This window comes from [Clostridium] scindens ATCC 35704, from assembly GCF_004295125.1.
Taxonomy (GTDB): domain Bacteria; phylum Bacillota; class Clostridia; order Lachnospirales; family Lachnospiraceae; genus Clostridium_AP; species Clostridium_AP scindens.
Genome location: NZ_CP036170.1, coordinates 1,638,876 through 1,869,561 on the forward strand (window position 1 = coordinate 1,638,876; position 230,686 = coordinate 1,869,561).

The 230,686-nt window shown below is 42.7% G+C and carries 209 protein-coding genes, 5 tRNA genes, 13 pseudogenes and 1 riboswitch (2 of these 228 only partly in view); of the genes and pseudogenes, 164 read left to right on the forward strand and 63 right to left on the reverse strand.

The genetic code is table 11. The annotated features are described in order from the left end of the window. The 7 genes and pseudogenes from HDCHBGLK_RS08445 to HDCHBGLK_RS20260 form a co-directional block, all read left to right on the forward strand. Positions 1–143 carry the end of an NAD(P)-dependent alcohol dehydrogenase gene (locus HDCHBGLK_RS08445; protein WP_004608484.1) on the forward strand. It extends 868 nt beyond the left edge of the window, so the window shows 143 of its 1,011 coding nt (coding positions 869–1,011); the start codon falls outside the window, past its left edge; its stop codon occupies positions 141–143. A 62-nt stretch (positions 144–205) separates the two neighbouring features. Continuing rightward, on the forward strand, positions 206–598 hold the full coding sequence (locus HDCHBGLK_RS08450; RefSeq protein WP_004608483.1) for a cupin domain-containing protein: 393 nt from the start codon (positions 206–208) through the stop codon (positions 596–598). A gap of 30 nt (positions 599–628) precedes the next feature. Then, positions 629–2,161: a xylulokinase gene (gene xylB, locus HDCHBGLK_RS08455; RefSeq protein WP_050755159.1), complete on the forward strand. Its 1,533-nt coding sequence runs from the start codon at positions 629–631 to the stop codon at positions 2,159–2,161. Between the two features lie 29 nt (positions 2,162–2,190). Then, positions 2,191–4,173: a transketolase gene (gene tkt / locus HDCHBGLK_RS08460; protein ID WP_004608481.1), complete on the forward strand. Its 1,983-nt coding sequence runs from the start codon at positions 2,191–2,193 to the stop codon at positions 4,171–4,173. A gap of 156 nt (positions 4,174–4,329) precedes the next feature. Then, a pseudogene (locus tag HDCHBGLK_RS20190) lies at positions 4,330–4,548 on the forward strand (helix-turn-helix domain-containing protein); the annotation flags it as partial. Between the two features lie 174 nt (positions 4,549–4,722). Further along, positions 4,723–5,414, forward strand: a pseudogene (locus HDCHBGLK_RS08470) (type IV secretory system conjugative DNA transfer family protein); the annotation flags it as partial. A gap of 91 nt (positions 5,415–5,505) precedes the next feature. Beyond that, a pseudogene (locus tag HDCHBGLK_RS20260) lies at positions 5,506–5,592 on the forward strand (recombinase family protein); the annotation flags it as partial. Between the two features lie 464 nt (positions 5,593–6,056). On the opposite strand, the gene HDCHBGLK_RS08475 reads toward HDCHBGLK_RS20260, so the two are convergent. The 10 genes from HDCHBGLK_RS08475 to HDCHBGLK_RS08510 all read right to left on the reverse strand — a co-directional run bounded on the left by HDCHBGLK_RS08475 (position 6,057) and on the right by HDCHBGLK_RS08510 (position 15,417). Next, entirely contained in the window at positions 6,057–6,983 is a 927-nt protein-coding gene (locus tag HDCHBGLK_RS08475; protein WP_004608475.1) for a cation diffusion facilitator family transporter, read from the reverse strand. Positions 6,984–7,094: 111 nt separating this feature from the next. Continuing rightward, a riboswitch (NiCo riboswitch) is annotated at positions 7,095–7,190 on the reverse strand. Positions 7,191–7,389: 199 nt separating this feature from the next. After that, the gene (locus tag HDCHBGLK_RS08480) at positions 7,390–7,758 is read right to left on the reverse strand and encodes a YkvA family protein (protein WP_009249789.1); all 369 of its coding nucleotides are present in this window, start codon (positions 7,756–7,758) and stop codon (positions 7,390–7,392) included. A gap of 15 nt (positions 7,759–7,773) precedes the next feature. After that, entirely contained in the window at positions 7,774–9,420 is a 1,647-nt protein-coding gene (locus HDCHBGLK_RS08485; protein WP_318586138.1) for an ABC transporter ATP-binding protein, read from the reverse strand. Next, a complete protein-coding gene (locus tag HDCHBGLK_RS08490; protein ID WP_004608471.1) occupies positions 9,368–11,158 on the reverse strand; it encodes an ABC transporter ATP-binding protein in 1,791 nt (596 codons plus the stop codon). Before HDCHBGLK_RS08490 ends, HDCHBGLK_RS08485 begins: the two co-directional genes overlap by 53 nt. Further along, the gene (locus HDCHBGLK_RS08495; RefSeq protein ID WP_039910082.1) at positions 11,155–11,628 is read right to left on the reverse strand and encodes a MarR family winged helix-turn-helix transcriptional regulator; all 474 of its coding nucleotides are present in this window, start codon (positions 11,626–11,628) and stop codon (positions 11,155–11,157) included. The genes HDCHBGLK_RS08490 and HDCHBGLK_RS08495 overlap by 4 nt, the downstream gene beginning before the upstream one ends. 263 nt (positions 11,629–11,891) lie before the next feature. Beyond that, complete coding sequence (locus tag HDCHBGLK_RS19705) at positions 11,892–12,482, reverse strand: hypothetical protein (protein ID WP_004608467.1); 591 nt, start codon at positions 12,480–12,482, stop codon at positions 11,892–11,894. 105 nt (positions 12,483–12,587) lie between these two features. Beyond that, entirely contained in the window at positions 12,588–13,031 is a 444-nt protein-coding gene (locus tag HDCHBGLK_RS19710; RefSeq protein ID WP_330362667.1) for a MobA/MobL family protein, read from the reverse strand. A gap of 1 nt (position 13,032) precedes the next feature. Next, positions 13,033–13,299: a MobA/MobL family protein gene (locus HDCHBGLK_RS19715; RefSeq protein ID WP_082210567.1), complete on the reverse strand. Its 267-nt coding sequence runs from the start codon at positions 13,297–13,299 to the stop codon at positions 13,033–13,035. A 301-nt stretch (positions 13,300–13,600) separates the two neighbouring features. Further along, positions 13,601–14,743: a sensor histidine kinase gene (locus HDCHBGLK_RS08505; protein ID WP_004608463.1), complete on the reverse strand. Its 1,143-nt coding sequence runs from the start codon at positions 14,741–14,743 to the stop codon at positions 13,601–13,603. Further along, on the reverse strand, positions 14,740–15,417 hold the full coding sequence (locus tag HDCHBGLK_RS08510) for a response regulator transcription factor (RefSeq protein WP_004608462.1): 678 nt from the start codon (positions 15,415–15,417) through the stop codon (positions 14,740–14,742). Before HDCHBGLK_RS08510 ends, HDCHBGLK_RS08505 begins: the two co-directional genes overlap by 4 nt. 246 nt (positions 15,418–15,663) lie before the next feature. Between HDCHBGLK_RS08510 and HDCHBGLK_RS08515 the strand changes: the two genes are divergently transcribed. The 7 genes and pseudogenes from HDCHBGLK_RS08515 to HDCHBGLK_RS08545 all read left to right on the forward strand — a co-directional run bounded on the left by HDCHBGLK_RS08515 (position 15,664) and on the right by HDCHBGLK_RS08545 (position 21,193). Further along, entirely contained in the window at positions 15,664–15,828 is a 165-nt protein-coding gene (locus HDCHBGLK_RS08515) for a CD1871A family CXXC motif-containing protein (protein WP_004608461.1), read from the forward strand. A gap of 7 nt (positions 15,829–15,835) precedes the next feature. Continuing rightward, positions 15,836–16,765, forward strand: coding sequence for a 4Fe-4S binding protein (locus HDCHBGLK_RS08520; RefSeq protein ID WP_039910116.1), 930 nt, complete (start codon positions 15,836–15,838; stop codon positions 16,763–16,765). Next, positions 16,752–17,630 (forward strand): TlpA family protein disulfide reductase, encoded by an 879-nt coding sequence (locus HDCHBGLK_RS08525; protein ID WP_004608459.1) that lies wholly within the window; start codon positions 16,752–16,754, stop codon positions 17,628–17,630. The genes HDCHBGLK_RS08520 and HDCHBGLK_RS08525 overlap by 14 nt, the downstream gene beginning before the upstream one ends. 14 nt (positions 17,631–17,644) lie before the next feature. Further along, positions 17,645–18,481 carry a CPBP family intramembrane glutamic endopeptidase gene (locus HDCHBGLK_RS08530; protein WP_004608458.1) on the forward strand — a complete coding sequence of 279 codons (837 nt, stop codon included), beginning with the start codon at positions 17,645–17,647 and terminating at the stop codon, positions 18,479–18,481. A gap of 189 nt (positions 18,482–18,670) precedes the next feature. Next, positions 18,671–19,143 (forward strand): annotated as a pseudogene (gene tnpA, locus HDCHBGLK_RS08535) (IS200/IS605 family transposase). Between the two features lie 113 nt (positions 19,144–19,256). Next, positions 19,257–20,410, forward strand: a pseudogene (gene tnpC / locus HDCHBGLK_RS08540) (IS66 family transposase); the annotation flags it as partial. 135 nt (positions 20,411–20,545) lie between these two features. Then, the gene (locus tag HDCHBGLK_RS08545) at positions 20,546–21,193 is read left to right on the forward strand and encodes a septation protein SpoVG family protein (protein ID WP_004608454.1); all 648 of its coding nucleotides are present in this window, start codon (positions 20,546–20,548) and stop codon (positions 21,191–21,193) included. Positions 21,194–21,434: 241 nt separating this feature from the next. On the opposite strand, the gene HDCHBGLK_RS08550 is transcribed toward HDCHBGLK_RS08545, so the two are convergent. Together HDCHBGLK_RS08550 and HDCHBGLK_RS08555 are read right to left on the reverse strand one after the other, a co-directional pair. Next, positions 21,435–21,508: transfer RNA gene (locus tag HDCHBGLK_RS08550), tRNA-Pro, on the reverse strand. Positions 21,509–21,562: 54 nt separating this feature from the next. Next, positions 21,563–21,633: transfer RNA gene (locus HDCHBGLK_RS08555), tRNA-Gln, on the reverse strand. A gap of 417 nt (positions 21,634–22,050) precedes the next feature. Here HDCHBGLK_RS08555 and nox point away from each other — a divergent pair. From nox to HDCHBGLK_RS08600, 9 genes are all read left to right on the forward strand, one after another. After that, complete coding sequence (nox, locus tag HDCHBGLK_RS08560; protein ID WP_039910078.1) at positions 22,051–23,388, forward strand: H2O-forming NADH oxidase; 1,338 nt, start codon at positions 22,051–22,053, stop codon at positions 23,386–23,388. A 178-nt stretch (positions 23,389–23,566) separates the two neighbouring features. Next, the gene (locus HDCHBGLK_RS08565; protein WP_004608450.1) at positions 23,567–25,177 is read left to right on the forward strand and encodes an ABC transporter substrate-binding protein; all 1,611 of its coding nucleotides are present in this window, start codon (positions 23,567–23,569) and stop codon (positions 25,175–25,177) included. Positions 25,178–25,259: 82 nt separating this feature from the next. Next, positions 25,260–26,225 (forward strand): ABC transporter permease, encoded by a 966-nt coding sequence (locus HDCHBGLK_RS08570; protein WP_004608449.1) that lies wholly within the window; start codon positions 25,260–25,262, stop codon positions 26,223–26,225. Continuing rightward, positions 26,218–27,141, forward strand: a complete 924-nt coding sequence (locus HDCHBGLK_RS08575; RefSeq protein WP_004608448.1) for an ABC transporter permease — start codon at positions 26,218–26,220, stop codon at positions 27,139–27,141. Before HDCHBGLK_RS08570 ends, HDCHBGLK_RS08575 begins: the two co-directional genes overlap by 8 nt. Positions 27,142–27,154: 13 nt before the next feature. Then, positions 27,155–28,174 (forward strand): ABC transporter ATP-binding protein, encoded by a 1,020-nt coding sequence (locus HDCHBGLK_RS08580; protein WP_004608447.1) that lies wholly within the window; start codon positions 27,155–27,157, stop codon positions 28,172–28,174. Continuing rightward, the gene (locus tag HDCHBGLK_RS08585) at positions 28,175–29,149 is read left to right on the forward strand and encodes an ABC transporter ATP-binding protein (protein WP_004608446.1); all 975 of its coding nucleotides are present in this window, start codon (positions 28,175–28,177) and stop codon (positions 29,147–29,149) included. 379 nt (positions 29,150–29,528) lie between these two features. Next, positions 29,529–30,446: an SIR2 family NAD-dependent protein deacylase gene (locus HDCHBGLK_RS08590; protein WP_004608444.1), complete on the forward strand. Its 918-nt coding sequence runs from the start codon at positions 29,529–29,531 to the stop codon at positions 30,444–30,446. A gap of 2 nt (positions 30,447–30,448) precedes the next feature. Then, complete coding sequence (locus tag HDCHBGLK_RS08595; protein WP_039910075.1) at positions 30,449–31,129, forward strand: pentapeptide repeat-containing protein; 681 nt, start codon at positions 30,449–30,451, stop codon at positions 31,127–31,129. 9 nt (positions 31,130–31,138) lie between these two features. Then, positions 31,139–31,642, forward strand: coding sequence for a GNAT family N-acetyltransferase (locus tag HDCHBGLK_RS08600; protein ID WP_004608442.1), 504 nt, complete (start codon positions 31,139–31,141; stop codon positions 31,640–31,642). A gap of 4 nt (positions 31,643–31,646) precedes the next feature. Here HDCHBGLK_RS08600 and HDCHBGLK_RS08605 read toward each other — a convergent pair whose 3' ends face one another. Next, complete coding sequence (locus HDCHBGLK_RS08605; RefSeq protein WP_004608441.1) at positions 31,647–32,534, reverse strand: LysR family transcriptional regulator; 888 nt, start codon at positions 32,532–32,534, stop codon at positions 31,647–31,649. A gap of 140 nt (positions 32,535–32,674) precedes the next feature. Here HDCHBGLK_RS08605 and HDCHBGLK_RS08610 point away from each other — a divergent pair, with 140 nt between their 5' ends. The 3 genes from HDCHBGLK_RS08610 (at position 32,675) to HDCHBGLK_RS08620 (ending at position 35,681) form a co-directional block, all read left to right on the forward strand. Beyond that, positions 32,675–34,138, forward strand: coding sequence for a sodium-dependent transporter (locus tag HDCHBGLK_RS08610; protein ID WP_004608440.1), 1,464 nt, complete (start codon positions 32,675–32,677; stop codon positions 34,136–34,138). A 279-nt stretch (positions 34,139–34,417) separates the two neighbouring features. Then, positions 34,418–34,942, forward strand: a complete 525-nt coding sequence (locus tag HDCHBGLK_RS08615) for a LytR/AlgR family response regulator transcription factor (RefSeq protein WP_004608439.1) — start codon at positions 34,418–34,420, stop codon at positions 34,940–34,942. Positions 34,943–35,000: 58 nt separating this feature from the next. Then, positions 35,001–35,681 (forward strand): TIGR00266 family protein, encoded by a 681-nt coding sequence (locus tag HDCHBGLK_RS08620; protein ID WP_004608438.1) that lies wholly within the window; start codon positions 35,001–35,003, stop codon positions 35,679–35,681. A gap of 23 nt (positions 35,682–35,704) precedes the next feature. Here HDCHBGLK_RS08620 and HDCHBGLK_RS08625 read toward each other — a convergent pair whose 3' ends face one another. Next, entirely contained in the window at positions 35,705–36,604 is a 900-nt protein-coding gene (locus HDCHBGLK_RS08625; RefSeq protein WP_233440749.1) for an AraC family transcriptional regulator, read from the reverse strand. Positions 36,605–36,748: 144 nt separating this feature from the next. Between HDCHBGLK_RS08625 and HDCHBGLK_RS08630 the strand changes: the two genes are divergently transcribed. Then, entirely contained in the window at positions 36,749–37,915 is a 1,167-nt protein-coding gene (locus HDCHBGLK_RS08630; protein ID WP_039910073.1) for a galactokinase, read from the forward strand. Between the two features lie 29 nt (positions 37,916–37,944). Next, entirely contained in the window at positions 37,945–39,435 is a 1,491-nt protein-coding gene (gene galT / locus HDCHBGLK_RS08635; RefSeq protein ID WP_004608434.1) for a UDP-glucose--hexose-1-phosphate uridylyltransferase, read from the forward strand. Between the two features lie 92 nt (positions 39,436–39,527). Here the strand turns inward: galT and HDCHBGLK_RS08640 are convergent. Further along, positions 39,528–39,863 (reverse strand): annotated as a pseudogene (locus HDCHBGLK_RS08640) (lactaldehyde reductase); the annotation flags it as partial. Positions 39,864–39,935: 72 nt separating this feature from the next. On the opposite strand from HDCHBGLK_RS08640, the gene HDCHBGLK_RS08645 reads away from it, so the two are divergent. From HDCHBGLK_RS08645 to HDCHBGLK_RS08740, 21 genes are all read left to right on the forward strand, one after another. Further along, complete coding sequence (locus tag HDCHBGLK_RS08645; RefSeq protein ID WP_004608432.1) at positions 39,936–41,204, forward strand: DNA polymerase Y family protein; 1,269 nt, start codon at positions 39,936–39,938, stop codon at positions 41,202–41,204. A 2-nt stretch (positions 41,205–41,206) separates the two neighbouring features. Continuing rightward, positions 41,207–41,536: a hypothetical protein gene (locus tag HDCHBGLK_RS08650; protein WP_004608431.1), complete on the forward strand. Its 330-nt coding sequence runs from the start codon at positions 41,207–41,209 to the stop codon at positions 41,534–41,536. 141 nt (positions 41,537–41,677) lie between these two features. Further along, complete coding sequence (locus tag HDCHBGLK_RS08655; RefSeq protein WP_039910069.1) at positions 41,678–42,685, forward strand: ABC transporter ATP-binding protein; 1,008 nt, start codon at positions 41,678–41,680, stop codon at positions 42,683–42,685. Beyond that, positions 42,669–43,535 (forward strand): ABC transporter permease subunit, encoded by an 867-nt coding sequence (locus tag HDCHBGLK_RS08660; protein WP_004608429.1) that lies wholly within the window; start codon positions 42,669–42,671, stop codon positions 43,533–43,535. Before HDCHBGLK_RS08655 ends, HDCHBGLK_RS08660 begins: the two co-directional genes overlap by 17 nt. A 9-nt stretch (positions 43,536–43,544) precedes the next feature. Next, positions 43,545–45,011, forward strand: coding sequence for a GldG family protein (locus HDCHBGLK_RS08665; protein ID WP_004608428.1), 1,467 nt, complete (start codon positions 43,545–43,547; stop codon positions 45,009–45,011). 17 nt (positions 45,012–45,028) lie between these two features. Continuing rightward, the gene (locus tag HDCHBGLK_RS08670) at positions 45,029–45,940 is read left to right on the forward strand and encodes a DUF4340 domain-containing protein (RefSeq protein WP_039910066.1); all 912 of its coding nucleotides are present in this window, start codon (positions 45,029–45,031) and stop codon (positions 45,938–45,940) included. Positions 45,941–46,006: 66 nt separating this feature from the next. Then, positions 46,007–47,569: a ClC family H(+)/Cl(-) exchange transporter gene (locus HDCHBGLK_RS08675; RefSeq protein ID WP_004608426.1), complete on the forward strand. Its 1,563-nt coding sequence runs from the start codon at positions 46,007–46,009 to the stop codon at positions 47,567–47,569. Positions 47,570–48,004: 435 nt separating this feature from the next. Further along, positions 48,005–49,339: an aspartate--tRNA(Asn) ligase gene (aspS, locus tag HDCHBGLK_RS08680; protein ID WP_004608425.1), complete on the forward strand. Its 1,335-nt coding sequence runs from the start codon at positions 48,005–48,007 to the stop codon at positions 49,337–49,339. A 28-nt stretch (positions 49,340–49,367) separates the two neighbouring features. After that, a complete protein-coding gene (locus HDCHBGLK_RS18785; protein WP_004608424.1) occupies positions 49,368–49,508 on the forward strand; it encodes a hypothetical protein in 141 nt (46 codons plus the stop codon). Positions 49,509–49,523: 15 nt separating this feature from the next. After that, positions 49,524–49,817: an Asp-tRNA(Asn)/Glu-tRNA(Gln) amidotransferase subunit GatC gene (gene gatC / locus HDCHBGLK_RS08685; RefSeq protein ID WP_004608423.1), complete on the forward strand. Its 294-nt coding sequence runs from the start codon at positions 49,524–49,526 to the stop codon at positions 49,815–49,817. 15 nt (positions 49,818–49,832) lie between these two features. Continuing rightward, positions 49,833–51,383, forward strand: a complete 1,551-nt coding sequence (gene gatA / locus HDCHBGLK_RS08690) for an Asp-tRNA(Asn)/Glu-tRNA(Gln) amidotransferase subunit GatA (protein ID WP_004608422.1) — start codon at positions 49,833–49,835, stop codon at positions 51,381–51,383. A gap of 2 nt (positions 51,384–51,385) precedes the next feature. Then, the gene (gatB, locus tag HDCHBGLK_RS08695; RefSeq protein ID WP_004608421.1) at positions 51,386–52,819 is read left to right on the forward strand and encodes an Asp-tRNA(Asn)/Glu-tRNA(Gln) amidotransferase subunit GatB; all 1,434 of its coding nucleotides are present in this window, start codon (positions 51,386–51,388) and stop codon (positions 52,817–52,819) included. 87 nt (positions 52,820–52,906) lie between these two features. Next, entirely contained in the window at positions 52,907–54,319 is a 1,413-nt protein-coding gene (locus HDCHBGLK_RS08700; RefSeq protein WP_004608420.1) for an amidophosphoribosyltransferase, read from the forward strand. Between the two features lie 192 nt (positions 54,320–54,511). After that, positions 54,512–54,973: an RpiB/LacA/LacB family sugar-phosphate isomerase gene (locus HDCHBGLK_RS08705; protein ID WP_004608418.1), complete on the forward strand. Its 462-nt coding sequence runs from the start codon at positions 54,512–54,514 to the stop codon at positions 54,971–54,973. Between the two features lie 14 nt (positions 54,974–54,987). Beyond that, entirely contained in the window at positions 54,988–55,767 is a 780-nt protein-coding gene (tpiA, locus tag HDCHBGLK_RS08710; RefSeq protein WP_004608417.1) for a triose-phosphate isomerase, read from the forward strand. A gap of 87 nt (positions 55,768–55,854) precedes the next feature. Continuing rightward, positions 55,855–56,871 (forward strand): 2-keto-3-deoxygluconate permease, encoded by a 1,017-nt coding sequence (locus tag HDCHBGLK_RS08715; protein WP_039910064.1) that lies wholly within the window; start codon positions 55,855–55,857, stop codon positions 56,869–56,871. Positions 56,872–56,935: 64 nt separating this feature from the next. Beyond that, entirely contained in the window at positions 56,936–57,934 is a 999-nt protein-coding gene (locus HDCHBGLK_RS08720; protein ID WP_039910062.1) for an N-acyl homoserine lactonase family protein, read from the forward strand. Positions 57,935–58,018: 84 nt separating this feature from the next. Beyond that, entirely contained in the window at positions 58,019–59,269 is a 1,251-nt protein-coding gene (locus HDCHBGLK_RS08725) for a Tm-1-like ATP-binding domain-containing protein (RefSeq protein WP_004608414.1), read from the forward strand. Positions 59,270–59,294: 25 nt separating this feature from the next. After that, complete coding sequence (locus HDCHBGLK_RS08730; RefSeq protein ID WP_004608413.1) at positions 59,295–59,900, forward strand: class II aldolase/adducin family protein; 606 nt, start codon at positions 59,295–59,297, stop codon at positions 59,898–59,900. Positions 59,901–59,930: 30 nt separating this feature from the next. Continuing rightward, positions 59,931–60,641, forward strand: a complete 711-nt coding sequence (locus tag HDCHBGLK_RS08735; protein ID WP_039910059.1) for a GntR family transcriptional regulator — start codon at positions 59,931–59,933, stop codon at positions 60,639–60,641. Between the two features lie 11 nt (positions 60,642–60,652). Continuing rightward, positions 60,653–60,889, forward strand: coding sequence for a hypothetical protein (locus HDCHBGLK_RS08740; protein ID WP_004608411.1), 237 nt, complete (start codon positions 60,653–60,655; stop codon positions 60,887–60,889). A 53-nt stretch (positions 60,890–60,942) separates the two neighbouring features. On the opposite strand, the gene HDCHBGLK_RS08745 is transcribed toward HDCHBGLK_RS08740, so the two are convergent. Then, a complete protein-coding gene (locus tag HDCHBGLK_RS08745) occupies positions 60,943–61,446 on the reverse strand; it encodes a GNAT family N-acetyltransferase (protein ID WP_004608410.1) in 504 nt (167 codons plus the stop codon). A gap of 169 nt (positions 61,447–61,615) precedes the next feature. On the opposite strand from HDCHBGLK_RS08745, the gene HDCHBGLK_RS08750 reads away from it, so the two are divergent. The 4 genes from HDCHBGLK_RS08750 (at position 61,616) to htpG (ending at position 68,178) form a co-directional block, all read left to right on the forward strand. Then, on the forward strand, positions 61,616–61,816 hold the full coding sequence (locus HDCHBGLK_RS08750; RefSeq protein WP_147574663.1) for a hypothetical protein: 201 nt from the start codon (positions 61,616–61,618) through the stop codon (positions 61,814–61,816). Positions 61,817–61,907: 91 nt separating this feature from the next. Further along, positions 61,908–62,612 (forward strand): ABC transporter ATP-binding protein, encoded by a 705-nt coding sequence (locus tag HDCHBGLK_RS08755; RefSeq protein WP_004608408.1) that lies wholly within the window; start codon positions 61,908–61,910, stop codon positions 62,610–62,612. Between the two features lie 9 nt (positions 62,613–62,621). Next, positions 62,622–65,936 (forward strand): FtsX-like permease family protein, encoded by a 3,315-nt coding sequence (locus tag HDCHBGLK_RS08760; protein WP_004608407.1) that lies wholly within the window; start codon positions 62,622–62,624, stop codon positions 65,934–65,936. Positions 65,937–66,117: 181 nt separating this feature from the next. Beyond that, on the forward strand, positions 66,118–68,178 hold the full coding sequence (gene htpG / locus HDCHBGLK_RS08765; protein WP_004608406.1) for a molecular chaperone HtpG: 2,061 nt from the start codon (positions 66,118–66,120) through the stop codon (positions 68,176–68,178). Between the two features lie 98 nt (positions 68,179–68,276). Here the strand turns inward: htpG and HDCHBGLK_RS08770 are convergent, their stop codons facing one another. Beyond that, positions 68,277–68,609 carry a DUF3784 domain-containing protein gene (locus tag HDCHBGLK_RS08770; protein ID WP_004608405.1) on the reverse strand — a complete coding sequence of 111 codons (333 nt, stop codon included), beginning with the start codon at positions 68,607–68,609 and terminating at the stop codon, positions 68,277–68,279. Positions 68,610–68,629: 20 nt separating this feature from the next. After that, a complete protein-coding gene (locus HDCHBGLK_RS08775; RefSeq protein WP_009249541.1) occupies positions 68,630–69,100 on the reverse strand; it encodes a DUF5721 family protein in 471 nt (156 codons plus the stop codon). Positions 69,101–69,209: 109 nt separating this feature from the next. On the opposite strand from HDCHBGLK_RS08775, the gene HDCHBGLK_RS08780 reads away from it, so the two are divergent. The 11 genes from HDCHBGLK_RS08780 to HDCHBGLK_RS08830 are packed head-to-tail and all read left to right on the forward strand — an operon-like array spanning position 69,210 to position 81,072. Continuing rightward, the gene (locus HDCHBGLK_RS08780) at positions 69,210–70,007 is read left to right on the forward strand and encodes a GDSL-type esterase/lipase family protein (RefSeq protein ID WP_004608403.1); all 798 of its coding nucleotides are present in this window, start codon (positions 69,210–69,212) and stop codon (positions 70,005–70,007) included. Continuing rightward, positions 70,007–70,492, forward strand: coding sequence for a DUF4358 domain-containing protein (locus HDCHBGLK_RS08785; RefSeq protein WP_004608402.1), 486 nt, complete (start codon positions 70,007–70,009; stop codon positions 70,490–70,492). The genes HDCHBGLK_RS08780 and HDCHBGLK_RS08785 overlap by 1 nt, the downstream gene beginning before the upstream one ends. Positions 70,493–70,510: 18 nt before the next feature. Beyond that, positions 70,511–71,917, forward strand: a complete 1,407-nt coding sequence (locus HDCHBGLK_RS08790; protein WP_004608401.1) for an MBOAT family O-acyltransferase — start codon at positions 70,511–70,513, stop codon at positions 71,915–71,917. 8 nt (positions 71,918–71,925) lie between these two features. Next, positions 71,926–73,107, forward strand: coding sequence for a DHHW family protein (locus HDCHBGLK_RS08795; protein WP_004608400.1), 1,182 nt, complete (start codon positions 71,926–71,928; stop codon positions 73,105–73,107). Further along, the gene (locus HDCHBGLK_RS08800; protein ID WP_004608399.1) at positions 73,091–73,834 is read left to right on the forward strand and encodes a pseudouridine synthase; all 744 of its coding nucleotides are present in this window, start codon (positions 73,091–73,093) and stop codon (positions 73,832–73,834) included. Before HDCHBGLK_RS08795 ends, HDCHBGLK_RS08800 begins: the two co-directional genes overlap by 17 nt. Further along, positions 73,785–75,758 (forward strand): NAD-dependent DNA ligase LigA, encoded by a 1,974-nt coding sequence (gene ligA / locus HDCHBGLK_RS08805; RefSeq protein ID WP_039910054.1) that lies wholly within the window; start codon positions 73,785–73,787, stop codon positions 75,756–75,758. Before HDCHBGLK_RS08800 ends, ligA begins: the two co-directional genes overlap by 50 nt. Before the next feature lie 15 nt (positions 75,759–75,773). Then, positions 75,774–77,201, forward strand: coding sequence for an ATP-dependent Clp protease ATP-binding subunit ClpX (gene clpX, locus HDCHBGLK_RS08810; protein WP_004608397.1), 1,428 nt, complete (start codon positions 75,774–75,776; stop codon positions 77,199–77,201). Then, on the forward strand, positions 77,201–78,460 hold the full coding sequence (locus HDCHBGLK_RS08815) for a cation:proton antiporter (protein ID WP_004608396.1): 1,260 nt from the start codon (positions 77,201–77,203) through the stop codon (positions 78,458–78,460). The genes clpX and HDCHBGLK_RS08815 overlap by 1 nt, the downstream gene beginning before the upstream one ends. A gap of 58 nt (positions 78,461–78,518) precedes the next feature. Beyond that, entirely contained in the window at positions 78,519–80,222 is a 1,704-nt protein-coding gene (locus tag HDCHBGLK_RS08820; protein WP_004608395.1) for a S8 family peptidase, read from the forward strand. Between the two features lie 34 nt (positions 80,223–80,256). Further along, entirely contained in the window at positions 80,257–80,547 is a 291-nt protein-coding gene (locus tag HDCHBGLK_RS08825; RefSeq protein ID WP_004608394.1) for a hypothetical protein, read from the forward strand. Next, entirely contained in the window at positions 80,548–81,072 is a 525-nt protein-coding gene (locus HDCHBGLK_RS08830) for a signal peptidase II (RefSeq protein ID WP_004608393.1), read from the forward strand. Between the two features lie 44 nt (positions 81,073–81,116). Here HDCHBGLK_RS08830 and HDCHBGLK_RS08835 read toward each other — a convergent pair whose 3' ends face one another. The 7 genes from HDCHBGLK_RS08835 to HDCHBGLK_RS18975 all read right to left on the reverse strand — a co-directional run bounded on the left by HDCHBGLK_RS08835 (position 81,117) and on the right by HDCHBGLK_RS18975 (position 83,311). Continuing rightward, positions 81,117–82,052, reverse strand: a complete 936-nt coding sequence (locus HDCHBGLK_RS08835; RefSeq protein ID WP_004608392.1) for a D-2-hydroxyacid dehydrogenase — start codon at positions 82,050–82,052, stop codon at positions 81,117–81,119. 101 nt (positions 82,053–82,153) lie between these two features. Further along, positions 82,154–82,224: transfer RNA gene (locus HDCHBGLK_RS08840), tRNA-Gly, on the reverse strand. A 3-nt stretch (positions 82,225–82,227) separates the two neighbouring features. After that, a tRNA-Pro gene (locus HDCHBGLK_RS08845) sits at positions 82,228–82,302 on the reverse strand. A gap of 140 nt (positions 82,303–82,442) precedes the next feature. Then, the gene (locus HDCHBGLK_RS18965; protein ID WP_004608391.1) at positions 82,443–82,592 is read right to left on the reverse strand and encodes a hypothetical protein; all 150 of its coding nucleotides are present in this window, start codon (positions 82,590–82,592) and stop codon (positions 82,443–82,445) included. 16 nt (positions 82,593–82,608) lie between these two features. Next, the gene (locus HDCHBGLK_RS18970; RefSeq protein WP_004608390.1) at positions 82,609–82,764 is read right to left on the reverse strand and encodes a hypothetical protein; all 156 of its coding nucleotides are present in this window, start codon (positions 82,762–82,764) and stop codon (positions 82,609–82,611) included. Between the two features lie 263 nt (positions 82,765–83,027). Then, positions 83,028–83,100 (reverse strand) — tRNA-Ala (locus tag HDCHBGLK_RS08850). 49 nt (positions 83,101–83,149) lie between these two features. Beyond that, complete coding sequence (locus HDCHBGLK_RS18975; RefSeq protein ID WP_004608389.1) at positions 83,150–83,311, reverse strand: hypothetical protein; 162 nt, start codon at positions 83,309–83,311, stop codon at positions 83,150–83,152. Between the two features lie 198 nt (positions 83,312–83,509). Here HDCHBGLK_RS18975 and HDCHBGLK_RS08855 point away from each other — a divergent pair, with 198 nt between their 5' ends. Beyond that, positions 83,510–84,388, forward strand: coding sequence for a C39 family peptidase (locus HDCHBGLK_RS08855; RefSeq protein ID WP_004608388.1), 879 nt, complete (start codon positions 83,510–83,512; stop codon positions 84,386–84,388). A 226-nt stretch (positions 84,389–84,614) separates the two neighbouring features. Here HDCHBGLK_RS08855 and HDCHBGLK_RS08860 read toward each other — a convergent pair whose 3' ends face one another. The 6 genes from HDCHBGLK_RS08860 to mgtA (HDCHBGLK_RS08885) form a co-directional block, all read right to left on the reverse strand. Next, positions 84,615–84,791, reverse strand: a complete 177-nt coding sequence (locus HDCHBGLK_RS08860; RefSeq protein ID WP_004608386.1) for a hypothetical protein — start codon at positions 84,789–84,791, stop codon at positions 84,615–84,617. 9 nt (positions 84,792–84,800) lie between these two features. After that, positions 84,801–87,566, reverse strand: coding sequence for a magnesium-translocating P-type ATPase (mgtA, locus tag HDCHBGLK_RS08865; RefSeq protein ID WP_004608385.1), 2,766 nt, complete (start codon positions 87,564–87,566; stop codon positions 84,801–84,803). A gap of 164 nt (positions 87,567–87,730) precedes the next feature. Beyond that, positions 87,731–88,042: a DUF3784 domain-containing protein gene (locus tag HDCHBGLK_RS08870; protein ID WP_004608384.1), complete on the reverse strand. Its 312-nt coding sequence runs from the start codon at positions 88,040–88,042 to the stop codon at positions 87,731–87,733. A gap of 164 nt (positions 88,043–88,206) precedes the next feature. Continuing rightward, on the reverse strand, positions 88,207–88,884 hold the full coding sequence (locus tag HDCHBGLK_RS08875) for an MgtC/SapB family protein (protein WP_004608383.1): 678 nt from the start codon (positions 88,882–88,884) through the stop codon (positions 88,207–88,209). Between the two features lie 137 nt (positions 88,885–89,021). Continuing rightward, the gene (locus tag HDCHBGLK_RS08880) at positions 89,022–89,525 is read right to left on the reverse strand and encodes a winged helix-turn-helix domain-containing protein (protein ID WP_004608382.1); all 504 of its coding nucleotides are present in this window, start codon (positions 89,523–89,525) and stop codon (positions 89,022–89,024) included. A gap of 15 nt (positions 89,526–89,540) precedes the next feature. Then, complete coding sequence (gene mgtA / locus HDCHBGLK_RS08885; RefSeq protein WP_004608381.1) at positions 89,541–92,204, reverse strand: magnesium-translocating P-type ATPase; 2,664 nt, start codon at positions 92,202–92,204, stop codon at positions 89,541–89,543. A 100-nt stretch (positions 92,205–92,304) separates the two neighbouring features. On the opposite strand from mgtA (HDCHBGLK_RS08885), the gene HDCHBGLK_RS19555 reads away from it, so the two are divergent. The 6 genes from HDCHBGLK_RS19555 to HDCHBGLK_RS08915 all read left to right on the forward strand — a co-directional run bounded on the left by HDCHBGLK_RS19555 (position 92,305) and on the right by HDCHBGLK_RS08915 (position 98,292). After that, the gene (locus HDCHBGLK_RS19555) at positions 92,305–92,439 is read left to right on the forward strand and encodes a hypothetical protein (protein ID WP_004608380.1); all 135 of its coding nucleotides are present in this window, start codon (positions 92,305–92,307) and stop codon (positions 92,437–92,439) included. A gap of 146 nt (positions 92,440–92,585) precedes the next feature. After that, positions 92,586–93,275 (forward strand): response regulator transcription factor, encoded by a 690-nt coding sequence (locus HDCHBGLK_RS08895; protein WP_039910050.1) that lies wholly within the window; start codon positions 92,586–92,588, stop codon positions 93,273–93,275. Next, positions 93,251–94,156 carry a sensor histidine kinase gene (locus HDCHBGLK_RS08900; protein ID WP_004608378.1) on the forward strand — a complete coding sequence of 302 codons (906 nt, stop codon included), beginning with the start codon at positions 93,251–93,253 and terminating at the stop codon, positions 94,154–94,156. The genes HDCHBGLK_RS08895 and HDCHBGLK_RS08900 overlap by 25 nt, the downstream gene beginning before the upstream one ends. Positions 94,157–94,294: 138 nt before the next feature. Continuing rightward, positions 94,295–94,984, forward strand: a complete 690-nt coding sequence (locus tag HDCHBGLK_RS08905; RefSeq protein ID WP_004608377.1) for an ABC transporter ATP-binding protein — start codon at positions 94,295–94,297, stop codon at positions 94,982–94,984. Continuing rightward, positions 94,971–97,466, forward strand: coding sequence for an ABC transporter permease (locus HDCHBGLK_RS08910; RefSeq protein WP_004608376.1), 2,496 nt, complete (start codon positions 94,971–94,973; stop codon positions 97,464–97,466). Before HDCHBGLK_RS08905 ends, HDCHBGLK_RS08910 begins: the two co-directional genes overlap by 14 nt. A gap of 34 nt (positions 97,467–97,500) precedes the next feature. Then, positions 97,501–98,292 carry a nitroreductase family protein gene (locus tag HDCHBGLK_RS08915; RefSeq protein ID WP_004608375.1) on the forward strand — a complete coding sequence of 264 codons (792 nt, stop codon included), beginning with the start codon at positions 97,501–97,503 and terminating at the stop codon, positions 98,290–98,292. 28 nt (positions 98,293–98,320) lie between these two features. On the opposite strand, the gene HDCHBGLK_RS08920 is transcribed toward HDCHBGLK_RS08915, so the two are convergent. Continuing rightward, positions 98,321–99,448, reverse strand: a complete 1,128-nt coding sequence (locus HDCHBGLK_RS08920) for a glycerate kinase family protein (protein WP_039910047.1) — start codon at positions 99,446–99,448, stop codon at positions 98,321–98,323. A gap of 471 nt (positions 99,449–99,919) precedes the next feature. Here HDCHBGLK_RS08920 and HDCHBGLK_RS08925 point away from each other — a divergent pair, with 471 nt between their 5' ends. The 11 genes from HDCHBGLK_RS08925 to HDCHBGLK_RS08975 all read left to right on the forward strand — a co-directional run bounded on the left by HDCHBGLK_RS08925 (position 99,920) and on the right by HDCHBGLK_RS08975 (position 109,594). Then, positions 99,920–101,122 (forward strand): IS110 family RNA-guided transposase, encoded by a 1,203-nt coding sequence (locus HDCHBGLK_RS08925; RefSeq protein WP_009249946.1) that lies wholly within the window; start codon positions 99,920–99,922, stop codon positions 101,120–101,122. Between the two features lie 217 nt (positions 101,123–101,339). Further along, positions 101,340–101,579 carry a P-loop NTPase family protein gene (locus tag HDCHBGLK_RS08930; protein WP_004608370.1) on the forward strand — a complete coding sequence of 80 codons (240 nt, stop codon included), beginning with the start codon at positions 101,340–101,342 and terminating at the stop codon, positions 101,577–101,579. A gap of 224 nt (positions 101,580–101,803) precedes the next feature. Beyond that, entirely contained in the window at positions 101,804–102,091 is a 288-nt protein-coding gene (locus HDCHBGLK_RS08935) for a type II toxin-antitoxin system Phd/YefM family antitoxin (RefSeq protein WP_039910045.1), read from the forward strand. Then, the gene (locus HDCHBGLK_RS08940; RefSeq protein ID WP_004608368.1) at positions 102,075–102,392 is read left to right on the forward strand and encodes a type II toxin-antitoxin system RelE/ParE family toxin; all 318 of its coding nucleotides are present in this window, start codon (positions 102,075–102,077) and stop codon (positions 102,390–102,392) included. The genes HDCHBGLK_RS08935 and HDCHBGLK_RS08940 overlap by 17 nt, the downstream gene beginning before the upstream one ends. 536 nt (positions 102,393–102,928) lie before the next feature. After that, positions 102,929–105,472, forward strand: coding sequence for an FtsX-like permease family protein (locus HDCHBGLK_RS08945; protein ID WP_004608366.1), 2,544 nt, complete (start codon positions 102,929–102,931; stop codon positions 105,470–105,472). Then, entirely contained in the window at positions 105,469–106,146 is a 678-nt protein-coding gene (locus tag HDCHBGLK_RS08950) for an ABC transporter ATP-binding protein (RefSeq protein WP_004608365.1), read from the forward strand. The genes HDCHBGLK_RS08945 and HDCHBGLK_RS08950 overlap by 4 nt, the downstream gene beginning before the upstream one ends. Positions 106,147–106,168: 22 nt before the next feature. Then, entirely contained in the window at positions 106,169–106,534 is a 366-nt protein-coding gene (locus HDCHBGLK_RS08955) for a hypothetical protein (RefSeq protein WP_050755157.1), read from the forward strand. A gap of 531 nt (positions 106,535–107,065) precedes the next feature. Further along, positions 107,066–107,329: a CD3324 family protein gene (locus HDCHBGLK_RS08960; protein WP_004608363.1), complete on the forward strand. Its 264-nt coding sequence runs from the start codon at positions 107,066–107,068 to the stop codon at positions 107,327–107,329. 165 nt (positions 107,330–107,494) lie between these two features. Next, positions 107,495–108,217: a hypothetical protein gene (locus HDCHBGLK_RS08965; RefSeq protein WP_004608362.1), complete on the forward strand. Its 723-nt coding sequence runs from the start codon at positions 107,495–107,497 to the stop codon at positions 108,215–108,217. Further along, a complete protein-coding gene (locus tag HDCHBGLK_RS08970; RefSeq protein ID WP_004608361.1) occupies positions 108,183–108,803 on the forward strand; it encodes a CatB-related O-acetyltransferase in 621 nt (206 codons plus the stop codon). Before HDCHBGLK_RS08965 ends, HDCHBGLK_RS08970 begins: the two co-directional genes overlap by 35 nt. Before the next feature lie 338 nt (positions 108,804–109,141). Then, positions 109,142–109,594, forward strand: coding sequence for an RNA polymerase sigma factor (locus HDCHBGLK_RS08975; protein WP_004608360.1), 453 nt, complete (start codon positions 109,142–109,144; stop codon positions 109,592–109,594). A 157-nt stretch (positions 109,595–109,751) separates the two neighbouring features. Here HDCHBGLK_RS08975 and HDCHBGLK_RS08980 read toward each other — a convergent pair. Then, positions 109,752–111,350, reverse strand: a pseudogene (locus HDCHBGLK_RS08980) (transposase); the annotation flags it as partial. A 159-nt stretch (positions 111,351–111,509) separates the two neighbouring features. On the opposite strand from HDCHBGLK_RS08980, the gene HDCHBGLK_RS08985 reads away from it, so the two are divergent. Both HDCHBGLK_RS08985 and HDCHBGLK_RS08990 read left to right on the forward strand, forming a co-directional pair. After that, entirely contained in the window at positions 111,510–113,081 is a 1,572-nt protein-coding gene (locus HDCHBGLK_RS08985) for a Mu transposase domain-containing protein (RefSeq protein WP_004605805.1), read from the forward strand. After that, positions 113,082–113,846, forward strand: a complete 765-nt coding sequence (locus HDCHBGLK_RS08990) for an ATP-binding protein (protein ID WP_004605804.1) — start codon at positions 113,082–113,084, stop codon at positions 113,844–113,846. It begins immediately after the preceding gene. A gap of 74 nt (positions 113,847–113,920) precedes the next feature. On the opposite strand, the pseudogene HDCHBGLK_RS20265 reads toward HDCHBGLK_RS08990, so the two are convergent. Together HDCHBGLK_RS20265 and HDCHBGLK_RS09000 are read right to left on the reverse strand one after the other, a co-directional pair. Continuing rightward, positions 113,921–114,088 (reverse strand): annotated as a pseudogene (locus HDCHBGLK_RS20265) (transposase); the annotation flags it as partial. 292 nt (positions 114,089–114,380) lie between these two features. Next, the gene (locus HDCHBGLK_RS09000; RefSeq protein WP_050755153.1) at positions 114,381–114,707 is read right to left on the reverse strand and encodes a helix-turn-helix domain-containing protein; all 327 of its coding nucleotides are present in this window, start codon (positions 114,705–114,707) and stop codon (positions 114,381–114,383) included. Between the two features lie 130 nt (positions 114,708–114,837). Here HDCHBGLK_RS09000 and HDCHBGLK_RS09005 point away from each other — a divergent pair, with 130 nt between their 5' ends. The 5 genes from HDCHBGLK_RS09005 to HDCHBGLK_RS09020 all read left to right on the forward strand — a co-directional run bounded on the left by HDCHBGLK_RS09005 (position 114,838) and on the right by HDCHBGLK_RS09020 (position 118,633). Then, complete coding sequence (locus HDCHBGLK_RS09005) at positions 114,838–115,407, forward strand: hypothetical protein (protein ID WP_004608022.1); 570 nt, start codon at positions 114,838–114,840, stop codon at positions 115,405–115,407. Between the two features lie 502 nt (positions 115,408–115,909). Continuing rightward, positions 115,910–116,620 (forward strand): LytR/AlgR family response regulator transcription factor, encoded by a 711-nt coding sequence (locus tag HDCHBGLK_RS09010; protein WP_039909930.1) that lies wholly within the window; start codon positions 115,910–115,912, stop codon positions 116,618–116,620. Between the two features lie 9 nt (positions 116,621–116,629). Further along, positions 116,630–117,940, forward strand: coding sequence for a sensor histidine kinase (locus HDCHBGLK_RS09015; protein WP_004608020.1), 1,311 nt, complete (start codon positions 116,630–116,632; stop codon positions 117,938–117,940). 31 nt (positions 117,941–117,971) lie between these two features. Further along, positions 117,972–118,121, forward strand: a complete 150-nt coding sequence (locus tag HDCHBGLK_RS18795; RefSeq protein ID WP_004608019.1) for a hypothetical protein — start codon at positions 117,972–117,974, stop codon at positions 118,119–118,121. A gap of 65 nt (positions 118,122–118,186) precedes the next feature. Beyond that, positions 118,187–118,633, forward strand: a complete 447-nt coding sequence (locus HDCHBGLK_RS09020) for a hypothetical protein (protein WP_039909928.1) — start codon at positions 118,187–118,189, stop codon at positions 118,631–118,633. A 71-nt stretch (positions 118,634–118,704) separates the two neighbouring features. Here the strand turns inward: HDCHBGLK_RS09020 and HDCHBGLK_RS20270 are convergent. The 6 genes and pseudogenes from HDCHBGLK_RS20270 to HDCHBGLK_RS09050 form a co-directional block, all read right to left on the reverse strand. Further along, positions 118,705–118,926, reverse strand: a pseudogene (locus HDCHBGLK_RS20270) (ATP-binding protein); the annotation flags it as partial. Positions 118,927–119,067: 141 nt separating this feature from the next. Beyond that, the gene (locus HDCHBGLK_RS09030; RefSeq protein WP_004604852.1) at positions 119,068–119,310 is read right to left on the reverse strand and encodes a hypothetical protein; all 243 of its coding nucleotides are present in this window, start codon (positions 119,308–119,310) and stop codon (positions 119,068–119,070) included. Next, positions 119,303–120,076 carry an ATP-binding protein gene (locus tag HDCHBGLK_RS09035; RefSeq protein WP_004605482.1) on the reverse strand — a complete coding sequence of 258 codons (774 nt, stop codon included), beginning with the start codon at positions 120,074–120,076 and terminating at the stop codon, positions 119,303–119,305. Before HDCHBGLK_RS09035 ends, HDCHBGLK_RS09030 begins: the two co-directional genes overlap by 8 nt. Continuing rightward, positions 120,069–121,601, reverse strand: a complete 1,533-nt coding sequence (gene istA, locus HDCHBGLK_RS09040) for an IS21 family transposase (protein ID WP_004605483.1) — start codon at positions 121,599–121,601, stop codon at positions 120,069–120,071. Before istA (HDCHBGLK_RS09040) ends, HDCHBGLK_RS09035 begins: the two co-directional genes overlap by 8 nt. Positions 121,602–121,837: 236 nt before the next feature. Beyond that, complete coding sequence (locus HDCHBGLK_RS09045; RefSeq protein ID WP_004608015.1) at positions 121,838–122,398, reverse strand: ATP-binding protein; 561 nt, start codon at positions 122,396–122,398, stop codon at positions 121,838–121,840. Continuing rightward, positions 122,399–123,970, reverse strand: coding sequence for a Mu transposase domain-containing protein (locus HDCHBGLK_RS09050; RefSeq protein ID WP_004605805.1), 1,572 nt, complete (start codon positions 123,968–123,970; stop codon positions 122,399–122,401). A 151-nt stretch (positions 123,971–124,121) separates the two neighbouring features. Here HDCHBGLK_RS09050 and lanM point away from each other — a divergent pair. The 5 genes and pseudogenes from lanM to HDCHBGLK_RS09080 all read left to right on the forward strand — a co-directional run bounded on the left by lanM (position 124,122) and on the right by HDCHBGLK_RS09080 (position 130,683). Further along, positions 124,122–126,760: pseudogene (gene lanM, locus HDCHBGLK_RS09055) on the forward strand (type 2 lanthipeptide synthetase LanM). A gap of 314 nt (positions 126,761–127,074) precedes the next feature. After that, positions 127,075–128,397 (forward strand): radical SAM/SPASM domain-containing protein, encoded by a 1,323-nt coding sequence (locus HDCHBGLK_RS09065; protein WP_004608012.1) that lies wholly within the window; start codon positions 127,075–127,077, stop codon positions 128,395–128,397. A gap of 42 nt (positions 128,398–128,439) precedes the next feature. Beyond that, positions 128,440–129,144 carry an ABC transporter ATP-binding protein gene (locus tag HDCHBGLK_RS09070; protein WP_050755152.1) on the forward strand — a complete coding sequence of 235 codons (705 nt, stop codon included), beginning with the start codon at positions 128,440–128,442 and terminating at the stop codon, positions 129,142–129,144. Beyond that, entirely contained in the window at positions 129,141–129,791 is a 651-nt protein-coding gene (locus HDCHBGLK_RS09075; protein WP_004608010.1) for an ABC-2 transporter permease, read from the forward strand. The genes HDCHBGLK_RS09070 and HDCHBGLK_RS09075 overlap by 4 nt, the downstream gene beginning before the upstream one ends. Before the next feature lie 31 nt (positions 129,792–129,822). After that, on the forward strand, positions 129,823–130,683 hold the full coding sequence (locus HDCHBGLK_RS09080; RefSeq protein ID WP_004608009.1) for a site-2 protease family protein: 861 nt from the start codon (positions 129,823–129,825) through the stop codon (positions 130,681–130,683). A 23-nt stretch (positions 130,684–130,706) separates the two neighbouring features. Here the strand turns inward: HDCHBGLK_RS09080 and HDCHBGLK_RS09085 are convergent, their stop codons facing one another. Genes HDCHBGLK_RS09085 through istA (HDCHBGLK_RS09095) form a run of 3 tightly spaced genes read right to left on the reverse strand, consistent with a single transcriptional unit; the run spans position 130,707 to position 133,240 of the window. Further along, a complete protein-coding gene (locus tag HDCHBGLK_RS09085; RefSeq protein WP_004604852.1) occupies positions 130,707–130,949 on the reverse strand; it encodes a hypothetical protein in 243 nt (80 codons plus the stop codon). Further along, positions 130,942–131,715, reverse strand: coding sequence for an ATP-binding protein (locus tag HDCHBGLK_RS09090; protein WP_004605482.1), 774 nt, complete (start codon positions 131,713–131,715; stop codon positions 130,942–130,944). The genes HDCHBGLK_RS09085 and HDCHBGLK_RS09090 overlap by 8 nt, the downstream gene beginning before the upstream one ends. Then, positions 131,708–133,240, reverse strand: coding sequence for an IS21 family transposase (istA, locus tag HDCHBGLK_RS09095; RefSeq protein WP_130574654.1), 1,533 nt, complete (start codon positions 133,238–133,240; stop codon positions 131,708–131,710). The genes HDCHBGLK_RS09090 and istA (HDCHBGLK_RS09095) overlap by 8 nt, the downstream gene beginning before the upstream one ends. A 264-nt stretch (positions 133,241–133,504) precedes the next feature. Here istA (HDCHBGLK_RS09095) and HDCHBGLK_RS09100 point away from each other — a divergent pair, with 264 nt between their 5' ends. After that, a complete protein-coding gene (locus tag HDCHBGLK_RS09100) occupies positions 133,505–133,924 on the forward strand; it encodes a hypothetical protein (RefSeq protein WP_039909925.1) in 420 nt (139 codons plus the stop codon). A gap of 36 nt (positions 133,925–133,960) precedes the next feature. Here the strand turns inward: HDCHBGLK_RS09100 and tnpA (HDCHBGLK_RS09105) are convergent, their stop codons facing one another. From tnpA (HDCHBGLK_RS09105) to tnpA (HDCHBGLK_RS09120), 4 genes are all read right to left on the reverse strand, one after another. Further along, positions 133,961–134,296 (reverse strand): IS66 family insertion sequence element accessory protein TnpA, encoded by a 336-nt coding sequence (gene tnpA / locus HDCHBGLK_RS09105; protein WP_004608005.1) that lies wholly within the window; start codon positions 134,294–134,296, stop codon positions 133,961–133,963. A 47-nt stretch (positions 134,297–134,343) separates the two neighbouring features. Then, a complete protein-coding gene (locus tag HDCHBGLK_RS09110) occupies positions 134,344–135,960 on the reverse strand; it encodes an IS66-like element ISCsc1 family transposase (protein WP_004608003.1) in 1,617 nt (538 codons plus the stop codon). Between the two features lie 150 nt (positions 135,961–136,110). Continuing rightward, positions 136,111–136,455, reverse strand: coding sequence for an IS66 family insertion sequence element accessory protein TnpB (gene tnpB, locus HDCHBGLK_RS09115; RefSeq protein ID WP_004608002.1), 345 nt, complete (start codon positions 136,453–136,455; stop codon positions 136,111–136,113). After that, positions 136,449–136,862 (reverse strand): IS66 family insertion sequence element accessory protein TnpA, encoded by a 414-nt coding sequence (gene tnpA / locus HDCHBGLK_RS09120; protein WP_039909923.1) that lies wholly within the window; start codon positions 136,860–136,862, stop codon positions 136,449–136,451. Before tnpA (HDCHBGLK_RS09120) ends, tnpB begins: the two co-directional genes overlap by 7 nt. Positions 136,863–137,469: 607 nt before the next feature. On the opposite strand from tnpA (HDCHBGLK_RS09120), the gene HDCHBGLK_RS09130 reads away from it, so the two are divergent. The 11 genes from HDCHBGLK_RS09130 (at position 137,470) to HDCHBGLK_RS09175 (ending at position 153,057) form a co-directional block, all read left to right on the forward strand. Continuing rightward, positions 137,470–141,159: a YobI family P-loop NTPase gene (locus HDCHBGLK_RS09130; protein ID WP_004607998.1), complete on the forward strand. Its 3,690-nt coding sequence runs from the start codon at positions 137,470–137,472 to the stop codon at positions 141,157–141,159. A 231-nt stretch (positions 141,160–141,390) separates the two neighbouring features. Then, positions 141,391–143,577, forward strand: a complete 2,187-nt coding sequence (locus HDCHBGLK_RS09135; RefSeq protein WP_004607997.1) for an AAA family ATPase — start codon at positions 141,391–141,393, stop codon at positions 143,575–143,577. After that, a complete protein-coding gene (gene mcrC, locus HDCHBGLK_RS09140; RefSeq protein ID WP_039909921.1) occupies positions 143,574–144,605 on the forward strand; it encodes a 5-methylcytosine-specific restriction endonuclease system specificity protein McrC in 1,032 nt (343 codons plus the stop codon). Before HDCHBGLK_RS09135 ends, mcrC begins: the two co-directional genes overlap by 4 nt. 35 nt (positions 144,606–144,640) lie before the next feature. Then, entirely contained in the window at positions 144,641–145,120 is a 480-nt protein-coding gene (locus tag HDCHBGLK_RS09145) for a hypothetical protein (protein WP_004607995.1), read from the forward strand. Between the two features lie 215 nt (positions 145,121–145,335). After that, a complete protein-coding gene (hsdR, locus tag HDCHBGLK_RS09150; protein ID WP_004607994.1) occupies positions 145,336–147,717 on the forward strand; it encodes an EcoAI/FtnUII family type I restriction enzme subunit R in 2,382 nt (793 codons plus the stop codon). Positions 147,718–147,727: 10 nt separating this feature from the next. Then, entirely contained in the window at positions 147,728–148,123 is a 396-nt protein-coding gene (locus HDCHBGLK_RS19375; RefSeq protein WP_004607993.1) for a type I restriction-modification system subunit M N-terminal domain-containing protein, read from the forward strand. Positions 148,124–148,180: 57 nt separating this feature from the next. Further along, complete coding sequence (locus HDCHBGLK_RS09155) at positions 148,181–149,161, forward strand: HsdM family class I SAM-dependent methyltransferase (protein WP_233440757.1); 981 nt, start codon at positions 148,181–148,183, stop codon at positions 149,159–149,161. Then, positions 149,148–150,611, forward strand: coding sequence for a restriction endonuclease subunit S (locus tag HDCHBGLK_RS09160; RefSeq protein ID WP_004607991.1), 1,464 nt, complete (start codon positions 149,148–149,150; stop codon positions 150,609–150,611). Before HDCHBGLK_RS09155 ends, HDCHBGLK_RS09160 begins: the two co-directional genes overlap by 14 nt. Then, positions 150,611–151,168 (forward strand): ImmA/IrrE family metallo-endopeptidase, encoded by a 558-nt coding sequence (locus HDCHBGLK_RS09165; RefSeq protein WP_161567390.1) that lies wholly within the window; start codon positions 150,611–150,613, stop codon positions 151,166–151,168. Before HDCHBGLK_RS09160 ends, HDCHBGLK_RS09165 begins: the two co-directional genes overlap by 1 nt. A 25-nt stretch (positions 151,169–151,193) precedes the next feature. Then, the gene (locus HDCHBGLK_RS09170) at positions 151,194–152,471 is read left to right on the forward strand and encodes an AAA family ATPase (RefSeq protein WP_004607989.1); all 1,278 of its coding nucleotides are present in this window, start codon (positions 151,194–151,196) and stop codon (positions 152,469–152,471) included. Next, positions 152,464–153,057 (forward strand): hypothetical protein, encoded by a 594-nt coding sequence (locus tag HDCHBGLK_RS09175; RefSeq protein ID WP_004607988.1) that lies wholly within the window; start codon positions 152,464–152,466, stop codon positions 153,055–153,057. Before HDCHBGLK_RS09170 ends, HDCHBGLK_RS09175 begins: the two co-directional genes overlap by 8 nt. A gap of 520 nt (positions 153,058–153,577) precedes the next feature. Here HDCHBGLK_RS09175 and HDCHBGLK_RS09180 read toward each other — a convergent pair. Beyond that, positions 153,578–153,778 carry a helix-turn-helix domain-containing protein gene (locus tag HDCHBGLK_RS09180; protein ID WP_004607986.1) on the reverse strand — a complete coding sequence of 67 codons (201 nt, stop codon included), beginning with the start codon at positions 153,776–153,778 and terminating at the stop codon, positions 153,578–153,580. Between the two features lie 107 nt (positions 153,779–153,885). Between HDCHBGLK_RS09180 and HDCHBGLK_RS09185 the strand changes: the two genes are divergently transcribed. Continuing rightward, on the forward strand, positions 153,886–154,239 hold the full coding sequence (locus HDCHBGLK_RS09185; RefSeq protein WP_004607985.1) for a hypothetical protein: 354 nt from the start codon (positions 153,886–153,888) through the stop codon (positions 154,237–154,239). A 114-nt stretch (positions 154,240–154,353) separates the two neighbouring features. On the opposite strand, the gene HDCHBGLK_RS09190 is transcribed toward HDCHBGLK_RS09185, so the two are convergent. Together HDCHBGLK_RS09190 and HDCHBGLK_RS09195 are read right to left on the reverse strand one after the other, a co-directional pair. Next, positions 154,354–154,548 carry a hypothetical protein gene (locus tag HDCHBGLK_RS09190; RefSeq protein WP_004607984.1) on the reverse strand — a complete coding sequence of 65 codons (195 nt, stop codon included), beginning with the start codon at positions 154,546–154,548 and terminating at the stop codon, positions 154,354–154,356. A 35-nt stretch (positions 154,549–154,583) separates the two neighbouring features. Further along, entirely contained in the window at positions 154,584–155,765 is a 1,182-nt protein-coding gene (locus HDCHBGLK_RS09195) for an IS91 family transposase (protein WP_039909242.1), read from the reverse strand. A gap of 723 nt (positions 155,766–156,488) precedes the next feature. On the opposite strand from HDCHBGLK_RS09195, the gene HDCHBGLK_RS09200 reads away from it, so the two are divergent. The 21 genes and pseudogenes from HDCHBGLK_RS09200 to HDCHBGLK_RS09300 all read left to right on the forward strand — a co-directional run bounded on the left by HDCHBGLK_RS09200 (position 156,489) and on the right by HDCHBGLK_RS09300 (position 179,108). Further along, complete coding sequence (locus HDCHBGLK_RS09200) at positions 156,489–156,875, forward strand: plasmid mobilization protein (RefSeq protein WP_004605489.1); 387 nt, start codon at positions 156,489–156,491, stop codon at positions 156,873–156,875. Positions 156,876–157,095: 220 nt separating this feature from the next. After that, positions 157,096–157,296 (forward strand): hypothetical protein, encoded by a 201-nt coding sequence (locus tag HDCHBGLK_RS09205; RefSeq protein WP_405054993.1) that lies wholly within the window; start codon positions 157,096–157,098, stop codon positions 157,294–157,296. Further along, positions 157,280–157,957, forward strand: coding sequence for a replication initiator protein A (locus tag HDCHBGLK_RS09210; protein ID WP_039909371.1), 678 nt, complete (start codon positions 157,280–157,282; stop codon positions 157,955–157,957). The genes HDCHBGLK_RS09205 and HDCHBGLK_RS09210 overlap by 17 nt, the downstream gene beginning before the upstream one ends. Next, on the forward strand, positions 157,954–158,808 hold the full coding sequence (locus tag HDCHBGLK_RS09215) for an ATP-binding protein (RefSeq protein ID WP_004605492.1): 855 nt from the start codon (positions 157,954–157,956) through the stop codon (positions 158,806–158,808). The genes HDCHBGLK_RS09210 and HDCHBGLK_RS09215 overlap by 4 nt, the downstream gene beginning before the upstream one ends. Continuing rightward, positions 158,809–159,003 carry a DUF6462 family protein gene (locus tag HDCHBGLK_RS09220; RefSeq protein WP_004605493.1) on the forward strand — a complete coding sequence of 65 codons (195 nt, stop codon included), beginning with the start codon at positions 158,809–158,811 and terminating at the stop codon, positions 159,001–159,003. An 81-nt stretch (positions 159,004–159,084) separates the two neighbouring features. After that, positions 159,085–160,323 (forward strand): site-specific integrase, encoded by a 1,239-nt coding sequence (locus HDCHBGLK_RS09225; protein WP_004605495.1) that lies wholly within the window; start codon positions 159,085–159,087, stop codon positions 160,321–160,323. A 398-nt stretch (positions 160,324–160,721) separates the two neighbouring features. After that, complete coding sequence (clpB, locus tag HDCHBGLK_RS09230; RefSeq protein WP_004605496.1) at positions 160,722–163,316, forward strand: ATP-dependent chaperone ClpB; 2,595 nt, start codon at positions 160,722–160,724, stop codon at positions 163,314–163,316. Further along, on the forward strand, positions 163,304–164,500 hold the full coding sequence (locus tag HDCHBGLK_RS09235; RefSeq protein ID WP_334290406.1) for a DNA polymerase Y family protein: 1,197 nt from the start codon (positions 163,304–163,306) through the stop codon (positions 164,498–164,500). Before clpB ends, HDCHBGLK_RS09235 begins: the two co-directional genes overlap by 13 nt. A gap of 104 nt (positions 164,501–164,604) precedes the next feature. Further along, positions 164,605–165,474: a YitT family protein gene (locus HDCHBGLK_RS09240; protein WP_039909360.1), complete on the forward strand. Its 870-nt coding sequence runs from the start codon at positions 164,605–164,607 to the stop codon at positions 165,472–165,474. A gap of 295 nt (positions 165,475–165,769) precedes the next feature. Continuing rightward, positions 165,770–167,235, forward strand: a pseudogene (locus HDCHBGLK_RS19990) (UDP-N-acetylmuramoyl-L-alanyl-D-glutamate--2,6-diaminopimelate ligase). Continuing rightward, a complete protein-coding gene (gene priA, locus HDCHBGLK_RS09250) occupies positions 167,225–169,453 on the forward strand; it encodes a replication restart helicase PriA (RefSeq protein ID WP_004605501.1) in 2,229 nt (742 codons plus the stop codon). The pseudogene HDCHBGLK_RS19990 and the gene priA overlap by 11 nt, the downstream one beginning before the upstream one ends. A 13-nt stretch (positions 169,454–169,466) precedes the next feature. Beyond that, positions 169,467–169,940 carry a peptide deformylase gene (gene def, locus HDCHBGLK_RS09255; RefSeq protein ID WP_039909363.1) on the forward strand — a complete coding sequence of 158 codons (474 nt, stop codon included), beginning with the start codon at positions 169,467–169,469 and terminating at the stop codon, positions 169,938–169,940. Further along, a complete protein-coding gene (fmt, locus tag HDCHBGLK_RS09260; protein WP_004605503.1) occupies positions 169,941–170,879 on the forward strand; it encodes a methionyl-tRNA formyltransferase in 939 nt (312 codons plus the stop codon). 104 nt (positions 170,880–170,983) lie between these two features. After that, positions 170,984–171,685, forward strand: coding sequence for a zinc metallopeptidase (locus tag HDCHBGLK_RS09265; protein WP_004605504.1), 702 nt, complete (start codon positions 170,984–170,986; stop codon positions 171,683–171,685). Positions 171,686–171,699: 14 nt separating this feature from the next. Next, positions 171,700–173,010, forward strand: coding sequence for a 16S rRNA (cytosine(967)-C(5))-methyltransferase RsmB (rsmB, locus tag HDCHBGLK_RS09270; RefSeq protein ID WP_004605505.1), 1,311 nt, complete (start codon positions 171,700–171,702; stop codon positions 173,008–173,010). Continuing rightward, positions 173,003–174,073: a 23S rRNA (adenine(2503)-C(2))-methyltransferase RlmN gene (gene rlmN, locus HDCHBGLK_RS09275; protein WP_039909365.1), complete on the forward strand. Its 1,071-nt coding sequence runs from the start codon at positions 173,003–173,005 to the stop codon at positions 174,071–174,073. The genes rsmB and rlmN overlap by 8 nt, the downstream gene beginning before the upstream one ends. Beyond that, positions 174,051–174,794, forward strand: coding sequence for a Stp1/IreP family PP2C-type Ser/Thr phosphatase (locus tag HDCHBGLK_RS09280; protein WP_009248757.1), 744 nt, complete (start codon positions 174,051–174,053; stop codon positions 174,792–174,794). The genes rlmN and HDCHBGLK_RS09280 overlap by 23 nt, the downstream gene beginning before the upstream one ends. After that, positions 174,788–176,863 (forward strand): Stk1 family PASTA domain-containing Ser/Thr kinase, encoded by a 2,076-nt coding sequence (pknB, locus tag HDCHBGLK_RS09285; protein ID WP_004605508.1) that lies wholly within the window; start codon positions 174,788–174,790, stop codon positions 176,861–176,863. Before HDCHBGLK_RS09280 ends, pknB begins: the two co-directional genes overlap by 7 nt. 31 nt (positions 176,864–176,894) lie before the next feature. Beyond that, positions 176,895–177,773 (forward strand): ribosome small subunit-dependent GTPase A, encoded by an 879-nt coding sequence (gene rsgA, locus HDCHBGLK_RS09290; RefSeq protein ID WP_004605509.1) that lies wholly within the window; start codon positions 176,895–176,897, stop codon positions 177,771–177,773. Positions 177,774–177,775: 2 nt separating this feature from the next. Then, entirely contained in the window at positions 177,776–178,438 is a 663-nt protein-coding gene (gene rpe, locus HDCHBGLK_RS09295; protein WP_009248754.1) for a ribulose-phosphate 3-epimerase, read from the forward strand. Further along, positions 178,431–179,108, forward strand: coding sequence for a thiamine diphosphokinase (locus tag HDCHBGLK_RS09300; protein ID WP_004605511.1), 678 nt, complete (start codon positions 178,431–178,433; stop codon positions 179,106–179,108). The genes rpe and HDCHBGLK_RS09300 overlap by 8 nt, the downstream gene beginning before the upstream one ends. 605 nt (positions 179,109–179,713) lie before the next feature. Here the strand turns inward: HDCHBGLK_RS09300 and HDCHBGLK_RS09305 are convergent. Together HDCHBGLK_RS09305 and HDCHBGLK_RS09310 are read right to left on the reverse strand one after the other, a co-directional pair. After that, positions 179,714–181,366 carry an LPXTG cell wall anchor domain-containing protein gene (locus HDCHBGLK_RS09305; RefSeq protein ID WP_130574581.1) on the reverse strand — a complete coding sequence of 551 codons (1,653 nt, stop codon included), beginning with the start codon at positions 181,364–181,366 and terminating at the stop codon, positions 179,714–179,716. 2 nt (positions 181,367–181,368) lie between these two features. Next, positions 181,369–181,653 (reverse strand): hypothetical protein, encoded by a 285-nt coding sequence (locus HDCHBGLK_RS09310; protein ID WP_130574582.1) that lies wholly within the window; start codon positions 181,651–181,653, stop codon positions 181,369–181,371. 295 nt (positions 181,654–181,948) lie between these two features. Here HDCHBGLK_RS09310 and HDCHBGLK_RS09315 point away from each other — a divergent pair, with 295 nt between their 5' ends. The 4 genes and pseudogenes from HDCHBGLK_RS09315 to HDCHBGLK_RS19380 all read left to right on the forward strand — a co-directional run. Beyond that, positions 181,949–183,370, forward strand: coding sequence for an SHIRT domain-containing protein (locus tag HDCHBGLK_RS09315; protein ID WP_004605515.1), 1,422 nt, complete (start codon positions 181,949–181,951; stop codon positions 183,368–183,370). 48 nt (positions 183,371–183,418) lie between these two features. Next, entirely contained in the window at positions 183,419–184,180 is a 762-nt protein-coding gene (locus HDCHBGLK_RS09320; RefSeq protein WP_004605517.1) for a hypothetical protein, read from the forward strand. Positions 184,181–184,192: 12 nt separating this feature from the next. Further along, positions 184,193–184,720 (forward strand): hypothetical protein, encoded by a 528-nt coding sequence (locus HDCHBGLK_RS09325; RefSeq protein WP_004605518.1) that lies wholly within the window; start codon positions 184,193–184,195, stop codon positions 184,718–184,720. A 184-nt stretch (positions 184,721–184,904) separates the two neighbouring features. Beyond that, positions 184,905–185,085, forward strand: a pseudogene (locus tag HDCHBGLK_RS19380) (IS3 family transposase); the annotation flags it as partial. Between the two features lie 214 nt (positions 185,086–185,299). Here the strand turns inward: HDCHBGLK_RS19380 and HDCHBGLK_RS09335 are convergent. Both HDCHBGLK_RS09335 and HDCHBGLK_RS09340 read right to left on the reverse strand, forming a co-directional pair. Then, positions 185,300–185,521, reverse strand: coding sequence for a helix-turn-helix domain-containing protein (locus HDCHBGLK_RS09335; protein ID WP_004605520.1), 222 nt, complete (start codon positions 185,519–185,521; stop codon positions 185,300–185,302). Between the two features lie 11 nt (positions 185,522–185,532). Next, entirely contained in the window at positions 185,533–185,982 is a 450-nt protein-coding gene (locus tag HDCHBGLK_RS09340; protein WP_004605521.1) for a DUF2975 domain-containing protein, read from the reverse strand. A gap of 125 nt (positions 185,983–186,107) precedes the next feature. Between HDCHBGLK_RS09340 and HDCHBGLK_RS09345 the strand changes: the two genes are divergently transcribed. Both HDCHBGLK_RS09345 and HDCHBGLK_RS09350 read left to right on the forward strand, forming a co-directional pair. Beyond that, entirely contained in the window at positions 186,108–186,806 is a 699-nt protein-coding gene (locus HDCHBGLK_RS09345; RefSeq protein ID WP_130574583.1) for an IS66 family transposase, read from the forward strand. Continuing rightward, positions 186,803–187,492 (forward strand): IS66 family transposase, encoded by a 690-nt coding sequence (locus HDCHBGLK_RS09350; protein WP_004605523.1) that lies wholly within the window; start codon positions 186,803–186,805, stop codon positions 187,490–187,492. The genes HDCHBGLK_RS09345 and HDCHBGLK_RS09350 overlap by 4 nt, the downstream gene beginning before the upstream one ends. A 198-nt stretch (positions 187,493–187,690) precedes the next feature. On the opposite strand, the gene HDCHBGLK_RS09355 is transcribed toward HDCHBGLK_RS09350, so the two are convergent. Next, positions 187,691–188,818: a transglutaminase domain-containing protein gene (locus tag HDCHBGLK_RS09355; RefSeq protein ID WP_004605524.1), complete on the reverse strand. Its 1,128-nt coding sequence runs from the start codon at positions 188,816–188,818 to the stop codon at positions 187,691–187,693. 159 nt (positions 188,819–188,977) lie between these two features. On the opposite strand from HDCHBGLK_RS09355, the gene HDCHBGLK_RS09360 reads away from it, so the two are divergent. From HDCHBGLK_RS09360 to HDCHBGLK_RS09420, 13 genes and pseudogenes are all read left to right on the forward strand, one after another. Beyond that, positions 188,978–189,592, forward strand: a complete 615-nt coding sequence (locus tag HDCHBGLK_RS09360) for a TlpA family protein disulfide reductase (protein WP_004605525.1) — start codon at positions 188,978–188,980, stop codon at positions 189,590–189,592. After that, on the forward strand, positions 189,580–189,714 hold the full coding sequence (locus tag HDCHBGLK_RS19560; protein WP_267899454.1) for a CD1871A family CXXC motif-containing protein: 135 nt from the start codon (positions 189,580–189,582) through the stop codon (positions 189,712–189,714). Before HDCHBGLK_RS09360 ends, HDCHBGLK_RS19560 begins: the two co-directional genes overlap by 13 nt. Continuing rightward, positions 189,687–190,583: a 4Fe-4S binding protein gene (locus HDCHBGLK_RS09365; protein WP_050755124.1), complete on the forward strand. Its 897-nt coding sequence runs from the start codon at positions 189,687–189,689 to the stop codon at positions 190,581–190,583. Before HDCHBGLK_RS19560 ends, HDCHBGLK_RS09365 begins: the two co-directional genes overlap by 28 nt. Beyond that, entirely contained in the window at positions 190,580–192,337 is a 1,758-nt protein-coding gene (locus HDCHBGLK_RS09370) for a sensor histidine kinase (protein ID WP_004605527.1), read from the forward strand. Before HDCHBGLK_RS09365 ends, HDCHBGLK_RS09370 begins: the two co-directional genes overlap by 4 nt. 122 nt (positions 192,338–192,459) lie before the next feature. Next, positions 192,460–193,143: a response regulator transcription factor gene (locus HDCHBGLK_RS09375; protein WP_004605528.1), complete on the forward strand. Its 684-nt coding sequence runs from the start codon at positions 192,460–192,462 to the stop codon at positions 193,141–193,143. Positions 193,144–193,221: 78 nt separating this feature from the next. Further along, positions 193,222–194,622, forward strand: a complete 1,401-nt coding sequence (locus HDCHBGLK_RS09380) for a rhodanese-like domain-containing protein (RefSeq protein ID WP_004605529.1) — start codon at positions 193,222–193,224, stop codon at positions 194,620–194,622. Positions 194,623–195,140: 518 nt separating this feature from the next. Beyond that, positions 195,141–195,587, forward strand: a complete 447-nt coding sequence (locus HDCHBGLK_RS09390; RefSeq protein ID WP_009247835.1) for a fumarate hydratase C-terminal domain-containing protein — start codon at positions 195,141–195,143, stop codon at positions 195,585–195,587. A gap of 34 nt (positions 195,588–195,621) precedes the next feature. Continuing rightward, a pseudogene (locus tag HDCHBGLK_RS19995) lies at positions 195,622–195,786 on the forward strand (1-acyl-sn-glycerol-3-phosphate acyltransferase); the annotation flags it as partial. A 165-nt stretch (positions 195,787–195,951) separates the two neighbouring features. Continuing rightward, positions 195,952–196,635, forward strand: a complete 684-nt coding sequence (locus HDCHBGLK_RS09400) for a TVP38/TMEM64 family protein (protein ID WP_233440641.1) — start codon at positions 195,952–195,954, stop codon at positions 196,633–196,635. After that, a complete protein-coding gene (locus HDCHBGLK_RS09405) occupies positions 196,622–197,596 on the forward strand; it encodes a (Fe-S)-binding protein (RefSeq protein WP_004605532.1) in 975 nt (324 codons plus the stop codon). Before HDCHBGLK_RS09400 ends, HDCHBGLK_RS09405 begins: the two co-directional genes overlap by 14 nt. Before the next feature lie 23 nt (positions 197,597–197,619). Then, positions 197,620–198,321, forward strand: a complete 702-nt coding sequence (locus tag HDCHBGLK_RS09410; protein ID WP_039909374.1) for a TVP38/TMEM64 family protein — start codon at positions 197,620–197,622, stop codon at positions 198,319–198,321. A gap of 9 nt (positions 198,322–198,330) precedes the next feature. Then, positions 198,331–199,668, forward strand: a complete 1,338-nt coding sequence (locus tag HDCHBGLK_RS09415; RefSeq protein ID WP_004605534.1) for a TIGR04283 family arsenosugar biosynthesis glycosyltransferase — start codon at positions 198,331–198,333, stop codon at positions 199,666–199,668. An 11-nt stretch (positions 199,669–199,679) separates the two neighbouring features. Continuing rightward, a complete protein-coding gene (locus HDCHBGLK_RS09420) occupies positions 199,680–200,675 on the forward strand; it encodes an aminoglycoside phosphotransferase family protein (protein ID WP_004605535.1) in 996 nt (331 codons plus the stop codon). 119 nt (positions 200,676–200,794) lie between these two features. Here HDCHBGLK_RS09420 and arsS (HDCHBGLK_RS09425) read toward each other — a convergent pair whose 3' ends face one another. The 7 genes from arsS (HDCHBGLK_RS09425) to HDCHBGLK_RS09455 form a co-directional block, all read right to left on the reverse strand. Then, a complete protein-coding gene (gene arsS / locus HDCHBGLK_RS09425) occupies positions 200,795–201,595 on the reverse strand; it encodes an arsenosugar biosynthesis radical SAM (seleno)protein ArsS (RefSeq protein WP_233440643.1) in 801 nt (266 codons plus the stop codon). 98 nt (positions 201,596–201,693) lie between these two features. Then, complete coding sequence (locus HDCHBGLK_RS09430) at positions 201,694–201,888, reverse strand: hypothetical protein (RefSeq protein ID WP_004607984.1); 195 nt, start codon at positions 201,886–201,888, stop codon at positions 201,694–201,696. 35 nt (positions 201,889–201,923) lie between these two features. Further along, positions 201,924–203,105, reverse strand: a complete 1,182-nt coding sequence (locus HDCHBGLK_RS09435; RefSeq protein WP_039909242.1) for an IS91 family transposase — start codon at positions 203,103–203,105, stop codon at positions 201,924–201,926. A gap of 38 nt (positions 203,106–203,143) precedes the next feature. After that, positions 203,144–204,415, reverse strand: coding sequence for a methyltransferase domain-containing protein (locus tag HDCHBGLK_RS09440; protein ID WP_004608091.1), 1,272 nt, complete (start codon positions 204,413–204,415; stop codon positions 203,144–203,146). Then, entirely contained in the window at positions 204,412–205,509 is a 1,098-nt protein-coding gene (locus tag HDCHBGLK_RS09445) for a GTP-binding protein (protein ID WP_004608092.1), read from the reverse strand. Before HDCHBGLK_RS09445 ends, HDCHBGLK_RS09440 begins: the two co-directional genes overlap by 4 nt. A 2-nt stretch (positions 205,510–205,511) precedes the next feature. Next, entirely contained in the window at positions 205,512–205,871 is a 360-nt protein-coding gene (locus tag HDCHBGLK_RS09450; protein ID WP_004608094.1) for a hypothetical protein, read from the reverse strand. Between the two features lie 401 nt (positions 205,872–206,272). Then, positions 206,273–207,775 carry a rhodanese-like domain-containing protein gene (locus tag HDCHBGLK_RS09455; RefSeq protein ID WP_004608095.1) on the reverse strand — a complete coding sequence of 501 codons (1,503 nt, stop codon included), beginning with the start codon at positions 207,773–207,775 and terminating at the stop codon, positions 206,273–206,275. Between the two features lie 472 nt (positions 207,776–208,247). On the opposite strand from HDCHBGLK_RS09455, the gene HDCHBGLK_RS09460 reads away from it, so the two are divergent. From HDCHBGLK_RS09460 to HDCHBGLK_RS09540, 17 genes are all read left to right on the forward strand, one after another. Beyond that, positions 208,248–209,042: a (Fe-S)-binding protein gene (locus tag HDCHBGLK_RS09460; protein WP_233440646.1), complete on the forward strand. Its 795-nt coding sequence runs from the start codon at positions 208,248–208,250 to the stop codon at positions 209,040–209,042. Positions 209,043–209,065: 23 nt separating this feature from the next. Beyond that, positions 209,066–210,037 carry a biotin synthase BioB gene (locus HDCHBGLK_RS09465; RefSeq protein WP_004608097.1) on the forward strand — a complete coding sequence of 324 codons (972 nt, stop codon included), beginning with the start codon at positions 209,066–209,068 and terminating at the stop codon, positions 210,035–210,037. Between the two features lie 17 nt (positions 210,038–210,054). Beyond that, positions 210,055–211,047: an ABC transporter substrate-binding protein gene (locus HDCHBGLK_RS09470; RefSeq protein ID WP_004608098.1), complete on the forward strand. Its 993-nt coding sequence runs from the start codon at positions 210,055–210,057 to the stop codon at positions 211,045–211,047. Between the two features lie 11 nt (positions 211,048–211,058). Then, on the forward strand, positions 211,059–211,862 hold the full coding sequence (locus HDCHBGLK_RS09475; RefSeq protein ID WP_004608099.1) for an ABC transporter permease: 804 nt from the start codon (positions 211,059–211,061) through the stop codon (positions 211,860–211,862). Further along, entirely contained in the window at positions 211,852–212,574 is a 723-nt protein-coding gene (locus HDCHBGLK_RS09480; protein ID WP_004608100.1) for an ABC transporter ATP-binding protein, read from the forward strand. The genes HDCHBGLK_RS09475 and HDCHBGLK_RS09480 overlap by 11 nt, the downstream gene beginning before the upstream one ends. An 18-nt stretch (positions 212,575–212,592) precedes the next feature. Then, positions 212,593–212,925, forward strand: a complete 333-nt coding sequence (locus HDCHBGLK_RS09485) for an arsenosugar biosynthesis-associated peroxidase-like protein (RefSeq protein WP_004608101.1) — start codon at positions 212,593–212,595, stop codon at positions 212,923–212,925. A 2-nt stretch (positions 212,926–212,927) separates the two neighbouring features. Next, entirely contained in the window at positions 212,928–213,908 is a 981-nt protein-coding gene (arsS, locus tag HDCHBGLK_RS09490; RefSeq protein WP_004608102.1) for an arsenosugar biosynthesis radical SAM (seleno)protein ArsS, read from the forward strand. Between the two features lie 14 nt (positions 213,909–213,922). Beyond that, the gene (locus HDCHBGLK_RS09495) at positions 213,923–214,354 is read left to right on the forward strand and encodes a C-GCAxxG-C-C family protein (RefSeq protein ID WP_004608103.1); all 432 of its coding nucleotides are present in this window, start codon (positions 213,923–213,925) and stop codon (positions 214,352–214,354) included. A gap of 18 nt (positions 214,355–214,372) precedes the next feature. Continuing rightward, a complete protein-coding gene (locus tag HDCHBGLK_RS09500) occupies positions 214,373–215,611 on the forward strand; it encodes an ABC transporter substrate-binding protein (protein ID WP_004608104.1) in 1,239 nt (412 codons plus the stop codon). Beyond that, complete coding sequence (locus HDCHBGLK_RS09505; RefSeq protein WP_004608105.1) at positions 215,611–216,471, forward strand: ABC transporter permease; 861 nt, start codon at positions 215,611–215,613, stop codon at positions 216,469–216,471. Before HDCHBGLK_RS09500 ends, HDCHBGLK_RS09505 begins: the two co-directional genes overlap by 1 nt. Beyond that, positions 216,468–217,283, forward strand: a complete 816-nt coding sequence (locus HDCHBGLK_RS09510; protein WP_004608106.1) for an ABC transporter permease — start codon at positions 216,468–216,470, stop codon at positions 217,281–217,283. Before HDCHBGLK_RS09505 ends, HDCHBGLK_RS09510 begins: the two co-directional genes overlap by 4 nt. 43 nt (positions 217,284–217,326) lie before the next feature. Beyond that, positions 217,327–218,145 carry an ABC transporter ATP-binding protein gene (locus tag HDCHBGLK_RS09515; protein ID WP_004608107.1) on the forward strand — a complete coding sequence of 273 codons (819 nt, stop codon included), beginning with the start codon at positions 217,327–217,329 and terminating at the stop codon, positions 218,143–218,145. Positions 218,146–218,170: 25 nt separating this feature from the next. Further along, positions 218,171–219,052: a nucleoside hydrolase gene (locus HDCHBGLK_RS09520; RefSeq protein ID WP_004608108.1), complete on the forward strand. Its 882-nt coding sequence runs from the start codon at positions 218,171–218,173 to the stop codon at positions 219,050–219,052. A gap of 17 nt (positions 219,053–219,069) precedes the next feature. Further along, positions 219,070–220,062, forward strand: a complete 993-nt coding sequence (locus HDCHBGLK_RS09525; protein ID WP_004608109.1) for a sulfurtransferase — start codon at positions 219,070–219,072, stop codon at positions 220,060–220,062. A gap of 5 nt (positions 220,063–220,067) precedes the next feature. Beyond that, complete coding sequence (locus tag HDCHBGLK_RS09530) at positions 220,068–221,231, forward strand: glycosyltransferase (RefSeq protein ID WP_004608110.1); 1,164 nt, start codon at positions 220,068–220,070, stop codon at positions 221,229–221,231. 203 nt (positions 221,232–221,434) lie between these two features. After that, positions 221,435–227,365 carry a leucine-rich repeat domain-containing protein gene (locus HDCHBGLK_RS09535; RefSeq protein WP_130574584.1) on the forward strand — a complete coding sequence of 1,977 codons (5,931 nt, stop codon included), beginning with the start codon at positions 221,435–221,437 and terminating at the stop codon, positions 227,363–227,365. Positions 227,366–227,452: 87 nt separating this feature from the next. Next, a protein-coding gene (locus tag HDCHBGLK_RS09540) for a leucine-rich repeat domain-containing protein (RefSeq protein WP_130574585.1) crosses the window boundary here: on the forward strand, positions 227,453–230,686 show its 5' portion. Its footprint extends 2,004 nt past the window's final position; 3,234 of the gene's 5,238 nt are visible here — the first part of the coding sequence; the start codon lies at positions 227,453–227,455; the stop codon falls past the right edge of the window.

Consider the following 230,686-nt stretch of genomic DNA (forward strand, 5'->3'; position numbering starts at 1 on the left):
TACTTGATCTTCTGAAAGATAATCAGGAGAAACTGAAACAGCTGATCACACATTGTGTTCCTTTCTCTCTGGAAGGTGTAGAGGAAGCGTTCCATATTGCGTCGGAAGACCCGTCTGCTGTAAAGGTTGTCGTTGAATTTTAATAAGTTAAAACAGTAAGTAATAAAAAATAAATATATAACTATAAAGAAAGAGGTGTTAGTTTATGAAGCATGTTGTTAATGTAGCTACAGGAAGGGAGCCGGATACTGATCCAAGAAGTTTAAGAGCAAGAGTTTTGCCGAGAGAGAAAGAAGTATTAAGAGATACTTATTATCTGATCGATCGTAAAGCAGGACCATCCAAACGTCTGACATGTGGACATACAACCATATATCCGACAGGAACAACAACAGGTCATGCGCATGAGGATATGGAAGAAATTTACTACTTTATCTCCGGTGAGGGAATTATGGTAGTAGGAGAGGACAGATTCCCGGTAAAGGCCGGTGATGCATGCTATGTTCCGCCAGGAGCATATCATACAACCATTCAGACAGGTATTCTTCCATTAACATTTGTATGGAATACCTGTCTGGTTGACGGAGACGAAGAATAACTATCGGATATACACATGAGGTGAATGAGTATGAAACAGTATGTTGCAGCGATGGATATTGGTACCAGCGGGTGCAAATCTATCATCGTGGATGATGAAGGTCAGGTTGTGTCTTCTGTTATAGAAGAGTATCCTTTATATTCACCAAAACCGGGCTGGAATGAACAGGATCCGATGGACTGGTGGGTTGGCGCATATACCAGCCTTCATAAGGCAATTGACAAAAGTGGAATCGATGCAGGGAATATCAAGTCTCTCAGCTTTTCAGGTCAGATGCATGGACTGGTTGCCATGGATAAAGATGGCAATGTCATCCGAAGAGCATTCCTCTGGAATGATCAGCGATGTGCAAAGCAATGTCAGGAGCTTCTGCAGGATCTTGGCGGATTTGAAGAATTGCGTCGTTTTACGAACAATAATATGCTTCCTGGATACCAGGGAGGAAAGATTCTGTGGCTGAGAGAAGTTGAGCCGGAGAATTATCAGAAGATGAAAAAGGCAATCCTTCCAAAGGATTATCTCCGTTATCAGCTGACGGGCGAATACTGTACGGATGCATCTGATGCATCCGGAACGGGATTCTTTGATGTGGAAAAACGAGAACACAGCTGGGAACTGCTGGATCGGCTGAATATTCCGAGAGACCTGTTCCCGCCGGTAGTTGAATCCAGTGAAGTAACGGGAGTTGTAACAAAAGAAGCAGCAGAACTTACTGGACTGAAGCCAGGAACTCCGGTTGTAGGCGGTGGTGGTGACAGTGTTATCCAGACAACCGGTATGGGCCTGATCCGTGAGGGTATCCTTGGCCTGACTCTGGGAACCGGCGGAATTGTAGCAATGGGAATGTCTCAGTATATTGAAAATCACGATCAGACATTACAATTCTTCTGTAATAACCAGAAAGATCTGTATCATGTTATGGGTGTTATGCTTGCCTGCGGTGGAAGTTATCAGTGGTACAGAAATACATTCTGTAAAGGTGAGATGGCAGAAGCAAAGGCACAGGGACTGGATCCATATGATATCCTGAATCAGGGAGCAGAAGCTTCCAGTCCGGGTTCCAGAGGATTGATCTATCTTCCTTACCTTTCAGGAGAGCGTGCGCCATATACAGATCCAAACCTAAGAGGCTGCTTTATTGGTATGACTCAGAGTCATTGTAAAGGTGATATTACCAGATCAGTGATGGAAGGCATCGGATACGGAATGAAACAGATTGGAGAGGCGATTCTTCAGTTGAAGCCGGTACCGCTTGACAGAATAATTGTGTCCGGCGGCGGAAGCAGAAGTAATCTGTGGCGTCAGATTCTGAGTGATATCTTCCAACTTCCGGTATATACGGTTAGCGGAGCAAAAGAAGGCGGCGCTTATGGTGCATGTCTGGTTGGCGGTGTCGGTGCCGGTATTTGGAAAGATCTGGATGACGCATGCTCAACGATGAAGGTGATGACCGAGAATCTTCCGAATCCAGATAACAAGGCTGTATATGAAGAAATGTATCATATCTATTCGGATATGGTTCCGACATTAAAGAATCAGTTTGATCGACTTTCAGTAATATAGGAAGAATAAGAAAAAAGTGAGGTAGCGAAATGAACCATATAGATAACTTATCAATTAATGCAATTCGAGTTCTGTCTGCGGATGCGATTCAAAAAGCCAAGTCAGGACATCCAGGCCTGCCGCTCGGTGCTGCACCTATCGCTTATGAGTTATGGGCACACCACATGAATCATAATCCGGCGAATCCGGACTGGCGTAACAGAGACCGTTTTATTCTCTCTGGCGGACATGGATCTATGTTGTTATATTCTCTTCTGTATCTTTACAGATATGGTGATATGACACTTGATGACCTTAAAGAATTCAGACGGCTGGATTCCAAGACTCCGGGACATCCGGAATACAGACATACAGTTGGTGTAGAAGCAACAACAGGACCGCTTGGTGCCGGTATGGGTATGGCTGTAGGTATGGCGATCGCAGAAAAGCATCTTGCTTCTGTATTCAATAAAGAGGGCTACCCGGTCATTGACCATTATACATATGCACTGGGTGGAGATGGATGTATGATGGAAGGAATTTCATCAGAGGCATTCTCACTGGCAGGCACACTTGGATTATCCAAACTGATCATCCTGTATGATTCTAACAATATCTCAATTGAAGGATCTACGGATATTGCATTTACAGAAGACGTACAGAAGAGAATGGAATCTTTTGGATTCCAGACTCTGGAAGTAGCAGACGGCAATGATATTGATGCAGTCGGAAAAGCAATTGAAGAAGCAAAAGCAGATACCGAACATCCATCATTCATTACGATTCATACAGAAATTGGATATGGATGCCCCAATAAGCAGGGAAAAGCAAGTGCACATGGAGAACCTCTGGGTGAAGAAAATGTGAAAGAGATGAAGGAAACTCTGGGATGGACTTCTCAGGAGCCGTTCTATGTTCCGGATGAAGTATATGCACATTATAAAGAATTAAGAGACGCTCTTGCAGAAAAAGAAGAAGAGTGGAACAAGATGTATGCAGAATACTGCGAGAAATTCCCTGAAATGAAAGAACTCATGGAACAGTATTTTGAATGCGATTGTGAAGCAATCTTAAAAGATAACGAAGAATTCTGGAAGAGAGGAGAAAAGCCGGAAGCAACCAGAGCAATCTCCGGAAGAATTCTGAATACGATCAAGGATAGCGTTCCGAATCTTATGGGAGGTTCTGCTGACCTTGCTCCATCCAACAAGACATACCTGAATGATAAGGGAGATTTCTCGGCAGATTGCCCATCCGGCAGAAATATGCATTTTGGTGTAAGAGAGCTTGCAATGGGAGCAATTGGAAATGGTATGATGCTTCATGGAGGACTGCACAGCTATGTTGCAACGTTCTTTGTATTCAGCGATTACATTAAACCAATGGCACGTTTGTCTTCGATTATGAAGGTTCCGATGACTTATGTATATTCTCACGACAGTATCGGAGTTGGAGAAGACGGACCGACGCATGAACCGATCGAGCAGCTTGCAATGTTCCGTGCAATGCCGAACTTCCATGTGTTCAGACCATGTGATGCGGTTGAGACTGAGGCCGCATGGTATAGTGCATTGACATCAAAAGAAACACCAACTGCAATCGTACTGACCAGACAGAATCTGGCGCCAATGGCAGGCAGCAGTAAAGATGCTCTGAAGGGTGGTTATATTCTGGAAGACTGCGAAGGAACACCAGATATGATCCTGATCGCAACCGGATCTGAAGTAGAACTGGCAGCAGGAGCAAAGAGTGTACTTGAGGAAAAAGGTAAGAAAGTTCGTCTTGTATCCATGCCATGTGTGGATATCTTCGAGGAACAGACGGATGAATACAAAGAGAGGGTTCTTCCGAAGGACGTAACAAAGAGAGTATCTGTAGAGGCTCTGTCTACGTTCGGCTGGGACCGTTATGTCGGACCGGAGGGAAAAGCAATCGGTATGACAACCTTTGGCGCAAGCGGACCATACAAAACATTGTTTGAGTTTTTTGGATTTACGGTAGATGCAATCGTAGAGGCAGCAGAGAGTCTGTAAATTCGATATAGAATATGATATGATAAAAGGGGCTGTCGGGAAATGATATGCTCCCTTCTAGGTAGACAAGTGAAATAATAAAAACTTGTCACTTAGGAGGGAGCATACTTTATGTCAAAGTAGACGATATCTGCTAAAGATAAAATATCTGCGGTTATGCTATATTTTGAGGGAAATGTTTCCCAGCATCAATTGGCAGAACGGTTAGAGGTGAGTCTTGCTACTGTCCAACAATGGATTCGTAATTATGAATCTATGGGGGAAGATGCATTTCTAATGAAACACTATAAACGATATTCAAAAGAACTGAAACTCCAAGCGGTGCAGGAATATTTGGCAGGCTATGGATCGCAAGGCGATATTTGCAAAAAATACGGAATTCGTTCAAAAAGCAAGTTGCAAAAGTGGATAAAGCAGTATAATGGTTATGAAGTCTTTAAATCATACGGAACAGGAGGTTCCCAGATCATGACCAAGGGAAGAAAAACTAAATTTGAAGAACGAGTTGAAATAGTACAGTATTGCATCGCACATGACCGTAATTATGTCGAAACAGCCAAACAATATCAGGTATCTTATCAACAGGCACGTAGTTACACTGTTAAATATGACGCTGGTGGGGTGGAAGTTTTAAGAGATAATCGTGGTAAACGAAAAAATCATGATGAGATGAGTAACCGCCCAAAAGACCCCAAGACCGCGCGGAACAAGAACGTGCTGGTGGTGGGCGGCTCCGGCTCCGGTAAGACCCGGTTTTTCATTAAGCCCAACCTCATGCAGTTCCACAGCTCGTATGTGGTCACTGACCCAAAAGGCAGCATCGCCGTCGAGTGAGGCAAACTCATGCTCTGCAATGGGTACAAGGTGAAAATCTTCAATTCCATCAACTTCAAAAAGTCCATGCACTACAACCCTTTCTCGTATATCCACAGCGAGAAGGATATTTTGAAGTTGGTAAATACCTTAATCTTCAACACCAAGGGGGACGGAAAATCCGGCGACGACTTTTGGCAGAAGGCGGGAACGCTGCTCTATACCGCCTTAATCGGCTACATCCACTATGAAGCGCCCGAGGAGGAGCAGAATTCCGCAACGCTCATTGAGTTCATCAACGCCATGGAGGCGCGGAGGATGATGAGACCTTTGAGAACAATGTGGATTTGGCCTTCAAGAAGCTGGGACAGCGGGAGCCGAATCACTTCGCCGTGCGGCAATATAAGAAATACAAGCTGGCGGCGGGAGATGTATGCTCTAAGTGACTTCTTAATCATGGTTTTTATCATGGTTAGTGAAGGGAACACTTAGAGCATTTTCATTTCAGGAGGTACAGCCATGAGAAACGAAAAAATCACCCCACTGTATGAGCGATTGAGCCGCGATGATGAATTGCAGGGCGAGAGCAACAGCATATCCAATCAAGACGGGATTTGTCAAGGTGTTTTTCTGTAAAAGAATATAAGTTTCAAAACCTATCTCAAAAATCACAATAATTTCCCCTTGATATGGCTGTTTTTCAAAATCCGTTTTGGGCAACTGTTCTTGCTTCATTTACACTTTCCACAATCGGAACAGACATTACAAATGAGCCGGCTTCCACACTTATCACAGTTGTTTCCATAAAACGGTACATATAATTCGTCTTTCGGAATATCTGCTCAAAACAGTCGGTAAGTTTCCATTCAATAGGCTTACCGACAGACTTCCACCAAAAATCAGATAAGCCCACAAAATTACCTGAAGAAGAAACAGCAGAATAAGGGTTGCCCGCCCTCGAATTTAGCCAGCCTCCCTTCTTTGTACCCGTTTCCGATACAAGTAATAAAACAATATGGAAAGTCCGGCAGGAAGTATTTTTGCCCCGCAGAAATCCCAAACATCTGATTTTATTCCTCCTGTTCTGTGGGATTTACATGAACCATAATGTGTTTCGTATCCAGAAAGTGTGTTTCTACACTGTTATGAACGTGCTCTGCAATATCGTGGCTTTCACGCAGAGATTTATTGCCATCTACTTGAATTTCGGTATCAATATACACCTTGTTGCCGAACATACGAGTATGAATCATATCTACACATATGACATCAGGTTGCGTTTCGATAAACTGTCTTAGTTCTGCTTCGTATTCCTCGCCACAGGAAGTATCAAGCATTTTTACAATAGCATCCTTTAAAATATCAAAGGATACCTTCAAAATAAACAGACAAATAACAAGACTTGTTATGCTGTCCATAATAGGAAAGCCAAGCATTGCTCCGCCGATACCAATTAGCGAGCCTACTGAAGAAAACGCATCGGAACGATGATGCCACGCATCTGCCATAAAAGCGGCAGAGCCGATAAGTTTTGCGTAGTGGCGGGTGTACCAATACATAGCTTCCTTGCCGACAATAGAAATAATTGCCGCAATTAAAGCAATAACACCGGGGACTGCCAGTGAGCCATAATTGCCCGAAATAATGTTTTGCAGTCCAACCTTACCAACACCCAAGCCTGTTACCATAAGCAATAGACCCAAAAACAGCGACGCTACACATTCTATACGCTCATGTCCGTAAGGGTGGGAATTATCAGGCGCTTTTTTAGAAATTTTCACGCCGATAAAGGCAATTATTGTTGTAAGCACATCCGAAAATGAATGAATAGCATCGGAAATCATAGCCCTTGAATGTCCAAAAATTCCGGCAAAGAGCTTAAAACCCGATAAAACAGCATTTCCGATAACGCTCACTAATGATAAGTTTCTGATTACTTTTGCTTCGTTGACGGCGCACCCGTCATTTTTTGTGTTTACTTCTTTTTTGGTTGTCATAAAAGAATCCTCCTTGTTCTGCTTTAATGCAGATGTGATTTTTCTCTTATAGGCACCCCATTTGAGATAGTGCGTTCACACAGATATAAAAAACACACCTGTGGAACATACAACTGTCCCACAGATGTGCTGAAATTGCAATCTGCTGCCACAAAAGCGGCCCGGCCCCATGACCTAAAGGTTCATCGCCTGCTCAGTTTGTACTGTTGATCTCGCATTCCTTTTGGAATGTAATGCAGTGCAAAGAATTTTTTATTATACTATATACATATTAAATTGTCAATAATTTTCTTGATTTTTCGTGAATTTCCGTAGTTTTTGCTGTAATCTATAATATGTTTTTGTCGTATTTCTTCTTGTGCTTTCTGTTGAAAAAGATATAAAACGCAACAATCAAAGTTCTGTTTTATAACCATATTGCTTTCACAATCAGCCATACAATCAATACCCAAATCAGTATCACAGGTATCGCATAATACCATTTCTTTGGCTTTCCGTTATCCCATAGACCTTCTGACTCAATCTTGCTTTGCTCCCAGATATCCCTTGGAATAAATTTAACTGTCATTGCCACAAGCAAAGGCAATACAATTATATCATCCAAATATCCCAGTATAGGTACAAAGTCCGAAACTAAATCAACAGGAGATAATGCATATCCTACTGTCAAACCTGCAAATATTTTTGCAATGACCGGTGTTTCTTTCTTCTTTAATGCAATAAATACCCCTGGTACGTCTTTCTTTAACTTCTTGGTTTTATCTTTTATACTCAAATTATCATCCTCCAATCATTTGATTGCAATCTGTCGTCCGCCCGTCTGTTGATATAGTCTGTGGGAAATAGAGATTACTGTCCGATTTTCCGATGCTCTTTTCAGAACTTTCAACACAGACTGTTCTGTATCAGCATCTAAATTGGCAGTTATCTCATCCAGCAACAGCAGTTTCGGTTCTGAAGCGATTGCACGTGCAATGGACAAGAGCTGCCATTGCCCCTGCGAAAAAAGAGAGGAAGTACACGGTGTATTATAGCCTTTTTCTAATTTACAGATTGTGCTGTGTAACCCAACCGTAATTGCAGCCTTTTCTGCCATTTCTCGGTTAATTGATTCATCAAATAGGGTAATTTGCTCCAAAACGGTCCCAGGAATCATTCTAAAATGCTGTTCTACATATCCGAAGAACTTTCGTTTTATGTTATCAGGTAACTTGGAAGCGTCTTGACCATATATAAACACATTGCCTGAATCTGCTTTATATTGACCCAAAAGCAATTTGAAAATCGTGCTTTTTCCTGCTCCGGTTCTTCCGGATAAAGTGATTTGTTCCCCAGTATTTATTGTTAAGCTCAAATTGTTTAATATGGTGGAATTGGGCTCATATCCGAATGTGACATTCTGCAATTCCACGCAGGCACGATTACTTTCCATCAGCATATTCAAGTCTATATTTTCATCTGTTTCAAAACGCTCATCCAAAGATAAAAATTCATCAATACGATGTACGCCTGCTACGGCAGACTGTATGGTCTGAATTTCCATTCCGATACTTTCAAGTGGTCCAAAAATAGAACTGATATAATTGATAACTGCGACTGCCGTACCTACCGACATACCGAAAAAGCTTTGAATCCCGGGAACACCGGTTGCCGAAAGCAGCATAACTACTGCAACAACGAAAGCGTTAATAATCAAAATGATTGGAGAATAGACTGCATCATAGAAATTGGTCTTTTCTACTGCATTATAACTGTCCTGTATATGTTTATCATAGACTTCACACATATATTTTTCTTTACGAAGCGAATGAATTGTGCGAATAGATTTAATCGTTTCAGGAACATGGTTTGTCGCTTTTTCTACTGCAATACGATTGTCAATCTGAGCTGCCAACATTCGCTTTTGTACCATACGGGTAAATAGAAATATTAACGGTGTCAGCAATAATAAAACAAGTGCCAGTCCTTTGTTCTTAATGAAAAGAATAGCAAAAATGCTAATCACTTTGCAGGCATCTGCAAACATACTGATGATACCGGATGTGAATAAAGACTCTACGGTATCAACATCATTTACAAACCGTGAGACTACAGCACCCGGCTCTTGCTTTACGAACATATCTGCCGGAAGATTGGAAAACTTTTCACAAAGGGTACTCCTCAGCCCGTGGGTAATCTTCTGCCCGAAAACAACTAATAGACTTTCTCTTAAAGAGTCAAGGATACTTGTTAAAGCCAACAATACAAAATATGAAATTGCCAAGGGAATGGTAACAGTGCTGCCGGATGTCAACAGATTGATTATCTGTTCCAAGACTAACGGAGGTAAAAGAGCACTTATTACGGCTCCGACAACAGTAATTATAATTCCCAATGACAGGAGCTTATTCAGCTTCATTACATTCTGAGTGACTTGTATCAAACCCAACTTTTTCACTTTCAAAATCGCTTCCTCCTTCCTGAAGATTATAGATGTCGGAATATTCGCTACAACTGTTCATAAGCTCCTTGTGTGTGCCGACGGTTGTCGTTCCGTTTTCTATCCAAATGATTTTATCCAACTGCGGAAAAAGATAAAGACGATGGGAAATCAGAATCACAATGCTGTTTTTCGCTAATTCCTGCAAATGCTGAAAAATTTTCATTTCTGTTTGTCTGTCCAAAGCAGAAAATGGGTCATCCAATATCAGCAACGGTCTTGGATGCGCCAAGGTTCGTGCTAATCCGATACGTGCCTGTTGACCGCCGGAAAGACGAACACCTCCATTGCCGATAAAAGTATTCATGCCATCCGGCATTTTAGAAATTTCTTCATCTATGCAAACCGCCTTTAATAATGGTTCTATCTCTGTGTTTTTCCCTAACAGGATATTGTTCTGAATCGTTTCGCTTAATAGTTCAGGGTCGTGACCGAGATAACCGACTGTTTTACTTCGCCGTACATTGGAAAACTCTGAAAGCTCTTTCTTTCCAAAGCGAATACTGCCCTGATACGGATGTTCACACAGAAATGCCTGACCAAGTGTTGTCTTGCCGCAGGCAACTGCTCCTGTAACTCCGATGATTTCTCCGGGCCTTGCACTAAACGAAAGCCCACTGAATATTGACTCGTTTTCAAAATAGGATACCCCTAAGTCCCGCACTTCTAATGTATCGGGAGACACTATACATTCTGCTACTTGGTCTGGCACAAGTTTCATAAGTGGCTTGATGCGTTTCCAGGATACCTCTGCTTTTTGAACAGCATTGAACAACTTTGCCGCTTTTGAGGATTTTATTGCTAATTTCGTAAAACAGGAGATAAAGGTTGTAAACACAGCAATATCCCAGCTTGTCCATCCGTTACCCAGTATGTTTCTGCTTCCGAAATAGATAATGAATAAAACACTAACCATTGAAATAATTTGATAAATAGGCGGCATAGCTGCTACCCAAATATTTGCTTTCACAGCAGACTTTTCATAATCATTTAAATGCTCCTCAAACGCAATATTTCTTTGCGTTTCACACCCAAATACACGATACGTCAAAGCATTTGAGACACGGTCAAGGATTATGGCATTCAGTCGCCCACGGCTTTCTTGCGCCGCCGCTCCGTTTCTCTGCACAACAACCTTTAGCTTTTCAGCTATATAATAGGAAATCGGCGGAAAAATCAAACTGATTAAGGCTAATCGCCAATCGTATGTAAAGAGCAGAACAATATATGCGGCTAAAGCCACGCCCGTATCAAATACCTCGGTTGTAAACTTTCGCATACCCTCTGAGCAGGCGTCAACATCGGAGATGGCTTTGGTTATGATATTACCTATATTTTCACTTTCCAGTTCGGCTCTGGAATGGTGTATCAGCGTTCTGTATAGAATCTGTTTCATATTACGGTTGATATGATTTCCAAAGCGTCGCACATAAAAGCGTTTCATATAGCGGGCGAGCTGGACAACGGCTATCACGACCATATAGGCAACAACCAACCTCAACATATCGGAGAATGTCTTTGCTTTACCGAATATGTCAAATAAACATTGTGCTAATTTACCCTCAAACCAAGGACTGGCAAGCAGTCCTATATTATATATAATGCCTGTTATTGTTATAGCCAAAAGTATGCTCCATTCGGCTTTAAAATAGGACGAAAGCTTGTCTGGCTGCTTTACCACATTTTTTTGCTTCATTCTAACGTATCTCCGACTTGTAATTTCGAGGTAACATTCGGAAAACCATTTCTGCTCTCACGCTTTGAACGCTCATATAATGTATTTAAAACTTGGCAGAAATATGTTCTTTCATCTTCGGGTAGTTCGGCTAAGAGCCATTCGTAAAAGACAGCTTCAATGCCTGCTTTTGAATTTCTCAACTTCTCTGCTTTTTCGGTAGCATATAATAATTGGCTCCTTCCATCCTGCGGATTTTTCTCACGAGTAAGAAACCCTTTTGCCTCTAAACTGGCGGCTCTGCGAGCAGCAGCACCTTTGTCAATTTTTAATTTTTCTCTTATTTCCGCTTGTGTAATGCCCGGATTGTTCCGTACCAGATGAATAAAATCAAATTCGGCTGTTCCGATTCCTTCTTCTCTCATAGTATGAAGCGTGAGCTTGGAAACCTCACGAGCTATTTTCGTGATCTGTCGTTTTGATGCGTCCAAAGTGCGACCTCCTTTTTAAAAAAGATGTATCTACATCTTTTTTGGATGATACTACATCTATTTATCAATGTCAAGTCCGGTGCTTTATGCATTTGAGGATTGAACACTAAAGATTCTAAAATATACCCATGAATGTTATTATTTTATATGTCAATAATCGAAATCAGATTTCAGAAACTCTTCGCCTGCAAGGTAAGGCAGGAATGACATGGTCGTGGATTGAAAAACCAGACCGAGTTGGTTTTTATAAAAGGATATGACGATTATCGCTCCCAATTGTTCCTGTGCTTTTTCTTTGGCTGAGGACGATTCTGCCGCTGCTGATATCCCCGTTCCCTCTTGATTTGCCGGATTTCCTGGCTTTCGGCATATTCACCCAGATGCCGGGAAACGTCCCGCTTGCCGTCAGTCATTGTACTGTGGCTGTACTTATAGCTGTACTTTTCCTGTATTAAATGGACTGTTGCCTGTTCCATTTCGGGGCGCAGATTCTGCCGGGTATCGTACAGTTCCACGGGGTCAAACTGCTCAGCCTGGGCTTTCAAATCGGCATATTCCGCAAGGGCGTTTTCCAGTTCGGTAGAAAATTTCTGCTCCTGCTCGTCCAGAGTTTTCAAATTAGCTTCCATCAGCTCAACCTTTTTCTTTGCAGCTAAAACATCCTTGCTGTCCGTACAACTCATATTGTGCAGGAGAATCTCTTTTTCGGACTTCAATTCCTCCAACAGTTCGGTCAGATCTGCGATGCGGGCGGTCAATTCGTTTTTCTTAGGCACATTCCAGAACGGCAGTTCTTTTTTTTCTGCAAGGAGGACGGTGCGTTCTTTCTTGGCCGCCTGGATTTGTGTTACCACCTCGGCATAACGGTTCAGATTGATATTCCACGCTGCCGCAGATTCTTCAATGATTGCTTTTCCCCTGCGGATGTGGTTCGGCTGATAGCAGAAGATCAGCAGTTTTTACCGTAAGGTTTCCATAGCCTTTGCAAGCTCCGGCAGAGATTGAATAACTTTTTGCGTCAGTTCCTTAACGGCGGCTCTCAGTTCTCGGAGCAGAGCGTTGTCCGCCTTGATTTGCCGATTCAGCTCACAGCGGTCAGAAACAATACCCTTTTTCTCCATTGCTCTTGCCACTACGCCCTCGTGAACGGTTGGCCGCTCCAACAGCCTTCGCTCGGCGTGGCTGCGGTGGTCGACGCGGGCATCATGACCGTACTGTTTCAGATAGCGGTTGGTTACATCGGCCCACGCCTTACGCCACTGCACAAGTTGTTCCTCGCTGTTCCAACGCTCGGAGATGGGGTTCTGTCTGCCGAACTTGGTGCTTTTCGGGTGCTTGCTGGCTCGCTCATAACCGTGCTTCTCAGCTTCAGAGGGCGGCATATACACTTTCTTTCTGCCCACCTTATACGGATACTGCTTCTCCCATCCATCTGCCTGTGTCGCTTTGAACTCGGCGGCTTTCCTTTGTTTTTTCGTTTTCCTCTACGGCGTTCCATAGCACACCTCGGGCTTTCCATTCGGGCGGAGCAAACTCCGGCAAGAACACCTCTCGCCATACAAGCCCTTTCTTACGGGTGTAATCGTGCCTTACGGCATCGTAGTCGTTAAGAATATTGGTGCAGCTCAGATATGCGGATGATACCACAGCAGCTCCGCAGAGATGTGGCATTGTCCATAAGGCTCCCGCAGGAGCCGCATCCGCCTCGCAGAGCGCACGGTTGCCGGAGGCAATACCACCGCCCCTTCGGGGTGGTGAATAAGTGCACCCTATCCGAGTTCTCGGATAATGCGCCCTTTTTCTCCCCAAAATATAATGGCGGCTTTGGGATAGGAGGTTCTTATATATCCAAAGCCGTTGTTTTATTTTGGGGAGGAACCGTTGCTTCATTTTTGCCATCTATGCTGGACGGGCGCCTACTTTCACACTACATCCCTCCTGACATTTACCGAGCACAGGTATCTATATAATGTTAGCCCAATAAAAGGCTTAGCTCAATTTGTGTTCCCTGTGCTGAACTGTGAAGGACACAAACATCACCACCATGCTGTCGGGCGATTTCTTGTACAAGTGTCAAGCCAAGGCCCGCGCCTCCCATAGCGCGGCTTCTTGACTTATCCGCTCTAAAAAACGGTTCGAATATCTGCTCCCAGTCATTTTTATCGATTCCCGAACCCGTATCGGAGACAATTACCCTCGCATATTCATCATTCTCTTTGATTTCAACCGAAACCTCACCACCTTGATGATTATATTTAATTGCATTTTCAATTAGATTATAGATTGCTCTGTATATCAGCGTATCGCTGCCCATAATCTGTGCGTCGCCCGGCTTCTGAGTAAGGCTCACGCCCTTTTTATCTCCGACAGCCACTAAATCGCAGATAACCTCTTCGGTGAGCTCTGCAAGTGAGATATGGTCACTTCTTTTTGCTGACTGAAGCTCGGTCATTTCCAAAAGGATGTCTATTACATGGGATAAGCGGTCGGTCTGTGTCTTAACCATACCTATTGCCTCTTGATAGTCATCATTTCCGGGGTTCTTGTTTTTTTCAAACACCTCAACTTTGGTCTGCATAACCGCAAGAGGGGTGCGAAGTTCGTGCGCGGCGTTAGCGGAAAACTGCCTCTGTGCAGAAAAGGCATCGTTGAGCCTTTTGAGCATTCTGTTAAAAGCATCGGTAAGACGCACGATTTCAATAGAGTTACTCTCTAAGGCAATGGGCTGCTGCATGTTTTTTGCCTGAATATCCTGGATCTGCCTGCCAAGTTTCTGCAACGGGCGTAGCGCGTATCCTACAATAAAGTATATCAGGGTGCTGCTTATTAGCGTGATAATTGATGTTATGAGCAAACTCTTTCTCCAAAATTCTACCTGTGTGTTCTTAACCTTGTCAGAAAGATTCGCCGTCGTATCAAGATATAATTCAATATTCCCTGAGGAATCATTCGAAAAGAATTCCTTTGGAAATATGGCTATTACCGAATCTTCGATATCATCCATATACAGTACGGCAGATTTGCTGATAAAGTAGCTGAGAGTAAGACAGGACACAATTACCAGAAGTGCGGTCATTAATGTGAGCTTCCACTGAAGGGAGAGCCTTTTCTTCATTCGGATATGCCCCCTATCAGGTAGCCCTGCCCGATGCGATTAGTAATCGGATCATATCCCAAGGCCGCTCTCAACTTCTTGCGAAGCGCCGAAATATGCACACGGATGGAATTGCTGAAACTGTCGACGCTTCCATCCCACACATGCTGTATAAGCTCTTCCTGGCTTACTGGACGCTCCTGATGGAGCATAAGATACTCCAAAAGGCCTAGTTCTTTTCGCGTAAGTGATAGCTCTATCCCCCTTGCAAGAGCAGTGCGTGCCTTTGTATCAAGCGAAATTTCTCCACACTCGAGAACAAGATTATTCTGAACAACGCACCTTCGCGTAAGGCTTCGCACGCGAGCCTCGAGTTCCTCAAAATGAAATGGCTTACAGAGATAATCGTTAGCCCCTCCATCGAGTCCATCTATTTTGTCCTGAAGCTGGCCTCTTGCAGAAAGGATAAGTATGTTAGTTTCTGTGTCCTCCATACGTATTTTTTGAAGTACCTTCATTCCATCCATTCCCGGAAGATTCAAATCCAATATTATAAGGTCATAACTCTCCGACAGTATGATGTCCCAAGCAGTTTCCCCATCGAAGCAGGTGTCCACCTCATACCCGTCAAGTCGCAGTCCCTTTGCAATTGTCTTGCAGAGGGTCTTTTCGTCCTCGACTACCAATATTCTCATATTTGATATACACTCCTTTCGCTGTGCTTTATTTTTACTTACTGCCGGAAAAATTCTCGGCAGATTGTAGAAAAACTCATCATGTTTGAAATTAAGTTTTCAAAAATATTATAACATACGGGAAATAAAATTTCTGTTAAATAGATTTAAGAATTGTCTTTCTCTTAACAGGAACTTTATACCCGGTCTGCTATGCTTTCGTTGTCAGCAAAAATCAAATCAAAAAAAATAGAGGAGGGATAGCAAATGAAGTTTACCGGCAAATATTCGACTCGGGTAAAATTTGCAGCGCAACTGATGCTGATTGTTACGGCAACCGCCTTTGTGTGTTTAGGCGCATACCGTGGAGAGGTCGAAACCGTGTTTGCGAAAGCAATTCGTCTATGTTTGGAGTGTGTCGGAATTGGATAAGGCTAAAATGAAGAAAGAAAAGAAAGTTTCATTCAAGGAATTTTTAAAAAAAAGGAATACCATTCAGATGTTTGCCACGCTTCTGACAAACATTCATCTTCCGAATTTTCTGAAGGGAATCTTATACAACGGAAAAGTCAAGCAGGTGTGCGTGCCCGGACTCAACTGCTACTCATGTCCGGCAGCGACAGGAACCTGCCCCATCGGAGCTTTTCAGGCCGTGGTGGGTTCCTCCAAGTTCAGTTTTTCATACTATATAACTGGCATACTGATTTTTTTCGGCATAATGCTCGGAAGATTTATTTGTGGCTTCCTTTGCCCATTCGGATGGTTTCAGGATCTGCTTCATAAGATTCCAACGAAGAAGTTCAGCACCAAAAAGCTTAAGGCTCTGCGGCACATAAAATACGGTGTTCTTGCCATTGCGGTAATCGCGCTACCGATACTGGTAGCAAACAACGCCGGAATCGGCTCACCGTACTTCTGCAAATACATCTGCCCGCAGGGAATATTGGAAGGTGGCATACCGCTTTCACTTGCCAACAGCAGTATTAGGGCGATGCTCGGACCTCTCTTCACTTGGAAATTTGGAATACTGTCCGCGATTATAATTCTCAGCGTGCTGTTCTACCGTCCGTTCTGCAAATGGCTGTGCCCACTCGGCGCATTCTACGCACTCTTTAATAAGGTTTCGCTTCTTAACTACAATGTCGACAAGCACAAATGCGTTTCCTGCGGAAAGTGCAGCAGAACCTGCAAAATGGATGTGGACATTACCAAAAACACCTCACACACGGAGTGTATCCGCTGCGGAGAGTGCATAAAGGTGTGCCCAGCAAAAGCAATCAGCGTCCACTGGGGGGTTAAAAACCCTGTGGAAAATAAAGAAGATAAAATAATAAACAAGATTGGAGAGATAAAAAATGAAAATAATTAAAAAAATCGTACCCCTACTTATGGTAACTATGATGACAATTTCACTGGCGGCATGTGGCAGCGGTAATACGGGCGTCTCCCAGTCCACAGCAGGCAAAACGGAGCAGACCAAAACCTTCCCGAAATTTCAGGGAACAGATTTTGACGGCAACAGTGTTGATGAGTCCCTGTTCAGCAAAAACGAGGTAACTCTTCTCAACTTTTGGTTCAACGGCTGCTCAGCTTGCGTCAACGAGATGCCTGCGCTCGAAAAGTTAAACACCAAGCTCCGTGAAAAGAACGCTGAGTTGGTTGGTGTAAATGTCGAGGCTGGCGAAAGTGACAAGGCTCTTGCCGAAGCCAAAGAAATACTCTCGAAACAGGGGGCAACCTACAGAAACTTGTTTATAAGCGGAGGAGATGAAGCAAAAGAATACATCGGTAAAATTTTCGGTTTTCCGACTACCATTTTGGTCGACAAAAACGGCAACATCATCGGTGAGCCCATTGTAGGAAGCATAGAAGACGAGAAGAGAATGGATGAAATTATCAAGATGGTCGATGACGCAAAGGCCGGTAAAACAGTTTCTGTTCCTAAATCCGAGGCAACACTTGATGATAAGATGACAGTACTTGTGACAGAGGAAAACGATATCTTTGTAGACCACAAGGAAGTTTGGGACAAGGTATTCGACAATATTCAGAAGGACAGCGCTGAGCAGGCTGGCGACATTACCTACGCCGAATTCTTGAAAGCGCAGGTAGAGAAGGCAAAGGATTCATTCAGCGAGGATGAGTTGAAGATCCTCGCTGAAGACATTAAAAGGATAGACAACATTGAGAAACAAATTCAGGAATTAGACAGCAATAAAGATGGTAATAAGTAATCGGGAGGCGAGACATGATAAAAAACAATATAGGTGTTAGACGAAAAATCTGGTTTGGAGTACTCCCAATCCTTGCGATAGCGGTACACTTTTTGACATCAAACATCTTCCTCTATGGTGTTTACGACTTGTTCCTGAACATTCTACACGTACCTCAAGAGCAGTTTATGAAGTTCTCATATCTGGCTGAAATGCTTGTATACATCGTGCTGATACTCATCTTCTTCATTATCTACAAGCTGGCATTCAAAAAAGACAAGGACGAAATAAGAACTGCGCCGAATCTCAAGGACTCGGCAATAAGCTTTACCGCAGGCGCAGGAGTTTCAGGATTCTCTTTTCTCTGGGTTCTGCTGGCTGAAAAAATACCCGCACTTCAGGGAAGCCTTGCCGCAATGGACGCAGCGAACAAGGAAATCGAAGGTGGAAGTAGTTTTGGTGTCATTTTGATTGCCGTTGTTGCCGCACCTCTCATAGAAGAGATTCTTTTCCGTGGAATAGTATTCCGATCTATACGCAAGATTATCCCCGGATGGGTTCCGATCATACTGTCTGCGGCAATGTTCGGAGCCTATCACATGAATATGGTTCAGGCTGTTTACGCTACCTTTATGGGAATAGTTGCTGCCATAATTTACGAGAAGACGAATAACCTTATGTACCCGATTCTCGTACATGTGGCAAACAACCTTATCGGTGCGATACAAAGCTTTATCTCTTCGGAGACAGGAGTTTTTATCCTCAATATGGTTTCCCTTGTCATGATTATCCCTATGTGTTGTGTAATTTATCGTTTACTTAAACGCAACTGCACAGAACAGGTATATGCTAAAAAATCTGTAAATATTTAAAAATGTAAGTATTGTAGCGAATCGGCACATGGCTCATAACCGTGTGCCGATTTGTTTTGTGTCACAGTAAAAATAAACCCCCTGCTATGCAGGGGGAGGGCAGATCTTTAGATATAAGTATGAACTCCTGTGCTAGAATAAAAGTGGGTCTGCAAAACCACAAATAAAACAGCACAGGAGATCCTAAGAATGGACGTAAATAGTTTGGCTCATACAAAATGGGAATGCAAGTATCATATCGTTTTTGCACCAAAATATCGCCGTCAGGTAATCTACAAAGACATAAAGGCAGATGTGGGACAGATACTGGGAACATTATGCAGAAGAAAAGGGATAGAAATAATCGAAGCAGAATGCTGTAGCGATCATATCCATATGCTGGTGAAGATCCCACCGAAATATTCAGTAAAGAAATCATGGGATACTTAAAAGGAAAAAGTTCGCTAATGATATTTGAAAAGCATGCGAACTTAAAGTACAAGTATGGAAACAGACATTTCTGGTGCCGTGGATATTATGTAGATACAGTGGGGAAGAATATCGCTGCAATCAAAGCGTACATTCAAAATCAATTAAAAGAAGATTTAGAGTACGACCAGATGTCGTTAGTAGAGTATATCGACCCGTTTACGGGTGAGCCGGTGAAGAAAAACAAGAAATAAACCACTTGGAGTGGTAGCAGGAAATCAAAGCAAACCAGCAAGCTCCTTTTGGGGCTGCGCCGGAGTAAGGAAGCACTGAAATAGCCCCTTTAGGGGCTGCTGTGGATGTGGTGCAGTTGTCTCTTTTTGATGAAGCAGAAACTTCTGCGGATCCATCTGCCACAGAACCTGATCTTAAAGATGTCGCATCCTATCGCCGCCGGAAATTCAAAGGACAGCGAGAAAAACTCTTGAAAGACATTCCTCATGAGAAAAAACTGTGTACGCTTGCACAGGAAGACCGTTTCTGTGAGAAATGCGGAACACCTCTGGTTTCTGTCGGTGAAGAATTCGTCCGCACGGAAGTTGAATTTATTCCGGCAAAAGTCCGTGTGATCGATTATTACCGTGAAACTTTCGAGTGCCGGAAATGCCGTAAAGAAGGAAGGGGATATATGGAAAAATCCCCTATGCCTTATCCGGTAATCCAGCATTCTTATGCATCCCCGTCTACGGTAGCCTGGGTCATCCGTCAGAAATATGAGCTTATCGATGAAACACCGATCCAGGTACTTGGAGAACCTGGACGAAATACTACGGATTCCTACATGTGGGTGTACTGTTCCATAAAAAATAGTGAGCAGCCAATTCGAATGTTCGATTATCAGCCTGGAAGAAGCGGAACATTTTCTCGGAAGTTCCTGAAAGGTTACACCGGATATATCCATACGGATGCCTATAAAGGATATGAAAAGGTAACGGGGATCACCAGATGTTTCTGCTGGACGCATTTGAGAAGATATTTTGTAGATGCCCTTGCGAAAGATGTCGCCAATCCGCAGGAAACCATACCGGCTCAGGCAATCCGCTATATCAACCGACTTTTTAAACTGGAAGTATTGTCATCTGAAACAAGAAAAGAACAGCGTCTGATACAGGAAAGCCCCGTATTAGAGGCTTTCTGGTCATGGGCAGAAAAGGTATCTGTTGGGATGCTGCCAAAGTCGAAACTCGGAGAAGCCTTTACCTATGCGTTCAATCAGAAATCAGGTTTGATGAATTATCTGTTGGATGGGAACTGCTCGATTTCCAACAATCTTGCAGAGAACAGAGTCCCCAAGGAGCTGAAGCCAGTGCTGGAATCTATACACTGATAGAAACTGCCAAGGCAAATGGATTGAATCCACGAAAATATATCCAGTATATCCTTGGAGACATCCCGGGATCTGCATTTATGCAGTATCCAGAATACTTGGAAGACTATCTGCCATGGGATCCAATCATATAAAAAATATGTCGATAACCGCTAACTTTCAAGAATAACAGGAAGTTAGCGGTTTTTCCATACACAATCATATTTGACGGTTACGAAAATACCATTAGAAGATGCAATAAAACTAGATAGGAGAAAGGCGTGCATATTATGAAGATAGAGACACAGATTAAACTGCATAGCGAAGATGCGATGCAGAAGACAGGGATTGTGGCATCCGGCTGGGTAGAGATTGGCGATTGTATCAAGTTTCCAGTACGGGTAATGAAATATACGGACAAGACTTCCGGCGAAGAAAAATCCTTCGTGTCATATCCGCAAAGAAAAACAAAAGATGGTTACGAAGTCATTGTCTTCCCACATGACAAGGAAGCCCGAAAAGAGATAGATGCAGCAATCTTCTCCGCAATGAAAATGGAACTGCTAAAAGATGTAGGATTGCCAGAGGTGGAGATAAGGGTCACACCAATAAAAGACCAAAATCAAGAAAATCACGCGGTAAGGCTGAAAGGAGTAGCAACGGCCAGGATTTCTGAACTGGGCTTAACGATAAAAGGAATTCTGATCAAAGAATCCGAAAAAGGACTTTTCGTACAGATGCCACAATATAAAAGCGATGAAGGTTATAAAGATATTGTATATGCAACGACAAAGACTATGCAGGAAAAAATCAAGATGGCCACAATGGATGCACATGAGAAAGCGCTATCCTCCCCGACTGTTTCTAGGAATTCAAAGGATAATATCATGAATACAAGCCGGGATTGTCAGAATAACGGCAGAGACAAGGCACGATAAGGTAGAATTCATTAATATTCCGTTAGTACAATACTCCGAGGCAAGTTGCTCGAATTATCTTAATAATATCATCAATAAGGCCTCGGAGCGTAAATTTGCTATTCTTTGTATCTGTTTAAGTTTTGGCTTGATCATCCCTAGTTGATATTGTCTTATATAAAAATTCTTAGGCAACAATTTTGATAAAAAAATAAGGAACTGCATTTTCATGCAATCCCTTTATTTAAGCCTTGGCTTCAAGTCGGAGTGACAAGATTTGAACTTGCGACCTCTACGTCCCGAACGTAGCGCTCTACCAAACTGAGCCACACTCCGAAAATGTAACCGGACATCTTGTCCTGCAAGATACCCGGCGCCCCTGCCAAGGAACTACGGATAGAGGACTCGAACCTCTACTAACAGAGTCAGAGTCTGCTGTGCTGCCATTACACCAATCCGCAATGTTTTTCCAGCGAACATGTTATATTATACCAAATATTTATCAAAAATCAACCCTTTTTTTCAACTTTTTTTATTTTATTTTGCCCACTAAAGTATTGCGTCGTTTGAGCCGATTTATATTGTCTATAAATAGGCTTTTTAGCTCTTGCCTGCATGGCGCTTAACCCCTACTTCTTCTATTTCCTGACGGCAGTAATCGGGGCGGGATTTGTCCTGATTCTAATCTGGCGGAAATATCTGAAGCACGCCAGAATTGATAAGTCTAAATTTGACGACAAGGCTATGGAAGACCTGAAGCAATATGTATAGGTATTAACGGGCAGTATTTATCTGTATAGACTTCCCAAAAGCGGCGCAGACTAAGAATAGTTTGTGTGGGCGCGGCATATTGCGTCCATGGCGGGAGGTATAGGAAAGTGAGCGATAGAATCATAGTAATCGGAGCGAACCATGCAGGTACGGCAGCTTTGAACACCATTCTGGACAATTATACGGATAAGGATGTGACTGCGTTTGACGCCAATTCCAATATCAGTTTTCTGGGTTGCGGCATGGCATTGTGGATCGGGCGACAGATCAGCGGGCCGGAGGGCCTGTTTTATTCGGACAAGGAGACGCTGGAGGGAAAAGGGGCGAAAGTGTTCCTGGAGACAAAGGTGTCCCGGATCGATTTTGAGAAAAAGACGGTATATGCAATGGATAAGGAAGGCGAGGAGATAGAGGCAAATTATGATAAGCTGATCCTTGCCACAGGATCCCTTCCCATCCAACCCAAGGTGAAGGGAATGGAGCTAAAGAATGTCCAGTTCGTCAAACTGTACCAGAATGCAGCGGATGTAATTGAAAAACTGGAAGATCCATCTATTCAAAAGGTGACGATTATCGGAGCCGGTTATATCGGCGTGGAACTGGCGGAGGCGTTTGCAAGAAACGGGCGTAAGACCACCCTGGTGGACTGTGCGGATACCTGCCTTTCTGCCTATTACGATCCGGAATTCTGTAAGATCATGGAAGAAAACTTAAGGGAAAACGGCGTAAGAACTGCATTTGGAGAGATGGTTCAGGAAATACAAGGCCAGGAACTCGTAGAGCGGGTAGTGACAGACAAGGATTCTTATGATACGGATATGGCCGTTTTTTGCATCGGATTTCGTCCCAATACCCAATATGCGGATGGCAGCCTGGAACTTTTCCGTAATGGGGCATTCCTGGTAGATCTGCATCAGCAGGCCAGCAGGCCGGAAGTATATGCCATCGGAGACTGCGCGACGGTATTCAACAATGCGACCCAGAGAAAGGACTACATTGCCCTTGCTACCAATGCCGTGCGATCTGGCATTATCGCTGCCCACAATGCGTGCGGAACACCCCTTGAATCAGCAGGGGTGCAGGGCTCCAACGCGATCTGCATCTGGGGGCTTAACATGGTGAGCACGGGAATATCTTTGAAGAAGGCGCTGGAACTTGGCTATGAGGCGGCTGCGGCTGACTATGAAGACTGGCAGAAGGCAGGGTTCATAGAAAGCGGCAACGAGAAGGTACGGATCCGGATCGTCTATGACAAGAAGACTCGGATCGTCCTGGGTGCCCAGATGTGCTCGAAATATGATATTTCCATGGGGATCCACATGTTCTCCCTTGCAATACAGGAGCAGGTTACGATTGACAAGTTGAAGCTTCTGGATCTGTTCTTCCTGCCTCATTTTAACCAGCCTTATAATTATATTACGATGGCGGCGCTGAAGGCGGAATAATAGAAGCGGTTATAACTGCACTACTTGAATCTTGAACAGTTAGTGCAGTTTTTTAGTTGGAGAATTTTGTAATATTCTGCGAATATAGACTGATTCAATAATTATATGCGATATTTCAATTAGACACCCCTTTAGGAGGGGATTATACTGATATGGAACAATACACAGGAGGAAAGTCATGAAGAAGAGGATAGTTTCTATTTTGCTTATCGCAGCAATGGCGATGACAATGGCTGTTGGGTGCGGCAGCAGTAAAGACTCCGGATCAGGAGACAAACAAGAGGCGTCAGGAGAAGGCGGCGGAACCTTTATCGTGCCAATCAATACGAATACGGTGGCATCTTTGACACCCTATAATGTATACGGGGCAGATGATTTGCTTATTGCATCGGCACCGTGCTTTGACCCGCTATTTATTGTAACTAAGGACGAGACAAGATGGTATCTGGCTGAAAGTCTGGAAGCGACTGCGGATGATAGATGCCATTACCAGATGAAATTAAAGGATGGCCTTACGTGGCATGACGGAGAAGCAATTACCGCTGACGATGTTGTCTATACGGTAAATGTACTGCTAGATCCCGCGAATACCAGCGATTCATCTGAAAGCGTTACATATAACGGCAAGACGATATCTGCAGCGAAGGTGGATGACTTGACGGTAGATATTACGCTGCAGGAGCCGTTCAGCGCATTTGAAAGCGAATTTGGAAGGATACAGATTATTCCAGAGCATGTGTTCGGTGGAGAGACGACAATAAAAGATGATACAGAGAACTTGAATAAAGCGGTGGGTTCGGGCCCGTTTAAACTAAAAGAATATAAAGAAGGCGATTCTATCGTCTATGAGAGATATGACGACTACTATAGAGGAAAGGCAAGCCTTGATCAAGTAGTTATAAAACTGATGCCGGATGAAAGCGCGCAGGAAGCAGCGCTTCAGAGCGGGGAAATCTCTATGATGCGGATTACGAACCAGACAAAGTTGGATAAATATTCAGCAGATGATAACTATACGGTCTACAACATACCGGAAGCACGTCTGAATTACATGGCGTTTAATTACCAGAGTCCTGCGATGAAGGACTTGGACGCCAGAAAGGCAATCTGCCTTGCGCTTAATGTGGACGATATTATTTCAGGAGCTTATGGCTCGGAAGAATTGGCTATACCGGCAAAAAACTTCTGCTCTCCGGAGAATCTTTACTATAATGACGAGATGGAAGGATATAAGCAGAATATTGAGGAAGCAAAAAAACTTGCTAAAAAATCAGGATTAACCGACAAGCCGCTGCATTATATCTATAATACGGCAAGGCCGAATATGAAAGAGACAGCACAGATCGTTCAGCAGCAGTTGAAGGAGATTGGCGTAGAAGTTGAACTTGAGGGACTGGAAGGAAGCGAATTTTTTACGCATCTTTTTGCGGCGTGGATTACAGGAGAGACTGTAGAAGATACTTCTTGGGATATGGCCACCAATGGCATGGATCAATTGAACTCTGATCCGGCCACCAAGATGACGAGTTGGAGAGGCGATCTTGTTTCGAATGGATTTTATGTAAGCGATGCGACGAATGAGTTATGGGATAAAGCATCCCAGGCATTAACGGCAGAAGAGCGCGAACAGTATTATAAAGAACTTCAAGTTCAGATGAATGAGGATTACGCTATGTATCCGATGGCCAATACGAATTATGTCATAGCGGTCAGGAAGGAATTTAAAGGTCTGGATGAAATAAAGAGAGTCCCGATTTTCGAGGATTACCTGAAGATTACAATGGAATAGGCATATCGAAAAGACCGTTTGCTTTCAGGCGGTCTTTTCTTCTGGAAACAGTAGATCATAATATGTGTGAGGACGATAAAACGTGAAAAAGTATATACTAAAGCGTCTGTTAGAATTAATACCGGTTCTTATCCTGGTCAGTATATTTTCCTTTTTTATCATTCAGGCTTCGCCGGGAGATCCGATTGATAATTATGTAAGGCCGGGAATGACGGAAGAACAGATTGAGGATATTAAAGAAGAATATGAGTTGGACGGGTCGATGGCACAGCAGTATTTCCGCTGGATGTCGCATATCATGCGTGGCGATCTTGGAACATCCATACATCAGAACCGTCCGGTAGTCGATATTATTGCCGAGCGGCTGCCGGCAACTTTAATGCTGATGGGGACGGCGCTGGCATTCTCGCTTATGATTGCGATTCCATTGGGACTATGGGCAGGACTCAGAAAGAATAAACGATCGGATAATATAATCAGCCTGATATCCTATTTGGGAATATCAATTCCGCCGTTCTGGCTGGCAATGATTGGGATTATTTTGTTTTCCCTGAAACTGCACCTGCTTCCCAGCGGGGGGATGCATACGGTGAATGTAAATACAGCGGCGGATTTATTATGGCATATGATTCTGCCGGCTTTTGTGCTGAGTCTGAATAATATGGCAATTTTCACCAGATACATAAGGTCAAATACAATTTCTCAATTAGAAGAAGACTATGTACAGACAGCGATGGCAAAAGGTACCGGAAAGCGGAAAATTCTTTTCAGGCATGTCCTTAAGAATTGTCTTCTGCCAATCATCACGCTGGCAGGCATTAATATTGCGGGGCTGGTATGCGGGTCATTTGTGGTAGAAACAATATTCTCGTGGCCGGGAATCGGAAGACTGGCGATGGATGCGGTAGGAAACAGGGACTTCCCGCTGATCATGGGATACACTATGTTTTCCTGCATTATTTTAATTCTTGGGAATCTGATCGCAGATGTATTATATGCAGTGGCGGATCCCAGAATCAGACAGGGGATGGGCAGAGACAATGGATAAGAGTATAGGTTATGTAATAAAAAAAGACAGTTTTGTAAGGATAGAAAAAAAAGAAGAACAGATAGCGGCGAGTTATGAGCGGGGCCTCGTAAAAGACGTACTTCATTCGCTGAAAGAAAATAAGCTTGCAATGATCTGCAGCATTATTTTGCTTCTGATCATTCTGGCATCTGTTTTTGCCCCATTCAGCTCATATGATCCGGATAAGCAGGATCTTATGCAGAAATTGATGCCGCCGTCGAGGGAGCATTGGTTTGGAACCGACGAACTTGGGAGAGATTATTTTACAAGGGCTTTATATGGCGGAAGGATTTCATTATCGGTCGGCGTTTTGTCCATGCTCTTGTCAACAATAATTGGCACGGTGATTGGTACTGTCAGCGGATATATGGGCGGCAAGACGGATATGTTCTTGATGCGCTTTACTGACATTTTTATGTCAGTTCCAAGTTTCTTATTTATGGTTGTTATCAATTCCATGTTTCCTCCAAAAGTATGGTCAATGGTTATTATTCTGGGGCTGTTTGAATGGTGCCAGATTGCACGGATAACAAGAGCGGAGACATTGTCTTTGAAGGAAAGAGATTTTGTGCTTGCATCAAAGCACCTGGGTGCCAGCCATGCGCAGATTATATTCGGACATATTATTCCCAATATGAGTTCTTCCGTTATTGTGGCTGGCAGTCTGGCTGTCGCAAGGGCGATATTGACAGAATCCGCGCTTAGTTTCATGGGACTCGGGGTTCAGCTTCCAAAGGCCTCCTGGGGGACGATGCTTCAGGGAGCCCAGGTTTATATTATGGACATGCCATTGCTTGCAGTCTTTCCAGGCGTATTTGTCGTATTGACAGTGTTTAGTTTCAATATTCTGGGGGATGCCCTTAGGAATGCGCTGGAACCAAAGATGATTAAATGACGGGGAGGAGACAATGGGAATAATATTAGATGTTAGGAATCTAAGAGTTTCATATCATACATATGCTGGCGAAGTACAGTCAGTGCGGGATATCTCATTTCAGGTGAATGAGGGAGAGACAGTAGCCATAGTGGGAGAATCCGGGTGTGGAAAGTCTGTAACGGCAAAGACCATCATGGGGCTGGTGGCAGAGCCGCCAGGAGAAATAAAAAGTGAAAGCCAGGTTTTGTATTTAGGGGAAAATATATTAGAGCAATCCGAAAAGGAATGGGAAAAGTATAGAGGGGCCAAATGCTCTATGATTTTCCAGGATGCCTTGACTTCATTGAATCCGACAATGAATATCGGAAGGCAGATTGAAGAGAATATTACGAATCATTATAAAGTAACAAAAAAAGAAGCAAGGGCAAAGGCAGTTGAAATGCTGGAACTGGTAAAGATACCGGATCCGGCTATGTGCCTGAAAAAATATCCCCATGAACTATCCGGAGGCATGCGGCAAAGGATTATGATTGCAATCGCGCTGTCCGGGAACCCCAAGATACTGATCGCAGACGAGCCTACAACGGCTCTGGATGTAACGATTCAAGCGCAGATCATAGGATTGCTCAAGGATATCCAGGCAAAACTTGGGACTACAATTATTCTGATCACCCATGATCTTGGCGTTGTAGCGAGTATTGCAGATAAGATTATCGTAATGTATTCAGGAAAGATTGTAGAAAAGGGAGAATGCAGTGAGATTTTCAGCAGCTATAGGCATCCCTATACATGGGCGCTTTTAAATGCAGCGCCAAGCCTGGAGATTAAGAATAACCGGAAGTTGATATCTATCGAAGGAACGCCGCCGGATTTGATTAATCCGCCGAAAGGCTGTCCATTTGCTTCAAGATGCAAATACTGTATGAATATTTGCGTAGAAGCTGCCCCGCCGGAATATGATTATGGGGCGGGACACAAGGTCTCATGCTGGCTTTATCATCCGGAATCTGGATATCAAGACATTGATTTTAATAAGGAGGCGGAAGATTAGATGAGGCAGAAAAATGCAATCATAGAAGTGAAAAATCTAAAGAAATATTTTCGCCTGGATTCCAAGCATATGCTGAAAGCGGTAGATGATGTGTCTTTTACGATTTATGAAGGAGAAACGCTAGGAATCGTGGGAGAGTCTGGCTGTGGGAAGACTACCTGCGGAAGAACCTGTATTGGAGTCTATGATAAGACGGATGGACAGGTGCTGTATCGGGGCAAAGACGTACATAAAATGAATCTCCAGCAGAGAAGAGAATTCACAAAACATGTACAGATGATTTTTCAGGATCCATACTCTTCGCTAGATCCAAGATTAAAGGTACATGATATTATTGCTGAAGGCATGAGGATTCATAAGATTGTGCATTCGAAACAGGAGGAAATAGAAGAGGTTCAGAAGTTATTGAGTCAAGTAGGACTAAATGTAGAACATGCCAGCCGTTATGTACATGAATTTTCCGGGGGACAGAGGCAGAGGATTGGTATTGCCAGGGCCCTGGCGGTAAACCCCGAATTCCTGCTCTGTGATGAGCCCATTTCCGCGCTGGATGTGTCCGTACAGGCGCAGGTTGTCAATCTTCTGGTCAGGCTTAAGAAAGAGCGCGGCCTTACCTGCATGTTTATTGCGCATGATCTGTCCATGGTAAAATATATATCAGACAGAGTAGGGGTAATGTATCTGGGGTGCATGGCAGAACTTGCAGATGCAGATGAATTATATGAAAATCCGCTGCATCCGTACACAAAGGCATTGCTTTCTGCTATCCCGGTACCCAATCCTGAGATTGAAAAGGGGCGGCCGCAGATCAGGCTTGAAGGAGAAGTGCCAAGCCCGGTCAACCCGCCGCAAGGATGCCATTTCTGTAATCGGTGCCCCAGCGTGAAGGAATGCTGCCGGTATGAAAAACCTGAATTGCGAGAGGCAGCGCCAGGTCATTTTGTAGCATGCCATCTATACAATAGCAAAGCATAGAAAGAGGAAAGTAAAATGTATGATTTCGACAAAGGAATAGAGAGGAAAGGAAGGAATTGAGGATAATGCGTTTGCGGAAGCGGCACTTTTAGGCGCATATAATGACTCAGAAGCATGGCTTGTGGAAGTAAATCAATTCATAGATAAAAATCTGGACTATTTATGATTTTTCCGGTACGGACATTCCGGGAAAAGATTTGCAGGAGTATCTTTTGAAAAAATGCCATGTTATGTCTGAGGTGACGACGAATTGGAGGCGGAGATGGGATCAGAGTCAGAAGAATGGGCAGATAGATATGAGGATTTTCCTTGACATCTTTGCCGAAATTATACAGAATGATAGAGTAAATGATTATGATGTATTATGCAGGAAAAAACAATGACAAGATATCAGGAACGGATGGATGAGCATCGGCGTTATGCCAGGGAATTGGTTTCTGGGGGGCAGGATGAGGCGCTGGAAAAAGCGCTGGATATGATTCGGAACGCTGACAGAATTGTAATTGGCGGAGGCGCCGGCCTGTCGGCCTGCGGAGGACTGAACTATATGAGCCTGGAAGTGCTTAAGAAAGAATTTCCGGCTCTTGCCAGGAGGGGATATCATACCCTCTGGGAAGCACTTTGGGATGACAGAAGGACGAAGCAGCAGAAGATAGGCATGATGGCGGCGGAGGTTCTGTGGGCCTGCTATGATTTCCCGGTGATAAGGGCCTATCAGGATCTGCTTCGCATGGTTGAGGACAAGGACTATTTTGTGCTTACCAGTAACATCGACAGACAGTTTCACAAGGCGGGGTTTGAAGAAGAGCGGATATTCGAGCCACAGTGCAGCGCTTCAGATCTTCAGTGCCAGACTCCATGCTGTCGGGATATCTGGGACGGGGAATCAGTCTGGCGGAAGATTGCGGCCAATATGGATAGAGAGACGTATGCATGCCGGGAAGAGGATATCCCGAGATGTGATCGTTGCCATGCCCCGGCAGTTCAAAATATGCGGGGGATTAAGTCGTTTATTCCGGACAAGGTCATGTGGAATCGGATCGAGTTTGAACAGTATATAAAAGAAGCCAGTGATCTGCGGACGGTATTTCTGGAACTGGGAGCGGGCTTCAATTCACCGGGAGTCATTCGCCATCCCTTCCAAAGGCTGGCCTACCGATATCCGAAGGCTGCGCTGATACGGATGAATCAGGAATTCCCCAAGGTTCCGGAGAAAATCAAAGACAGGTCTGTGGAGATCGCCGGGGACATAGGCGAGGCGCTTGCGCAGATGCGAAGGCTCTATGAAAGGAAATGATGATGGCAAGTAAGAAGAAAAAGATGATCCCGCCAGTTCTGCCGGAGGAGTTTCGAAGAGTCGAGAATACCGACCAGATACTCAAGGAGTTCCAGTACAGGGAAGAAAGAGTGGCGGAAACCGTGCTTCAAGAGATAACGGCAGAAGAGGAGGATTACTCCCATCTGGTCTTTTCAGCGGTGAAGTTCGTAAACTGCAGGTTCTGGAACTGCTCTTTTGAGCGCTGCGAGTTTACGGATGTGATATTCAAATCTTGCGACTTTTCCGGCTGCAATCTGTCGAATACATATTTTAACAGGGCAGAATACCTATCCTGCAAGGGAGTCGGCACAAAGTTTGCTGGAAGCGTATGCAAGAATATGGTATTCCGGGAGTGTAATCTGAATTATGCGAATTTCGATGACTGCAAATTGGAGAATCTGCTGGTTGATAAGACAGAACTGAACAGCAGCAATCTTACCCAGTGCAAATGCAAGGACATACAGTGGAGGCAGGCAGCGCTTACAAATGCCAGTTTCTTCAAGACTCCGATGCGGGGCATGGACTTTTCGGACAGCGAGATCAAGGGGCTTGTGCTTTCCGATGACAATCAAGAATTAAAAGGCGCAGTGGTGGATCTGTACCAGGCCGCGCAGTTGTCCAAAAGACTGGGAATTATTATAAAAGATATAGAAGGGATATAGGGAGGAACTATGGAAGAAGTTACGTTTAGAAAGGCGGTCAGAGAGGATGTGCCGCTTATTTTGGAATTTATTAAAGGACTGGCGGAATACGAGAAGATGTCGGATGAAGTAGTCGCCACAGAAGAGATACTGGATGAGTGGCTGTTTGACAAAGAAAAGGCGGAGGTCATATTTGCGATAGCAGAAGGGGAAGAAGTAGGATTCGCCCTGTTCTTCCACAATTTTTCCACCTTCCTTGGCCGTGCGGGCATTTATCTGGAAGACTTGTTCGTGAAGCCAAAGTACAGGGGAAATGGATACGGGAAGGCAATCTTGAAGCGTCTGGCCCAGATCGCGGTGGAGCGGGGATGCGGGCGGCTGGAATGGTCCTGCCTGGATTGGAATCAGCCAAGCATTGATTTCTATCTGTCTCTGGGCGCGACGCCGATGAGCGGATGGACCGGCTATAGGCTGACAGGAGAGACCTTGGCCAATATTGTCGTTTATAATGGCATTCGTGGTCGGGAGGCATAAGGCGCTATAGGCTTTCAACAAAATGCCTTAGTTCCGGCGTCAGTTCTCCCTGTTTCCATACGGCGATGATTTCCTCGGCTTCTTCCTCGCCGATTAGTGGTATGAAGACCAGGTTGTCCGCGTTGGTCAATTTATTAGTGATATAGGAAGGCATGACGGAGATGCCTTCTTCTGCCGCTACCATCATCAGAATACTCTCCACATCGTTGGAGCGGAACAGGATGTTAGGCTGGTAGCCGGCCTCTTTATACAAGTCCATAAAATGGCTGTCTCCGAAGGAGTCGCCGGTGCTGGATGGAGTCATATATAAGATGGCTTCATTTTTTAATTCCCTCCGGTTAAGGGCAGAGCGCTGGGCAAAGGGATGTCCGCTGTAGAGGGCCACCACCAGAGGGGCGCGCTCGATGATCTTATGGCTGATGGTATGCTCCTGCAGAATATTGGTGCTGTCCCAGGTGAAGATGATGTCATATTCATTGTTAAACAGGCCTGCCGCCAGCCGGTCAGTATCACAGCGATAGCAAGTAAGAAGAATGTTAGGATATTCCAGATGAAAGGCCCGCAGCTTGTTGGAGAGATCGCTTCGCTCATAGCCTTTGGTATAGCCGATGCGAAGGGTTCCTACCAGACCGGTAGAGGCATCCTTGACTTTGCTGACCGCAGTCTCCATCCGCTCCAGGATGGCTTTTGCCTCCAGAAAGAATATTCTTCCGGCAGGGGTAAGCGCTACCGGGCGGCTGGAACGGTTGAACAGCTGGACGTTCATCGATTCCTCCAAAGCGCGAATCTGCTGGGTGATGGCGGTCTGGGATATGTAATACTGGTTTGCGGCCTTGGTAAAACTCCGGTATTGTGCGACTGCCACAAAGTATTTTAATTGATTGGTATTCATAGAGGACTCCTGCTGAAATTATTTGATTATTTTTTCATACTATAACTATATCTTATATTAATATGAGAAATAAGAATTTGCAATCCTGATAAGATGTAATTATAATAATAAATTGTTATGGTACAAAGGAGAGGTGTAAAATGAAGAGAGAAAAATTTGGTTCTCGTCTGGGATTTATCCTGGTGTCTGCCGGATGCGCGATCGGAATCGGGAACGTATGGAAATTCCCTTATATGTGCGGTGAATTCGGAGGGGCCGCATTCATATTGATCTACTTATTATTCCTGGTTATTCTGGGAATCCCGGTGCTGGTGTGCGAGTTCGCGGTAGGACGCGGCAGCCGTCACAGCGTGGCGGCAAGTTTCGAGGCATTGGAGCCGGAAGGAACCCGATGGCATATGACAAAGTGGATCGGAGTAATCGGAAGCTATCTGCTGATGATGTTCTATACCACTGTAGGCGGATGGATGATGTATTATTGCTGCCGGAGCATACGGGGAGAATTCGCCGGCGCTACTACGGACGAAGTTAAGGCAGGATTCTCGAATATGCTGGGCAATGTGCCGGTGATGACTTTCTGGACGGTACTCATATGCATAATAGGATTTGCGGTGTGCCTGTTTGGAATTCAGAAAGGGATTGAGCGGGTATCTAAGATTATGATGTCCGCGCTTTTGATTATCATGGTAGTCTTGGCGATTCATTCCTTTTTTATGGAAGGAGCCGGGGAAGGTATCCGCTTTTATCTAATTCCGGATTTTGGAAAGATGGTGGATCAAGGAATCGGAAATGTGATCTTCGGGGCATTGAGCCAGGCATTTTTTACTCTGTCCATTGGTATCGGCGCGATGCTGATCTTTGGAAGTTACATGGATAAGGAAAGAAGCCTTACCGGAGAAGCGGTGAGCATCACGGCCCTGGATACGTTTGTCGCGCTGATGGCAGGGTTCATTATCATACCGGCATGCTTTTCCTTCGGGATCGAGCCGGGATCAGGACCGAGCCTTGTATTTATCACTATTCCGAATATATTTGCCCAGATGGCAGGCGGACAGTTATGGAGCGCCTTGTTCTTCCTGTTCCTGACTTTTGCGGCATTTTCAACGATTGTTGCCGTGTTTGAGAATATCATATCCTTCGATATGGATTTATTTAACTGGTCAAGGAATAAGAGCGTCCTGGTCAGCGCCGTGCTGATCATCCTGCTCAGCATGCCCTGCGTCCTGGGATTCAATATCCTTGCGGGATGCGAGCCATTAGGAAGCGGAACCAACATCATGGATCTGGAAGACTTTATCGTATCCAACAACCTTCTTCCTCTTGGAAGTTTGGGATACGTGCTGTTCTGTACCAGAAAGAATGGATGGGGATGGGATAATTTCCTTGCGGAGGTCAATACCGGAAAAGGATTCCATTTCCCAAAAGGTCTGAAGAATTATGTAGGCTATGGAATACCGCTGATCATCATTATCATCTACCTGAAAGGCTATTATGATAAATTCATAAGCCAGGGAACGACGGTACTGATGGTGTGGATGGCGATCGCAATCCTTCTGCTTGGATTCGTGCTGTATTGTTCCGGATCAAAAAAGAAGCAGTCATAAATAGAAATAGTACAAGAAAAAGTAATAATCCGGCAGGAGTCTGCGGCAATGTAATCCTTAAGATTACGCCGCAGGCTCCTGCTTGATTTTTCATAGTCTGTTTGCTATATTGGCACTACATCATATCGAGGATAGAATCTTATCGAAAATTCTTAACTGTCCTTTCTATCTGTTTTTTACGGCGAGTCACCTAGGAAATTCAAGTTGATGGCAACAAAATAAGTCTTAACGACTTAAAATGTACACGAAGAGTGTGATGACCGCTTGAAGCGTCTGCATATGATGGTTGAAGAGATTAAGGCCAGCGAGCAGATGGGAGTGACATATATGAAGATGGAAGAAAGAGATCGGCTTCTTAGAGAAGAAGGGGAAATGCGGATTTTAACCACGCAGGTGTGCAAAAAACTTGGAAAGGGCCTTGAGGTACAGGCATTCGAACTGGGAGTGGAAGACTATATTATGAAGCCCTTTGACAGGAAACGCCTGGAAAAAGTGCTCCGCAGATGCATGGCTCGGCCGGATGCAGCCCGTACTGAAGCGCCAACGGAGCGGGCGGCCGTAAAAAGGCTGGCTATCAGCAGCAATGGGAAGACTGTCTTTGAAGATATCAAGGATATCGTCTATATCGAGACGTACAACAGAGGCTGTCTGATTCATACGGCAGGCAATGAGTATCGGGAGAATAAGTCCATCGGCGAGTATGAAAAGAAATTGGAGGACATGGGATTTTTCAGAATTCATAAGAGTTATCTCATCAATCTGGACAAGGTAAAGGAAGTCTTTCATATTAAGGGAGCAAATTGACAAGCGTAAGCTTACCCTTTATGATTGGAAATAAGAAAAGACAGGAGGTACAAAGAAAATGAGATATCAGATACAAGGCGAGACGCTTCCGGTGGTAATCTGCGAGCTGGAAGGCGGAGAGAAGATGATCACCGAAGGCGGAGGCATGGCATGGATGTCCCCTAACATGCTGATGGAGACTACCACCAATGGCGGCATCGGCAAGGCGTTTGGACGGATGTTTTCTGGAGAGCATATGTTCCAGAATATCTACACTGCGCAGGGAGGGCCGGGAATGATCGCGTTTGCATCCAGTTTTCCGGGATCTGTCCGTGCGTTCCAGATTGCTCCGGGGCAGGAGATGATTCTTCAGAAGAGCGCGTTCCTGGCAGGAGAGATGGGAATCGAACTGTCCGTATTCTTTAATAAGAAGTTTAGTTCCGGCCTGTTCGGCGGAGAAGGATTTATTATGCAGAAGGTAAGCGGTCATGGGATCGTGTTTACAGAGTTTGACGGTCATGTGATAGAATACGAGCTTCACCCCGGGCAGCAGATTGTGGTGGATACGGGCCATCTGGCAGCTATGACGGCCACCTGCAGCATGGAGATCAAGGGCGTGCCGGGCGTAAAGAATATGCTGTTCGGCGGAGAGGGAATCTTCAACACGGTAATCACAGGGCCGGGAAGAGTATGGCTTCAGACCATGCCAATCAGCAATGTGGCAGGAGCATTAAGGCCATATATTCCAACCGGCGCATAATCTGGCCGAAAGAAGGAATGAGGCTACAGATTTTCACCCATATGCTGCTTGCGGTATTGGCTGGGCGAGCAGCCCATATATCGCTTGAAGATCTGGCCATAATAGGCCGGCGTGGAGAATCCGGCCATGCTGGCTGTTTTTGTAACGCTTTCCCCGTTTTTCAGAAGCAAAAGGCTGTTCTGGATTCGTAAGAACATGACATACTCAAAGATAGTCATCTTCATATACTTTTTGAAGAACCTGCAGCATTCACTCTTGCAGATATTGACATGGCCGGCCACATCATCCAGGGTGATCTCCTGGGCATAATGCTCCTGCACGTAAGTCAGGATGTCTTTCAGGCGTTTTAGATGCTTCTGGGGATGGAGACGCCCGACGGACGGCTGGGAGGCATAATGCAGATAAAGCTTCTGCCAGATGGAACACAGGATCAAGTGTACCTGAAACTCATAATCTTCAGGTGGCTCCTGGGTCAGCTGGTAGATATCCTGAATCTGGCGGATGATGTCCTGATGCCAGGTTACATCTTTTTCTAATTTGAGGGAATGCCATAGTTCATTGGAAGTAATGAAGTCCACGTACTTGGTTTGAAGCAGGCTGTTCTCATATCCGTAGATGAAGCGGGGATGAAAGGTGACGGACAGATAGTCGCAGTCCTGCCCGTCCTTCATGTAGCCGGAATGGAGGGTATTGATGTTGCCGAACAGCCCCTCCCCTTCGGAGAGCAGGTATTTTCTGTCGTTGACATAATACTCTATCTGCCCGGATATGATCCAGGTAAGTTCGATCTCCGGGTGCCAGTGCCACAGGAAATACCCCTGCTCATAGGACTGGATGGATTCCGGGCTTATGTTAACGGGAAATTCATAATTCCCATGACTTTTGATTTCTTTTTGGTTTTTTTCAGTATGTATCTGCATCATAGGCATCATTTCCTCAATATCCTTATAGTTTTATCAAATATTCTTATTGTATGCAGGGACTCATCTCATTATAATTATAAATTAGATAAGACGGATATGCAAGGAAAACATAAAAACGGATAAGGACAAATGGAGGTTAGGAAGATGAAAGAGCGTTTTATTCAGAAATTTCAGGAATTGTATGGAAAAGGGGGCGGGATCCGAGCCTATTTCGCGCCGGGACGCGTGAATCTGATCGGAGAGCACACAGATTATAACGGGGGCCATGTATTTCCCTGCGCCCTGACCCTTGGTACTTACGGGATTGTAAGGGATAGGGAAGACCGGAAGCTGCGGTTCTATTCTATGAATTTTGAAAGCCTCGGAATCATAGAGACCAGCCTTGATGATCTGGTTCCGGACGAGGCGGCCAATTGGACCAACTATCCCAAAGGTGTGATGTGGGCGTTTGAAAAGCGGGGATACAAACTGGCCCATGGGATGGATATCCTGATATACGGCAATATTCCCAGCGGTTCGGGACTTTCATCTTCTGCATCCTTAGAAGTCCTGACAGGGCTGATGCTTAAGGATACGTTTGGCTTTGAGAATCTGACCATGGTGGAAGTGGCGCTGATCGGGCAGGATGCTGAGAATAATTTTAACGGATGCAACTGCGGAATCATGGATCAGTTCGCAAGCGCCATGGGAAAGAAGGATCATGCCATCTTCCTGGATACCAATACCTTGAACTATGAGTATGCTCCCGTGATACTTAAGGATGCCAAGATCGTGATTACCAACAGCAAGGTAAAGCACAGCCTGGTAGATTCTGCCTACAATGACAGGAGAAATGAATGCGAGACGGCGCTTAAGGAATTGCAGGCGGAACTTCCCATCCACAGTCTTGGAGAACTGACGCAGGAAGAGTTTGAATTACATAAGGAGGCCATCAAGGACCCGGTAAGACAAAGGCGGGCCAAGCATGCGGTATATGAGAACCAGAGGACGATCCGGGCAGTGGAGGCGCTTCGAGAGAATGATGTGGAACTCTTCGGAAGGCTGATGAACGAATCGCACCAGTCTTTGAAGGAAGATTACCAGGTATCCTGCCGGGAGATTGATATTCTGGTGGATATGGCGCAGGCTATGCCGGGAGTTCTGGGGTCCCGCATTACCGGAGGCGGATTTGGCGGATGTACCGTGAGCATCGTTAGGAATGACGCGGTGGATGGCTTTATCAGCCAGATTGGAAAGACTTATCAAGAAAAAGTGGGCCATGAGGCGGAATTCTATGTAGTGGATATCGGCGATGGAGCGAAGATCATATAGTCCCGCTGTGGATAGAAGGAGAGAGGATTATGCTATTTGAAAATATTAAGAAACTGGTAGAATATGGAGTTCAGACAGGATTGACGCCGGAATCGGAGCGTATCTATACCACCAACCTTCTGCTGGAAATGTTTGGCGAGGATAATTATGAAGACTGCCCGGTGGAAGATACGGAGATTGAATTAGAGTCCGTGCTGAAGGAACTGCTGGATGAGTCGGTAAAAAGAGGGATTATCGAGGACAGTATCGGATACCGGGATCTCTTTGACACGAAGCTTATGAACTGCCTGCTTCCAAGGCCGGCCCAGGTGCAGGAGACATTTGCGAAGAAATATGAGATATCCCCGAAGGAGGCCACGGAGTACTATTATAAGTTCAGCCAGGACAGCGACTATATCCGTCGCTACCGCGTGAAGAAGGATATGAAATGGAAAGTGGATTCCCCCTATGGAGAGATCGACATCACCATCAACCTGTCCAAGCCGGAGAAGGATCCCAAGGCCATTGCCGCAGCAAAGAATGCCAAGGCCAGCAGCTATCCCAAGTGCCTGTTGTGCATGGAGAATGAAGGATATGCGGGCCGCCTTAATCATCCGGCAAGGGAGAACCACCGGATCATTCCGGTTACGGTCAATGACAGCAAGTGGGGATTCCAGTATTCTCCTTATGTATATTACAATGAGCACTGTATCGTGTTCAACGGGCAGCATGTGCCTATGAAGATTGAGCGGGCCACATTTGTCAAACTGTTTGACTTCATCAAGCTCTTTCCCCATTATTTCCTGGGCTCCAATGCAGACCTGCCCATTGTAGGAGGCTCTATCTTAAGCCATGACCATTTCCAGGGAGGCAATTATACATTTGCCATGGCAAAAGCGCCTATCGAGAAGCAGGTAACGATTCCGGGATATGAAGACGTGGAGGCCGGAATCGTCAAATGGCCCCTGTCCGTGCTGCGGATACGGAGTACGGATGAAAAACGGCTCATCGACCTGGCGGACCATATACTGGCAGCCTGGAGAGGCTACACGGATGAGGCCGCATTCATCTACGCCTGCACAGAAGGAGAGCCCCACAATACGATTACGCCAATCGCAAGAAAGGTGGGCGATACGTTCGAAATGGATCTGGCGCTTCGGAACAACATTACCACCCAGGAGCACCCCTTAGGCGTGTATCATCCGCATGCGCAGTACCACAATATCAAGAAGGAAAATATCGGCCTTATCGAGGTGATGGGCCTTGCAGTCCTGCCTTCCAGGCTGAAGGAAGAACTGGAGATACTGGCCGGATATCTTGTGGAAGGCAAGGATATCAGAAGCAATGAGAAGATTGAAAAGCATGCAGAGTGGGTCGAGCGGTTCCTTCCGGATTATGACAGGATTACCGGGGAAAATGTCATGGATATCCTGAAGAAGGAAGTGGGGAATACATTCGTCCATGTACTGGAAGATGCCGGAGTATACAAATGTACGCCGCAGGGACGGGAAGATTTCATGCGGTTTGTGCATACCTTATAAGCAGAATGATAGAAAAGAATGATAGAAAAGCAGGAAGGACGCGCAGGGCATTAAAAATGCCGCGTGTCCTTCTTTAATGAAATCCTTTTACCCTAGATCAATGACTGGAATAATTCGGTAATATCCTCTACAGAAGTTCCCTTTGGATTTCCCGGACGGCATGCGTCTGCATAGGCGGATTCAGCCAGGAACGGAATATCCTCTTCTTTTACAATGCCTTTTAAGTCCTTAGGGATTCCTACGTCCTCTGCCAGTTTCCTTACAGCGTCCACGGCGGCCTTGCGGTATTCCTCCTGGGACATGTCCTCGGTGCCTTTTACGCCCATGGCGGCAGCAATATCCTTATACTTTGTGCCCGTGGCATCTGCATTATACTCCATTACGGCAGGAAGCAGGATCACGTTGGCAATGCCGTGAGGCGTATCGTATTTTGGAAAAAACTGTTCATTGAAAACGAACATATGTTCTGATATGATTTGGAATATAGAAAGGGTGAAAAAATGGAAGAGAAAACCGTATATCATATTGATGTGAATTCTGCCTACCTAAGCTGGGAGGCAGTCTACCGCCTGAAGTTCCTGGGGGCACGCACAGACCTGCGCCGGATTCCTTCTGCCATTGGCGGGGATATCAGCCAGAGGCATGGGATTATCCTGGCAAAGTCCATCCCTGCGAAAAGATACAAGGTCCATACAGGAGAACCCGTCCCCCAGGCAAGGCAGAAATGTCCCGATCTTCTGATCGCGCCGCCCAATTATGGCCTGTATGAAAGGTGTTCCAGGGCATTTGTGAATATCTTAAAAGAATACTCCCCGGATGTGGAGCAGTATTCCATCGATGAAGTATATATGGATATGACGCAGACCATCCATCTGTATGGCGATCCCGTCCAGACGGCGTTCGATATCAAGGACCGGATAAAAAAGGAACTGGGATTTACCGTGAATGTGGGCATCTCAACCAACAAGGTTCTGGCCAAGATGGCCTCGGAGTTTAGGAAGCCGGACCGGGTACATACGCTGTACCCGCCGGAGATACCCAGGAAGATGTGGCCTTTGCCGGTGGAGGAACTTTTCTTTGTAGGAAAGGCCAGCGCGGGCAAATTAAGAAAACTTGGAATTGAGACCATAGGAGAACTGGCAGAAGCGGACCCGGAACTATTAAGGCGGCATCTGAAATCCCACGGGGAGGTCATCTGGAACTTTGCCAATGGTCGGGACTTTTCCGTGGTGCAGCCTGTGGAAGCGCCGAATAAAGGCTATGGTAACAGCACGACCATCAGTTTTGACGTAAAGGATGCCGCCACGGCTAAGATCGTGCTGCTTGGACTGGCGGAAACGCTGGGGATGCGCATCAGGAAGGACAAGGCAGAGATACAAGTTGTAAGCCTTGACATCTGCGACTGGGAATTTAACCGGATCTCTCACCAGAGGGTGCTTGAGAATCCCACGGATATTACGAAGGAAATCTACCAGGCGGCCGCCAGGCTTCTGGATGAGGCCTGGAACAAGATGCCCATCCGCAAACTGGGCATCCATACCGGCAAGGCGGGGGAGGCCGGGTGGAGCCGGCAGATGAGCCTGTTTGATTCCGGAGACTATCTGAAGGAAAAGAGATGGGATAGAACCATCGACCATATCCGCTACAGGCATGGGATGGATGCGATAAAGCGGGCGGTGTTCTTGGGGCAGCCCAGGATTGACCATCTCTCAGGGGGAATTTCCAGGGAAAAGAGAAGCGTAGACTATGCAAAGATCAAGATTGATTAGAAATGAAAGGGGCGAAGAGCATGGCATTCGGAGTCGGAGTAAATACCGGGAAGGCAGATGGAGGGAAGATTAAGGGAAGGCAGGAGGCAGTCGCCTGCGGCTGCTGGTTTACCAGTCAGGGAAACACGCTTCCAAAGTATATCAAATACCAGGACGAGGAAGGGATGATCCGGGGAATATCAGACATAGAAGTGCTGTATTCCCAGAAGCAGAATTACTGCGGAATACCCATGGTGGAGTACGTCTGCCACGGAGTGACGCAAGGGATGCGATGCAGCTTCCGGCTGTTCTTTCATCTGGAAGAGTGCGCATTCAAGATTGTATGGGAGTGACATTGCGTGCAGTCAGAGGCCTGGCCTCTTAGGTCAATGATAAAAAGCCGAGTTCACAGAATAAACACACATTTACCACATACTTTTCAAAAACTGCCCTTATACTGTTAAGAACTATTATGATTGACAGGAGGAAGCGCATTGATTGAAGTAAAGAATCTAACCAAACGTTATGGAAAGCACCTGGCCGTGGACAACTTAAGCTTCACCGTGGAAAAAGGCCAGATCTATGGATTCCTGGGGCCAAACGGCGCGGGCAAGTCCACGACGATGAACATTATGACCGGATATCTGGGAGCCACATCAGGCGAGGTCCTGATAAATGGACATGATATTCTAAGAGAACCCCAGGAGGCAAAAAAGTGCATCGGCTATCTGCCGGAACAGCCGCCCCTCTATATGGAAATGACCGTATGGGAGTATCTGAACTTTGCGGCTGAATTAAAGAAAATTCCCAAAGATGAAGTGAAAAAACAGATAGAGAAGGTTGTGAAGCTAACAAGGCTTGAGGAGGTGCAGGACCGCCTGATCCATAATCTGTCCAAAGGATACAAGCAGAGGGTAGGCCTTGCCCAGGCGATCCTGGGATTTCCGGAGATTATCATTCTGGATGAGCCTACCGTAGGGCTGGATCCTAAGCAGATCATAGAAATCCGGGAACTGATCCGTACGCTGGCCAAGAATCATACGGTCATCCTGAGTTCCCATATTCTGGCGGAAGTCCGGGAAGTCTGTGACTATGTCATGATTATTGCCAAAGGAAAGCTTGTTGCCAGCGACACGCCGGAGAATCTGGAGAATCTTATGAGCGGCACAGGCCATGTGGAACTGGAGGCTAAGACATCCATGGAGAAGGCAAAGGCTATTCTAAAGGGCATTCCCCTAATCAGCAAGGCCGAGTACCGGGAAGAGACGAAGGAGAGCGTTACCGTACGGATAGAGTCAGAAGGGCAGTCAGACATCCGGGAGCAATTATTCTTTGCGTTCGCGAAGGAAGGGATTCCGCTTCTGACTTTGAAACTGAACAAGTCCACGCTGGAAGACATCTTCCTTGAACTGACGCAAGGCAGCGATTCTGCGGAAAGCCAGGACTTCCGGGAAAATATAGAGGACAGAAAGGAGGAAGAGACGGATGAGAGCGATATATAAAAGAGAACTAGGTTCTTATTTTCATTCCATGATCGGCTATGTATTTATTGCGTTTTTGGTGGCATTTACAGGAATTTACTTTATGGCTTATAACCTGAACTATGGGTATCCTTATTTTTCTTATGTCTTATCAGGAATCCTTTTTGTGTTCATGATAGCGATTCCCATTCTTACGATGAGAAGTTTCGCGGAAGACAAAAAGAGCAAGACAGACCAGCTGCTTTTGACGTCGCCGGTCAGCCTGTTTAAGATCGTGATGGGCAAATACCTGGCGATGGCCTCCATCCTGGCAATCCCGTGTGTAATATATCTGATATTCCCATGGATTATTAAGGCCCAGGGCACTGCGTATATTCTGGTCGACTATCTGTCCATCCTGATGTTCTTTCTGCTGGGATGCGTCTACATCTCTATCGGCATGTTTATCTCGTCTTTGACGGAGAGCCAGATTATCGCGGCTATCGGAACCTTCGGAATCTTGGTTCTTCTGTACTTATGGAATGGAATTCTGGATTTTCTTCCTTCCTCGGCGCTGGCAAATGTAATCGGAGCCATCCTGATCCTGACCCTTGTGGTGGCAGGAATCTGGCAAATGACGAAGAACTGGATGATCAGCGGCGCACTGGAGGCTATGGTCATCGCAGGGAGCGTGATTTCCTATAGCGTCAAATCAAGCCTGTGGGAGAATGCCCTGTCACAGATTCTGGGAAGACTGGATCTGACAAAAGCCTTTATCAGTATTGCGTCCGACCGTCTGCTGGACATCAGCGGCATTATCCTGTACCTGTCGCTGATTGGCATATTCATCTTTTTGACTATGCAGATGATACAGAAAAGACGTTGGAGTTAGGAGGAACTTATGTTAGAAAAGATAAAAAAGACATTTCAGAATCGGACTTCAAGGAACGGCAGTTACAGCGTAGGGCTGATCGCGCTGGTCGTGGGCATTGTGGTGGCTGTCAATCTGATCGCCGCTCAGCTGCCGGAGAATATCCGCAAGATAGACATCAGCGACAACAAGATTTATGAGATATCCAAGACAAGCAAAAAGATATTGGAAGAATTGGATCATAAAGTCACTTTCAAAGTATTTGCAGAAAAAGATTCCGCGGATGAAAGAATTCGGACATTTCTTAAGAAGTATGCCGCTCTTTCAGATCAGATCAAGGTGGAATGGATCGATCCGGTACTCCATCCTTCTGCGCTCAAGGACAATAATGTAGAAGCCAATACGATACTGATCTCCTGCAAAGATACCGGAAAGACCACGACGGTGGCCTTTGATAAGATCATCGTGGTGGATGAATACTCATACTATACGACTGGAAACGCGACGGAATCTGAGTTTGACGGGGAAGGGCAGCTTACCAGCGCCATTCATTATGTGACCAGCGATACCCAGAAAAAGGTGTATTATACCACAGGACACGGGGAGAGCACATTTTCCTCCTCTGTATCAGAACTTCTGGATAAGAATAATATGTCGGAGGAAGAAGTGAATCTTCTGATGGCCGGAAAGGTGCCGGATGACTGTGACCTTCTGTTCCTCTACGGGCCGGTCAAAGATATTACAGAAGAAGAAAGCACCATGCTTGCAGACTACATGTCCAAAGGTGGAAAGGTATTTCTGATTCTGGGAGATGCAAAAGAGGATACGCCGAATCTGAAGAAATTCCTTGCGGAGTATGGCATGGAGCAGACGGATGGATACATTGCGGATATGCAGAGGTGCTACCAGGGGAACTATTACTATATCTTCCCGGAAATCAGCGCATCCGGAGACATGGCGGAAGGACTGGATACGGACATGGTGCTACTTTCCAATGCCCACGGGATGAATCTGACGGCCCCGGCAAGAGACACCATTTCCGTAACGCCGTTTATGAGTACTTCCGCAAACGCATATGCGGTGACCCAGGGGGAGCAGAAGGAAGGAACCTATACGCTGGGGGCGGTTGCCACGGAAAGTCTTTCGTCTGATGAGGGCAGCGATACGGGTAAAGAGGAAAGCGCCGAAGATAAAAGCGCTTCCGGCAGCGGCGGGGAAGAAAAGCAGGCAAGGCTGACCGTCATATCTGCGGAAAGTTTGATTGATGCGCAGATTACGGACGCATTTACAACGCTGGAGAATCTGAATCTCTTTATGAACGCGGTGTCAGCCAACTTTGACGACGTGCAGAATGTAGCAATTGAGCCAAAGAGCCTGAAGGTGACTTATAATACTATGCAGCATGCCGGCCTCATCAGCCTTCTATTGATATTCGGCGTCCCGTTTATCATACTGGTCTATGGACTGGTAAAATGGTGGAAGAGAAGAAAAGCATAGGGAGAAGGTGGGGCGTTATGAGGCAGAAAAAGACGATGGTAATATTAATCCTAATCCTGGCAGTCCTGGCCGCTATATATGGCGGCCTTAAGGCCTGGGGCAAGAAGACCGCCGAAAAAGAAGCAGGAGCGGCAGCAGAAAAGATCACGGTTACAGATCTTAAGAATCTGTCCTCATTTTCTTATTCGAATGGCCAGGAGACTATGAGTTTTATCAAGGAAGAGGGAATCTGGAAACTGGAAGATGATAAAGAAATCAGGCTGAACCAGAGCACCGTAGAAAGTATCGGGGAGGCGGCCGCAAGCCTTGCGGCAGTCCGGGAGTTAAAAGAGCCGGATGATCTGGAGGACTATGGCCTTACGAAGCCTTCTTATACGATTGGCCTGACGACAGAAGACGGCGATAAGGAAACCCTGTATGTGGGGGACGCGGCGGGAGAGGATTACTATGCTATGGCAGAGGGGACGCAGAAAGTATATACCATTTCCAGCAGCCTGGTATCCTCCCTCCAGTTTGATCTGTCAGGCCTAGCCCAGCTGGACGTGGTGCCGGCTATCAGCAGCGGCAGTCTGAAGAAAGTAAAGATTACGGAAAATGGGGAAACGACGACCTACAAAGAAGAAGATGAACTGGCAGAACTGGCTGGAGGATTCGGGGTATTGACCCTGACCGAATGCGCGGATTATCATGTGACGGACGAGGAATTAAGCACCTATGGGCTGGACGAGGCAAGACGCGTCACGGCGGAGGCGACCTATAAAGATGCCCAGTCAGGGGAAAAGGAAACATTTACCGTCTACATTGGCAAAATGAGTGAAGATGGCACTAGCAGATATGTAATGGTGAAAGATTCCAAGATGGCCTACAAAGTAAGCCAGGATGTGGTAGCCAACATGATTACTGTGAGCCGGGAGGACGCAAAAGAATAAAAAATACTGGATAATAAAATCTCTTCCTGTATAATAAAAGAGAGAGAATATACGGGAGGGAGAACATTGAGGAAAGATACAACCAGCACCATCAAGCGCGCGGAGCGCTTTCAGATCATATTAATCGGAGAAGGAATACTGGTAGGCGGCATCGGAGGGCTGGTGGTGCTTCTGTACCGGATGTGCCTGGAATACGCCGGCAAATGGCTGAATATGATTCTGGAATATGCCAGGCAAAGCCCGGTAAGAATCGCCGCATGGTTCCTGATACTTATTGCGATGGCCTGGCTTGTTGGGAAACTGGTGAACTATGAGCCGATGATATCCGGGAGCGGCATCCCTCAATTGGAGGGCGAGATGGCAGGCAAACTGGAGCAGAAATGGTGGAAGGTCCTTCCCGCCAAGTTTGTAGGAGGTTTCTTATGCCTGCTGGGAGGACTTGCGCTGGGAAGGGAAGGCCCGTCCATTCAACTGGGCGCTATGGTAGGAAAAGGAATCTCCCGGGGAATGGACAGAGGGAAGACAGAAGAAAGATTCTTGCTGACCTGCGGGGCTAGTGCCGGCCTTTCGGCTGCGTTCCATGCACCGCTTGCCGGGGTCATGTTTTCGCTGGAAGAGGTGCACAAAAACTTTTCCGTGTCAGTGCTTCTATCGGTCATGACAGCCTCGCTGACGGCAGATTTCCTGTCTTCTACCGTTTTGGGCGTAGATTCTGTATTCCAGTTTGACATTATAAAGGCCCTGCCCCAGGAGTATTACTGGATGATTGTGGCGCTTGGAATCGTTCTTGGCGCTACGGGAGCATTCTATAACTGGTTTACGCTGAAAGTCCAGTCCCTCTATAATAATGCCAAATTTTTAAATACTTCGACAAAGCTTATCATTCCGTTTGTATGCGCCGGAATTCTCGGATTTACGGCGCCGGAACTGCTGGGAAGCGGACATGCCTTGATTGAATATCTTACCAATACGGATGTGATGCTGGGGACGGTCCTGTTTATCCTGATCGGCAGATTCATCTTCTCGGCCGTCAGTTTCGGCTCAGGCGCTCCGGGAGGCATCTTCTTTCCGCTGCTGGTGCTGGGAGGATTCATCGGAGGAACCTTCGCCACCGTAGGGGTGCAGTTCTTCGGGCTGGATGCAATGTATATTAATAACTTCGTACTGCTTGCCATGGCCGGATACTTTGCGGCGATCGTGCGCGCGCCCCTTACCGGGATCATCCTGATCTTTGAGATGACCGGCTCCCTGAGTCAGATGCTGTCCCTGTCCATCGTATCCATCGTGGCCTATATTGTGGCTACGCTTTTAAAGTCCAAGCCAATCTATGAAAGCCTGCTGGAACGCCTGCTTGAGCGGCAAGGGCAGAAAGTATCCAAAGACCATGGACAGAAGGTACTGACAAACTTCGTGGTGCGCCAGGGTTCCAGGCTGGAAGACACGATGATCAGCGAGATTGAATGGCCCAACAACTGCCTGCTTGTGGCAATCCAGAGGGGAGCAGATGAAATCATTCCCAAAGGCAGGACCAAACTGCAGGTAGGAGACGTGATCGTAACCATGACGGACGAACGAGACATCAGCGTAGTGCATGACAGGATGGAACGGCTGTGCAGCGACATGTTCTAGGAGGATTGTTTATGGAAAAATACAATTCGATAATACATTCTCCTTGCAATCGAGAAATCAGTGTGCTAACATATAAAACAAATTTTAATTAACAAAAGCAATGAAAGAGACTCTGTTCTTTGGAACTTGACAGGAATGGGGCGTCACCGACTGAGAGCGCCGCTTGAGGAATAAGAACAATAGGGAACACTCTGGAGCAGACCGTCTGAACCTAAGTAGGCCGGTACGTAGGCACACGTTACGTGCAAGAGAGGAGCCAAGTCACATAAAAAGTCACAAGGCTCAAAGCGGGTGGTACCGCGGATAGCAAAGAAGATATCCGTCCCGGGAGAGATACAAACAGTATCCCTCCCGGGACTTTTTTCGCGTTGGCAATGAGGACTGCGTTCCAAAACCAACATTGCAATTCGTCCCGGAAAAGAAAAGGAGGACAAAATGGAATATTTAACAGGAGTAAGACACAAGGACACTTTAGAAATCAGTGAATTACGGAAGCAGGCGCAGCCAGGCCAGACAGTCAAAGTAAACGGCGCAGTGCATGCCATCCGGAATATGGGGACAGTGGCATTCGTCATCCTGAGAAAACGGGAGGGGCTTCTTCAGGGAGTATACGAAGAAGGAACCGCAAAGTTTGACTTGAAAGATATCAAGGAGGCTGCCACAATAGAGGTAGAGGGCGTGCTTGAAGAAAATGAAAAGGCTCCGGGCGGCATAGAGATACGGATGGAGAATCTGAAGATCTTAAGCCAGCCCCAGGATGAGATGATGCCGCTGGCCATTTCCAAGTGGAAACTGAACACGTCTCTGGAAGCAAAGTTAAATTACCGTTCCATTTCTCTTAGAAACATAAGAGAGCGTGCCAAATTCAGAATCCAGGAAGGATTGACGCGTGCTTTCCGGGACTTCCTTTACAGCCAGGGATTTACAGAGATTCATACGCCAAAGATTGGAGCGAAAGGCGCGGAAGGCGGCGCGAACATCTTCAAACTGGAATATTTCCACAGGCCTGCGGTTCTTGCCCAGAGCCCCCAGTTCTATAAGCAGATGATGGTAGGCGTATTCGACAGAGTATTTGAGACGGCACCGGTATTCCGGGCAGAGAAGCACAACACCAAGCGCCACCTAAATGAATACACCAGCCTGGACTTTGAGATGGGCTATATCGACGGATTCGAGGATATTATGGCTATGGAGACCGGGTATCTGCAATATGCTATGGAACTGCTGAAAAAAGATTATGCGCAAGAACTCAAGATCCTTGGTATTACGCTTCCAGAGGTGGAGAAGATTCCAGCGGTAGAATTCAGCGATATCAAAGAAAAGGTGTCTGAGAAGTACGGTCATAAGATGAGAAATCCTTTTGACCTGGAACCGGAAGAAGAGCAGTTAATCAGCCAGTATGCCAAGGAGGAATGGGGCAGCGACTTTGTGTTCGTGACACATTACCCGTCCAAGAAGCGCCCCTTCTATGCGATGGATGATCCAAAGGACCCCAGATATACGCTGAGTTTTGATCTGCTGTTCAGAGGAATGGAGATTACGACAGGAGGTCAGCGTATTCACGATTATGAAATGCTGGTTGAGAAGATCAAGGCAAGGGGCATGTCCCAGGAAGGGATGGAGCAGTACCTGGATACCTTCAAGCATGGCATGCCGCCGCATGGGGGAATCGGCATTGGCCTGGAGCGTCTGACCATGAAACTGATTGGGGAGGACAATGTAAGAGAGACTACGCTCTTCCCAAGAGACTTGAGCAGGCTGGAGCCATAGGGGAGGATTCAGAGGTATAGGAGAAAAAATGTATGTTTGGCGGAAAGTGTACGTTAATGCGCAGTTCTTTCCGGAACATGCAACCATATTCTGCAAAGACGGCCTTTCCGTGGCACTGACGCCAAGCGAGAAGATAGAGTCAACAGATTATTTCAGTTTTTATCAATGATAGAAGGAGGCAATTATGGCACATAAAATATCAGACGAGACCATCGAATATGTAGGAATTCTGGCAAAACTCGAATTAACAGGCCAGGAGAAGCAAGACGCGAAGGCCGATATGGAGAAAATGCTGGATTATATAGATACGTTAAATGAACTGGACACGGAAGGGATAGAACCGATGTCCCATGTATTTCCTATTAAAAACGTATTCCGCGAAGATGTGGTGACGAACGAGGACGGAAGCAAAGATACGCTGGCCAATGCGCCGCTTCAGAAGAACAACAGTTTCAAAGTACCAAAGACAATTGGTTAGGAGGGTGCGGATACAATGGATATTATGAGCATGACAGCAGTAGAAATAGGAAAAAAGATCAGATCAAAAGAAATATCGGTAGCAGAGGCCGTAAAAGCATCTCTGAGCCAGATTGAAAAGGCAGAGGAAAAGATTCATAGTTTTGTGACGGTTGACAGGGAAGGCGCGCTGAAACGTGCAGAAAAGATCCAGAAGCAGTTGGAGGAAGGCAGCCTTACAGGCCCTCTGGCGGGAGTGCCGGTGGCAATCAAGGATAATCTTTGTACCAAGGATATGCTTACCACCTGCAGTTCTAAGATTCTGGAAAACTTTAAGCCCACATTTACAGCAGAGGCAGTAAGGAATCTGGAAAAGGCGGGGGCAGTGATCATCGGCAAGACCAATATGGATGAATTTGCCATGGGCAGCACGACAGAGACCTCTTATTTCGGAGAAACCAGGAATCCATGGAATCTAAAGCATGTGCCGGGCGGCTCCTCCGGCGGTTCCTGCACAGCGGTAGCAGCGGAAGAATGTGCGTTTGCGCTTGGTACTGATACCGGCGGGAGCATCCGCCAGCCCAGTTCCTACTGCGGCGTTGTGGGAATCAAGCCTACGTATGGCACGGTATCCCGTTACGGCCTGGTGGCCTACGGATCATCCCTGGACCAGGTAGGGCCGATCGCGAAGGATGTGACGGACTGCGCGGCGATTCTGGAAGCGATCGCCTCCCATGATCCGAAGGACAGTACCTCGATTGACCGGGACGCTTATACCTACCCGGGAAAGGAAGAAGGGATTAAGGGCTATGACTTTACCGGCGCCCTGGTGGATGATGTGAAGGGGATGAGAATCGGCATCCCGCAGGATTATTTCGGAGAGGGGCTGGACAAGGAAGTAAAAGAACAGATTCTTCGCGCGGTAAAAGTATTGGAGGAAAAGGGCGCGATTGTGGAAGCATTCGATCTCAGCCTTGTGCAGTATGCGGTCCCTGCCTATTACGTGATCGCTTCAGCGGAGGCAAGTTCCAACCTGTCCCGCTTTGACGGAGTGAAATATGGATACCGCACGGAGGAATACAAAGGGCTTCATAATATGTACAAAAAAACCCGCTCTGAGGGATTCGGCTCCGAGGTAAAACGAAGGATCATGCTGGGTTCCTTTGCGCTTAGTTCCGGCTATTATGACGCTTATTACCTGAAGGCATTGAAGACAAAGGCTCTTATCAAGAATGCGTTTGACAAGGCTTTTGAGAAATACGACGTGATTGTGGCGCCAGCTGCGCCTACAACAGCGCCGGAATTAGGAAAGAGCCTGAGCGATCCGATGAAAATGTATCTGGCGGATGTCTATACTGTTTCCGCTAACCTGGCCGGCCTTCCGGGAATCAGCGTACCGGTGGGGCAGGATTCCAAAGGCCTGCCCGTGGGAATGCAGCTGCTCGGCAACTGCTTTGAGGAGCATAAGATCCTCCGGGCGGCATACGCATACGAACAGACGAGGCCTTATGAAAGGCCAGGCTTTGTAAAGGACATGGCAGGGCAGGAAGCTGCCCGGGCGGATGAAAGCAAGAAAGGGGGCCGATAATCATGACCAGACAGTATGAAACGGTGATCGGACTGGAAGTCCATGTGGAATTAGCAACTAAGACCAAGATCTTCTGCTCTTGCAGCACGCAGTTCGGAGGCGCGCCCAATACGCACACCTGCCCTGTGTGTACCGGCATGCCGGGGTCTCTTCCGGCACTGAACAGGCAGGTGGTAGAGTATGCTATGGCTATCGGCCTTGCCACCAACTGCGAGATAGCCAGGGAATGCAAATTTGACCGCAAGAATTATTTCTATCCGGACAATCCGCAGAATTACCAGATATCCCAGCTGTATCTGCCGATTGCAAGAAACGGATATGTGGAGATCGAAGCAGGGGATATTAAGAAAAAAGTTCGCATCCATGAGATGCACATGGAAGAAGACGCAGGAAAACTGATCCACGACGAATGGGATGACACCTCGCTGGTGGATTATAACCGAAGCGGCGTCCCGCTGGTGGAGATCGTATCCGAGCCGGATATGCGGTCGGCGGAAGAGGTGATCGCTTACCTGGAGAAACTGCGCACCATCATCCAGTATCTGGGGGCATCCGACTGCAAGCTGCAGGAAGGCTCCATGAGAGCGGATGTCAACCTGTCTGTCCGGGAAGTCGGCAAAGAGGAATTCGGCACCCGAACGGAGATGAAGAATCTAAACTCCTTTAAGGCCATAGCCAGGGCGATCGAAGGCGAACGCCGGCGCCAGATAGAACTTCTGGAAGAAGGGAAAGAAGTAGTCCAGGAAACACGCAGGTGGGATGACAACAAAGAGGCTTCCTATGCCATGCGTTCCAAAGAGGACGCCAAGGATTACCGCTATTTTCCGGAACCCGACCTGGTTCCCGTGATCATCAGCGATGAATGGATTGAAGAGGTAAGATTAAGACAGCCCGAACTGCGGGCAGAGAAACTAGAAAGATATAGGAAGGAGTTCGATATTCCCCAGTATGACGCGGAGATTATCACAAACTCCAAGCATATGGCGGATATTTTCGAAGCGGCCACGGCTATCTGCAAAAAGCCAAAGAAAGTGTCCAACTGGCTGATGGTTGAGACCCTCCGCCTTCTGAAGGAGCATGACATGCAGCCGGAAGATATCCGATTCTCGCCGGAGAATCTTGCAGGGCTGATCGAACTTGCCGACGCGGGAACCATCAACAGTTCTGTGGCAAAAGAAGTGTTTGAAAAGATATTTGAAGAGGATGTAGATCCAAAAGACTACGTAGAGAAGCACGGGCTTAAGACGGTGAATGATGAAGGCGCGCTTATGGAAGTGCTGACGCACGTGATTGCCGAGAACCCGAAGGCTGTCGCTGATTTTAAAAACGGGAAAGAAAAAGCCCTTGGAGCCCTCGTGGGACAGACGATGAAGGCCATGAAAGGCAAAGCGGACCCGGGGCTGGCAAGCCAGAAGTTAAGAGAGATGTTAAGGTAGCATTAGACAGAAGCGGTTGCCATGTGTTACAATGCATGAGTAATATCAAGGAATATAAAATACGATGAATAGAAAAGGAGAAGTCATATGGGAGGTTTTTTTGGCGTAGCGTCAAAGAATGATTGCGTATTAGAACTTTTTTATGGAGTAGATTATCACTCGCATCTTGGAACCAGACGAGGAGGTATGGCAACATATGGCAAGGCTGGATTCAACCGTGCAATCCACAACATTGAGAACTCGCCGTTCCGTACGAAGTTCGACCGCGATGTCAGTGAGATGAAGGGACACCTTGGAATTGGATGTATCTCAGATTTTGAGCCGCAGCCGCTGCTGATTCAGTCTCATCTGGGAAGTTTTGCAGTTACAACGGTTGGAAAGGTGAATAATTATGAAGAATTATTGAACCGGCTGTATAATAATGCACGTTCTCATTTCCAGGAGATGACGAATGGTCAGATTAATGTAACAGAACTGGTTGCGGCACTGATCTGTGAAAAAGATTCTATCTTGGAAGGAATCAAATATGTGCAGGAACTGGTAGATGGCTCCATGACCATGCTTGTGATGACTAAAGAGGGAATCTACGCAGCCAGAGACCGTTATGGAAGAACACCTCTTGTAGTTGGGCATAAGACAGATGCTTATTGTGTATCTTTTGAAAGTCATGCATATATTAACCTTGGATATACGGACTATAAAGTGTTAGGTCCTGCAGAGGTCGTATATGTTACTCCGGAAGGTGTTGAGGTGCTTTGCAAACCACAGGAGGAGATGAAGATCTGCTCTTTTTTGTGGGTGTATTACGGATATCCGACTTCTTCTTATGAAGGTGTCAATGTAGAAGAGATGCGTTATAAATGTGGTAGTATGCTGGCTAAGAGAGATGGGAATTCTGTTCGTCCGGATATTGTTGCCGGTGTTCCGGATTCTGGTATAGCCCATGCAATCGGATATGCGAATGAATCGGGTATTCCGTATGCCAGACCATTTATTAAGTATACACCAACATGGCCGCGTTCTTTCATGCCGACTAATCAGAGCCAGCGTAACCTGATTGCACGTATGAAGTTGATTCCGGTACATGCTTTGATTGAGAATAAGAAACTGCTTCTGATCGACGATTCTATCGTGCGTGGAACCCAACTTCGTGAGACGACAGAATTCTTATATCAGAGCGGAGCCAAAGAAGTACATGTCCGTCCGGCATGTCCTCCGATTATGTATGGATGTAAGTATCTGAACTTCTCACGTTCCAAATCGGAGATGGAACTGATCGCAAGGCAGATGATTAAGAAACGGGAAGGCGATGATGTATCGAAAGAGGTGCTGGAGGAATATTCGAATCCATGTACCTGCAGGTACGCGCAGATGATCGAGGATATCAGGAAGCAGCAGAACTTTACGACGCTGCGGTATCATAGACTGGATGATCTGTTAACATCTATTGGGATTGAGCCTTGTAAGGTTTGTACTTATTGCTTTGATGGGAAAGAGTAGGAAGTTGTGTGTTATATAGAAAGGGAGTGCGCTTCGCAGATAAATGCTTATCTGCGAAGCGCACTTCTTTTTTCGTTTAAGAATTACATGATAGAAATAAGGATTGCTATTGACAATGGAAAATGTGAGTGCTATTATTGAAACATAAATCGTATCCAATATCCGATATCCGAAAAAGAAAGGAGTATAGAGATGAAAATAGCAATTGGATGTGATCCGAATGCACAGACGGTAAAAGAAGAGTTAATTAAGTATATTGAGAAGAAGGGATATGGAGAGGTCACTGATTTTGGCAGTGAAGATCCCATATATGCACATACGGCTATAAAAGTTGCGGAAAGTGTTGCTGCAAAGGAATATGACAGAGGAATCTTAATCTGTGGTACGGGTATTGGTGTATCTCTGGCAGCAAATAAAGTAAAAGGAGCTTATGCGGCACTGATTTCAGATATATATTCTGCTACAAGAGCAAGGCTCAGCAATAATGCGAATATAGCATGCATGGGGGCCTTTACTACGGGGAGCAAGGTGAGAGAAGGAATGGTGGATGCCTTTCTGACGAATGAATTTGTTTCGGGGTGTGCATCCCAGCCGAAGGTAGATGCGTTCGTTGCTTATGATAATAGTCGTGAAAATGGTAATGGACAAAAGTAAGTGGAGGAAAGAAAGTGAAGAAGTTATATTTTGGCAGTAATCTAAAAATGTATAAGGGTATGGAAGACACTTCGGCATATTTGCGGGAATTAGTAGAACGGACCAAGGATATTAGTCGTGATAAAATAGAACTTTTTATTATTCCGTCATATACATCTCTAGATGCAGCGGTAAAATGCGGTGACCGCAATTATGTAAGGATTGGGGCCCAGAATATGTGCTGGGAGGATGAAGGTCAATTTACGGGTGAAATCTCTCCTTGTATGATAGAAGAAATGGGCATTAATCTGGTAATGATCGGTCATTCGGAGAGAAGACATGTTTTTGGCGAAACAGATGTAGAAGAGAACAGGAAAGTCAGATTAGCGTTAAAACATGGCTTTAAGACTCTGCTCTGCATTGGCGAGACTGCAGAAGAAAAGAAATATGGTATTAGTTCTGAGGTACTTAGAACCCAGCTTAAGATAGGATTTTATGGTGTTGATGCGTCCGATGCTTTGAATATATGGGTAGCCTATGAGCCGGTGTGGTCAATTGGGGTGAATGGAACCCCGGCTACTGCGCAATATGCAGAAAAAATGCATGAAGTGATTAAGGAGACTCTAAGAGAGATATTTGGAGAGACCGGCGAGAGCATTCCTGTTTTATATGGGGGAAGTGTCAATCCCCAGAATGCAAATCAACTCATTATACAGCCATCGGTTGACGGCCTTTTTGTCGGGAGATCTGCGTGGCAGGCACAGGCTTTTGAGAAACTTATCAGAAACGCAAAATACGTGTACGAAAATCAATAATGAGACAGCAAAAAAATATTTGCAGCAGTAATACTAAAATATGGATTGAAGCAAGGATATGGAGAAAAATTTAAAGGAGGAAATAAAATGAAGGAAAAGAAAAGTTTTTTTAAACTGATGCAGAGAATTCCTGGCGGATTAATTATCGTTCCTATGCTGGTGGGTGTGCTTGCAAACACGTTTATACCGGATGTATTAGAGATTGGTGGATTTACGACAGGAATGTTTAAGTCAGGAACGGCCTGTCTGCTGGGCATGTTTTTGCTGCTGAACGGAGCTTCTATTGATGTTAAGAAGATAGGAATGCCACTGTATAAGGGATTCGTTTTAACATTGATGAAGTTCATCTTTGGTGTTGCGTTTGGCCTGCTGGTTACCAAATTGTGCGGTGTGGCAGGATTTGCGGGGATTACTCCGATGGCAATCATTGCAGCACTCACTAACTCCGCAGGAGGATTATATTTGGGACTTGCACAGCAGTATGGTGATGAGACGGATGCGGGAGCAATTTCGATTCTGTCATTAAATGACGGTCCGTTCTTTACTATGATTGCAATGGGAACAGCGGGTATGGCATCCATTCCGATTTATGCATTTATTGCAACTTTGATTCCTTTGATCATTGGTATTATCTGGGGCAATCTGGATGATACTTTCCGAAAGGTAGCTGCAGATGCGATGCCGATTATCACATTCTTTATGATGATTCCAATTGGAGCGGGAATGAGCCTGATGAGTCTGGTACAGGGCGGCATGGCAGGATTGATTCTGGCAATGATATCAGCATTGACAGCATTTCTGTTCTATTTTGTATACCAGCTTCTTCTTCCTAAGAATAAGCGGAATGCAATGGGAGCAGCAATTGGAACGACAGCAGCGAATGCGACAAGTGTACCGGCATCTGTGGCAGAGGTGGATCCAACTTGGGAGCCATATGCAGGCACGGCAACGGCGCAGGTCGCCGTGGCAGCGATTGTAACAGCGTTTACAGCACCGATCATAACTTCTATGTGTGATAAGCGTATGAGAAAAAAGAAACTGGGTATTTACTCAGAGGAAGCGATTGCTGAACGGGAAACGATGGCACAAACCCAAGCGCAGTAAAGCCCTTTGATTAAGGTTATAAAAATATAATATAACAATTTTAATGAAAGAGAGGATTATTATTATGTCACTAACAATCAGACCACTTAATTCTGGTTACATTCCAACAAAACCACTGGAGTATTGGTATCATTTTTCCTGTAAAAAATATGTAGAAAAGATGGGGATCTCGAATGAATCTGATCAGTTGCCGGATTTCACATTTTTAATTGAGGGAGGCGAGAAACTTGTCCTGGTTGATACGGGTATGTCCTGGAATGAACATGCAGATAAATATCATCATGGACCGTCCATGCAGAGACCAGGAATTGATGATATCGAATCTCGTCTGGCTCAAGTGGGTTACAAACCGGAAGATGTAGACATTGTATTGTTTACACATCTTCATTGGGATCACGTTTTCTATATTGAAAAGTTTACGAATGCACGTTTCATCTGCAATGAAGCAGAATGGAATTATGCACATAATCCGGTTCCGCTGCACTATAAGTCTTATTGCCGACCAATTATTGCGAAAGACGGGGATGTTACAGTGGGTGATGAATTTGTCGCACCTTATGATGCACCGGGGGTGAAGGAACGTTTTGAGACGGTAAGAGGTGAAGTGGAGATTATTCCGGGTGTCAGTGTCTATGAATCATTCGGCCATTGTCCGGGACATATGAGCATTGCTGTTCAGACAGAAGATGGTCCTTACTTCTGTGTAGGGGATTCAGTATTTGTAATGGGTAATATTGATGCGCCACAGGCTATGCAGGATGAATTGCACTATGATATCTGCCCGCCGGGACGCTTTGTAGATATTGTTGCTGCATGGGAGACGGTTCGTGATCATGTGCGCCGCTGTAAAGAAGCGGGAGTTGATCCTCACAAACATCTGCTGCTGGCCCATGATGTTATTTTATCTGCCGCAGTAGAAAAATATGAGGATTCTCATGATAATAAGATTCCGGTAATCGGGACAAAAGACAGTGACTTTGTATTTGATGAATTCAAAACTGCAATCATCGATAAAGATGCTAAAAAAGCAGCAGCAAAGGCACAAACAAAATATTTTAGTTAATTATTTGTTGCGTAATGTTCTGTTGTGAAGACTGTCAATCGGATAGTCTTCACAATGTGTATATAGAAGAAATGGTGAAAAAGTATGAAAACAATAGCGATTATTGAAAGTTGCGATACAAAATATAAAGAAGCAGAATTTATTAGTAATTTTATAAAAAAGGAAGATTTGAATACTTTAGTTCTTAATACAGCGACAGGACCGGATCCCTCGTATAATTATGACATTTCCAGAGAAGAAATTGCACAAGCATATGGAACTTCATGGTCAGAGATGGAGCCGAAATCAAAGGGAGAAAAGATTGATTTCATGAAGGATGCGGTTGCAGATTATGTTGAAAAACTGTATTTGGAAGGGAAAATTGATGGAATTATTTCCGTAGGAGGTTTACAGAACACAGTCATGGCAGCGAACGCCATGCAGAGACTTCCTATTGGTTTTCCAAAGGTCATAGCTACAACCGTTGCCAGTGGAACCAGAAAGTTTGATTTGGTAGTAGGGGATAAGGATATTACGGTTATGCCGGCAATCTGCGATTTTACAGGTCTGAATATTGTAACACGTCAGGTCATTTCCAATGCCTGTGCCTGTTGTGTGGGCATGGTAAAATGTGCAGGGAAAGTGTTAAAAAAAGGAGACAAACCAGTTGTGGCTGTTACTTTGATGGGAGTAACAAATAACGGTGCTGTTGAGGCTGTAGAAGAATTAGAAAGGGTAGGGTTGGAAGTGATTGGATTCCATGCAACCGGAGTTGGCGGTGCGACGATGGAAAATATGGCTGCAAGCGGAATGGTAGATGGGATTCTGGATTTGACGCTTCATGAGTTGACATCGGAGTATTTTGGCGGTGGATTTTCTTATGGACCAAGATCAAGTATCCGTCTGGTAGAGTCTGTTGAAAAAAAGGTACCTTTGGTTATTAGTCTGGGAGGTTTGGATTTTGTTGATTTTAGTACGAATGAACTTCCGGGACGTATGGATGAAAGGAAATATATGCTGCATAATGCCAATACAGCGCATATCAAGATCCTTCCGGATGAGGCTGAAGCGCTCGGTAAGATTCTGGTGGAGAGACTTAGTAAAGTAACCTATCCGATTAAACTATTAATTCCTACAAAAGGAATGAGGCATAATACACAGGAAGGACAGGAGTTATATTCACCAGAGAGTGATAGTGTGCTGATTCAGACAATTATTAACAATGTAAATGATAATGTAGAAGTTATTGTAATTCCACATAATCTGGATACGAAAGAATTCGGGATTAAAGCAGCACATTATATGATAGATGAAATGAAACAAAGAGGTAAATTGTCACAGGATTTTTCTTATTAGGGCACGAGAATTAGGAGGTATATCGATGACTCAGGAAGTATATGAAATAGCAGAAAAACTTGTTATTGCAAGCAAAAGAGCGTATAATAGAGGAATACAGACTGGCAGTGGCGGCAATGTAAGCGCCAGAATTCCAGGGACTGAGACAATGCTTGTGAAGGCGAGCGGCGGCTCGCTAGGTGACTGTACACCCGAGGGATTTTTGATTACTGATTTCGAAGGAAACTTAATTGAAGGGGATGGAAAGCCAACCAGAGAAGCGTTGCTGCATGGATATATCTACAAACTTCGGCCGGATGTCAATGCGGTTGTACATGTACATTCACCGTATGCAATTGGGTGGTCTTCTTCTAAGAAGGATCTGCCGCTCGTAACCTGGCATGCACAGCTTAAGAATCCGGCTGCGTATCCAACGCTGGATGTACACGCGGCGATGGTTCGAACTGAAGATGTTCCGATGGTCGAAGAGATGTTTAAGAAGACATCGGATATATCAGCATTTCTATTGGCCGATCACGGTGTGGTTGCAATGGGTAAAGATGCTCTTGCAGCAGAACACACAGCGGAATTGGTAGAGGAGACTGCACAGGTAGCGATTCTGGATAAACTGGTAGAGAAGCTCGGTCTGTAAATAAAGGAAAGATGAAGAGTTATACCGGATATGAATAGTAGAGTGACAATGAACCAGGAAGATTCAATGATACTGCAGAGGGATACATTTCCGATGCAGGTATTAAATAAATTGATGGATTGGATTATGGACGGGAAATTAAAAATGGGAGAAAAGCTAAATACCGAAGAACTTGCAAGACAGCTTGGTGTAAGCAGGATGCCGATTAGAGAGGCATTGAATAGGCTGGAGAAGATGGGATTAGCAGAATCAGTACCCTATGTAGGTATGAAATTAGTATCCCTGACGCAGGATGACCTTTTGCAGATATATCAGATGCGTCAGTTTCTGGAACCTTTAGCAGCAGGCAGAGCATGTGAGAAGATTACAGAAGAAGACGTACAAGAGCTGGAGGCTATACATGGGGAATATATACAGATTGTTGAGCAGCCAGAATTGAATGCTAAGGAGTTGTATCTGCAGAATCGGAAATTCCATTTTAAGATTTATTCTATCAGCGATATGAATAGAGTATGTTCAGTCATTGAATCATTGTGGGATACATTATCATTTTTTAAACTGATCTATGGTCGAGATGTTATCAAGAATAAAACTGGTGTGCCTAAGATGATTGCAGAACACCAGAGTTATATTGATGCCTTGAAAAAGAGAGATGCTGAAACTTTGAAGCGGTCATTGTATGAGAACCTGGCTGAGAGGATAGAAGGTATTTCGCGGGAAACAGATTTTTATATAGTGTAAAAGGAGAACTTATGAAGATAAAAAAGGTTACGAATGCGCCGGAGTTTTTTAAAGTAGTGGATAGCTGCCAGGGGAGGGTTGAACTTTTAACTGGGGAAGGAGACAGACTGAACCTGAAGTCTAAACTGTGTCAATATCTGTCTATGTCGCAGATCTTCTCCAGAAGCGAGGAACTTCATCTGGAGATTGTGGCAAGTGAGGAAAAGGATTTACAGAAATTATATAAGTATTTTTCGCAATATGAATAAATAGACATCAAAACTGTTGGAATGGGAGCTTTGTATAAGCTCCCAATATACCTTTATTGGATTTCATACGTCAGGATATAATCATCCATCACAAACCCATTCCCTATATCAGTCATTTGAGCATCTGTAATTACGAATCCCAAGTGGTTATAAATTGCCAGTGTATTCGCATTATACTTATTACAAGTCAGCCAGATCTTTTTATGCCCCCGTTCTTTACAGAGATTAATCAGGAAATTCATTGCTTCCGTAGCGAGATGCTGTCCGCGGAAGTCTTTTTTTATGTAAAGTTTGCTTAAGAAGAGTGCGTCCTCCTCTGGATGAATGCCAGCGTATCCGGCTAATGTGTGGGAACTGTAGATCTGGTAATACTCATATCCGTTGTTCTCGACCTGTGATTTGATAGCCGGATGAGACTGGAACTTATTCACCATGTAATTAACCTGTGCTTCTCCGATAATTGGAGTAAAATGCTGATGCCAGATGTCTTCTGCCAAGGTGGCAATGTCTTGAATCTCACTGTCTGTCTTTGCCTGCAATATACTTACTGTGTACATACTTCTAACTCCAATTCTTTATAATAGTTTTATAAATAAGCCATTTTTCTTCTGTTATTATACGTGATATAATTGATTCGTACAATAATGGAATATTAAAAATTTTAATATTTGGAGGAGAATTTGCTGTTGAAGACAGAGTAACTGACGGTGGTTGGAACGGGAAGCAGTGCGAGTTATATTTACCGATGCATATAATGAGAAGATCGAGGCAGTTATGCACCGGATTGAAGGCATCACGGATGAGCGAAGCGAGGCGCGAAGACAGGATATATTAAAAGCACAGGCGGTATGCTCCTTTCGGGAGAACGGGAACGACTTGGCGGGACGTATTTCTGTCGTGTTCATATTCTTGGCTCCTGTTCTTTAGAATAGTTTTATAAATAAGTCAATTCTCTTCTGCTATTATAAGTGATATAATAAATAGATACAATAATGAATTCAGAGGTCGGAGGAAGGCAATGGACAGGTTTGTGTCATTAGAGGGCGTGAAAAAGGTATACAATATGGGCGAGGTTAAGATCATGGCCGCCGCGGGAATCGACTTCCAGATCAAGAAGGGCGAATTCGCGGTAGTGGTAGGGCCAAGCGGCGCAGGGAAGACCACGGTTCTTAACATTCTGGGGGGCATGGATACGGCGACGGAAGGGAAGGTCCTGGTGGATGGACAGGATATCGCTACCTATTCCCAGAAGCAGCTTACAGCGTACCGCAGGGATGACATTGGCTTCGTATTCCAATTCTATAATCTGATCCCTAACCTGACCGCGCTTGAGAATGTGGAACTGGCGCTGCAGATATGCAAAGATCCTATGGATGCGGCAGACGTGCTGGAAGAAGTGGGATTGGGGGAGCGGCTGAACAACTTTCCGGCACAGCTTTCCGGAGGGGAGCAGCAAAGAGTATCGATCGCCAGGGCTTTGGCCAAGAATCCGAAGCTTCTGCTGTGCGACGAGCCCACAGGGGCGCTGGATTACAATACAGGAAAAGCCATTCTCAAACTGCTGCAGGATACCTGCCGCAACAAGGGAATGACGGTCATACTGATTACGCATAATTCGGCTATAGCGCCAATGGCGGATCGCGTGATAAAGATTAAGAACGGAAAAGTTTCTGACATTATAGAGAATAAATATCCTGTATCGGTTGAGACGATAGAGTGGTAGAGGTGGCGCATGGGAACAAAGTCTACGCGAAAAGATTTTTATATGGAGATAAGAAAGAGTTCAGGGCGTTTTATATCAATCCTGTTTATTGTGGCGCTCGGAGTTGCTTTCTTTTCCGGGATACGCTCCTCCGAGCCGTCAATGCGGCTAACCGGAGATGCTTATTTCGACGGCGCGAATCTTTTTGACATTAAGACGGTAAGCACGCTGGGAATCACCAGAGAGGATATCCGGGCGCTTCAAGATGTGGATCATGTGGCAAAAGCGGAAGGCTCATACAGCGCGGACTTCCTAAGCAATACAGAAGATGAGCAGTATGTTCTTCACGTGATGGCGCTGCAGAAAGATATGAATGAGGTGGCGGTGACGGATGGCAGGCTTCCGGAGAAGATCGGCGAATGCCTGGCGGACGATGAGATGGGATACAAGGTGGGCGATAAGATTACGCTAAAGTCGGGAACCAGCAATCCGGTATCGGATACGTTAAAGACAGAGAAGCTTACGGTAGTCGGAACCGGCAGCAGCCCCTGCTATATCTCCTTTGGCAGAGGCAGCGCAGCCATCGGAACCGGAAGCATAGATGGATTCCTGATCGTCCCGGAACAGACGTTTGACCTGGAGGCCTATACGGAAGCCTATGTGCAGGTGGCGGGGGCAAAGGAATTGACGACCTATACGGAAGCCTATGATAAAAAGATCGAAGAGGTCATGGATGGCATTGAAGACATCACCGGAGACCGGGGCAAGATACGAAGACAGCAGTTGCTGGATGATGCCAATGCCGAACTTGACAAAGCCAAGGATGAACTCGCGAAAGGAAAAGAAGAATCTGACCAGAAGCTAGGCGATGCAGCCAATGCCATTGCCGATGGCGAGCAGCAGCTAGGCGATGCCCGGGCGAAGATAGAGGACGGCAAGAGCCAGATTGCCGATGCGAAGGCAACCTTGAATTCCAAGCAGAAGGAACTGGACAATGCAAAGGCAGAGTATGAGAACGGACTGGCAAAGTTTCAGGAAGGAAAGGCCGCTTATGAGCAGGGCGCGGCAGAGTTTGCCGCAGGCAAGCCGGCAGCACAGGAACAGATCCGGCAGGGAGAAGAAGGGCTGGCCATGTTCCGCCAGCAGCTGGATCAGGGCTGGAACGGATATAACCGGCTTCTGGAGAACATAAAGTGGATGGAGGATAATCCCATGGACCCATCGCGGCCCGAATATGATGAATGGCTCCTGACATTGGGAGGACTAAAGGAGCAGGCAGATGCGACAAACAAGGATCTTAGCGCGCAGGAAGAGGAATATGCCAAGCAGTCTGCCAAACTTGAAGGGGCGAAAAAGCAGTTAAGCGATGGCGGGCAGAAACTTCAAGATACGAAGGTCGCTCTGGATGCCAGCGAGCAGCAGCTTAGCCAGGCCGCTAACCAGATAAAGTCGGGGCAGGAGCAGATCAATGCCGGATGGCAGGAACTCCATTCGAAGGAAGCCACGCTGACCGATGGCGAGAATGAACTGAACGCCAAGGAAGCGGAACTGGAAGATGCCAAGAAGGAATATGAAGACGGCAAGGCCAAAGCCGAGGCCGAGATAGAAGACGGCGAGAAGAAGATCAGCGATGCGGAAAGGGAGATCGCCGATATCGAAAAGCCCAAATGGTATGTCTATGACAGAAGTTCTCTGCCGGAGTTCTCCGGATACGGAGAGAATGCCGACCGGATGCGGGCCATAGGAAAGGTGTTCCCGGTCATCTTCTTTCTGGTAGCCGCGCTGATCAGCCTTACCAGCATGACCCGCATGGTGGAGGAGCAGCGCACCGCGATTGGAACCATGAAGGCGCTGGGTTATGACAAATTCGCCATTGCGTCCAAATATCTGGGCTACGCCCTTCTGGCGACGGTGGGCGGAAGCGTGATCGGCGTGCTGGTAGGCGAAAAGATCCTTCCCTTTATCATTATCTATGCGTATGAGATTATGTACCACCACATCCCGAAGATATTGGTGCCCTATAACTGGAAATATGCGGCAATCGCTTCCTTTGCGGCGATCATCTGTACCATGGCTGCTACATTCCTGGCCTGCTACAGGGAGTTGGACGCGCAGCCGGCGGAATTGATGCGTCCGCCATCGCCGAAGGATGGAAAGCGGGTATTTCTGGAGCGGATAGGGATAATATGGAAGCATCTGAACTTTACATGGAAGTCTACCGTAAGGAATCTGATGCGTTACAAAAAGCGTTTCTTCATGACCATATTCGGGATCGGAGGCTGTATGGCCCTGATGCTGGTCGGTTTTGGGCTTAAGGATTCCATCTTTGATATCGCGGATATCCAATATGATGATATTCAGGTATATGACGGAAGCATCTACCTTCAGGAGAACCTGACGGAGGAGCAGAGGCAGGATTTGAGAGGATTCCTTAAAAAAGACAAGGACGTGCAGCGCTTTATTGATGCTAATATGCAGAGCGTGACGCTGGTCAATGGTAAGAAGGAGCGGGAAACCTATGAATGCGTATTGGAAGATCCGGGAAAAATGAACCAGTACATCCATCTGCGCGACCGCAAGACCAAGGAAGCCTATGAATTATCGGACGAGGGAGCGATCATAAGCGAGAAGACAGCCAAATTGCTGGATGCAAAGGAGGGGGACAGTGTCTACATCAAGGATGAGAAGGATGGGAATAAAGAAGTAAAGATCGAGCATATCTGTGAGAATTATATGGGACACTATCTCTATATGACGCCAAAATACTATGAGAAGGTGTACAATGAGAAGCCGGATTATAACAGCATATTCTTTGCCGCCAAGGATTCTTATACGAAGAAGCAGTTGGAGAAGGCCGGAGAAAAGATTGTGGCGGAGGATGCGGTGCTCAGTGTTGGCTATATGCATGACATAGAGAAGCAGCTGGACGATATGCTAAAGAGCCTGAATCTGGTAATCGTTGTCCTGATCATCTCGGCAGGAATGCTGGCCTTTGTCGTGCTTTATAATCTGAATAATATTAATATTACGGAAAGACAGAGGGAGCTTGCCACGCTTAAAGTGCTGGGATTCTACAATCCGGAAGTGGCAGCCTATGTGTACAGGGAAAATATCATCCTGACATTTGTGGGAGCGGCTGTGGGAGCAGTTCTTGGAAGGATTCTCCATTTGTTCGTGATCCAGACGGTAGAGGTGGATGCCGCCATGTTCGGACGTAACATCAACTTGCCAAGTTATCTGTACAGCCTGGCGTTTACCGTAGCATTTTCCTTTATCGTCAATGGCGTGATGTATTTTAAACTCCGGAAGATAGATATGGTAGAGTCATTAAAGAGTGTTGAATAGGGTCATATTTTCAAAAGAACTTTTAATATAAAAATTATATATTCAAGGGAATTGTTAGCACTCTTTTTCAAAGAGTGCTAATTTTCTATTGACTTTTGAATTTCTTCGTATTATCATAACTGATAGATAATCAAGCGGGAGATAGCCGCAAAAAAATTACAATGAATTAGGAGTGATAAAGATGGCAGCAAAAAAAGGCAGTTTATCTATCAGCAGTGAAAACATATTTCCAATTATAAAGAAATGGGTGTACTCAGACCATGATATTTTCGTGCGCGAAATGGTATCCAATGGCTGCGACGCGATTACGAAGCTTAAGAAACTGGATATGATGGGTGAATACCAGCTTCCGGATGGCTATAAGCCCAGCATCAAGATTGAGGTAAATCCAGAAGAAAAGACGCTGAAGTTCACAGACAATGGCATCGGAATGACGGCTGACGAGGTAGAGGAATATATTACCCAGATCGCATTCTCCGGCGCTACAGAGTTCCTGGAAAAGTATAAGGACAAGACGACGGAAGATGATATGATCGGCCATTTCGGATTGGGATTCTATTCAGCCTTCATGGTAGCGGATGAAGTGCATATTGACACGCTTTCTTATAAGGAAGGCGCCACCCCGGTTCATTGGGTAAGCAACGGCGGTACGGAATATGAGATGGAAGATGGCGCCAAGGCAGAGGTAGGATCTACCATGACGCTGTACCTGAATGAAGACAGCCTGGAATTTGCCAATGAATACCGTGTAAGAGAAGTCATCGAGAAATACTGTTCCTTCATGCCGGTTGAGATCTTCCTTTCCAAGGAACATGCGGAACCGGAGTATGAGACCATCGATGAGGCGGATTTAAAAGAAGATGATGTAGTCATCGAGCATATTCACGAAGATGCCAAGATGGAAGAAAAGGAAAATGAAGACGGCGAAAAGGAAATGGTGGAAGTAGAGCCGGCTAAGGAAAAGGTGAAGATCCAGAAGCGTCCGGTATCCTTAAGCGACATTCAGCCTTTGTGGACAAAGCATCCGAATGAATGCTCGGATGAGGACTATCTGGAATTCTACCGCAAGGTATTCCTGGACTATAAAGAGCCTCTGTTCTGGATCCACCTGAATATGGACTATCCATTTAACTTAAAGGGAATCTTATACTTCCCAAGAATCAACACCGAATATGATTCTATAGAAGGAACCATCAAGCTGTATAACAATCAGGTATTCATCGCCGATAATATCAAGGAAGTCATACCAGAATTCCTGATGGTATTAAAGGGAGTCATCGACTGCCCGGACCTTCCGCTGAACGTATCCAGAAGCGCGCTGCAGAATGATGGATTTGTCAATAAGATTGCGGACTATATCTCCAAGAAAGTAGCGGATAAACTGTCCGGAATGTGTAAGACAAAGAGAGAGGATTATGAGAAATACTGGGACAGCATCAGCCCGTTCATCAAATTCGGATGCCTCAAAGACGAGAAATTCTGCGATAAGATGAAGGATGCCATCCTCTTTAAGAATATCGGCCACAAATATCTGACGCTGAAAGACTGTATCGAGGAAAACGGCGGAGAAGTAGTGGAGCCAAATGACAAGAAGGAAGAAGAGAGTGCTGATGGCAGCGATGAGAACAAAGTAGAAGAGATTAAGACGACGATCTACTATGTAACGGATGAAGTACAGCAAAGCCAGTACATCAACATGTTCAAGAGTCAGGGACAGGATGCGGTAATACTGGGACATAACATTGATTCCCCATTTATTACGCAGCTGGAGCAGCGTAACCCGGCCATCCGGTTCCAGAGAATCGACGCTGACGTGACGGATACCATCAAGGAAGAAGTGGCGGAAGAGGAGAAGGAAGAATTTAAGAAGACCTCTGACAGCCTGATTGAAATTTTCCGCAAAGAATTGGAAAATGACAAGCTGGATGTAAAGATAGAGAAACTCAAGGATGACAATACGGCAGCCATGATCACCCTGTCAGAGCAGAACCGCCGAATGCAGGAAATGATGAAGATGTATGGCATGGACGGAATGAATATGGGCGGAGAGAGCACCCTGATCCTGAATGCCAACCATCCGCTGGTGCAGTACGTGGTAGAGCACAAAGACAGCGAGAATACCAGCATCATCTGCAAGCAGCTCTATGATCTGGCGATGCTGGCACACAAACCATTAAGCCCGGAAGAGATGACGGCATTCGTAAAGAGGAGCAATGAGATCATGATGCTTCTGACGAAGTAAGGAGAATAGAATTACGGCCTCCGGCTATTTTGCCAAACGATAAGAGTCTGAGACAGTCGGCTTTAATAAGCCCCTGTCTCAGACTCTTACATTTCATTTTACTTTTTGTATTTGCCAAATGCTTTTTCTTCATCCAGATGTACATCCTTAAAAAACACGATCAGCCATACAATAAATGCGATCACTGCCATATACTGCGAAATAAAATACGAAAGGATAGCGCCAATGCCCATAATGCCCGCCCAGATTAAAAAGGCATTTCTCTGATCCCTGCTCATCCTGTCCTGGTCATACAGTTCTCTTTGATATTTGGGAATCGTATTAAAGCCGCTGATCAATATCGCGGCCTTGCCCTTCAAAATCGCGAATAATAAAGCTAATAACAAAAACAGCAGACACGAAATACCCATTAAAATAAATCCAATATTCATAACATCACTCCTAACCTTTCCTATAATTCCCGCCAGTTCCCCAGCATTTTCCCCACATAAGCATCCCATTCCCGCTCCAGCGTCTTATCCATGGTAAAGGTGTGCATGGAGGTGCCGGTGATGCATTGCAGCGTTGTCCCGTCATAGTGGAAGTTCAAGTATAAGCCCTGGATGTCCTCGGCCCGGCAGGCGCCAATCTGGTGCTTCTCCAGGAAAGCGGCAAAGTTTTCCGGGGCCAGCGACAGGACGATCTTGAAGTTTAGCGGGGTGCGCCTGCCTCGTATGATGGCAAAGCAAAGTTCGCGAACCTCCTTCCAGTAGGAGTGCGAGCGCTTCGGGGCGTCATCGAAGAAATCCTTCTGCAGGAAGCCGTCCAGGGTAAATTTATTGAATGTGGTGATCTCTCCTTCGATAAAGGAAAACTGGTCAAAGGTTTCCTTCAGGAGAAGGTGGGCCATACAAGTTTTTGCTGATAATGTAATAAAGTCCATATGAAAACTCCTTTTCTAACTCTGATTAATAGTATAGCATAGGTTTGACTTTTATAGGGAAAAACAGTACAATATTCCTATATGTGCAAATAGGGAGAAGGCAGCAGCCGTGGGAGATATAGACAAAAGAAAAGTAAAAGAAAATGAAGAAAAAGATGCAGTGCTGCGTATCGCGGTGACGGTAGCCGTCATCCTTCTGATCATAGGAATCATCGTTGTCGTAGTAAAGGTTCTCAATCCAAAGGCAGATACGCAGAAAGGACTCCAGAAGTTAAAGCAGATGGAGCAGACGGATGTGGCGAAGGTAGATAAGAAGATCCGGAAACTGGAGGAAGCGGAGCGGCAGGCAGACGAGGAGTGGGCTAGTCGTCCGGCAAGCGAGAAGTTTGTCAATGCGCTTGTAATGGGGGATTCCGTCACGCAGGGGCTGTCTGAATTCGGAGTTCTGGATGCGGCATATGTACAGGCCGACCGGGGAACCGGGGTAAGCGAGGCGGCGGATAATAAGATCGAGGAACATCTTGCCAAAGCGGAAGAATTAAAGCCCCAAGTGCTGTTCCTGGCGTACGGGATGAATGATATCAAGGCAGCCAGGGGCAATGCCAAGGCATTTGCCAAGGCATATAAGGCGGTGCTTGAGAGGCTTAAGGAATCATTGCCAGATACCAGGATATACGTTAACAGCATACTTCCTGTGAGGCAGTCCGTGATCGATGAGAATGAATGGTATGGCAACATCGGCGAGTATAATAAGAAACTGGAGGCGCTGTGCGAAAAAGAGGATGTGACGTTCATTGACAACGGAAGCCTGGTAAAGGAAGAATATTATACGGAAGATGGAATCCATATGCAGCCGGATTACTATACAGAATGGGTGAACCATATGGCGGAGGTCGCAGATTTGTGATGAAGAAGCGGAAGATAGATTTGCTTAACATATTAAAATATGGAATGGTCATCGTATTTATCGTCTATATCGTATTACTCCTGTCCCGGGAGGGCGGTAATGAGGTGCCGGTCAAGACGATAAGTAAGAATATCCTGGCTGTCGTCAAGACGGAGGGAATGAAGAAGGGGACGACCCAGGATCTTAAGAAGTATTATGGGCTGAATGCCAGCGATTATGACGGGGTCATGCTGTATATTCCGGATGATGTCATGAGCGTGAATGAGATTCTGGTGGTCAAGTTAAAGGACAAGTCCCAGGCCGAGGCCGTGGAAGAAGCCGCAAGAAAGCGCCTGGACACCCAGAAGACAAGTTTCGAGGGCTATGGGGCGAAGCAGACAAAACTGATTAATTCGGCGGTACTGGATAGCAGAGGCTATTATCTTTTAATGGCTGTTTCGGAAGATGCGGACAGCATCTATAAGGCTTTTAAGAAGAGTATGTAGAAGAAGGGTTAGGACGGCATGTTATTCAGTAGTATCGTATTTTTATTTACATTTTTACCAGTGATTTTAATCCTATATTATCTTGTACCAAGACGGCTGAAGAATGCGTTGCTTCTTCTTTGCAGTCTTGTTTTCTATGCCTGGGGAGAGCCGGTATATATATTCCTGATGATATTTTCCATTATATTTAACTATATCAGCGGACTTGACATTGCAAGGAATCTTAAGAACCGGCGCGCGGCCCGGGGAAGCCTGATCTTCAACCTGATCGTGAACCTTGGAATTCTGGGGTTCTTCAAATACGAAGGCTTCCTGCTGGACAGTCTGAACCGCGTGCTGCCGGTGGATATTCCGTACAGGGAATTAGCGCTGCCGATCGGGATCTCTTTCTATACCTTCCAGATCCTTTCCTATATTATAGATGTATATCGCCAGAATGTGAAGGCGCAGAAGAATTTTATGGATTTTGCCCTGTATGTGACCATGTTCCCACAGCTGATCGCAGGCCCGATCGTAAGATACTCGGATATTGAGAAGCAGCTGCATTCCAGACAAGAGTCCTTTCGCAAATTCGGAGACGGCGCCATGTTCTTTATCCGGGGGCTGGCAAAGAAGGTGCTGCTGGCCAATACCATTGGCATGGTATTTACGGAGGTTACTTCCCTGGATCCGGGGAAGATGTCCGTACTCAGCGCGTGGCTTGGGTGCGCTGCGTATACCTTCCAGATATACTTCGACTTCAGCGGCTATTCGGATATGGCAATCGGACTTGGCAAAATGTTCGGGTTCGAATTTCTGAAGAACTTTGATTATCCGTACATTTCCAGAAGCATTACGGAATTCTGGCGCAGATGGCACATTTCCCTGAGCACCTGGTTCAAAGAATATCTATACATACCTCTGGGGGGAAACCGGGTAAGCACGGCGAAGCATATCCGCAATCTGCTGGTTGTCTGGTTCCTCACCGGGCTATGGCATGGGGCGGCCTGGAACTTTGTGGCGTGGGGACTGTATTATGGAATCCTTCTGATCATGGAGAAGTATTTTCTTGGGAGATTCCTTGAGAAACTGCCAGGATTATTGCGCCATATCTACAGCCTGCTGCTGGTGATGATCGGCTGGGTATTCTTCTTCAGCCCCGGCCTTGGAAATGCATTCGGGTACCTGAAAGTAATGTTCGGGGCAGGCGCCCATGGCTTTATCGACAGGGAAGGCCTATATCTATTCTTTACGAATGCAATTCTGTGGGTAGTCCTGATACTTGGCTCTACCCCTTTGGTGCACCGGACGTACGAAAGACTGCTTGAACGCAAAGGACAAGGAAGAATGGCTGTGGGATGCATCCTATATGGCATGATGTTTTTGCTGTGTGTGGCATATCTGGTGACAGAGACTTACAACCCATTCCTGTATTTTAGATTTTAGGAGACGCAATGAAACAGACGAGACAGCGCAAGAAGGGAAAACTGTATAATAGGAAGGCCATGGCGTTACTGTTCATCGTTTTTTTGATGTTATTCTGCCTGGTGAACGTGCTTGTAAGGGATAAGGAATTCTCCGAGAAGGAGAACCGCATGCTGGAGCAGAAGCCAAAACTATCCTGGTCAGGAATCGAGAGCGGGAGATATATGAAGCAATATGAATCCTATAAGTCGGATCAGTTTGCCGGAAGGAACTTTTGGGTGGCGTTTAAGACGCGGGTGGATCTGATAGCCGGAAGACGGGAGTCTAACGGCGTGTTTAAGGGAGATAATAATTATCTTCTGGAAGATATCGCCAAGCCTAATCAGGAGCAGATGAAGCAGAATCTGAAGGCTATCCGGGAATTTGAAAAAGAGTATAAAGATATTCCCATGTATATGATGCTGGTTCCCAATGCCGCCAATATTCTTTCAGAGAGGCTGCCGAACTTTGCGGTAACGGAGAATCAGGAAGCTACATTTGATGCGATCAAAAAGACATTAGGAGATAAGATCACCTGGGTGGACGCAGGCAAGGCTCTGAAAGCCCATAAGAAAGAAGAGATCTATTATCATACGGATCATCACTGGACCACGCTTGGGGCATACTATGCATATGAGGAATTGGCCAAAACGATGAAGCTGGATACAAGCAAAAGCCCGAAACTGAAAGCATACGCAGTGACCAATGCGTTTAACGGAACTCTGTCAGCCACCAGCGGATATGAGACAGGATACGAGGAGCCTATCTATATCTATGTTCCTGAGAAAGAAAAAGAGGCGGCGCAGGTGGTGGTCAGCTATGTAGACGAAAAGAAAAAGACCGCCACATTGTACGACCGATCGAAACTGAAGGAAAAGGATAAGTACGCGTTATTCCTGGGCGGCAATTATTCCATGATAGATATCAGGACTACGGCGGACACCACGGACCGGCTGCTGGTGATCAAGGATTCTTATGCTAACTGCCTGATCCCATTCCTGACGCCATATTACAGGGAGATTATTGTCCTGGATCCCCGCTACTATTATGGCGATATCAAGGAAGTCATGAAGGAAAATAAGATATCAAGCGTGCTGTTTCTGTATAATGGAAATACTTTTGTAGAAGATAACAGTATAAGTGGAGTATTGCAAAATGGTGAGACTGAATAAATATCTAAGCGACGCTGGCGTCTGTTCCAGAAGAGAGGCCGACCGGCTGATCGAGAGCGGACAGGTGAGCGTGGATGGACAAAGGGCTGTTCCGGGCATGAAGGTTGCGGATGGCCAGGAAGTAAAAGTCGGAAAAAAAGTAATAAGAAGCAATACGGAAAAGATTGTCCTGGCGGTGAATAAGCCCGCCGGGATTGTTTGTACGGAAGATGTCCGGGAAAAGAAGAATATTATCCGGTATCTGAAGTATCCGATCCGCGTCACTTATGCAGGACGGCTGGATAAAGATTCGGAAGGACTGCTGATTATGACCAATGACGGGGACTTGATCAACGGGATGATGCGCGCCCGGCATGGCCATGAGAAGGAATACAAGGTGACGGTGAATAAGCCTGTGACGCAAGATTTCATCAGCAAGATGAAAGAAGGCATCAGGATCGTAGATAAGGAGAAGCGGCTTGATGTGGCCACACGGCCATGCAAGGCGGAAAAACTTGGAAAATATACCTTCTCGATAACGCTGACCCAGGGGCTGAACCGCCAGATAAGAAGGATGTGCGAGGCCCTCGGATACAAGGTGGAAAGACTGGTAAGAGTAAGGATTATGAATATAGAACTGGGCAGCCTGAAGCCAGGCGCCTATCGAAAATTGACAGAGCAGGAGTTAAAGGAATTATATGAACAAGTCAAAGAAAGCCAGAATGCAGGAATTAGTAGAACTTCTTAATAAGGCAGGACGCGCCTACTATCAGAATGCCGAAGAGATCATGAGCAATTATGAGTATGACCGGCTGTACGATGAACTTCTGAAGTTGGAAGAAGAACTTGGGCTCACCCTGTCCAACAGCCCGACAGCGAATGTCGGCTACGAGGTATTAAGCGAACTGCCAAAAGAGCGGCATGAAAGGCCCATGCTGTCCCTGGATAAGACAAAGGACGTAGAAGAGCTGAAAAGATTCGTTGGAGATCAGAAGGCGCTGATGTCCTGGAAGATGGATGGGCTGACCATCGTCCTGACTTATCGGGAGGGCAGGCTTTTTAAAGCGGTTACCAGGGGAAATGGAGAGGTAGGCGAAGTGGTCACCAACAATGCCAGGGTATTTAAGAATATTCCTCTGCAGATTGCCTACCAGGGCCAATTAATCTTAAGAGGCGAGGCAGTCATCGGATATAAAGACTTTGAAAAGATTAATGAGGAAATCGAGGATGTGGATGCCAGGTACAAGAATCCAAGGAATCTGTGCAGCGGCTCCGTCCGGCAGCTCAATAACGAGATAACGGCAAAGCGTAATGTAAAGTTTTACGCTTTTTCTCTTGTGGAAGCAGAAGGGGTGGACTTTTACAATTCCAGGGCCAGGCAGATGAACTGGCTGATAGAGCAGGGATTTGAGGTGGTAGAGTTTCAGGAAGTAACCCGAGATACGGTGGAGGCTGAAGTTCTTAAATTTTCAGAAAAAATCGCCCAGAATGATTTCCCATCTGATGGACTTGTGCTAGTATATGATGATATAGCGTATGGGCAGTCACTGGGCAGGACATCCAAGTTTCCAAGGGATTCCTTCGCTTTTAAGTGGGCGGACGAGTTAAGAGAGACAAGACTTTTGGAGATCGAATGGAGCCCGTCAAGGACAGGGCTTATTAATCCCGTCGCTATATTTGAGCCTGTTGAATTAGAAGGAACCACCGTAAGCCGTGCCAGCGTCCACAATATCAGCATTATGGAAGAACTGGAACTAGGCGTAGGCGATACCATTGAAGTATATAAAGCAAATATGATCATTCCCCAGATTGCCAGGAACCTGACCAGAAGCGGCGTTAAGGATATTCCAAAGAACTGCCCGGTCTGCCGGGGGCGGACGGAAGTCCGCCAGGTCAGCAACGCCAAGGCATTATACTGCATCAATCCGGACTGCCAGGCAAAGCATGTTAAGTCCTTTGCCCTGTTCGTCAGCCGGGATGCGTTAAATATTGAAGGATTATCTGAAGCAACACTGGAAAAATTCATTTCAATGGGGTATATTAGAGAGTATGCGGATATTTTCCATCTGGACCGCTACCGGGAAGAGATTCAGACCATGGAAGGCTTTGGCGAAAAGTCATACCAGAATCTGATAGACAGCATTGAGAAAGCCAGGACCACCACCCTTCCAAGGGTAATCTACGGTCTGGGAATCGCGAACATCGGGCTTGCCAATGCCAAGATGATATGCAAAGAATTCCAATATGATCTGGAGGCAATGCTCAAGGCTACGGTAGAAGAGTTGAACGCCATATCCGGCATTGGGGAAGTAATCGCGACCGCGTTCGTGGATTATTTTTCCGACAATGTCCACAGGAAAAGACTGCGCAATCTTCTTGCGGAACTCATAATTCCAAAGGAGGAAGCAGACAGCGCTGCCCAGATATTTAATGGGGTCAACTTCGTAATTACAGGCAGCGTGGAGCATTTTGCGAACCGCAATGAAGTAAAGGAATTGATCGAAAGCCTGGGAGGCAAGGTGACAGGCTCGGTTACTTCCAAGACCAATTATCTGATTAACAATGATGTGACAAGCACATCGTCCAAGAATAAGAAAGCAAACGATCTTGGCATCCCCATTATATCGGAAGAGACCTTCCTTAAGATGGTGGAAGAAGGCCGGGGCAAGTAGAAAGAAGGGAAGAAGATGTCTGATCAGGACAATAAGAACGAGAATGAAGTTGAGAAAGTAGAAGATACGCAGGTAGAAGTAGAAGATACGAAGAAGGATGACGATGAATATGAGAAGGTATGCTTCATATGCAGGCGTCCGGAGAGCGTTGCAGGCAAGATGATAGAGCTGCCAAATAATATCTGCGTGTGCAGCGACTGTATGCAGAAGAGCTTCGATGCCATGAGCAATGGGCAGATCGACTACAGCCAGCTGATGAATATGCCGGGGGTGCAGATACTGAATATGGCTGACATGGAGCAGAACATCCCCAAGCAGCAGAAAATTAAGAAGAAAAAAGAAGGGGAGGAGAAAAAGCCTTTGATTAATATCAAGGACATCCCTGCTCCACACAAGATCAAGGCAAAGCTGGATGACTATGTAGTGGGACAGGAATATGCCAAGAAGGCTATGTCCGTTGCGGTCTATAATCATTACAAGCGGGTTGCTACGGATACGATGGATGATATAGAGATTGAGAAGTCCAATATGCTGATGATCGGGCCTACCGGTTCCGGCAAGACCTATCTGGTCAAGACGCTGGCAAGGCTTCTGGATGTGCCTCTTGCTATTACGGATGCCACATCTCTAACGGAGGCAGGCTATATTGGAGATGATATAGAAAGCGTCGTATCCAAACTCTTGGCAGCAGCTGAAAATGATATAGAGAAAGCAGAACAGGGAATCATCTTTATTGATGAGATTGACAAGATTGCCAAGAAGAAGAACTCCAGCCAGCGGGATGTAAGCGGTGAGTCCGTACAGCAGGGAATGCTCAAACTGCTGGAAGGAAGCGACGTAGAGGTACCGGTAGGCGCCAACAGCAAGAATGCTATGGTGCCGCTTACGACGGTGAATACGAAGAATATCCTGTTCATCTGCGGAGGCGCGTTTCCGGATCTGGAAGGTATTATCAAGGAACGTCTGACCAAACAGTCTTCCATCGGATTCGGGGCGGATCTTAAGGATAAATATGACCATGACAAGACGATACTTGAGAAAGTGACGACGGAGGACCTTCGCAATTTCGGAATGATTCCGGAGTTTTTGGGGCGTCTGCCAATCGTATTTACGCTTCAGGGCATGAATGAGCACATGCTGATCAAGATACTCAAAGAGCCTAAGAACGCAATTTTGAAGCAGTATCAGAAACTTCTGGCGCTGGATGAAGTGAATCTTCTCTTTGACGACGGCGCGCTGGAGGCGATCGCCAAGAAGGCAATGAAGAAAGACACCGGGGCGAGGGCGCTTCGGGCGATTATAGAAGAGTTCATGCTGGATATTATGTATGAGATACCGAAAGATGACAGCATTGGCCAGGTGACCATAACGAGAGAATACATAGAAGGGACGGGAGGACCTCTTATCATGCTGAGGGGTCAGGACGTGGCAAGGATACAGTAATGAGTGATTATAATTATCTATTGGATTTGGCAATTATATTGCTGTGTACAAAATTATTGGGATTAGCAACAAGAAAGGTACAGATGCCTCAAGTCGTGGGGGCGCTTATGGCCGGACTTATCTTAGGACCGGCCATGTGCGGCGTATTGACGGAGACAAACTTTATCAAGGCAGTAGCGGAATTGGGGGTAATCGTCCTGATGTTCTGTGCCGGCCTGGAGACAGATATTAAGGAACTGAAGGCCAGTGGAAAGGCATCCTTTATCATTGCGCTCTGTGGCGTGCTGGTGCCGCTTGCCGGCGGATTTGCCCTGGCATATTTCTTCAACAGGCCGGGCATGATCGCATCGGATGCCGGCGGAAGCATATTCCTCCAGAATATCTTTATTGGCATCGTGCTGACGGCTACTTCCGTAAGTATTACGGTTGAAACGTTGAAAGAATTGGGGAAATTAAAGACGCGATCCGGAAATGCGATTCTTGGAGCGGCGATCATTGATGATATCCTTGGAATCATAGCGCTAACGATCGTTACGAGCCTGGCAGATTCCTCCGTGAAGTTATGGGTCGTGCTGCTGAAGATTGTGGGATTCTTTGTCTTTTCTGCAGTTGTGGGCTTTATATTTTACAAGGTATACAAGGAATGGACCGAATCGGCTCCAAAGAATCTCCACAGGCATGTCATCATTGCTTTCGTGTTCTGCCTTCTGATGGCATATACGGCGGAAGAGTTCTTTGGCGTAGCGGATATTACCGGCGCGTTTTTTGCCGGCCTGATCATATCCAATACCCAGAGATCCGTATTCGTGGAGACAAAGTTTGATACGCTGTCCTATATGCTGCTTTCTCCCGTGTTTTTCGCCAGCATAGGACTGAAGGTAGTATTGCCCAAGATGTCGCTTACCATCGTCATATTCTCCCTTCTTCTGATCATCGTGGCAGTAATTACGAAGATCATCGGCTGCGGGCTGGGGGCTAAGGCGTGCGGGTACAAGCCTTACCAGTATAAGCGGATTGGTGTGGGAATGGTCTCCCGTGGAGAGGTGGCTCTGATCGTGGCAAGCAAGGGAGCCTCTCTGGGACTGCTTGGTACGGCCTTTTTAGGGCCGGTCATTATCATGGTGGTAGTTACAACGATCATTACGCCGATATTGCTGAAGATCGTATTCAAGAAAGGCCCGGATTTGCCCATCCCGAAGGAACAGGAAGTATCCAGTTACTACGAAGAAGCGGCTATCCTTCGCGGGGAAGCCAAATAAACTGACATATGGAATAGATTGCCTCATATACTTATTAAAAAGTATATGGGGTATTTTTATGGATGGAGAAACATGCCGGGATAAGATTTTGTCAGAGGATTACTGGGATTTCCTGATCCCGAATTTCAGGATGGATGACTTGAAACTGGTGCCTGCGGAGCGGTCCTGCCACCAAGAGATGGACTTCGGCTATCGCGCGGTTTATATCGATAACAGCATACTTCCTCCACTTACGATCCGGGAATACTGGTACAATTCTATTCCGAACTGCTATGCGCTGCTGGACATGGAGACTTTGAACATAGCAGGAATCAGCGCGGTTCAGAACTATCCGACGCTTCAGCTGATGGGGAGAAACGTGATGATAGGTTTTATAGATACAGGTATTGACTATAGGAACCCGGTATTTACAAATATTGACGGATCAACAAGAATCGCAGGGATATGGGATCAGACGATTCAGGATGGAACGCCTCCGGGAGGTCTTGATTATGGGAGCGAATACACGGAGGATAGGATCAATGAGGCCCTCCGCTCCGAGAATCCGCTGGATATCGTGCCCAGCATGGATATGAATGGACATGGGACCTTCCTTGCAAGCGTGGCGGCGGGAAGCGCGGACGTTCCAAACCGTTTTCTTGGAGCCGCACCTGAATCCACGATTGCCGTTGTAAAATTAAAGCCTGCAAAGAGTTACTTGAAGGATTTTTATGCCATACGCAGCGATGCGGTCTGTTTTCAGGAGAACGATATCATGCTTGGACTGAAGTACTTAAACGATCTGGCGCGGGAAAGGAATTTGCCTCTTGTCATGTGCATTGCCCTTGGAACCAACTTCGGCGGGCACAATGGGACGTCTCTGCTGTCTGGCATGCTGGATGCCTATTCCTATATATTAAACCGCAGCGTAGTAATCGGCACTGGAAATGAGGCGGCCAAGCGGCATCATTTTTACCATATGCTGGATGGAATTAATGAAGAGACTAGCGCGGAGATTCGCGTAGGAGAAGGCGTGGAAGGCTTTGTTTCTGAATTATGGACGATGCTTCCCAATGTAGTGACGATTTCCATCACTTCGCCCTCCGGGGAACGGACAAGGCAGATATCCATAAGGCAGGGAGACCGGTATAATCTAAGATTTTCCTTTGAGAAGACGGAGGTATCGGTTGAATACCGCCTTCTTTTGGAAAATAACGATTCCCAACTGATATTTCTGCGGTTTCAGAATCCAGTGCCAGGCATTTGGCAGATCAATGTGGAGCCTGTTCAGATCGCTGAGGGGGATTTTCATATCTGGCTTCCGATCCAGGAGTTCCTGTCCGGCGAAGTCTATTTTCTGGAATCCAATCCCGACACGACGCTTACGGAACCAGGAACCAGCAGATCAGCAATGACGGTCGCCTATTATAACGGACGGGATAATGGAGTTGATATTAATTCAGGGAGGGGTTATACTAGAGATGGATTAGTCAAGCCTGATTTTGCAGCGCCTGGGGTGATGGTTACAGGTGCGGGATTAAACGGACAGTTTGTTACCAAAAGCGGCTCAAGCGTATCTGCCGGCATCACGGCAGGAGCAGTGGCGCTTCTGACGGAATGGCTGCAGAATGAGCCGGGAGCGCGCGGCGTGAACTCCAGCCAGATAAGAAGCATCATACTGCTGGGCGTGAACCAGAGGCCGTTGATGGAATATCCGAACAAGGAATGGGGATATGGAACGCTGGACTTGTACCGTGCCCTTGATACGCTGCGGAGAATATAAATGATTATATCAAAGGATAAAAGGAGAAGAAAAGATGGCAGATTTTTTTGAAGAATTAGGGAAACGAATCTCAGATGTAGCAAGCGATCTGGGAAAGAAGACGGAAGATACGATTGAAATCCAGAAGATCAAAGGTGAGATCCGTTCTTTGAAGCGTGCAAATGACAGGGATCTCATGGATCTGGGACGCATGGTGTATGATAAATTCCAAAAAGGGGAGATACCGGATACTGATTATATCGACCTCTGCGACAACATTGAGAAGAGAGAGGAAGAGATTGAGAGGCAGGAAGAAGAGATTGTAAGAATCAAAGAGGATATATAGATGCTTTCGTTAATAGCGGCCGGCACATTTACGGTACTGCTGGGATTGGATGTACTCCTAAAGCAGCATGTAGAAGAAAATATCAAGTCCGGAGAAGAAAAAAAAGTGCTTGGGGGAAAAGTCGTCATACGCAAGGTGTATAACAAAGGGTTCCTGCTGAATTCCCTGGAAAGCCATCCTGTGCTGATCAAGACGGTATCCATCCTGGCGGGGGCAGGCGTGCTTGCGTGCGGCGCGTGGACATTTGTCAGAAAAGGACATTTCACCGAGAAACTGGGCATGGCTATTCTGGGGGCAGGCGCTGCAAGCAATCTGTTTGACCGGCTGTCAAGAGGGAAAGTCATTGATTATATCGGAATCAGGAGCAAAAATCAATTTCTTGCCAGGCTGACAGCCAATCTGGGGGATTTCTATATTCTTCTGGGGGCAGTTTTGCTGGCACTGAAAAGATCATACCCGGAATTGTCTGAGGAGGAGTTAAAAGAGATCTCTGAGAAGGTGAAGAGCCGTAAGTTCAAATTATAAGAGGCAATGGCAGCATTGCCTCTTTTCTTTATTATATATGTCTGCTACAGTTGGAAGAATTCCTTTACCTGCCCCAGGATGATGCCCATAAGCCTGGTTCTGGACTCCACGCTTGCCCAGCCCACGTGGGGAGTGATGAAAAGCTTTCTGCTGTCTGTAATGCGAAGCAGAGGATTGTCCGGACTCATTGGCTCCGTACAAAGCACATCTAAGCCTGCGGCGGCAATCTCGCCTTGCTCCAGGGCGGCAGCAAGATCCTGCTCGACAACGATAGGACCCCGGCCAAGGTTCAGAAAGATGCAGGTTTTCTTCATCTTCTGAAATGCCCGGGCATCAATCAGATTTTCCGTTTGCGCATTGAGCGGCGCGTGTACGGAGATAATATCGGAAGAGGCAAGCAAAGTATCCATGTCTACCTGATGGTAGCCATCCTGAGGGGCGCTGCCGGAAGGAGAGGCGTAGATAACATTTAGTCCAAAGGCCTCCGCAATAGAGGCTACCCGCCTGCCGATATTGCCAAGCCCGATGATCCCAAAGGTCTTGCCATGCAACTCATAAAACCGTTCTTCAAAGTGCGTAAAGATCGTATCATTGGTATAGCGGCCTTCTTTTACATAATCATCATAGTACCGAAGTTTCTCAAGAAGGAAAAGCAGCATTGCAAAGGTGTGCTGCGCGACGGATTCTGTTGAATATCCGGCAACATTCCTCCATGCGATATTGCGGCTTTTTAAATAGTCCTTATCCAGATTATTAGTTCCCGTGGCAGTCACGCAGACCAACTTCAGGTTCCGGGCCTTCCCAATAGTCGATTCATTTACCTGTATCTTATTTACAATCATTACGTCGGCATCTTCGACCCGCCCAGGGACTTCTTCGGAAGTAGTGAAAGGATACTTCACCACCTCGCCTAACTGGTCATAGCCGGACAAGTCGATGTCTTCGCCGATTGTCTTTACATCTAGGAATACGATTTTCATAAAACAGGCCTCCCTTACATATTCATTTATCAGTATATTGGAAAATTATATCACAGGAAAGTGATTACGAAAACAGAATACTTAGAATCGGGCATGAAAAAAGCGGGTGATGGGAATCGAACCCACGTATCCAGCTTGGAAGGCTGGTGTTCTACCATTGAACTACACCCGCATATCGGGGTGACAGGATTCGAACTTGCGACCTCCTGGTCCCAAACCAGGCGCTCTAGCCAAACTGAGCCACACCCCGTAATAACTTATCTGATTGTGAACGTTTCACGCTGTGAACGAAATAAATAATATCATTTTTGGAAACAAATATCAAGAGTTAATTGCAAAGAATGTTAAAAAAATACCAGCCATGAAATATCCCATGGCTGGCATTCCCCCTTATTCTCCTCCCGGGCCGTCTTTCCTTGGCCGCTGGGATTCTGGCAGCGGTTCCACTGCCTTTGTAGGATTCAGACGTTCGTCATTGGATTCCTTATCCTTCTGCTTGTCTGAAATCGTTGGAATAGGTGCTTCAACTATCTCTTTCATGCGTAATCCTCCTTGCCTATTCTGCCTCTCCCTCTGCCACGATATCTTCCAGAACGTGAATTAAGTCGTGGATGGATTCCAGCCTTACATCCCGTTCCAGGATACAGTTTTTAAGATTAATAGACAGTGATTCGAATTTGTCCCGGATTGCCGGGGATACATAGGATGCCATATAATCACCTCGCTATAGTATGTGCAGAAAGCGGCCGGTTTATTAATTTTGAATTTGGCAGGGACTTTAAGTTGAAGTGAAGGATACCCGTGTGACGGGTTATCCTTCAGGAAAGAATTGCAGATCAATCTAAGGTATTCATCATTTTCCAAGCACAGCAGCAAGGCGTACTGCAAGTACCGGAAACCTTGATAGGTCAAATATGACAAAAGTTTATTGAACTCGTCGAGATTCGACCGGCTTGGAAATAGGAAATAAAAAAATGGAGTATACGGGACTTGAACCCGTGACCTCCACACTGCCAGTGTGGCGCGCTCCCAACTGCGCTAATACCCCATACCGAGATTATAGCATGGAAACTGGCAGATGAAAAGCAGTAATTTTACTATTTCCGTTCTGAATCATCAATCATCTTCTGAAGCTTGGTACGCATTGCGTCTTTATCCTCTGCGGAGAGGCGAAGGGCGTCTTCCTCTTTCAACTCTTTTAATGTTCTGTCTGCCTCCTGGACAAATGCTGTTTTAATTATTTTTTTAATATCATACATAGAATCTACCTCCTGTTACTATCATAAACCAGTTAAAGCACTGTTGGGAAAGGAAATATATGGAAAATAAGTGATTTAAGAATTCCTTAAGTTGATACTAGAATTTCATTATTGTATAATAACTACTATACCATAAAATGAATAATTGTATATTTATTATAGATAACCTAGTTAGAACATGAGAGGATGAGCATATAAATGGCACAAAAGAAGAGGACAAGACAGTCCAGAAGGAGGCAGCAGGTTCGGCGCCAACTGCTGATCGTGCTGGTTTTAATTGTGGCGGTCGTCTGCGCGGCAGTCAGCTGCCATATACAGGAGACAAGGCACAAGGCAGAGGCAAAAGCAGCTGTCAAGACAGAGCAGCAGAAATCCTCAAAGGGGAAGAAGGAGAATGCCAAGGTAAAGGTAGAGACGCCAAAGCAGAGGCTTAAGAGGGTGGAAATTACAGCGAAGCAAAAAGGTTATCCGGACAGCGTAGTCGGACTGCTGGGAAAAAATAAAGAGACTGTGGATTTCGTGGAGGACTATGAGGCGAAAAAGGATGTTCCGGCGGCCGATAATATCGGAGAGAGTTACGTGGAGGGACAGATCCCGCAATTGCTGCAATGGGACGAGCGCTGGGGCTATGCTTCCTACGGTACCAGCATCGTGGCGGTAAGCGGATGCGGGCCAACCTGTATGGCTATGGTAGCGGCAGGGCTTAATAAGGATCCGTCCATAACCCCTGCAAAAGTAGCGGCATACGGAACAGAGAATCATTATGTAGATGAAGATAATAATACCTATTGGGCGTTTATGCGAGAGGCAGGGGGCAACTGGAACCTGTCCTCCTATGAGGGCGTTCTTACGGAAGCGCAGGTAAGCGCGGAATTGGCAGCAGGGCATCCGATTATCTGCAGCGTAGGACCTGGGGACTTTACCCAGAATGGACATTTTATCGTATTGACCGGATATGAGAATGGCGTTGTCAAGGTAAATGATCCCTTCAGCAAGAAGAACAGTGAGGCGTCCTGGATATTTAAAGACATCGCGGACCAGATCAAAGCGATGTGGGTATACTCTTTGAAGCAATAGATGGAAGGCAGATGCTGCCTTCCTTTTCTTTGCCCGAAAATGATCTGCCAGAATATATTCCCGGCAAATATCACGACAAGGAAGTTTAATCAGGGACATCTTATCCCCTTTTACAGGGAGGCTATCTGGCAATTCCTGCTTATTCTATCCAAGAAGTAAAAGATTTGCCATATCCGGCATGTGGGGCGGATATGGCAAAATCTTTCGTGCGGTGGTATTGTCAATATTAGTTGACAATATCAGATTCTTTTGCGTCTGCTTTTGGTTTCATAGTCCAAAACACTACATTCATTACAATGACAATCAGTAACACAACTGCCATAGCCACCCAAAAGCCGATATTAAGACCAAGCCATTCGGTAGTTCCGAAAAGGGTCATCCAAAGTTCTTTCCAGTTCATCATTGCACCTCCTTAGAGCAGTTCGCCGAAATGACGGACATAGGCTTTTTTCAAACTTGTTGCCAGAATCATATACAGCAGAATACATGGAATCAGATAAGCAAAGTATGTTGCAGGCAATGCAACAAATCCCAGCATAGTTCCAAACACAGTAAACGGAATAATGGTCAGAACCGTAATTCCTGTCATTGTGAGCAAAGTCAACGGAGCGGACGCACGACTCTGAATGAAAGGCAGCTTCGGAGTACGAATCATGTGAATGACCAACGTCTGGCTCCACATAGATTCCACGAACCATCCGGCTTGGAACATCCCAATATACTGGGCCTGAAGTTTTGCCAGCTCTGCACCGCTGAAATGGGCGGGCAAATCATTGAACAACACACCGTTCGATACGAACAACGGGCAGAATACAAAGTACATGAAAATATAGGTTGTAAAATCGAAGATGGAGCTGGTTGGACCAATCCAGATCATAAAACTTCCAACACTGGAAGCATCCCATTTACGTGGTTTGGAAATGAACTCCTCATCCACATTGTCCCAAGGAATTGCCGTGCAGGACAGGTCGTAGATCAGGTTCAGGAAGATCAGGTGCACGCTCATCATCGGCAGGAACGGCAGCAGCGCAGAAGCCGCCAGCACCGAGAACATATTGCCGAAGTTGGATGATGCGGTCATTTTAATATACTTGATCATGTTGGCATAAGTTTTACGTCCCTCAATGATGCCCTGCTCCAAAACCATCAGGTCTTTTTCCAGCAAAATGATGTCGGCAGATTCCTTTGCCACATCCACGGCGGTATCCACCGAAATGCCAATGTCGGCAACTTTCATAGCTGCGGCGTCGTTGATACCGTCACCCATGAAACCGACCGTATGACCGTTTTCACGGAGAACAGAAACCACACGGGCTTTCTGATCGGGGGTCAGCTTTGCAAATACATCTGTAGACTCTGCCGCTCTTGCAAGTTCTACATCGCTCATGTGTTCCAAATCAGAACCGAGAAGCATATTGCGAACCTTCAGCCCCACCTGCTTACAGATGGTACGAGTCACTTTGTCGTTATCACCAGTCAAAATCTTGGTGGTAACACCGTGGTCTTTCAAAGCCTTAATAGCATCCGCAGTAGATTCTTTTGGAGGATCTAGGAATGCCAGATATCCAATCAGCACCATGTCACACTCATCTTTGACACCAAATGCGCCAACTGGGGACGGATTGCTTTTCTGTGCAATCGCCAGAACGCGAAATCCCTTGTCGTTAAGATCATCCACTGTCTCCAGAATCCGGCAACGGACGTCATCAGTCAGAGGCTGCACTCCTCCATCACACTCTGCAAACGCACAAATAGAGAGCATTTCTTCCACAGCACCTTTTGTTACCATTTGGGTCTTGCCCTTTTTATCCTGTACCACAGTAGTCAGACGGCGACGTGTGAAGTCAAAAGGAATCTCGTCTACCTTTACATAGTTTTCGGACAGGTCAATGAGACGCGAATCTGCGGCTTCTTCTTCCTCCGTCTTATGGATAATTGCCAAATCCATCAGGTTTTTATAGCCAGTCTGGAAGTAACTATTGAGATAAGCGTGACGCAGTACTCGCGTATCGTCCTCGCCATTTACATTCAGGTGGTATTCCAGCACAACCTTATCCTGGGTCAGCGTGCCAGTCTTGTCGGTGCAGAGAATATCAATAGCACCGAAGTTCTGAATGGAATTGAGGTTTTTAACGATTGTCTGCTTTTTGCTCATGGAAACAGCACCTTTCGCAAGACAGGTTGTTACAATCATCGGCAGCATTTCCGGTGTCAAACCGACAGCAATAGAAATGCCGAATAAGAAGGCCTCCAACCAGTCGCCCTTGGTGATGCCGTTAACGAAGAACACCAGCGGAACCATAACAAGCATAAAGCGAATCAGCACCCAAGAAACGGCGTTGACACCCTTGGTAAAGCTTGTTTCAACCGCTTCTTTGGCAACTGCGGATGCCATGGAGCCAAACAGAGTATGATCGCCAACACAAACAACAACAGCTGTTGCGCTGCCGGAAATTACATTACTCCCCATAAAAGCAATGTTTGTGTAATCGGTCACGCTCTCTTTCTGTGCGCTCACACTGCGTGTTTTTTCAATGGGTTCACTCTCACCAGTAAGACTTGCCTGACTGACAAACAAATCTTTCGCATCCAAGATACGAACATCCGCCGGAACCATGTCTCCGGCAGACAGATGTACAATATCTCCAACCACCAAATCATCCATAGGAATTTCTATTTTTTCCTGGTTCCTACGAGTAACGGTGCAAGTGGTCGTAATCATGGCTAACAACTTCTCTGCTGCATTTCCACTTCTGGATTCCTGAACAAACCGAAGCGTACCCGAAATGAATACCATCGTTAAAATGATAACTACCGTCAGACAGTCAAAATCCTCTGGCGCACTGCCAAACAGAGAAAAATAAGGTAGAATCATATCTGTAATGGTTGATACCAGTGCCAGGCAAAACAGGATGGCTGTAAAAGGGTTGATAAACGCACTGGTCAGCCGTTTTGCCAAGGACTTCTTTTTTTCATGTGTTACCTTATTGGTACCATATTTGGTACGGCTTACGGGTACTGCTTCTGTATCTAATCCCCGAAGTGTGGTATGAAGGTTTTTCAAAACCTCCTTAATGGGATTGGTTGCCGCAAATTGAATGCGGCGGTTCTGTTCGTCACGAATGACTGTCTTTTCGACAATCTGACGAACAGCCATGCGGTTTTCTTTCTTGTTCATTGGTCTTACCTCCTTGAATTTTAGTAGAGGCAAGGGCAATCACATGAGCGACACGGAAACTCCGAATCCCCATGTGCTGCTCTTTGCCTTCTTGGACTACCGTCAGAGTCCATGTCTCTCACCTCACTGTTTTAAAAAATATCTATGTGAAACCGCAATGCGGATTATTGATTACGATAGCGGTTACTCTTTCCGATATACCAGACATCAAAGCCTGCAACGATTAGCCATGCAGTCATCGCACACACAAACCAGTGGTTTGAAAATCCTGACCAAAGCCCCTTCATCAGAAAGATAATGCCATTAAGTGCAATGACTTCCCCGATGTTACGGCAAAGCGGGATAATTTTAATTTTATCTTTCTCTTCCTGCGGCATATTTTTCCACGCAGAAAGATGAATATATCCTTTTCCACAGGCAAACAAGAAGCCTGCAATAGTAAAAAGAACTCCGAAAAAGATGCATGTAAAGTCCATATTTTCTCACTCCTTCCAATACTTGATTTTATTTTTTAGTTTATTTAGTCTCAGAAACTTCTCTGTTTAGAGAACATCCAACTTAAACAGCCACATATTATTGTGAACACGGAGTAAAGTGCAAAGAAAATTGCCAGTTTGTAATCTTTGATTTTCGTCTTCACTCACAACACCTCCCAACCAGCACTTACAACTTCCGGGATTGCCAGTGCCTGCCCAACGATTCCCTCTAAAACATTGTTTTTAGGTTTTCCGACAGAACAGTATTTCGCAATGATCTCAACCTTATCACCAACAACATCGCCGCTTTCCAGATTATTCAGGAACAGCGTTTTGCAAGGATTGCTGTTAATAAGCAACAGACGAATTTCCTGCTCTGCATCTTCCTGGCAAGTGACCGAAATACGATATTGTTTTTCAGATTCATCACCGGCTGTGATTGGATTCAACTTTCTTGCAAGAGGTCGCAGAATCAAGTTGGAGACAATCAAAATACCAGCGGCGGTGATTGCCATTGCATACATCCCTGTACTTGCAAGAATGCCAATGGCAGCTGTACACCATAGCGTTGCCGCAGTATTCATTCCACGCACTGTTCCGCTGTCCTTGAAAATCACACCACTGCACAAAAAACCAACACCAGATATAATACTGCTCCCGACACGAAATACCTGATCCGAGCCATAGAGCATTGGAAACAAGGTAAAGAAACTGGTTCCCATGCAAATTAACACATTGATACGAATACCCGCCGGATGGCCGGTTAGCTGCCGTTCCAATCCAATCAGAAAGCCAAGCACCAAGGAGAGGGAGATTCTTAAAACAAAATCGGTGTAAAACATGTGAATCGCCTCCCTTCGACCACGAACAGTATATAAAAATCGCAAGGAAAATCACATGTCTAAAACCTTGCGATTTCCTTGCGATTTGGCAAGAATTTAGGCGGGCTGAAACCGAAAGTAGTCTCAGTCCGCCTATGTTATAGTTGGTCATTAAATTTGTACCCGATGCCCCAGATAGTCAAAATGTACTTCGGCGCATCGGGGTCAGGCTCAATCTTCTTTCGCAGTTTTCGGACAAATGCCATGATGTTGCTGTCATCCAGCAGATAATCCTCTTCCCAGACTGCGCGATAAATCTGCTCTTTAGTAAAGACCTCGCCCCGATTCTGAGCAAGAAAATACAGAATGTCAAACTCTTTTGGGGTCAAGCTGATTTCTGAACCTTTCAGCAGGACCTTTCTGCTTTTCGGATGAATCTCTAATTCTCCAATTAGAATCCCGTCCGACAAAACACCGGCAGGCAGTTCTGTTTCTTCTGATGCTCCCAAAAGCAAAGAAGATACCTCTCCGCTGATCAGATCCCGGACGCCAGACAGTAAATCTTCCACACAGTCACTTTTCGGCGGCTCTTTAATCAGCTTTTCCAGCAGCCAAATTTCAAGGGCGGAATCCATAGGGATAAAACTGATATTCTTTTTCACGATGAATTCCTCCTTTCAAATCAACTCCTGGTACTTCTTCTTATAGAAATATTTTGCTACCGTAGTCAACAGCATATACGCAAGCGCTACGATCAGCAAAAATGCAAAATACCAAAGCGGCAGCATCGTCAGGCCGAACAGCGATGCACCGCTGGTAAAGGTAATGGCTGTAAAGGCAACGATTCCGGCCAGCGTTATGCAAATCACAGGCGTAGATGACCTGCTCTGCATAAAAGGAACTTTGGGTGTTCGCAGAAAATGCAGGATCAGCACCTGTGTCCACATGGATTCCAAAAACCACCCCGTCTGGAACAGTGACACATACTGAAGCTGCAAAGAAGGATCTGTAATATTCAGGTAGGTTGCTCCTCCACACAGCATGGGACACAGGAAATAATACAGGAACAGGAAGGTCGCAATATCAAACAAAGAGCTGATCGGCCCGAATGACATCATAAACCGTCCCAAAGTTTTGCCCGACCAATCTCTCGGAGACAGGGTTTCTTCCTCGTCCACATTGTCCCAAGGCAGAACAATACACAGAATATCGTACAGCAGATTCAGAAGCAGAATCTGGATGGATGTCATGGGCAGAAACGGCAAAAATGCGCTGGCGCATATGATGGCGAAAATATTACCAAAGTTGGAGCTGGCGGTGATCTTGATGTATTTGAGCATATTGGTAAAGGTCTTGCGCCCTTCCAAAACACCTTGTTCCAGGACATTGAGATCCTTTTGCAGTAAAACCACATCGGCTGCATCTTTGGCTGCGTCCACTGCCGTGTCCACCGAGATGCCCACATTGGCCTCGCAAAGTGCCGGGATGTCATTGACGCCATCACCAAGGAAACCCACCGAGTGACCGTTTTCCCGCAGAGCGGATACCAGACGCACCTTTTGACCCGGAGTAAGTTCCGCAAAAACATGGATTTCCTCAACTGCTGTGCGAAGCTCACTGTCTGTCATTTCATCCAGTTTTGCACCGGTCAGCACAGTCTCGGCAGAGATGCCCACCCGACGACAAACAGACACCGCAATGGCCGCCTGATCTCCCGTCAGAATCTTAGGAGCCACTTTTAGCCTCTTGAGGGCCGCCACGGATTCTTTTGCGGTTTGCTTGGGCGCATCAAAGAAGGACAGATAGCCCACCAGAGTCATATTAAATTCGTCAGCGGGTGTGATCTCCCTTTGATGGCCTACATTTTTCCGTGCGATAGCAATGACCTTCATACCCTCCTTTAGCATATCATCTACCACAGAAGATACGCTCTGCATACCATCCTTTTCAATCGGCAGAGTTTCACCCCGATATTCTACATGGCTGCAACGGGAAACGATATGCCTAATGTCACCTTTCATAATGATCTGGCACTCGCCATCGCTATCTCGCACAAGGGTGCTGACAAACTTGCGGGCATAGTCAAAGGGAATTTCGTCCGCCTTTTGATACTGGGCCAAAAGGTCGGTATAATGGGTTTCACGCCCGGGCATAGTCTTACAGGCAAGAATTGCGTTGTCAATAGTGTTGCGAACGCCAGAATGATAGGAACTGTTCAGATATGCCAGATCGAGAACTTCCGTATTTTCATTGCCGAGAATATCCATGTAATATTCCAGCAGGATACTTTCATTGGTTAGCGTGCCGGTCTTGTCCATGCAAAGCACATCCATACTTCCAAAGCCCTGCATGGCATTGATGTCTTTGATAATCGTTTGCTTTTTACTCATGGCAAGGCTGCCCTTGGCAAGGCAGGCTGTAATGACCATAGGCAGCATTTCCGGCATCAGTCCGACGGCCACCGACAGAGCGAAAGCAAAGGACTCCAGCCATTTTCCACCTGTGATACCGAGGAGCACAAACACAATCGGCACCAGCACTGCCATGAAGCGAAGCATGACCCAGGCAATGGAATTGGCACCCTTTTGAAAGGAATTTTTGTCGTCAGAATCGGGCTTTGTAAAACTGCCATACAGAGTGTCTTTGCCGACGGCCAGCACAATTCCTTCGCCTTTGCCGCTGATAACAGTTGTTGCCATAAAAGCGAGGTTTTCAAGCTGAGTCAGCGTCTTCTGCTCTCCGTAGCTGAGTTTGCGGCAGTTCTTTTCAAGGATGGCGCTCTCGCCGGTGATGGCGGCCTGGGAGATAAAGAGATCCGTGCTCTTCGTCAATCTGATATCCGCCGGAACACGATCACCTGCGGAGAATAGAACGAGATCCCCGATCACTAATTCTTCGGTGGGTATCTCCATTAACTCCCCATCGCGCCTCACCGTGACGCTTTCATGAATCAGGCGGTCAAGCTGAGCAGCAGCGCTCTTTGCCCGCAACTCCTGAATGAGACGAATGACACCACTAATTAGGATCATGGAAAAGATGATAATGGCAGTAGTAGCGTTTCTCGCAAAATTGGATGCTACGAAAACATCCGTAATGAGAGAAACAATACCCAGAACAAAAAGAATCACATGAAACGGGTTAATAAATGCCCGTCGCAATCGTTGCATCATCGTATCATTTTTTCGCTCATTGAAACTGTTCTTTCCATACTTCTCCCGCATCGACTCAATTTGCTCAATGGGCAGCCCATCCGGAGATGCGCCAATGTCTCGATAGATTTCCGATGGCTCACAGTAAGCGTATTTTTTGATACGACTGTCGAATAGTGTTGCTTTTGACACGAGACAGTCCCTCCTTTATAAGTACAAGTAAGAACATTTTAACATAGTGTTATGAAAATGCTATGTTTATATTCTTGCTTTTTTCTTGCAATTTACTTTGATGCAGCAATTTCCTATTGACTTTTTATTTGCAGGCTACTACTATTTGATCGTGGATGAAACAGGATGGAAGGACATTGCCGATTTGGTCAATCTGATCTATGGAAGCATCCAACTGATCAGCGCGCAGAAATAAATCAATATTAAGGAGGCCGAATCGTGATTTTTCGCATCTTGCAGGAGTGGCTGGAAAAGAACTGCCTCAGCGAGGCAATAGAGTATGGAAGTCACAGCAAAGGAATGGCGAGATATACTTGCCCAAAATAAATCATGGAGGTTGCGATGATGCAGGAGATCTTAGTTCTGGAAGATGACCAGGAACTGGCAGAGGGGATAGAGATGGCCCTGATAAGCGATGATCTTTCTTTCACGCTTTGCGGGACGATTAAGGAAGCAAAGAAAATGCAAAGAGAAAAGAGGTTCGATTTGCTGATTCTGGATATTAATCTTCCGGATGGAAGCGGACTGGAACTTTGCAGAGAGATCAGGAGGGGAAGCAAAGTGCCTATCATGCTTCTGACCGCCAGGGATATGGAACTGGATATCGTAAAGGGCCTGGAGTGCGGCGCGGATGACTATATCACGAAGCCCTTCAGCCTGATGGTCCTAAGGGCGCGGATCCGGGCGCTGCTTCGCCGGACCATAGGCGACTCTAAGCAGGAGTATGTAAAGGAGCCGTTTCGTTTCCGCTTTGAATCCATGGAATTCTATAAGGATCATATCCCGGTGGAACTTAGCCGCACGGAACAGAGGATCCTGTATCTTCTTGTCACTAACGCGGGCAGGATACTTACCAGGGAGCGGCTGATGGAGTGGGTCTGGCCGGATGGAACGGAGTATGTGGAAGACAATGCCCTGTCCGTTGGCATCCGGCGTCTGCGGGACAAACTGGAGGATAGCCCCTCCAAGCCGGAATATATAAGGACCGTATATGGGAAGGGATACATATGGCAGGAATCGCGGGAATCATAATTTTATTACTGGACGTTGCCATTCTTGTGCTTGCAAGAGACGGCAGGAATAAGAAGAAGGAGATGGAAGTCCTGCTTCAAAGGCTGGATGATGCCCTTGAAGGAGGAGAGGGAGCATATGCGTATGATGAATCTATGGATTCGGCGATTGCGGACCGGCTGAACAAGCTGCTTAGAAGTTCCAGTATGGGCAAGGAACGGGCGTATCAGGACCGGGACAGGATAAAATCGTTGATTTCCGATATCTCCCATCAGATCCGCACCCCTCTTTCCAATATTATGCTGTATACCGGGCTATTGCAGGAAAAGAAACTGGATGGGCAATCCAGGATGCTTGCGGATCAGATACAGGGGCAGGCAGAGAAACTGGATTTTTTTATGAAAGAACTAATTAGATCGTCATATATGGAGACGGATATGATCGTTGTCAGCCCGCGGACAGCCCCGGTGGGAGAACTGGTGGACAGGGCCTGCCAGGCAGTAGAGGCGGAGGCGCTGAAAAAGGGGATTTTGATCAGGCAGCCGGAGACGGATCGGATTATCTGCAAGTTTGATATGAAATGGACTTTGGAAGCAGTGAGGAATATTTTGGAGAATGCGCTGAAGTATTCGCCGGAAGGCTCGGAGGTGGAAATAGAGATCGCTCCAAACGAAGCCTTCACCTGCATCAGCATCCAGGATGAGGGCATAGGAATAAGGGAAGAAGAACAGGGGCTGGTATTTGAACGGTTCTACCGTTCCCGGGATGTGAAGAAGGAGCCGGGAATGGGGATCGGCCTTTATCTAGCCAGAGAAATTATATCCAGGCAGGGAGGGTATATCGAGGCCCGGTCCGAGTATGCCAAAGGGACTTGCTTTTGCATCTATCTTCCCAATTTTTGATTGGACACCGCAGGAATGTGCTTCGGCACATTCTTTTTCTGTTAAAATTGTCACATTTGAGAAAGAATTGAGAAAGAAGCATTTGCTATATTATTTCCAGGCGCCGGATGGCGTTAGTATAAGTTATGGAGGTATGACATGAACATATTGGTTACAGAGAACTTAAAGAAGTACTACAGGATGGGGGAAAATGTGGTAAAGGCTTTGGATGGCGTCAGTATTTCGATTCAGCAGGGGGAATTCCTGGCGATAGTAGGCAAGTCCGGAAGCGGCAAATCCACGCTGCTTCATATGCTGGGAGGATTGGATCGGCCGACCTCTGGGAAAGTCATGATCGAACAGAAAGATATATCTTCCATGGATAAAGACGAACTTACGATATTCCGCCGGAGGAAGATTGGATTTGTATTCCAGAATTATAACCTTCTTCCGCTGATGAATGTATATGAGAATATTGTTCTTCCCATCAAGTTGGACGGCATCCGTCCACAGAAGAGGTATGTCAATGAGATTATCGAAATGCTGGGCCTTGGAGACAAAAAGTCTGCCATGCCCTCCCAACTTTCCGGAGGCCAGCAGCAGAGGGTGGCGTTAGCAAGGGCTCTTGCAGCTAAGCCGGCTATCGTTCTGGCGGACGAGCCCACCGGCAATCTGGACAGCAGGACCAGCCAGGATGTGCTGGGGCTGATCAAGACTTCCAGCGAGCGCTTTGGGCAGACGGTGGTAATGATTACCCATAATACTGAGATTGCCCAGATGGCGGGCAGGATCATCCGGATGGAAGATGGGAAGATCCGCGGAGGTGGCAAGGCTTATGACGAAGATTAATAATAGAAAGGTGATATCTCAGATTGCCGCCACGACCTATAAGGCAAATAAAAAGAGGAATGTGCTTACAATATTTGCCATCATACTTACCACATTCCTGATCGGCGTGGTATTCGCTGTCGGCATGAGTTACTGGAATACCATATCCCTTCGCCAGATGCGTATGAGCGGGATGGATTACGACATTGAATTGACTGAGCCTGAACAATCCCAGGTTAAGATCATCCGTGCCATGGATAAAGTAGAGGCGGCGGGAGTAACTGTCAAATGCGCGATTGCAGAAAAGTACGAAGATAAGGAACTGGATAAGGTTCAGTTATACTGGATGGATCAGACAGCATGGGAGAAACAATGTATTCCTGCGCTTGAGTCCCATGAAGGGACCTATCCAAAGAAAAAGAGTGAGATTATGCTGTCGACCGACGCCTTACATGCTATGGGGATCACAAATCCAAAACCGGGAATGGCGATCACGCTGGAATATTTCACGCTGTCAGATGAGAATGAAACACAGGAATCTGAGCAAGAAGAATTTATCCTGTCCGGCTGGTTCCGGGATTATTCCGGAAGATCCAGAGGGCTTGTATCCCGGGAATTCTATGACAGATCCGGGGCGAGCCAGACGGATCTGACCCAGGGAGAACTGCTGATTACCTTGAAAAGTCCCATATATTCCAAGAAAGACATTGTGGATATGCAAAATTCCATCTCCCTTGGTAAGATGCAGTCGCTGCTTGCTGACTATGACACGATTTCCAACTTTTTGAAGACAGCAGCCATTCTGCTGGGGATAATGGCGATGATCCTGCTTAGCGGTTATCTTTTTATTTATAATATGCTGTATATATCAATCTCAAAGGATATCCGATACTATGGGCAGTTAAAAACCATTGGCATGACATCCGGGCAGATGAAGCGGATGATTACAAAGGAGGTCGTATGGAACTGCGCCATAGGGATACCGCTGGGACTGCTGCTTAGCCTGATCGTTTCTAAAGGCGTGATCCTGCAGATCCTGCAAATCGTGAATCCTACTTTAGATCCGGCGGAAATCACCGTTATCAAGCCATGGATCTATCTACTGGCTGCGGCCTTTGCGTTCCTTACGAACCAGGCAGGCAGCAGGAAGCCCGCAAAGATCGCTGGAGATTGCTCGCCGGTGGAGGCAATGCGCTATATTCCAGAATCAGGAAAGAGAAAAAAGGGAAGAGAAAGGGATGCCGGGATAGGCGCTATGGCTGTCCGGAATATCACCCGTGATAAGAAGCAGGCGGTAGTCATCTACGCTTCTTTTATTGTGGCAGTGACCGTCTTTCTCATTATGAATGTCGTGGTAAAGGAGAATGATGCCAAGTCTATCTTGAATGCCACTTACAATTATGACATACGATTCAAGAATGAGACTACGTTGGATGACCAAAAGCCCTTGCTTACGAAAGAAAAGATCCAGGCAATCTGCAAGATAAGCGGGGTTAAGAGCGTAGAAAGCGTGACATCCACAGAAGCGGTTGTTCCATACCAGAAAGAGGTCTATGGAGAATTCTATAAAGAACTGTACCAGTCTAGATACACGCCGGGCGGAGATTATGAAGAAGATATGGAATCCTACCAAAATAATCCTGCAGGCAGCCGGTTTACGACGCGGCTTGTAGGGATTGACCAGACGGAATTTCAAAGAATAAATAAGGAACTGGGGAATGTGCTGGATGAAGAGGAATTCCGGGAAGGAAAGATCACAATTTTAGAAGACTTTCTGCAGATTGATATGGGCGATGTGATCGGAAAGACGGTTGCGTTCACCCTCCCGGACGGCCTTCGGCCAAGCCAGGAGGAGAAAGTGCGGATTGCGGCAATCAGCCAAGACTCCCCTGCTTATTTCGCCGGGGGCTATAATCCGGTCATGATGGTGAGCCAGGAGTATATGAACACCCTCATGGGAGAGCCATTCTGCGAACTGATTCAGGTAACATATGACGAGACATTTTCCGGGAAAACGGAGAAAGAAGTGAAACAAGTATTTGAAGGTGAGAAGCAGATTACCTATGATTCAAAACTGGAACGCTATTCAGAAATGAAAAGAACAGAGATACAGGTAAAGGTATTGGGAAACAGTGTTGCGGCTATTATGGCGCTGCTGGCCGCGCTTAACTACTTTAATATGATGGCCGCCAGCGTGCAGAACCGTTCCAGGGAATTTGCCACGTTAGAAAGCATTGGAATGACATCTGGGCAGATCAGGAAAATGCTGGTCCTGGAAGGGAGCGGATATGCAGTGGTATCGATCATCATATCCGTTATCCTGGGGCTTCCTTTAAGTCATGCCGTGTTTGAGGGAATGAATATCTACAGGATTGACTATTCCATGCCATGGCCAGGCAATCTCCTTTTGTTTGCCGGAATCCTTATTCTGTGCATGACCGTTCCGGCGGCCATCTATCAGCGGACGCAAAAAAACAGTATCATCGAGCGGCTTTTGTGCTAAGATATAGTCAAGCATAACAGGAGGAGGATTACAGATGATCAGAATAGAAAAAGAAAGATGTATTGGCTGCGGCGCATGTATAAAGGACTGCCCTGCATCGGCAATCAGGATGACGGAAGAAAAGGCGGAGGCGTATAAAGACTGCCTGCTCTGCGGTCACTGCGTCGCCATATGCCCGTCGGAGGCAGTCTCTATCCCGGAGTACGATATGGAAGATGTAGAAGCATATGACAAAGACACATTTACGCTGAAAGCGGAACATTATCTTCATGCGGTAAAGTTCCGCAGAAGCATCCGCAACTTCAAGCCGGAAAAGATTGAGCGCGAGAAGGCAGAAAGGATACTAAAGGCCGGCCGCTATACTGCCACCGCCAAGAACCGGCAGGCGTGTACATACGTATTTATCCAGGAGCAGCTAGACGAGTTCAAGGAACTTGTCTGGAAGGAAATGCCGTCTATATTGGAGGAACTCAAGCAAAATGCCCCGGATTACGCCAGAGCATTCGAACTCTTTTACCTAAAATGGAAGCGGAACCCCAAGGACGATACGTTCTTTTTCAATACGCCCGCCTTTCTTGTCATCGCCTCCAATAATCCTTTAGATGGAGGGCTGGCGGCAGCCAACATAGAGAACATGGCTGTGGCGGAAGGACTTGGCGCGCTGTACAGCGGCTATATGATGCGGGTGATAGGATTAAGCCAGACGCTGCGGGAATGGCTTGGAATAGGGGAGAAGAGAGTATCCTGCTGCATGCTCCTGGGCTATCCCGCTGTATCATACAGAAGGACAGCACCCAGGAAATATGCAGATATTCTCTGGAAATAGATAGAATCTATATCCATCAGCCTTAGAATTACAGAAGCCGGAATGCCTGTTCTACAGAAGCGCGCATATTCTCCCGGGCGCGCTCCGGCTTCATGGCTTCCTCAAGCGTGGTAACGCCGCGGACGATGGGGAAGAACGCGTCAATACCAGCCTGATTGCAGGAGGCAGCGTCCTTGGTTACGCTTCCGGCAAAGGCAAGGACTTTCACGTTATACTTTTTGGCCAGCCTGGCAACTCCGACAGGAGCCTTTCCCATGGCGGTCTGATGATCCAGACGGCCTTCTCCGGTGACGGCCACATCCGCGTCTCTTAACTCTTCTTCCAACCCCACAGCGTCCAGAATCAGGTCGATTCCCGGGGTAAGTCTTGCATTCAGGAAACTCAGGAAGGCAAAGCCAAGGCCGCCGGCTGCTCCGGCGCCTTCTGTTTCTGCATAACTGCAGCCGAAGGTATCGGCGGTTATCTGCGCATAGTGGGTCATTGCCTGATCCAGGGCGTCTTTCTGTTCCTCAGTCACGCCTTTTTGAGACCCATAGATGTAGGTTGCGCCGCTCTTGCCGCAGAGCGGGTTTGTTACGTCACATGCTACCTGGAAGGTGCATTCGGCCAGCCTCGGATTTTTTTTAGCGCTGTTGATGGCAGCAACTTTGGAGAGCGCCTGCGCACCTTCGCCCACATCATTTCCCTGACTGTCGAGAAAGACGAACCCAAGGGCCTTAAGCATGCCGATGCCGCCGTCATTGGTGGCGCTTCCGCCGATTCCGATTATAAAGTTCCGGCATCCCTTTGTGATAGCATCGTTGATCATCTCGCCTACGCCGTAGGTGGTGGCAGACAAGGGGTCCTGCCTGTCCGTGGGAACAAGCGTGATTCCGGCGGCAGAAGCCATCTCGATGATGGCGGTTTTCGTTTCTTCCAAGTATCCGTAATATGCATGAACCTTTGTTCCCATAGGCCCGGTGATCGTAAGATCGACGCGCTCGCCTTTCATTCCTTCGATCAAGGCATCCGTGGTGCCCTCTCCACCGTCAGCCAGGGGCTTTACAATGACTTTTGCATCCGGCTTGGCGGCAAGGATTCCCTCCTCGACTGCAATACCGGCTTCCATGGAAGTCAGGCTTCCTTTTAAGGAATCCATTGCTACAACAACTTTCATTTCTTTGAACCTCCCGTGTCTGTTATCCATTTCGTTACTTTGTTAAGGCGAGTATAGCACATTAGAGTCAAATGGAAAATGTTCCTTGGGACAAAAATAAGCCGATTTAGTTGCGAAATATGTTATATAGGACAATATTCCCGCGAACACTCATCCAGGTATCGTATACTCAAATCCGCTGATCCGGTGGATGCGGTCAAGTTTATACTGCAGCGTATTTAGTACCATAAAAGTGTAGTTGTTAGAGAGTAATTAACTCTGACATCTGCACTTATTTTATTATAATAAGGGGAGTAATTGGTCTAACGTCGGCTTTTTTGGATTGCCACATCCGTCACAAAAACCGTTAACCAACCTCTTATTATAAGCATTCGATTAAGCAGGTAGGGATTCGCTCCCGCGTAACCAACTAAACTGAATGGTAATAAGTGTAGCTGGGACAATTACTAAAACAGTTAGAGGAGGTTCTGGATGATAAGCGTAGGAATTGATGTATCCAAGGGAAAAAGTACAGTCTGCATACTGAAGCCGTATGGAGAGATTATGTGTAGTCCTTTTGAGATGCTGCATGGGGAGAAGGAGCTGAATGCTCTCGATGATCTGCTAAATAAGCTAGATGGGGAGATAAGGATCGTGATGGAGGCTACAGGAATTTATCATTTGCCTATATTGACATTCTTTCACGAAAAAGGATATTTCGTATCTGTTATTAATCCATTCGCAATGAAGAAATATGCAAAGGACAACAGTATTCGAGGTGCAAAAACAGACAAACTTGATTCAATAATGATTGCAAATTACGGAATCGAGAAATGGTTCAAATTACAAAGATATAAAGGTGATGAAGAAATTTATGCAGAGCTTAAACTTTTAGGTCGCAGGTATCGACACTATATGGAACTTCACGTGAAAGCATTGCAGGAATTGACGCATATCCTGGATTATGTGATGCCTGGTATTAAGAAGATGTTTAACAGTTGGAATGAAGCTAATGGCAAGGACAAGCTCAGCGACTTTGTGGAGCAATTTTGGCATTTTGATCTAATCACAGCCATGAGCCTTGAAAAATTCACAGAGGAGTATCTTGACTGGGCAAAAGAAAAGAAATACCACCGAAGCAGATCCAAGGCTGAAGCAGTCTATGAATTAGCTTCCAATGGTATTTCCACACTGTCTTCCGGTACCCCATCGACCAAAATGTTAGTACAGGAAGCGATATCGGTATTGAGAACTGTAGATAGTTCTCTGTTTCTCATTTTAACACGAATGCAAGAACTTGCGAAGACCCTGCCGGAATATTCAACGGTCAGAGAAATGGGCGGAGTAGGTGATGTCCTTGCAGTTAAACTGATTGCAGAGATTGGCGATATAAGAAGACTGCACAGCGCAAAGGCACTCATAGCATGGGCTGGAATCGACCCGCCGCCGTATGAATCGGGACAGTTTATTGGTTCAAAACGCAAGATAACGAAACGAGGTTCTTCAACGCTCAGGAAGGTCGGATATGAGGTGATGAGAGTCCTTAAGAGTCATCCTGCTCCAAAAGATGATGCTGTATACAACTATATTTTGAAAAAGGAAAGTGAAGGTAAAAGCAAGAAACATGCAAAGATTGCAGGGTTGAATAAATTTCTGCGGATTTATTATGCAAGAGTAATGGCTGTTTATCAATAGAACATAAAATCCGCGAGTTCGTACAGGCTGGAGCACAGAGCCAGCCTTTTTGTCATACCCAAAAATAGATTAGTTAAATAATTTAAAAAACCTGCCAAAAAATACTTGACTTTTGTTAGCAGGTTTTTGTGAAGAAATAGTTTCTCGCTTGTCTGTAACATGGACCGCGTTTTAGCCAGAAACGCTTCCTTGCTTCTGTGCTGAGGATCGGCAGAACGTGGGAGTCTATGGTGTAACAGCAGCTGGAAAATCCTATTTTCTGCCTGCCTGCTGTGTGGAAGCCTGCAGGCTGAATTATCGCTGTAAATTCGTAGACTATTGTGATCTGTTGGATGAATTGATTGTTCTTAATCGTCTGGAAGATCTGAGCCGTTACAGAAAACGGATTCGGTATTATGCCAGAATACAGCTTCTGTTTATATATGACTTTGCAATCAGTCGTTACTCTGAGGAATAACAACTGGTTATATAGTTCTTATAGAGCGCTCATAGCCAGTATAAATTTATCCAGAGGAGCAAAATACGCTTCTCTGGAATAAAAGAAAGCGACCGTTGAAGATGGCCCTGAGTGGCCGCTAAATACGGCTATTTGCATTTTTCTGTAATGCTGTTGACTTTGTTGTATGAAATGAGTATAATATGGTTAGAATATTACTACCACTAATTCAAGGAGGTGTCGTTATGAATATTCGTCCATCCGCAGCAATCAGACAGAATTACAACGAGATTGCCGATATGTGCAGAAAAACCGCAGAGCCGATTTTCCTTACCAAGAATGGCGAGGGAGATTTGGTTGTTATGGATATTGAAACCTATAACCGCAGGGAAAAGATGTTAAAACTCCGTGAGGAATTGCTTGCGGTTGAGGAGGACAGGATGCACGGCAGCACGGGATATTCTGTCGGGGAAGTCGCTGCCATGATGCGTAGTGCAATCAAGGAGGCGGCAGGCCATGGAAAAACAGAATAGGTATCGTGTTATCGTGTCAGAACGGGCGACACAGATGCTTGTTTCTCATGCTGCATTTCTGGCGCAAGTCAGTCCAGAAGAGGCAGAAAGGCTGACGGCAGAATTTGAAAAGACAGCAAATTCACTAGAAACCATGCCGCAGAGATGTCCGTGGCTCACAGGGGAATATATCCCAAGAAACGCCTATCGCTTTATCCTGTTTGAGAAACGGTATATGATAATCTTCCAAATCGTAGATGATATTGTCTATGCGGATTATGTAGTGGATTGCAGGCAGGATTACAGTTGGCTCATACGGTAACAACAGAATAACCAGAACGGAAATCGTCACTTAAAACAGGTGGCGATTTTTCTTATAGGAAATTCCGATTTTAAGGAATAGAAAAAAAGGACAAGAGTTTACCGAATATATGTTAGATAAACTCTTGTCTGGGTATGACGATGAGACGACACGGCTTAGAAGATATAAAAACCTTCCACGCCAGCCTCGTCATCAAATAAGTCGTCTTCATTTAAGAAATAATCCTGTGCACTTGTATTGCCAATGCCTGTTATATCCTGGATTGTACTTATTTGTATGGATAGAAACAGAAGCACTATTATACGAATGTTTTTAAGAGTTATCAAACAAATTAAATTAATGGATTTTTAAAAAATTGAAAGAATATTCTAAATATTATATACTTTTATTGCAAATTATTGTATAATATCTCATATATTAAAATGAGGGGCGTGATATGTATGGCAAAATAGAACTGGAAGAACTGGAATGTGATAAGAAACTATAAACTTACTAAGTCTTTCATTTAAACCCGATATTGGAAGAAAGGCGTGCATATGCGTAAGAAAGTATTTAGAATTTTATGTATCATTTTTTCGGCAGGGGTTTTTATGTCTGTTTTTTATCCGTGGACGGTGCTGAATGGTGAAAGCTATACTATTATAGAGTTCTATAAACAAGCAGTTTTTGACAAACAATTATATACCATGGCAGATATGGGAGGAAGCGTTTATCTTCTTCTGATATTTTTGATTTTTCCTATGGTGGTAGGGATTCTTTCTGGAGTCAAAGCAGTATTGCTGGTATTCAGGAAAAATTACTATTTGTTGGGAGAAATCATTAATATATCAGAATTGATCAGCGTTGCCGCCTTTTTTGCATTTCAAGGATATGAATTGTTAACAGCTCCTTTTTTTCAAGCAATTTTTGTATTTCTTGAATTTATGATGGAATGCTATTTGTCGGATGTTGATCGTTTTACTAATGAATGGGAAATTCATAAGATTAAAAATCGGACGGAAAAAGAAGAGAGGAAACAGAGACTTGCATTTCCCGGGAATTATGATAGAAGGTTACGAAAAATTATTCGAAAAGATGCATTACATCCTTCGAAGGCGGTTGTTTTAGTATGCATCGGTAATGGAATCCTTCTCGGGTCAGCATTTGCTTTATTTGCAGTGAAAGAACAATTTCAGAAAAACTATAGCGCAAAGGCTGTTCTTCCTACGGAGGGGCTAAATGGAATTTTGACCAATGGACTTCTGGTTATTACTATTTTTTATATCTTTTTTGCAATAGCAGCATTTTTTAATTATGTCCATAATCATCAAGAAAGAAGAAATTTGTTCTGGACTTTGGGAAGTAGAGAAAGACTTAATAGTATTGCATGGAAAATGGAATATGAGTTTATGATTGTATTGTCAATGATTCCGGGCTATATCATTGGTGTAGGAATTTACAATCTATTAAGGGTGATGTTGAAAAAGGAACTTGGTGTATTGATAGATGGAAGGACTCAACTTCAGCTTTACTTTTTATCAGGATTATTATATCTGTGTTTATCGGGAGTAATTATTTGGCTTTCATCAATTTTGTTGCGAAAGGAATTGCGGGGAGAAAAAAGAAATATCAGGAAACTTTCGACTCCTACGAAAGGTGTTGCTGTAATTACGGTTATGCTATCGTTAGGCTATCTGGTCTTTTCTATCGGAAGATATATGCAGAGAAGAAATGGGGAAAGTTTAAACATCTTTGTGTATGGTATTATATTAGGTGGTATATGCGTTTTATGTTCCATTCGACTTTTGGAGAGTTTGAATAGAAGAGGAAAAGCGCAAAACTTTCAAGTACTTTTAGATAAAATTCCTATGCAAAGCGGTTTTTTTAAAGAAGCAGGCCTTCAATCTGTGGTTTTTGCTTTCCATTTTATTTTCTTAGGATTTTTGTCTGTAACTATGGCCGGAAAACTTTCAGCACCTTCACCGGACACATTGTTTCCGCATGAGTATGTTTGTATGGCGTATCCAGAAGATGAAGAATTATTCACAGAATTGAGAGATAAAAATCTGGCAGATGTAAAGTCATATCCGATGATCAGGGTTACATCCGTACAGGGAAATCCTACGGATTGGATCGATATTGCTAATAACTATTATCGTAAAATTATCTGGCCTCAGGGACAGCATATAGGAATCTCCAGAAGTACTTATGAAAGCTTATGTACAGATGAAAAAAAGAATATATCCAACTTCACATTGTCTGAAGATGAAATTTATGTAGTTTATCAGGAAGATTGTTCTGTAAAGGCCCATCCTTTGGAGTGGTATATGAATAGAAGGACACCTTTTATCAAAGAAGGGCAGCCGCTTCGTTGGTATAATCCTTTTGCTAGAGAAAATTATTATCCGCCAAGAAAAGTGATTGGGCAGGAGAGAAAAGTTTTAACGGGAGTATTTGAAAGAGGAATCCAAGAACATATTGTTGTATTTTCAGACGATTACTTTAATCAGCTGCATGATGTGGACGGGCCATCCGTTTTGTACTTCGTTGATTGTCTAGAGAAAAACAAAAAAGAAGTAGAGAAAGTACTTTCTGTTTTTGCATCTAGGCATATGGAAGATTCCTCATGGGATCGTTTAATTCAACCTTATTACAGCAAAACAGAAAAGATTACAGATATGGAAGCAGAGAGGAAATTAGAACAAATATCAACTTCGATAGAGATGTTATTATCAGTTTTTTGTGTATTTATTTTCTGTTTTATAAAAATAGAATTTGAACAGGAAGAGAAACAAAAGAGATTTCAGACATTATTTTGTCTCGGAATGCATAAAAAACAAGTCAAACACAGTCTATGGAGAGAAATTTGTCGGTTTATATCGCTGCCATTGATTTTTGCATATACTCTTGCAACTGTAGTTGTAACTTTTATATGGAAAATGCGATTTGTAACGGGAGCAGAAAGTAGAAAACTCTGGATGACTCTTATTATTATTTGGACAATATATCTTTTGTTGCAAATGCTGTTAACTTTCGTATTGTACCGGTATCAATTAAATAATTTGAATCTGAAAAATGGCGTGAGGGGGAGAAGAAGATGAAGATTGAATTGAAAGACATCAAAAAATCATATCAAATTCCCGGACAAGATGAATTTAAAGTATTGAAAGGAATCAATTTTTTAATTTCTCAGGGAGAATATATTTCAATTATCGGACGCTCTGGTTGCGGAAAAACTACTTTATTAAAAATAGTTGGTTTATTGGACATACCAACCGAAGGAGATGTAATTATTGATGGCGTAAAAGAAAAAGAATTGTGGAATGATGAATTGGCAGATCTTCGTAGAAGAAAACTTGGATTTATATTTCAAGACTATTTTCTTTTGGAACATCTCACGGTACTTGATAATATGATTTTGCCAGCTCTTTTGGATAAGGCAGAGGAGAAAAAGTCATTAGAGCGTGCGGAAGAATTAGCAAATTATTTACAGATTGACAATAGGCTATTGCTTAAATACCCTAAAGAACTTTCAGGTGGCGAGAAGCAAAGGGTCGCAATTGCAAGGGCGCTGTTTAATGATCCGGATATCCTTTTGGCGGATGAGCCCTCAGGGAATCTGGACGAACAGTCTAAGAAAAATGTAGAAAAAATATTTAAAGATCTCCATGAAAATATAAATAAGTCAATTCTTTTAGTGACACATGATTTGGAATTTGCCAAGTGGAGTGAAAAATGTTATCAGTTACAAAACGGGGTGTTGGTTAAAGGATAAATATAAATAAGGAGATAAGAATGTGATAGAAAAGCCATTTATTCACTTGTTTAAAACTACAAAAGGTCAATATTGTTATGATGTTAATAAAGATGAAATCATACAATTGCCAGATGATGTTTATATGTATTTAGCTGGGAAAGGAGAAAAAACAGATTATGTAAAAACTTATATAGAACAGTTGTACGAAAGGGGCTATTTAAAGTCAAAACGAGTTATAACAACTAAACATCCTGCAACCGATTACTTGTCTTATTATTATGACACAAAATTAAATTTCTTAATTTTACAAGTAACACAAAATTGTAATTTGAGATGTGAATATTGCGTGTATTCCGGAAATTATCGAACACGGTCTCACAACAATAAAAGGATGTCATTGATTTAGCTCAAAAAGGAATAGATTTTTTGTATCAACATTCTAGAGAAAGTACAAGAATTATAATTGGATTTTATGGAGGCGAACCTTTATTAAAATTTGATTTAATCAAAAAATGTGCTTTTTATATAGAAAAATTGTTTTATGGGGAAAAAAGTAATATTTACAATTACAACAAACGCAACATTATTAAAAGAGTCTATTGTAGAATTTTTTGTAGAAAAAATTAATGGAGAATTTAAGATATAAGAAAACATTATTGTCAATTTTATAAAAATAATATTAGTTTTAATACAAGTATGAAAAAGAATTTTTTGATTGGTTGATAGAAAATTATGATTGTGCTACACTAAATTCAAGCAGATATTTTTTTTGAAAAAAGAAAGAAGTGATTAAGATGTGCATAAATGAAAAAAGGAAAAATGATGTTTTCCTCCATGCAAAGCCAGTAGATTGCGACATTTGCATGGAGTAATCATAGTCGCAGAATAGAAATGCTGGCTTTGCTACTTGACTATCACATCAAGGAGGAAAGTCCGCATGAAGTATTTTAATGCAAAACTGATTCTTCCAGACGCATTGGTAAAAGAATTACAGAATTATGTTCAAGGTGGATATATCTATGTTCCTATCGAACAGGAGCAGCAAAAGCGTTGGGGAGAAGTTTCCGGCTATCGGCAAGAATTGGAACAACGGAATGAGCAAATAAAAAGAGAGTATCAGAATGGCATTTCTATGGAATGCCTGTCTGAAAAATATGGTTTATCTTTCTATGCTGTTCGGAAAATTATATATCAGAAATAACCGTAAGGGGCTGTGTTTTACAGCCTCTTATTTTATACAGATTGGTTTGTACTGTATGGTGTATAGAATCTCTACCATAATGGCGATAAAATAAAAGAAAGACATAAGATAGTTTTATGAAAGGTGAATGTTATGTGTACTAGATTTGTTTATCGTGGAGATGATATGATTACAGGGTTCAATCTTGATATTGACCTCTCTGTATGGAAACATAAAGTGATTGAAGAAAAGGAGCGTTTCTATATCGGAATTTTGCGACCAGATGGAACGTATCATTCTTATCATGGAGTTAATAAAAATGGAAATGTTGGGACGTTATTATATGTACATGGAAACCCTGCCGGAGCATATCAAGACTGCCCAAACTGTATGACGATTGCAGATTTGACGGAGCAGTTTATCAAAGCACAGATTTCTTTTGATGAAGTGCTTCAAATTTTAAAGTCAAAGAGGATTACCTATGCGCCGGACGCTACTATGCAGGCGATGTTATCAGATGTTTATGGACGCGTGTTGATAATCGAGCCGGGGATTGGATATTGGGAAGAACATAAAAGATATTCCTTAATAACGAATTACTCTTTGATGAATCCGGAAAGTACAAAAAATTTTATTGTGCAGGGCGATAACCGATACGAAAGAGCTTTGCAATTATTAGACAGCTATAAAAATGATTTTTCAATCTCTGACGCATTTGCATTGCTTCATACTGTTCGGCAAGAGGGTGAATGGGCTACTAGAGTTTCATTTGTTTACTCTGTGAAAGAACAGGCAGTATGGTATGCAGAGAATAACCACTTTGAACATATTACAAAGTTTGTGTTTCCGTCAGAGCAGCAGGAAAGGAGTAGTCATGCAGCAGAAAATCTATCCTCGTTCAAAGGATAAAGAAACGGTTTATCTGCAAAATGTTATTACCAATCCTAATATCATAGTTGGAGATTATACGATATATAACGATTTTGTCAGAGAACCAAGAGATTTTGAAAAGAACAATGTTTTGTACCAATATCCAGTTAATAAAGATAAACTGATAATCGGAAAATTTTGTTCCATAGCATGCGGAGCAAAATTTATTTTCAATAGCGCAAATCATACGTTATCTTCCTTGTCAACCTACCCATTTCCTATCTTTTTTGAAGAATGGGGATTAGATGTAAGGAATATTACGAAAGCATGGGATAACAAGGGGAATATTGTTATTGGGAATGATGTTTGGATTGGTTATGAAGCGGTCATTTTATCAGGCGTTACGATTGGTGACGGTGCAATTATTGGAACGCGTGCAGTTGTTACGAAAGATGTTCCACCTTATACAATCGTTGGCGGTGTACCTGCACAGACGATAAGAAAGCGCTTTTCACAAGATACGATTGACACTTTGTTAAAAATAAAATGGTGGGATTGGTCTAAGGAGCGTATTACGCAACATATATCCGAGATACAGTCGGGAAATATTGAACATCTGATATGAATTGCCGGACGACGGCAAAAGAAAAAAGCCGTCGTACAGCAGATATTTTCATGCGTCTATGAAGCGGTGGCTTTGATTTTCAGAGCCGCCGCTTCTTTGCGTTTACTCATTATATTCTGAAAAACTACGGCGGTATTGAGGAAGTGCTGTCGTACCCGTTTTTTTGCTTACATGGTGCTCTTAATTTATCAAAAAACTGTATCTCGCAACAGACTAAGTATGCCTAGCAAATCATTTAGTGTGTGTTTGTATCGAATAATCTTCAAATACCCATGAGTTTTTCTATTGTATAGGTATTTGTTGCAATAATCCTTACTGGGAAGAAAGGGGGTGAAACAATGAACGATTCAGAGCAATACAAAGAGCATATCGAGTACACTTTTGCAGCCTTTTGTAAAGTTGTTCTCCGCAATGCTTCCCTGTCTGCTTATCGGGATATTGCCAGGCGTCAGAAACGGGAAATATCCCTTGATTATCTCATGGAGGGAAGGTATTACAATCCGTCTACAACAGACAGCTATTTTGCGAAGCAAACAAGTTCGATGGAATTGATTGTGTGCGGCGAGAGAATCGTAATAGAAAATGAACGATTGGCAAAAGTATTTTCCGGTTTACCCAAGCTGCGGCAGGAAGTTTTGGTACTGTATTTTTTCTTTGGATATACGGATAAGAAAATCGGAGAAATGTATGGGAAAAGCCGCACGACAGTAAACTACTGGAAAATTGCAGCACTTAAATATCTAAGAAAAGAAATGGAGTGTAAATTACGGTTGAATGGGGATGTCGGTTAATACCGATTTTTAAACTCTAAATCCTAAAATAAGAATCTCCCATAAAAATCAGTGTTTTTCATACTTGATATTCTGTGGGAGATTCTTATTGTTCTTTTTCTGTATATATTTTAGGGCGCAAAACACCCATAACTGCATTTTTGAACATGCACATTTTTTAAGCCGTCTTTTCCTCGGTTTTTCCTTCGAATTTTTTAATCTCATCATGAAGAAAACGATGATATTTATTCATGTTCCGACCAATGGCATACAGCATGAATTCTTTATACACCTTCTCTGACGTTCGGTAGTTGAATCTTCGGAAACTATCATTTCCCTTGATATCTCCAAAATGTCCTTCTGTCTGGATGGAACGGATCTGACGATTTAGAATCCCTTTCTCACTTTGGATGTTTGCATGGGATTCCTCTTTCAATGTTTCCCCTTGTTCATTGATCTTCATAACTTTGTTTTTCTCAGCATCTTTTTCTGCGTTATATTTATATAAGCATTTCGCTTTGTGTTCACAACCACTACAGTCTGCACATCCGTATACCTCAAAAGTCTGGGTATAACCCGGCTGTTTTTTGGTCTCTGTGCGGATATGATGCAATTCTCTTCCGTCATGACAAACATAATACCGTTCATCCTCAAATATCTGTGTTTTCATGTTGTAATATTTTCCAATATCTTCTCTGTAAGCGCGTGTTTTCCGTTTTTCATGATCCTGCAGCTTGATGTAACTGGATATCTTATTTTTCTTTAAATACAGAAGATTTTTCTCGCTACAATAACCGCTATCTGCGGTTACTTCTTCCAAAATCTCCCCAAATGCATTTTTATGCTTTTCTAAAACCGGAATCAGTGTGTTATAGTCTGTCCGGTCATTGCTTACATAAGCATGGACAATGAAATAATTCTCTACTGCGATCTGAACATTATATGCGGCTTTTAACTGTCCGTTCAGCATGTGATCTTCTTTCATTCTCATAAAGGTGGCTTCTAAATCTGTTTTGGAATAGCTGTTCCTGTCCTTTCCCATGATCTCAAAACATTCTTTGTATCCCATAAGGCGTTCGCCGCAGGTTTCTAATTCCTCATAAAGCTGCTGGAGCTCCGATTTCCTCTTCCCTTTTCCGTAAACAAACGCAATCTGTTCCTTCTCTGCGATCTGAGTCAGATTTTTCTGAAGTTTCAAAATCTCCAATGGGGAACAGTTGTCAATCTCGATGATCGTATTATTGGACAACTTTTTATGTTTTGTCAGTTTCCGCTTCCGGTTCTTTTCAATGACATCTCTTACCTTATCCATTCCTTCGATCACAAACATATGTGCATGGGGAATGTCATATTTTATGCCATACTCATTTTCATCTATCCATGCATTATACTTCTGATACAGTGAATCAATCATATCGAGTAAGCCTGCGAGATGATAATTGATCGTCCCTCTCCACACAAATGTATAGCGGTTTGCATTGGCCTCTATTTTTGTTCCATCAATAAAAAGGGATTTCAATGTGATCAGTCCTTCTTTTTGCAGGCGGCGGAGAAACTGGTAATTCAACTCATCCAATACATCTGCAGTCAGTCTTTTATTCTTGAACTCATAAAAAGCATCCCTTTTTGGTTTCTGACCTTTGGTAAGCCAGATAAATGCAAGGTCTCTTTCGCATAATTCCACAATACGGTCAACAGCTCTAATCCCACGCATGTTTGCGTAAGTAACTACGGCATACATCATAATTGGGTTATACCCGGTTCTTCCCTTATCTGAACAATTGGCTGCAAATTCCGGTCGAACGGTACGCTAATTCCAATATTATCGGTATGTGCATTCTGATATAACGGTATGAACTTTCTGCTCGAACGGTACGCCTTTCCTTTATTATTGTGATGTAACTATTATTCATCACAGTGTAAAGGAGGAGCAATTATGCACGACTACACTACTATCATAGGTGTCATAGAACTAAGACTTAACAAGATCAGCTATGACAATGTTCAGAAACGATATCGAATTGGAAGAAGCGGAATCTCACTGATTATGGAACGCTATCGGGATTCTGGATTATCATTGGATGATTTAAAGCAGATGCCGGCCGAAAAGGTGGTCAATCTGATTTATCCCAAGGATAATCTTCGCCACAAAAACATTCCGTTGCCTGATTTTCACCAAATTCATGAGAACATGATCCAAATGGGAAAGAATGCAGACCTTGGATTTCTGTGGATCGAGTACAAAAAGAAAAATCCTAATGGTTATCAGCTATCACAGTTTTACAAACTGTATAGAGACTTTCTGGTAAATACTTATGGATCCACAAAAGTATCCATGCCGGTTGAACGAATTCCCGGTGAAAAGATGTACATCGACTGGGTAGGTGATCAACCAGAGCTGCTTCTGGATCCTTCAACTGGAGAACTCAAGAAAGTACACATTTTTGCAACAACTCTTGGTTTCAGCAGTCTTGTTTATGCAGAAGCCTTTCCAGATGAAAAACTGCCACATTTTATCACTGGTACCGTACATGCATTATCTTTTTACGGTGCTGTTCCCAGATATCTTGTGCCGGATAATCTGAAAACGGCTGTTACCCGACATAATAAGGATGAGCTTGTATTACAGACGGCTTTTTCAGATCTGGAAACTTTTTATGATACAATCATACTTCCACCACCGCCGCGCAAACCAAAGGGAAAAGCAACGATTGAAAATCATGTTCGCTTTCTGGAAATCTATTTAGTCGAAGAACTTAAGAAAAATACCTATACCTCGCTTGAGGCTTTAAATGATGCTACAAAAAGAATTGTAGAGGACATCAATCAGCGACCATTTCAGAAAAAATCAGATATCCGTAAATCAAGGATAACTGGATTTGAAAAGTATGACAAACCGCGTATGAACAAGCTTCCCGGCGAGAATTACACGCTTTGTGATTATAAGTACTTTCTTAAAGTTCCTGATAATTATCATCTTGAATATGATGCCCACTACTACTCTGTATTGTATACCCAAAGAGGAAAGCCGGCAATTCTAAAGGCAACAATGGCAGAAATAAGGATCTGCGATGAGTACAACCGTCTGATCTGCCGACATCCGAGATCCTACAGGGATTTTCCGCTATATATCACAGATGACAGCCATATGCCGCAAGAACATCTTTATTATAAAGAGGTTAATGCCCATGATGGTGCTTATTATCGGCGGTGGGCATCTGTATACGGCGATTCTATGGTCACTCTTATAGATAGGATCCTGCGCAGTCCAAAACATGAAGAACAAGCTTACAACAGTTGTGCCGGAGTCCTTCATTCCTGTAAGGATGTGCCACACAGGCTCGTACAAGAAGCTGCGGATAAATGTGTAGAAGCAAATGCCTGCAAGTATTCTTATTTTAAAAAAGTACTTGGCATGGTCCAAAACAATCATTCTATTAATAACACAGCTGCATCAGGAACACTTCCTTCCCATGCAAATATCCGTGGAAAGGAGGCCTATAAATAAGTGAGAATACAAAGCGAAATCACATTGACACCGGAAGAACAGGCCCTGATTTCTCGACTGAAAAGTTTCAGAGTTCCGGAAATGGCACGTATATTGGAGGAACAGTTGAGAGATCCGAATGCGGATCTGAATACTTTTAAGGAACGTATGTCAGCGATGATCAATTCGGAATGGCAATCAAGGGCGGATAAACGCTTCAATCGTTTGATGAAAGAAGCTCATCTCAGGTATCCGGCTGCAGATCTTGATGAGACGATTTATCGTCCTGAGCGTCAGTTAGACACGCAGATAATTGAACGTCTGAGCACTTGTCACTGGATAGAGGAAGGAAAAAACCTGATTGTAACAGGTTCTTCAGCAAGTGGTAAAACGTATTTGATCAATGCTTTTTGCGTAACAGCTATGAAACAGTCCAAAAGTGTCAGGTATATCAAAGCGAACACTCTTATGAGTGAAATGGAACAAGCACGTATCAAAGCTACTAATCTGGATTATCTGAACAAACTTACGAAACTCGATCTTCTTGTGATAGATGACTTTGGCCTGATGGATCTTGATCTCGATAAATGCCGAGATCTTTTTGAAGTACTTGATACCCGTGATGGACGGAAATCTACAGTTGTGATTTCTCAATTTCCTGTCAGCTCCTGGTTTGATATGTTTGCAGATAACACTTACGCAGATGCCTGCCTTACAAGAATTACCGACAAGCATCATACATATCGTCTGGAAATGAATGGTATCAACATGAGAGAAACGGAATAAAAGATATCAATAGTATTTTGTACCGCTAAAAATGGAATAGCCGTTCCGCGCATGCGGAACGGAAATCCCATTCAACCGTAATTTACACAATTGGCCAACAAGCCAGAAAAATCTAATTCCTCCATCACTTTTTTCAGGGTATAGACTGGATTGTCGTCAGGTAAACACAATTCGAAGAAACTGAAGTTAATTTTCTGTTGCCCTAATTCAAAAAATTCGTTATAATACTTATTGTTTAGCATAGTTACATTATAACATGTAACGGAGAAGAGATGGTTGTCGTTAGCCATCTTTTTCTCTTTTATGGAAAAATTTCAGGGGCAGATGTGACCTGGTATGAGTCACATCTGCCCCTATTTGGAACTATCTATTTCCCGATAGCCCCTTGATAGCGTTAGTAAATTAAAATAAAGTGTCTTATATATAGTATATAGGGACTTTATAATAGAAATCTTACAAATATGAATAAATCCATGTCCTAAAAATATACATTTCATGGAAAATATAATGCAAAAAAATATTAATATGATACAATCAAGATAAGCGAGAAGCAAGGAATTCTATGACGGCAAGAATTTCATCTTGCTTTTGCGTTGGGAATTTTTTGATATTAATTTCAATTTTTTGAGAAATAGAATCAACTTCTTCTGTTTGATAATTAATTAAAAGATCGCAGAAAATTTCTTGACGAGCCACATGAAGCGCATCTGCAATTTCACAGGCAAAATCTACTGTGAGAGAAGAAGAACCATTTTCAATACGACTTATAAAACTAGGAGAAACATGAAGTTTTTCGGCAAGTTGATTTTGAGTAATACCTTGAGCCTTGCGAATTTCCTGGATACGTTGTCCTGTTTTCATAATGGCATTCATCTCCTTTCTTTGCTATATATTGTAACAATAATAGTAATAGAAATGAATTTACATATATGCAAACTATTTACAAATAGTAAATACGACTGTACTATTAAGGAAAAGGAGGTACGGTTGAATGTTTTATAATAAGGTTGAAGTAAAAGCCATTATTCTTGCAGTTTATAATATTGAATCATTGGGATTAAATAGTAGTAGAATTTTGTTGAAGAGTATTGTTTGGTTGTGTAAACAATATGAGACTACGAAAGAGAATTTATATCTAGAGAAAGCAATGTGGCATATATATGCATATTTAGAATTAGGTTATTCATATGAAACTGGAGAAAGAGAATTTAATATAGTATTGGAGTATTTACAACTGAACAGAGCGGATATTTTTCCTAAAAGAGAGTGGGAATATAAAAAGATCACTTTAACCAAGGCTAATGTGAATCGCTTATTAGGGAAATGGAACCCATATTTTCAATCAATGAAAATTAATGATGCAGTTGCAGATATTATAAAGAAAGTTCAGGATAAAGAATATGGGAAATATATTTATCATTGTGGGAAAGCAATAGAAGAATGTGAAGAAAATACGTTATGGGAAAAAACTTTTATTCTGTATGTAACAAAAGATGAGGCAATTCTTCAAGATATGAATAAGAGTAAATATTATATGCTTAAGGAGATACAACATGATTAGAATTGCAACTATCGGAGGTAGTATATTGGGCGTGAATCGATGTGTTTTTTTCTCTAGTTAAATATTTCTTTTTGTTAATGTAATGATTGTTCTGTGTGTGAGAATGGGGAGATGAGAAAATATTAATTGCAGGAGTAACTCTTTTATTTTTTTTAGTTAATGCAACAACAGATATGATTGCTGCAAGTGCATGTTTTGTTGATAAAAGGCTTTTTAATTTGCAATTCGAGGTCATATTCTTATAATTTAAGGGCAAAAGAAAGATAAGATGTTATAAATATGTTATATTATAAATATCGGAAAGAAATTAAAAAAAATGTGCGTAATCTTATTGGAAGAGGGACTCCTGGTTTTTCAGTGTATGAAAATTAATGATCTTATTGGTAAAATAGGAAATCATGAAGAGAGAGTACCTATCCATTAAGTTGTGTATAACCAGAATGAGTATACATTTTATGATGTTGTAAAAATAAATACTATATTTTTGAGGAAAAAAGTGAAAATGATTAAAATAGTTATAATAGATGATGAAGAAAATATATTAAATATTGTTGAAAATATTGTGAAAAAAGCAATGGAAAATAAAATAGAAATATATACATATCTAAGTGTGAAAAAATTTTGGACTGATTTTGAAGAGAAAATGGATTTTGACATAGTGATTTCAGATGTTGAGATGCCGGAAATTGGTGGAATTGAATTAGGGAAAAGGATAAAGGGGAAAAAGTCAGATATATATTTGATATATTTAACATCTTACTCTATGTATGCAGTTCAGAGTTATGAAATAGAAGCATATCAGTATATATTAAAAGAAAATATGCAGTATAGACTTCCAATAGTGCTCAGTTCACTGATTAATAAATTTGAAAAAGATAAAGATAAATTTAGGTTTATAGGAAGTCCTATGAATAAAGAAAAAATATATTATAAAGAAATTATATATATGTGTAAAGAAAAAACATCTAAGTATGTACGTTTCGTGACAACAAGAGGAATATATAAAGAACGGATAACATTAACACAGATTATAAAAGAATTAGGAAGTGCAGAATTCCTTTTAACAGAACGAGGTTATGTAGTCAATGTTAATCACTTGGATGGAATAAAGGAAAATTTGATTACTATGGATAATGGAGAACAAATTATTATAAGTAGATCTAATTTGAAAAGAGTGAAAGAGCAAATTAATTTATATAGAGGAAGATTGTAGAAGTGTATTATGATGAAGATGATACAAATGTGGATTGCATTTTTTGAAATATGGTTATGCTACCAATTTTTGTATGCTACAATTTTAGAACCAAAACTTTTAACTAAAAAAAATAGATTATTCGTAAATTTGAATATTATAATTGTAGGACTCTTATTAAGTATAAATAGGGAAATTCTGTTTTTTTCCTATAGTATGATGATATTTTGTGCATTGGTAATATGTATTAATCTATTTTTTATAGTTAAAAAAAATCCTTTTTTAATTACGAATCTCGTGTTTCTCTATTTTTTAGGTACATCTTTGTTGGACTTATTGTTTAGTTTTTGGGGGATGATATTTTTACAAACAGAATTTGAAGAGGCAGTTTATTGGTATGCAAACTCTTATTGGAAAATTGGAATTTTATTGTGTACAAGAAGTATAACAGGAATAATAGTTTTTTCTCTTGGAAAAAGTAGAGATAGAGAAATAGATATCAGAGAATTTCAAAATATTATTTTATCAGCGAATCTTGTGTTATTTGTGGTTATGAGAGGATATCAATTTGTTTTGGTAAACATGTCAAATGGTATATTACAAATGCGAGGAGATATTACTAGTTTTTCTCTTTTAATCATCATTGTTATTGTAATATTTGTTAGTAGGGCTTTTGTGAAAAGCAAGATGTTACAAAAGCAAAATGAAATGCTAAAGATGAGAGAAAAATTAAAAGAACAAAGTTATCAAGAGTTGCTATGTGTTTTAGAACAAAATCGCCAATTAATACATGATATAAAAAATCATATGATTATACTTCAAAGTCAAGAGAGAACCTATGATTACGAAGGGATTGCTAACTATGCAAAAGAACTTGAAAAAGTTTTTTTGAGAACAACAGAAGAAATATGGACAGGAAATAAAGTGGTTGATTTAATATTGAGACAAAAAAAATATTTGGCAGAAGAACGCAACATAGAGTTTTTTATTGAAACGATTTTTTTACCCCAATGGCCCTTCAAGGATAGTGAATTATGTTCATTGTTTGGAAATTTATTAGATAATTCGATAGAGGCATGTGAAAAAATAAAAAAAGGAAAGCGATGGATTAAAGTACAAGTAGAGAAACAGAACAGGTTATTATTTTTAGATATATCCAATTCCATAGAAGAAAAAATATTAGTGCGAGGAGGTAAATTAATAACTAATAAAAAGGATAAAGCAAATCATGGATATGGGTTAAAAGGGATCGAAAGAATTGTAAATAAGTATGAAGGAGAAATGTCTTATCAAGTAAAGGGAAATCTGTTTAAAATTATTATTACATTTTTTCTAAAATAATTTTTATAGTATGAAAGGAGGTTAGGATACAATGCAAGAAAAGCAAGAACATTATTTGGCAGGAGATTTGGAAGTGGAGTTAGAGGAATTTAAAAGTCTTGCACAAAATGAGGAGTATGCAGAAGGGTTTTTATCCACAACGATCAAATGTGGAACATTTTTAACTATTTATTGTTGCTAAAGGAAAAGGTAGAGTGTTTTACACTCTGCCTTTTATGATGATGTTAAATGATTACGGAGGATAATATGGAGAAGTATAGTACTTATTTATCAGAACGTAAATATTTATCTCTAAACGAATATGAGATTGATATTTATAAAGAAATATATTGGAAAAAGATGTTAGGGGATACAATATATGAAAAAGTTTTAACTTATCAAAAAAATATAAACGATTATTTGAGCGGAAGAACGTTTGATATTGAAACATTAGAAGTGAAATGTGAAGAGAAATTACTCGATTATTTGAAAAAAGAAGATGATAACAGAGAGGGTGAATTTAGACATAAGATATATTTTAAGGAATTTTTTTCCCGAGTTACAAATTATGGACTTACTAAACTTAAAAAAAGTGTAAAAAGGGAAGTTTTTACTGCAAAGAATTTACAAGATTTTAGGGAACAATTAGCCATACAGTTACAAACTGTTTGTATAAGAACATTAATTACACGTTTGCATGTAAATTACGGTTGAATGGGATTTCCGTTCCGCATGCGCGGAACGGCTATTCCATTTTTAGCGGTACAAAATACTATTGATATCTTTTATTCCGTTTCTCTCATGTTGATACCATTCATTTCCAGACGATATGTATGATGCTTGTCGGTAATTCTTGTAAGGCAGGCATCTGCGTAAGTGTTATCTGCAAACATATCAAACCAGGAGCTGACAGGAAATTGAGAAATCACAACTGTAGATTTCCGTCCATCACGGGTATCAAGTACTTCAAAAAGATCTCGGCATTTATCGAGATCAAGATCCATCAGGCTGTTTTTTGCAAGCACTTTTTGGAGAAAAATGCAAAATATTTTTGGAGAATGTTGCATCTCCAAATTGGAGAAAGTTGCAAGGCCTCGGCTGGCAGCTATTCTGCCAGCTACATAGCCATTGCAGACCATATTTAGTTGTTATAGCGTGAGATATGGAAACGGAAGTTCCGAGTTTTCATCTTCATGTGCATGTTCCCTGAAATAGCGGAACTCCTCATCCAGCTCTTTATAATGGATAAAATCATTTAGATATCTCAGATCTTCTTCTGCGCATCGGTGATCTTCTATGAGATCAAGAAGATAATCATTCATCTCCTCATAGCGTTCCTGAAGATTTTGATATTTTTTCTGTTCTTTGATAACTTTTTTATTTTTAGCCATTGTTACCTGCCTCCTGACTGCTGATTCTTGAAAGAGTTGCATTGATGCTTGATTCACGTAACCGATTATTGATCCCCGGGAACAGAATCAGTTCCACATGGTGGGTGAGCCTGCCAATCAGTGCTGTTGTCATCCGTTGGTCATAAAGAACGTTCACCCACTGTGAGAATTCAAGATTCGTGTTTAAAATCACCGATTTCTGCTCGTGTATCTCAGAAAGATAATCAAACAGAAGCTGTGAACCGGTGCGGTCATACGGAACATATCCGAATTCATCCAGAATCAGTATCCGGGCACTGTTAAGCTTCTTTTTCAGTGCAGTAAGCTTTCCGCTGCTCTGACTCTCGGAAAAGAGATTGATAAGTCCGGCAGTGCGGTAGAATCTTACCGGAATTTCCTGATTACATGCAGACATTCCAATCAGAATGGAAAGCATTGTTTTACCGGTTCCTGTTCCTCCATACATGATGACATTTTTTCCTGTATGATAAAACTCCAGGTCTAACAGGCTTTGGAAGCTGACGTCTTCCGGGAAATCTATCTCATCTGCCCTGAATTCCTCCACGCGGTATCTACGTGGGAAGCCGGCGGTATTGAGGAACTTGCTCTTCCTTTTTGCTGTACGGTATTCAATTTCGTTTGTCAGGAGGTTTAAAAGGTATTCCTGCGGTGTGTCTCCTTTCTGCTCGAAAGCCTGCCCTGCAAAGTTCGTGGACAGCTTGAGCTGTTTGCAGCATGCTGCAATGGATTTTTCTATATCAGCCATTTGAGACACCTCCCTTCTTAAGGGCGGCATCCAGCATTTTCAGATCATTTCTGAACGGAATGACCTTCTGCTGTGGCAGTAAAACTTTGTTTTCAAGCGGAGGCAGAAGCGGTACATCTGCATAGGTTCGCCTGTAAAGGCTCTGCAGACTGTCCGGATCTGTGGCATTCAGCCGGACTGCTTCGTCAACTGTTCTGACAGCACTAGCAAACCCGGTTCTTTCCGTAAGTTCTGCAAGCACCTTCAGGACACGTCCGCGTTCCTTGCTTTCGCAGTTATCCATGTATATCTGCATGGTTTGTGGCATCATGTCATATATGCCGCTGTTTCGAAGAGAACGGGGTTTCCTGGCGATATATGTAAGGTATGGCAGCCAGTCCATTCTTTCATGTTCATTGCCGTAAAGGCGCTTATGACGCACCACTTCGTGCATATCTTTGTCCATGACAATCACATCAGAGGATGTAATCTTGAGATTTACAATGGACTCACAGAAAGCCGGTGAAGCAGAATAACGGTGCTTTCCTGCGTCAAGAGTAAACTTTCCATATTTATCCGTTGTTGCCGTTGTGTAAAGTGCCGTATCAAACGGAACGGAAGGAAGCGGCAGTAAACGAGCCTTATCTTCTTCAAACAGTTTACTGATAAAGCGGTCATCATCGTCATCATAGTGCTCACGCTGCATATCGATTTCACAACGATCCAGAAGATGCTTGTTTTCTTTCACAAGATCATCAAAGCGGGGTACCGGTACAAGTTCGTTGCGGCGCAGGTAGCCAACCTTGTTTTCCACGTTTCCTTTTTCCCATCCGGATTCAGGATTCATAAAAACCGGCTTAATGCGGTAGTGTTCACAAAAGCGTTGAAACCGCTCTGTTACATTACGCCCGCCACCTTTGATGATTTCGGTAACAATGGTTCTGGTATTGTCAAACCAGATTTCCGTGGGAACACCACCGATGTGCTCAAATATGGCAACCAGTCCTTCCAGAAGACATTCCATGTTTTCGCCATAATTAAGCTGGAGGAAACCTCCGTTACTGTAGGGAAAACTGAGCACAAGGTACTTAGCCTCGTGATGAAGCCTGTCATTTTCATAAAAATCGGCTGTTCCAAAGTCTGACTGGGCTTCGCCGGGATGATGATTAAGAGGGATATAGCCATCGGTTCTTTTTAGCCGTAGTTCCTCTTTCTTCTGTTTGACGTATAAGGCAACAAGCCGATAACTGCAGCCGAAACCATCTGCTTCATCCTTGAGGCGTTTAAATACTCTTTTGGCTGTATGCCGTTGCTTTCTTGGTGCAAGCTTGTCTGCCTGCAGCCATTCATCAATCAAAGGTTTGAATGGGTCAAGCTTGGATTCGTGAACCTCTGATGATGCAGGTTTGGGAGATGGATTGTTAAAGTCCTCCATATCCACATATTTTTTGACCGTTTTCCAGTTAAGGCCGGTCTCAGATGCGATTTCAGAAATGTTCTTATCTTGCCGGTAGAACATATCTCTGATATGATGTATCTGATCCATTGTAGTTGACATTCTCCTTTCCTCCTTGTCTTTATTGTTTGGACTACAATAAAGATAAGGTTAATGGTTTTTGGATATACCTGCAATGGATCTTTTCATGGGAATGCTCATACTTGGTGGCTGCCACTCAAGCGCTACACCGTTCCTGAGCGCTTCTAGCGAATGCCTTGCAACTTTCTCCAATTTGGAGATGCAACATTCTCCAATTCCCGTTTGCAACTTTCGGTAATTCTATTTTACAATAAACACATCAGGCCAAAGTCATCTATCACAAGAAGATCGAGTTTCGTAAGTTTGTTCAGATAATCCAGATTAGTAGCTTTGATACGTGCTTGTTCCATTTCACTCATAAGAGTGTTCGCTTTGATATACCTGACACTTTTGGACTGTTTCATAGCTGTTACGCAAAAAGCATTGATCAAATACGTTTTACCACTTGCTGAAGAACCTGTTACAATCAGGTTTTTTCCTTCCTCTATCCAGTGACAAGTGCTCAGACGTTCAATTATCTGCGTGTCTAACTGACGCTCAGGACGATAAATCGTCTCATCAAGATCTGCAGCCGGATACCTGAGATGAGCTTCTTTCATCAAACGATTGAAGCGTTTATCCGCCCTTGATTGCCATTCCGAATTGATCATCGCTGACATACGTTCCTTAAAAGTATTCAGATCCGCATTCGGATCTCTCAACTGTTCCTCCAATATACGTGCCATTTCCGGAACTCTGAAACTTTTCAGTCGAGAAATCAGGGCCTGTTCTTCCGGTGTCAATGTGATTTCGCTTTGTATTCTCACTTATTTATAGGCCTCCTTTCCACGGATATTTGCATGGGAAGGAAGTGTTCCTGATGCAGCTGTGTTATTAATAGAATGATTGTTTTGGACCATGCCAAGTACTTTTTTAAAATAAGAATACTTGCAGGCATTTGCTTCTACACATTTATCCGCAGCTTCTTGTACGAGCCTGTGTGGCACATCCTTACAGGAATGAAGGACTCCGGCACAACTGTTGTAAGCTTGTTCTTCATGTTTTGGACTGCGCAGGATCCTATCTATAAGAGTGACCATAGAATCGCCGTATACAGATGCCCACCGCCGATAATAAGCACCATCATGGGCATTAACCTCTTTATAATAAAGATGTTCTTGCGGCATATGGCTGTCATCTGTGATATATAGCGGAAAATCCCTGTAGGATCTCGGATGTCGGCAGATCAGACGGTTGTACTCATCGCAGATCCTTATTTCTGCCATTGTTGCCTTTAGAATTGCCGGCTTTCCTCTTTGGGTATACAATACAGAGTAGTAGTGGGCATCATATTCAAGATGATAATTATCAGGAACTTTAAGAAAGTACTTATAATCACAAAGCGTGTAATTCTCGCCGGGAAGCTTGTTCATACGCGGTTTGTCATACTTTTCAAATCCAGTTATCCTTGATTTACGGATATCTGATTTTTTCTGAAATGGTCGCTGATTGATGTCCTCTACAATTCTTTTTGTAGCATCATTTAAAGCCTCAAGCGAGGTATAGGTATTTTTCTTAAGTTCTTCGACTAAATAGATTTCCAGAAAGCGAACATGATTTTCAATCGTTGCTTTTCCCTTTGGTTTGCGCGGCGGTGGTGGAAGTATGATTGTATCATAAAAAGTTTCCAGATCTGAAAAAGCCGTCTGTAATACAAGCTCATCCTTATTATGTCGGGTAACAGCCGTTTTCAGATTATCCGGCACAAGATATCTGGGAACAGCACCGTAAAAAGATAATGCATGTACGGTACCAGTGATAAAATGTGGCAGTTTTTCATCTGGAAAGGCTTCTGCATAAACAAGACTGCTGAAACCAAGAGTTGTTGCAAAAATGTGTACTTTCTTGAGTTCTCCAGTTGAAGGATCCAGAAGCAGCTCTGGTTGATCACCTACCCAGTCGATGTACATCTTTTCACCGGGAATTCGTTCAACCGGCATGGATACTTTTGTGGATCCATAAGTATTTACCAGAAAGTCTCTATACAGTTTGTAAAACTGTGATAGCTGATAACCATTAGGATTTTTCTTTTTGTACTCGATCCACAGAAATCCAAGGTCTGCATTCTTTCCCATTTGGATCATGTTCTCATGAATTTGGTGAAAATCAGGCAACGGAATGTTTTTGTGGCGAAGATTATCCTTGGGATAAATCAGATTGACCACCTTTTCGGCCGGCATCTGCTTTAAATCATCCAATGATAATCCAGAATCCCGATAGCGTTCCATAATCAGTGAGATTCCGCTTCTTCCAATTCGATATCGTTTCTGAACATTGTCATAGCTGATCTTGTTAAGTCTTAGTTCTATGACACCTATGATAGTAGTGTAGTCGTGCATAATTGCTCCTCCTTTACACTGTGATGAATAATAGTTACATCACAATAATAAAGGAAAGGCGTACCGTTCGAGCAGAAAGTTCATACCGTTATATCAGAATGCACATACCGATAATATTGGAATTAGCGTACCGTTCGACCGGAATTTGCATTTGCACGTCTATAAGGAAAAAGAAAAATTAAGAGGTGAAACACCGATAAAGGAATATAATTATTTTTGCGAAAAATATGTTTCTACATTTGAATTTGTTCATGAATTGTTTGAAATATATCCCGTATTATATAGAATTATAGAAGAAAAAATAGAAAATTTTATAAAATATTATATAGAGATTTTTGATTTTTTTGAAAAAGATAAGAACAAAATCGGAGAAAAAATATGTGGCGGAAAATTGGTGAAAAGGATAGAAGAAATAGATTTTTCTCTTTCTGATTCTCATAAGAGCGGAAAGAGGGTGGCGAAACTTAAATTGGATAATGGAATGTGGATATTATATAAACCAAGAGCTATGAAAAATGATGAAATATATATGCAATTAATTCAATGGATAAGCCATCATATTGGAATGAAACAGTATGAATATCCTTTTTTAACATATGAGGAACATAGTTGGACATATATTGTTGAGCAGAGTTCCTGCAATTCAGAAAAAGAGTTAGAAAACTATTACGTGAGATTCGGAATACATCTTTTTTTAACATATTTGTTGGGGGCGCAAGATTTACATTATGAGAATATAATTGCAGCAGGTGAATATCCGGTAATTATTGATTTGGAAGCTTTATCTGGAATTCCAAGAAAACAAAAGGGAAGATCCATAGATGAAATAATATATCATCAATTAGTAGAATCGGTATGGAATACGGGATTACTCCCATTTTGTTGGGGGACACAAAGAAGAAAAGGGGTAGAGTGTAGTGGGATAAATGGTAAAGGTGGACAGAAATATTTATTTAAGATTCCGGTTGTTGTAGAAGGTGGGACATCAAATATGCATATAGAATATATGTGCCCTATTTCCGAAGAAAAGCAAAATTTACCCAAAATAAAAGAGGGATTTATAGATATATCACATTATAAAGCGAAAATAAAAGAAGGATTTTGTAAAGCGTATCATATTGCGTTACAGAGAAAACAAGAATTATATTGTTGGGTGACAAAACTAAAAAATTGTGAATGTCGTTGTTTTATGGAAGATACACAACGCTATGGGATGCTTTTGTTTAGTTCCTATCATCCCCAATTATTAAAAGATGGGGCAGAAAGAGAAATTTTCCTTCAGGCTATGTGGGATAATAGAAATAAAAATGATTACCTAATCGTTGATAGTGAAGTGAAGGAATTACTGAGAGGGGATATTCCATTTTTTTCATTTCATATGGATTCTAAAAATCTGCTATTGGGGAATGGTGGAGTGATTTCTAATTATTTTATGAATACACCAATGGAATTATTATATCAAAAAGTACGGTTGTTGAATATAAAGGATATGGAAAAACAATGTGAATATATAGACATTTCTTTTGACATACTACAAGCACCAAAACAACAGTGTGTAAATAAAGTGTATAAGACTTGTGAGAAAAAGGTTGATTGTAGTGTTGTAGAACGGAATAATACAGCAAATAGCAAACTTGTGGATATGTATATTGAGAGATTATTAAAATATAAGGTTTTTAATTATGATAATACAGAAATTAGTTGGTATACAATTCAACTTGAAGATCAATATGGATGGAGTGTTAAAACAATGAATATATATTTATACGATGGTTTAGCAGGTATGTTCTTAATAAGTTGTTTTTTGCAAAAATATCAAAATACTCGTGAAATTGCCAAGATAAATAAAATATTACAATCCACATTATTTCATTATACAGAAAAGGGCTATGAGTCGATGAAAAATCTTCAATCCCAAAATGTCGGTGCATATGAAGGGGAAAGTTCTATATTATTAACATATCTTATTGCATATCAATACAAAAAGGAAAAGATATATTTAGATTATGCTAAAAAACATATAAAAATAATTGAGCAGTTGATACAGATGGATACAAATTATGATGTTCTTAAGGGGAATGCCGGCGCTGTTTTGGTGCTTTTAAAACTATATGGTATATGCCCTGAAAAAAAATATTTAGTATTAGCAGAAAAAGCAGTAGATAGGTTACAGGAAAGAGCATTAAATTTAGAGCATGGAGTAGGTTGGGAAATCGAAAAACAAGTGCCGATGGCAGGAATGGCACATGGGAATAGTGGAATTTTGATGGCCTTTGTAGGGATGTGGAAGAAAACAAATAAAAGTAAATATTTTGAATTTGCAAAAAAATATTAGATTATGAAGATTTTTTATATGATCCTTCGATGGGAAACTGGAAAGATATGCGAACACATGAGTGCATACAGGATAACGTGGGAGCTATAGCATGGTGTCATGGAGTGTCGGGGATACTGTGGTCAAGAATGTATTGCTATGCTCAAAATACAGATACCATTTGGAGAGAACGTATTAAAACAGACATGTTTCGAGCATATCAGAAATTGGTGAAATATTGGAGAAGAGATAGTTGGTCTTTATGCCATGGAAATTGCGGGAATTTGTTGGTTTTAGAAAAGGCAAAAACATTTTTTGAAGAATGTTCAATTAATGAAAAATATATTTTTATGAAAGAAGATATTACATTGTTACCACAAGAAAAAATGAATCCAGGTTTATTTAATGGTTATGGAGGTATTATATATTATATGTTGAAAATGCAGGACAAGAATATACCAGATATTTTCTTATAAATAACCAATAATGGTCAATATATATACTTGAGGGTCAAAGTCTTGAAATAAATACCTTAAATAGTTAGAGTATAATTATAATCGATTATAAAAAAAATATGGAAGGAGGAGCTAATATGAAAACACCAAAAATTGTAGCTAGAGGATGGACTTGTGTGGGATGTGCGGGTTGTACAGCGTGTTGGGCAAGCGCAACTGCAATAAGTCATGTATCAGCAGCTAATATATTTGGATAGATTAAACGCGACAATGTTAAATAAAGATTTACATTGTCGCGTATTTAAAAATAATTGTATTATTTAGGGAGAAAAATAATGAAAGAATATTTGTTTTGGGACGATGAAATTTTAATTGAATCAATAAATGCTGATATTATTTGTTTATACGTTTTCAAAGGGAAAGAAGTAGAAAAAAGAATGATTAATAATATAGCAAAAGAAATTATTCTTAGAATTAATGGCATGCATACATTTGATGATATAGTAAAGTATTTTTCGCAAAAATACGAGACAAGTATAGAAGAAGTTGAAGGGAAATTAGTTCCTTTTCTTGAAGAATTAGAAGAAGAGTATGGACTGAGTATTCGGACTAGTTCACATCCTAAAGAGAAAAAGGTCAAAGAAAAACAACAGAATTTGTATCCGCATGTAGCATCGTTAGAAATTACTCATAAATGTAATCTTAAGTGTTTACATTGTTATGGGAGTTTTGATTGTTTAAATCAGAAAAGTATGCCAATAGAACGGATAAAGAAATTACTTAAGGATTTAAACGATATTGGAACATGGGTTATTGAACTTACGGGAGGAGAGTGCTTGATTCATCCTCAATTTAAAGAAATTTTGCTATATGCCCTTTCGTTAGACTTTGTTCATATTAACATATTGACAAATGGCGTTGCATTAACCAAAGAGATAAAAGATATTATTATATGTAATAAAGATAGGGTGTTTGTACAAATTGATATACATAGTTTGGAGGATGAATATTTAGAGTGGTTTACAGGTGCAAAAAATATAGCAGAAATAGTTAAAAGCAATGTGAGAGAGCTCGCAGGCGAAAATGTTAAAATGAGAATTGCAACAACTGTAACTAAAAGAAATATAGATGAAGTGGAAAAAATAGCAGATTGGGTATATTCTCTCGGAATAAAAATGTATGTCCCATCTTCGGTTATAGAATTAGGAAGGGCTGTGTACTCTGAACCAGATATATTATTAGATCAAGAAATGCAGATAAAGTTGTTTAAAACAATAGATAGGATTAATGAAAAATACGATGGATTTATAAATACTCTAAACAGTGATGAATTTAGACAGAGTTCCAATTGTGGTTGTTTATCTTCACACGTTACTATTGCTGCGACAGGAGATATAAAAATATGCACAATGGATACCGGAGAATATACAGGTTATCAATGGGGAAATGTTTTTGAACAGAATATAAAAAATATATATGATGAAAAACAAAGTGAATTCATAATATTTTCGGAATTAGAAGCACCAAACGCATTGTCAGAGGAGTGTCGTGAGTGTGAAAAAAGGTTTTTTTGCTCATCATGCATATTAAGAGGAATTGTGGCAGGGAAAGAGAAGGGTGAAAAATGTAAATGGATAAAAAATATGCCATTTGTGTAAAAATTAAAAGAAGTAAACAGATAGCATAGAGGAAGAATGGATATGTTAAGTGTAAAAAATTTAAAAAAGGAATACGATAAATTCAAAATTGATAAAGTTAGTTTTTCGGTTGAACGTGGGAAAATTACAGGGCTTATTGGAAATAATGGGGCGGGGAAAACAACCGTATTGAAATGTGTGATAGGAGTTCTACAATATGATTTCGGGGAAATAATTATTGACGGGTTAATGCTTGAACATCATGAGGAAGAGTACAAAGAAAAAATAGGAATAGTATTTGATAGTGGATATTTTTATGAAAATTTAACGTTGGAAGAAATGAAAAAAATTATTTCAGCAGCCTATCAGAACTGGGATGAAGAAGTATATCAAGGATATTTAAAGAAATATAAGCTGGATTCAAAACAAAAAATAGAAACGCTTTCTCAAGGAATGAAAATGAAATACGCTTTAGCACTTGCGCTATCTCATAATGCAGAAATTTTAATATTTGACGAACCAACGAGTGGTTTAGATCCAAAAACAAGACAATTATTTTGCGAAGAAATGATAGATCAAAAAAAACATGGAAGAACTATTTTGTTTTCTACGCATATTACATCAGATCTGGATAAAATAGGAGATAATATTATTCTTATGGATAGAGGGAGAATTTTAAAGGAAGCTACAAAACAAGAGTTCCTTATGGGGGAACCAACTGTAGAAGCCGCGATGGTGAACTTAATAACTGAAGGAGGAAAAGCATGAAAATATTAACTTTGATAGAGAAGGAGATAAAACTAGCAGGGAATTATTTTTGGCTATCCATAATGGTGTTAATTGGTATTCCTATTTTTTTGAATCAGCAGAGTGGTGGACAATATAGTGGAATTTATACATTAATGATTGCTCTAAATTTTTCAATATATTTTCTTTTTAATAATATTTTTTTAAACGAGGATAAATATAAAGGGAATTTATATATGCTAGCATTGCCCTTTGGTAAGAACAGACTTGTATTGGCGAAATATATATTAGCGATTCTGATGTTCATATTTGCTATAATATGTTATAAGGGGATGGCAAGTGTAGGAGTATATTTAAATATTGTATTTTCTCAATTAAACTATTCGGAGATGTCAATTGTATTTTTTGTGTTTAGTCTAATAATAGGTATATTCTTCCCAATTTATTACAAGTTTTCTTATGCAAAAATAAAAGTTCTTTTGGCGGCAATCATGATTTTTTTACCGACATGGGGATTAGTGATACTCAAATATATTCTGGATATTGAAGTGGTATATCAAAAAATTGTGATAAGTACGCGTGCTTTGATTAGTATTAATATTTTAAGCATTATAGTTATGTTATGTTCTGTGTCTATTTCCATAAAATGTTTGAATTCTAAAAATTAAAATCGTTATATGATTGTGTAGGATAGAATAAATGAAAAAAAGTAATATAAAAAAAAGAATATATCAAATAGTAGGAATAACAATATACATATGTATAATTCTTTTAGTGGGTAAAATGACAAGAAGTTTTTTGCAGGAATTCAAATATGAGATGGGGGAGTTTAATATTGCTACATTAGGGAGTTTTATAGGGGCTTATGTTGTATGCGTATTGGTACATGAATTAGCACATTTAATCAGTTTTTTATTGATGGGATTTCCAGTTGTAGCAGCGGAAATATGTGGTATACTTTTGCTTTTTTCACATAGAAAAATCAAAGTGAAAATTAATTTTAGTAGAATTATGTTAGGTGGTTGGATATTGCCAGTAGTGAAGAAAAATATAGTTTCGTTAAAACAGTACAAACACTATAAAAGAGGGTTTTCATTTGCTTTGATTATGGGTCCAGTGGTTTCTTGTGTGCTGATGGTGTTTTCACTCCTGATTAATATAAAATTAAAAAATGATGATATTTGGTATAGGCAATTTTTCTTTTTATTATTTTTCTTCTCGGCAGGGTTTGTGATTTCAAGTGTTTTGAAAAAAGGAAATAGTCGTGGGGATATTTATTCATTTTTTTTAATACAAAAAAGAAAAATATTTTTTTTGGTACAGATGTGTGAAAATATAGATATGGAAAAAGAAAAAAATATTTATAAAATATCTAATTGCTTAATTAAAGAGTTGGAAAAAGAATTGCAATTTCAAGCGAAGAAAAATAGTAATATTTTAGAAGTGTTTTTTGCAAGCACTTTTTGGAGAAAAATGCAAAATATTTTTGGAGAATGTTGCATCTCCAAATTGGAGAAAGTTGCAAGGCCTCGGCTGGCAGCTATTCTGCCAGCTACATAGCCATTGCAGACCATATTTAGTTGTTATAGCGTGAGATATGGAAACGGAAGTTCCGAGTTTTCATCTTCATGTGCATGTTCCCTGAAATAGCGGAACTCCTCATCCAGCTCTTTATAATGGATAAAATCATTTAGATATCTCAGATCTTCTTCTGCGCATCGGTGATCTTCTATGAGATCAAGAAGATAATCATTCATCTCCTCATAGCGTTCCTGAAGATTTTGATATTTTTTCTGTTCTTTGATAACTTTTTTATTTTTAGCCATTGTTACCTGCCTCCTGACTGCTGATTCTTGAAAGAGTTGCATTGATGCTTGATTCACGTAACCGATTATTGATCCCCGGGAACAGAATCAGTTCCACATGGTGGGTGAGCCTGCCAATCAGTGCTGTTGTCATCCGTTGGTCATAAAGAACGTTCACCCACTGTGAGAATTCAAGATTCGTGTTTAAAATCACCGATTTCTGCTCGTGTATCTCAGAAAGATAATCAAACAGAAGCTGTGAACCGGTGCGGTCATACGGAACATATCCGAATTCATCCAGAATCAGTATCCGGGCACTGTTAAGCTTCTTTTTCAGTGCAGTAAGCTTTCCGCTGCTCTGACTCTCGGAAAAGAGATTGATAAGTCCGGCAGTGCGGTAGAATCTTACCGGAATTTCCTGATTACATGCAGACATTCCAATCAGAATGGAAAGCATTGTTTTACCGGTTCCTGTTCCTCCATACATGATGACATTTTTTCCTGTATGATAAAACTCCAGGTCTAACAGGCTTTGGAAGCTGACGTCTTCCGGGAAATCTATCTCATCTGCCCTGAATTCCTCCACGCGGTATCTACGTGGGAAGCCGGCGGTATTGAGGAACTTGCTCTTCCTTTTTGCTGTACGGTATTCAATTTCGTTTGTCAGGAGGTTTAAAAGGTATTCCTGCGGTGTGTCTCCTTTCTGCTCGAAAGCCTGCCCTGCAAAGTTCGTGGACAGCTTGAGCTGTTTGCAGCATGCTGCAATGGATTTTTCTATATCAGCCATTTGAGACACCTCCCTTCTTAAGGGCGGCATCCAGCATTTTCAGATCATTTCTGAATGGAATGACCTTCTGCTGTGGCAGTAAAACTTTGTTTTCAAGCGGAGGCAGAAGCGGTACATCTGCATAGGTTCGCCTGTAAAGGCTCTGCAGACTGTCCGGATCTGTGGCATTCAGCCGGACTGCTTCGTCAACTGTTCTGACAGCACTAGCAAACCCGGTTCTTTCCGTAAGTTCTGCAAGCACCTTCAGGACACGTCCGCGTTCCTTGCTTTCGCATTTATCCATGTATATCTGCATGGTTTGTGGCATCATGTCATATATGCCGCTGTTTCGAAGAGAACGGGGTTTCCTGGCGATATATGTAAGGTATGGCAGCCAGTCCATTCTTTCATGTTCATTGCCGTAAAGGCGCTTATGACGCACCACTTCGTGCATATCTTTGTCCATGACAATCACATCAGAGGATGTAATCTTGAGATTTACAATGGACTCACAGAAAGCCGGTGAAGCAGAATAACGGTGCTTTCCTGCGTCAAGAGTAAACTTTCCATATTTATCCGTTGTTGCCGTTGTGTAAAGTGCCGTATCAAACGGAACGGAAGGAAGCGGCAGTAAACGAGCCTTATCTTCTTCAAACAGTTTACTGATAAAGCGGTCATCATCGTCATCATAGTGCTCACGCTGCATATCGATTTCACAACGATCCAGAAGATGCTTGTTTTCTTTCACAAGATCATCAAAGCGGGGTGCCGGTACAAGTTCGTTGCGGCGCAGGTAGCCAACCTTGTTTTCCACGTTTCCTTTTTCCCATCCGGATTCAGGATTCATAAAAACCGGCTTAATGCGGTAGTGTTCACAAAAGCGTTGAAACCGCTCTGTTACATTACGCCCGCCACCTTTGATGATTTCGGTAACAATGGTTCTGGTATTGTCAAACCAGATTTCCGTGGGAACACCACCGATGTGCTCAAATATGGCAACCAGTCCTTCCAGAAGACATTCCATGTTTTCGCCATAATTAAGCTGGAGGAAACCTCCGTTACTGTAGGGAAAACTGAGCACAAGGTACTTAGCCTCGTGATGAAGCCTGTCATTTTCATAAAAATCGGCTGTTCCAAAGTCTGACTGGGCTTCGCCGGGATGATGATTAAGAGGGATATAGCCATCGGTTCTTTTTAGCCGTAGTTCCTCTTTCTTCTGTTTGACGTATAAGGCAACAAGCCGATAACTGCAGCCGAAACCATCTGCTTCATCCTTGAGGCGTTTAAATACTCTTTTGGCTGTATGCCGTTGCTTTCTTGGTGCAAGCTTGTCTGCCTGCAGCCATTCATCAATCAAAGGTTTGAATGGGTCAAGCTTGGATTCGTGAACCTCTGATGATGCAGGTTTGGGAGATGGATTGTTAAAGTCCTCCATATCCACATATTTTTTGACCGTTTTCCAGTTAAGGCCGGTCTCAGATGCGATTTCAGAAATGTTCTTATCTTGCCGGTAGAACATATCTCTGATATGATGTATCTGATCCATTGTAGTTGACATTCTCCTTTCCTCCTTGTCTTTATTGTTTGGACTACAATAAAGATAAGGTTAATGGTTTTTGGATATACCTGCAATGGATCTTTTCATGGGAATGCTCATACTTGGTGGCTGCCACTCAAGCGCTACACCGTTCCTGAGCGCTTCTAGCGAATGCCTTGCAACTTTCTCCAATTTGGAGATGCAACATTCTCCAATTCCCGTTTGCAACTTTCGGTAATTCTATTTTACAATAAACATTTAGAAGATGCTATAATGGTTAGTGCAATAAATATTATATTGATGAGATATATTATATGTGGCGATATAATAGATTCCTCTACGAAAGAACTATTTGAATATTGCATAAATACGTTGGAAACAGATAAAATTCGGTTTATGGAGGAAGAATGTAAAATATTATTTATTCATCTTATATATTATTTGAAATACGAAGATGATCATAGATGGGAAACGTTGATTCCATATGCTATAAATATTTTTGATGATGATGGAGTAAACCAGTATTATAAAGCGCAAATAAAACAAATATGTTATTTGGAAAATAATTTGGAATTTCTAAATGAGAGGGAGAATATAAAAACTTCATCTTTTTGGGAAATTGAACATTTGCTGAATATACAACAACAAGATGAGAGAAATTTGCTTAAAATTTTTTGTGAGAGTATTAATTAATCATAAAGCAATCTTAAATGCTGGATGAATTAATGATTATTCCGGGTTTCCAGCGCATTCTGGTCGCAGTTCCATAGACGCAGGAATCATATCCAATGGCTGTTCATATGAGATGGTGTCAGGATTATGAAAATCTACCCTGACGACTTCCTGGCTTTCCGGAGTGTTATAGCTGCGTCCGGTTGCCGCTGGTAAATCCATGCAACCTTTTTGCCGTAGTCGCTTTACCCAGTTATAAAAGGTTCCAGGCTTGATGTCGTGTTCCGCACACCATTGATGATCTGTCAATCCACTTTGACGGCATTCCATGATGAGACGGTATTGTTCTTCAGCAGGTATTCTGTAAGTGCAAAATATTGCTACGTTACTCATAAATTGCGCCTGCACCAAAATGATAGATGCAAGCGTTTTACTCTATTTTAGTTTTGACAGTTAGCTTTCGCAGCCTTGCTCCATGGGGCGAACTGCTCTAACTGCTCATCTGACATTTTATCATTCGGTCGTTGTGACAAGAGATATGTCAGATATTTATAGGTATTCAGATCATTCGCTTTTGCCATCTCAACCATAGTATACACAATAGCACTGGCGGTGGCTCCTTTAGGACTGGCACTGAACAACCAGTTCTTCCTGCCAACGGTGAATGGTCTGATCGCATTCTCGCTGAGATTGTTAGAAAAACTGCAGTGGCCGTCTTCCAGATAGGTCATCAGGGTGTCTTTCCGATTTTGGGCATAGTTCACCGCTTTCGCCAAACGAGTCCCCTTGTTTGGGTGCTGTTGATCCAGCCAATCCCAGAATACATCCAGTATCGGCTTTTCTTTTTCAAGACGAAACTGTTTTCTCTGCTCTGCGGTATGATTTTTTGCTTTTGAGTACCGTTCACAATCAAACAGCTTGGAACAGAACTGCACTCCCTGCACTGCGGGAAGACTATAATTATACTCTTTCCCCTTCGGTATGGCATCTGTGAAGTAACGTCTCACATGCGCCCAACAAGAGCATCGTTTGATATCAGGCAGATTATGATGACCTTGATACCCATCCGTTTCCAGATATCCGCTGAAGCCTTGCAAGAATGATTCTGCATGGAACTTTGCTCTTGTCTCTGTATAATGATAGAGTAGAATCGGTGGAAGACCATCTTCTCCGCTGCGGAAGAGCCACATCCAGGAATCTGTTTCCGGATTGCGCTCCGGCTCATTCAGCACTTGAACCCGTGTTTCATCTGCCATCAGATATTTACGCACCAGTAACTGACGGTGAAAATAGTCATAAACATGGCGAAGATAATTCTCGGTGCAGTAAATAATCCAGTTGGCAAGCGTAGCACGGTTCAATGGTACACCCAGTTGTTTCCAGTCCTCTTCCTGCCGGTTTAACGGCAGACCATTCTGGTACTTCTGGTGCATCGCCCATGCAACGACAGATTCTGATGCATAACTTTCCGGGATCAACGGTTCCTGAACAGGAGCCTTGACAAAAGTCTGGTCATCGGGATGTTCCGCTGATATGGCACACTCCGGACACTTATAGGTTTCACGATAGATATTTACAACTTTACCTTTGGCAGGGGTAAAGCGGAATTCATGACGGACGAATTCTTTCCCAATACATTCCATCTGTGTTCCGCAGGCTGGACAGTTCCGTTCCTCCTCCGGAAGAGAAATGATCTCGTCGCAGGAAGGCACGTTTTTAAAGAGTTCAGCGTGAGTCCGTCTTGCTTTCCGCTTATGCTCCGGGACAATGATGCCATCAGGAAGTTCCGGATTCCATGCCGGATCCGCTTCCTGCTCGGCTTCATCAAAAAGATTCAGCTGGCCTTCGATATCCTTCCGTTTTTCGCTGGAAGTGCCAAAGAGCTTCTTCGTGAGATATTCAATCTGTTGACGAAGAGTCTCTTTTTCCAGACGGTCTGCTTCCAATGTCTTTTGTAAAGACTGGATCAGTTCTGTCTGTGCAGCAATCGTCTTATTCAGTTGGTTGATCATGTCCTTATACGCAAGGATTTTTGAATCTTTTGAATTACCAGCCATACGTTTTCTGCTCCTTTATCTCTGCTCTTAGTATACCACAAAAAGTGAAGAAAAAGAAGCAGAAAACCCAGTATTTACAAGGGAGCAAGGCGCTTTCCAGGGTGTGGAGCGCCCCGCATTTCTACCGGATTGCAGAGAAGTTTTCCACCATCATTCCGTAGGTTTGAACGCTTTAGGCTGTTCGATTTCAAGACCGGACATGAGCCAGTCGAATTGCTGCCAGGTCAGTTGTTTTACTTCCAACTGATTTTTCGGCCACCGGAATCTGCCCTGAACTTCCATGCGTTTATACAACAGCACAAATCCATCGGATTCCCAGAGTAAAGCTTTGATCCTGTCACAACGTCTTCCGCAGAAAAGATACAGGGCACTCCGTCTTGGATCCATGTGAAGTTGCTCCTCTACAATGGCACACAGTCCGTCAATGGATTTCCGCATATCCGTTCTGCCTGTTACGATATAGATTTCATCGGCGACCGTGATATCCCCTAACATTCCAGCTCTTTCACAATGCGAAGTGTCTGAGCCAGAAGCTGTGGATCTGTTCCATTCGGGATAGTCAGAAGAAACCTTCCAACAGACAGCTTCATAGGTGCTGCCTCAGAAATGCTGCTTCTTTCCATAGACGCAGGAATCATATCCAATGGCTGTTCATATGAGATGGTGTCAGGATTATGAAAATCTACCCTGACGACTTCCTGGCTTTCCGGAGTGTTATAGCTGCGTCCGGTTGCCGCTGGTAAATCCATGCAACCTTTTTGCCGTAGTCGCTTTACCCAGTTATAAAAGGTTCCAGGCTTGATGTCGTGTTCCGCACACCATTGATGATCTGTCAATCCACTTTGACGGCATTCCATGATGAGACGGTATTGTTCTTCAGCAGGTATTCTTTTGCTTCTCATGAGCAGTCCTCCATAAATCGAATAGAGTAAAATGCTTGCATCTATCATTTCTAGCAACAGAAGATGAAGTAAAATGCTTGCATTCTCTATTAATCATTATGGACTGAGTTTTAGGGCAACGCAATCCGTCGAATTGTTTTGCGCTTACTTATGAAATACTTCCTTATCACTGGAAAACTAAGCTTTTTTGAGGTTTTCCAAAAAATTATTTAAAAAATTAGCACTCACCTCTTGGCTCGTTTGGGGTGGTTTTGTCCTGTGGTGTCAGAGCCCGTAAAGCCTTATTTTACAAGGTTTTTGCGGGTTCTTACTTTTTGTCTGAGAGCGTCAAAAATCGTCATTTTTTGCGAAAATGGTGTAGTAAATGGTGTAGTAGAAGAGCCATGAGTGATGTGACAAGAGAGTGGAAATAAGAGATAGAAAAAGGGATAAAGATTTGATAAAATTAAAATTGTTGAAGATAGATTTGAAAATTTTTAAAAATACCAAGGAGAAAAGAGACAGAAGAAGGCTTTATAAGAAAGAGCAAGTTATAGGGCATATATAGATTTGAGACCAAGGATGGGAAAAACAATAACCAATATAACTGTACTAGAGGGAGTGGCGTATGGCAAAAGATGACTATCATTTTGAACGATTAACACCAATTAATGATATTGAGCTGAAAGTATATGAAGAGGCAATCAATTATGTATTTGAGAACCAGGATATAAAGAACGTAGCTATTTCGGGTGCATATAGTGCGGGTAAAAGCAGCGTTTTGGAGTCATACAAGAAGAAACATAGTGGGTTACAGTTTTTACATATTTCTCTTGCACATTTTCAATCTCCAGATTTAGAAGAAGAAACAAAGGATGCTGACAAAAATGATCATGAGGAAAATGAAGGAGTTAAAGAATCTGTATTAGAGGGAAAAATATTGAATCAACTGATACACCAAATACCTTCTGATAAAATCCCTCAAACTAATTTTAGAGTTAAGAGAAAAATAAAGCGATCGGATATTGCGAAAAGCACAGTAATAATATTTATGTTAGTGCTTATGATACTATATTTCATTTTTTTTAAATTCTGGAAAAAATATGTGTTATCACTGCCGGACAATATATTGAAATCGATTTTATCGTGGTCCATTAGTCAATATAGCCTGCTGATCAGTGGGATAATCTTGACCATACTATTAGGGACCGTGATTTATGGAGTGGTAAAAATACAGAAGAATAAAAATGTATTCCGGAAATTGAATCTTCAAGGGAATGAGATTGAGATATTTGAAGAGAGCAATGATTCATATTTTGATAAATATCTTAATGAAGTGTTGTATTTGTTTGAGAATGCAGAGGTTGATGCGATTGTTTTTGAAGATATGGACCGTTTCAATGTAAATAGTATATTTGAGCGACTGCGAGAGGTAAATACTCTTGTAAATATCCGGTTACAAAAGGATGATAAAAAAATTATACGTTTTTTCTATTTGCTGCGTGATGATATTTTTGTATCAAAAGATAGAACAAAGTTTTTCGACTATATCATTCCTGTTGTACCTGTTTTAGACAGTTCCAATTCCTATGATCAATTTCTTGATCTCTTAAAAATCGGCGGGATTTTAGAACTCTTTGATATGAATTTTTTACAGGGGTTATCATTATATATTGATGATATGCGTCTGTTAAAAAACATTTATAATGAATTCGTGATTTATTATAACCGTATAAATACGACCGAATTGGATTGTAATAAAATGCTTGCCATGATTACATATAAAAATTTATTTCCACGTGATTTCAGCGAATTACAGTTGAATCAGGGATTTGTGTACTCTTTGTTTGATAAGAAAGATGAATTTATAAAAAATGAACTAGAAGAAATAGAAAATCAACAGGAAGATGCACAAAAGTTTATAGATGAATTAAAAACAGAATCTCTTGTTGAAATCCGAGAGTTGGGTGCTGCTATTGCATATAAGTATTTAAGGAATTACAATTGGTATTCATACAGTGATGATGATTTAGATGACTTTATAATGCGATACTTAAATGGAGATCGTTTAAAAGAATATGTGCATCGTAAAAAAATCATAGAGGATAGATCATCAGGGCGTATTTCTCAATTAGAAGAGCAGATATGGAATTTAGAAAAGCAAAAAAGTATTATAAAAAATAAACAGCTTTGCAAAATAATTAATCGCAAAAATTTAAATACAATTTTTAGTATTATAAGCACAAATGAAATTGGGATTGTTAGAGAATTTAAGGAAATAAAAAGCAGCGAGTATTTCGATCTCTTAAAATATCTTATCCGTAATGGGTATATTGATGAAACCTATAGCGATTATATGACATATTTTTATGAAAATAGCCTGAGTCGTGTGGATAAAATTTTCTTGCGTAGTATTTCAGACAGCAGGGCAAAAGAGTATACATACCGTTTGAAAAATCCTAAATTAGTGGTTTCAAGGCTCAAAATTGTGGATTTTGATCAAGAAGAGACCTTAAACTTTGACTTGTTTGCTTATCTATTAAAGACACCGGATGAAGTGGAATACTTAAATAGATTTATAAATCAGCTTAAAAACACAAATAATTATAAATTTGTCGGGACTTTTTTTGACACTCGAACAGCGTTACCTGAGTTTGTTCGAAATCTTAATATCAGATGGCCAGAGATGCTAGCAGAGGCTATTTATGAAAAAAACTTATCAGAGAAACAGGTATGGAAATATTCTATTTACACATTGTGTTATTCGGAAAGCGATACAATCTGCTTGATGAATCAGGATAATGCCATTAGTGATTATATATCAAATGAGCGGAATTATCTTTCGATTAATGATGATGCGTATATTGATAAACTTATTGCTGGATTTAAACTCTTGGAAGTGAAATTTAAAGGTATTGACTATGATAAGTCTAATAAGGTTTTATTTCAAAGGATCTATGAAGAGTCGCTATATATGATAAATAGTGAAAATATTCAGCTTATGTTGTGCAAAATGTGTGGGATAGAAGATCAGGAGGAAATACTGCATAAAAATTATTCGATTTTATGTTCCATATCAGATTCCGCAATCACCCAATATATTGAAAAGAACATAACACAATACATTGAAGTGATGTTGCAAATGTGTAAAGGCCTCATTATGGATGATGAGCAGGCTATAGTATCTATATTAAATAATTTTAATATTACAAAAGAACAAAACGAGAAGTATATTCAGTGTTTAAAAACTGTTATTTCTCAGATAGTACAGGTTGAAGATCCGTCTTTATGGGGAATATTATTAGACAATGATTCGGTGGACTATTCGGAAGAAAACATTTCTGCTTACTTTGAAAAGCTGCAAGGTACAGAGATAGACCATACTTTGGTTTCTTTTATCAATCGTCACGATATGATTCTTGATTTTTCAGATTATGATTGTATAGAGGAATCTAAAAAACAGATGTTTATAAGTTTCATATCATGTAATGATGTTGAGAATACTAGATATGAAAAACTTCTATCATCGTTTAAATTGGAACTTAAGGAGTTTGCTATTTCAGGAATTTCAGACGAAAAGATTGATATTCTGATAAAGATATCTATCATTCAAATGACAAAAGTAAATTTGGTGTTTATGCGTAATGAGTACTCGGATCATGTACTAAATTTTATTAATGAAAATATCAATCAGTATGTGGATATTATGGATGATGAGATTTTTTCTCTTCAAGAATTACTGGAAGTGCTGAGATGGAAGGTTAGTGATGAGATAAAAATGAAGCTTATGTCCTTTACAAATCAGGAAATTTCTATAATTAACGAGCACTATTCAACCAAAGTATGTATGTACATTCTTGAAAATAATTTTTCAAAATCCGATTTGCCTGAATTGCTACAGTCATATGATAATTGGAATAAAGAAGTACAGGCTAAGATATATGCTTTAGCATTAATATATATATCTGATATAATAGCAAATCCCCAAAATGTCTCTTCTCAATTGAAAGACAGATTACTGTACTCTATGGAATTGAAGATTGAGAGTAGAATTGACTTGCTGATAGCAATGCTGTCTGACCTGAACGTGGAATATGTAAAGAACCTATTAGTAGAATGGGGCTTAAAGGATTATATTAAAATTTTCGATAACCGTAGCCGTCCAAGATTTATAATTAACTCTACTAATAAGAAAATATTAGATGCGTTTAGAGAAAAAGGATGGATTGAACGTTATGAAGAAGATACGAATAAAGCTGGTTTTTATAAAATAAAAAAAGGAAAAGGTTTAAGACAATTGCCTAAAGAGTTATTGTAATTCAAATTATAAATCAAAATAAGTATTAGTAATGGTTTTAGAGTTGTCAAGCATTTCAATAGCATGAGAAACTTAGACATGTAATAAAAATGTTTATTTAGTTTAAATCCTTTTAAAGAATAAGGAATGAACTATATTTACTCTTAGGAGGGGCTGTTATTAGAAGGAAAATGAAATTTAAGTATTATTATGCTGTAACAATCGAAAGATTAGTAATTTAGGAGGTACATAATGGCACAATTTGACTGGGTAGATTTTTATAAGGCTTTTGCTAAAGCCTTACTTCATTACAAAGGCAACCGTTCCGCTTTAATTCAAACCATTAAAAAGGTTTATGCAGAGATTGAGATTAATCTGCCTACACTGGAGCGAGATAATCAGATTGTAGACATAGATCCCTTTACCGTATTTGGTTTGTTTAATAAGAGCAAGTTAAAGGAATCAAACAGGGTAAAAATTATTACGGCGTTCGCAAGGGAACTTGCTGTTGATGCTGCAGTTCCTACCTCGTTTGATGCTGTCCCAGTTTTGAACAACCAGAACGCTACCTTCTATTACTGGATAGGAGACAGAGGTCCAGATGATGTTGATCATCTCTGGGATCTCTTTGAGAGTGCATTGGAATATGCGAAGACTCCATCAGATGACAAGAGACAGATGGATTCAAAATATTTTGATCTTGCTATTAATTTGAAAGGCAATGGAAATAGTAAAATTACTATGGGGTTATACTGGATTGCTCCGGATGTATTTCTGAATCTTGACAGTAGAAATACTTGGTATATTTATGAATCTGGCAAGCTCCCGTCTGATGTAGTCGATTCTCTCCCTCGGATTGAACAAAAGATCTCGGCAGATAAATATTTTGAAATTGCAGAAAGACTTCAAAGTTATCTGCAGAGTGAGCGTAGTGCTTTGAAAGATTTTAAGGAGCTCTCTTTTGAGGCATGGACGTATTCTGAACAGATAAATCAAGAGGAAAGAGCAGCTAAAGTTCAAAGCCAGCGTGATGACAAAGGGAGTGCGCTTGCGGATGAGGATGTGGACACGGTCCATTACTGGATCTATTCGCCCGGTGACAGTGCTTATAAATGGGACGAGTTTTATAAGCATGGTATTATGGCAATTGGTTGGGGAGAGATTGGAGATCTGAGGGTATTTGCCAGCAAAGAAGATATGAAAAAGAAAATGAAGGAGACATATGATTCTTCACGTCCTTATACAAATGTAGCCCTTGCTACCTGGCAGTTTGCAAATGAAATGAAACCGGGAGATATTGTTTTTGCAAAGAAAGGTATGCATCAGATTATTGGCAGGGGGATTGTAAAGTCAGATTATATCTTTGATGACAGTGTTGAAGATGAATTCAAAAATATCCGGCAGGTTGATTGGACGGACAAAGGAGAATGGCCTCATCCTGGTCAGGCGGTCATGAAGACGCTGACAGACATTACGGCATATACAGATTATGTTGAGCAACTGAACGATTTATTTGAAACAGAGGATGATATTGACGAGACGGAGGATGATGATTCTAAATTCCCAGTATATACGAAAGCAGATTTTCTGTATGGGAAGGAAGATGGCAGAGATCGAGTCTATATGAGTGAGGAAGATTATGACACCCTTGTAGGGCTTGTTAGAAATAAGAAAAATGCAATCCTTCAGGGAGCTCCGGGAGTCGGAAAGACATTTATTGCAAAGCGACTTGCATATTCTATGATGGGGAAGAAGAATCCGAATCGAGTGATGTTGGTTCAGTTTCATCAGAGTTATTCTTATGAGGATTTTATAGAGGGATTCCGTCCGGTTTCTTCCGGTGGATTTGAGATCAAGAAGGGAGCGTTCTATAATTTTTGTAAAAAGGCTCAGTATGATCCGGAACATGAGTATTTCTTTATCATTGATGAGATTAATCGCGGAAATTTGAGTAAGATTTTTGGAGAATTATTCATGTTGATTGAGAATGATAAGCGTGGAAATGAATTGCATCTGCTTTACTCCGATGAGAAATTTTTTGTACCAAAGAATGTATATATCATTGGAATGATGAATACTGCAGATCGGCGTTTGGCAATGCTGGATTATGCTCTGCGCAGAAGGTTTGCGTTCTTTGATATGAAACCAGGATTTGATACAGAGGGATTCTTTGAGTATAGAAAGAAGTTGGCCAATAAAAAGTTTGACAAACTCATTACTACAGTTGAAAACCTGAATAAAGTAATTTCAACGGATGATTCCCTTGGAGAAGGCTTTTGTATTGGACACAGTTATTTCTGTAATCTGGATCATGTATCAGATAAGACGTTGTCTGATATTGTTGAATACGAGCTGATTCCGATGCTAAAAGAATATTGGTTTGACGAACCGCCGAAAGTACAAGAATGGACAAATAATCTCAGGAGTGCTGTAAAGTGATACCTATACGGAATATTTATTATATGCTTTCTTATGCCTTTCAGGTGCTTAATGAACAGGGATATAGGAAGATTGCTACAGAACAATTTCATAATGTGGCTGATCTGTGTGCGGCGATTTTGATTAAAGGGATTTCATCACAGCTGAAACGAGGACTGGGACAGGAATATGTTTCAAAAACAGAAACCTTATCTGCATTAAGAGGAAAAATTGATGTGTCAGAATCAATCAAAACGATGACGATGCTCAGAAATCAGATGGTTTGTACATATGATGAGTTTTCTGTGAATTCAAGGATGAATCAGATAATCAAAGCTACGGTTAGGATGTTGATGTATGCCAATATCTCCAAAGAACGGAAAAAAGAATTAAAGAAACAGATGCTTTTTTTCAGTGAAGTTGCGGAGATAGATTTAAATACCATTGACTGGAATATTCGATATAACAGGAATAATCAGACATACAGAATGCTGATATCTATCTGTTATCTGGTGGTAAAAGGTCTGCTGCAGACGAAGAGTGATGGAACGGTCCGCCTTATGGATTTCCTGGATGAGCAGAGGATGTGTCGTTTATATGAGAAGTTCATTTTGGAATATTATCGAAAGGAACATCCTGAAATTACGGCAAATGCTTCGCAGATCTTCTGGCAGTTGGACAATGATATGAGTGATATGCTGCCGGTTATGCAGACGGATATTATGTTAAGTCGAGGTGACAGTATTCTGATAATTGATGCGAAGTACTATTCGCATATAATGCAGACGCACTTTGATACATATAGCATTCATTCCGGGAATTTGTATCAGATTTTTACATATGTGAAAAACAAGGAAATAGAACTTGCTGATAAGCCACATGTTGTTTCGGGCTTGTTATTATATGCAAAGACAGACGAGACCCTACTTCCAAATCAAACTTATCAGATGAGTGGAAATAAGATCAGTGTGAAAACGTTGGATCTTGACTGTGACTTTGAAAAGATTGCGGAACAATTGGATGAAATAGTGGATGAATATTTTGTATAGAGATTAGTTGTCAGCATTTATTTTGGAGAAAAAATATGATAGATACAAGTAAATCAAAATCTGATGAACAACAAAAAGCCGAAATTATCATAGGGGATCATGTTGAAGAAGAACTTTCCTGTCCCTTGAAAAGGAATGAGAAAGTTGTTCTTAGTGAGGGAATATATATTGTGCCGGATTTATATTCAGAAAAAGATAGAATTGTGGGTGAGATATTTGCGCATATCGGTTCTCTTAAGGTCGGTCAGCAACATAAGATATCGCAGGATATTTTGAAAATGCTTTTGCTGGAAAAAACAAAAGGCGTTAAATATAGAAAAGTGCTTGTTATTATTGACGACAAAATAGAAGAATACCTCAGAGGAAAATCATTTATTGCTGAGAGTATTAGACAATTTGGTATAGAAGTAAAAAAAGTTGATCTTTCACATGAAATATATGAAAAGATAGTGAGTGCACAAAGGCAACAAGTGATGGTAAATGAATTTGATATGCGAAAATACAGTGCGAAATAGTTCCGTTTATTTAGTTGAATTTAACAATAGGTTGTAAAATTGCAACTCCTGCAATATAATATAATAGGTTTATTTTAAGCATTATATTTTATTTTCGCTCAAAAAGTAAATTTGCGGAACAGTGAAAAGAGATATCTTGTGGCTGAGATTGTGGGGACTAACAAATTTCTGAATAGAAATGTAAGAGCGATTGAGAAAGAAAAGCGGGGGAGAATATGAATAAAAAAGGAATGTCTGAGCAAGATATAAGAACAAAATATATAACGCCCGCAATTCTGGCGGCTGGTTGGAATAGGGACTTGCAAATTAGAGAGGAAGTTTCTTTTACAAAAGGTAAGATCACAGTACGCAGAAAAATTGTGAAGCGTGGAGAGCGAAAACGCGCAGATTATATTTTGTATTGGAAACCGAACATCCCACTTGCAATCGTGGAAGCAAAAGACAATAACCACAATATTGCGGATGGTATGGAGCAGGCTCTAAATTATGCCGAGATTTTGGACATACCCTTTGTGTTCACATCTAACGGCGATGGATTTTCTTTTTATGATAAGACAGATGGACATGATGTTCAGATAGAATTGACTTTGGATCAGTTCCCTTCTCCGGAAGAATTGTGGGCTCGTTATAAGAAATTTAAGGGTATCACAGAGGCAAGCGAAAAAGTCATAGCGCAGGATTATTACTATAATCCCAATGACGATAGAAAGCCTCGATACTATCAATGTAATGCAATTAACCGGGCTGTTGAAGCAGTTGCTAATGGACAGAACCGGTTGTTGCTGACGATGGCAACTGGTACAGGTAAGACCTATACAGCGTTTCAGATTGTTTATAGACTTTGGAAGTCTCGCACGAAAAAAAGAATTTTATTTTTGGCGGATCGGAATGTACTTGTAGATGACCCCATGCGTAAAGATTTTAAGTTCTTTAACGCTGATAGCAATAATCGGAAAATGACCAAGATCCGCGACAAGAAAGTGGATAAAGCTTACGAGGTTTATTTTGCAATTTATCAGGGAGTGACGGGGCAAATAGGCTTTGCAGATACATATAAAGAGTTTTCACCAGACTTTTTTGATCTGATTATCGTAGACGAATGTCATCGTGGCAGTGCAAAAGAGGATTCTGCTTGGAGAAAAATTCTGGAATACTTTAAGAATGCTACGCAGATTGGTATGACGGCCACGCCCAAAGAAACAAAGGACATCTCCAATATTGAGTATTTTGGAGAACCTATTTATACCTACACTCTGCGTCAGGGTATTGAAGATGGATTTCTTGCGCCATATAAAGTTGTCCGTGTTGGAATTGACAAGGATTTAGAAGGCTACCGTCCTACAAAAGGTAAAAGGGACAAGTACGGGATTGAGATTGAAGATCGAGAATACAACATCAAGGATTATGACAAAAATCTGATTCTCGAAAAGCGTACAGAACTTGTAGCGAAACGAGTATCGGATTTCTTGAAGAGAAATAATTCTCGTTTTGCTAAGACGATCTTTTTCTGTGTTGATATTGACCATGCCGTCCGCATGGCTCAGGCCCTTAGAAACGAGAACGGGGATCTGGTAAAGCAGAATCCCAAGTATGTGGTACAGATGACCAGTGGTAGTGAGGGCGTAAAAGAGCTGGAAAACTTTATGACCGCAGATGAGCCGTATCCTGTATTGGTGACTACAAGCAAATTGCTGACAACAGGTGTAGATGCAGATACTGTGAAGTTTATCGTTTTGGACAGCAATATTAATAGCATGACGGAATTCAAACAGATTATTGGCCGGGGAACAAGAATCAATGAAGAGCATGACAAGCTTTATTTTACTATTATTGATTTTCGAAATGTGACCAAGTTATTTGCTGATAAGGATTTTGACGGTGATCCGGTGAAAGTCAAAGAAACAGATGGAGACATTCCTACGGAAGAAACGGAAGAACCTTCAACTGAAGATATTCCGCAAGAAGAGGTGTCTAAAGAAGAGTGTCAGGAGGTTCCGCCGGATGTTACTTTTGATCCGGATGATGATACGCCAAAACGGGTGAAATACTATGTCAATGATGTGCCGGTATCCATTATTAACGAAAGGGTACAGTATTTGGATGCAGACGGCAAGCTAATTACAGAAAGTCTTGTGGATTACACCAGAAAGAACATTCGCAAGGAATATGCCACGCTGGATGAGTTTTTGCAGCGGTGGAACAGTGAACAGAAGAAAACAGTCATTGTTGAGGAATTGGAGCAAAAGGGTATCTTCTTTGAAGAACTGAGAGAAGAAATCTCTAAGGATTTGGATCCCTTTGACCTTATTTGCCACATAGCTTTTGATATGCCGCCGCTGACACGAAAAGAGCGGGCCAACAATGTAAAAAAGCGTGGCTACTTTGGAAAGTACAACGAGGTTGCTAAACAGGTTTTAGAAGCGTTGCTGGACAAATATGCAGACGAAGGGCTGGCTAATCTCGAAAGTATGGAAGTTTTGAAAGTGCCTGATGTCGCCCGATTTGGTACACCGGTCGAAATACTGAAATGTTTTGGCAACAAGAGAAAATTTATGGAAGCTATTGCAGAACTGGAGGATCAGCTGTATGTAGCATAGGAGAATTATTATGAGTATATCGGCTATAATTAAATCAGTGCAGGATATCATGCGGCAGGATGCCGGTGTAGATGGTGATGCACAGAGAATATCACAGCTTGTCTGGATGTTATTTCTGAAGGTGTTTGACTCCAAGGAAAAGGAATGGGACGCATTGTCGGATGACTATACATACATTATTCCTGACGGTTTGCGTTGGTCTGAGTGGGCTGAAGATGATGAGGGCATCACCGGCGATGAATTGATTGATTTTGTAAATAATACTCTGTTCAAGACTTTTAAGGATTGGCAATTGACGGAAACCAGTGATCCGAAAGCAGTCTTAGTAAAGTCTCTGTTTGAGGATAGCTATAATTACATGAAATCAGGAACGTTGATGCGTAGCGTCATCAATAAACTCAACTAGATCGATTTTGACAAAGCTTCTGACCGCCATTTATTCAATGACATTTATGAAAATATCCTGAAAGATTTACAGAGTGCCGGAAATGCCGGCGAATATTATACGCCCCGTCCCGTTACTCAGTTTATGGTGGACATGGTCAATCCGCAGCTTGGCGAGCAAGTTCTGGACTTTGCCTGTGGTACCGGTGGTTTTCTAGTCTGCGCACTGGAGCATTTGCGCAAGCAAGTTCGTAACATTGATGACGAAGCGCAGCTCCAGAATTCTATTTTAGGTGTAGAAAAAAAACCTCTTCCTCATATGCTTTGTACTACAAATCTGATTTTGCATAATATTGATAATCCACAAATTAGGCATGATAACTCGTTAGGTTATCCAATCAAAAATATTAAGCCCAAAGATAAAGTGGATATTATTTTAACTAATCCCCCTTTTGGTGGAATAGAAGAGGACGGAATTGAGGATAATTTTCCTGCAAACTATAAGACAAAGGAAACAGCAGATTTGTTTTTAGTGCTGATGATGTACAAACTGAAGCAGACTGGAAGGGCGGCAATTGTTCTTCCAGACGGATTTTTGTTTGGTGAAGGTGTCAAAACGGCTATTAAGGAAAAGCTGCTTAACGAGTTTAACCTCCATACGATTGTCCGACTCCCCAATGGTGTTTTCTCTCCCTATACTGGAATTAACACAAACTTGCTGTTTTTGGAGCGTGGAACAACACAGGAAATCTGGTTTTATGAACATCAGCTTCCGGAAGGGTATAAGAACTATACAAAGACAAAGCCAATTAAGTTGGATGAGTTTGAAGTGGAAAAGGCATGGTGGAATGCCCGGAAAGAAACAGACTGTGCATGGAGAGTTAGTATTGATGAGATTAAGGCTCGAGGATATAATCTTGACTTTAAAAATCCTAATAAAGAAAGCGATAGTGTCTTGCTGTCCGTAGATGAAATTATTGATCGATTAACGGATAGTATGCGTACAACCCGTAATATCCTTGAAGAGATAAAAGGAGCAATGAAAAATGAAAACCGTTAAAATCAGCTCCTTTTTAAAAGAAAGGAAAATTAAATTTAAACCAGAGGTTGCTAACTATACTGGTCTGCAAAGAATTGAAAAAATAGATTTTTCAGGAAAAGTTTATTTGTCTCCAGTTCAAACGAATACTGATATGATTCTTGTAAAACCCGGTGATCTTGTTATTTCAGGAATTAATGTAGAAAAAGGTGCTTTGGCAATATATACAGGTGAAGAAGATGTCTTAGCATCTATTCATTACTCTGCATATGAGTTTGATGCCGAGAAAATTGATATCGACTATTTGAAGTGGTTTCTTAAAAGTGGCATTTTTAGAAAATTGTTGTTGAAGCAAACAGGAAGGGGAATCAAAAAGGAGATTAAAGCAAAACATTTTCTTCCAATAGAAATTCAACTTCCATCTTTGAATCAGCAACATGAGGTTGTACGACAGATTCAAGGCGTTGCTGATTATATTGTAGAAATCAATCAGCAAATTGAACAGCAGACAAAATATATGGAGATACTTCGCCAAACTATTTTGCAACAAGCGATAGAAGGTAAGTTATGTGAGCAGAACCCCAGTGATGAGCCTGCCAGTGTGCTGCTGGAAAAAATAAAAGCTGAAAAAGAGCGTTTAATTGTTGAGAAAAAAATTAAAAAGCAAAAGACGTTGCCTCCGATTAGCAATGCTGAAAAGCCGTTTGTACTGCCGAAAGGCTGGGAGTGGTGCAGACTTGGAGAAATACTATATGAAGCACCTCGAAATGGCTATTCTCCTCCTAAAGTAGAACGAGAGACAAATACACGAGTTTTAACATTAACTGCTACAACATCAGGAATACTTGATCTTCAGCATTATAAATATGTTGAAGATATGATTAGCGAGTCATCTTATTTGTGGATTAAACAAGGAGATTTATTAATCCAAAGAAGTAATTCGTTGGATTATGTAGGAACTGTATGTTTATGTGATGTAGTAATAAAAGGATACATTTACCCTGATCTTATGATGAAAGCAAAAGTGTCTAACGAAGCTGATTCGCACTACATTGTGTATTATCTAAAGAGTCCTTTTGCTAGACAATACTTTAAAGACCGTGCAACTGGAACTTCAAATAGTATGAAGAAAATTAAGCAAAGCGTTGTAAGTGAAATACCTATTGCACTTCCACCTATAAATGAACAAAAACAAATTGTGGCGAAAATGAAAGAATTGTTTGCGTTGAATCAAAAAATGAATCAAGAATTGCTACAAGCAAAAAAATATGCTTCGCAACTTATGGAATCAGTTCTACAGGAAGCGTTTAGTGTACAAGAAACTGAAAAACCTTCACAGGTTATCGAATTTTATTCAAATCAGACAACATCTGAAACTGAACTGTTGGCAGCTGCCCGCGGCAAGATTCGGGAGGACACATGGGAGCATCTCTGTAAGCGGGCGTTGGAGATAGCTGGCGAGGAATGCTGATGGACTGGAGACGTAAACGACAAATCAGGAATTTAGCTGATGGAATTCTGGTGCAAAATGTCTTGCACCGTCCACCAATAGAGCTGATTCCTGCTATAATGAAACAGCGGGGGATCGTATTCGAGGAACGGAACGAGGATGATGAAGAGTTCTGCGGTGTATATATGGTGGTGAAACAGGTAAAAATCATCTTTGTAAATACCAATCTTCGAACATCCCGTAAACATTTTACCATTGCCCATGAATTGGGGCATCATTACTTAGGTCATCCATTACAAAACGGTGCTATTATCTGTGATAGTGATAGCGTTTTTGGGAAAAATAAGCCGGAACAGGAAAAAGAAGCGGATTACTTTGCAGCCTGCTTTCTGATGCCGGAAAATCTGGTTAAACAAAAGCGGACAGAGTTTTTTAATCATTTTCCGAAGCAGACAACGCTGTTCCTGGAAGATCAGCAACTGGAACAGCAGCATCAATTGAAGCGATATCTGAGTGACTACTTTCAAGTATCAATGGAGGCTATGGGATATCGTTTAGACGAATTAAAGCTGGTTTAGCACCAGCGATAGAGGAGGACACACTATGAAGCTAACTTTGAAAAACATTGGCAAAATAGGGACAGCTTCAGTTGAAATCAACGGCATAACAGTAATTGCCGGCGAAAACAACACCGGCAAAAGTACGGTTGGCCGTGCTCTTTTTGCAGTGTTTAATAGTTTTTGTAATGTCCAAAAGCAAATTGAAAACGAGCGAGTCGATAGTTTAGAGAATTTGCTTGATCGGATGTATATGAATGGCAGTTCGAGATTTATGAGAATTGCAAATACAAATGAAGTTGCAAAAACAATTGTTGCTCATATTGATTCATATAGGCAAGCCGAACTTTCTGATATGCAAAAGGAAATCGGGGACTTGCTTGTACAATATGATGAAGGGAAAATTGAATCTTTTGATGAAAATACTATTGCTGAAACGGTTTCACGAATCAAAGATGTTTTGAATGTCTCTGGCATGGATTTTCTAAAATCTGTGCTTGAACGAAAGCTGGATGCTGAGTTTAATGAGCAAGTCTGCAATATATTTTCTGGAGATGATGGCGAAATCCAGCTCCAGATTAAGGATACAAGCATAACGGTTTCCGTTGAAAATGAAGGGGCTGTAGATATTCGTAATCCGGGCGATATTTCGTTGCACACAGAAGTGGTCTACATTGATGATCCGTTTGTACTTGATGATCCAAGCATGTTTTTTCGTCGTATACCAAGCACTTCTGCAGATCATCGGTACCATTTGCGCAAGAAGCTGTTTTGGCCGGACACTGAATCAAATGTTTTTGATGAGATTATTGCCAAAGATAAGCTTAATAGTATTTATGAAAAAATATCTTCTGTTTGCAGTGGTGATATTATTCGGAGCAAACGATCAGTGCTGGGATACCAAAGAAAAGGTAGTGACAAAGTTTTAAATGTTCGAAATTTGTCTACCGGTCTTAAGACTTTTGTTATTTTGAAGATGTTGCTCACAAGTGGAGCGATTGAGCATAATGGTACAATTATTTTGGATGAGCCGGAAATTCATCTGCACCCAGAATGGCAGCTCTTATTTGCTGAATTGATTGTATTGATTCAGAAAGAGTTCGGGGTTCATGTTCTCTTAAATACACATAGTCCATATTTCCTGCGAGCAATTCAAGTGTATTCAGCAAAGTATGAATCTGCGGATACTTGTAAGTATTACTTGTCTGAAGTATTTGAGGATCAAGCGAATATTACAGATGTGACTGATAATATCGACAAGATTTATGCTAAGCTTTCTCGTCCGCTGCAAAGACTTGAGGATGAGAGGTGGCAAGATGATTGATCTCGACACTTATCCAATTTTTTCTAGTCATCACTCAAATCTTAGAAAGCTCTCATTAGATGATGGAAAAGGTCAAAAGATTTATATGACCCAATCTACTCGAGATGCTGTAAACTTTGATGCTGTAAAAAAAGAGTATATTAAATCTTTAGGATTGAGTAAGGTTCCAAGTTCTAACGATGCTCTTTTTGACGATGGTAGAGGATTACTGGTATTTGTAGAATTCAAAAATGGGTTCATAAGTCGCAAAAAGAAGCTTGAAATATGGAAAAAACTATATGACAGTACACTTATTTTTGCCGATATTACTTCTACAGGAATCTCGTATATGCGTAGCAACATGAAGTATATTTTGGTTTATAACGAGACTGTAAATCAGGACAACGATCTCGACGAAGATCTTAAGAAGAAACGAAAGACAGCAGTTCAACCATCTCCTGCATTTGATGCTTTTGCTAAAAATGTGGGAAAGTATGCAAATGAGGAATATGTGTGCTTTGGACTTATAATATTTCAAAATTATTGCTTCAAGGAAGTACACACATATACTGAGACAGAATTTGACGCTTATTTGTCAACACTTTAACTACTTTAGGAGATCAAACTAACCGATTTAAAGCCGTTCCTTTGCATCTACTTAACTCCATGTTTTTCTTCAAGAGAATTGGAAAATGGGTGGAATCAAATTAGACAAACAAGAGACTTTTCAGGCAAGGTTGCAATGAATGTGTTATGATACTTCCAAGCCGTCCAATCGTCCATTTCAAACACGCCCTCTTTGATAGGAGGGGCTAGATTTTTGATAGTAAAAGTCTGAATAGACCTTAGGATAAGCTGAATTAAATTATGTCGAATCTTATCTTCTATACAAAAAAGTTTAGAAATAGATTTGATTTGGCGAGTTGGGTAGTAAACAACGAGTCGGAAATCCACATAAATAGTGGATTTTCCGGCTATCAATAGTTAGTCTTGCCATTAAACAACTATGATATAAAAATATTTCAAAAGATAGATACTACGTAACTAATCTTTCGAATACATCAAGGTACTGGTAAAGAACAATGCGGTTACGAAAAAACTACTGGAGCATAATTATCCAGTAGCTTTTATTCTTTCTCAAACTTTATAATATCATTTGGTTCACAATTCAAAATTTTACAAAGTCTTTCCAGTGTAAACATAGTAATAGACTTATTATGTTTTAAATTATTGATCGTCCGTGGATTGATTCCATACTTATGAATCAGTGTATAGGTGGAGATATCCCGTTTTTTCATGGTCTCCCATAATGGAGAATAGCTAATCATTTCTGCTCACTTCCCAGTTTGTAATATAATCATTATCAAGGGAAAAATAATGGTTTACTATACTGAAAAATGTATCTATAATAGAGGAATATGAAAGGAGAACTGGGATGAAAAAATATGATGAACTATCAGAAAAAGAAAAACATAATTTTGAAGAATTCCTTATCTTAACATTCGAGTTTTCCGAAGATGAGCTGGCGGCAATCGATAAGCAAAAGCCAATGACAATGGAACTTTTTTCTTCATGTCTGGCTAAGTGTACGGAGTGGGGACTCTATAAACTTTTCGAAAGGTTGTTGGATGAGTATCCAGAATTATCAGATAAATACGTAAAAGCTATCGAGGATGATATAAAGGATGTAGTGTTGCCAGAGAGAACTCCAGAAGAGGAGGAAGAGAGTTGGAATCGATTGTTTGAAAGGATAAAAAAAGAATATGGTGATGATTTAACATGCGAATAGCTGCCGGAAAATCTGGTAGCTATTTTTTACTTTATAGGAAAGTTCTCCTTTCGGAGAACTTGGGGACTAAAATAGCCCGCTCAAAAGCGGGCATAGTGAATCAGACGGTTTGGATTAAAAGATGTAAAAGCCCTCTTCACCAAAATCGTCATCATCAAGGTTATCAAATTCATGTAAGAAATAATCCATATCCAGAAGTTCGTCGTCACTCATGTCATGGACTTCTTTAGAAGTCATACCTTCTGGTGGATTTTTAATGTACTGTTCCCTTAGTTCCTTTGCGAGTTCTGCTTCTGTTATACGTTTCATAGTGTGGCCTCCGTTCTTAAGATATATTGAGTTTATCATGAGAAAAGAGGTTTTGGAAGATATGAAAACGAGGCAGGCGAACGACATCTATGTTTTTGCATAGCCTTTTCGTATAATTCATGCAAAGGAACAGGATTATGATTAAAATATAGTTCTAAAAATAGCATGGTTTTTCCACAGTTCGGACATTTTAAAGGATCGTAACCAAAAGAATGTAAGATTGAATCACGCCACCTATTGAGTGAAAGAAAAAAGTTATGTTTTTCTCTGGAAATGGCTTTTCGTAAAAAATTGTCAGAATTACGGTGACGAGCGTAAATACCATAATAGCGAATCATTTTAAAATGTTTTTCAGGGATGTGTTGTGTTAAGCGGTCAATGAATTCCAAAACAGGAACAGTTTCTGTAATAAGTTTATTGTCTTCATGACGGTTGTAATGGAAGGTGACAAAATCACCATCGTAAGAATCAATGCGAGAAGTAGCAATAACAGGTCTGCCAAGATAACGACCGATATATTTGATAACCTGAGAAGGATTACACTTGTTAGGCATGGCGCGAACATAAAAACCATTTTTATCTTTTGCATAGATAGCAGATTTTACTTTTTTGAAAGCTGGACCTATTTTTTGATGGAGTTCATTTAAAAGAGCAGTTTGGAACGCATCACGTAAAAAATGATAGTTAAAATGTTTGAAGTGTCGCCAGGAAAGAGTATTACCAACACCACCTTCAGAAACAAGGCAGTGAATGTGAGGATTCCATTTTAAATCTCTGCCAAAGGTATGAAGGACGCAAATAAATCCAGGAGTAAATAATTCAGATTTATTTTCTTTATGGAACATACGAGAAATCACGCTGTTGACTGCCGAAAAAAGGCAGTTAAGAAGAGAACGGTCTTTAAGAAAAAAAGGCCGCAAAGAATCATCAATGGTAAAAACACAATGCCGATGTTGTACATCAATAATCTTAAAAGACATAGCAGTAGTTCTGTCAATGGAATACATGTTACCACAAGTTGGACAGAAGCGAGAATGACAACGAAAAGCAGTAAATTTGAAATTACCACAATTGGGACAAATATACATGGCGCCACCATAAGATGGATCGCCACAATGAATCATTTTTTCTACATTCTCAACAATAGCATCACGAGGATGTTGAAGATAAATCATTTCTTCATAATGTTCGATAAAAATTTTTTGTAAGATATTCATAAGACCATTATGAAGCAAAATGAAGCAAAAAGAAACCCCTATCCCTCATGATTGAGGGGCAGGGGAGTTGAAGTGTCGAAGACACTATTTTTATAACAGAAATCTATGAATTAAAATCTGGCATCCGGTCAAAAAAGACGGGATGTTTTTTTGTGCACTTTATTAAAAACTTTGTCTCCAAACACTGTATAATCCTCGGATTTCCTTTCTATAAGTGAGGGAAATATTTTTTGAAACAGAAAATTAAAAGATTTTTCGAATCTCCTTGTATTTCTGCCTCTGACAAATGGGTTAAGTGAGGGGATCTTTAAAGAATAAAAAAGATAAGAGTGGATCTGGTTGATAAGAATAAAATTTATTTCTTTTTGACCCTGTATAATGGCCGCTCCCGGTTACGTTAAGTGAGGGGGAAATATTATAGAGCAAGATCCACCCGTGTTAAGCGGTTATGCCATTCCTGGCAATCCTCTAACTTACAGGTTGAGCTCTTGATGGGGATTTTTCCAGAGCAAGATCCACCCCGTAATACACTATCGTGTATTCCTGAGTAGGGCTCTTGCCTGGGATTTCGATTCCCCATACCCTCGATGATCTGCCAATCTGGCAGATATTGGCGTCCACTGGAAAGTGGGACGCAGCACAAAAGGTAGATTCCGGCAGGACTGCCGGTTCTCCCCTTTGTGGTGTTACTGAAGTAACAGAAAAGAGAAGAAAGGAGGAACCATGAGAAAAAAGAGATTAGAACGGGAACTGAACCATCCGCATTTTGTCGGAGTCCGGCTTTCGGATATTGAGCTGGAACTTCTGGACAGGAAGGCGGAGATTCTGGGGGTGTCCAGATCCGAATGCCTGCGGAAACTTTTGGTGGAAAAGGAGATCGTGCATCGAGTAGAAGTGGTCGCCGATATGGATGAACTGCGAAGTCTGGTGGGTGCATATGGAAAGATCGGTGTGAACCTGAATCAGATTGCACGGTACTTCAATACGGGCGGGGAACGTTCGCTGGCTATGGAGGATGAAATCCGTCACTGTATCGCGGAATTATTTGCACTCAGGGAAGAAGTGTTGAAGATGGCAGGGGATTTTGAACGGGATTATCGGGGCGGTTAAAGTAGTCCAGATGAATTGTTCCAAAACGATACCGAAACACGACCAAACAGCGTTTTCTGCCGTCAGACAGGATTAAACCCCAGGCAAATATATTTGAGGTCAAAAAAGCCTGTCGTAAAGGGCAAAAAATGTAAAAAATGATACCGAAACGCGACCATATTTCGTTGTCCTGTACCAGGTACTGGCAGGATGGCAGGAAGGAGGAATGTCTGTGCCGAGAATGAGCAAGAAAAGAAAACAGGAATTGGCTTTTTTTCTCAATGAAAGAGGGCGGGTTGCCCACAATGACACCTGCCGGAAATGTGTTGGAGACTGCAAGCAGAGTTTCCGGACTGCGATTGTCTGTTGCCCCTGCTATGAATCCAAGCGAAGCCGCCGGCGGAAGATCAGACAGAAACAAAAGGATGGATGTGAAGAATAAAGATCAGATGGTATACATGACGGATCAGACCCAGATTCCGGTATATCTTCCTTACCCACGGTTTCTGCTGGAGATGGATCTGACTCAGACAGCCAAGGTCCTGTATGCTCTGTTGCTGGATCGGGCGAGTCTTTCCAGGAAGACAGGGTGGAAGGATGAGGAAGGCCACATTTTTGTGGTTTATCCCATTGCTTATCTGTCTGACGATCTTAGAAAGAGTCACATGACTGTAAAAAAGGCATTGAATGAACTGGAAGAAGCCGGACTTCTGATGAGAAAAAAACAGGGATTTTCAAAACCGAATTTGCTGTATATCAAAATCCCGGCAGAGGGAAAGAAAAGTTTCCCTGTGAAGGATAGAAAAGTATCCCCTAATTACTTAAATAATAGTTACTTGATATATAGTCAAACAAATAAAAAGAGAGAAGCGCGCTCTGCCTATGGCGAATATCACAATGTGTTTCTCTCCGAAACAGAATATGGAGAATTGAAACAGGAGATCCGGGAAATAGACAGGCTGATCGAGGAACTGTCCAGTTATATGCGTTCCAGTGGAAAGCAATATGCTGATCATGCTGTTACCTTGAGAAGATGGGCAGAACGGTCAGCCCCGGTAAAAAACATTCCGGATTATACCTGCAGTGAGGAGGATAGTCTATGAACAAGATGGTAGAAGAAACAGTAAAGAATATGATGCGGCCGAGAGAAAGAACCGGGAAGGATTACATCGGAGAAGACGGGCTCCTGTATTGTGGACAATGCCATGAACCGAAGGAGGCTTATTTCGATCAGGAGAAAATCGGAGTTTTGGGAATAAAAAAACATCCGCGTGAATGTGAGTGCCGGAGACAAAAGAGAAAAGAGGAGGAACAGTACCGGGAACAGCAGCGTCATGAAGCTGTGGTCAGAGAATTGAAGGAAGTTTGTTTTTCAAATAAATCCATGCAGGAATGGACATTTAAGAATGATAAGGGGCTTTCCGAAAATACCGTGCTTGCAAAGTTTTATGTGAAAGACTGGGAAACCATGAAGGCGGAGAATATAGGCTATCTCTTCTGGGGAGCAGTGGGAACCGGGAAAAGTTTTCTGGCAGGCTGTATTGCCAATGCACTGTTGGAACAGGAAATAGCGGTTCGCATGAACAATTTCGCGGAAGTGCTGAATGATCTGTCTGCCAATTATTCAGAGAAGAACACATACATAAAAAATCTGTGCAGAGTTCCGCTGCTGATTCTGGATGATTTTGGAATGGAGAGGGGGACAGAGTACGGACTGGAACAGATCTATGCGGTGATTGACGGCAGATATCGGAGCGGGAAGCCCCTGATCGCGACGACCAATCTGACACTGCAGGAGTTAAAGAATCCGCAGGATACAGCGCATGCCAGGATTTATGACCGGTTGCTGGAGATGTGCGTGCCGGTTCAGTTTAAAGGGGAGAGTTTCCGGAAACGTACGGCTCAGGAAAAGCTGGGACGGATGCAGAAAAGAGTAAAGGAGGAGATGAGGTAAATGAGACAGACAAAAGAAAGAGAGAGCAACTGCCGTCTGGCAGTGGATATTGAAGGTCTGGCCGCGATGCTTTCCTGCGGACAGATGACGGCAAGGAAGATTGCGGAAGATGCGGGAGCCCGGATCACCATCGGCCGCCGGGTATTGTACTCCGTACAGAAAGTGGAGAAATACCTGGAAGCAATAGCGGAATAGAGGAACACAGATGTGCGTGGGGATGGTTTTGTGCTATACTTTTCATAGACAGGACAAGACCATTCTCCACAACAGGGAGGTGTGGAAATTAGAGAAAGGAATGGTTTTGTGGCAAGAAAAGACAATAGAGGAAGAAATCTGAGGACCGGGGAATCCCAGCGCAAGGATGGACTCTATATGTACCGGTACAAAGATGAACGGACTGGCAGACGCCTGGCCGTTTATTCTCCGGATCTGGCTGAACTCAGGAAAAAAGAAAAAGAGATTGAGAAAGACCAGAGCGAAGGAATTCTGACCGATACCCAATGCAAGAACATGACTCTCAATGACCTGTTTGAGATCCACATGGATACCAGAAAGCTGGCAGAGAGTACACAGGCCAATTACAGAAGGATGTGGAACAGTCTTGTGAGGAATGAACTCGGACAGATGAAAGTGGTACAGGTAAGACCATCTCATGTACGCCTGTTTTATTCTCGGCTGAGCAAACAGAAATATTCCCACAGTACCATCAAGTTTCTCCATAATATGATCTTACCGAGCTTTGAGGTGGCTGTAGATGACGATATCATCCGGAAAAATCCGGCCAAGAGAACGCTGGGAGATTATGGAGAACCGGAAAAGAAACGCACCGCCCTGTCCTTTGACCAGCAGAAAAATCTGCTGAACTATGTAAAGAACAGCGAGGTATTCCATATTTATCTGCCGCTTTTACAGGTGATGATCGGAACCGGACTCCGCTGTGGAGAACTGATCGGGCTCACTTGGAAGGACGTAGATCTGAAGACCCGGACCGTATACGTGAATCATCAGCTGATCTATAAGAACTATGGAGACGGGTGTGATTTTCATGTGACCATGCCGAAGACAGAAGCCGGGATCCGGGAGATTCCCATGAGCAAAATGGTGGCAAAAGCCTTTGAGACCCAGAGACGGCTGAATTTTCAGATGGGAATTCCCAGGGATGTGAAGATCGAAGGGCTTTCGAATTTCGTATTCATGAGCAGGAGCGGACGTCCTATGATGCCGACTACTGTGAACTTTATTCTTCGGGATATTGTGAAGGCGTATAATGAGGAAGAAAATGAGCGGGCAAAGCGGGAGAGGAGAAAGCCGGAAGAGCTGCCGCACATCTCCGCCCATATTCTCAGACATACGGCCTGTACCCGGATGGCAGAGACAGATCTGGATATGAAGGTCGTTCAGTATGTAATGGGACATGCGAACATCAGTGTCACGATGGAAGTTTATAACCATATTACAGACCGGTCCAGGATTGAAAAAGAGATTGCGAAGATGGATCTGGTTCAGATCATGTGATGTCTCAGATTTCTTTAAGAATGATTAAAGAACTACTCGCCATGGACCTCATGAACTGCGTTCATTCGGTCGCGGCTGTCGCCTTATAGGTCCAAAACCGGAGCTGCCTTTATGTGAGCAAGCTCCCAAAAGGCACCCCGATTTCGTCCCTGCATGGCTCGTAGTTTTCGCGCAAATTGGTGTAGAAATGGTGTAAAAATGGTGTAGTAAGCCATTTTTTGAAAAAGTTAAAAAATTGGAGACCCTAAAAAAGCCCGTAAAATCAAGCTTTTTGAGGTGTTCTCCAAAAAAATATCAAAAAAAATTAGCACTCACCTCTTGACAGTGCTAATAAATATTGTTATAGTTCTCGTAGAACAACAATAATGCGGATTTCTAGGTGAAGGAGGTTCATCGCTATGAATATAAATAAATTTACGCAAAAGTCACTTCAGGCTGTCCAGGACTGCGAGAAGGTGGCTCTGGAATATGGCAACCAGGAGATCGAGCAGGAGCATCTGCTGTACGCGCTTCTGGTACAGGATGACAGCCTGATCTTAAAGTTGATGGAAAAGATGGGTATAGACAAGAATGCCATGGTCAACCGGGTGGAGGAGGCTATCCGGAAGCGCACGAAGGTGCAGGGAGGCCAGCAGTATGTTGGTCAGGATCTGAATAAGGCTTTGATCCACGCCGAGGACGAGGCTAAGCAGATGGGGGATGAGTATGTATCCGTAGAGCATCTGTTCCTTTCCATGATCAAATATCCGAACAAGGAGGTCAAGACGATCTTCCGCGAGATGGGAGTCAAGCGGGACGACTTCCTGCAGGTGCTGTCCACGGTGAGGGGTAACCAGCGGGTTACAAGCGATAATCCGGAAGACACCTACGATACGCTGAACAAATACGGCTCGGATCTGGTGGAGAGGGCAAGAGACCAGAAACTGGATCCGGTTATCGGACGTGACGCGGAGATCCGCAATCTGGTCCGCATCCTGTCACGCAAGACGAAGAACAACCCGGTGCTCATCGGCGAGCCTGGCGTCGGCAAGACGGCGGTGGTGGAAGGCCTGGCGCAGCGTATCGTGCGCGGGGATGTGCCGGAAGGCTTGAAGGATAAGACCATATTTTCCCTGGATATGGGCGCTCTGGTAGCTGGAGCCAAGTACAGGGGCGAATTTGAGGAACGGCTGAAGGCAGTTCTGGAAGAAGTAAAGAACAGTGACGGCAGAATCATCCTGTTCATTGACGAACTGCACACCATTGTGGGCGCAGGAAAGACGGATGGAGCCATGGATGCCGGGAATATGCTCAAGCCTATGCTGGCCAGAGGAGAACTTCACTGCATCGGTGCCACCACCCTTGATGAGTACCGTCAGTATATCGAGAAGGACGCGGCGCTTGAGCGCCGGTTCCAGCCGGTCATGGTGGATGAGCCTACGGTGGAGGACGCGATCTCTATCCTGCGTGGCCTGAAGGAACGCTATGAAGTATTCCATGGCGTAAAGATCACCGACGGAGCGCTGGTCGCCGCGGCAACGCTGTCTGACCGCTACATCTCCGACCGGTTCCTTCCGGATAAGGCCATCGACCTGGTGGATGAGGCCTGCGCGCTGATCAAGACGGAACTGGATTCCATGCCTGCAGAACTGGATGAGATGCAGCGCAAGATCATGCAGATGGAGATCGAAGCGGCGGCCCTTAAGAAGGAGGATGATCGCCTAAGCAAGGAGCGTCTGGAGCACTTGAACCAGGAACTTGCGGAACTTAGAGAGACATTTGCCGGAAAGAAGGCCCAATGGGACAATGAAAAGGTTGGCATAGAGCGGGTACAGAAGCTGCGCGAGAAGATCGAACAGGTGAACAAAGAGATCGAAAAGGCACAGCAGGCCTATGATCTGAACCGGGCAGCAGAACTTCAGTATGGCAGGCTTCCTCAGCTGCAGAAGCAGCTGGAGGAGGAAGAGACGAAGATTAAGGACGAGGATCGTTCCTTAGTGCATGAGAGCGTCACAGATGAAGAGATCGGAAGAATCGTCTCCCGCTGGACGGGAATCCCGGTCGCCAAGCTTAATGAGAGTGAGCGGAGCAAGACCCTGCATCTGGCGGATGAACTTCATAAAAGAGTAATCGGACAGGATGAAGGGGTAGAACTGGTGACCGAAGCAATTATCCGGTCAAAGGCAGGCATCAAGGATCCGACCAAGCCCATCGGCTCATTTCTGTTCCTTGGCCCTACCGGTGTGGGAAAGACGGAACTTGCTAAGGCGCTGGCTGAGAGCCTGTTCGATGATGAGAGCAACATGGTGCGTATCGACATGAGCGAGTATATGGAGAAGTTTTCCGTATCCAGACTGATCGGGGCGCCTCCGGGATATGTCGGATATGACGAAGGCGGACAGCTGACGGAGGCGGTTCGGAGGAAGCCATATTCCGTGGTCTTGTTCGATGAGATAGAAAAGGCCCATCCGGACGTATTCAACGTACTGCTCCAGGTGCTGGATGACGGGCGGATCACCGATTCCCAGGGACGGACGGTGGACTTTAAGAACACCATCCTGATCATGACATCCAACATCGGCTCCGGCTATCTGCTGGACGGCATCGACGACCATGGCAATATCAGCGAAGACAGCCAGCAGGCAGTCATGGAAGAGTTGAAGGCTCATTTCAGGCCGGAGTTTTTAAACCGTCTGGATGAAATGATTATGTTCAAGCCATTGACGAAAGATAATATTTATGACATTATTGACTTGTTAGTAGCGGATGTGAATCAGCGTCTCGCGGAGAAAGAGATTTGCATTGCCCTCACTGAAGCGGCGAAAAATTACGTGGTAGAAGGCGGCTATGACCCCACCTATGGAGCAAGACCTCTGAAGCGCTATCTGCAGAAGCATGTAGAGACCCTGGCGGCCAGGCTGATGCTTCAAGGAGACGTAGGCGCGCAGGAGACCATTGTAATAGACGCGGAGGATGGCAGATTAACGGCAAGGAGCCAGTCATTGTGTCAATAATATTTCATATCGACGTGAATTCAGCTTACCTTAGCTGGACGACAATAGAAGAATTAAAGAATGGAGGAGAGGTAGACTTAAGGACGATTCCGGCCATCATCGGCGGAGATCAGAAGTCAAGGCATGGCGTAGTGCTGGCCAAGTCGCCTCTTGCCAAACAGTGTGGCATTCGGACAGGGGAACCTGTCGCGAATGCCATTCGTAAATGTCCCGGGCTTGTGATGAGGCCGCCGGACCATAAACTGTACAGACAATACAGCAATATGCTGATGGAGTTCTTAAGAACCTATACAGACCACATCGAGCAGGTAAGCGTGGATGAGTGCTATATGGACTTTACGGAGATTGCGCCCCGCTTTGCGTCTCCGGTGGATGGCGCCCTTAAGATTAAGAACGAGGTATGCCGAAAATTCGGATTCACCGTCAATATCGGCATATCGACCAACAAGCTGCTGGCAAAAATGGCTTCGGACTTTGAGAAGCCCAACAAGGTGCATACGCTGTTCCCGGAGGAGGTCCAGGTGAAGATGTGGCCGCTTCCCGTGAGGGAACTGTATATGGCAGGGCGTTCCAGTGTGGAGACGTTAGAGAAACTGGACATACGTACCATTGGCGATCTGGCATGCACGGATCTGAAGATACTGGAACTGCATCTGAAGAGCCACGGCAGAAAACTCTGGGAATTTGCCAACGGTATCGATCACTCCGAAGTGGCAAGAGAGAAGGCAGAAGCAAAAGGAATCGGGAACTCCACCACGCTTCCCCGGGATGCAAGGACGCAGGTTGAGGCGGAGGCGGTGCTTAAGGCTCTGGCCGGAAGCGTCGGAAGGAGGCTTCGAAAGGCAGGACAGAAAGCGGGGATGCTAAGCGTGGAGATAAAGTACCACACCTTTGAATCCGTATCCCATCAAAGACAGTTGGAAAAGCCGACGAATTTGGATCAGGAGATTTACCAGGTGGCGAGGGAATTGTTTAAGGAATTATGGAATCAGGAGCCCATAAGGCTTCTTGGAATCAGAAGTTCCAAACTGTCAGAGGAGGGAGAGCCGGTGCAGCTTAGCTTATTTGATATTCGCTTTGAGGCGGATCCGAAAAAAGAAAAGAAGGAAAAGATCAATACTGCCCTGGAACAGATCCGTAAAAAGTACGGCAAAGATATCGTCACAAAGGGTCCCCATTCTTGACAGAAAAATATTTCAACGATATACTGATAATCAGAAGAGCAGTTGCGAATTATAAGTTTATAGTTTGCGGATGCTCTTTTTTGGCTGATAAGGAGGTATTTGATATGGGAAAGATAAATTGGAAGGAATGGGGGACGGACATTCTTGTGGATCTATTTGCTGGAATGATCATTGCCATAGGAATCTATAACTTTGCGCTGAATGCTAATTTCCCGGTAGCCGGATTCTCAGGAATTGCCATCATCATGTATCATTTGATCGGGCTCCCGGTGGGAGCCGGGACGATTCTTTTAAATGTTCCGGTGGCAATCTTCTGCTATAAGTTTCTGGGAAGGAGATTTTTTATCAAATCTGTAAAGTCCATGGTTATCTCATCCCTCCTGATGGACTATATCGCGCCGCTGCTCCCGGTATATGAGGGCAGCAGACTTTTGGCGGCGCTGTGTATGGGCGTGCTGTCCGGAGCAGGATATGCGCTGATATTTATGAGAGGCTCATCCACTGGCGGCCAGGATTTCATCAGCGTGGCGATTAAGAAGGTAAAGCCGCATGTTACCCTGGGCATGATCACGTTCGTGCTGGATGTGGCTACTATCGTGCTGGGAAGCGGCCTGGTATTCAAGGATGTGGACGGGTTCATCTATGGCGTGCTCGTTACTTATCTCATGGCGATCGTCATGGACCGGATACTTTATGGCATTGACGAAGGCAAGATGACATTTATTGTGACGGAGCATGGCGAGGAGGTTTCAAAGCACATTGACGCCTATTCCGGCAGAGGCTCCACGATTCTCAGAGGAATGGGAAGTTATTCAAAACAGGAGAAGGACGTGGTAATGTGCGCGTGCAATAACAAGCAGATGTATACGATCAAGAAGATGGTCCATAAGATCGATCCCCAGGCATTTACGATTATTATGGAGTCCAATGAAGTCGTGGGAGAGGGCTTCAAGGAAGAAAGTGGATTAGATTGACAATTCTGCGGCCAAAGGAGTAGAATGTTGTTCCACTGTGCAGAACAGGCGCTGTACGCGTTCAAGCGGGGCAGGCTGAATCAGTATAAATTTTACGGCGTTTCGATGAGAAGGATTCTGTCAGTATTATCGCCGATCGATTAAGGGGGGGGGGAAAATCCAGCCCCCCTTTTTTGACAGTCATTGCAATGATGTGAGCACAATTTAATCTTTGCGGCATCTGGAAATAATGGTATAATGTTGCTATATGGCAACATGGATATTGGAAAGAATGAAATCTTTAGGAGGCTTTTTTATGAAACTGACACAGTTATTGGAACGTCTGGAATACGAGGTCCGTCAGGGCAGCGATGAGGTCGAGGTGACCCAGCTGATCAATGATTCCCGCAAGGTTACAGAAGGGAGCGTCTTCGTATGCATCAGCGGAGCCGTATCAGACGGACATAAATATATTGACGATGTAGCAGCGAAGGGGGCCGCTGCAGTGATCGTGGAGCGCCCGGTAGATGCGCCAAAAGGGCTTACGGTGATTCGCGTGGATGATACCCGGTACGCCCTGGCGCTTATGTCCGCCGCCTACTTCGGATATCCCGCCGAAAAGTTGAAGGTCATCGGTATTACCGGGACGAAGGGCAAGACTACGACCACATACATGGTCAAGTCTATCCTGGAGGGCGTGGGCCACAAAGTAGGCCTGATCGGCACCATTGAGGCCATTATCGGGGATAAGGCCATCCCGGCGAACAATACGACGCCGGAGTCTTATACGATCCATCAGTATTTTGCGCAGATGGCGGAAGCCGGATGCGACAGCGTGGTTATGGAAGTTTCCTCCCAGGGCCTGATGCTTCACAGGACGGCCGGTATCCAGTTTGAGATTGGAATCTTTACGAACCTGGGGAGGATCATATCGGCCCGAACGAGCATAAGGACTTCGAAGATTACAAACGCTGCAAAGGGATCCTGTTTACACAGTGCAATCTGGGAATTGCCAATGTGGATGACAGATGGTATGAAGACGTATTTAAGAATGCCACGTGCAAAGTGGAGACTTTTGGATTCTCGGAGAAGGCAGACCTTCGCGCTACAGACGTGCAGCATATTTCAAGGCCTGGGTATCTGGGAGTTAAGTACCAGGTAAGCGGCCTGATGAACTTTGATGTGGAGATTGATATTCCGGGCGATTTTAGCGTCTACAATTCCTTAACCGCTATCGCGGTGTGCAGGCATTTTGATGTGCCTGTGGAGAATATTAAGACAGCGCTTAAAGTGGCAAAGGTAAAAGGGCGCATCGAGATGGTAAAGGTGTCGGATGACTTTACGCTGATGATCGACTATGCCCACAATGCCATGAGTCTGGAAAGCCTGCTGCTGACCTTGAGGGATTACCATCCGCAGCGCATTGTTACGGTATTCGGCTGCGGCGGCAACCGTTCGAAGACCCGCAGGTATGAGATGGGAGAAGTGGCAGGACGGCTTTCCGATTTTACGGTTATCACATCAGATAATCCGAGGTTTGAGGAACCCCAGGCCATCATTGACGATATTATTGTGGGGATGAAGAAGACGGATGGGAAATATATCTCCATCTGTGACAGGAAAGAGGCCATCAAGTACGTCATCGAGAACGGACAGCCGGGCGACGTTATTATTCTGGCTGGAAAAGGCCATGAGACTTATCAGGAGATCAAGGGCGTCAAGCATGATATGGATGAGCGCGTCCTGATCCGGGAAATATTAGAGGAGTTAGATGTACGCTGATATCATTATTGACATAACACATGAAAAACTGGATAAAGTATTCCAATACAGCATCCCCTCCCATCTCGAGGGGATGCTTAAGGTTGGCACGGAAGTCGTGGTGCCTTTTGGAAGAGGCAATAAAGAGACGAAGGGTTACGTGACCGGATTCTCCAGGGAAGCCGGGTATGATGTAGCAAAGATCAAGCCGGTTGCCGGGATTGCCAAGGATAGCGTGGCGATCGAGTCTAAATTGGTGGCTTTGGCTGCCTGGATGAAGGAGTATTACGGGGGAACCATGATACAGGCGCTTAAGACGGTGATTCCCATCAAGCGTACGGAACGTGTCAAAGAAAAAAGGAGGATCCGCCTGCTGCTTGATGAAGAGGCTGGGAAAAAGGCGCTGGATGTCTACCTTCATAAGAACCAAAAAGCCAGAGCCAGGCTTTTGGCGGCTTTATTGGATGAGCCGGAGCAGGAGTACGAACTTTTGACCAGGAAGCTGAACATCACCAGGGCAGTGGTAAGAGCGCTGGAGGAACAGAAGATCGTGGCGCTTCAATCGGAACAGGTATTTCGCAATCCTGTAAAGCACAAAGTGCGGGAAAGGGAAGAAGTCAGGCTTACGGATGAGCAGCGGCATGCCATCGGCGTATTCTGGGATGACTATAGACAGGGAAAGCGGGAAAACTATCTTGTATATGGGGTTACCGGAAGCGGCAAGACAGAAGTCTATATGGAGATGATTGACAGAGTGCTGAAGGAAGGCGGGCAGGCCATCGTCCTGATCCCGGAGATCGCCCTTACGTATCAGACGGTCATGCGGTTCTATGGGAAGTTTGGCGACCGGGTGTCCATCTTGAATTCCAGGATGTCCCAGGGAGAGCGGTTTGACCAGATGGAACGGGTGAAGGCAGGAGAGGTTGACGTAATGATCGGCCCACGCTCTGCTTTGTTTACGCCATTTCCCAATCTGGGATTGATCGTCATTGATGAAGAGCATGAGACCACCTATAAAAGCGAGCAGGTTCCCAGATACCATGCCAGGGAGACTGCCATGATGCGGGGAAAGATGGAAGGCGCAAGCGTGGTGCTGGGTTCGGCTACTCCATCGCTGGAAGCCTTCTATGGCTGCAAGAGGGGACGCATCAAGATGCTGGAACTTAAGAACAGGGCTACGCTCCGGGAACTGCCTGCGGTGTATGTAGAAGACATGCGTAAGGAGATGAAGGCAGGCAACCGTTCTATTTTAAGCGACCATCTGAAAGAACTGATGGAGGAGCGGCTTAAGAAAAAGGAGCAGATCATGCTTTTTTTGAATCGAAGAGGATATGCGGGCTTTGTTTCTTGCAGAGCCTGCGGATATGTAGTAAAATGTCCTCATTGCGATGTATCCTTATCGGCGCATAAGAATGGGAAGATGGTCTGCCACTACTGTGGATACGAAGAACCCCAAGTTAATCTGTGTCCTTCCTGCGGCTCACCGTATATCGGGGGCTTCAAGGCAGGCACACAGCAGGTTGAAGAACTGGTGAAGCGGCAGTTTCCAAGCGCCAGGGCCCTTCGGATGGATATGGATACCACAAAAGCCAAGGACGGCCATGAAAAGATTCTGGAGACATTCGCTAATGAAGAGGCTGATATTCTGATCGGTACCCAGATGATCGTCAAAGGCCATGATTTTCCTAATGTTACTTTGGTTGGAATCCTGGCAGCGGATATGTCTTTGTATTCCAATGATTACCGGGCAGGCGAGCGGACATTCCAGCTTCTGACCCAGGCGGCCGGAAGGGCCGGAAGAGGAAGCGGCAAAGGGGAAGTCATAATCCAGACCTACAGCCCCCAGCACTACAGCATCCAGATGGCGGCGGCCCAGGATTATGAAGGATTCTATAAAGAAGAGATGGATTACCGGGAATTGATGGGATATCCGCCGGTGGAGCAGCTTCTTGCAGTGCTGATGACAGGGGCGGATGAAAGCATGCTTGAGACGGCGGCCAGATATTTGAAGGAATTCGCGCAGCTTGCGGATAAGGATAAGGAACTTCAGATTATCGGCCCGGCCAGCCCCAATGTGGCAAAGGTGAGCGATGCCTACCGCCGAGTGCTCTACTTAAAAGGCGGGGACTATAAAAGGCTGGTAGAGGCGAAAAACCGGATGGAGCAGTATATAGAAATCAATAAAGGATTTCAGTCGCTGAGAATTCAGTTCGACTTTAATCCCATGAATGTATTTTAGAGGAGAGAAGCGTATGGCAACGAGAAAGATCAGAGAAATCGGAGACGAGGTTTTGACAAAACCATGCAAGGAAGTAACGAAGATAACATTAAGGACCAAAGTACTCATCAATGACATGCTGGATACTATGTATGAGGCGCTTGGCGTAGGATTGGCAGCGCCGCAGGTGGGCGTGCTTAAAAGAATCGTGGTAATCGATGTGGGGGAAGGCCCCATTGTGCTCATTAACCCAGAGATTATAGAGACCTCCGGCGAGCAGTCCGGGGAAGAAGGGTGCCTGAGCGTGCCTGGCAAGTCAGGAATGGTGACGCGCCCGGATTATGTGAAGGTGCGGGCATTGAATGAAGACATGGAAGAGATTGAATTAGAAGGCGAAGGACTTCTTGCGAGAGCGTTCTGTCATGAGATCGACCATCTGGATGGAAGGATGTATGTCGATCTGGTAGAAGGAGAATTGCACGACGTGAATTATGAGGAGGAAGTTTAGATGAAGGTCATATTCATGGGTACGCCGGAGTTTTCTGTGGGAACGTTAAAAGCCCTGGCAGAGGCCGGACATGAGGTGGTGCTGGCAGTCACGCAGCCGGATAAGCCAAAAGGAAGAGGCGGCAGGATGCAGTATCCGCCGGTGAAGGAGATGGCGCTGGAGTATGGGATTCCAGTATTCCAGCCGAAAAAGATCCGTGCGCCGGAGTGCGTAGAAGAACTTCGGAAATATGAGGCGGATATCATGGTAGTCATTGCCTTCGGGCAGATTCTTCCGAAAGAGATTCTTGAGATGACGCCTTATGGCTGCGTCAACGTCCATGCGTCCCTCCTGCCCAAGTACAGAGGGGCCGCGCCGATCCAGTGGGCAGTCATCAACGGGGAGAAGGTCACCGGGGTGACTACGATGCAGATGGATGAGGGACTGGATACCGGGGATATGCTTTTAAAAGAAGAGGTGATACTGGACGAAGAAGAGACCGGAGGAAGCCTGCATGACAAGTTGGCTGAGGCAGGCGCCAGGCTCTGCGTGCGCACCTTAAAGGCTCTGGAAGATGGAAGCGCCGTAAGAGAGAAGCAGGGAGAAAGTCCCACGGAGTATGCAAGGATGCTGACGAAGGAACTGGGCAGCATCGACTGGACCCAAGATGCCTTATCCATCGAGCGTCTGGTCAGAGGCCTGAATCCGTGGCCCAGCGCCTATACGGACTGGAATGGCAAGGTCATGAAGATCTGGGAGGCAAAAGTCATGGAAGGCGAGACGGGCAAGGCTCCCGGAACCATCGTAAAAATAGAAAAAGACGGATTCCTGGTACAGGCAGGAGCGGGACTTCTGAAAATCCTGGAACTGCAGATCCCAGGCAAGAAGCGGATGAAGGCAGACGCGTTTCTGAGAGGCTACCAGGTGGAAGAAGGGTCGATGTTGGCCTCCAATATCTGAGGAAATCATTAATAATTGTTAAATTTGTATGAAAAGACGTTTTTTTGTCGGGTTTTCATATATAATAACAAATATATTTTTTAAAAGCAGGAGGCGTATAAAGTATGTATTATCCTATGTTTTTTGAACCAACATATATGCTGGTCATTATAGGCGTGATCATCTGTCTGTTGGCTTCTTCCAAGATGAAGTCGACATTTAATAAATACTCCCGTGTCAGGAATCATTCCGGCATGACGGGAAGAGAAGCAGCAGAGCAGGTCTTAAGAGGGGCCGGCATCTATGATGTAAGAGTCGAGCATATTTCCGGAGATCTGACAGACCATTATGACCCGAGAACCAAGGTGCTGCGGTTGTCGGATGCCACCTATAATTCTACATCCGTGGCGGCAGTGGGTGTTGCGGCACATGAGTGCGGGCATGCAATCCAGCACGCCACAGGGTACGCGCCGCTTAAGATCCGCGGGGCGCTGGTGCCGGTGGCGAACTTTGGAAGCGCGATAGCATGGCCGCTGATCCTGATCGGCCTGCTTTTTAGCAGCCGGTCGTCCATGCTGTTTTTGAATCTGGGAATTATAGCCTTTTCCTTGGCAGTACTGTTCCAGATTGTCACTCTGCCGGTGGAGTTCAATGCGTCCAGCAGGGCCATCCGTATATTGGGCAGCAGCGGCATGTTATATGAGGATGAAGTAGATGCTACGAAAAAGGTGCTCTCTGCGGCGGCTCTGACGTATGTGGCAGGCGCAGCCTCTGCAATCCTGCAGCTTCTGCGTATTATACTGCTGGCTAACAGCAGAAGGGATTAGATGGAGGAAGAAGAATGGCAGCATCTGTAAACGGGCGGGAACTCGTGCTTGATATACTGCTTCAGATCACAAGAGACGGGGAATATAGTCATATTGCCCTTAAGAATGTTCTAGACAAATATCAGTATCTTGATAAGAAAGAGCGTGCATTTATCACGAGAGTGGTAAATGGCACGCTTGAACATATGATAGAAATCGACTATATCATTAATCAATTTTCCAAAGTTAAGGTTCAGAAAATGAAGCCTGTCATCAGGATGATCATACGCAGCGCGGTATACCAGTTAAAATATATGGATAGCGTGCCGGATTCCGCTGTCTTAAACGAGGCAGTAAAACTTGCTTCAAAACGCGGATTTTCAACGTTGAAAGGATTTGTAAACGGGGTGTTAAGGAGTGTGAGCCGTAATCTGGAATCCGTCGCGTATCCTTCCGAGGAAGACAGGCTTGCGTGGATGGAGATTCGCTACAGCCTGCCCCAGTGGATCCTAAAGCAGTGGCTTGCATCATATGATGAAGAGACGGTAAAGAGGATAGCAGAAGAGTTCCTGAAAGAGAAGCCCATCACGGTGAGATGCAATCTGGAAAAGATTACAAAAGAAGAACTGCTGAAACTACTAAAAGAAGAAGGCGTTACGGTGGAAGAGGAGCCAGCCGTCCCTTATGCGCTATACTTATCGGGATATGACCACCTGGCAGGATTAAATAGTTTCCGCCAGGGGTACTACCAAGTGCAGGATATCAGTTCGATGCAGGTAGCCCGGTGGGCAGCGCCTAAGGCGGACGATTATATCATTGACGTGTGCGCGGCGCCGGGAGGAAAGGCCATCCATCTGGCAGAAATACTGGCCGGAACCGGTCATGTGGAAGCCAGGGATCTGACGGAGTATAAGGTAGGGCTGATCCGGGAGAATATCTTAAGGAGCGGCCTTCATAATATAGAAGCAGTCTGTAAGGATGCCACGGTTCGAGATGAAGCATCCATTAAAAAAGCGGATATCGTCATAGCCGACCTGCCGTGTTCTGGCCTGGGCGTGCTGGGGAAAAAGCCGGATTTGAAGAGCCGGATGACAGAAGAGATGCAGAAGGAATTGGCATCGCTGCAGCGCAGTATGCTAAAAGTCGTTAAGGAGTACGTAAAGCCTGGCGGAAAACTTCTATACAGCACTTGCACGATCAGCAGAGACGAGAATGAAGAGAATGCAAGATGGTTAACGGAAATAGATCCCAAGTTCCGCCTGATCCGCCAGAAGCAGATGCTTCCCGGAAGGGATCCGGGGGATGGATTCTATATCGCCATGTTCCAGAGGGAGAATGATGAGTAAGAAAGATATATGTTCTTATAGTTTTGAAGAATTGAAAGAAGAGATCGCACGAATTGGAGAGAAGGATTTCCGCAGTACTCAGATCTATGAATGGCTGCATGTAAAGCTCGCAGAGAGTTTTGATGAGATGACCAACCTCTCAAAGGAGCTTCGGGAAAAGTTGAAGGAAGAGTATGAGATTGCAAAAGTCAAGATGATTGACCATCAGATTTCCAAGGTAGATCCTACAGAAAAGTTTCTGTTTGAATTGTGCGATGGCAATATGATTGAGAGCGTGCTGATGAAGTATAACTACGGCAATTCCGTATGCATCTCGTCTCAGGCCGGATGCCGCATGGGATGCCGGTTCTGCGCCTCCACCATCGGAGGGCTGGAAAGAAGCCTGGCTCCTTCCGAGATGCTCAGGCAGATATATCAGATTCAGAAGATGACGGGAGAGCGGGTATCCAATGTAGTCGTCATGGGTACTGGGGAGCCGCTGGATAATTATGATAACTTCGTGAAATTCATCCATATACTGAGCGATGAGCATGGACTACATATCAGCCAGCGCAACATCACGGCCTCCACCTGCGGCATTGTTCCGAATATGAAGAGGCTTGCGGATGAAGGTCTTCAGATCACGCTTGCCCTCTCCTTGCATGGGTCGACCCAGGAGAAGCGTAAGAGGCTGATGCCGGTGGCAGACCGATACGAGCTTCCGGAAGTCCTGGATGCCTGCGATTACTATTTTGAAAAGACGGGGAGGCGGATCACCTTTGAATATAGTCTGGTAGAAGGCGTGAACGATCAGATGGAGGATGCCAGGGAACTGATCTCCATATTGAGGAAGCGAAATTGTCATCTGAATTTGATTCCTGTGAATCCGATCAAGGAGCGGGACTTCAAGAAGCCGGACAGGAAAAATGCCCTTGAATTCAAAAATAAACTTGAAAAAAACGGAATTAATGTTACTATAAGAAGGGAAAGAGGCTCGGATATCGACGGAGCCTGCGGCCAGCTGCGCAGACGCCATACGGCCGCGAATGAAGGAGAACCAGATGAAGATATATGCAATGACTGATGTTGGGAGAAAACGCGAGATAAACCAGGACTACGTATATGTGACGGATAAGCCCATCGGGCCATTCCCGAATCTCCTTGCGGTTGCCGATGGAATGGGCGGCCACAAGGCTGGAGACTTCGCGTCCAAATATACGGTGAAGGTATTGCGGGAGGAATTAGAGGATACGCCTTTGGATAAGCCGGAGGAGATCTTGCGCAACGTCGTTGGCATTGCAAATCATAAGCTGATTGAGGCAGCATCTACAGACATTAAGCTGGAAGGCATGGGCACGACACTGGTAGTAGCCACTGTGGTAGGCAATACGCTTTATTTTGCCAATGTGGGAGACAGCAGGCTATATCTGATCAACGATAAGATCCGGCAGATCTCCAAGGATCATTCCCTGGTAGAGGAAATGGTAAGGCTTGGAGGCATCAAGGCCGAAGAGGCCAAGAATCACCCGGATAAGAATATTATAACGCGTGCCATTGGAGTCAAGGAAGATGTGGAGGCAGACATCTATGAATACCGCCTGAAAAAAGGGGATGTCATTTTGATGTGTACCGATGGACTCAGCAACATGGTGGAAGATGAAGATATGTTCAATATCGTCAAGGGTTCCCGGGATGTGGTAGAGGCAGTACAGATGTTGATTGAGAAGGCAAATAGCAATGGCGGGAGAGATAACATAGGGGTTGTTATAGCGGAGCCACTTGCGGATGAGGTGAGTATATGGTAAAAAATGGTATTATTCTTGGTAAAAGGTATGAAGTGATAAGTAAGATTGGAGCAGGGGGGATGGCCGATGTCTATAAAGGCAAAGACCATATGCTCAATCGTTACGTGGCAATCAAGGTCCTGAAAAAGGAATTTAAGGAAGATGAGAATTTTGTGCGCAAATTCCGTTCTGAGGCCCAGGCGGCAGCCGGGCTGATACACCCTAATGTGGTAAATGTGTATGACGTTGGGGAGGACCGCGGGCTTTACTATATGGTTATGGAACTCGTGGAAGGAATTACGCTGAAGGAATATATAGATAAGAAGGGAAGGCTTTCCCATAAAGAAACCATAAGCATCGCGATCCAGATGTGTACCGGGATCGGCGTAGCCCATGCAGCCAACATTATCCATAGAGATATCAAGCCGCAGAACATTATCATATCAAAAGACGGCAAGGTAAAGGTAACGGACTTTGGTATTGCAAAGGCCACGACATCCAATACGATCAGTTCCAATGCAATGGGTTCTGTGCATTATACCTCTCCGGAGCAGGCAAGAGGCGGATTCAGCGATCAGAAGAGCGATATCTACTCAATCGGCATTACCCTGTATGAGATGGTTACGGGACAAGTGCCTTTTGACGGCGACTCTACCGTCTCCGTGGCAATCAAGCATCTGCAGGAGGAGATTACCCCTCCGTCAGAGATCGTGCCGGACATACCGTACAGCCTGGAGCAGATTATATTGAAATGTACTCAGAAGAATGGGGAGAGAAGATACAGGAATACGGGTGAGCTGATTCAGGACTTGAAACGTTCTCTGGTAGACCCGGACGGTGATTTTGTGGTAATTCCGCCACTGGGTAACGCGGATACGGTTATTATAACAGATGAAGAATTGGATGATATCCGCAGTTCTTATGATGACGAAGAGGAATTTGACGAGTATGATGAAGATGAATATGGCGACGAAGAGGAATTTGACGAGTACGACGAAGATGACGACGAGTACGATGAGTATGATGACGATGAGGAGTACGGCGGAAAAGGAAAGAAGGGCAAGAGTTCCGATGATGTAAACCCGCGCATGAAGAAGGTTATGAAGATCCTGACCATCGTGGTAGCGATTATTATCGTGTTCATCCTGGTATTTGCCATCGGCAAAGCAGCCGGCATATTTAAAGGCGGATTTGGCATTGATACGGTTGATACCGATGAGAAGACAAAGGTGAAGGTGCCAAATGTAGTGGGAATGACGGAAGACGAGGCGAAGAAGACTCTGAACAAAAAGGGACTGGGCTTCAAAGTCGTTGCCAGAGAAGAATCCAAGAAGTATGAGGAAGGCACGGTATCCAAGCAGAAGACGGAGGCTGGCAAGCGGGTTGCCAAGAATACGACCATTCAGGTAGTGGTAAGTTCCGGCCTTGTGGGAGATGAGATCACAGTACCGAATGTCAGCAATATGAGTGAGAGCGAGGCTCAGAAGGCGCTGGAGGATGCCGGGTTTGAGAAGATCACATCGGATTTTGCATACAGCGATTCCGTTGCCGAGGGAGATGTCATTGGCACGACGCCTGCGGCGAATGCCAGGGCTACCAAGGACACGGAGATTGTCATGAAGGTGAGCAAAGGCTCAGAGAAGAAGACGGTGCCGAACGTTGTAGGCCAGCAGGACGGAGATGCCCAGAACGCTATTACTGCCGCAGGACTGACGGTAGGTACGGTTACCTATGAGTATTATGATGACGTTCCGAAGGGCCAGGTAGTATCCCAGACGGTGGCGGGCGGCAAAAAGGTTGCCCCGGGTACCAGCGTAGGACTGACGATCAGCAGCGGACCGAAGCCACCGGAGAAGGTAAGTGTTCCACCTGTTACAGGCATATCGATTGAGGAGGCTAGAGCCTTATTAGATGGTGTCGGATTAAAAGCAGATATCAAGTATGATTCTGAAACTGTAGGAACGGTAGGCCAGGTAATTAAGTGTAATCCAGGCGTTGGCACACAGGTGGATGAGGGAAGCACTGTCACGCTGATAGTTATCAGCAAGTCATCCCAGCCCGATGGCGGAGAGACGGAAAGCACCCAGTAACCGAGGCGAAAGAAGCAGACAGGATAGATATATGCAAGGAAAGATAGTAAAGGGTATTGCCGGATTCTACTACGTACATGTAGTAGAATCCGGTGTTTATGAATGTAAGGCCAAAGGCGTGTTCCGCAAGGAGAAGATTAAGCCGTTGGTGGGGGATAATGTAATTATAGAAGCGCTGGATGAAGAGCAGAAGACGGGAAACATCACGGAAGTCCTGAAAAGAAAGAATGAACTGGTACGTCCCGCGGTCGCTAACATCGACCAGGCATTGGTCGTATTTGCCATCGTAAGGCCCAACCCGCATTTTAACCTGCTGGACCGTTTTCTTGTAATGATGGAAAGTAAGGAGATACCAGTGATTCTCTGTTTTAATAAAGAGGATATCGCAACCGATCCGCAGGTGAAGGAACTGGAAGCCATCTATGAGAACTGCGGGTATCCATTGATTTTCACCAGCGCTCTTAAAGATAAGAATATTGACCAGGTGAAGGAAGTGCTAAGAGGAAAGACGACGGCCATCGCAGGTCCATCCGGGGTGGGCAAGTCATCCATTATCAATATCCTTCAGCCCGAAGCCAATATGGAGACGGGCGCTATCAGCAGCAAGATCGAGAGGGGAAAGCACACCACCAGACATACGGAATTATTTCCGGTGGATGCGGATTCCTATATTATGGATACTCCCGGGTTTAGCTCTCTGTATGTAAATGATTTTGAAAAGGAAGAACTGAAATACTATTTTCCCGAGTTTGCAGTATACGAAGGCACGTGCAAGTTCAATGGATGCGATCATATCCATGAACCGGGCTGCGCGGTAAAGGAAGCCGTTGAGGAAGGAAAGATTCATAAAGTACGGTATCAGAATTATATAGAGATGTATGAAGAACTAAAGAATAAGAGGAGGTATTGATGATGGAGTATATATTAGCCCCGTCAATTCTGGCTGCGGACTTCAAGAATCTGGGCCAGGAGATGAAGAAAACAGAAGAAAATGGTGCCAGATATCTGCATTTTGACGTGATGGATGGCATGTTTGTGCCCAGCATATCCTTTGGCATGCCGGTGCTCGCATCAGTAAAGGGTGGGACAAGCCAGACGATGGATGTACATCTGATGGTGCAGGAGCCCATCCGTTATGTGGAAGCATTTCAGAAAGCCGGCGCGGACATCCTTACAGTGCATTTAGAGGCATGTGAAGATGTGAAAACGACAATTGATAAGATTCGGGAATGTGGTATGAAGGTCGGCCTGTCTATCTGTCCGGAGACGGAAACGGAGGCACTAAAGCCTTTTCTTGAGGATGTTGACATGATTCTGGTGATGAGCGTCCATCCGGGATTCGGAGGACAGAAATTTATCCCGGAATCTCTTGACAAGATCCGCAAGGTTCGGGGAATGATAGAAGAACAAGGACTTTCCGTAGATGTGGAAGTCGATGGAGGGATCTACCTTACGAATGTCCGGGAAGTGCTGGAAGCAGGAGTCAATGTTGTTGTTGCAGGCTCAGCAGTATTTAAGGGCGAGCCGGGACAGAATACCAAAGAGTTTATGGAGATATTAAGGGATTATGAGTAAGAGGATTGTTATTGTAAGCGGCGGGCAGCTGGATGAGGAACTGACGCTTTCAATTCTTAAGGATGAGAAGAGCCAGTGTATTATTGGAGTAGATAAGGGCGTGGAATTTTTGTATGCTCACCAGATCATGCCCAGTTATATTGTTGGAGACTTTGACAGTGTAAAAGAAGAGATTGCCGATTATTACAGGAATGAGACTAATGTCCCGATCCGGGAATTCAATCCTGTGAAGGACGCGTCCGATACGGAGATCGCGGTCAGGCTGTCTCTTACGCTCGGGTGCAGCGAACTGATTATTCTGGGCGCCACAGGCGGAAGGATCGACCACCTTTGGGCCAACGTGCAGACCCTTACCATTCCATACAAAGCAGGGGTGGATGCCAGGATCATGGATAGCCAGAATATGATCTGCCTGATTGGAGGCGGTGATACGCATATCCGCAAGGATGAATTATATGGGCCGTATTTTTCCGTATTCCCGCTGGGCGAAGAGATCTTTGGATTTAACATAGAGGGCGCAAGGTATCCGCTTAGAAACCATACGCTTACGCCGTACGATAGCCTGTGCGTCAGCAACCAGATTGCGGAAGACGAAGAAGAAGTCGTGATCAGTTTTCCGTCCGGCACCGTAATCTTGATGGAGACCCGTGACAAGAGAGAACAAAAGTGATAAACTACTGTATGTTCTGAAGAATAATGAAGCATGAAGAGAGGAGCTATAGATGAAGTTAGGAATCATAATATACAGGACGGATTTCATAAGTCTCTATAAAGTCAATGGAAGTCTACAAAACCCGATAAAATAAAGATTTCTGCCGAAATGGTGTAAGGAGTTAATAAACATTTATAGGAAAGAGCCTATGCAACGAATTATACACAATGAATATATTGGAAAGATTGATTGGGATGATATAATGAATAGTGTTTGTCAATGAAGAAGTGGAACTGCTGACAAATCTGCATTACTTCAACGTTATCTCTGAAAAGGAAACCGGCCCCCCAAAAAACGGGAGCCGGTTTCCTTTGTATGAAGAACAATTCGGATTTTTCTTACGGTTCTTCCCATCCCCTATCTCCTTTCTTGTCTGGCGGTACATCTTAATCAGGCATTTCCTTTCCCATCTGTCTGGCCGCTGAAAGCAACCGCCGGTATCCGTTTCTCTGTCAGTTCTTACGTTTCTCCTGTTCCGCATAGCAGCAGTTTATTTTACTTGCTTCTGCATATATGTCCCAAAAAACGGTGCGGAGAAAAACTCCGCACCGCCTTGCCATCAATTATTTCATGCGTTTACCATGGCAGATTCGCTTTCTGGAGAACAGGAACAGAGTTCCCAATCCGCCGATGGATACCGCCATCAGGACAATCCAGAGGGCAAGATTGCTGGTGTCGCCCGTCTGCGGGACATTGCTGATTGGCTTATCCGCAGTTTTGCTGCCTGTATTGCCGCCCGTCTGATTGCCGACGGAAGTACCAGTTGCCGGGATTTCCACAGCCGCCTTCTTGTAGCCGCAGACGGAGCATTCCTCGTGCTTGCTGCCAGCCTCGGTTGCGGTTGCGTTTTTGTCAATGATCCACTGGAAGGTATGGGACGCAGCATCCGCTTTTTCTCCGCAGGCGGTGCACTCATGCCAGTGGTTGGTATCGTCCGATTTCCATTCGGTGCCGTAGGCATGGCTGGTAGCGGGAATCACGGTATCTGCCAGAACGATCTCTTTGGTCAGCGCCTCGTCGGAGAAGTACTTCCCACAGTCGGAGCAGTACCAGTAAGCAGTATTGCCCGCCTCGGTGCAAGTGGCTTCCTTGGCTTCCGTCTTCACGGCGCTGTGGGTATGCACGCCATAGGTGCCGTCACCATTCGCCTTGGGCGCGAAGCCATCCGCGCAGTATTCCTCGGGAACCTCAACGGAGTAGGTACCGCCGGCGATGCTGAACTCCATATTGCTTGGCTTGAGGAGCTGCCCCCTGAAGGTACCGCCAGTGATGGTTGCGGTTGCTGTGCCGGTAGTACCGACAGGCTGCCCAAACAGGGTCACGCCGCCGGTGAAATCGCCGCTGGTGATGGTCAACTGACCCACGTCAGCATCACCGCAGTTGCCGTTGCTGACAACCGCAGGAGTGCTTTCGTCAGCCTTGAAGGTACCGCCGGTGATGGTGGCCACGTTCCAGTTCAGGATGGTGGCACCGTTGGAGGCATTGGTGTAGAAAGAGCCGCCGGAGATGTTCAGGGTGCCGAAGTCATCGTTCTTCACGGCGTTCATGCCGCCGGTGACGGAGCCGCTTTTTACAGTAAGAGTAACATTAGCTTCTGTCGGATAGCTCACATTGCAGTCATTACCCAGATTGCCATAGTAGCCGTTGTCAATGGCGCTGGAGCCGATGTCTTCCTGCTTTACGGCTGCGCCATCAATGGCCATGGCGCCTAGGTTCTTAATGACATACCACTTGGAGCCGGTGAAGGTGCCGCCATTCAGGGTGGCAGTTGCGCCGGGGGCGTTGTACAGCGCGCCCTTGCCGGAGGTAGAGCCGCCGTCCACTGTTCCGCTGCTGTCCGAACTATTGTCTGTCACTGTCAGCGTCCCGTTATTGGTGATAGCGTGATCATTGGCACTGGAGATAGTTTTTCCGTTCAGATCGATTGTCACGTTAGTACCTTCCGGAATGGTGACATCAGACGCATCTTTCAGAAACTTCACGGTCCCGCCGTCTTTGGCAGTTTCAATGGCAGTAGCCAAGGTGGTGTAGTCAAAGCCGTTCACTTCGGCAACTGCTGTATTGGTATCCGTTCCGATGGAATAAGTTCCATCACCATTATCTAAGGCTGTTGTTTCTAGCGCATTGCCGGTATTGACAGTTTCCGCAAACGCTGTACTACTAAGAGACAGTATCATAACAGCCGACAGCAGAATCGCCATGATTCGTTTTTTCATAATCATTCCTCACTTTCAAAATAGTTTTTCGCTTCTATACGTTCTGGATGGCCTAACAGGCAGATCAGCCGCTCCCGTGCGGCTTCTGGTGTGTCTTGGGGCGGGCCGTTCACCAGATACGCCAGTGCGTCGTTCCACTCAAACAGGGAAGCCGCGCTTGTTGGGATTTGTTCAATTTCCCGCGCCAGCCTTGCCTGTTCAGGCCGGTTCAAAAAGCGCAGATCAGAAAGATGGCTGCAGCACGCTTTCTGCTGCAATGCGTCCAACAATGACATTTGTACCGCCATACCATTCTCCTCCCTTCTTTTGCAGTTTTCCGCAGCAGCATTTATCATAAGGTACACTTTTTAATAGTCCACTATATCATTATACAGTATAAACGAAATTTCCAATTATTTCAATATTTTCTAGTGTTCAGAACAGTTTTGAAGCCATTATTTTTTAATTGCGATTGGCTGTTTTAACTAATCTATATCTTTTTCAAAAAGTGTACATTTTGATAATGGTAAGAAAAGGAGGGAGGAACAGAAACTTTTTAATCGTTCTCTATAATATTTTGAAAAAGTGAGAGGAGAACAAGAAATGAAAAGAACAAAAAAAGCATTTGTACTCGTTTTATCTTTGTCCATGTTGGCTTCTATAAGTCCACAAACTGTTCTTGCCAGCGGCGGTAATACAGACCGCTATGAAGAAGTACATGGTACACAGGCTATCGTTAAAGATGCAGAAGTTCATGTATATACTACAAAAAATGGCGGAACAGTGCAATTAACAGGTAGCAACGGGATCGAAACGACATTTACGCAAGGAATTGGTTATAGAGAATACAAGGCAACTCCTGCGGACGGCTGGAGATGGAAAGGCTGGACTTATGAACAGTTATATCAAGGGGAAGATTTAGGCAACCGTACAGACTATGGTTGGGGAAGGCGATATTCTTTCTCAAATGATGGCTCTGATTGGAAAAGTCCGTACGATGGCATAGGACAGACTATCTCTGTCAATCGTCTGCTTACTACAGGCGAAACGGTAGGAAATAAAATCACATACAATCTTTATGCGGATTTTAATCCTACAATCAACGCTACTGCCGATACAGGCGGAACGATTGAAGATAGTGGCATTACAGAGGTGGAATATGGCACAAACAAGCAATATACCGTTACTGCTGATACAGGAAAAGATATAGCTTCGGTTACAGTGGACGGTAATAGTGTTTTAGCAGAAACAAAGAAAGACTCATTTACCTATACTTTTGAAAATGTAACAGAGCCTCATACTATTCATGCAACTTTCACTGACGAAATCCATACTGTTTCTTATGAATTTGTCAGCGGAACAGCGGGCGAAGCACTTCCAGAAGAGGTAAGTAACTTATGCCCTAGCAGTTCTACATATACCTATGGAACAGAGGTAACTCCAACTCAACCAACCTCAACATCAGTAAAAGTATCTGATGGTGTATGGACATTCAAAGGCTATGATAAGGAAAATCAAACAGTGACAAGCGATGTAAAGTTTACCGGAACATGGACATTTGCAAAAAATGCAGTAACAATCAACCATATTCCAACGATTACAGCAGGGGATAAGACAATTACAGTTGGGGATAGCTTTGACCCTAAGAAAGACGTAACAGCCAGCGACAAGGAAGATGGCAGTCTCACAGATAGGATCGAAGTTATCAACAATACTGTAAATACATCAAAGGTCGGCACTTATACAGTTACTTACAAGGTGACAGATAAGGACGGAGCCTCTGTAACAAAGAGCATTACAGTTACGGTCAAAGAGAAAGACAAAGAAGAACAGACTACTGTTCCGACGAAGCCAGATAACGGTAACAGCACGTCAACAGATACTAAGAAAGATGCCAGTAAGACAGGACAGACCGTAAAGACGGGAGATACATCAAATGTTTTGTTATGGAGTACGATTGCAATACTTTCACTTGCTGGAGTGGTTACAGTTCTGTTTATTAAAAGAAGAAAAAGCCACTCATAAATCGGCTATAAACATTGATACACAATCAAGAAATATGAAATCTGATTTTTGGAGGTTATTAAGAAGAAACCAAATAAATTTATCATTGCTATGGCCGTAAGCACTCTCTGCCTGCCAGCTTTCGCACTCCCTGTTCACGCTATGGATTGGAGAGATGGAGCACAGGCTTCGCAAACATTTACTTATACGGAAACAGCAGAGGGAATTAAGTCTGTTTATGTTCAGGACAAGAACGGTACTGTCAGCACCGAAATTAAACCGAATACGTCTGTAAAGAGTAAAACAGGAACAATCACATGGAGAGATAGTTATGAAAATGTTACTTCTTTCTATGTAGATGTTATGGCTGGTTATGATGTCAAGGTTTTAGTAAATGGACAAGACGGAGAACTATTCGATACTTCCGCAGCTATTGATGTAAAAGTAAATTCTGATTTAGGAAAGGACAATACTTATACGGTAGGAACAAAAGACGGCTATGAAAAAGTGTTCTATTTTTCCAGTGCTGGAAAGGAAGCTTGGGTTAAAAATCCGAACATCTCTTTTGAAACAGAAAAAATTTCCTATTCGTTGACTAACAACGAGGGCGCTGTTTTAGGTACTGCTGCTATTGGCGATGTTCCTACGATTGATGAATCTAAGTTTATGCAGACAGGAAAAACAATTACAGGGTACACGATCAACAATGTATCATGGACAGAAGGAAACCCTATTACAGAACAAATGATTGAAAATGCGTCTGCATATGACGGCAATTTAATGGTAGAAGCCCAATATACAGTCAACTCACATCAGGTTACAATAAATTAATATGATGGTGGTATGGTTAGTGGAAATCCGAGCAAAACAACAACAGTTAACTATGAGTATGCTTTTAAATTAAATAAAGAAAGTTTACAGCTTGAAGAAAATCAGTATATTGCAGGAGCAAATGAAGTTGTTATGCCAGACGAGGATATAACAATCAATATCGTAAGCAGACCAACACAAGTATCCTATAAAGAGTGGGCATTTACCTATGTAGGAAACAACGACCCTCATGTGCAGGGAGTTACAGTACAATGGAATAAGGACAATAGTTCCGATAAATCATTCAGTTTAAATGAAACTGCAACGCTGGCTACACCAGGAACGGCAACAAAATGTATTAAATTCTTTGTGATGATAGACAAAGAATATGAGCCGACAGGAAAACTTTCAGGCGGAAGTGATATAACTTTCAACAAATTGAGTGATTTGGATAACGGAACACTGTATGAAATGGAATTTAAAAGACGTGCAGACCATACAATAGACAAAAATCCAGCTCATGAAACATTTACTATTGAAACAGTGTCATCGGTACAATAATTTTGTCTGACATATTTAACAGATACACCTCTCATAAGGACAGAGCCGAAAGGTTTCTGTCCTTTTCTCTGCCATAAGAGAGAACGGGACATAAGGCAGAGCAGAAAACAACCGATGGAGTGAACAATTCACGGTGGTAGTCGTAAGACATATCGCCACGCCAGCTTGCTGGCAAGGAAAGGAAAATATCCTCAAACGTGATTTTGCAGCGGATGCCATCAATCAGAAGTGGTGTATGGACATCACCTACATCTACGTGCCGAAAGAAGGGTGGACATATCTGGCCTCCGTTATGGATTTGTACAAATGTCAAAAATACAGAAGGGATTATCCTACATTCAGATTTAGGCAGCCAATATACCAGTAGTATGATATATCTTTCGATGGATCAATGCTTTGAATATTAATCATATATGAATCATGCACAATACGATCCAGGATTGCATCAGCTAACGGACTTGAAGCACGAGTCCATAGATGAAACTTAATCCTCCAAAATACTGGTAATTTTCTTTCATTTTCATAATTAATGGTTTGTCATTCATAGTGATACCTCCATATGATCAATGTTCATGTTACCTAGATACCGTTATTATCGTCTTCAACATATTCTATAATTTCTCCGGGCTGGCAGTTAAGTTCCCGGCAGATGGCCTCTAGTGTAGAAAAACGGATAGCCTTTGCTTTGTTATTCTTAAGAATAGACAGGTTGGCAGGGGTAATATCTACTTTCCCCGCAAGTTCTACAAGTCCGATCTTTCTCTGCGCCATCATGACATCCAGATTAATTCTAATTCCCATGTTGGCACCTCCTATATCGTAAGATCATTTTCTTCCTTATAACTGATTGCCTGGGCAAATACGTGTGCCAGAACCCGACTGAATAATGCGGCGATAAAGAAAGTAAGAATAATAACCGCTGTCGCCGGCGTAGGAAGAAAGATAAGCTTAAGAATGAACATAACGATAATGCAAAGACTGGTGATTGACATATGATTCAGACTCTTCACATTCTCGTAGACAAAACAAGATTCATGAAGAACTGTGTGCATCATCTTCCTGAGTTCATAGATGATTAGAAGTCCACAGATGCCGGAAACGGCAAATATAACAAGCATAAAAAGAAAATGATCTGTTATCGTACTGGAATAATGTCTGCCAAGGAATTTAAGAGAGAATGGGAGCGTAATCAGAACGAAAATACCACTCAAGAACATAATATCCAGTATATATTTCGTGAATTTTGTAAGATAAGTATTCATAATATCCGGTCTCCTTTTCGGTCAGTAATATTTTATATTTTCTTTAATATAACATACTAATTATTGAAAATCAATATATATTTATCGCTTCTCGATAATCGTGCAAAACAGAGATGCAGGATCGTTTGGATAAGCTGGAACATGATTATGAGAATCTCATGGAGCAAATCCGTCCTGCCAATCAGGAACGTTTCGGTCGTCATACAGAAAAACTGACTGAGATTGCCGGACAGCTCTCTTTCTTCAATGAAGCGGAGGCCTGCTATGACGAAAATGCCAACGAGCCAGCGATGGAAGAGGCTGTGAATGAAGCATTACAAAAGCCTCGCAAACCAAAGAAAAAAGGACAACGTGAGGAAGATTTAAAGGAATTTCCGCAGGAAATCATCCCCCATGATGTTTCTGAAGATCGGCTTATTTCCACCTTAGGTGAAGGAAACTATAAGAGCATGCCGGATAAAATCTGCTGGCAGCTGCGTTTTGAACCAAGCAAATGGATTGCCGAAAAACATGTCATCAAAGTATATGTCGGAATAGATGGACTTCATCAGGATGAATTTCTTCGAGGAGATCACCCGAAGGTACTTTTTCGTGGCAGTATTGCCACTCCGTCATTGGAAGCAGCAATTATCAATGCAAGGTATGCAAACAGTAATCCGCTGGATCGTATATCCAGAGATTTCCAAACGAGAACACAGCTTCAGGCGCATGTTAATCAATGCGACGAAACGCCCGTGGATGTCATTCATGATGGCAGACCGGCAGGAAGTACAAGTTATATGTGGGTTCATCTGAACGGAGGAATTTTAAAGGCGTACTCATGACGGATGGTCTGGAACAGTACCACAAGCTTGCACGGGAACAGGAGGGACTGATTAACGCCAACTGCCTTGCGCATGCAAGACGCCATTATGCCAATACCATCAAGGTAATGGGCAAAGGCAATCCGGAAGCGGTGAAATCCTTGGTCGCTTACAAAGCACTGGTTCAAATCGAAGCCATCCATGACCTGGAAGGCGCTTTGAGGGATCTTACTCCGGAAAAACGGTTAAAAGAACGGCGGACTTCAATCAGACCACTGGTTGAAGCGTATTTTGCGTGGGTAAAAGAAATCATTGCCAGCAGAACCGTGCTTCCGAAATCAGAGACTGGAAAAGGCTTACGCTATAGTAGCAATCAAGAAGAATATTTGAAGGTGTTTCTGTCGGATGGTGAAGTTTCAATCGACGACTCGGCTTCGGAGCGAGTTCTACGGAATTTCACGATTGGCCGCAAAAATTGGGTGACGATTAATACTGTCCGCGGAGCACAAGCAAGTGCTATCATCTATAGCATTACTGAAACTGCCCGGGCAAACAATTTGAATGTGTATTATTACATCAAACATTTGCTGACGCAGTTGCCGCAGCATATAGATAAAAACGGAAATATAGAACAATCATTGCTGGAACCACTCATGCCATGGTCAAAGGAACTACCGGTTGATTGTTACAGCAAGCGTCGCAGTTAATGCGGCGCTTTAAATATGGGAGGGCGTCGAATTTGACGTTTACAGTATAGATACATGACACTAAAAAATAAAAAAACACCGTAAATCAGACTGACATTGTAAATCGTTAGACAGTCTGACGCACGGTGGTGTGAGAGGTAGGCTAATCAACTAATGGTTAGCCTCCTACTCGATTTGAAAATCCTTGGGATTTATGAATTATTTATTGTTTTTGTATGTGATTGTATATGCGAAATCCTGTGGTGCGTAGCAGCTGATGCTCTCGCCGTTTACTTCTGCATATGGGTATCCAAAGTTGTTAAGTGGTTCTCCGTCCTGTGCCGGTTCCAGTGTTAAATCACGTCCGGTAGAGAGCTGGATGCGAAGTGCATCTGAATTTCCCCAGAAATATTCCTGGATTTTTTTGGTATCTTCAGAGTCTTTTTCCCAACCATTTTTTAATACAGCTTTGAGCACGTCTGCCGGATCTGCTGCAACCCAGCCTGTTCCTTCAAGATAGAACTCTGCCCAGCAGTGCTGTCCTGATGTCATGTCAGCTTCCGGATCTGCGCTCATTCTGATTCCGAAGTATTCATGAGCAGGGATGCCTGCTGCGCGGCAAAGAGCTACGAATACGGAGTTGATGTCAGTACATTTTCCACGAAGAGTTGTTAAAAGTTCCGGTACATTTCCTAAACCACAGCCAACAACGTCATCGTCACGGTTCATGTTTTCAATGATCCAGTCATAGATTGCTCTTACTTTTGCAACGTTTGTTTCTTTTCCTTCTGTAATCTGGTCTGCAAGTTCTTTTACAGCCCCGTCAGTTGGAAGTGTGCTGGATGCTTTTAAATACTCATCGAAGGATGCGTCAGGTGTATCGCTGTTTTCCGCAAGCTCAGGTGCAAGGATTTCTTTTCTTGTTGCATCAAATGTGTAAGTTAAAGTACGCTCTGCAGCTTCTTTATCCCATTCTACATATAAGATTTTGTTTCCGTTAGCATCTGTTGTCGATTCAGAGGTTGCGTGAGCAGTGTCTAACTCTACATTTTCGTTTTTGATTGTCTGATAGTCGTCTGTCTGTGGACATGGAATCCATAAACGTACAGGCTGTCCTTTTTCATAAGAAGACATATCGAAAGACATTGTAAATGTTCCGGAATTCACCTCGCCTTCTTTAACTGGTGCTTCTTCCGCTGTGCTTTCAGTAGTTTCTTTTTCTGTTTTGTCGGTGTCACTCTCTGCTTTTGAACCACAGCCTGTGAATAATGAAATAACCATGGCAGCCGTTAATAATGTAGCGACGAATCTCTTTTTCATAAGGTTGTTCCCTGTATGCGTGAACATACTTTTCCTTTCTTTTATTTCTGCCTGTCATTTTAACATTTTATAATAAATGAATCATAAATGTTAGATTAAAAAATGTTTATCTTTGGGATGGTTCTTGAAAGCATTGCCAGGCATTTGTTATCATAAACATACGAATAGTAGAGGAGAAAATGCTATATGAAGAAGAAAATTGCGACAATGATGTTTGTGTTAGGTTTATGTGTTTCCACTGTGCTTGGTGGGTGTGGCAAAAAGGATGCAGATTCATCAGCTGAGTCAGCGAATACGGAGTCCGGAGATTCGGCAGATGATTCACAAGGAGATGGGTCAACCTTTTCGAATCTAAATACATTTTCCTGTGAAACGATGGATGGCGGAATGTTTACTCAGGATGACTTTGCAAATAAGGATCTTACAGTGATGAATTTCTGGATGACAACATGTGCCCCATGTGTGCAGGAAATGCCGAAGTTAGAGGAGATCAGAGGTACTTTACCGGATAATGTGCAGATGGTCCTTGTGTGTCTGGATGCGGATACAGAGGAAGAGGCTGCGAAGGAGATCATCGGACGGACAGGCTACACGGGGCTTGTGACCAAAAGTGGTGATGGAGATATGGAAAAGGTGAATTCGCAGATATTATATGTTCCAACGACTTTATTATTTGATGCAGAAGGAAACAGGGTAGGTTCTACGATCGTTGGAAGTTCCCCGGACTTAGAAGGTGTATATACAGAGGCAATTAATACGGCACTTTCTGAGATGGATAAGGAGGCCGAATGGAAAAAATAGTACGCTATGTTTTATTATGCGTTTCCAGCGTATTTATCGGAATAGGGATATACCAAAAAGAATATTTGATAGTGTTAGAAAAGGCGGTAAGAATATGTCTGGAATGCATCGGAATCGGGTAAGTAAGCGAATCCTCTCATGTCGCAGAATCATTCAGGCTATGGCAGCAGTGTTTCTGAACGGCTATGCAGCAGGATTTGCACAAAAGAGAATATTTACGGGCAAAACAAAGGCCGTGTGTGTGCCTGTTTTGAATTGCTACTCCTGCCCGGGAGCAATGGGATCTTGTCCGATTGGTGCACTGCAGGCAGTGGTTGGCGGCGTGCATGGAAGATTTCCTTTTTACGTCTTAGGAACGTTGATGTTATTTGGGATTCTTCTTGGCAGAACGGTATGTGGATTCTTATGCCCGTTCGGATTGATTCAAGATCTGTTACATAAAGTGCCGCATCCCAGGGTGAACATACCGAAGCGGCTGGATCAGTGTCTGCGGTGGCTAAAGTATATCATCCTGGTTGTGATGGTCCTCTTATTGCCAGCATTTGCGGGAGGTATCACAGGTGTTACACCACCGTATTTCTGCGAATATATCTGTCCTGCCGGGACACTGGAAGGCGGAATCCCGCTGGTTTTACTGAATGACAGCTTACGCGCAATAGCGGGAGCACTTTTTCAGTGGAAGGTAAGTTTACTAATTCTGATCCTGGCTGGAGCCGTATTGATTCCCAGATTTTTCTGCAGATATCTCTGCCCGTTAGGTGCATTTTATGCGGTATTTCAGCGCTTTAGTTTTGTGCAGATGAAGCTGGATCGGGAAAAATGTGTTGGCTGTGGTAAATGTGAGAAGATCTGTCCTATGCAGGTTGACGTTACGAAGAATATCAATAGCCCGGAGTGTATCAGATGTGGGGAGTGTGCCAAAATATGTTCTGCATCTGCTATCTCAATCGGAATTGGCAGCGTGGAAAAGAATGTAGAGGAATCGCTATGAGATCAAGTGTGATAAAGATTGTAAATACGCTTCATAAAAATAAAAAAATGTATATTTTGACAGGTGTAATTGCTGCTTTGCTCGTTATCTTTTATGCGTTATTTGCATGGTATACGGTTGGGAAGTATGAGCTGATTTCCGAACAGATAGAATCGTTATATGCAGAGAAAATTATTGCATCTTCTGATCGAACTTTAAAAAGCTATATCGACCGGTATCAGGAGGAACTGACCTACATTATTCATCGGAAGGACTTTCAGGCACAAGAGGCGAAGATCCTGGAAGAGGGTACTCCGGACGCACTGCTTGATTATTTTAAGGAGCAGATGGTTCCCGGTGATTTGTCTTATACGGATATGGTTGCCATAGACAATGATACGATTGTTCTTTCCTATGATCTTTCGAAAGGGCAGATACTCCGTAAGGACATTATCCAGACCATTAACCGTGGCGGATGTATCTGTGCCGGAAAAGGAGGGGAAGCGTATCTTGCTTTTTACGAGCGGTCTGAGAATGGGGTTGTATATGGACTTTTCATTAATCTTGCAGAATTTTTTGAGACAACACTTGGAAAAACAGATGAAACAGAAAACTATGAGATCAGCCTTTATGATGCAAAGAATCCATATTATGTATATCAGATGAAAGATGTCGTTCATGCAGAGCAGGAACCTTCCGAAAAGGTTTTCAAGGAAAAAGGGTTGTCTTATATTCAAGAGGCATATGAAGAAAATAAGGTTACAACCAATTTCTACCAGAACAGAAATTATGGCTCCGGAAAATTATATCGTGCCAGAATACATTCAATGCCCGCATATCAGACAGATAATCAGTTGCTATCGATTGCAGTTTCGATTAATTATGATAAGATCTCAGCGCCTGCGTATGTTGTGATACGACGAATGATCTATGCGGCAGTTTTTATTGTAATATGTCTGATTGTCTTTGTCATGAGCATGTTCTACATTATATATAGACATAACGAAAGCTTAATGGAGATCAATAACTTAAAAGTGAAAAACAGAGAACTATCATTATTACACGACCAGATGAATGATAATCTTCATCATCAGCGATTGGAAACAATTGGCACATTAACATCAGGAATTGCCCATGAATTTAATAATCTGTTATCCCCGATTATGGGGTATAGCGTTATGGCTCTCGATGTGGCTGAGGGTGAGGGAGAGAAGGAAGATCTGGAGGATTATCTGGTTGAAATATATAATTCTACCAAGAATGCCAAAACCCTAATCAGAAGAATATCAGATTTATCCAGAAAGAATTCCGATATGACTATTATGCAGGTGGAATTTGATCCGCTGATTCGCAAGGAAATGGAAGCGATTATTGCAACGAAGCCTTCGAATATGATTGTAAATGTGAACTATCAGGCGGAAGATGCTATGATTACGGCCAATCCAATGCAGGTGTCACAGATGGTTCTGAATCTGGTGATCAATTCTATTCAGGCGATTCAAGAGGCAGGAAATAAAACTGGAGAGATCACGGTTGTTACGTCATGCGATACAGAAAGAGTATCCTTAAAAGTCCAAGATAATGGCCCGGGGATTAGTAAGGAGAATCTAGAAAAGATTTATGAACCATTTTTTACCACGAAAGAAGCCGGAAAAGGAACTGGACTTGGGCTGGCAATCGTGCAGCAGGTGGTTGAGGAACACCGGGGCACAATAGAAGTGCAAAGCGAAGTGGGAACAGGTACCACATTTTCCATAACATTTCCGAGGAACTAGATATGTAAGTTATCTATATACGTATAGATAAATCTCTATAAGTTTATGGATAATATCAATTTCACAAGTAGTATTTTCAATGCTATACTATATAAGCAATATATATAAGTTAGAGGTTGAAAATGAAGGATAAAGTATTAGTTGTTGATGATGACGAGACTGTTTTAAATATGTTATACAAAATCATGAAAAGTAACGGGTTTCTTGTAGAAACGGAATCGTCAGGGATTGTTGCGTTAGAGAAAATACATGCTGAAACATATTCCTTGATATTGCTGGATATTAATCTGCAGGACATGGATGGTTTCCAGTTGTTACAGTCTGTAAGACAAGCAGGGATTACAACACCTGTGATCATCATAAGTGGCAGAAAAGAAGATTATGATACCTTATATGGATTAGATCTTGGAGCAGATGATTATATAACGAAACCATTTAATCCGATTATATTGGCGGCGAAGGCCAAGGCGTTGTTGCGGCGGAGCCAGGGAAGTCTGGGAACGAATCCGACACTGTTGAGCGCGGGCCCATTTGAATATAATACTGTTACAATGCGTTTTTATAAAAACGGGGAAGAAATTATACTTTCCTCTAAGGAAAATGCAATTATCCGCTTGTTTATGGATAATGTGAATCGTGTATTTTCGAAAGATGCACTTTATGAGATGGTTTGGGATAATGATATTGTGGATGACAGTACTATTGTCGTCTATATGAATCGTCTCCGTAAAAAACTGGAGGAGGATTTTTCAAATCCGAAATATATCTTGACTGTTCGTGGGTTGGGATATCGTTTTGTAGCGTAGTGGCTATGTATGATATTATAGAAACTAGGATTATAGAGAACTATATATAATCCATTAGAAAGAATTGGGGGATAAGAAATGAAAAGAAAACTATTGGCAATCTTGCTGTCTGTCAGTATGATTGCAACATTAGTCACAGCATGCGGAAGTAAAGAAGTTTCAGACAATTCCGCTAAAGAAGAAGGTGTTACGGTTGAAGATGTGAAAGCAGCATTGAAAGATGAAAATGCGGTTGTGCTGGATGCCCGTACACAAGATGCATATGCTGGATGGTCAACAGAAAACAACAAACTTGGTGGACATATTGAAAGTTCAAGTGGATTTTCAGCAGCTTGGTTAACCTGTGAATATGATGACGAAGCAAATGATGATAATCGTACACGTGAAGAGCGTCTTGAAATTTGTATGGAAGACAAAGGAATCACAGCAGATACAAAAGTTATCATTTATGACGAAAATGGCAAGGATGCGGCTGCTGTATCTGAATACCTTTCCGGTAAAGGTGTAAAAGATATTGAGACATTTAACCTTGCAGATTGGGATGGAGAACTTGTTAAATATGAAAACTATCAAACAATTCTTCCTCCAAGTATTGTGAAAAAACTAATCGATGGAGAAACAGTCGAAGAAGTTGGAGAAGTTAAAGATCTTAAAGTTTTAGAATTTAGCTGGGGAACTGAAGAAGAATCAGGCTACTTAGAAGGACATGTTCCAACAGCAATTCACATTAATTCAGATGATGTTGATGATGAAAACAATATTTATGTTCTTGATAAAGACGAGATCTTGTTAGAAACAGTAAAAAAAGCAGGTGTTACTGTAGATAGTACTGTAGTTGTAACTGGAGCCGGATTATTCTCTTGTCACCTGGCTACAATTCTTAAATACCTTGGTGTAGAAGATGTATATATTATGAGTGGCGGTGCAAATGGTTGGACGGATGCCGGATACGAAGCAGAAAAAGGTTCTAACACACCAGTCGCAGTAGAAGATTTTGGTACAGACAAACCTCTTAACCCGGATTATATTGATGATGTTGAGGAAGTGTCTTTGCTATTAACTGACAAGAATGCACAAGTGATTGATACACGTGCATACAAAGAATTCACAGGGGAATCTAGTGGATACAGCTATGTGGAAGAAGCAGGACGCCTTAACGGTGCGATTTTCGGACAAGAAGATGGTTCAGCACAAGGACCTGATTGCACCGGATCATCTATGATGTATTATGAAAACATTGATGGAACAATGAGAGATGCTTCAGAAATTCTTGAAATGTGGAGCAATTCCAACGTTGATGTGAACAAACATTTATCATTCTACTGCGGTGGCGGATACAGAGCAGCAGCTGTTATGTGGTATGCACAGGCAATGGGACTTGAAGATACATCACTTTACAATGATGGATGGGCTGGATGGATCGTTTACGGCAAAGATGCTGTAAAAGGTACTTATGAAGACCCACAACCAGTAAACTAAATATTAGTTGCTCGTTGATGAGTGATTAAGAGGCGTGTAAACTAGATGAGTAATTATCGGTTTTGCACGCTTCTTTTCTATTTCCCTTATAGAAACTTCAAATTTTTGCTTATGATTTATCCATAAAATATCAAGAGAGGATTGGAATAATATGGATATGATTTTGAAAACCAAAGGATGGATTGGGATATATTGACTGATTTATAATATTGGAATAAAATGATTAAAGATGGCAAAGGAACAACGGTGGTAGAATTAAATGAAGAAGCAAAAGAATACATGCAAAGGTTCGGATGGAAGCATGTGGTACTTAATATCGGGAGTATAACCAGCTGATGCGCGCCTCCATATAAGGAGATGTCGGTAAGTTTTACCGATGAGGATGAAGAGGCGATGCTGGAGAAGGGGTATGAGATAGATCAAAGCGAGTTGGGAAACGTATATTACCCAAAGGTGAATTCAATATGTCCCGCCTTTTTCAGGGAAATCCCCCTGCTCATTATAAGGGAGGTATCGTTATGGACAAACATATTACGGCACCAATTACGAAGAAAGTCTCCCGGACACTGAGAGCGGGTGATTATGTATATATTACAGGAACAATCTATACGGCAAGAGAGGGACGCTCAATCGGTTCTGCAGGCTCTACGACTGCAAGTTGTAGGGACAGATATGCGCTGAAGCTTCTTGATCTCGGACTTACAGCCATGATCGGAAAAGGAAAGAGAAGTCCTGAGGTTCTTGAGGCAGTGAAAAGAAATGGAAGTGTTTATCTGGCAGCAGTGGGTGGTGCAGGAGCACTCTTGTCAAAATGTATCAAAGAATCAGAAGTAGTGGCTTATAATGATCTTGGTGCAGAGGCAATAAGAAAGCTTAAAGTTGAAGATTTTCCAGCAATTGTCGTCGCAGACTGCGAGGGTAATAATTTGTATGAAACAGCGATAAAGGAGTACCAGAAGATATGAAAAGAATCTTGTTGATGGTTATAAGAAATATTTTACTCGTTCCAAAAACGGCAATGAACTGCTGGATTTTAAAGGAGGAAGTTTCAAAGCAGCAACCAAGGCAAAATGTCCGATTGTCCCGGTTGCGCTGATTGATTCTTTCAAACCATTTGACACAAACACGATCAGTCCGGTGACCGTGCAGGTACGCTTCATGAAAATACATATGAAATCTCAATAAGTAATGTTGGTTATTAATATTATTAACTTGTGGAAAAATTAGCATAATATTATAATTAAAACTAAGAAGTGGTGAACAGTAATATAAAAATAATAAATGGGCGTTGTCAAAAAGGCAACGCTTATTTTCAGTAAGGGTACGATAATGAAAAATAAAAAGATATGGATATTTATAGGATTGGCAGTTTTGGTTTTAGTATTAAATTACATTTTTGGATGGTCTTCTTACCTGGGAGATACTAAGAACCTTCTTTTTTTAAAAAAGATAGTAGAAGATAATTTTGTATACGCAGCACTGATATATACGGCTATCACAATTGTTGGATGTGTTGTATTAGCACTTCCGGGCATTACCTTTGCAGTATTTGCGGGTTTAATTTTTGGACCAATATTGGGAACTATATTATGTTCGATTGCAACGACTATAGGAGCGGTGTTAGCATTTTTGGCAGGGAGATTCTTTTTAAAGGACGGGATAAAACCATTGGTAATGAAGAATAAATATCTGAAAAAATGGTTATTTGATGAATCAGGCAAAAATGAGTTATTTGTATTGCTTATAACAAGAGTCGTTCCGGTATTTCCATATAACCTTCAAAACTTTGCTTATGGAATTACAGATATTTCTTTTCGTACATATACGATTGGGTCATTCATATTTATGCTACCTGGAACAGCCATGTATACGATTGGAACAGCCGGCATTACAGATACAGAGAACAGGGGCTTATATATTGGAATTGCCATTGTATTGGCAGTTATTGTAATTCTAACAGGAGTACTTTTAAAAAAGAAATATATACAGGAGGATGTGAATGAAGGAGAATAAGTCCGTTGATGAAAATGCATGTGTTCATTGTGGAGTCTGTCAGAAGAACTGTGTATTTTTAAAAAAATACGGGATAGATATTGGAGATACGGAGAAGTTAGAAGAACTGGCATATCATTGCTTTTTGTGTGGAAAATGTACAGAAGTATGTCCGATAGGAATTGATGGGAGACAGAAAATTCTTCAAATCCGGAGGCAGAAAGTAAAAGAAAACAATAACAAAATTCCAGAAAAAGGATATGGAATGTTAAAAATTGAAAAAGAAAGGTATTTGTTTCGTAATTATAAAAACCTTTCTGGAAAGAGTGTATTGTTTCCGGGATGTAATTTTCCATCTTTTTATCCGAAAACAACAAGATATCTGGCTGAGACACTAAAGGAGAAGGCTGGAATAGGAATGGTATTCGATTGTTGTGGCAAACCAATTGCTGAACTTGGTATGGAAGACCGGGAAAATCAAATTATAGAAAAGATACAGACGAAACTAACAGAGCAAGGTGTGGAAGAAATTATTACCTTGTGCCCGAATTGTTATGCATTTCTGCAGCCAAGATTGGATATTAGAGTTGTAAGTATTTATGAAAAACTAGCTGAATTTGGAATCGGAAAAAAGATAGAACAGCGACTGACGGTATTTACACCTTGTCCGGACAGAGAAGATGGAGCAATGTTAGAGACGATCAAGTATTATCTTAGCCAACAGCCGGAACAATTGAAAAACATACAGTGTTGTGGATTGGGTGGATGTGCAGCAGGAAAAGAACCAGAACTTGCGGATGAAATGTTGGAAAGTCTAGATAGAAATGATAAAATTTATACTTATTGTGCATCTTGTGCAGGAAATCTTGTGAGAAGAGGATATGAAAGAACAGAGCATCTTTTGATAGAAATATTGGGGACAAAAGAGAGACCAGATACACATAAATCTCTATTAAACAGAATGAAGACAAAATATTGGTAGGAGAAGAGGATATGAAAGAACAGATGACAAAACAGAAAAACTGGATAAAGAAAGTGGTAGTAATTGTTATATTAGCCGTTTTAGTGGCAAGTTATTATTTGGTGCCATCCGTAAGAGAATTGATGAATCAGATTTTCCGTATGTTTGCAAGTGGTGATTTTACGGTTGTGAAAGATTTTGTAGCTTCCTATGGAGCATATGCAGCGGTAATTTCATTCTTGTTAATGATATTACAATCCATTGCAGCGCCACTCCCGGCATTTCTGATCACATTTGCAAATGCGAATCTTTTTGGCTGGTGGCAAGGTGCAATCCTTTCATGGTCCAGCGCTATGGCTGGTGCAGCGGTGTGTTTCTTTATAGCGAGAATTCTTGGAAGAGATGTAGCAGAAAAATTGACAAGTAAAGCAGGTCTTAAGCAGATCGATACATTTTTTGAAAAATATGGCAAAAATACAATACTTATCTGCCGTCTACTTCCATTTATTTCTTTTGATATCGTAAGCTATGCGGCGGGACTAACTTCTATGTCTTTTGGTGCATTCTTCCTGGCAACCGGGCTTGGACAACTTCCGGCAACCATTGTATATTCCTATGTTGGAGGAATGTTGACCGGTGGTGCGAAAATGTTTGTGACAGGCTTAATGCTTTTGTTCGCATTATCTGCATTGATTGTATTGATTCGAAAGATATATACTGAAAAAAATAAGAAAAGCAAAAAATAGAGGTTCTTCATGAAAAAAGCAATCATTATATTTACCAGAGTACCGATTCCGGGGAAAACAAAGACACGAATGATGCCGACATTAACGCCGGATCAGTGTGAGCATTTGCATACTTGCTTTCTAAAGGATATTCGAAGAGTATGTGAACAATGTGCCGCAGATATTTATGTTTGCTATACACCGGACGAGGAAAAATATAAGAGACAGATTATGGATATTTTGGGGACAGAAAAAAACTATTTCCCTCAAAAGGGAAATGACCTGGGAAATCGAATGTGCAATGCATTTGAAGAGGTGTTAAAAAAAGAATATGATTCCTGTCTGTTGATAGGAACAGATGTACCGGAATTGCAGACATCTTGTCTTATGAAAGCATTTGAAGTGCTGGATAAAAAGGATGTTGTGTTTGGAAAGACCGTAGATGGTGGTTACTATTTGGTTGGAATGAAGAAGTTATATCCACAAGTGTTTGGTCTCGAACAATACGGACATAGTTCTGTATTTTATGAGACACTCAAACGTTTACAAGCGGAAAGTATTAGGGTTGGTTATACAGAAGAACTTTTGGATATGGATACACCCTCTGATTTGCAAAAGTATAGAAATCATATGAGAGAAAATAACAGATTATACAAAACAGAAACAGGAAAGTATGTATCTGAAATTGCAAAGATCTCAATTATTATTCCAGTTTATAATGAAGAAAAATTGATTGTGCCGTTGCAAAGACAACTTTCCTCACTGAAAGAACAGTGTGAAATTATATTAGTAGATGGTGGAAGCACTGATAAAACACAGACTCTTATAGAACCAGGGTATAGAGTCATTTCTGCTGAAAAGGGAAGGGCTAATCAAATGAACCAAGGTGCTTTGGAAAGCACAGGTGACATCTTATTTTTTCTCCATTGTGATAGTGAATTGCCTGAAAATGTACTGGGGGAAATCCGAACGGTTATGAGAGAATATCGTGCGGGATGTTTTGGTATTGCATTCCGCTCCAAAAGTCCATTGATGTTCATATGCCGGGTTATATCAAACTACAGAGTGAAAGATCGCAAGGTAATGTTTGGGGATCAGGGAATGTTTATGGAAAGAGAATTATTTTTTGAATTAGGAATGTTTCCACAGATTCCGATTATGGAAGATTATCAGTTATCCCTGACATTGAAGGAAGCTGGCATTAAACTTGGTATGGCAAATAAGAGAATCTATACTTCAGATCGCAGATATCCACGAGGAATGATACCAAAGTTAAGATTAATGTGGAAAATGAATCGTATGAGGAAGATGTATCGTGATAAAGTACAGGTTCAGAAACTTGCAGATATGTACGAAGATATTAGATAGAAGGAGCAGAGATGAATCAAACACAATTAGAGGAATATATCAGACAGCCCCATTATAGGAAGGTCATGGGGCTTCCGGAAGAAGTTACAGAAGAATATCATATGCTGGCGCAGGGAGAATATAATCGAAATTACTGGTTTATTCATCCGGTAACCGGTAAGAAGATGGTGTTTCGCATTAATTATGGAAGCCAGATGCATCTGAGTAATCAAATTGAATATGAATATAAAGCACTTGAATTATTAAAAGAATCAGGACGTACACCGGCGCCTGTCTATGTGGATGGAAGTTTTACATACATGGAACAGGGGGTTATGGTCATGGAGTATCTTCCAGGTCATGCGTTGGATTATAATCGAGAATTACTAAGAGCAGCTGGTTGTCTGGTTGATATTCATAGTGTGAATGTACCAGAAAACCATTCTCTGATTGATCCAGGCAATCCGCTTCGGGCAATTTTAAATGAATGTGAAGAGATGGTATGTACTTATATGGATTCTCCACTGGGAGATGAGGGGAAAAAGGCAAAAATAAGAAAGATGTTAGACCTTGGATGGAAAAGAGTGGATAGTCTGAAGGAATCATCCTATAAGTGCTGTATCAATACAGAATTGAATTCCACCAATTTTTTAATCGGTGATGAGGGGGAATATCTGATTGATTGGGAGAAGCCTCTATATGGAGATCCTGCACAGGATCTTGGACACTTTCTTGCTCCGACTACGACCTTTTGGAAAACAGATGTTATCCTTACCCAAGATCAAATCGAACAATTTATAGATGCTTATCTGGATAAGGTGGGTGGAAGATTTGATGTACGGGGGTTAAGAGAAAGAGTTCATGTGTATATTCCGATTACCTGCTTAAGAGGAATTACCTGGTGTGCCATGGCATGGATAGAATATCAGAACCCAGAGAAAGCAATCTTTAATGAGTCAACCTTCCGTAAATTGGAAGCGTATCTGGATGACCAATTTTTGGACAACATAAATGAAATCATAAAATAAAAAGTTGTCTATCAATCCCATCAACTTTTCTTGATTTATAGGCTTGGCGGTTTGCCAAGCCTATCTATATGTATCACTTACAACCTTTTGACAGATATTCAGCATATCTCCAGATTTTCCTAGTGTGACAAATTACCGCCACAGCTACTTCCGTATCCAGCTGTACAACTATAACAAAGAGTACATGTCTTGATTTTCCTCTGTTTCGCTGGTGTTTCTGTTAATTCTGAAATATGCTTTGGTCCATGTGGCTTTATACCAAGTACATGATAGTATTCGCAGTCATAAAGGCTTCCATCATAATCAACATTTACTTGGTCTCTACACATAACTTTTGGCACATTATCCTCATTGAAATTATCACATTGTAATTTTAAATAGGAACCAAGTTTCCCTCGGCTTCGCATATCTTGCCCAAATCGTCCAATCGGCACATTACCAATTGCAATCAAATCTGTAAATACAATTCCAAAATCATTTTTCAATACTTTACGATATGTATTTTCCAACATAAATTCATTTGGTGGAAGATATGGTCCATCTGTGTTATATACAAGTGTCAAACAAAGGTCTTCCTTTATACCGTATCCAAGTGCATTCAGCTTTTGAAGCACTTCGATGGATGACTGGAACACATGGTCTCCTCTTTGTTTTTCTACAACCTCTTCACTGTAATATGGCAATGAACTTACAATCCTTACATTGTATTTTGCATAAACATCAATCAGATGCTCAAATTTTGTACTTTTTAAAATAGTTAGATTTGTACGAATAAGCACCTTGCCAAGTTTACTAGCTTCTTCAATGAGATATTCTAAGTTTGGATTCATCTCCGGAGAGCCTCCAGTAATATCCATCACCTGAAATCCCCCACGTTTGAACGCCTTTAAACACATATCCATAGTTTCTTTCGTCATCATCTCCGTTTTGTTCCTTTATAGGAAAGTTCTCCTTTCGGAGAACTTGGGGACTAAAATAGCCCGCTCAAAAGCGGGCATAGTGAATCAGACGGTTTGGATTAAAAGATGTAAAAGCCCTCTTCACCAAAATCGTCATCATCAAGGTTATCAAATTCATGTAAGAAATAATCCATATCCAGAAGTTCGTCGTCACTCATGTCATGGACTTCTTTAGAAGTCATACCTTCTGGTGGATTTTTAATGTACTGTTCCCTTAGTTCCTTTGCGAGTTCTGCTTCTGTTATACGTTTCATAGTGTGGCCTCCGTTCTTAAGATATATTGAGTTTATCATGAGAAAAGAGGTTTTGGAAGATATGAAAACGAGGCAGGCGAACGACATCTATGTTTTTGCATAGCCTTTTCGTATAATTCATGCAAAGGAACAGGATTATGATTAAAATATAGTTCTAAAAATAGCATGGTTTTTCCACAGTTCGGACATTTTAAAGGATCGTAACCAAAAGAATGTAAGATTGAATCACGCCACCTATTGAGTGAAAGAAAAAAGTTATGTTTTTCTCTGGAAATGGCTTTTCGTAAAAAATTGTCAGAATTACGGTGACGAGCGTAAATACCATAATAGCGAATCATTTTAAAATGTTTTTCAGGGATGTGTTGTGTTAAGCGGTCAATGAATTCCAAAACAGGAACAGTTTCTGTAATAAGTTTATTGTCTTCATGACGGTTGTAATGGAAGGTGACAAAATCACCATCGTAAGAATCAATGCGAGAAGTAGCAATAACAGGTCTGCCAAGATAACGACCGATATATTTGATAACCTGAGAAGGATTACACTTGTTAGGCATGGCGCGAACATAAAAACCATTTTTATCTTTTGCATAGATAGCAGATTTTACTTTTTTGAAAGCTGGACCTATTTTTTGATGGAGTTCATTTAAAAGAGCAGTTTGGAACGCATCACGTAAAAAATGATAGTTAAAATGTTTGAAGTGTCGCCAGGAAAGAGTATTACCAACACCACCTTCAGAAACAAGGCAGTGAATGTGAGGATTCCATTTTAAATCTCTGCCAAAGGTATGAAGGACGCAAATAAATCCAGGAGTAAATAATTCAGATTTATTTTCTTTATGGAACATACGAGAAATCACGCTGTTGACTGCCGAAAAAAGGCAGTTAAGAAGAGAACGGTCTTTAAGAAAAAAAGGCCGCAAAGAATCATCAATGGTAAAAACACAATGCCGATGTTGTACATCAATAATCTTAAAAGACATAGCAGTAGTTCTGTCAATGGAATACATGTTACCACAAGTTGGACAGAAGCGAGAATGACAACGAAAAGCAGTAAATTTGAAATTACCACAATTGGGACAAATATACATGGCGCCACCATAAGATGGATCGCCACAATGAATCATTTTTTCTACATTCTCAACAATAGCATCACGAGGATGTTGAAGATAAATCATTTCTTCATAATGTTCGATAAAAATTTTTTGTAAGATATTCATAAGACCATTATGAAGCAAAATGAAGCAAAAAGAAACCCCTATCCCTCATGATTGAGGGGCAGGGGAGTTGAAGTGTCGAAGACACTATTTTTAGGACCACACTCTAAGAAACAATGTGTACAGGTCAAGTTACACTTGTATCCCACATTTACCTGCATCGTAGTAAGATTTTCTCGGGAATATAACTTATCCATTCCTCTTACATTGTCCATGAATGCAGGGATATCGTATCGTTCTGCTTCTTCATCCAATATTTTTGCTGTAATCTTTGCAGTTCCATCATATTGTGTTGGATTTACTCGAAGAGCTAAGGCACCAAAAAGTCCATGATGCACCTCTCCTGTTCCTTCTACCAGAAAATGCTCTTTCATTCGTGATGTTTTTAAAATCTTAGCAACATTTCCGCTTACACCAAGTGGCTTATTCTTTACAAAACGATAATTTTCATCAAAGTCAAAGTATCGCTTGTTTTCTTCCATGGTACCAAGATATATCGCACTATGACCGTAATTTTCTTCACGGTCTTCCAACTCTTCACACTTGAAAGCACGCACTGTACAAGAGAAGAATTTAATGTCTCCAACCTTACGTGCAATTTCAAAATCATTTGGTTGAATAGGTGTCTTATCTACAATGTAGTATGTTGTGAATCCACACTTTTCAAGCAAACGTCGGAAATCTTCAAAGTACATTGCCCCACCCATACACTCTCCATGCATCACTGGGTCGTTTTTCACCTCTTCCGGAAGTCTTCTGTCTGCAAATATGTCGGAGAAACAAAGTTCTCCACCTTCTTTTAAGACACGATATACCTCTTTGAAAACAAGCTCTTTGAATGGTGATAAATTGATTACACAATTTGAAGTTACCACATCCACTGAATTATCTTCGATTCCAAGACTCTTCAAATCTTCAATGTATCCCAGATGAAAACTTGTATTTACTTTTGAAAATCCAAAAATTTGTGCTTGTTCTTCTTGATATTTGATTGCAACTTCAATTTGTTCCGGAGTCATATCCACACCGTGTACATGACCATTTTCTCCAGCAAGTTTTGACAGAATGAAAACGTCTCTTCCCGTCCCGCATCCTAAGTCTAAAACTGTACGGCCTTTTAATCCCATAGAAATTGGCGAGCCACATCCATAGAAGCGAGATAAAATCTCATCTTTAATCATCGGTAAAATCTCACGCACGTAACGTGGAGGTGCTGAACTTGTGCAACAAGCATTTGTCTTGAGATCATCATTGTTTTTTAAGATTTTCCCATAATATTCACTTACCTGTTTATGAATTGTATTATCTATCAATCTTTATATCCTTCATCCATCATCCCAAAGCATTCACTAAAGAACGTTTTCACTTTTACATTGTACTGATCTCTGATAGCTTCAAAAGCATCGTCTACAATGTCAATTAATAAGTCTGATTCACAGACTGCTCTTGCATTTATAACAAGTTTTAATTTTGATGTCTTTTCCTGTAGTCGTTGATCATGAAGAATATCATAGTCAACACCAATCAAGCTGCATTTCCCATAATCTCCTTCTTTCCCAATTGCAAATGTTTTAAGATGTGGAACATTTTTTCTATTTGCAATCAGCCCATCACGAATTTCATCAATCAAATCGTCTACAAGCTGATTTGCATCAAATTCACTTTCATCCTTTGTTGTAATATAGACACTTCTGTTGAACCAGGACATTTTTTCTTCCGCAGAAAGAAATTCTTCACCACCGTACCCAATATCTGTAATATTTACACGGCTTTCTTCTGTTAAAATATAATCAACAAGTGGTTCTAATCCTGTTTCTTCTTTTGCAGAAATCGCAAAAACCGGGATATCAGGACAAGCTTCTTTGAGGAACTTCATGTAGCGGTCGATTTCTTCCTGTGTCATTAAGTCTGTCTTATTTAATACAACACAATCTGCTTCTTTTAATTGTGCATCCAATAAGAATTTCAACTCTTCTGGTAAATTGATATCTGCCTGTTCTGGCATAATCATACGAAGTCTCTCAGGGTCTGTTACTACTGTAAATGGTGCTAATGTATAGTCATCTTTATAATCTCTATCCAGTCTCCCGTATACATGTTCTAATGCACCGATTCCACAACCTGGAATATCGGACATTACAATATCTTTTGGAACTTTATTTAATCGTTCAATACATTCATTTAACACTTCCCCAACATAACAAATACATGTCCCTGCAATCGGTGTTACTTCTACATCATATCGACTTGAATACTCTGCATCGATGATATTGCTTGCTCCAAGGTCATTCGCAATAATCGCTGCTCTTTTACCATGATTATTTATATATCTCGTAAGAGCCAACATTGTTGTTGTTTTCCCTGCACCAAGGAATCCACTTACAACCATAAATCTTCTTTTACTCATTATTATATTCCTCTTTTCTGCTTTAGATTGGCATCTTTGTTCCGTTTTACAATCTCTACTTTTCTTAAGAACTCATCAAGATCGTAATCAGCCATTGTCATTAAATATAATCCGTATAAATCATCCCCACCTGTAAAATTTCTTGTAGCTTCTGCAATTGCTTCATCACACATGTTGATTATTGGCATCATTGTGTAGTCTTTTGCAAAAGAACAGAACGGACAGTTTCCACTGCAAGGAGAACACTCGAATCCAATCTGTCCGAAAATTGCTCCTGTGTTTCCTGTTTTTCTACGAATGATGTCAGATGCGACACCTCTCATTAATACTGCCTCTGGGGATGCATCTTCTAATGCTAACATGCATTCTTCCTTTGTAAGGCACAAAATCTATAACCAGCGTACGGCAACTGAACGGATTAATAACCGGATACTCAATGATTACGGGCTACACCACATGATGATACATGGGAAAGTGAATTATACTTTCTTTACCGAATCTTAAATTGTATCAATTGTTCATCGAGTTCCCGAGACCACACATGTATTTTGACCGAAGCCATGATATACCTACATGCAAATAAATTATAGCATGTGCTTCGTAAAAGATACAGCCAAGACTTTGGAAAGGAAGATAGATTTATCTTATAAAGTGACCTTTATATTGATATTTTCGAAGGGATAAATAAGAGCCGTTATCAATCATGATAATGGCTCTTTGTAATGTAACCTATATTAATAAAATACCAATTTTGATTAATATCTTATCTTGCGACTCTTTTTCTGAAAACAAGAATTACACTAGAAGCAGCTAATAAAAGGAGATACATAAATGTCTGAGAGGTATCGCCGGTTTCTGGTACACTATTTTTAGTGGCAACAGTAACAGATGATTTCTTATCCGTAGTTGTTCCAGTATTCTGATTCGCCTGTTGTTCCTGTTCTGTTGTTATGAATTTAGCCTGAATAGATTCGTTCTTGGCACCACCTTCGATGGTGAAGACATTTGTATATCCTTCATTGTGTAATAACTCAGTAGCTTTTACAGCACCGCGGCTTCCGCTGTTGCAAAGAACATAAATAGTTTTGTTTCCAAAAGTAGACGGGTTGGATTTTACATATGCGGTAAATGATGCCCATAATGCTTCTGCCTCAGCACCCTCAATTACATTTCCTTCCGCAAATACAGGAAGTGAAAGAGATCCTTTTAAGTGACCTGCTGCATATACACTGGCAGCACGTACATCAAGAAGAAGAATATCCTTATTACCAATAGCATTGATTGCGGCGTCTGCAGATACATAGGTTAATTTAGCCTTTATATTCGTATCTTTCGCACCGCCCTTAATTGTAAAGATATTTTTCTGGGATATTCCCTGATCTACCAGCAGTTGAGTTGCTTTTTGAGCACCGCGTGAGCCACTGTTACAAAGAATATAGATGTCTTTTCCGGCAAAAGTAGTTGGATTAGTCTTCACATAATTCGTAAAAGCAGTTTGATTAGCGAGTGCTTCTGCATCATCAACACTATTGCTTACAGAATTAAATACAGGAAGTGAAAGAGAGCCCTTTAAGTGACCTGTTGCATAGACACTATTTCCGCGTACATCTAAGAATAGTTTGTCAGCAGCACCAATTTCATTAGCAGCTGTAACTCCATCTACAAAATTGTATTCTGTGATAAAGGCAGCCTGAATAGTTTCATCTTTCGCGCCACCTACAATGGTAAAGACGTTCGTGTATCCAAGATTATTTAATAATTCTTTAGCCTTTATAGCTCCACGACTTCCACTATTACAAAGAACATAGATATCTTTACCAGTAAAAGTTCCCGGGTTACTTTGTACATAAGAGTTAAATGCAGTCCACAGAGCTTCTGCCTCAGCACCCTCAATTACATTTCCTTCCGCAAATACAGGAAGTGAAAGAGATCCCTTTAAGTGACCTGTTACGTAGGAGCCGGAAGTACGGACATCAATAATCAGAACCGTTTCGTTATTGATTGCATCTACAGCCTCTTTTCCCGTGACTGTATCGTTGGTATTACCATACGTTTGTATGTCATTTGGAATGACATCGTTTATTGAATCCTGACCAGGAGTATTTGTATCAGTATTAATATCAGTATTGATATCAGTATTGTTAGTAGTGTCTGCATCAGTACCTTCTTCTGTTGGTGAAACCGTTGATTCCTCCGCCAGCACAAGCATTGAATTACTGAAGACCAAAACTCCGGCCAGGAGAAGCATTAATAATTTTTTTTTCATAATCTCTCCTTTAAAATATTGATATAGGTTACAATTTCATTATATAGAGTTTTACATATAGAATAAAATTGTTATTATCTATATATACAGAATTATATAGAAAGAAACATCATCAGTTTAGGAAATTGCGTGTTATGAAATTTAGACAAGAAAAAGTGCACCATTACTCATATCACAGATTTCATCTATATGCATAGATGATTATAGATAAAAACAATTACAAGTGTAGGTTGATTTTTGTTATACTAAAAGTATCCTAAGTGAGAAGGGAAGATAGATGAAAAGCTATATAAATCTTATGGAAGGGTGTTTACGGTGTGGGCAATGTACAGCACACTGTGATTTTTTATGTAAATACGGATTGGATCATAGCCTTGATAATCTTGAGAGGCTGAAAGAATTATCTTTTCATTGCTTTATGTGTGGAGAGTGCGCTGCATATTGTCCGAAAGGGATTGATGGAAAAGTCATTATGCAGATGATAAGAGAAGAGCAGACAAGAGAGAATCATGGGAATCCGGTGATTGGCGGATATGAGAAATTATTGGAAGAAAAGATCGATTATCTGTATCAGAATTATCGTCTTGGAGGATATAAAAGTGTGCTGTTTATGGGGTGCAACTTTCCAGCATATTTTCCAAATTCTACAAAGAAACTTAGTAAGTTATTTCTGGAATCGTACGACATAGGAACCATATATGAGTGTTGTGGAAAACCTGTAAGAGAATTAGGATTAACAAAGGAAGCTGGGGAAAGCATACAAAGAATTCAACAGAGATTGTGTGAAAATCAGATTGAAGAGTTGATAACCGTTTGTCCCAACTGCTATTTGTATTTGAAAGATAAAGTGGACGTTCGAGTCGTGTCTATATATGAGAAAATCAAGGAACTTCAGATTGGGGAGAATATAGATGACGAAAATCCATACATTTTTCAGCCGTGCCCCGATCGGATGGAAGGTTTTTGGAAAGAATCTGTACAGACATTTTTTAACAATGAGATACAATGTATAAAAGATGTTCAATGCTGTGGTCTTGGAGGATGTGCGAAATCATCAGAACCAGAGATTGCCAATGGATTTGCGGATAAGATTCGAAAGAAAGGATATGAGAAAATCTATACTTATTGCGCATCCTGTACAGGAAATCTGAGACGTAACGGGTGTGAACATGTATGGCATCTGTTGCCGGTTATTCTCGGATTTCCACAAGAGGACGCAGATATAGAACATAATAGAAGGAATCGGGAAAATTCAAAATACTGGTAGGATAGCTTTAGGAGAAGAGAAATATGTTTGGCAGGGTTGAAAGAGCGAAAGAAAAAGCTTTCAGAGGAGAGCCGTTTACCAAAGAAGAACTTATAGCATTGCTTTCCATAGATCCGAAATCAGAGGAAGTAGAAGCACTCGGTATGGCGGCACATGAAGTGGCACAGGAAGTTACAGAGGGAAAAGCAAGATTGTGGGGTGCCATAGGGGTTGATTACAAACCTTGTGAGATGGATTGCAAATTTTGTTCTCTTGGAAAATCTTGGGGAATCGTAAAAGAAGAGAAAGAATATACCTTGGAAGAGATGGTCCGACAAGTAAGATATTATGTGAAAAATGATTTTCATTATATATTACTTCGTTCAACAGAATTTTACGATCCAAATTCCTTGGGGAAGATTATAAAGAGTATTCGCGAAGCAGTTCCGGGAGATTATGAGCTTGGATGTAATATAGGGGAACTGGAAGAGGCAGATGCGGAATATATGTATGAGTGCGGAGGCAGAATTGCTTATCACTGTGTTAGATTGAGAGAAGGGGTAGACACCAGGTTCCGGGTAGAAGATCGAGTGCACACCGTAGAAGTGATTCGTGATTCTAAGATGAAGCTTGGATTCTGGGTGGAGCCGGTGGGGATAGAACATACGAATGAAGAAATTGCGGAGAAGATTCTAGAAACCTTGCATTATCAGACGGATGTCTGTGGTGTGATGGCGAGAGTTCCGGTAGCAGGGACTCCGTTTGAGAATGTTCCGATGATCAGCGAAAAGAGGATGGCACAGATTACGGCAGTTCTGCGTCTAGCATGCGGAAGAACAGTAAAAGATATCTGTACACATCCGGCCAGTGAATTGGCAGTGCGATATGGAGCCAATGTTATTACTTTGGAAACGGGAGCGATACCAAGAGATGCCGATTTTCAAGAAGAATATTGGAAAGGATTGCATATTGATGAGGTAAAAGAATGGCTGAATCAGAATGAATATCATATATAAGAAAAGGAAAAGAAACTATGATGAAGAACAGTAAACGATGGAAAGCTGCATTGATGGCAGCAGCGTTAGGAGCATCCTTAATCTTAGGAGGATGTCAGGAAAAAGAAAATACAGTTGATAAGGGACAGAAGGAAGAGACGGTTCAGGTGAAGGTAGGAACCTGGAAGACAGCACAGACGATACAGCCGTTTTTCTATCAGCAGTTTACGGATGAAAAATACGAAATCGAAGTAGCACCATTTACGAACCCGGGTGATCAGAAAGCCGCACTTCTTGCAGGAGAATTAGATATGACAGGAACAACATTAGTGACAGCTATTTCCGCCGCTGCGAATGGAGAGCCGGTTAAGATTGTATCTAGTTTATGTAATAAGTGTTCTGCACTTGTAGTTGGAAAAGACTCTGATATTCAGACAGAAGCAGATCTGAAGGGAAAAACTATTGCTTATGTACCGGGGACAATGCACCATGCACTCCTTCTGGATGTATTAGAAAGAGCAGGTCTTAATCCAGAAACGGATGTAGAATTAGTAAGAATTGACTTTTTTGATATGGGGCAGGCATTACAGGATGGAAAGATTGATGCGTTCTGTAGTGGAGAGCCATATCCATCAGAGGCAATTGTAAAAGGATACGGAAGAGTTTTAAGCTATCCGTATTTTGATGATAGTATTGATACGATTAATGCAGCCATGATCGTGACAGAAGATACCATCAAGGAGAATCCAGAGTTGGTACAGGATTTGGTAAATGCACACTTAAAAGCATCCGATTATTTGACAGAAAATAAGGATGCATGGTTTAAAAAAGCATATGAATTCGGAACAGACAAAGAGATTATGGAAGTGTCTGCAGAGAATATTGAGTTATGTGGGAATATCGATGAGACATTCATAGAGCATACCAAGAATCTGGCACAAAAAATGAAAGAGCTTGGAATTATCAATGAAGTTCCGGATGTAGATGCAATGTTTAATCTTACATTTTTGGAAAATGCTGATAAATCATAGAAAGAAGCAAGATGAAGAAAAAAAGTTTACAGGATCGGTTTATAGGGACTATCATTCCGATTATGGTATTAATTGTATGGTTTTTATCCACACAAAATAATGCAGTACAGAGTTATGTTGTTCCTTCACCAAAAGAATTTGCAATCGTATTTTTTGATTTTATATTTGGTAATATGCAAGCATCTCCTTATAGCGGTAAAATGTTGGAAAATCTGTTGATCAGTACACTTCGTGTTGGAAAAGGATTCTACGTTGCAGGTGTGACAGGAATGATACTCGGATTTCTGACTGGGCGAGTTCCATTACTGAGAAAGATGTGCGATCCGATGATACAGGCACTTCGAGCGGTTCCGGGAATTGGATATCTGCCACTTGGTATGGTATGGTTTGGTGTAGGAGAAGAAAATACATTATTTTTAATCTCACTTGCAGCATTTTTTCCTGTATATTTGAATACGCAGGAGGGGGCATCAAGAGTGCCGGAAATATATATCCGGGCAGGTAAGATGCTGGGAGCTAAGAAAATGATACTATTCTTTACTGTTATCTTTCCGGCAGCATTTAGTCATGTAATTGTAGGACTCAGGTTGGCACTTGGAGTGTCATGGGCCTATCTGGTGCTTGGTGAGATGACCGGAGTGACTAAAGGAATCGGGGCAATCATGATGGATGGAAGAATGTTGGGACATGTAGATATTGTTCTTGCTTGTATGGTTGTGATTGCAATTACCGGAAAGTTCTGCGACTGGATTCTGGTGAAATTATGCCGGACATTTGGAAGAGGACTGATGGAGGATAGTTCTAATGAAGGATAATGTATATAGAATAGAACATTTGAACAAATCTTTTGAAAATACAAATGGAGAACAGATTCAGGTATTCGATGACTTATCTATGGATATAGAGAAAGGAAAGATTACGGCTGTTCTTGGACCGAGTGGATGTGGAAAAAGTACACTGCTCAGTATACTTGCCGGGTTTGAATGTTATGAGTCAGGAAATATCCCAGAAGAGGAAAGCCGAGGTGTTGTGTTTCAAAGTCCTGCACTTTTCCCATGGCTGACGGTAAAAGGCAATGTAGAGTATGGATTGAAACGCAAGGGAATTCCCAAAGGGGAGAGAAAAGAGCAGGTAGAAACATTTTTAAAAATGGTTCAGTTAGAAGACTATGCTAAGTATTATCCAAGGGAATTGTCGGGTGGTATGCAGCAGAGAGCTGCGCTGGCAAGAACGCTTGTGCTACGTCCGGAGATGCTGCTGATGGATGAACCATTTTCAGCGTTGGATCCGAAACTTCGCATACAGATGCAGCAATTGACATTAGAATTGTGGAAGGAATTGAAACAGACAATCTTTATTGTGACGCATGATGTAGAAGAAGCAGTGATGGTGGCAGATATTATCTACCTAATGGGAGAGAGCCCACAGGGTGTTCGACGTAAAGTTGAGGTTTCGTGGGTGAAGAAAGAAGAAAACAGAAATACAAAAGAATTTTTTGAATTAAAAAATTCTTTATTAAATACTTAAAATACAAGGAGGAAGAACATGGATACGTATTACAATCCAGAAGATCTGGCAAAGTTTGGAACAATGGGAGAAGAGGCTCCACAGTTGTGGGAAACATTTATGAATTATTATGGTTCTGTATTCGCAGAAGGAGCACTGACAGCAAGAGAGAAGTCGTTAATTGCACTGGCTGTTGCATCTGCAATTCAGTGTCCGTATTGCATTGACTCTTATACAAATGACTGTCTGAATAAAGGTGTCAATGAGGAACAGATGACAGAGGCCATTCATGTAGCATGTGCAATTCGTGGCGGCGCCTCTTTAGTGCATGGAGTACAGATGAAAAATATCGTAAAGAAATTGGAGTTTTAAGGATGAGTGAGAATTTAAGATTAGCGGAGACAACAAGTGTCCCGGCATTTGAAGAATGTATCAAAGATGAGAGTGTGAAATATACGTTGGACAATCTGGAGGTTCTGCAGATTAATGTGGGAAGACTGTGTAACCTGGCGTGTAAGCATTGCCATGTTGAGGCTGGTCCTGCAAGAACAGAGGTTATGTCTCGTGAGACACTGGAGGCCTGTCTTCAGTTATACAAAGAGTGGGGGTTTAAGACGGTAGATATTACCGGAGGTGCTCCGGAGATGAATCCGCATTTTGAGTGGTTTGTAGATGAAGTGACGAAAGTATGTGATCATGTAATCGTAAGATCGAATCTTGTGATAATGAAAGAAGAAAAATATGCACATATTCCACAGTTCCTGGCAGATCGCAAGGTGGAGATTGTGGCATCACTTCCTTATTATCGTGCGAAAGAGACAGATCGACAGCGTGGCGATGGTGTGTTTGACGGGGTTATTGAAATCCTGCAGAAATTAAACAGCCTTGGCTATGGGAAAGACCCGGAACTTGTGATTAACCTTGTGTACAATCCGAATGGAGCTTTTTTCCCACCGGAGCAGGGTGCTATGGAAAAAGAATATAAGCAGCGTCTAATGGCAGACTTTGGAATTGTATTCAATAATCTCTTTACGATTACGAACAATCCAACAGGAAGATTTGCAGGATTCTTGAAGCGATCCGGCAATCTGGAGAGTTATCTGCAGAAATTGTACGGCGCATTTAATGCAGCAACATTACCAACGATGATGTGTAGAAATCAGCTTTCCGTTGGATGGGATGGGAGAGTATATGATTGTGATTTTAACCAGGCGGCAGATCTCCCTGTTCTGAAAAAAGAAAATATTGCAGACTTGGTTGGGAAACCTTATACAAAGAGAAAAATTTGTTTTGGAAAACATTGTTATGGATGCACAGCAGGACAAGGCTCAAGTTGCGGTGGAGCAACAGAATAGAGGAGGAGTAGAACATGGAAGAAAAAGCGATTCAGGAGAAGTTTATGCAAGGATATGACTGTTCCCAGGTAGTAATGGTTCATTTTGCAGAGCGGCTTGGAATATCTGAAGAGATTGCAAATAAAGTATCTGCCTGCTTTGGCGGAGGTATGATGCAGGCGGATACCTGTGGCGCTTTCACAGGAGCGTTAATGGTAATCGGAATGAAATACGGACACTATGATGCAGACCAGCTCCTCGCACAGAAGGATGTCATGATGGCAAAAAGTGCTGAGTTTAAGAAGAAGTTTTTTGAAAAACGCACATCATGTAACTGTAAAGAACTCTTAGGATATGATGTATCTAAGCCAGAGGGGTTCCAAGAAGCATTGGAAAGTGGTAGAATGATGTCATTCTGTCCTGGAATGGTGAAGGACGTTATAGGGATTTTAGAAGAAATTTTATAGATACGGAGGAGCAGGGAAATGAAGAAGAGATTAGTGGCAGCAGTGCTTGCACTGACAATGTCCCTGTCATTAGCAGCATGTGCCGGTGCAGACAAGAAAGAAACAAAAAGTGACAAAGAAATCAGCGAGATGAGTTTTGACGAACTTAAGGAGGAGGCCAAAGGCACTACCGTAACATTCTATGGATGGGGTGGAGACGAGATGCTCAATGATTGGCTGGACAATGAATTTGCTCCGGTAATGAAGGAAAAGTATGATATTACTATGGAGAGAGTGCCTATGGATATTGATCAGATATTAAGTCAGTTATCCGGGGAAATCCATGCAGGAGAAGAGGATGGAAGCATTGATATGATCTGGATCAATGGAGAAAACTTCCAGTCCGCAAAAGAAAACAAGATGCTTTACGGACCTTTTGTAGAGGAACTTCCTAATTATCAGGAGTATGTAGATGCAGAATCTGAGGATGTAACACTGGATTTTGCTTATCCGATCGAAGGGTATGAAGCGCCATATGGAAAAGCACAGATGGTGATGATTTCAGATACCGCTGTTACACCAGAACTTCCAAAGACGGCAGAAGAACTGAAAGCGTTTGTACAGAAATATCCAGGAAAAGTTACTTACCCGGCATTGCCTGATTTTACAGGAAGTGCGTTCGTAAGAAATATTATTTACGAAATCTGTGGCTATGAGCAGTTCTTGACAATGGAAGCGGATAAAGAGGTAGTAAGAGAAGCAGTCGCACCGGCAATGGAATATTTGAAAGAATTGAATCCGTACCTATGGAATGAGGGAAAGACATTCCCGGATTCATCCACAACAGTGGATCAGATGTTTGCGGACGGTGAGCTGGTTATGAATATGACCTACGGTGCTTATGACACTGCATTAAAGATTGCGGACGGAACTTATACAGAGACTACACAGGCGTTCCAGTTTGATAACGGTACGATTGGTAATACGAACTTTATGGCAATTGCAGCAAATTCTTCGAACAAAGCTGGAGCAATGGTTGCAATCAATGAGATGCTTTCTCCTGAGATTCAGGCAGATCGGTATGATACGTTAAAGGTAATACCGGTTCTGGATAATAGCAAATTATCTGAAGAACAGAAAAAAGTTTTTGATGCAGTAGATCTTGGACAGGGAACGATTCCGCAGGATGAATTGTTGTCAAAACGTTTACCGGAAATGTCTGCTCAGTTAGTACCAATTATTGAAGAAATCTGGTTAGAAGAGGTTGTTGGAAAATAATGCGGAAAAAATCAGTACCATATGTTTTATTAATTCCGCAGATGTTGTTAACAATTATATTTTTTATAGGATTAGTGACTGGAATCACCCAAAGTTTAGGAGTGATTCCAGCTTTTGGCTTAACAGAACCAACACTAAAATACTATAAAGAGATATTTACAAGACCGGAGATTCTGAATTCTGTGAAGTATAGTCTTCGAATTGCATTGATATCTTCAGCAGGGGCTACTATTATTGGAGTTTTCTTTTGTGCTGTATTTGTTATGCGTGGAAAAGCAAGTAAGGGTATGATGCGAATCATTCAGCTGCCTATTGTTGTGCCACATGTGGTGGTAGCGCTTTTTATTATCAATGTATTTGCGAGCAATGGAGTGTTGGCAAGAATTGCTTATGCACTGGGGTGGATTCAGGATCAACAACAGTTTCCTGCATTGCTGTACCAGTCTAATGGAATAGGCGTTGTTCTGGCATATCTGTGGAAAGAGATTCCGTTTATTATCTATTTTGTAATTGTGTTGATGGAAAACATTAATGGAAGACTGGGGGAAGCCGCAGTTAATCTGGGGGCTGGAGCATGGACCGCCTTTTGGAAAGTGACTTTGCCGTTATGCAGGAAAAACATCTGCAGCGGATTCCTGATTATTTTTGTCTTTGCACTTGGGGCATATGAATTGCCGCTTTTATTAGGAGCAACAGTGCCGAAAGCGCTCCCGATATTGGCTTATCAACAATATGTTCATCCTGATCTGAGAAATAGACCATATGCGATGGCAGTGAATGGTATGATTATCTTAATCTCGCTGATCAGTGCTTTGGTATATTTCCATCTGATGCTTAAGAAAGAAGGTGAACGGTCATGATGCAGAAAAGAAAGACCATATGGAATAGAATTGTAATATGGCTGCTTGTAATTAGCATTCTGCTTCCGTTGATTCTTCTCGGAGTGTGGGTATTTACGGAGAGGTGGGCTTGGCCGGATATCATTCCCCAGGTATTTTCCACCCGAGCTATAAGAGAAGTATGGGGAAGGAAAGAGCAGTTGTTTCAGGTGTTTTTTTCCAGTATTTATATTTCATTCTTGGTTGGACTTCTTGCAGTAACGATTGGACTTATGACATCAAAGGCACTTCTCTTTTATGAGTTTCGTGGGAAATATTGGATACACTTTTTTACAGTTTTGCCATTCATGGTGCCGGCTACTGTATTTGCTATGGGAATTCAGGTGACATTTATTCGTATCGGATGGAATAATACGGTTACGGGGGTGGTGGTCGCACACCTTATCTATTCTTTACCTTATGCAGTGCGGTTGATTATGGATGGAATGGAAGCTGCCGGGGATAAACTGGAAGAGCAGGCGAGAGTTTTGGGAGCATCACCAACATATGCATTCTGTAAGATAACCTTACCAATATTAACACCAGTGATGCTCTCTGCATTTTGTATGTCGTATATTGTATCCTTTAGTCAGTATTTCATTACTCTTTTAATAGGGGGAGGAAAGATTAAGACATTTCCGATGATTATGGTTCCTTATCTTCAAGGTGGCGACAGAAATATCGCATGTATCTACAGTTTGATTTTCCTCGTGGTGACCTTGACATTATTCGGTATATTTGATCGTATAGCAAAAAGATTCGGCAGGCAGGAAGATACGGAGTTCTATGTCTAAACAGTGTAAATAGATTGTACAAGAATAAAGGAGTAATATATCGATGGCAGGGCTTAAGATAGTAAAGTTAAAAGTGCATTTGCAGAAAGAAGAAATTCTGCACCAGGTCGATCTGGATATTCAGGAAGGGGAATTCATAGCGCTTCTTGGAGAATCCGGTTGTGGAAAGACGACGTTGTTAAAAACTATTGCAGGATTATTGGAAGTAAGGGAAGGGGACATCTTGTGGAATGGTGATTCCATGATGCATATTTCCCCGGAAAAAAGAGGGACAGTTATTGTATTCCAGGATCTTAGATTATTTCCACATATGACAGTGGGAAAAAATATTGCATTTCCTATGGAGATCCAGAAAGTACCGAAAGAAGAACAGCTTCGAAGAATACAAAAACTTCTGGAAGCAGTAGAACTTGCAGGATATGAGAAACGAAAGATTCGGGAGATGTCCGGAGGACAGATGCAGAGAATTGCGCTTGCAAGGGCTCTGGCGGCAAATCCAAAAGTGCTGCTATTGGATGAACCATTTTCGGGGTTAGATGAAAGACTTCGATTGGAGATGGGAAGACTGGTGAAGAAGCTTCATGATGAATGGAAAATCACAACGATATTGGTAACGCATGATAAGCGTGAGGCTTTGCAGATGGCTGATCGAATTGCATTTATGAAAGATGGAGAGATCCTGCAATACGATACACCGGAAGATATATCGAGACATCCGGCTGTTGAAGCAGTGTCTGACTACTTTGGCCGAACAAGTTATGCTAAGGGGGTGGTATCAGGAGGAGTATTTCGGAGTTCTCTGGGAGAGTGGAAGACGGATCTGGAGGACGGTGAATATGAGGCAATGTTAAGACCATTATAATATAATAAATGAAGGGAGTGATTTAGTGGAAAATAAGAAAAAAAAGATTATATTTGATTGCGATAATACATTTGGGGTTACAGATTGTGATGTAGATGATGGACTTGCACTTCTTTATTTACTTGGATGTGCGGATGCGGAAGTCTGTGGAATTACAGGAACTTATGGAAATAATAATATTGATGTAGTTATGTCTACCATTCATGCGATGCTTAAGGATCTTGGAAGAGAAGATATTACCGTGAAGAGAGGAGGGGCATCTTGCGGAGAATATGAGAGCGAAGCAGCCCGGTATCTGGCACAGATGGCAGATAAGTATAAGGGGGAAATATCCATACTTGCAACAGGATCCCTCACGAACCTCATGGGTGCATATATGATTGATCCGCACTTCTTTGAAAATGTAAAGGAAATTGTGCTGATGGGAGGCATCACCCAGCCACTGGTATTCAAGAAGGAAGTTATGAATGAACTGAATTTTTCTTGTGATCCGAAGGCGACAGAAATGGTTCTTCGAAAAGGAAATTATGTGTCTGTTATAACGGGAAATAATTGTTTAAAAGTCTTATTTACCAAAGAAGAATATAAGAATCGCCTGATGGATTCAGATACTGAGATTGCAAGGTATATTTTGGAAAAGACCGATTATTATTTTCAATATAACGAAGAGGGGTATGGTATTGAGGGGTTCTATAACTGGGATGTGACAGCAGCAGTATATCTCATGCACCCAGAATTTTTTGAGGATGGGTTGGTAAAACTTCAAGTGAGTGAAGAGGATTTACATACTGGGTATTTGAGACAGGAGGAGCCGGCAAATTGCGTCGTGAATCTTCCGAAGATAGGAGCAGATAAGGCATTTCGTAATAATATATACAATACATGGATGAATGTAGTTTTTGAATAGATAACAGGAGGAAGCATATGAAAAGAAATAGATTATTTGTAACAGGATTAGCAATTCTAATGGTTTGTTCAATCGTAAGTGGCTGCGGAAAGAAACAGGAACCGACAGTTGAAAGGCAGCAAGTGGAAGAAACAAAGGGAAGTGATATAGCCACTGAAGAAAAAGAGGTTGTAGAGGAAGTGCCAGATGATGGAAAATTCCATGGGAAATGGATTGTGGATGCGGAATATGCAATCGGAAGAATCGGGGCAGAAGATACTTTGTTTGTGGATAGCCGTGGAGAAAAACAGGCAATTATGGGGACGATACAGGGGGCTGTCGCAACGGTATGGCAGGATTGGGCAATTCAGGAAGGCAAAGCAGGAGATGAGAATTGGGGATGTATCCTGGAACCAGAAGCATTAGCAGAGAAGTTAGGCAGTTTAGGTATTACAAAAGATAAAGAAATAATCCTTCTGGGGGAGACAGCCAATGGATGGGGAGATGACTCTCGCCTTCTCTGGGAACTACTGGCGGCAGGATATACAGATGTGAAAATGGTAGATGGTGGTCTGAATGCAATGAAAGAAGCAGGAGCAGCTACACAGTTTCTTGCATCGAATCCGCAGCCGGCGGAAGTAACGATTGATAAGATTGATTACACGCATGTAATGACGACAGAAGAATTACAGAAAAACTATGATGACTATAAGATTGTAGATGTGCGTACAGATGACGAGTATAATGGTGCAATATTATATGATGAGGCACAGGGCGGTCATCTTCCGGGAGCAATTCATATCCGATATACAGATTTATTCCAGGAGGATGGAACATTGAAACCGAATAAAGAGTTAGTACAGATGTTTGAAGAGGCAGGTCTTTCCAAGGATGATGCCATTGTTGCTTACTGTACAGGTGGAATCCGTTCTTCTTATATGCAGTTAGTTTTGGAAATGTGTGGATTCGAGAATTCATATAATTATGATCAGTCTTTCTGGAGATGGGCAGTTGTAGGAGAGGTAGAGTAAGAAACATGGTCAGCGTAATACTATGTACTTATAATAGAGAAAAGACAATCTGTGAAGCTGTTGATAGCATTCTGGCGCAGACATATAGGGATTTTGAACTGCTTATCGTAGATGATGGTTCTACAGATGGAACAAGAGCGTTGCTGGAAGAATATCGGGATGAACGTATGAAATGTATCTATTTGCCGGAAAATTCTTATTACTGCTATGCGGCTAATATTGGCATCGAGCAGGTATCTGGTAAATATGTGGCATTTGCTACCAGTGATGACGTCTGGATGCCGGAAAAATTAGAAAAGCAGGTGCGATATCTGGAGGAACATCCAAAATGTGGAGCCGTATTCTCAAAAGTCGCTCTTATAGGCAAAGAAGGAGAACGAGTAGAGAAAGAATATCCAGAAATTATGAAGATGTTCGAACAGGACAATCGAAGCAGAACAGAATGGATGCATCGTTTTCTTGAAGAGGGAAATTGCCTGTCACATCCAGCTTCGATTGTCAGAAAAAGTATCTTAGATAACATAGGCGGATACAATCTCTTATATGCACAGTTGGCAGATTTTGACCTGTGGGTCAGAATTGTCATAGAAAGTGAAATATACATTTATCCGGAAAGATTAGTGAAATATAGATGGTATAGTGAGAAGGGTCAGATTAGTGGATTGACAGAAGAGAAATGGATGCGAATGGTTCATGAATTTACTATGATTAAGAGAAATCTTCTTGAAAACTTAGAGGATGAGAAATTCAAGGAGTTCTTTCAAGAGATGTTTCGTAATCCAGAATCTTCTACACACGTAGAGCTGGAATTTGAGCGGGCATTTCTTATGATGGAAAAGGGTATAGATTTTACGAGGATAAACTTAATTGGATTCCAGAAGATAGAAGAGGCTTTGCGAATACCCGGTGCCATGAAAGTTTTGAAAGAACATTTTGGTATGCGGATTCAGGATTTATATAAGCAAAATGGTCAGAAGTGGTATCTGGATGTGTCGAAAGAGCAACTGCAAAATTTGGAAGAGCAGCTGGAATATTTGGAAGAAGAAAGGAGAAACCTCCAGATAGCTATCGTTCAATGTGAGAAGGAATACAATGGGATTCTTCAGTCAACTTGTTGGAAGATAACCAAACCACTAAGAGCAGTTTTGGATATCATAAAAGGAAAGTAAGACGCAAAAGAAACTGACGACAAAAAAGAATGATAGAGATTATGAGACACAGCATGATTCCTATAAAATAGGATGGTGCTGTGTTTTCTTTATACAAAATGCCTATAAATGGCCAATAATATAAAAAATAGTAATTGGACAACCATCGGAAATAGAAACTAGAATAAAAATGTATTATTATGCCTAAATTGAGGAGGAACGGTATGAAAAGAAAGAAGGAAGGTGCAGTTTTACTAGCGCTGTTGTTAAGCATTTGCATGACGTTTACTACGTTTGCAGCGGATATTCCGGTGGATGCTGCAGTGGCAGTAACAGAGGAAGGAGGAGAATCTGAAGAGCCGAAAGAAAGTGGCGACAGTGTCGAATCTGTGCTGCCGGAAGAAAATTCAGCACAGGAAGAACAAGGTTCAGAGGTATCGTCTGAAGAGAACGTGGACTTGCAGGTCGCTCAGTATGTGGCACCTGCAGCAGTAGAGGCTGCAGCAAATGATGAATGGACAGCGGCAGACTTTACATATGGAGAGGCTAGCCAGACATTGACCGGGTGTGACTATAAGAGGGAGATTATTGTTAAGGGACAAGTTATTAAAGGATTATCAGAATCAGGACAGGAAAAGATTGCGATAAATAAGAATCTGGTAATTCCATCTCAGACACCAGACGGTACCACGATTGTAGGAATTGGACAAAGTGCGTTTACAGGGATGGGAATTGAGACAGTTGTATTTCCAGAGAATATGATGATACCGTACGATGACCAGCTTACAGGTGTGATCCATGAGAGAGGCAATTTTATTATTCAGTCTAGCGCATTTGCCAATAACAATATCAGCAATATTGAGTTCCCGGAAGGGATTCTTTATATTGATGCATCGGCATTTAAGAATAACAAATTATCGAGTGTAACATTTCCACATACGTTGTGGATGGTAGGCAACAGCTCCTTTGCTAATAATCAACTGACAAAAGTGAATTTCTGTCTGAATCCTGATTTTATGTTCCAGATGGACAGTCTGGCATTTGCATATAATCAAATTAAATCCGTTACGTTGCCATATAATTGCGAAAAAGTATATATGTATACATTTATGGGAAATCCGGGAATGGAATCTCTTTCTCCGGATGCTCCGGAAAAGTTCCAGGGAACAGGCGGCGTTGTGTATATGTATACCCAGAATCCAGAACACTTTAATATGGACAGGATTCATCATATTGAAAGAACTGCTGCAAATCAGAAATCATGGTTTCAGAAACTGGTTTTAGGAGATGAGCCGATAATTGATCTTTCATGGAAAAGTGAAGATTTTACTTATGAAGGAACATGCATTACCGGATTATCGGATAGTGGTATTACAAAGAGAACGGATAACAAGAATCTTGTTCTTCCGGACAAAAATCCAGAAGGAGAGTATATCACAGAGATAGCAGCAGGAAATTCAGAGACTCAAGGAACGTTTTCGACAGAGGATGAGGTATTTCAAAGCGTGAAGCTCCCGTCCAAGTTGGAAATCATTGGTGATTATGCATTTAAAAATTGTCCTGTTACAAGTCTGGATTTGCCGGTTACAGTAAAGACAATCGGAAAAGAAGCATTTGCCGGCAATCAGTTGCCAGAGTTAGCAATATCGGGAAATCTAAAGGTAATTGATGCTGGTGTCTTCGCACAGGCTGGTACAGAAGGAACACTTAAGAGTCTGGAACTCCAGGAAGGAATTACTAAGATCGGGGCAGAAGCATTTGCAAATAGCGGGCTTACAACAGTAGCATTGCCAATGAGTCTTATGGCATTAGATAAAGATGCATTCAAGGGTAGTACTGCAGGTGTAGTGGAACTTAGTACAGATAATTATCGTCATATTGAAGATAAAGAGAATTTTGCGGAGTCAGAATATCATACAATCAAACTGAATACCGCAAATTGGAAGAGTGAAGATTTTACTTACAATGAAGAAGGAACTATTCTTACTGGATTATCAGACAGTGGTATATTAAAACGGAAAGAGAACAAAAAGCTGATACTTCCGGATAAAGGGCCGGGCGGACTGGATATTACAGGAATCGCAAGTGGCGATTCCAATGTAAGCTATGGCATATTCGGTGCAGAAGGTGAAGTGTTCGAAAGTGTGGAGCTTCCGGAAAAACTGGAGACTATCGGTGATCGGGCATTTTTGAATAACAAGTTGACGTCGGTAATATTTCCAGAGACAGTGACAAGCATTGGGCTGCAGGCATTTGCACTCAACGATCTGTCAGAGGTTGTATTACCGGATAGTGTGACATCACTTGGTGGAGCAGCATTTTCAAACAATATCCACTTGACGAAGGTTCAACTGTCTGCGAATCTGAAGGTTATTCCGGCAACAGCTTTTGGAATTACTCTTGCAAATACTTTAAATGTGGGTCTTGTTCAACTTACAATTCCAGAAGGTGTTGAGAGTATTGGCAGTGGGGCCTTTGGCGGACATGAGATTCAGACACTTACACTTCCTGTTTCATTAAAGAAAATTGACAGCAGAGCGTTCAAGAGTAATCAGATTCAGAATTTATATATTCCGGATAATGTGACAGAGCTCGGAAGCAGTGCGTTTGAGCAGACTTCCGGAAAGAATTGTTTAGCGTCTGTCCGTCTGCCGGAAGGATTGTTAAAGATTAATTCTAAAACTTTTGCAAACGCAGCACTTACAAGAGTCGATATTCCATATAGTTTAACGACGCTTAATAAGAATGCTTTTTATGGAAATAAAGATGGTTTTGTTCAGGTATATACACCAAATGATGAACATATAAGTTTTGAAGTGTCAGGGGCGACATTCCAGATACATATACGGACGGATGTCTGGACAATTAAAGACTTTGCATACGATGGTGCGAAGATTACAGGTCTGTCAGAAACTGGAATTAAGAAACGTGAAGAAAACAGGAATCTTGTTCTGCCGGATAAGACACCGACCGGCGACTATATTACGGAGATCGGTGCCGGAAAGCCGGGAGAATATGGATTGTTCGGAGCAGAGAACCTGGGATTCGATAGTGTGAAATTGCCATCTCGTGTAGAGAAAATAGGAAATTTTGCATTTCAGAATAATGGTCTGAAAGAAGTAAGCTTCCCGGATACATTATCTGAGATTGGAGTAGCGGCATTTCAAATTAATCAGTTGGTAAATATTGTATTGCCGGATAGTGTTACAACACTTGGGGGCGGTGCATTCGGAACGAACCCTACGCTGCAGAGTCTTGTATTGTCTGAGAATATTAAAGACATTCCGGCAGGCGCATTCGGCTGCAGTACCAAAACAGAGTATATGACAGGATTTACTTCTGTTGAGATTCCGGAAGGCGTTGAAACAATCGGAGACAATGCATTTGCAGGAAACAATTTTACAGAGATTGTAATTCCATCTACCGTGAAGAGCATTGGAAAGTATGCATTCTCTACGAAAAATACTTTAAATGAAGTAACGACATTAATTCTTCCAGAAGGATTAACAACAATTGGAAACAGAGCATTCCGTAATCAGAATATCCTGACGGTAGATCTTCCGTATTCTGTAACAGCGCTTCCGAAGGAAGTATTTGAAAAAGAATTTAAAGATGGAACAAGTGGTGTAACAACCGTAAGAGTTGAGAATTATCAGCAGTATACGGATAAAACGTTATTTAAAGATTCGGACTATCATGTGTATGAAATTAATGCCGATACATACAAAGCTACAGATTTCGTGTATGACAGTGAGAACCCTGTAATTATAACTGGACTGTCCGACAATGGAGTAATGAAGAGACCATTGAATAGGAATCTGGTAATTCCGGCTCAGAACACAACAGGTGAAACTGTTATAGAAATTGCAAACGGTGTAGCCGGTGGATATGGAGTTTTCGGGACAGAAGGAGAAGGATTTGACAGTGTTTCATTCCCGGAATCCTTAAAAAAGATTGGAAATTTCGCATTCAGAGACAATGGATTAAAGAATGTAAACTTTACAAACGGTCTTGAGAATATTGGAATGCAGGCATTTGGACAGAACTATATCGAAGAGGTTATCTTACCTGACAGTGTGAACACTATGGGGTCCGGTGCATTTGCAACCAATCCTGAACTTAAAAAGGTAGTACTGTCAAAAGGAATGACGGAGATTCCTGCATCTGCTTTTACGAATAATACTCCGGCTAAGAACTTTACAGTTCTTGAGATACCGGAAGGAATTAAGACAATCGATAACTATGCATTTTCTGGAAATAGCCTGTCGGAAGTTCGGATTCCATCTACGGTGACGAAGATTGGAAGTAGAGCATTTGCGCAGACAGCGGACAATGCGACAATTACAAATGTGAATCTGCCATCAGGGCTGCTGGAGATAGGCAGCAGAGCATTTACGGAAACACTTATTACAAGAGTGGACATTCCGAATAGTCTGGAAAAACTTGCAAAAGATGTTTTTCGAAATGCTGCAGGAAGAGTCGTGAGTATTCATACTTCTAATAAGGATCATCTGACAAATGCAAAAGGCTTCTATGCTACATCGGATTGGCATAAAGTAGTGTATAATCAGCTTGTTGAATCTGGATGGTCAGAAGACGATTTTACATATGACGGATCAGTGATTACCGGATGGTCAGAAAAGGGAAATCAGACAAGGCTGGAAAATCATAATCTGGTACTTCCAAGTACGAATCCGGAGACCGGAGAAGATATTTCTATGATTGGAGAGGCTGCTTTCCAGATTCCGGACGATGAATGGGAACAGGGAAAGAACGGCATTTATTCTCCAAATGGAATGGAATCTGTTTTACTGCCGGAAAGACTGATTGAGATCGGAAATAAAGCATTTCAGTATAACAGTCTGGTAACGGTTGAATTTCCTGCATCCGTGACAACAATAGGAGAAAGTGCATTTAACTCTAATAAGTTAGAAAAACTTATACTTCCTGATACCATCACAGAAGTTAAGGATGGTGCATTCTCAACAAATGTATTGACAGAAATTACATTATCTGACGGAATGACCAGAATAGCACAGGCAGTATTCTCGATGAACATTAATCTGACACATATAGAAATTCCTGATACAATCACAGAAATCGATGATTTCGCATTTGCAGGAGCAAGACTGGAGACATTGGATATTCCGGAATCAGTAGAAAGAATTGGCAGAAAGGCGTTCCATTTGCATCATCTGACAGAACTTACAATACCGGGAAATGTAAAAGAAATCGGAGAATCAGCTTTTGAAGGGACGTTCAAGGCACTTACTTTGAAGAAACTGGTACTGGAAGAAGGAATCGAGAAGATTGGATTAAAAGCATTTAAAGAAGGTTATCTTGAAAGTGTGGAGCTGCCGTCTACTTTGATGAGTCTGGCTGATGATACATTTATGAATAACACAGGAACAGATAATAGTTATGTGGTGGAGTGCTATACAAGTAATCCGGCACATCTGAAGTTCCAGAGTTCTAAGTATCACAAGATTATCTACCGGGCTCTAGTATGGGATGTAGATGATTTTACTTATGGTGATGGTGTAAATGAAAGTGATACAGTAATTACAGGATTATCGGAAAAAGGTCTTAAGAAGCTGGAGAATTGTACAGATCTCGTTCTTCCACAGAAGAATGCGGAAGGAAAAGTAATAACGGGAATCGGAGCATATGCATTTGCCGATCTTCCATTTAAGCTTACAAGTGTTGTGTTCGCAGATGGTCTGTGTGATATTGGAGAAGGCGCATTTAAGGATAATGCACTTCAGGAAATGACATTACCATCATCTCTTAAGAGTATCGGAGCATATGCATTTGCCGGAAATCGCATTACAGAAATCGTATTACCGGAGAAGGTAGAGTCAATGGATAAGACGGCTTTTGACTCGAATAAAGATGCTGACGGAAATAAAGTGGTCGTAAAAGTATATATTACAAATCCGGGGCAAGAGAAGTTGCCGGAATCTGATGGATATGAAATAATATTTACAAAAGAGGTTCCGGAGCAGAAACCTGCAGAATCACAACAAGATGAGTCAAAGAGTACTGCTGTAAGAACAGGAGATCCGGCCAATACTGTACCGTTACTCGTGGGCATGTGTATTGCTATGTCAGCGATAGCTTTATTGTTAAAGAGAAGAACAAGTTTGAGACACTAAGAGTCAAAATATAAAAGATGCAGTGTTGTTCTAAGAATGGAATGACGCTATATTACAATGCATAAACTCGATGGTAGGAGGAGAAAAATGAAGAAACTAAGGAAGATTGTAGCATCGATAGTGATGTTGTCCGTGGCATTTTGTATGGTGCCGGGTATGAGCGCCCAGGCGGACACTTGCGGAGGTCTGGAAGAGGTGGATGTGTATACACCGGGCGAGGATGAGGTGATTCAGGATCCGGCACTCCACTGGGCGGTAAGATCCGCAATGAATGCCATTAAAGCAAGACCAAAGCTTACAGCAGAGATGGTTGGGGATCCATCAGTAAAAAATATTTCTTACGAGCAGTGTAACCATCCGGAGGATTTCGAACAGTGGACGCAGCCGTACTGGATCGAGGATCTATCAGGCCTGGAATATGCGAAATCAGCTAAGATGATAGATATTGGTTATACATCATCTGTAGAGGGTAAGTCTATCAAGGATTTGCGTCCGCTTTCTGGGCTTACGCAGCTGGAAGAGCTGATTCTGAAGCAGGATGGTATTACCGATATTAGTCCGGTTAAGAATTTGGTAAATCTTACAGTCTTTGACGTATCAGTAAACCGTGAGATTCAGGATGTTTCGGCTATTGCAGATATGACAAAGTTAAAGAGATTGAATATTTCATTTAATAAGGTGGAAAATATTGACGCGATAAGTGGACTGGTCAGTCTGGAGTATGCAGATGTTTCCAAAAATAATATATCTACTTTGCCAGATATGAGCAAACTGGAAAAACTGACTGCATTAAATATTTCTCACAATAATTTGACTGATATTTCAGCGCTTGCAGATGCAAAGAATCTGACAGAACTGAATTTGAAAGGAAATACAGGCGTTACGGATCTTAAGCCTCTGGCAGAGTTGATCTACCTGGAGAAGGATAAAACATTTCTTCCGGATGACAGCAAGAAAGATGATTTATTTGCTGCAATTGCAGTAAATCAGCTGTTCTGGAAATTCAATATCAGCAAGATGACAACCAGTGATCTGGAAAATGTTGGACTTGCCTTGGAAGCTTATGAGGCGTTAACTGCAGATCAGAAAGCATACATGGACAGTGACCGTGTGAAAGCAGCAAAGGACAACAAAGAAAAAGTAGAAAATGGACAGGCACCGGACTATTACCCAGAATATGATGAAGGTGGAGAAAAGCAGCCGATATGGAATCGAATCGAGATCAAAGTTGTTGATAAATATGGAAATCCGATGCCGAATGTTGCATTTGAAAAGACGATGTCCGGTTCAGTTGTAAAAGAAGCGGTTACTGATGAAAATGGTGTATTAAGCATAGCCCATACGACATTGGATTATCTTGGAGAGTGTGTGATAGCGCCAAAAGGTGATACATATGTGGCAATTCCGGAGCAAGTTACTTATACAGTACTGGTCGGAGGGATTACCGAAAGTATTAACGGGAAACTGGCAAATGGTTTTGAAGAGTTAGAGATGGTTCTGTGGCCAAAAGATGAATATGTGGATAAGAGTGCGCTTCAGAACGCAATCGAATCAGCCGGATCTGTAGAAGAGCAATATAAGTATACAGCAGATAGTTATGCAACTTATCAGGAAGCACTTACAAAGGCACAGCAGACATATGATGATGTAGATGCAACAAAAGAAGAAACAGCTGAGGCCGAAGCTAAACTGACTGCAGCAATTAATGGGCTGACGAAGACAGATATTTTGACTCGGTTGAAACTGATCGTTAAAGATGAGAATGGTAATCTATTTACCAGACCGTTCAAATTCCAGATTCGTGTACCTGACACAGGTGCAGAAGCGTGGAATGATAAGTCGGATGCATATACAGGAACTGCTTATCTTCAGGCATCTCCAGGATGGCAGGATGGAAAAGAGTGGGAAGTTCTGGCTTGCTATGAAGAACCTTATAAGATAGAGCCATTCCGGGTAACCATAGGAGTAAAAGACGGACAGAGATATTTTAAGACCGTTGACGGTGAAACTGTAGGTGTAGATTTTGAAAAGCAAGTTGTGGCAAGAGGCATACAGTCAGCAGAGGCAACGATTCAACCAGACGGTACTGTACTTCAAGCATACATTGAGAAGGCAAAAGCATACGATGTAGCTGAGTGGATGCCTTCTACCTGGAAAGTACTTCAGGAGAAAATCACAGCCGCTGAAAATGCAGTAAATACAAGTGGTGCAACACAGGAAGTATATAACCAATGTGCAGCAGAGCTACTCAGGGCAATGAATGGACTGAAGCCGATTGCAGATAAGACAGAGTTAAAGAAACAGGTAGAACTGGAATATTCATACAGTGAAACTTCCTTTACAGCTACAAGTTGGCAGGCATATCAGGTAGTACTACAGCAGGCAAAGGCAGTATTAAATAATGGTGATGCAGAACAGCAGCAGGTAGATGATGCGGTAGCTGCATTGAAAGAGGCTCGCAGTCAGTTAGTTGTAAGAGCAAATACAAAAGCACTTGAGCAGAAGATCAGTGAGGCAAAAGCCCTAAACAGTGATGACTATGAAAGTGGATTTGATGCGTTGCTTGCAGCAATCGCAGATGCTGAGGCAGTGTGCAAGAATGCAGATGCAACACAGGGAGAAGTTGATGCACAGGTAACAGCAATTAGCAATGCAATTGCAGGTTTAGTGAAAAAACCAGTAGAAGTAGACTATTCATGTTATCCGGGCGTGTTTAAGGCCAAAGTTATAGATGAGAATGGTCAGCCACTGGAAGGCGTGAAGTTTGATGCTTATGTGGATGGAAAAAAAGTAGAGGATACCTATAATGAATTGAAATCTACATCACAGGGAATCATTCAGTGGTATGTAACTTCGGGTGAGACATATATCAAACTTGCTGATGACAGGTTTACTACTCTGGATGAACATTGGTTTGTTGCTTCCGGAGCAGGATGGACGTCTGCTATGACATCCATTGACGGCAAGCCATATGCAGAGGGAACAAAACTGACTTATACACTGAAGAAATCCGGTGGAGAAACACCAGATCCGGGAGAAGCAGTATTATCAGATAAAAAAGCATTCCGTGCGAAGGTTGTGGACGAAAGTGGAAATCCGGTCGGTGGAGTAAGCTTTACACAGACACCGGATTACCAGGACGTGACACTGAGTGATATTACAAGTAATGATAATGGAGTAATTGAATATACAGTGACTGGAAATGACGGAGGGCTGAAGGTTGAGATTAGATTAAAGGAAGGACAGGCAGCAGGAGAGAATCAGACCTGGAGCTGTGAGGAAATCCATACATATCAGACCAATTTTGTGTGGCCAACACCG

Bases quoted from the DNA above. Each gene is read 5' to 3' on its own strand.
- rlmN (WP_039909365.1), top strand. From the start codon at position 173,003: ATGAGTAAGAAAGATATATGTTCTTATAGTTTTGAAGAATTGAAAGAA.
- tnpA (WP_004608005.1), bottom strand. From the start codon at position 134,296: ATGAGTAACGTAGCAATATTTTGCACTTACAGAATACCTGCTGAAGAA.
- HDCHBGLK_RS08585 (WP_004608446.1), top strand. From the start codon at position 28,175: ATGAGGCAGAAAAATGCAATCATAGAAGTGAAAAATCTAAAGAAATAT.
- rpe (WP_009248754.1), top strand. From the start codon at position 177,776: ATGGAGTATATATTAGCCCCGTCAATTCTGGCTGCGGACTTCAAGAAT.
- HDCHBGLK_RS08795 (WP_004608400.1), top strand. From the start codon at position 71,926: ATGAAACAGACGAGACAGCGCAAGAAGGGAAAACTGTATAATAGGAAG.
- pknB (WP_004605508.1), top strand. From the start codon at position 174,788: ATGGTAAAAAATGGTATTATTCTTGGTAAAAGGTATGAAGTGATAAGT.
- HDCHBGLK_RS08625 (WP_233440749.1), bottom strand. From the start codon at position 36,604: ATGATGCAGATACATACTGAAAAAAACCAAAAAGAAATCAAAAGTCAT.
- HDCHBGLK_RS08925 (WP_009249946.1), top strand. From the start codon at position 99,920: ATGATAAGCGTAGGAATTGATGTATCCAAGGGAAAAAGTACAGTCTGC.
- HDCHBGLK_RS08985 (WP_004605805.1), top strand. From the start codon at position 111,510: ATGCACGACTACACTACTATCATAGGTGTCATAGAACTAAGACTTAAC.
- HDCHBGLK_RS09065 (WP_004608012.1), top strand. From the start codon at position 127,075: ATGAAAGAATATTTGTTTTGGGACGATGAAATTTTAATTGAATCAATA.
- HDCHBGLK_RS09465 (WP_004608097.1), top strand. From the start codon at position 209,066: ATGTTTGGCAGGGTTGAAAGAGCGAAAGAAAAAGCTTTCAGAGGAGAG.
- HDCHBGLK_RS09460 (WP_233440646.1), top strand. From the start codon at position 208,248: ATGCAGATGATAAGAGAAGAGCAGACAAGAGAGAATCATGGGAATCCG.
- HDCHBGLK_RS08770 (WP_004608405.1), bottom strand. From the start codon at position 68,609: ATGAATATTGGATTTATTTTAATGGGTATTTCGTGTCTGCTGTTTTTG.
- gatC (WP_004608423.1), top strand. From the start codon at position 49,524: ATGGCACATAAAATATCAGACGAGACCATCGAATATGTAGGAATTCTG.
- HDCHBGLK_RS09350 (WP_004605523.1), top strand. From the start codon at position 186,803: ATGACGGATGGTCTGGAACAGTACCACAAGCTTGCACGGGAACAGGAG.
- tnpA (WP_039909923.1), bottom strand. From the start codon at position 136,862: ATGAGAAGCAAAAGAATACCTGCTGAAGAACAATACCGTCTCATCATG.
- tnpB (WP_004608002.1), bottom strand. From the start codon at position 136,455: ATGTTAGGGGATATCACGGTCGCCGATGAAATCTATATCGTAACAGGC.
- HDCHBGLK_RS09110 (WP_004608003.1), bottom strand. From the start codon at position 135,960: ATGGCTGGTAATTCAAAAGATTCAAAAATCCTTGCGTATAAGGACATG.
- HDCHBGLK_RS09455 (WP_004608095.1), bottom strand. From the start codon at position 207,775: ATGAAAAAAAAATTATTAATGCTTCTCCTGGCCGGAGTTTTGGTCTTC.
- clpX (WP_004608397.1), top strand. From the start codon at position 75,774: ATGTCTGATCAGGACAATAAGAACGAGAATGAAGTTGAGAAAGTAGAA.
- HDCHBGLK_RS09000 (WP_050755153.1), bottom strand. From the start codon at position 114,707: ATGAAAACAGGACAACGTATCCAGGAAATTCGCAAGGCTCAAGGTATT.
- HDCHBGLK_RS09210 (WP_039909371.1), top strand. From the start codon at position 157,280: ATGGATGTGAAGAATAAAGATCAGATGGTATACATGACGGATCAGACC.
- HDCHBGLK_RS09070 (WP_050755152.1), top strand. From the start codon at position 128,440: ATGTTAAGTGTAAAAAATTTAAAAAAGGAATACGATAAATTCAAAATT.
- rsgA (WP_004605509.1), top strand. From the start codon at position 176,895: ATGCAAGGAAAGATAGTAAAGGGTATTGCCGGATTCTACTACGTACAT.
- HDCHBGLK_RS19375 (WP_004607993.1), top strand. From the start codon at position 147,728: ATGAGTATATCGGCTATAATTAAATCAGTGCAGGATATCATGCGGCAG.
- HDCHBGLK_RS08505 (WP_004608463.1), bottom strand. From the start codon at position 14,743: ATGAAGAAAAGGCTCTCCCTTCAGTGGAAGCTCACATTAATGACCGCA.
- HDCHBGLK_RS08670 (WP_039910066.1), top strand. From the start codon at position 45,029: ATGAGGCAGAAAAAGACGATGGTAATATTAATCCTAATCCTGGCAGTC.
- mgtA (WP_004608385.1), bottom strand. From the start codon at position 87,566: ATGAACAAGAAAGAAAACCGCATGGCTGTTCGTCAGATTGTCGAAAAG.
- HDCHBGLK_RS09445 (WP_004608092.1), bottom strand. From the start codon at position 205,509: ATGAGTAAAAGAAGATTTATGGTTGTAAGTGGATTCCTTGGTGCAGGG.
- HDCHBGLK_RS09160 (WP_004607991.1), top strand. From the start codon at position 149,148: ATGAAAACCGTTAAAATCAGCTCCTTTTTAAAAGAAAGGAAAATTAAA.
- HDCHBGLK_RS09380 (WP_004605529.1), top strand. From the start codon at position 193,222: ATGAAAAGAAAACTATTGGCAATCTTGCTGTCTGTCAGTATGATTGCA.
- HDCHBGLK_RS08950 (WP_004608365.1), top strand. From the start codon at position 105,469: ATGAAGATTGAATTGAAAGACATCAAAAAATCATATCAAATTCCCGGA.
- HDCHBGLK_RS08565 (WP_004608450.1), top strand. From the start codon at position 23,567: ATGAAGAAGAGGATAGTTTCTATTTTGCTTATCGCAGCAATGGCGATG.
- HDCHBGLK_RS08900 (WP_004608378.1), top strand. From the start codon at position 93,251: ATGGCAGGAATCGCGGGAATCATAATTTTATTACTGGACGTTGCCATT.
- HDCHBGLK_RS18795 (WP_004608019.1), top strand. From the start codon at position 117,972: ATGCAAGAAAAGCAAGAACATTATTTGGCAGGAGATTTGGAAGTGGAG.
- HDCHBGLK_RS08895 (WP_039910050.1), top strand. From the start codon at position 92,586: ATGATGCAGGAGATCTTAGTTCTGGAAGATGACCAGGAACTGGCAGAG.
- HDCHBGLK_RS09005 (WP_004608022.1), top strand. From the start codon at position 114,838: ATGTTTTATAATAAGGTTGAAGTAAAAGCCATTATTCTTGCAGTTTAT.
- HDCHBGLK_RS09180 (WP_004607986.1), bottom strand. From the start codon at position 153,778: ATGATTAGCTATTCTCCATTATGGGAGACCATGAAAAAACGGGATATC.
- HDCHBGLK_RS08945 (WP_004608366.1), top strand. From the start codon at position 102,929: ATGCGTAAGAAAGTATTTAGAATTTTATGTATCATTTTTTCGGCAGGG.
- HDCHBGLK_RS09015 (WP_004608020.1), top strand. From the start codon at position 116,630: ATGATGAAGATGATACAAATGTGGATTGCATTTTTTGAAATATGGTTA.
- HDCHBGLK_RS08735 (WP_039910059.1), top strand. From the start codon at position 59,931: ATGAATAGTAGAGTGACAATGAACCAGGAAGATTCAATGATACTGCAG.
- HDCHBGLK_RS09360 (WP_004605525.1), top strand. From the start codon at position 188,978: ATGAAGAAGAAAATTGCGACAATGATGTTTGTGTTAGGTTTATGTGTT.
- HDCHBGLK_RS08630 (WP_039910073.1), top strand. From the start codon at position 36,749: ATGAAAGAGCGTTTTATTCAGAAATTTCAGGAATTGTATGGAAAAGGG.
- HDCHBGLK_RS08590 (WP_004608444.1), top strand. From the start codon at position 29,529: ATGACAAGATATCAGGAACGGATGGATGAGCATCGGCGTTATGCCAGG.
- HDCHBGLK_RS08520 (WP_039910116.1), top strand. From the start codon at position 15,836: ATGAAGAAAGAAAAGAAAGTTTCATTCAAGGAATTTTTAAAAAAAAGG.
- HDCHBGLK_RS09495 (WP_004608103.1), top strand. From the start codon at position 213,923: ATGGAAGAAAAAGCGATTCAGGAGAAGTTTATGCAAGGATATGACTGT.
- HDCHBGLK_RS08775 (WP_009249541.1), bottom strand. From the start codon at position 69,100: ATGGACTTTATTACATTATCAGCAAAAACTTGTATGGCCCACCTTCTC.
- HDCHBGLK_RS09435 (WP_039909242.1), bottom strand. From the start codon at position 203,105: ATGAATATCTTACAAAAAATTTTTATCGAACATTATGAAGAAATGATT.
- HDCHBGLK_RS09530 (WP_004608110.1), top strand. From the start codon at position 220,068: ATGGTCAGCGTAATACTATGTACTTATAATAGAGAAAAGACAATCTGT.
- HDCHBGLK_RS09145 (WP_004607995.1), top strand. From the start codon at position 144,641: ATGATAGATACAAGTAAATCAAAATCTGATGAACAACAAAAAGCCGAA.
- HDCHBGLK_RS09305 (WP_130574581.1), bottom strand. From the start codon at position 181,366: ATGAAAAAACGAATCATGGCGATTCTGCTGTCGGCTGTTATGATACTG.
- HDCHBGLK_RS08740 (WP_004608411.1), top strand. From the start codon at position 60,653: ATGAAGATAAAAAAGGTTACGAATGCGCCGGAGTTTTTTAAAGTAGTG.
- HDCHBGLK_RS08660 (WP_004608429.1), top strand. From the start codon at position 42,669: ATGAGAGCGATATATAAAAGAGAACTAGGTTCTTATTTTCATTCCATG.
- HDCHBGLK_RS08825 (WP_004608394.1), top strand. From the start codon at position 80,257: ATGGCAGATTTTTTTGAAGAATTAGGGAAACGAATCTCAGATGTAGCA.
- HDCHBGLK_RS08700 (WP_004608420.1), top strand. From the start codon at position 52,907: ATGGGAGGTTTTTTTGGCGTAGCGTCAAAGAATGATTGCGTATTAGAA.
- HDCHBGLK_RS08665 (WP_004608428.1), top strand. From the start codon at position 43,545: ATGTTAGAAAAGATAAAAAAGACATTTCAGAATCGGACTTCAAGGAAC.
- HDCHBGLK_RS08820 (WP_004608395.1), top strand. From the start codon at position 78,519: ATGGATGGAGAAACATGCCGGGATAAGATTTTGTCAGAGGATTACTGG.
- HDCHBGLK_RS08970 (WP_004608361.1), top strand. From the start codon at position 108,183: ATGCAGCAGAAAATCTATCCTCGTTCAAAGGATAAAGAAACGGTTTAT.
- HDCHBGLK_RS09485 (WP_004608101.1), top strand. From the start codon at position 212,593: ATGGATACGTATTACAATCCAGAAGATCTGGCAAAGTTTGGAACAATG.
- HDCHBGLK_RS08720 (WP_039910062.1), top strand. From the start codon at position 56,936: ATGTCACTAACAATCAGACCACTTAATTCTGGTTACATTCCAACAAAA.
- HDCHBGLK_RS08790 (WP_004608401.1), top strand. From the start codon at position 70,511: ATGTTATTCAGTAGTATCGTATTTTTATTTACATTTTTACCAGTGATT.
- HDCHBGLK_RS08490 (WP_004608471.1), bottom strand. From the start codon at position 11,158: ATGAAGCAAAAAAATGTGGTAAAGCAGCCAGACAAGCTTTCGTCCTAT.
- HDCHBGLK_RS08545 (WP_004608454.1), top strand. From the start codon at position 20,546: ATGAAGATAGAGACACAGATTAAACTGCATAGCGAAGATGCGATGCAG.
- HDCHBGLK_RS09195 (WP_039909242.1), bottom strand. From the start codon at position 155,765: ATGAATATCTTACAAAAAATTTTTATCGAACATTATGAAGAAATGATT.
- HDCHBGLK_RS09430 (WP_004607984.1), bottom strand. From the start codon at position 201,888: ATGAAACGTATAACAGAAGCAGAACTCGCAAAGGAACTAAGGGAACAG.
- HDCHBGLK_RS09415 (WP_004605534.1), top strand. From the start codon at position 198,331: ATGAAAAAAGCAATCATTATATTTACCAGAGTACCGATTCCGGGGAAA.
- HDCHBGLK_RS08510 (WP_004608462.1), bottom strand. From the start codon at position 15,417: ATGAGAATATTGGTAGTCGAGGACGAAAAGACCCTCTGCAAGACAATT.
- HDCHBGLK_RS09390 (WP_009247835.1), top strand. From the start codon at position 195,141: ATGGACAAACATATTACGGCACCAATTACGAAGAAAGTCTCCCGGACA.
- HDCHBGLK_RS08965 (WP_004608362.1), top strand. From the start codon at position 107,495: ATGATTACAGGGTTCAATCTTGATATTGACCTCTCTGTATGGAAACAT.
- priA (WP_004605501.1), top strand. From the start codon at position 167,225: ATGTACGCTGATATCATTATTGACATAACACATGAAAAACTGGATAAA.
- HDCHBGLK_RS08875 (WP_004608383.1), bottom strand. From the start codon at position 88,884: ATGTTTTACACCGATTTTGTTTTAAGAATCTCCCTCTCCTTGGTGCTT.
- HDCHBGLK_RS09510 (WP_004608106.1), top strand. From the start codon at position 216,468: ATGATGCAGAAAAGAAAGACCATATGGAATAGAATTGTAATATGGCTG.
- HDCHBGLK_RS09315 (WP_004605515.1), top strand. From the start codon at position 181,949: ATGAAAAGAACAAAAAAAGCATTTGTACTCGTTTTATCTTTGTCCATG.
- HDCHBGLK_RS09400 (WP_233440641.1), top strand. From the start codon at position 195,952: ATGAAAAATAAAAAGATATGGATATTTATAGGATTGGCAGTTTTGGTT.
- HDCHBGLK_RS08960 (WP_004608363.1), top strand. From the start codon at position 107,066: ATGAAGTATTTTAATGCAAAACTGATTCTTCCAGACGCATTGGTAAAA.
- HDCHBGLK_RS08725 (WP_004608414.1), top strand. From the start codon at position 58,019: ATGAAAACAATAGCGATTATTGAAAGTTGCGATACAAAATATAAAGAA.
- HDCHBGLK_RS09175 (WP_004607988.1), top strand. From the start codon at position 152,464: ATGATTGATCTCGACACTTATCCAATTTTTTCTAGTCATCACTCAAAT.
- HDCHBGLK_RS09535 (WP_130574584.1), top strand. From the start codon at position 221,435: ATGAAAAGAAAGAAGGAAGGTGCAGTTTTACTAGCGCTGTTGTTAAGC.
- HDCHBGLK_RS08615 (WP_004608439.1), top strand. From the start codon at position 34,418: ATGATGGTTGAAGAGATTAAGGCCAGCGAGCAGATGGGAGTGACATAT.
- HDCHBGLK_RS09035 (WP_004605482.1), bottom strand. From the start codon at position 120,076: ATGGCTGATATAGAAAAATCCATTGCAGCATGCTGCAAACAGCTCAAG.
- istA (WP_004605483.1), bottom strand. From the start codon at position 121,601: ATGGATCAGATACATCATATCAGAGATATGTTCTACCGGCAAGATAAG.
- arsS (WP_233440643.1), bottom strand. From the start codon at position 201,595: ATGATGACGAAAGAAACTATGGATATGTGTTTAAAGGCGTTCAAACGT.
- gatA (WP_004608422.1), top strand. From the start codon at position 49,833: ATGGATATTATGAGCATGACAGCAGTAGAAATAGGAAAAAAGATCAGA.
- HDCHBGLK_RS09335 (WP_004605520.1), bottom strand. From the start codon at position 185,521: ATGGGAATTAGAATTAATCTGGATGTCATGATGGCGCAGAGAAAGATC.
- HDCHBGLK_RS08610 (WP_004608440.1), top strand. From the start codon at position 32,675: ATGAAGAGAGAAAAATTTGGTTCTCGTCTGGGATTTATCCTGGTGTCT.
- HDCHBGLK_RS08800 (WP_004608399.1), top strand. From the start codon at position 73,091: ATGGTGAGACTGAATAAATATCTAAGCGACGCTGGCGTCTGTTCCAGA.
- HDCHBGLK_RS08715 (WP_039910064.1), top strand. From the start codon at position 55,855: ATGAAGGAAAAGAAAAGTTTTTTTAAACTGATGCAGAGAATTCCTGGC.
- htpG (WP_004608406.1), top strand. From the start codon at position 66,118: ATGGCAGCAAAAAAAGGCAGTTTATCTATCAGCAGTGAAAACATATTT.
- HDCHBGLK_RS09220 (WP_004605493.1), top strand. From the start codon at position 158,809: ATGAGACAGACAAAAGAAAGAGAGAGCAACTGCCGTCTGGCAGTGGAT.
- arsS (WP_004608102.1), top strand. From the start codon at position 212,928: ATGAGTGAGAATTTAAGATTAGCGGAGACAACAAGTGTCCCGGCATTT.
- HDCHBGLK_RS08705 (WP_004608418.1), top strand. From the start codon at position 54,512: ATGAAAATAGCAATTGGATGTGATCCGAATGCACAGACGGTAAAAGAA.
- HDCHBGLK_RS09505 (WP_004608105.1), top strand. From the start codon at position 215,611: ATGCGGAAAAAATCAGTACCATATGTTTTATTAATTCCGCAGATGTTG.
- HDCHBGLK_RS09365 (WP_050755124.1), top strand. From the start codon at position 189,687: ATGTCTGGAATGCATCGGAATCGGGTAAGTAAGCGAATCCTCTCATGT.
- HDCHBGLK_RS09375 (WP_004605528.1), top strand. From the start codon at position 192,460: ATGAAGGATAAAGTATTAGTTGTTGATGATGACGAGACTGTTTTAAAT.
- HDCHBGLK_RS09480 (WP_004608100.1), top strand. From the start codon at position 211,852: ATGAAGGATAATGTATATAGAATAGAACATTTGAACAAATCTTTTGAA.
- HDCHBGLK_RS08600 (WP_004608442.1), top strand. From the start codon at position 31,139: ATGGAAGAAGTTACGTTTAGAAAGGCGGTCAGAGAGGATGTGCCGCTT.
- HDCHBGLK_RS08525 (WP_004608459.1), top strand. From the start codon at position 16,752: ATGAAAATAATTAAAAAAATCGTACCCCTACTTATGGTAACTATGATG.
- HDCHBGLK_RS09090 (WP_004605482.1), bottom strand. From the start codon at position 131,715: ATGGCTGATATAGAAAAATCCATTGCAGCATGCTGCAAACAGCTCAAG.
- HDCHBGLK_RS08785 (WP_004608402.1), top strand. From the start codon at position 70,007: ATGAAGAAGCGGAAGATAGATTTGCTTAACATATTAAAATATGGAATG.
- fmt (WP_004605503.1), top strand. From the start codon at position 169,941: ATGAAGGTCATATTCATGGGTACGCCGGAGTTTTCTGTGGGAACGTTA.
- HDCHBGLK_RS09370 (WP_004605527.1), top strand. From the start codon at position 190,580: ATGAGATCAAGTGTGATAAAGATTGTAAATACGCTTCATAAAAATAAA.
- HDCHBGLK_RS08815 (WP_004608396.1), top strand. From the start codon at position 77,201: ATGAGTGATTATAATTATCTATTGGATTTGGCAATTATATTGCTGTGT.
- HDCHBGLK_RS09475 (WP_004608099.1), top strand. From the start codon at position 211,059: ATGAAGAAAAAAAGTTTACAGGATCGGTTTATAGGGACTATCATTCCG.
- HDCHBGLK_RS18970 (WP_004608390.1), bottom strand. From the start codon at position 82,764: ATGGCATCCTATGTATCCCCGGCAATCCGGGACAAATTCGAATCACTG.
- HDCHBGLK_RS09135 (WP_004607997.1), top strand. From the start codon at position 141,391: ATGGCACAATTTGACTGGGTAGATTTTTATAAGGCTTTTGCTAAAGCC.
- HDCHBGLK_RS09325 (WP_004605518.1), top strand. From the start codon at position 184,193: ATGGTTAGTGGAAATCCGAGCAAAACAACAACAGTTAACTATGAGTAT.
- HDCHBGLK_RS09050 (WP_004605805.1), bottom strand. From the start codon at position 123,970: ATGCACGACTACACTACTATCATAGGTGTCATAGAACTAAGACTTAAC.
- HDCHBGLK_RS09525 (WP_004608109.1), top strand. From the start codon at position 219,070: ATGAAAAGAAATAGATTATTTGTAACAGGATTAGCAATTCTAATGGTT.
- HDCHBGLK_RS08915 (WP_004608375.1), top strand. From the start codon at position 97,501: ATGATCAGAATAGAAAAAGAAAGATGTATTGGCTGCGGCGCATGTATA.
- HDCHBGLK_RS08475 (WP_004608475.1), bottom strand. From the start codon at position 6,983: ATGACAACCAAAAAAGAAGTAAACACAAAAAATGACGGGTGCGCCGTC.
- xylB (WP_050755159.1), top strand. From the start codon at position 629: ATGAAACAGTATGTTGCAGCGATGGATATTGGTACCAGCGGGTGCAAA.
- istA (WP_130574654.1), bottom strand. From the start codon at position 133,240: ATGGATCAGATACATCATATCAGAGATATGTTCTACCGGCAAGATAAG.
- HDCHBGLK_RS08650 (WP_004608431.1), top strand. From the start codon at position 41,207: ATGAAAGGGGCGAAGAGCATGGCATTCGGAGTCGGAGTAAATACCGGG.
- galT (WP_004608434.1), top strand. From the start codon at position 37,945: ATGCTATTTGAAAATATTAAGAAACTGGTAGAATATGGAGTTCAGACA.
- HDCHBGLK_RS18965 (WP_004608391.1), bottom strand. From the start codon at position 82,592: ATGAAAGAGATAGTTGAAGCACCTATTCCAACGATTTCAGACAAGCAG.
- HDCHBGLK_RS09215 (WP_004605492.1), top strand. From the start codon at position 157,954: ATGAACAAGATGGTAGAAGAAACAGTAAAGAATATGATGCGGCCGAGA.
- HDCHBGLK_RS08755 (WP_004608408.1), top strand. From the start codon at position 61,908: ATGGACAGGTTTGTGTCATTAGAGGGCGTGAAAAAGGTATACAATATG.
- HDCHBGLK_RS08920 (WP_039910047.1), bottom strand. From the start codon at position 99,448: ATGAAAGTTGTTGTAGCAATGGATTCCTTAAAAGGAAGCCTGACTTCC.
- HDCHBGLK_RS08580 (WP_004608447.1), top strand. From the start codon at position 27,155: ATGGGAATAATATTAGATGTTAGGAATCTAAGAGTTTCATATCATACA.
- HDCHBGLK_RS08530 (WP_004608458.1), top strand. From the start codon at position 17,645: ATGATAAAAAACAATATAGGTGTTAGACGAAAAATCTGGTTTGGAGTA.
- HDCHBGLK_RS09010 (WP_039909930.1), top strand. From the start codon at position 115,910: ATGATTAAAATAGTTATAATAGATGATGAAGAAAATATATTAAATATT.
- hsdR (WP_004607994.1), top strand. From the start codon at position 145,336: ATGAATAAAAAAGGAATGTCTGAGCAAGATATAAGAACAAAATATATA.
- HDCHBGLK_RS09355 (WP_004605524.1), bottom strand. From the start codon at position 188,818: ATGTTCACGCATACAGGGAACAACCTTATGAAAAAGAGATTCGTCGCT.
- HDCHBGLK_RS09410 (WP_039909374.1), top strand. From the start codon at position 197,620: ATGACAAAACAGAAAAACTGGATAAAGAAAGTGGTAGTAATTGTTATA.
- HDCHBGLK_RS18785 (WP_004608424.1), top strand. From the start codon at position 49,368: ATGTATGTTTGGCGGAAAGTGTACGTTAATGCGCAGTTCTTTCCGGAA.
- HDCHBGLK_RS09240 (WP_039909360.1), top strand. From the start codon at position 164,605: ATGGGAAAGATAAATTGGAAGGAATGGGGGACGGACATTCTTGTGGAT.
- HDCHBGLK_RS09080 (WP_004608009.1), top strand. From the start codon at position 129,823: ATGAAAAAAAGTAATATAAAAAAAAGAATATATCAAATAGTAGGAATA.
- HDCHBGLK_RS09310 (WP_130574582.1), bottom strand. From the start codon at position 181,653: ATGGCGGTACAAATGTCATTGTTGGACGCATTGCAGCAGAAAGCGTGC.
- HDCHBGLK_RS08975 (WP_004608360.1), top strand. From the start codon at position 109,142: ATGAACGATTCAGAGCAATACAAAGAGCATATCGAGTACACTTTTGCA.
- HDCHBGLK_RS09170 (WP_004607989.1), top strand. From the start codon at position 151,194: ATGAAGCTAACTTTGAAAAACATTGGCAAAATAGGGACAGCTTCAGTT.
- HDCHBGLK_RS09190 (WP_004607984.1), bottom strand. From the start codon at position 154,548: ATGAAACGTATAACAGAAGCAGAACTCGCAAAGGAACTAAGGGAACAG.
- HDCHBGLK_RS09130 (WP_004607998.1), top strand. From the start codon at position 137,470: ATGGCAAAAGATGACTATCATTTTGAACGATTAACACCAATTAATGAT.
- HDCHBGLK_RS09420 (WP_004605535.1), top strand. From the start codon at position 199,680: ATGAATCAAACACAATTAGAGGAATATATCAGACAGCCCCATTATAGG.
- aspS (WP_004608425.1), top strand. From the start codon at position 48,005: ATGGAATATTTAACAGGAGTAAGACACAAGGACACTTTAGAAATCAGT.
- HDCHBGLK_RS19555 (WP_004608380.1), top strand. From the start codon at position 92,305: ATGCAGCAATTTCCTATTGACTTTTTATTTGCAGGCTACTACTATTTG.
- HDCHBGLK_RS08940 (WP_004608368.1), top strand. From the start codon at position 102,075: ATGGAAAAACAGAATAGGTATCGTGTTATCGTGTCAGAACGGGCGACA.
- HDCHBGLK_RS09450 (WP_004608094.1), bottom strand. From the start codon at position 205,871: ATGTTAGCATTAGAAGATGCATCCCCAGAGGCAGTATTAATGAGAGGT.
- HDCHBGLK_RS18975 (WP_004608389.1), bottom strand. From the start codon at position 83,311: ATGTATGATATTAAAAAAATAATTAAAACAGCATTTGTCCAGGAGGCA.
- HDCHBGLK_RS09205 (WP_405054993.1), top strand. From the start codon at position 157,096: ATGAGCAAGAAAAGAAAACAGGAATTGGCTTTTTTTCTCAATGAAAGA.
- ligA (WP_039910054.1), top strand. From the start codon at position 73,785: ATGAACAAGTCAAAGAAAGCCAGAATGCAGGAATTAGTAGAACTTCTT.
- HDCHBGLK_RS08860 (WP_004608386.1), bottom strand. From the start codon at position 84,791: ATGATGAACTGGAAAGAACTTTGGATGACCCTTTTCGGAACTACCGAA.
- HDCHBGLK_RS08910 (WP_004608376.1), top strand. From the start codon at position 94,971: ATGACGAAGATTAATAATAGAAAGGTGATATCTCAGATTGCCGCCACG.
- HDCHBGLK_RS08645 (WP_004608432.1), top strand. From the start codon at position 39,936: ATGGAAGAGAAAACCGTATATCATATTGATGTGAATTCTGCCTACCTA.
- rsmB (WP_004605505.1), top strand. From the start codon at position 171,700: ATGGCAGCATCTGTAAACGGGCGGGAACTCGTGCTTGATATACTGCTT.
- HDCHBGLK_RS08515 (WP_004608461.1), top strand. From the start codon at position 15,664: ATGAAGTTTACCGGCAAATATTCGACTCGGGTAAAATTTGCAGCGCAA.
- HDCHBGLK_RS08730 (WP_004608413.1), top strand. From the start codon at position 59,295: ATGACTCAGGAAGTATATGAAATAGCAGAAAAACTTGTTATTGCAAGC.
- HDCHBGLK_RS08620 (WP_004608438.1), top strand. From the start codon at position 35,001: ATGAGATATCAGATACAAGGCGAGACGCTTCCGGTGGTAATCTGCGAG.
- HDCHBGLK_RS09020 (WP_039909928.1), top strand. From the start codon at position 118,187: ATGGAGAAGTATAGTACTTATTTATCAGAACGTAAATATTTATCTCTA.
- HDCHBGLK_RS08870 (WP_004608384.1), bottom strand. From the start codon at position 88,042: ATGGACTTTACATGCATCTTTTTCGGAGTTCTTTTTACTATTGCAGGC.
- gatB (WP_004608421.1), top strand. From the start codon at position 51,386: ATGACCAGACAGTATGAAACGGTGATCGGACTGGAAGTCCATGTGGAA.
- tkt (WP_004608481.1), top strand. From the start codon at position 2,191: ATGAACCATATAGATAACTTATCAATTAATGCAATTCGAGTTCTGTCT.
- HDCHBGLK_RS09185 (WP_004607985.1), top strand. From the start codon at position 153,886: ATGAAAAAATATGATGAACTATCAGAAAAAGAAAAACATAATTTTGAA.
- HDCHBGLK_RS08905 (WP_004608377.1), top strand. From the start codon at position 94,295: ATGAACATATTGGTTACAGAGAACTTAAAGAAGTACTACAGGATGGGG.
- def (WP_039909363.1), top strand. From the start codon at position 169,467: ATGGCAACGAGAAAGATCAGAGAAATCGGAGACGAGGTTTTGACAAAA.
- HDCHBGLK_RS09075 (WP_004608010.1), top strand. From the start codon at position 129,141: ATGAAAATATTAACTTTGATAGAGAAGGAGATAAAACTAGCAGGGAAT.
- HDCHBGLK_RS09300 (WP_004605511.1), top strand. From the start codon at position 178,431: ATGAGTAAGAGGATTGTTATTGTAAGCGGCGGGCAGCTGGATGAGGAA.
- HDCHBGLK_RS19560 (WP_267899454.1), top strand. From the start codon at position 189,580: ATGGAAAAAATAGTACGCTATGTTTTATTATGCGTTTCCAGCGTATTT.
- HDCHBGLK_RS09085 (WP_004604852.1), bottom strand. From the start codon at position 130,949: ATGGCTAAAAATAAAAAAGTTATCAAAGAACAGAAAAAATATCAAAAT.
- HDCHBGLK_RS08855 (WP_004608388.1), top strand. From the start codon at position 83,510: ATGGCACAAAAGAAGAGGACAAGACAGTCCAGAAGGAGGCAGCAGGTT.
- HDCHBGLK_RS08760 (WP_004608407.1), top strand. From the start codon at position 62,622: ATGGGAACAAAGTCTACGCGAAAAGATTTTTATATGGAGATAAGAAAG.
- HDCHBGLK_RS09340 (WP_004605521.1), bottom strand. From the start codon at position 185,982: ATGAATACTTATCTTACAAAATTCACGAAATATATACTGGATATTATG.
- HDCHBGLK_RS09405 (WP_004605532.1), top strand. From the start codon at position 196,622: ATGAAGGAGAATAAGTCCGTTGATGAAAATGCATGTGTTCATTGTGGA.
- HDCHBGLK_RS08595 (WP_039910075.1), top strand. From the start codon at position 30,449: ATGGCAAGTAAGAAGAAAAAGATGATCCCGCCAGTTCTGCCGGAGGAG.
- HDCHBGLK_RS09280 (WP_009248757.1), top strand. From the start codon at position 174,051: ATGAAGATATATGCAATGACTGATGTTGGGAGAAAACGCGAGATAAAC.
- HDCHBGLK_RS09200 (WP_004605489.1), top strand. From the start codon at position 156,489: ATGAGAAAAAAGAGATTAGAACGGGAACTGAACCATCCGCATTTTGTC.
- HDCHBGLK_RS09515 (WP_004608107.1), top strand. From the start codon at position 217,327: ATGGCAGGGCTTAAGATAGTAAAGTTAAAAGTGCATTTGCAGAAAGAA.
- HDCHBGLK_RS09265 (WP_004605504.1), top strand. From the start codon at position 170,984: ATGTATTATCCTATGTTTTTTGAACCAACATATATGCTGGTCATTATA.
- HDCHBGLK_RS09500 (WP_004608104.1), top strand. From the start codon at position 214,373: ATGAAGAAGAGATTAGTGGCAGCAGTGCTTGCACTGACAATGTCCCTG.
- HDCHBGLK_RS09030 (WP_004604852.1), bottom strand. From the start codon at position 119,310: ATGGCTAAAAATAAAAAAGTTATCAAAGAACAGAAAAAATATCAAAAT.
- HDCHBGLK_RS08935 (WP_039910045.1), top strand. From the start codon at position 101,804: ATGAATATTCGTCCATCCGCAGCAATCAGACAGAATTACAACGAGATT.
- HDCHBGLK_RS08830 (WP_004608393.1), top strand. From the start codon at position 80,548: ATGCTTTCGTTAATAGCGGCCGGCACATTTACGGTACTGCTGGGATTG.
- HDCHBGLK_RS19715 (WP_082210567.1), bottom strand. From the start codon at position 13,299: ATGCCACATCTCTGCGGAGCTGCTGTGGTATCATCCGCATATCTGAGC.
- HDCHBGLK_RS08575 (WP_004608448.1), top strand. From the start codon at position 26,218: ATGGATAAGAGTATAGGTTATGTAATAAAAAAAGACAGTTTTGTAAGG.
- HDCHBGLK_RS08605 (WP_004608441.1), bottom strand. From the start codon at position 32,534: ATGAATACCAATCAATTAAAATACTTTGTGGCAGTCGCACAATACCGG.
- HDCHBGLK_RS09470 (WP_004608098.1), top strand. From the start codon at position 210,055: ATGATGAAGAACAGTAAACGATGGAAAGCTGCATTGATGGCAGCAGCG.
- HDCHBGLK_RS09100 (WP_039909925.1), top strand. From the start codon at position 133,505: ATGGTTAGTGCAATAAATATTATATTGATGAGATATATTATATGTGGC.
- HDCHBGLK_RS08450 (WP_004608483.1), top strand. From the start codon at position 206: ATGAAGCATGTTGTTAATGTAGCTACAGGAAGGGAGCCGGATACTGAT.
- HDCHBGLK_RS08835 (WP_004608392.1), bottom strand. From the start codon at position 82,052: ATGAAAATCGTATTCCTAGATGTAAAGACAATCGGCGAAGACATCGAC.
- HDCHBGLK_RS08745 (WP_004608410.1), bottom strand. From the start codon at position 61,446: ATGTACACAGTAAGTATATTGCAGGCAAAGACAGACAGTGAGATTCAA.
- HDCHBGLK_RS09165 (WP_161567390.1), top strand. From the start codon at position 150,611: ATGGACTGGAGACGTAAACGACAAATCAGGAATTTAGCTGATGGAATT.
- clpB (WP_004605496.1), top strand. From the start codon at position 160,722: ATGAATATAAATAAATTTACGCAAAAGTCACTTCAGGCTGTCCAGGAC.